218 protein-coding genes, 3 pseudogenes and 2 riboswitches (1 of these 223 cut by a window edge) are annotated in these 230686 nt (G+C 69.5%); of the genes and pseudogenes, 130 read left to right on the top strand and 91 right to left on the bottom strand.

The window, feature by feature from the left end; translation table 11 throughout:
* Positions 1-150: the 5' end (the start) of a DUF3060 domain-containing protein gene (locus tag C1737_RS16580; RefSeq protein ID WP_102418921.1), read on the bottom strand. 294 nt of this gene lie to the left of the window's left edge; 150 of the gene's 444 nt are visible here — the first part of the coding sequence; it begins with the start codon at positions 148-150; its stop codon lies beyond the left edge, outside the window.
* 126 nt (positions 151-276) lie between these two features.
* On the opposite strand from C1737_RS16580, the gene clpB reads away from it, so the two are divergent.
* The 8 genes from clpB (at position 277) to C1737_RS16535 (ending at position 9008) form a co-directional block, all read left to right on the top strand.
* On the top strand, positions 277-2823 hold the full coding sequence (clpB, locus tag C1737_RS16570) for an ATP-dependent chaperone ClpB (protein ID WP_067920632.1): 2547 nt from the start codon (positions 277-279) through the stop codon (positions 2821-2823).
* 205 nt (positions 2824-3028) lie between these two features.
* Positions 3029-3895, top strand: coding sequence for a trehalose monomycolate transport factor TtfA (ttfA, locus tag C1737_RS16565; RefSeq protein WP_102418920.1), 867 nt, complete (start codon positions 3029-3031; stop codon positions 3893-3895).
* A 54-nt stretch (positions 3896-3949) separates the two neighbouring features.
* Positions 3950-4723 carry an SDR family oxidoreductase gene (locus C1737_RS16560; protein WP_102418919.1) on the top strand — a complete coding sequence of 258 codons (774 nt, stop codon included), beginning with the start codon at positions 3950-3952 and terminating at the stop codon, positions 4721-4723.
* 73 nt (positions 4724-4796) lie between these two features.
* Positions 4797-5312 (top strand): orotate phosphoribosyltransferase, encoded by a 516-nt coding sequence (gene pyrE / locus C1737_RS16555; RefSeq protein ID WP_067920663.1) that lies wholly within the window; start codon positions 4797-4799, stop codon positions 5310-5312.
* Complete coding sequence (locus C1737_RS16550; protein WP_067920638.1) at positions 5313-6221, top strand: hypothetical protein; 909 nt, start codon at positions 5313-5315, stop codon at positions 6219-6221. It abuts the gene before it with no gap.
* Entirely contained in the window at positions 6218-6868 is a 651-nt protein-coding gene (locus C1737_RS16545) for an RNA methyltransferase (RefSeq protein WP_197509149.1), read from the top strand. Before C1737_RS16550 ends, C1737_RS16545 begins: the two co-directional genes overlap by 4 nt.
* A 292-nt stretch (positions 6869-7160) precedes the next feature.
* Complete coding sequence (locus tag C1737_RS16540; protein WP_199182861.1) at positions 7161-8303, top strand: XdhC family protein; 1143 nt, start codon at positions 7161-7163, stop codon at positions 8301-8303.
* Between the two features lie 57 nt (positions 8304-8360).
* Complete coding sequence (locus tag C1737_RS16535; protein WP_067920642.1) at positions 8361-9008, top strand: SRPBCC family protein; 648 nt, start codon at positions 8361-8363, stop codon at positions 9006-9008.
* Here the strand turns inward: C1737_RS16535 and eutC are convergent.
* Complete coding sequence (eutC, locus tag C1737_RS16530) at positions 9005-9760, bottom strand: ethanolamine ammonia-lyase subunit EutC (protein WP_102418918.1); 756 nt, start codon at positions 9758-9760, stop codon at positions 9005-9007. The two genes, C1737_RS16535 and eutC, sit on opposite strands and share 4 nt — an antisense overlap.
* Positions 9760-11166 (bottom strand): ethanolamine ammonia-lyase subunit EutB, encoded by a 1407-nt coding sequence (locus tag C1737_RS16525; RefSeq protein ID WP_102418917.1) that lies wholly within the window; start codon positions 11164-11166, stop codon positions 9760-9762. The genes eutC and C1737_RS16525 overlap by 1 nt, the downstream gene beginning before the upstream one ends.
* A gap of 28 nt (positions 11167-11194) precedes the next feature.
* Between C1737_RS16525 and C1737_RS16520 the strand changes: the two genes are divergently transcribed.
* Entirely contained in the window at positions 11195-12316 is a 1122-nt protein-coding gene (locus C1737_RS16520; RefSeq protein WP_102418916.1) for a glycoside hydrolase family 76 protein, read from the top strand.
* Positions 12313-14262: an acetoacetate--CoA ligase gene (locus tag C1737_RS16515; protein WP_102418915.1), complete on the top strand. Its 1950-nt coding sequence runs from the start codon at positions 12313-12315 to the stop codon at positions 14260-14262. The genes C1737_RS16520 and C1737_RS16515 overlap by 4 nt, the downstream gene beginning before the upstream one ends.
* Here C1737_RS16515 and C1737_RS16510 read toward each other — a convergent pair.
* A complete protein-coding gene (locus C1737_RS16510) occupies positions 14221-14922 on the bottom strand; it encodes a DedA family protein (RefSeq protein ID WP_102418914.1) in 702 nt (233 codons plus the stop codon). The genes C1737_RS16515 and C1737_RS16510 overlap by 42 nt on opposite strands.
* A gap of 58 nt (positions 14923-14980) precedes the next feature.
* Here C1737_RS16510 and fbaA point away from each other — a divergent pair, with 58 nt between their 5' ends.
* Positions 14981-16015: a class II fructose-bisphosphate aldolase gene (gene fbaA, locus C1737_RS16505; RefSeq protein ID WP_067920655.1), complete on the top strand. Its 1035-nt coding sequence runs from the start codon at positions 14981-14983 to the stop codon at positions 16013-16015.
* Between the two features lie 87 nt (positions 16016-16102).
* Here the strand turns inward: fbaA and C1737_RS16500 are convergent, their stop codons facing one another.
* Entirely contained in the window at positions 16103-16933 is an 831-nt protein-coding gene (locus tag C1737_RS16500) for a hypothetical protein (RefSeq protein ID WP_068091637.1), read from the bottom strand.
* 124 nt (positions 16934-17057) lie between these two features.
* On the opposite strand from C1737_RS16500, the gene C1737_RS16495 reads away from it, so the two are divergent.
* Positions 17058-17471 carry a DUF3151 domain-containing protein gene (locus tag C1737_RS16495; RefSeq protein WP_102418913.1) on the top strand — a complete coding sequence of 138 codons (414 nt, stop codon included), beginning with the start codon at positions 17058-17060 and terminating at the stop codon, positions 17469-17471.
* On the opposite strand, the gene C1737_RS16490 is transcribed toward C1737_RS16495, so the two are convergent.
* The 3 genes from C1737_RS16490 to C1737_RS16480 are packed head-to-tail and all read right to left on the bottom strand — an operon-like array spanning position 17468 to position 19835.
* A complete protein-coding gene (locus C1737_RS16490) occupies positions 17468-18364 on the bottom strand; it encodes a cation diffusion facilitator family transporter (RefSeq protein WP_102418912.1) in 897 nt (298 codons plus the stop codon). The genes C1737_RS16495 and C1737_RS16490 overlap by 4 nt on opposite strands.
* A 40-nt stretch (positions 18365-18404) precedes the next feature.
* Positions 18405-19178 (bottom strand): site-2 protease family protein, encoded by a 774-nt coding sequence (locus C1737_RS16485; protein ID WP_067920614.1) that lies wholly within the window; start codon positions 19176-19178, stop codon positions 18405-18407.
* Positions 19179-19187: 9 nt separating this feature from the next.
* Positions 19188-19835 (bottom strand): peptidase M50, encoded by a 648-nt coding sequence (locus C1737_RS16480; protein WP_102418911.1) that lies wholly within the window; start codon positions 19833-19835, stop codon positions 19188-19190.
* A gap of 311 nt (positions 19836-20146) precedes the next feature.
* On the opposite strand from C1737_RS16480, the gene C1737_RS16475 reads away from it, so the two are divergent.
* The 6 genes from C1737_RS16475 to C1737_RS16450 all read left to right on the top strand — a co-directional run bounded on the left by C1737_RS16475 (position 20147) and on the right by C1737_RS16450 (position 26170).
* On the top strand, positions 20147-21025 hold the full coding sequence (locus tag C1737_RS16475) for a histidine phosphatase family protein (RefSeq protein ID WP_067920621.1): 879 nt from the start codon (positions 20147-20149) through the stop codon (positions 21023-21025).
* Between the two features lie 254 nt (positions 21026-21279).
* Entirely contained in the window at positions 21280-22578 is a 1299-nt protein-coding gene (locus C1737_RS16470) for an adenylosuccinate synthase (protein WP_067920610.1), read from the top strand.
* Positions 22575-23213 (top strand): PaaI family thioesterase, encoded by a 639-nt coding sequence (locus tag C1737_RS16465; protein WP_102418910.1) that lies wholly within the window; start codon positions 22575-22577, stop codon positions 23211-23213. The genes C1737_RS16470 and C1737_RS16465 overlap by 4 nt, the downstream gene beginning before the upstream one ends.
* A 44-nt stretch (positions 23214-23257) precedes the next feature.
* Entirely contained in the window at positions 23258-24472 is a 1215-nt protein-coding gene (gene purT / locus C1737_RS16460) for a formate-dependent phosphoribosylglycinamide formyltransferase (protein WP_102418909.1), read from the top strand.
* Positions 24473-24512: 40 nt separating this feature from the next.
* Entirely contained in the window at positions 24513-24947 is a 435-nt protein-coding gene (locus C1737_RS16455) for a rhodanese-like domain-containing protein (protein ID WP_067920605.1), read from the top strand.
* The gene (locus tag C1737_RS16450; protein WP_068097869.1) at positions 24944-26170 is read left to right on the top strand and encodes an O-succinylhomoserine sulfhydrylase; all 1227 of its coding nucleotides are present in this window, start codon (positions 24944-24946) and stop codon (positions 26168-26170) included. The genes C1737_RS16455 and C1737_RS16450 overlap by 4 nt, the downstream gene beginning before the upstream one ends.
* 8 nt (positions 26171-26178) lie before the next feature.
* On the opposite strand, the gene C1737_RS16445 is transcribed toward C1737_RS16450, so the two are convergent.
* Entirely contained in the window at positions 26179-27558 is a 1380-nt protein-coding gene (locus C1737_RS16445; RefSeq protein ID WP_102419983.1) for an NAD(P)/FAD-dependent oxidoreductase, read from the bottom strand.
* A gap of 369 nt (positions 27559-27927) precedes the next feature.
* Here C1737_RS16445 and C1737_RS26730 point away from each other — a divergent pair, with 369 nt between their 5' ends.
* Positions 27928-28095 (top strand): hypothetical protein, encoded by a 168-nt coding sequence (locus tag C1737_RS26730; protein WP_158243973.1) that lies wholly within the window; start codon positions 27928-27930, stop codon positions 28093-28095.
* Positions 28096-28178: 83 nt separating this feature from the next.
* Here the strand turns inward: C1737_RS26730 and C1737_RS16440 are convergent, their stop codons facing one another.
* The 4 genes from C1737_RS16440 to C1737_RS16425 are packed head-to-tail and all read right to left on the bottom strand — an operon-like array spanning position 28179 to position 31116.
* Positions 28179-28799, bottom strand: a complete 621-nt coding sequence (locus C1737_RS16440) for a hypothetical protein (protein ID WP_068097884.1) — start codon at positions 28797-28799, stop codon at positions 28179-28181.
* Positions 28796-29155, bottom strand: coding sequence for a helix-turn-helix domain-containing protein (locus tag C1737_RS16435; RefSeq protein ID WP_067920599.1), 360 nt, complete (start codon positions 29153-29155; stop codon positions 28796-28798). Before C1737_RS16435 ends, C1737_RS16440 begins: the two co-directional genes overlap by 4 nt.
* A 13-nt stretch (positions 29156-29168) precedes the next feature.
* Positions 29169-30353: an acyl-CoA dehydrogenase gene (locus C1737_RS16430; protein WP_068097867.1), complete on the bottom strand. Its 1185-nt coding sequence runs from the start codon at positions 30351-30353 to the stop codon at positions 29169-29171.
* Between the two features lie 16 nt (positions 30354-30369).
* Entirely contained in the window at positions 30370-31116 is a 747-nt protein-coding gene (locus C1737_RS16425; RefSeq protein ID WP_102418907.1) for an SDR family NAD(P)-dependent oxidoreductase, read from the bottom strand.
* Positions 31117-31184: 68 nt separating this feature from the next.
* Here C1737_RS16425 and C1737_RS16420 point away from each other — a divergent pair, with 68 nt between their 5' ends.
* The 8 genes from C1737_RS16420 (at position 31185) to C1737_RS16385 (ending at position 51374) form a co-directional block, all read left to right on the top strand.
* A complete protein-coding gene (locus C1737_RS16420; protein WP_067920592.1) occupies positions 31185-31547 on the top strand; it encodes a DUF3054 domain-containing protein in 363 nt (120 codons plus the stop codon).
* Between the two features lie 3 nt (positions 31548-31550).
* Positions 31551-32414: an SAM-dependent methyltransferase gene (locus C1737_RS16415; RefSeq protein WP_068097864.1), complete on the top strand. Its 864-nt coding sequence runs from the start codon at positions 31551-31553 to the stop codon at positions 32412-32414.
* Positions 32415-32543: 129 nt separating this feature from the next.
* Positions 32544-34778 (top strand): MMPL family transporter, encoded by a 2235-nt coding sequence (locus C1737_RS16410; protein ID WP_102419982.1) that lies wholly within the window; start codon positions 32544-32546, stop codon positions 34776-34778.
* A gap of 42 nt (positions 34779-34820) precedes the next feature.
* Entirely contained in the window at positions 34821-35324 is a 504-nt protein-coding gene (locus tag C1737_RS16405; RefSeq protein ID WP_197516405.1) for a GNAT family N-acetyltransferase, read from the top strand.
* A gap of 403 nt (positions 35325-35727) precedes the next feature.
* Complete coding sequence (locus tag C1737_RS16400; RefSeq protein ID WP_102419981.1) at positions 35728-36777, top strand: ABC transporter permease; 1050 nt, start codon at positions 35728-35730, stop codon at positions 36775-36777.
* A 2-nt stretch (positions 36778-36779) separates the two neighbouring features.
* Complete coding sequence (locus C1737_RS16395; RefSeq protein ID WP_102418906.1) at positions 36780-44738, top strand: type I polyketide synthase; 7959 nt, start codon at positions 36780-36782, stop codon at positions 44736-44738.
* Positions 44728-50007 (top strand): non-ribosomal peptide synthetase, encoded by a 5280-nt coding sequence (locus tag C1737_RS16390; RefSeq protein WP_102418905.1) that lies wholly within the window; start codon positions 44728-44730, stop codon positions 50005-50007. Before C1737_RS16395 ends, C1737_RS16390 begins: the two co-directional genes overlap by 11 nt.
* The gene (locus tag C1737_RS16385; protein ID WP_102418904.1) at positions 50007-51374 is read left to right on the top strand and encodes an FAD-binding oxidoreductase; all 1368 of its coding nucleotides are present in this window, start codon (positions 50007-50009) and stop codon (positions 51372-51374) included. Before C1737_RS16390 ends, C1737_RS16385 begins: the two co-directional genes overlap by 1 nt.
* Here the strand turns inward: C1737_RS16385 and C1737_RS16380 are convergent.
* From C1737_RS16380 to C1737_RS16370, 3 genes are read right to left on the bottom strand one after another with little or no spacing between them, the layout of a single operon-like run.
* Positions 51344-52369, bottom strand: a complete 1026-nt coding sequence (locus tag C1737_RS16380) for an NAD-dependent epimerase/dehydratase family protein (RefSeq protein WP_102418903.1) — start codon at positions 52367-52369, stop codon at positions 51344-51346. The genes C1737_RS16385 and C1737_RS16380 overlap by 31 nt on opposite strands.
* A 12-nt stretch (positions 52370-52381) precedes the next feature.
* Complete coding sequence (locus tag C1737_RS16375) at positions 52382-53824, bottom strand: amidase family protein (protein WP_102418902.1); 1443 nt, start codon at positions 53822-53824, stop codon at positions 52382-52384.
* A gap of 45 nt (positions 53825-53869) precedes the next feature.
* Positions 53870-54610, bottom strand: a complete 741-nt coding sequence (locus C1737_RS16370) for an MBL fold metallo-hydrolase (RefSeq protein WP_068091895.1) — start codon at positions 54608-54610, stop codon at positions 53870-53872.
* A 100-nt stretch (positions 54611-54710) separates the two neighbouring features.
* On the opposite strand from C1737_RS16370, the gene fgd reads away from it, so the two are divergent.
* Genes fgd through C1737_RS16355 form a run of 3 tightly spaced genes read left to right on the top strand, consistent with a single transcriptional unit; the run spans position 54711 to position 58942 of the window.
* Positions 54711-55721 carry a glucose-6-phosphate dehydrogenase (coenzyme-F420) gene (gene fgd / locus C1737_RS16365; protein WP_067919956.1) on the top strand — a complete coding sequence of 337 codons (1011 nt, stop codon included), beginning with the start codon at positions 54711-54713 and terminating at the stop codon, positions 55719-55721.
* On the top strand, positions 55714-57792 hold the full coding sequence (pta, locus tag C1737_RS16360) for a phosphate acetyltransferase (protein ID WP_067919954.1): 2079 nt from the start codon (positions 55714-55716) through the stop codon (positions 57790-57792). The genes fgd and pta overlap by 8 nt, the downstream gene beginning before the upstream one ends.
* Positions 57785-58942 (top strand): acetate kinase, encoded by a 1158-nt coding sequence (locus C1737_RS16355; protein ID WP_231985698.1) that lies wholly within the window; start codon positions 57785-57787, stop codon positions 58940-58942. Before pta ends, C1737_RS16355 begins: the two co-directional genes overlap by 8 nt.
* Here C1737_RS16355 and C1737_RS16350 read toward each other — a convergent pair.
* Together C1737_RS16350 and C1737_RS16345 are read right to left on the bottom strand one after the other, a co-directional pair.
* The gene (locus C1737_RS16350) at positions 58931-60112 is read right to left on the bottom strand and encodes a DUF1501 domain-containing protein (RefSeq protein ID WP_102418901.1); all 1182 of its coding nucleotides are present in this window, start codon (positions 60110-60112) and stop codon (positions 58931-58933) included. The two genes, C1737_RS16355 and C1737_RS16350, sit on opposite strands and share 12 nt — an antisense overlap.
* Positions 60113-60124: 12 nt before the next feature.
* The gene (locus tag C1737_RS16345) at positions 60125-61438 is read right to left on the bottom strand and encodes a DUF1800 domain-containing protein (protein WP_067919949.1); all 1314 of its coding nucleotides are present in this window, start codon (positions 61436-61438) and stop codon (positions 60125-60127) included.
* 84 nt (positions 61439-61522) lie between these two features.
* On the opposite strand from C1737_RS16345, the gene C1737_RS16340 reads away from it, so the two are divergent.
* Complete coding sequence (locus C1737_RS16340) at positions 61523-62374, top strand: DUF559 domain-containing protein (protein ID WP_102419980.1); 852 nt, start codon at positions 61523-61525, stop codon at positions 62372-62374.
* 77 nt (positions 62375-62451) lie between these two features.
* Here the strand turns inward: C1737_RS16340 and C1737_RS16335 are convergent, their stop codons facing one another.
* Genes C1737_RS16335 through glnX form a run of 3 tightly spaced genes read right to left on the bottom strand, consistent with a single transcriptional unit; the run spans position 62452 to position 67033 of the window.
* Positions 62452-64728 carry a serine/threonine-protein kinase PknG gene (locus C1737_RS16335; protein WP_102418900.1) on the bottom strand — a complete coding sequence of 759 codons (2277 nt, stop codon included), beginning with the start codon at positions 64726-64728 and terminating at the stop codon, positions 62452-62454.
* Positions 64728-65714: a glutamate ABC transporter substrate-binding protein gene (locus tag C1737_RS16330; protein WP_067927001.1), complete on the bottom strand. Its 987-nt coding sequence runs from the start codon at positions 65712-65714 to the stop codon at positions 64728-64730. The genes C1737_RS16335 and C1737_RS16330 overlap by 1 nt, the downstream gene beginning before the upstream one ends.
* Entirely contained in the window at positions 65714-67033 is a 1320-nt protein-coding gene (gene glnX / locus C1737_RS16325; RefSeq protein ID WP_067927005.1) for a protein kinase G-activating protein GlnX, read from the bottom strand. Before glnX ends, C1737_RS16330 begins: the two co-directional genes overlap by 1 nt.
* A gap of 134 nt (positions 67034-67167) precedes the next feature.
* Here glnX and C1737_RS16320 point away from each other — a divergent pair, with 134 nt between their 5' ends.
* Complete coding sequence (locus C1737_RS16320; protein ID WP_068099176.1) at positions 67168-67794, top strand: NUDIX hydrolase; 627 nt, start codon at positions 67168-67170, stop codon at positions 67792-67794.
* Here C1737_RS16320 and thiE read toward each other — a convergent pair.
* Positions 67766-68437, bottom strand: coding sequence for a thiamine phosphate synthase (gene thiE, locus C1737_RS16315; RefSeq protein ID WP_102418899.1), 672 nt, complete (start codon positions 68435-68437; stop codon positions 67766-67768). The genes C1737_RS16320 and thiE overlap by 29 nt on opposite strands.
* 36 nt (positions 68438-68473) lie before the next feature.
* Positions 68474-68584, top strand: a riboswitch (TPP riboswitch).
* On the opposite strand from thiE, the gene thiO reads away from it, so the two are divergent.
* The 4 genes from thiO to C1737_RS16295 all read left to right on the top strand — a co-directional run bounded on the left by thiO (position 68575) and on the right by C1737_RS16295 (position 71285).
* Positions 68575-69585: a glycine oxidase ThiO gene (gene thiO, locus C1737_RS16310; RefSeq protein ID WP_102418898.1), complete on the top strand. Its 1011-nt coding sequence runs from the start codon at positions 68575-68577 to the stop codon at positions 69583-69585. It overlaps the preceding riboswitch by 10 nt.
* Complete coding sequence (gene thiS / locus C1737_RS16305) at positions 69582-69779, top strand: sulfur carrier protein ThiS (RefSeq protein ID WP_067927017.1); 198 nt, start codon at positions 69582-69584, stop codon at positions 69777-69779. Before thiO ends, thiS begins: the two co-directional genes overlap by 4 nt.
* The gene (locus C1737_RS16300) at positions 69772-70530 is read left to right on the top strand and encodes a thiazole synthase (RefSeq protein ID WP_067927020.1); all 759 of its coding nucleotides are present in this window, start codon (positions 69772-69774) and stop codon (positions 70528-70530) included. The genes thiS and C1737_RS16300 overlap by 8 nt, the downstream gene beginning before the upstream one ends.
* Complete coding sequence (locus C1737_RS16295) at positions 70527-71285, top strand: SGNH/GDSL hydrolase family protein (protein ID WP_067927022.1); 759 nt, start codon at positions 70527-70529, stop codon at positions 71283-71285. Before C1737_RS16300 ends, C1737_RS16295 begins: the two co-directional genes overlap by 4 nt.
* A gap of 4 nt (positions 71286-71289) precedes the next feature.
* Here the strand turns inward: C1737_RS16295 and C1737_RS16290 are convergent, their stop codons facing one another.
* Both C1737_RS16290 and C1737_RS16285 read right to left on the bottom strand, forming a co-directional pair.
* Complete coding sequence (locus tag C1737_RS16290) at positions 71290-71811, bottom strand: serine/threonine protein kinase (protein ID WP_067927025.1); 522 nt, start codon at positions 71809-71811, stop codon at positions 71290-71292.
* A 65-nt stretch (positions 71812-71876) separates the two neighbouring features.
* Positions 71877-72404 (bottom strand): serine/threonine protein kinase, encoded by a 528-nt coding sequence (locus C1737_RS16285; RefSeq protein ID WP_067927028.1) that lies wholly within the window; start codon positions 72402-72404, stop codon positions 71877-71879.
* A 359-nt stretch (positions 72405-72763) separates the two neighbouring features.
* Between C1737_RS16285 and C1737_RS16280 the strand changes: the two genes are divergently transcribed.
* From C1737_RS16280 to C1737_RS16255, 6 genes are all read left to right on the top strand, one after another.
* Positions 72764-73099 (top strand): CD225/dispanin family protein, encoded by a 336-nt coding sequence (locus C1737_RS16280; RefSeq protein WP_067927030.1) that lies wholly within the window; start codon positions 72764-72766, stop codon positions 73097-73099.
* A gap of 15 nt (positions 73100-73114) precedes the next feature.
* Positions 73115-73540: a DUF2752 domain-containing protein gene (locus tag C1737_RS16275; RefSeq protein WP_102418897.1), complete on the top strand. Its 426-nt coding sequence runs from the start codon at positions 73115-73117 to the stop codon at positions 73538-73540.
* Between the two features lie 53 nt (positions 73541-73593).
* Positions 73594-75087, top strand: coding sequence for a M28 family metallopeptidase (locus C1737_RS16270; protein WP_102418896.1), 1494 nt, complete (start codon positions 73594-73596; stop codon positions 75085-75087).
* Positions 75084-76556: a M28 family peptidase gene (locus C1737_RS16265; protein WP_102418895.1), complete on the top strand. Its 1473-nt coding sequence runs from the start codon at positions 75084-75086 to the stop codon at positions 76554-76556. The genes C1737_RS16270 and C1737_RS16265 overlap by 4 nt, the downstream gene beginning before the upstream one ends.
* Positions 76557-76590: 34 nt before the next feature.
* Positions 76591-77031 (top strand): hypothetical protein, encoded by a 441-nt coding sequence (locus C1737_RS16260; protein WP_142393466.1) that lies wholly within the window; start codon positions 76591-76593, stop codon positions 77029-77031.
* 68 nt (positions 77032-77099) lie between these two features.
* Entirely contained in the window at positions 77100-78551 is a 1452-nt protein-coding gene (locus C1737_RS16255; protein WP_102418893.1) for an HNH endonuclease signature motif containing protein, read from the top strand.
* On the opposite strand, the gene C1737_RS16250 is transcribed toward C1737_RS16255, so the two are convergent.
* Entirely contained in the window at positions 78548-79120 is a 573-nt protein-coding gene (locus tag C1737_RS16250; RefSeq protein ID WP_102418892.1) for a hypothetical protein, read from the bottom strand. The two genes, C1737_RS16255 and C1737_RS16250, sit on opposite strands and share 4 nt — an antisense overlap.
* Positions 79121-79239: 119 nt before the next feature.
* Between C1737_RS16250 and C1737_RS16245 the strand changes: the two genes are divergently transcribed.
* On the top strand, positions 79240-79569 hold the full coding sequence (locus tag C1737_RS16245; RefSeq protein WP_102418891.1) for a hypothetical protein: 330 nt from the start codon (positions 79240-79242) through the stop codon (positions 79567-79569).
* Positions 79570-79762: 193 nt separating this feature from the next.
* Positions 79763-81262 carry a peptidase gene (locus C1737_RS16240; protein WP_233214772.1) on the top strand — a complete coding sequence of 500 codons (1500 nt, stop codon included), beginning with the start codon at positions 79763-79765 and terminating at the stop codon, positions 81260-81262.
* Positions 81263-81278: 16 nt separating this feature from the next.
* Here C1737_RS16240 and C1737_RS16235 read toward each other — a convergent pair whose 3' ends face one another.
* The 5 genes from C1737_RS16235 to thiC form a co-directional block, all read right to left on the bottom strand.
* The gene (locus C1737_RS16235; protein ID WP_102418890.1) at positions 81279-82148 is read right to left on the bottom strand and encodes an LLM class F420-dependent oxidoreductase; all 870 of its coding nucleotides are present in this window, start codon (positions 82146-82148) and stop codon (positions 81279-81281) included.
* A gap of 19 nt (positions 82149-82167) precedes the next feature.
* A complete protein-coding gene (locus C1737_RS16230; RefSeq protein WP_067921818.1) occupies positions 82168-82602 on the bottom strand; it encodes a MarR family winged helix-turn-helix transcriptional regulator in 435 nt (144 codons plus the stop codon).
* 46 nt (positions 82603-82648) lie between these two features.
* On the bottom strand, positions 82649-83272 hold the full coding sequence (locus C1737_RS16225; protein WP_102418889.1) for an alpha/beta family hydrolase: 624 nt from the start codon (positions 83270-83272) through the stop codon (positions 82649-82651).
* The gene (gene thiD, locus C1737_RS16220) at positions 83269-84096 is read right to left on the bottom strand and encodes a bifunctional hydroxymethylpyrimidine kinase/phosphomethylpyrimidine kinase (RefSeq protein ID WP_102418888.1); all 828 of its coding nucleotides are present in this window, start codon (positions 84094-84096) and stop codon (positions 83269-83271) included. Before thiD ends, C1737_RS16225 begins: the two co-directional genes overlap by 4 nt.
* Positions 84093-85748, bottom strand: a complete 1656-nt coding sequence (gene thiC, locus C1737_RS16215) for a phosphomethylpyrimidine synthase ThiC (RefSeq protein ID WP_067921811.1) — start codon at positions 85746-85748, stop codon at positions 84093-84095. Before thiC ends, thiD begins: the two co-directional genes overlap by 4 nt.
* A riboswitch (TPP riboswitch) is annotated at positions 85740-85849 on the bottom strand. Its footprint overlaps the gene before it by 9 nt.
* A 103-nt stretch (positions 85850-85952) precedes the next feature.
* Here thiC and C1737_RS16210 point away from each other — a divergent pair.
* The 3 genes from C1737_RS16210 (at position 85953) to C1737_RS16200 (ending at position 90966) form a co-directional block, all read left to right on the top strand.
* Complete coding sequence (locus tag C1737_RS16210; protein ID WP_067921808.1) at positions 85953-86660, top strand: PAS and ANTAR domain-containing protein; 708 nt, start codon at positions 85953-85955, stop codon at positions 86658-86660.
* Between the two features lie 98 nt (positions 86661-86758).
* Positions 86759-87121: an STAS domain-containing protein gene (locus C1737_RS16205; protein ID WP_102418887.1), complete on the top strand. Its 363-nt coding sequence runs from the start codon at positions 86759-86761 to the stop codon at positions 87119-87121.
* A complete protein-coding gene (locus C1737_RS16200; protein WP_102418886.1) occupies positions 87118-90966 on the top strand; it encodes a SpoIIE family protein phosphatase in 3849 nt (1282 codons plus the stop codon). Before C1737_RS16205 ends, C1737_RS16200 begins: the two co-directional genes overlap by 4 nt.
* A gap of 6 nt (positions 90967-90972) precedes the next feature.
* Here the strand turns inward: C1737_RS16200 and C1737_RS16195 are convergent, their stop codons facing one another.
* On the bottom strand, positions 90973-91248 hold the full coding sequence (locus C1737_RS16195; RefSeq protein ID WP_102419978.1) for a hypothetical protein: 276 nt from the start codon (positions 91246-91248) through the stop codon (positions 90973-90975).
* 63 nt (positions 91249-91311) lie between these two features.
* Between C1737_RS16195 and C1737_RS27515 the strand changes: the two are divergent.
* Positions 91312-91389, top strand: a pseudogene (locus C1737_RS27515) (hypothetical protein); the annotation flags it as partial.
* Here the strand turns inward: C1737_RS27515 and C1737_RS16190 are convergent.
* From C1737_RS16190 to C1737_RS16170, 5 genes are all read right to left on the bottom strand, one after another.
* On the bottom strand, positions 91355-95761 hold the full coding sequence (locus C1737_RS16190; RefSeq protein WP_102419977.1) for a cation-translocating P-type ATPase: 4407 nt from the start codon (positions 95759-95761) through the stop codon (positions 91355-91357). The pseudogene C1737_RS27515 and the gene C1737_RS16190 overlap by 35 nt on opposite strands.
* Before the next feature lie 51 nt (positions 95762-95812).
* Positions 95813-96256, bottom strand: coding sequence for a hypothetical protein (locus tag C1737_RS16185; RefSeq protein WP_067921789.1), 444 nt, complete (start codon positions 96254-96256; stop codon positions 95813-95815).
* Between the two features lie 213 nt (positions 96257-96469).
* On the bottom strand, positions 96470-97276 hold the full coding sequence (locus tag C1737_RS16180) for an exodeoxyribonuclease III (RefSeq protein WP_199182979.1): 807 nt from the start codon (positions 97274-97276) through the stop codon (positions 96470-96472).
* A 110-nt stretch (positions 97277-97386) separates the two neighbouring features.
* On the bottom strand, positions 97387-98127 hold the full coding sequence (locus C1737_RS16175; protein ID WP_102418883.1) for a GNAT family N-acetyltransferase: 741 nt from the start codon (positions 98125-98127) through the stop codon (positions 97387-97389).
* A complete protein-coding gene (locus C1737_RS16170) occupies positions 98127-98720 on the bottom strand; it encodes a peptide deformylase (RefSeq protein WP_068099060.1) in 594 nt (197 codons plus the stop codon). The genes C1737_RS16175 and C1737_RS16170 overlap by 1 nt, the downstream gene beginning before the upstream one ends.
* A 203-nt stretch (positions 98721-98923) precedes the next feature.
* Here C1737_RS16170 and C1737_RS16165 point away from each other — a divergent pair, with 203 nt between their 5' ends.
* From C1737_RS16165 to C1737_RS16135, 7 genes are read left to right on the top strand one after another with little or no spacing between them, the layout of a single operon-like run.
* On the top strand, positions 98924-99232 hold the full coding sequence (locus C1737_RS16165) for a DUF3263 domain-containing protein (protein WP_007167558.1): 309 nt from the start codon (positions 98924-98926) through the stop codon (positions 99230-99232).
* Between the two features lie 18 nt (positions 99233-99250).
* Positions 99251-99727 (top strand): LytR C-terminal domain-containing protein, encoded by a 477-nt coding sequence (locus C1737_RS16160; protein WP_068099059.1) that lies wholly within the window; start codon positions 99251-99253, stop codon positions 99725-99727.
* Positions 99728-99751: 24 nt separating this feature from the next.
* On the top strand, positions 99752-100471 hold the full coding sequence (locus C1737_RS16155; protein ID WP_102418882.1) for a superoxide dismutase family protein: 720 nt from the start codon (positions 99752-99754) through the stop codon (positions 100469-100471).
* On the top strand, positions 100461-101591 hold the full coding sequence (locus C1737_RS16150) for a glutamate--cysteine ligase (protein WP_102418881.1): 1131 nt from the start codon (positions 100461-100463) through the stop codon (positions 101589-101591). The genes C1737_RS16155 and C1737_RS16150 overlap by 11 nt, the downstream gene beginning before the upstream one ends.
* Positions 101591-102229 carry an LON peptidase substrate-binding domain-containing protein gene (locus C1737_RS16145; RefSeq protein ID WP_102418880.1) on the top strand — a complete coding sequence of 213 codons (639 nt, stop codon included), beginning with the start codon at positions 101591-101593 and terminating at the stop codon, positions 102227-102229. The genes C1737_RS16150 and C1737_RS16145 overlap by 1 nt, the downstream gene beginning before the upstream one ends.
* A 31-nt stretch (positions 102230-102260) precedes the next feature.
* On the top strand, positions 102261-103283 hold the full coding sequence (locus tag C1737_RS16140) for a TIGR03617 family F420-dependent LLM class oxidoreductase (RefSeq protein WP_102418879.1): 1023 nt from the start codon (positions 102261-102263) through the stop codon (positions 103281-103283).
* Positions 103280-104092, top strand: coding sequence for an enoyl-CoA hydratase/isomerase family protein (locus C1737_RS16135; RefSeq protein WP_067921323.1), 813 nt, complete (start codon positions 103280-103282; stop codon positions 104090-104092). Before C1737_RS16140 ends, C1737_RS16135 begins: the two co-directional genes overlap by 4 nt.
* Here the strand turns inward: C1737_RS16135 and C1737_RS16130 are convergent.
* Genes C1737_RS16130 through C1737_RS16120 form a run of 3 tightly spaced genes read right to left on the bottom strand, consistent with a single transcriptional unit; the run spans position 104046 to position 107265 of the window.
* Positions 104046-104987, bottom strand: a complete 942-nt coding sequence (locus C1737_RS16130; RefSeq protein ID WP_102418878.1) for an SDR family NAD(P)-dependent oxidoreductase — start codon at positions 104985-104987, stop codon at positions 104046-104048. The genes C1737_RS16135 and C1737_RS16130 overlap by 47 nt on opposite strands.
* A 29-nt stretch (positions 104988-105016) precedes the next feature.
* A complete protein-coding gene (locus C1737_RS16125) occupies positions 105017-106408 on the bottom strand; it encodes an MFS transporter (protein WP_233214771.1) in 1392 nt (463 codons plus the stop codon).
* 59 nt (positions 106409-106467) lie between these two features.
* The gene (locus tag C1737_RS16120; protein WP_102418877.1) at positions 106468-107265 is read right to left on the bottom strand and encodes a DUF2867 domain-containing protein; all 798 of its coding nucleotides are present in this window, start codon (positions 107263-107265) and stop codon (positions 106468-106470) included.
* Between the two features lie 21 nt (positions 107266-107286).
* Between C1737_RS16120 and C1737_RS16115 the strand changes: the two genes are divergently transcribed.
* Positions 107287-107883 (top strand): TetR/AcrR family transcriptional regulator, encoded by a 597-nt coding sequence (locus tag C1737_RS16115; RefSeq protein WP_068097697.1) that lies wholly within the window; start codon positions 107287-107289, stop codon positions 107881-107883.
* Here C1737_RS16115 and C1737_RS16110 read toward each other — a convergent pair.
* The 4 genes and pseudogenes from C1737_RS16110 to glp form a co-directional block, all read right to left on the bottom strand.
* On the bottom strand, positions 107857-110034 hold the full coding sequence (locus C1737_RS16110; protein ID WP_068097701.1) for an AAA family ATPase: 2178 nt from the start codon (positions 110032-110034) through the stop codon (positions 107857-107859). The two genes, C1737_RS16115 and C1737_RS16110, sit on opposite strands and share 27 nt — an antisense overlap.
* Positions 110031-110894, bottom strand: coding sequence for a CDP-diacylglycerol--serine O-phosphatidyltransferase (gene pssA, locus C1737_RS16105; protein WP_067927569.1), 864 nt, complete (start codon positions 110892-110894; stop codon positions 110031-110033). Before pssA ends, C1737_RS16110 begins: the two co-directional genes overlap by 4 nt.
* Positions 110891-111584: pseudogene (locus C1737_RS16100) on the bottom strand (phosphatidylserine decarboxylase). The gene pssA and the pseudogene C1737_RS16100 overlap by 4 nt, the downstream one beginning before the upstream one ends.
* A gap of 128 nt (positions 111585-111712) precedes the next feature.
* Entirely contained in the window at positions 111713-112918 is a 1206-nt protein-coding gene (glp, locus tag C1737_RS16095; protein WP_068097708.1) for a gephyrin-like molybdotransferase Glp, read from the bottom strand.
* A 73-nt stretch (positions 112919-112991) separates the two neighbouring features.
* Between glp and C1737_RS16090 the strand changes: the two genes are divergently transcribed.
* Positions 112992-113465 (top strand): VOC family protein, encoded by a 474-nt coding sequence (locus tag C1737_RS16090; protein WP_102418875.1) that lies wholly within the window; start codon positions 112992-112994, stop codon positions 113463-113465.
* Positions 113466-114908: an NAD(P)/FAD-dependent oxidoreductase gene (locus C1737_RS16085; RefSeq protein ID WP_102418874.1), complete on the top strand. Its 1443-nt coding sequence runs from the start codon at positions 113466-113468 to the stop codon at positions 114906-114908.
* Positions 114909-115063: 155 nt separating this feature from the next.
* On the opposite strand, the gene C1737_RS16080 is transcribed toward C1737_RS16085, so the two are convergent.
* Positions 115064-115558, bottom strand: coding sequence for a cupin domain-containing protein (locus C1737_RS16080; RefSeq protein WP_067927581.1), 495 nt, complete (start codon positions 115556-115558; stop codon positions 115064-115066).
* A 30-nt stretch (positions 115559-115588) separates the two neighbouring features.
* Between C1737_RS16080 and C1737_RS16075 the strand changes: the two genes are divergently transcribed.
* On the top strand, positions 115589-116284 hold the full coding sequence (locus tag C1737_RS16075) for a M24 family metallopeptidase (protein WP_102418873.1): 696 nt from the start codon (positions 115589-115591) through the stop codon (positions 116282-116284).
* A 167-nt stretch (positions 116285-116451) separates the two neighbouring features.
* Here the strand turns inward: C1737_RS16075 and C1737_RS16070 are convergent, their stop codons facing one another.
* Positions 116452-117366, bottom strand: coding sequence for an SDR family NAD(P)-dependent oxidoreductase (locus C1737_RS16070; RefSeq protein ID WP_102418872.1), 915 nt, complete (start codon positions 117364-117366; stop codon positions 116452-116454).
* 87 nt (positions 117367-117453) lie between these two features.
* Here C1737_RS16070 and C1737_RS16065 point away from each other — a divergent pair, with 87 nt between their 5' ends.
* Positions 117454-118035: a TetR/AcrR family transcriptional regulator gene (locus C1737_RS16065; protein ID WP_102418871.1), complete on the top strand. Its 582-nt coding sequence runs from the start codon at positions 117454-117456 to the stop codon at positions 118033-118035.
* A 2-nt stretch (positions 118036-118037) separates the two neighbouring features.
* Here C1737_RS16065 and C1737_RS16060 read toward each other — a convergent pair whose 3' ends face one another.
* Together C1737_RS16060 and C1737_RS16055 are read right to left on the bottom strand one after the other, a co-directional pair.
* Positions 118038-118805 carry an SDR family NAD(P)-dependent oxidoreductase gene (locus tag C1737_RS16060; protein ID WP_102418870.1) on the bottom strand — a complete coding sequence of 256 codons (768 nt, stop codon included), beginning with the start codon at positions 118803-118805 and terminating at the stop codon, positions 118038-118040.
* Positions 118806-118811: 6 nt separating this feature from the next.
* Positions 118812-120398, bottom strand: a complete 1587-nt coding sequence (locus tag C1737_RS16055; protein WP_102418869.1) for an FAD-dependent monooxygenase — start codon at positions 120396-120398, stop codon at positions 118812-118814.
* Positions 120399-120539: 141 nt separating this feature from the next.
* On the opposite strand from C1737_RS16055, the gene C1737_RS16050 reads away from it, so the two are divergent.
* Both C1737_RS16050 and groL read left to right on the top strand, forming a co-directional pair.
* The gene (locus C1737_RS16050) at positions 120540-121118 is read left to right on the top strand and encodes a TetR family transcriptional regulator (RefSeq protein ID WP_082973037.1); all 579 of its coding nucleotides are present in this window, start codon (positions 120540-120542) and stop codon (positions 121116-121118) included.
* A 193-nt stretch (positions 121119-121311) separates the two neighbouring features.
* Positions 121312-122937: a chaperonin GroEL gene (gene groL, locus C1737_RS16045; protein ID WP_102418868.1), complete on the top strand. Its 1626-nt coding sequence runs from the start codon at positions 121312-121314 to the stop codon at positions 122935-122937.
* Between the two features lie 114 nt (positions 122938-123051).
* On the opposite strand, the gene C1737_RS16040 is transcribed toward groL, so the two are convergent.
* From C1737_RS16040 to C1737_RS16025, 4 genes are all read right to left on the bottom strand, one after another.
* Positions 123052-123891 carry an endonuclease domain-containing protein gene (locus C1737_RS16040; RefSeq protein ID WP_102418867.1) on the bottom strand — a complete coding sequence of 280 codons (840 nt, stop codon included), beginning with the start codon at positions 123889-123891 and terminating at the stop codon, positions 123052-123054.
* Between the two features lie 116 nt (positions 123892-124007).
* Complete coding sequence (locus C1737_RS16035) at positions 124008-124406, bottom strand: hypothetical protein (protein WP_102418866.1); 399 nt, start codon at positions 124404-124406, stop codon at positions 124008-124010.
* Positions 124407-124436: 30 nt separating this feature from the next.
* The gene (locus C1737_RS16030) at positions 124437-125042 is read right to left on the bottom strand and encodes a PPE family protein (protein WP_082972957.1); all 606 of its coding nucleotides are present in this window, start codon (positions 125040-125042) and stop codon (positions 124437-124439) included.
* 38 nt (positions 125043-125080) lie between these two features.
* Positions 125081-126811 (bottom strand): amidohydrolase family protein, encoded by a 1731-nt coding sequence (locus tag C1737_RS16025; RefSeq protein ID WP_102418865.1) that lies wholly within the window; start codon positions 126809-126811, stop codon positions 125081-125083.
* Between the two features lie 54 nt (positions 126812-126865).
* On the opposite strand from C1737_RS16025, the gene C1737_RS16020 reads away from it, so the two are divergent.
* Both C1737_RS16020 and C1737_RS16015 read left to right on the top strand, forming a co-directional pair.
* The gene (locus C1737_RS16020) at positions 126866-127390 is read left to right on the top strand and encodes a mycothiol transferase (RefSeq protein WP_102418864.1); all 525 of its coding nucleotides are present in this window, start codon (positions 126866-126868) and stop codon (positions 127388-127390) included.
* An 18-nt stretch (positions 127391-127408) separates the two neighbouring features.
* Positions 127409-128269 (top strand): hypothetical protein, encoded by an 861-nt coding sequence (locus C1737_RS16015; protein ID WP_102419975.1) that lies wholly within the window; start codon positions 127409-127411, stop codon positions 128267-128269.
* On the opposite strand, the gene C1737_RS16010 is transcribed toward C1737_RS16015, so the two are convergent.
* The gene (locus C1737_RS16010) at positions 128266-129990 is read right to left on the bottom strand and encodes a cytochrome c biogenesis protein CcdA (protein ID WP_102418863.1); all 1725 of its coding nucleotides are present in this window, start codon (positions 129988-129990) and stop codon (positions 128266-128268) included. The two genes, C1737_RS16015 and C1737_RS16010, sit on opposite strands and share 4 nt — an antisense overlap.
* Before the next feature lie 84 nt (positions 129991-130074).
* Here C1737_RS16010 and C1737_RS16005 point away from each other — a divergent pair, with 84 nt between their 5' ends.
* The 3 genes from C1737_RS16005 to C1737_RS15995 all read left to right on the top strand — a co-directional run bounded on the left by C1737_RS16005 (position 130075) and on the right by C1737_RS15995 (position 134307).
* Positions 130075-130761, top strand: coding sequence for a TetR family transcriptional regulator (locus C1737_RS16005; protein WP_102419974.1), 687 nt, complete (start codon positions 130075-130077; stop codon positions 130759-130761).
* 70 nt (positions 130762-130831) lie between these two features.
* Positions 130832-131380, top strand: a complete 549-nt coding sequence (locus C1737_RS16000; protein WP_067922765.1) for an MmpS family transport accessory protein — start codon at positions 130832-130834, stop codon at positions 131378-131380.
* The gene (locus C1737_RS15995; protein WP_102418862.1) at positions 131377-134307 is read left to right on the top strand and encodes an RND family transporter; all 2931 of its coding nucleotides are present in this window, start codon (positions 131377-131379) and stop codon (positions 134305-134307) included. The genes C1737_RS16000 and C1737_RS15995 overlap by 4 nt, the downstream gene beginning before the upstream one ends.
* A gap of 81 nt (positions 134308-134388) precedes the next feature.
* Here C1737_RS15995 and C1737_RS15990 read toward each other — a convergent pair whose 3' ends face one another.
* The 4 genes from C1737_RS15990 to C1737_RS15975 form a co-directional block, all read right to left on the bottom strand.
* Positions 134389-134835 carry a DUF5078 domain-containing protein gene (locus tag C1737_RS15990; protein ID WP_067919606.1) on the bottom strand — a complete coding sequence of 149 codons (447 nt, stop codon included), beginning with the start codon at positions 134833-134835 and terminating at the stop codon, positions 134389-134391.
* A gap of 51 nt (positions 134836-134886) precedes the next feature.
* Entirely contained in the window at positions 134887-135804 is a 918-nt protein-coding gene (locus C1737_RS15985; protein ID WP_067919608.1) for a crotonase/enoyl-CoA hydratase family protein, read from the bottom strand.
* 7 nt (positions 135805-135811) lie between these two features.
* A complete protein-coding gene (locus C1737_RS15980; protein ID WP_068096553.1) occupies positions 135812-136123 on the bottom strand; it encodes a hypothetical protein in 312 nt (103 codons plus the stop codon).
* 143 nt (positions 136124-136266) lie between these two features.
* A complete protein-coding gene (locus tag C1737_RS15975; RefSeq protein WP_199182860.1) occupies positions 136267-138357 on the bottom strand; it encodes a prolyl oligopeptidase family protein in 2091 nt (696 codons plus the stop codon).
* A 67-nt stretch (positions 138358-138424) separates the two neighbouring features.
* Between C1737_RS15975 and C1737_RS15970 the strand changes: the two genes are divergently transcribed.
* From C1737_RS15970 to C1737_RS15945, 6 genes are read left to right on the top strand one after another with little or no spacing between them, the layout of a single operon-like run.
* Complete coding sequence (locus C1737_RS15970; RefSeq protein ID WP_067919613.1) at positions 138425-139948, top strand: aldehyde dehydrogenase family protein; 1524 nt, start codon at positions 138425-138427, stop codon at positions 139946-139948.
* Positions 139949-140437, top strand: coding sequence for a DUF779 domain-containing protein (locus C1737_RS15965; protein WP_068096543.1), 489 nt, complete (start codon positions 139949-139951; stop codon positions 140435-140437).
* Positions 140438-140447: 10 nt separating this feature from the next.
* A complete protein-coding gene (locus C1737_RS15960; RefSeq protein ID WP_102418860.1) occupies positions 140448-140726 on the top strand; it encodes a putative holin in 279 nt (92 codons plus the stop codon).
* Positions 140719-141288 (top strand): hypothetical protein, encoded by a 570-nt coding sequence (locus C1737_RS15955; protein WP_068096545.1) that lies wholly within the window; start codon positions 140719-140721, stop codon positions 141286-141288. The genes C1737_RS15960 and C1737_RS15955 overlap by 8 nt, the downstream gene beginning before the upstream one ends.
* Before the next feature lie 33 nt (positions 141289-141321).
* A complete protein-coding gene (gene lpdA, locus C1737_RS15950; protein WP_067919623.1) occupies positions 141322-142716 on the top strand; it encodes a dihydrolipoyl dehydrogenase in 1395 nt (464 codons plus the stop codon).
* Between the two features lie 6 nt (positions 142717-142722).
* Positions 142723-142995: a hypothetical protein gene (locus C1737_RS15945; RefSeq protein WP_068096547.1), complete on the top strand. Its 273-nt coding sequence runs from the start codon at positions 142723-142725 to the stop codon at positions 142993-142995.
* Between the two features lie 7 nt (positions 142996-143002).
* Here C1737_RS15945 and C1737_RS15940 read toward each other — a convergent pair whose 3' ends face one another.
* Together C1737_RS15940 and ramB are read right to left on the bottom strand one after the other, a co-directional pair.
* The gene (locus C1737_RS15940; protein WP_068096549.1) at positions 143003-143563 is read right to left on the bottom strand and encodes a carboxymuconolactone decarboxylase family protein; all 561 of its coding nucleotides are present in this window, start codon (positions 143561-143563) and stop codon (positions 143003-143005) included.
* Positions 143560-144984: an acetate metabolism transcriptional regulator RamB gene (gene ramB, locus C1737_RS15935; protein ID WP_067919629.1), complete on the bottom strand. Its 1425-nt coding sequence runs from the start codon at positions 144982-144984 to the stop codon at positions 143560-143562. Before ramB ends, C1737_RS15940 begins: the two co-directional genes overlap by 4 nt.
* 163 nt (positions 144985-145147) lie before the next feature.
* On the opposite strand from ramB, the gene C1737_RS15930 reads away from it, so the two are divergent.
* The 4 genes from C1737_RS15930 (at position 145148) to C1737_RS15915 (ending at position 149498) form a co-directional block, all read left to right on the top strand.
* Positions 145148-145942, top strand: coding sequence for an acyl-[acyl-carrier-protein] thioesterase (locus tag C1737_RS15930; protein ID WP_067919630.1), 795 nt, complete (start codon positions 145148-145150; stop codon positions 145940-145942).
* A 268-nt stretch (positions 145943-146210) separates the two neighbouring features.
* Positions 146211-147497, top strand: a complete 1287-nt coding sequence (gene aceA, locus C1737_RS15925; protein WP_068094569.1) for an isocitrate lyase — start codon at positions 146211-146213, stop codon at positions 147495-147497.
* A 190-nt stretch (positions 147498-147687) separates the two neighbouring features.
* Positions 147688-148551: a 3-hydroxybutyryl-CoA dehydrogenase gene (locus C1737_RS15920; protein ID WP_102418859.1), complete on the top strand. Its 864-nt coding sequence runs from the start codon at positions 147688-147690 to the stop codon at positions 148549-148551.
* Between the two features lie 86 nt (positions 148552-148637).
* Positions 148638-149498: a cyclopropane mycolic acid synthase family methyltransferase gene (locus C1737_RS15915; protein ID WP_102418858.1), complete on the top strand. Its 861-nt coding sequence runs from the start codon at positions 148638-148640 to the stop codon at positions 149496-149498.
* Positions 149499-149519: 21 nt separating this feature from the next.
* On the opposite strand, the gene pcaA is transcribed toward C1737_RS15915, so the two are convergent.
* Entirely contained in the window at positions 149520-150383 is an 864-nt protein-coding gene (pcaA, locus tag C1737_RS15910; protein WP_102418857.1) for a cyclopropane mycolic acid synthase PcaA, read from the bottom strand.
* Positions 150384-150576: 193 nt separating this feature from the next.
* Entirely contained in the window at positions 150577-151296 is a 720-nt protein-coding gene (locus C1737_RS15905) for a TetR/AcrR family transcriptional regulator (protein WP_068091281.1), read from the bottom strand.
* Between the two features lie 134 nt (positions 151297-151430).
* On the opposite strand from C1737_RS15905, the gene C1737_RS15900 reads away from it, so the two are divergent.
* From C1737_RS15900 to deoC, 6 genes are all read left to right on the top strand, one after another.
* Positions 151431-152813 (top strand): DUF445 domain-containing protein, encoded by a 1383-nt coding sequence (locus C1737_RS15900; RefSeq protein WP_102418856.1) that lies wholly within the window; start codon positions 151431-151433, stop codon positions 152811-152813.
* 83 nt (positions 152814-152896) lie between these two features.
* Positions 152897-153319: a helix-turn-helix transcriptional regulator gene (locus tag C1737_RS15895; RefSeq protein WP_067920758.1), complete on the top strand. Its 423-nt coding sequence runs from the start codon at positions 152897-152899 to the stop codon at positions 153317-153319.
* Between the two features lie 152 nt (positions 153320-153471).
* Complete coding sequence (locus C1737_RS15890; RefSeq protein WP_102419973.1) at positions 153472-154077, top strand: heparin-binding hemagglutinin; 606 nt, start codon at positions 153472-153474, stop codon at positions 154075-154077.
* A gap of 78 nt (positions 154078-154155) precedes the next feature.
* Positions 154156-154443, top strand: a complete 288-nt coding sequence (locus C1737_RS15885) for a DUF2516 family protein (protein WP_067920761.1) — start codon at positions 154156-154158, stop codon at positions 154441-154443.
* A gap of 4 nt (positions 154444-154447) precedes the next feature.
* Complete coding sequence (locus C1737_RS15880) at positions 154448-154864, top strand: DUF2599 domain-containing protein (protein WP_102418855.1); 417 nt, start codon at positions 154448-154450, stop codon at positions 154862-154864.
* On the top strand, positions 154864-155541 hold the full coding sequence (deoC, locus tag C1737_RS15875) for a deoxyribose-phosphate aldolase (protein ID WP_082974971.1): 678 nt from the start codon (positions 154864-154866) through the stop codon (positions 155539-155541). Before C1737_RS15880 ends, deoC begins: the two co-directional genes overlap by 1 nt.
* Positions 155542-155624: 83 nt before the next feature.
* On the opposite strand, the gene C1737_RS15870 is transcribed toward deoC, so the two are convergent.
* Genes C1737_RS15870 through C1737_RS15860 form a run of 3 tightly spaced genes read right to left on the bottom strand, consistent with a single transcriptional unit; the run spans position 155625 to position 158038 of the window.
* Complete coding sequence (locus tag C1737_RS15870; protein WP_067920765.1) at positions 155625-156662, bottom strand: DUF2993 domain-containing protein; 1038 nt, start codon at positions 156660-156662, stop codon at positions 155625-155627.
* On the bottom strand, positions 156659-157489 hold the full coding sequence (locus tag C1737_RS15865) for a carbon-nitrogen hydrolase family protein (protein WP_068097428.1): 831 nt from the start codon (positions 157487-157489) through the stop codon (positions 156659-156661). The genes C1737_RS15870 and C1737_RS15865 overlap by 4 nt, the downstream gene beginning before the upstream one ends.
* Before the next feature lie 24 nt (positions 157490-157513).
* Positions 157514-158038 carry a DUF2505 domain-containing protein gene (locus C1737_RS15860; RefSeq protein ID WP_067920769.1) on the bottom strand — a complete coding sequence of 175 codons (525 nt, stop codon included), beginning with the start codon at positions 158036-158038 and terminating at the stop codon, positions 157514-157516.
* 26 nt (positions 158039-158064) lie between these two features.
* On the opposite strand from C1737_RS15860, the gene C1737_RS15855 reads away from it, so the two are divergent.
* A complete protein-coding gene (locus C1737_RS15855; RefSeq protein ID WP_102418854.1) occupies positions 158065-159171 on the top strand; it encodes a UDP-N-acetylmuramate dehydrogenase in 1107 nt (368 codons plus the stop codon).
* 33 nt (positions 159172-159204) lie between these two features.
* Positions 159205-160566, top strand: coding sequence for an Ig-like domain-containing protein (locus tag C1737_RS15850; RefSeq protein ID WP_231985718.1), 1362 nt, complete (start codon positions 159205-159207; stop codon positions 160564-160566).
* On the opposite strand, the gene C1737_RS15845 is transcribed toward C1737_RS15850, so the two are convergent.
* Complete coding sequence (locus C1737_RS15845) at positions 160550-161299, bottom strand: SDR family oxidoreductase (protein WP_102418853.1); 750 nt, start codon at positions 161297-161299, stop codon at positions 160550-160552. The two genes, C1737_RS15850 and C1737_RS15845, sit on opposite strands and share 17 nt — an antisense overlap.
* Positions 161300-161522: 223 nt before the next feature.
* Here C1737_RS15845 and C1737_RS15835 point away from each other — a divergent pair, with 223 nt between their 5' ends.
* The 6 genes from C1737_RS15835 to regX all read left to right on the top strand — a co-directional run bounded on the left by C1737_RS15835 (position 161523) and on the right by regX (position 167529).
* Complete coding sequence (locus tag C1737_RS15835; RefSeq protein ID WP_199182978.1) at positions 161523-162782, top strand: ROK family protein; 1260 nt, start codon at positions 161523-161525, stop codon at positions 162780-162782.
* A 24-nt stretch (positions 162783-162806) separates the two neighbouring features.
* A complete protein-coding gene (gene mshA, locus C1737_RS15830; protein WP_369807564.1) occupies positions 162807-164111 on the top strand; it encodes a D-inositol-3-phosphate glycosyltransferase in 1305 nt (434 codons plus the stop codon).
* On the top strand, positions 164108-164620 hold the full coding sequence (locus C1737_RS15825) for a YbjN domain-containing protein (RefSeq protein ID WP_102418851.1): 513 nt from the start codon (positions 164108-164110) through the stop codon (positions 164618-164620). Before mshA ends, C1737_RS15825 begins: the two co-directional genes overlap by 4 nt.
* A 21-nt stretch (positions 164621-164641) precedes the next feature.
* Positions 164642-165391 carry a phosphoglyceromutase gene (locus C1737_RS15820; protein WP_067920783.1) on the top strand — a complete coding sequence of 250 codons (750 nt, stop codon included), beginning with the start codon at positions 164642-164644 and terminating at the stop codon, positions 165389-165391.
* Between the two features lie 151 nt (positions 165392-165542).
* Positions 165543-166763, top strand: coding sequence for a cell wall metabolism sensor histidine kinase WalK (locus C1737_RS15815; RefSeq protein WP_102418850.1), 1221 nt, complete (start codon positions 165543-165545; stop codon positions 166761-166763).
* Between the two features lie 82 nt (positions 166764-166845).
* Positions 166846-167529: a two-component sensory transduction protein RegX gene (regX, locus tag C1737_RS15810; protein ID WP_007167631.1), complete on the top strand. Its 684-nt coding sequence runs from the start codon at positions 166846-166848 to the stop codon at positions 167527-167529.
* A gap of 45 nt (positions 167530-167574) precedes the next feature.
* Here regX and C1737_RS15805 read toward each other — a convergent pair whose 3' ends face one another.
* Positions 167575-168069, bottom strand: coding sequence for an NUDIX domain-containing protein (locus C1737_RS15805; protein ID WP_199182859.1), 495 nt, complete (start codon positions 168067-168069; stop codon positions 167575-167577).
* 871 nt (positions 168070-168940) lie between these two features.
* Here C1737_RS15805 and C1737_RS15795 point away from each other — a divergent pair.
* Together C1737_RS15795 and C1737_RS15790 are read left to right on the top strand one after the other, a co-directional pair.
* Complete coding sequence (locus C1737_RS15795; RefSeq protein WP_197509341.1) at positions 168941-169363, top strand: MmpS family transport accessory protein; 423 nt, start codon at positions 168941-168943, stop codon at positions 169361-169363.
* The gene (locus tag C1737_RS15790; RefSeq protein WP_068097444.1) at positions 169360-172296 is read left to right on the top strand and encodes an RND family transporter; all 2937 of its coding nucleotides are present in this window, start codon (positions 169360-169362) and stop codon (positions 172294-172296) included. The genes C1737_RS15795 and C1737_RS15790 overlap by 4 nt, the downstream gene beginning before the upstream one ends.
* 20 nt (positions 172297-172316) lie before the next feature.
* Here the strand turns inward: C1737_RS15790 and C1737_RS15785 are convergent, their stop codons facing one another.
* From C1737_RS15785 to C1737_RS15775, 3 genes are read right to left on the bottom strand one after another with little or no spacing between them, the layout of a single operon-like run.
* Entirely contained in the window at positions 172317-174182 is a 1866-nt protein-coding gene (locus C1737_RS15785) for a GMC family oxidoreductase (RefSeq protein ID WP_102418848.1), read from the bottom strand.
* Entirely contained in the window at positions 174179-174508 is a 330-nt protein-coding gene (locus tag C1737_RS15780) for a hypothetical protein (RefSeq protein WP_067928318.1), read from the bottom strand. The genes C1737_RS15785 and C1737_RS15780 overlap by 4 nt, the downstream gene beginning before the upstream one ends.
* The gene (locus C1737_RS15775) at positions 174505-175452 is read right to left on the bottom strand and encodes a hypothetical protein (RefSeq protein ID WP_068097450.1); all 948 of its coding nucleotides are present in this window, start codon (positions 175450-175452) and stop codon (positions 174505-174507) included. The genes C1737_RS15780 and C1737_RS15775 overlap by 4 nt, the downstream gene beginning before the upstream one ends.
* Before the next feature lie 42 nt (positions 175453-175494).
* Between C1737_RS15775 and C1737_RS15770 the strand changes: the two genes are divergently transcribed.
* Positions 175495-176247, top strand: coding sequence for a FadR/GntR family transcriptional regulator (locus tag C1737_RS15770; protein WP_199182858.1), 753 nt, complete (start codon positions 175495-175497; stop codon positions 176245-176247).
* Here C1737_RS15770 and C1737_RS15765 read toward each other — a convergent pair.
* Positions 176210-176995: a hypothetical protein gene (locus tag C1737_RS15765; RefSeq protein ID WP_067928310.1), complete on the bottom strand. Its 786-nt coding sequence runs from the start codon at positions 176993-176995 to the stop codon at positions 176210-176212. The two genes, C1737_RS15770 and C1737_RS15765, sit on opposite strands and share 38 nt — an antisense overlap.
* 152 nt (positions 176996-177147) lie before the next feature.
* Between C1737_RS15765 and C1737_RS15760 the strand changes: the two genes are divergently transcribed.
* The 9 genes from C1737_RS15760 (at position 177148) to C1737_RS15720 (ending at position 184609) form a co-directional block, all read left to right on the top strand.
* Positions 177148-178164 (top strand): Ppx/GppA phosphatase family protein, encoded by a 1017-nt coding sequence (locus tag C1737_RS15760; RefSeq protein ID WP_067928309.1) that lies wholly within the window; start codon positions 177148-177150, stop codon positions 178162-178164.
* On the top strand, positions 178161-179114 hold the full coding sequence (locus C1737_RS15755; protein WP_102418846.1) for a hypothetical protein: 954 nt from the start codon (positions 178161-178163) through the stop codon (positions 179112-179114). Before C1737_RS15760 ends, C1737_RS15755 begins: the two co-directional genes overlap by 4 nt.
* A gap of 24 nt (positions 179115-179138) precedes the next feature.
* Entirely contained in the window at positions 179139-179981 is an 843-nt protein-coding gene (locus C1737_RS15750; RefSeq protein ID WP_102418845.1) for a sugar phosphate isomerase/epimerase, read from the top strand.
* Positions 179982-179997: 16 nt separating this feature from the next.
* Positions 179998-180840 carry a thioesterase family protein gene (locus C1737_RS15745; protein ID WP_068097456.1) on the top strand — a complete coding sequence of 281 codons (843 nt, stop codon included), beginning with the start codon at positions 179998-180000 and terminating at the stop codon, positions 180838-180840.
* Positions 180841-180867: 27 nt separating this feature from the next.
* A complete protein-coding gene (proC, locus tag C1737_RS15740) occupies positions 180868-181743 on the top strand; it encodes a pyrroline-5-carboxylate reductase (protein ID WP_197509475.1) in 876 nt (291 codons plus the stop codon).
* Positions 181744-181883: 140 nt separating this feature from the next.
* Positions 181884-182138, top strand: a complete 255-nt coding sequence (locus tag C1737_RS15735) for a cell division/environmental response transcriptional regulator (RefSeq protein WP_067917146.1) — start codon at positions 181884-181886, stop codon at positions 182136-182138.
* Positions 182139-182261: 123 nt separating this feature from the next.
* On the top strand, positions 182262-182363 hold the full coding sequence (locus C1737_RS15730) for a 30S ribosomal protein bS22 (RefSeq protein WP_003402602.1): 102 nt from the start codon (positions 182262-182264) through the stop codon (positions 182361-182363).
* A 51-nt stretch (positions 182364-182414) separates the two neighbouring features.
* Positions 182415-183542, top strand: coding sequence for an SDR family oxidoreductase (locus C1737_RS15725; RefSeq protein WP_068097461.1), 1128 nt, complete (start codon positions 182415-182417; stop codon positions 183540-183542).
* Positions 183524-184609 carry a lysophospholipid acyltransferase family protein gene (locus C1737_RS15720; protein WP_197509223.1) on the top strand — a complete coding sequence of 362 codons (1086 nt, stop codon included), beginning with the start codon at positions 183524-183526 and terminating at the stop codon, positions 184607-184609. The genes C1737_RS15725 and C1737_RS15720 overlap by 19 nt, the downstream gene beginning before the upstream one ends.
* 61 nt (positions 184610-184670) lie before the next feature.
* Here C1737_RS15720 and C1737_RS15715 read toward each other — a convergent pair whose 3' ends face one another.
* From C1737_RS15715 to C1737_RS15685, 7 genes are all read right to left on the bottom strand, one after another.
* On the bottom strand, positions 184671-185600 hold the full coding sequence (locus tag C1737_RS15715) for a cyclopropane mycolic acid synthase family methyltransferase (RefSeq protein WP_067923526.1): 930 nt from the start codon (positions 185598-185600) through the stop codon (positions 184671-184673).
* Between the two features lie 10 nt (positions 185601-185610).
* On the bottom strand, positions 185611-186120 hold the full coding sequence (locus C1737_RS15710) for a MaoC family dehydratase N-terminal domain-containing protein (RefSeq protein WP_067923529.1): 510 nt from the start codon (positions 186118-186120) through the stop codon (positions 185611-185613).
* A gap of 45 nt (positions 186121-186165) precedes the next feature.
* Positions 186166-187077 carry an HAD family phosphatase gene (locus tag C1737_RS15705; protein WP_067923532.1) on the bottom strand — a complete coding sequence of 304 codons (912 nt, stop codon included), beginning with the start codon at positions 187075-187077 and terminating at the stop codon, positions 186166-186168.
* 250 nt (positions 187078-187327) lie between these two features.
* Positions 187328-188008 carry a hypothetical protein gene (locus C1737_RS15700; RefSeq protein ID WP_233214768.1) on the bottom strand — a complete coding sequence of 227 codons (681 nt, stop codon included), beginning with the start codon at positions 188006-188008 and terminating at the stop codon, positions 187328-187330.
* Positions 188009-188035: 27 nt separating this feature from the next.
* The gene (locus tag C1737_RS15695) at positions 188036-190486 is read right to left on the bottom strand and encodes a glycohydrolase toxin TNT-related protein (RefSeq protein ID WP_102418843.1); all 2451 of its coding nucleotides are present in this window, start codon (positions 190484-190486) and stop codon (positions 188036-188038) included.
* 4 nt (positions 190487-190490) lie between these two features.
* Entirely contained in the window at positions 190491-190781 is a 291-nt protein-coding gene (locus tag C1737_RS15690) for a WXG100 family type VII secretion target (protein ID WP_067923553.1), read from the bottom strand.
* Positions 190774-191082, bottom strand: a complete 309-nt coding sequence (locus C1737_RS15685) for a WXG100 family type VII secretion target (protein ID WP_067923541.1) — start codon at positions 191080-191082, stop codon at positions 190774-190776. The genes C1737_RS15690 and C1737_RS15685 overlap by 8 nt, the downstream gene beginning before the upstream one ends.
* Positions 191083-191141: 59 nt before the next feature.
* Between C1737_RS15685 and C1737_RS15680 the strand changes: the two genes are divergently transcribed.
* The 7 genes from C1737_RS15680 (at position 191142) to C1737_RS15650 (ending at position 197335) form a co-directional block, all read left to right on the top strand.
* A complete protein-coding gene (locus C1737_RS15680) occupies positions 191142-191411 on the top strand; it encodes a glutaredoxin family protein (protein WP_067923556.1) in 270 nt (89 codons plus the stop codon).
* A gap of 102 nt (positions 191412-191513) precedes the next feature.
* Entirely contained in the window at positions 191514-192884 is a 1371-nt protein-coding gene (locus C1737_RS15675; RefSeq protein WP_102418842.1) for a glutamyl-tRNA reductase, read from the top strand.
* A gap of 14 nt (positions 192885-192898) precedes the next feature.
* Complete coding sequence (hemC, locus tag C1737_RS15670; RefSeq protein WP_067923558.1) at positions 192899-193843, top strand: hydroxymethylbilane synthase; 945 nt, start codon at positions 192899-192901, stop codon at positions 193841-193843.
* Between the two features lie 22 nt (positions 193844-193865).
* Positions 193866-195527, top strand: a complete 1662-nt coding sequence (locus C1737_RS15665) for a uroporphyrinogen-III synthase (RefSeq protein ID WP_102418841.1) — start codon at positions 193866-193868, stop codon at positions 195525-195527.
* Positions 195527-196507, top strand: a complete 981-nt coding sequence (gene hemB / locus C1737_RS15660; protein ID WP_082975092.1) for a porphobilinogen synthase — start codon at positions 195527-195529, stop codon at positions 196505-196507. Before C1737_RS15665 ends, hemB begins: the two co-directional genes overlap by 1 nt.
* 1 nt (position 196508) lies before the next feature.
* Positions 196509-197075: a DUF3093 domain-containing protein gene (locus C1737_RS15655; RefSeq protein ID WP_199182857.1), complete on the top strand. Its 567-nt coding sequence runs from the start codon at positions 196509-196511 to the stop codon at positions 197073-197075.
* Positions 197072-197335: a hypothetical protein gene (locus tag C1737_RS15650; RefSeq protein WP_102418840.1), complete on the top strand. Its 264-nt coding sequence runs from the start codon at positions 197072-197074 to the stop codon at positions 197333-197335. The genes C1737_RS15655 and C1737_RS15650 overlap by 4 nt, the downstream gene beginning before the upstream one ends.
* Here C1737_RS15650 and C1737_RS15645 read toward each other — a convergent pair.
* Positions 197322-197738 (bottom strand): STAS domain-containing protein, encoded by a 417-nt coding sequence (locus C1737_RS15645; protein WP_068097487.1) that lies wholly within the window; start codon positions 197736-197738, stop codon positions 197322-197324. The genes C1737_RS15650 and C1737_RS15645 overlap by 14 nt on opposite strands.
* A 324-nt stretch (positions 197739-198062) precedes the next feature.
* On the opposite strand from C1737_RS15645, the gene C1737_RS15640 reads away from it, so the two are divergent.
* Together C1737_RS15640 and C1737_RS15635 are read left to right on the top strand one after the other, a co-directional pair.
* Positions 198063-199301 (top strand): acyltransferase, encoded by a 1239-nt coding sequence (locus C1737_RS15640; RefSeq protein WP_199182976.1) that lies wholly within the window; start codon positions 198063-198065, stop codon positions 199299-199301.
* A 91-nt stretch (positions 199302-199392) separates the two neighbouring features.
* On the top strand, positions 199393-200079 hold the full coding sequence (locus tag C1737_RS15635; protein ID WP_197509018.1) for a GDSL lipase: 687 nt from the start codon (positions 199393-199395) through the stop codon (positions 200077-200079).
* A gap of 314 nt (positions 200080-200393) precedes the next feature.
* Here the strand turns inward: C1737_RS15635 and C1737_RS15630 are convergent, their stop codons facing one another.
* On the bottom strand, positions 200394-201260 hold the full coding sequence (locus C1737_RS15630; RefSeq protein ID WP_369807530.1) for an alpha/beta hydrolase: 867 nt from the start codon (positions 201258-201260) through the stop codon (positions 200394-200396).
* 417 nt (positions 201261-201677) lie between these two features.
* Here C1737_RS15630 and C1737_RS15625 point away from each other — a divergent pair, with 417 nt between their 5' ends.
* Genes C1737_RS15625 through C1737_RS15610 form a run of 4 tightly spaced genes read left to right on the top strand, consistent with a single transcriptional unit; the run spans position 201678 to position 206401 of the window.
* On the top strand, positions 201678-202832 hold the full coding sequence (locus C1737_RS15625; protein WP_102418838.1) for an LLM class flavin-dependent oxidoreductase: 1155 nt from the start codon (positions 201678-201680) through the stop codon (positions 202830-202832).
* 4 nt (positions 202833-202836) lie between these two features.
* A complete protein-coding gene (locus C1737_RS15620) occupies positions 202837-204195 on the top strand; it encodes an MFS transporter (RefSeq protein WP_102418837.1) in 1359 nt (452 codons plus the stop codon).
* A gap of 56 nt (positions 204196-204251) precedes the next feature.
* The gene (locus tag C1737_RS15615) at positions 204252-204992 is read left to right on the top strand and encodes a class I SAM-dependent methyltransferase (protein WP_102418836.1); all 741 of its coding nucleotides are present in this window, start codon (positions 204252-204254) and stop codon (positions 204990-204992) included.
* A 23-nt stretch (positions 204993-205015) separates the two neighbouring features.
* A complete protein-coding gene (locus C1737_RS15610; RefSeq protein WP_102418835.1) occupies positions 205016-206401 on the top strand; it encodes an amino acid permease in 1386 nt (461 codons plus the stop codon).
* Here the strand turns inward: C1737_RS15610 and C1737_RS15605 are convergent.
* On the bottom strand, positions 206370-206867 hold the full coding sequence (locus C1737_RS15605; RefSeq protein WP_102418834.1) for an STAS/SEC14 domain-containing protein: 498 nt from the start codon (positions 206865-206867) through the stop codon (positions 206370-206372). The genes C1737_RS15610 and C1737_RS15605 overlap by 32 nt on opposite strands.
* Positions 206868-207010: 143 nt before the next feature.
* Positions 207011-207403 (bottom strand): nitroreductase family deazaflavin-dependent oxidoreductase, encoded by a 393-nt coding sequence (locus C1737_RS15600; protein ID WP_067917780.1) that lies wholly within the window; start codon positions 207401-207403, stop codon positions 207011-207013.
* Between the two features lie 73 nt (positions 207404-207476).
* Between C1737_RS15600 and C1737_RS15595 the strand changes: the two genes are divergently transcribed.
* From C1737_RS15595 to C1737_RS15560, 8 genes are read left to right on the top strand one after another with little or no spacing between them, the layout of a single operon-like run.
* Entirely contained in the window at positions 207477-207821 is a 345-nt protein-coding gene (locus C1737_RS15595) for a hypothetical protein (protein ID WP_102418833.1), read from the top strand.
* Between the two features lie 51 nt (positions 207822-207872).
* Complete coding sequence (hemL, locus tag C1737_RS15590; protein ID WP_102418832.1) at positions 207873-209216, top strand: glutamate-1-semialdehyde 2,1-aminomutase; 1344 nt, start codon at positions 207873-207875, stop codon at positions 209214-209216.
* The gene (locus tag C1737_RS15585; RefSeq protein WP_067917774.1) at positions 209216-209824 is read left to right on the top strand and encodes a histidine phosphatase family protein; all 609 of its coding nucleotides are present in this window, start codon (positions 209216-209218) and stop codon (positions 209822-209824) included. The genes hemL and C1737_RS15585 overlap by 1 nt, the downstream gene beginning before the upstream one ends.
* 2 nt (positions 209825-209826) lie before the next feature.
* Positions 209827-210414 carry a TlpA disulfide reductase family protein gene (locus C1737_RS15580; protein WP_102418831.1) on the top strand — a complete coding sequence of 196 codons (588 nt, stop codon included), beginning with the start codon at positions 209827-209829 and terminating at the stop codon, positions 210412-210414.
* Positions 210411-211190 carry a cytochrome c biogenesis CcdA family protein gene (locus tag C1737_RS15575; RefSeq protein WP_067917770.1) on the top strand — a complete coding sequence of 260 codons (780 nt, stop codon included), beginning with the start codon at positions 210411-210413 and terminating at the stop codon, positions 211188-211190. Before C1737_RS15580 ends, C1737_RS15575 begins: the two co-directional genes overlap by 4 nt.
* A 47-nt stretch (positions 211191-211237) precedes the next feature.
* Entirely contained in the window at positions 211238-212827 is a 1590-nt protein-coding gene (locus C1737_RS15570; protein WP_199182974.1) for a cytochrome c biogenesis protein ResB, read from the top strand.
* The gene (gene ccsB, locus C1737_RS15565; RefSeq protein WP_067917766.1) at positions 212824-213801 is read left to right on the top strand and encodes a c-type cytochrome biogenesis protein CcsB; all 978 of its coding nucleotides are present in this window, start codon (positions 212824-212826) and stop codon (positions 213799-213801) included. The genes C1737_RS15570 and ccsB overlap by 4 nt, the downstream gene beginning before the upstream one ends.
* A 43-nt stretch (positions 213802-213844) precedes the next feature.
* A complete protein-coding gene (locus tag C1737_RS15560; RefSeq protein WP_102419972.1) occupies positions 213845-215140 on the top strand; it encodes a MinD/ParA family protein in 1296 nt (431 codons plus the stop codon).
* Between the two features lie 8 nt (positions 215141-215148).
* Here the strand turns inward: C1737_RS15560 and C1737_RS15555 are convergent, their stop codons facing one another.
* Positions 215149-215310, bottom strand: coding sequence for a hypothetical protein (locus C1737_RS15555; RefSeq protein WP_102418829.1), 162 nt, complete (start codon positions 215308-215310; stop codon positions 215149-215151).
* Between the two features lie 46 nt (positions 215311-215356).
* Between C1737_RS15555 and C1737_RS15550 the strand changes: the two genes are divergently transcribed.
* Positions 215357-215728, top strand: a complete 372-nt coding sequence (locus tag C1737_RS15550; protein ID WP_082973007.1) for a DUF4229 domain-containing protein — start codon at positions 215357-215359, stop codon at positions 215726-215728.
* A gap of 7 nt (positions 215729-215735) precedes the next feature.
* Here C1737_RS15550 and C1737_RS15545 read toward each other — a convergent pair whose 3' ends face one another.
* On the bottom strand, positions 215736-216743 hold the full coding sequence (locus C1737_RS15545) for a beta-ketoacyl-ACP synthase III (RefSeq protein WP_067917762.1): 1008 nt from the start codon (positions 216741-216743) through the stop codon (positions 215736-215738).
* A gap of 144 nt (positions 216744-216887) precedes the next feature.
* The gene (locus C1737_RS15540) at positions 216888-217760 is read right to left on the bottom strand and encodes a 1,4-dihydroxy-2-naphthoate polyprenyltransferase (protein ID WP_102419971.1); all 873 of its coding nucleotides are present in this window, start codon (positions 217758-217760) and stop codon (positions 216888-216890) included.
* Positions 217761-217834: 74 nt separating this feature from the next.
* Between C1737_RS15540 and C1737_RS15535 the strand changes: the two genes are divergently transcribed.
* Complete coding sequence (locus tag C1737_RS15535) at positions 217835-218611, top strand: S-methyl-5'-thioadenosine phosphorylase (protein WP_233214766.1); 777 nt, start codon at positions 217835-217837, stop codon at positions 218609-218611.
* Positions 218608-219636 carry an NAD(P)-dependent oxidoreductase gene (locus C1737_RS15530; protein WP_102418827.1) on the top strand — a complete coding sequence of 343 codons (1029 nt, stop codon included), beginning with the start codon at positions 218608-218610 and terminating at the stop codon, positions 219634-219636. The genes C1737_RS15535 and C1737_RS15530 overlap by 4 nt, the downstream gene beginning before the upstream one ends.
* Before the next feature lie 5 nt (positions 219637-219641).
* Here C1737_RS15530 and C1737_RS15525 read toward each other — a convergent pair whose 3' ends face one another.
* A complete protein-coding gene (locus C1737_RS15525; protein ID WP_102418826.1) occupies positions 219642-221312 on the bottom strand; it encodes a hypothetical protein in 1671 nt (556 codons plus the stop codon).
* Between the two features lie 278 nt (positions 221313-221590).
* Here C1737_RS15525 and C1737_RS27425 point away from each other — a divergent pair.
* The 3 genes and pseudogenes from C1737_RS27425 (at position 221591) to C1737_RS15510 (ending at position 224831) form a co-directional block, all read left to right on the top strand.
* Positions 221591-223512 (top strand): annotated as a pseudogene (locus C1737_RS27425) (hypothetical protein).
* A 6-nt stretch (positions 223513-223518) separates the two neighbouring features.
* Entirely contained in the window at positions 223519-224172 is a 654-nt protein-coding gene (locus C1737_RS15515) for a glycosyltransferase family 2 protein (RefSeq protein WP_067917752.1), read from the top strand.
* Positions 224169-224831 carry a DUF2064 domain-containing protein gene (locus tag C1737_RS15510; protein WP_067917750.1) on the top strand — a complete coding sequence of 221 codons (663 nt, stop codon included), beginning with the start codon at positions 224169-224171 and terminating at the stop codon, positions 224829-224831. The genes C1737_RS15515 and C1737_RS15510 overlap by 4 nt, the downstream gene beginning before the upstream one ends.
* A 6-nt stretch (positions 224832-224837) precedes the next feature.
* Here C1737_RS15510 and C1737_RS15505 read toward each other — a convergent pair whose 3' ends face one another.
* The 7 genes from C1737_RS15505 to C1737_RS15475 all read right to left on the bottom strand — a co-directional run bounded on the left by C1737_RS15505 (position 224838) and on the right by C1737_RS15475 (position 230677).
* Entirely contained in the window at positions 224838-226190 is a 1353-nt protein-coding gene (locus C1737_RS15505; protein ID WP_102418825.1) for a hypothetical protein, read from the bottom strand.
* 11 nt (positions 226191-226201) lie between these two features.
* On the bottom strand, positions 226202-227284 hold the full coding sequence (gene menE / locus C1737_RS15500; protein WP_233214764.1) for an o-succinylbenzoate--CoA ligase: 1083 nt from the start codon (positions 227282-227284) through the stop codon (positions 226202-226204).
* A 68-nt stretch (positions 227285-227352) separates the two neighbouring features.
* The gene (locus C1737_RS15495; RefSeq protein WP_067917744.1) at positions 227353-227655 is read right to left on the bottom strand and encodes a DUF3349 domain-containing protein; all 303 of its coding nucleotides are present in this window, start codon (positions 227653-227655) and stop codon (positions 227353-227355) included.
* Between the two features lie 50 nt (positions 227656-227705).
* Entirely contained in the window at positions 227706-228005 is a 300-nt protein-coding gene (locus C1737_RS15490) for a hypothetical protein (protein ID WP_068097536.1), read from the bottom strand.
* Positions 228005-229246, bottom strand: a complete 1242-nt coding sequence (locus C1737_RS15485; protein ID WP_102418823.1) for an inorganic phosphate transporter — start codon at positions 229244-229246, stop codon at positions 228005-228007. The genes C1737_RS15490 and C1737_RS15485 overlap by 1 nt, the downstream gene beginning before the upstream one ends.
* Before the next feature lie 93 nt (positions 229247-229339).
* A complete protein-coding gene (locus C1737_RS15480) occupies positions 229340-229750 on the bottom strand; it encodes a VOC family protein (RefSeq protein WP_067917738.1) in 411 nt (136 codons plus the stop codon).
* A 30-nt stretch (positions 229751-229780) separates the two neighbouring features.
* On the bottom strand, positions 229781-230677 hold the full coding sequence (locus C1737_RS15475; protein ID WP_067917736.1) for an SDR family oxidoreductase: 897 nt from the start codon (positions 230675-230677) through the stop codon (positions 229781-229783).
* Positions 230678-230686 lie beyond the last annotated feature (9 nt).

Raw genomic sequence — 230686 nt, 5'->3', positions numbered from 1 at the left:
GGCGAGATCGGTGTGGAATCCGGCGGCGGCCAGGCCCGCCAGTGCCAGCGCCGCGGCGGCGAGTGCGGGCCAGAAGGCGGCGCGGGGCCGGGGCCGACCCGTGGCGGGCCCGGCGTGGGTGGCGTTCTGGGGCTGTTGCGTCTGCGTCATCGCTTCGGGGGATACCCCGTGCGCCGCGGTCGCCAAAACTCGTTAGAGTTGAGCGGAACACACTCAACCTTGACGGCGTTGAAGAACGCGACAAGCATTTTCCCTACCTATGCGAACGGAGGCGTCGTGGACTCTTTCAACCCGACAACCAAGACGCAAGCGGCGCTGACCTCGGCGCTCCAGGCGGCCTCGGCCGCCGGCAACCCCGAGATCCGCCCGGCGCACCTGCTGATGGCCCTGCTGACGCAGGCCGACGGGATCGCGGGCCCGCTGCTGGAGGCTGTCGGCGTCCAGCCCGCGACCATTCGCGCCGAGGCGGAGCGCCTCGTCGAACGCCTGCCCCAGGCCAGCGGCGCCAGCTCGCAACCGCAGCTGTCGCGCGAGTCGCTGGCCGCCATCACCACCGCCCAGCAACTGGCCACCGAGATGGACGACGAGTATGTCTCGACCGAACACGTGATGGTCGGGCTGGCCACCGGCGACTCCGACGTCGCCAAGCTGCTGACCGGCCACGGCGCCTCGCCGCAGGCCCTGCGTGACGCGTTCGTCAAGGTGCGCGGCAGCGCCCGGGTCACCAGCCCTGAGCCGGAGGCCACCTACCAGGCGCTGGAGAAGTACTCCACCGACCTGACCGCCCGCGCCCGCGAAGGCAAGCTCGACCCGGTCATCGGGCGCGACAACGAGATCCGCCGCGTCGTGCAGGTTTTGAGCCGCCGCACCAAGAACAACCCGGTGCTGATCGGTGAGCCCGGCGTCGGTAAGACCGCGATCGTCGAGGGCCTCGCCCAGCGCATCGTCGCCGGCGACGTGCCCGAGAGCCTCCGCGACAAGACCGTCATCAGCCTGGACATGGGCTCGATGGTCGCCGGCGCGAAGTACCGCGGCGAGTTCGAGGAGCGGCTCAAGGCCGTCCTCGACGACATCAAGAACTCCGCCGGCCAGATCATCACCTTCATCGACGAGCTGCACACGATCGTCGGCGCCGGCGCGACCGGCGAGGGCGCGATGGACGCCGGCAACATGATCAAGCCGATGCTGGCCCGCGGCGAGCTGCGGCTGGTCGGCGCCACGACGCTCGACGAGTACCGCAAGTACATCGAGAAGGACGCCGCCCTGGAGCGGCGCTTCCAGCAGGTGCTGGTGGGCGAGCCGTCGGTGGAGGACACCGTCGGCATCCTGCGCGGGCTCAAGGACCGCTACGAGGTGCACCACGGTGTGCGCATCACCGACTCGGCCCTGGTGGCCGCGGCGACGCTGTCCGACCGCTACATCACCGCGCGGTTCCTGCCGGACAAGGCCATCGACCTGGTCGACGAGGCCGCGTCGCGGTTGAAGATGGAGATCGACTCCCGGCCCGTCGAGATCGACGAGGTCGAGCGCCTGGTGCGCCGCCTCGAGATCGAGGAGATGGCGCTGGCCAAGGAGGAGGACGAGGCGTCCAAGGAACGGCTGGAGAAGCTGCGCTCCGAGCTGGCCGACCAGAAAGAGAAGCTGGCCGAGCTGACCACCCGCTGGCAGAACGAGAAGAGCGCGATCGACGTGGTCCGCGAGCTCAAGGAGCAGCTGGAGGCGTTGCGCGGGGAGTCCGAGCGCGCCGAGCGCGACGGCGACCTGGCCAAGGCCGCCGAGCTGCGCTACGGGCGCATCCCCGAGGTCGAGAAGAAGCTCGACGCCGCGCTGCCGCACGCCGAGGCCCGCGAGAACGTGATGCTCAAGGAGGAGGTCGGACCCGACGACATCGCCGACGTGGTGTCGGCGTGGACCGGCATCCCCGCCGGCCGGATGCTCGAGGGCGAGACCGCCAAGCTGCTGCGCATGGAGGACGAGCTCGGCAAGCGCGTCATCGGCCAGAAGAAGGCGGTGACCGCGGTCTCCGACGCGGTGCGTCGCAGCCGGGCCGGCGTCGCCGACCCCAACCGGCCGACCGGGTCGTTCATGTTCCTCGGGCCGACCGGTGTCGGTAAGACCGAGCTGGCCAAGGCGCTGGCGGAGTTCCTGTTCGACGACGAGCGCGCGATGGTCCGCATCGACATGAGCGAGTACGGAGAGAAGCACTCCGTCGCCCGCCTGGTCGGCGCGCCCCCGGGCTACATCGGCTACGACCAGGGCGGCCAGCTGACCGAGGCGGTGCGGCGGCGGCCGTACACGGTGATCCTGTTCGACGAGATCGAAAAGGCGCACCCGGACGTGTTCGACGTGCTGCTGCAGGTTCTCGACGAGGGGCGTTTGACGGACGGTCAGGGCCGCACGGTCGACTTCCGCAACACCATCCTGATCCTCACGTCCAACCTTGGGTCGGGCGGCAGCGAGGAGCAGGTGATGGCCGCGGTGCGCTCGGCGTTCAAGCCGGAGTTCATCAACCGGCTCGACGACGTCATCATCTTCCACGGCCTCGAGCCCGGCGAGCTGGTGTCGATCGTCGACATCCAGCTGGCCCAGCTGCAGAAGCGGCTGGCGCAGCGCCGCCTCACGCTGGAGGTGTCGCTGCCGGCCAAGCAGTGGCTGGCGCAGCGCGGGTTCGACCCTGTCTACGGCGCGCGGCCGTTGCGCCGGCTGGTGCAGCAGGCCATCGGTGACCAGCTGGCCAAGCAGCTGCTGGCCGGCGACGTGCACGACGGGGACACCGTTCCGGTCAACGTCAGCCCGGACGGCGACTCGCTGATCCTGGGCTGAGCCCGGGCTGCGGGGCCCGAGTGTGAATTCCTGGGCTTTGAGGGTGCGCCCAGGGCGGGAAATTCGCGAAAGCGCCGCCCTGGGCTCACGCTCGAAGCCGTCAGCGCAAACGGCTGGCGAACGAGGGCGTTAGTTCCGTCTCGTAATTGGGTTGTGACCAGCCGGACTTCTTTATTCCGGAGCAATTACGGATACCCTGTGTGGGATGGTCCCCCTTTGGTTCACGCTGTCCGCGCTGTGTTTCGTCGGCGCGGGCGTGTTGCTGTACGTCGACCTCGATCGGCGTCGCGGCCGCAGCAGGCGCCGCAAATCATGGGCGCGGTCGCACGGCTTCGACTACGAGCGTGAATCCGCCGACATCCTCAAGCGCTGGAAGCGCGGGGTGATCTCGACGGTCGGCGACATCGCCGCCGAGAACGTCGTGCTGGGCCAGATCCGTGGCGAGGCGGTCTACATCTTCGACCTCGAGGAGGTCGCCACCGTCATCGCGCTGCACCGCAAGGTGGGCACCAACGTCGTGGTGGACCTGCGGCTCAAGGGGCTCAAAGAGCCACGGGAGAGCGACATCTGGCTGCTGGGCGCGATCGGCCCGCGGATGGTGTACTCGACCAACCTGGACGCGGCCCGGCGGGCCTGCGACCGCCGCATGGTCACCTTCGCGCACACCGCACCGGACTGCGCCGAGATCATGTGGAACGAGCAGAACTGGACGCTGGTCGCCATGCCCATCACCAGCACCCGCACCGAGTGGGACGAGGGCCTGCGCACCGTGCGGCAGTTCAACGACCTGCTACGGGTGCTGCCGCCGCTGCCGGAGGAGACCCAGCAGGGGGCGGGCGCGCCCGCCGGGCTGCGCAGCGCGTCGCCCAGCCGGCCGCTGGCGCCCGCCGGCCGCGCGGAGCTGCCGCCCCGGCGTGCGCAGCAGGACGTCGGCGGGCTGCTGGGCTCGGACGTTCAGGCGCCTCGCCGGCCGGCCGAACCGATCCGCCGGGAGCAGCGCGGCCCGGACGCCGTTCGCCGCCCGCCGCCGGCCGGCCGCAACGGCCACCAGGCCACCAACTATCAGCACTGACGGCCCGCCGGGCGCGGGCAGGGCGGCGCGGCCGCCGTCATTAGGATGTCGCTCATGCCTCGTCCCGTAGCCCTGATCACCGGGCCGACGTCCGGGATCGGCGCGGGCTACGCGCGCCGTTTCGCCCGCGACGGCTACGACCTGGTCCTGGTCGCCCGCGACGTCGACCGATTGACGCAACTGGCAGGTGAACTCGAAGGCCGGGGTGGCGTCGTCGAGGTGCTGCCCGCCGACCTGGCCGATCCCGCCGGCCGCGACAAAGTCTGCGAACGCCTGGCGCGGGGAGTCCGCGTGCTGGTGAACAACGCCGGGTTCGGCACCTCCGGCGACTTCTGGGCGACCGACCCCGCGGTGCTGCAGTCACAGCTCGACGTCAACGTCACGGCGGTGATGCACCTGACCCGGGCGGCCCTGCCGGCCATGCTTGACACCGGTGCCGGCACCGTCGTCAACATCGCCAGCGTCGCGGGCCTGGTGCCGGGGCGCGGCTCGACCTATTCGGCGTCCAAGGCGTGGGTGATCTCCTTCAGCGAGGGCCTGTCCGTCGGCCTGCAGGGCACCGGCGTGGGCGTGCACGCCGTGTGTCCGGGCTACGTGCACACCGAATTTCACGCCCGGGCCGGGATCGACATGGCCAAGTCGCCGTCGTTCATGTGGCTCGAGGTGGACGACGTGGTCGACCAGAGCCTGGCCGACATCGCCCGCGGCAAGGTGATCAGCATCCCGGGCCTGCAGTACAAGGCGATCATCGCCGCCGAACGGATGATTCCGCGGACCCTGATGCGGGCCGTGACCAAGCGGATCGGCGGTGGCCGTGGCCGGACCTGAATCCCCGCGCGGCGACGATGCCGGCCGCGCAGCGGCGGGAGGAGAAGCCGCGCACACCGACTCCCGCGAGGAGCTGGCCGAGCTGGTGCGCCGGCTGTCGGTGGTGCACGGCCGGGTGACGCTGTCGTCGGGCAAGGAGGCCGACTACTACGTCGACCTGCGCCGCGCGACCCTGCACCACCGGGCCTCGGCCCTGATCGGTGCGCTGATGCGCGACCTCACCAGCGACTGGGACTACGACGTGGTCGGCGGCCTGACCCTGGGCGCCGACCCGGTGGCCACCGCCGTCATGCATGCGCCGGGACGCCCGATCGACGCGTTCGTGGTGCGTAAGTCCGCGAAAACCCATGGGCTGCAACGCCTTATCGAGGGCTCCGAGGTCGCCGGCAAGCGCGTGCTGGTGGTCGAGGACACCAGCACCACCGGCGCGTCGGCACTGACGGCGGTGCGCGCGGTCCAGGAGGCCGGCGGGCAGGTGGTCGGCGTGGCCACCGTCGTGGACCGTTCCACCGGCGCCGCCGAGGCCATCGAGGCCGAGGGCCTGCCGTACCGCAGCGTGCTGGGCCTCGCCGATCTGGGGCTGGGCTAATTGCCCTGCCGTACACGCCTTCTCGCGGTAGCGGCCTGCGTGCTGGCCTGTCTGACGGGCTGCTCGGGTTCCAGTCATCCGGTGCGCCCCTACGGCGCCCAGGGGGCGCGGCTCGGGGAATCGCTGTCGCTGCTGGGCTGGAACATGGCGGTGTCGAACCTGCGCTGGGACGACGACTACGTGCTCGTCGACGTCGACGCCTCCGCGGTGGACCCGCGCGCGCCGCACGCCAAGCCCGAGGACATCCGGTTCGGGCTCTACGGCGCGCTGTCGCACCCGATGGAGTCCAACGGGCTGGGCAGTTGCGGCCGCCCGACGGGCAAGGCCCCCGACGTCCACTCGCCGTTCGCGGCTTCCGGCGACCGGCTCGCCGGGACGGTTTGCCTCGGGCCGTTGAAGGATCGCAGCCAGGTGCGCGGCGTGTACGTCTATTCGCCGCGTGACCGGATCCCCAACAGCTCGGCGGCCTACCCGGCCGCGTTCCCGGTGGGGTTGATGCCCACCAACGCCAACGACACCGGCCTGTCGGTGAAGACGGTCAGCCTGTCGGCTTGGCGCGCCGATGGTGCCCCGATGACCAAGGCGCAGCTCGGCGACCCCGCGGCGTTCAACGGCAACGGCTACATGCTGCTGGGCCTGGAGGCCGACGGCCTCGCGGCCCGGTATCGCGACGAATCGGCCCACCGCGGCGGCCCGCTGATGCTGCTCGCCTCCCCGACGCTGCCCGGCGCCGGCCTGAACCCGGCCTGCTCGGCGTACGGGTCGTCGGTGCTGGTCCTGCCCGACGCCTCGCTGGACGCGGTGCATGTCAGCGCCTCGCTGTGCACCCAGGGCGAGATCAACGAGGCGCTGCTCTACGCGACCGTCGCGGTCGATGGCACCCACGCCGGGGTGTGGACGCCGCGGTGAGCGAACCGGGGCCTGGGCCGACCGAATGGGCCGCACCCGCCGCCGGGGTGGGGCCGTGGCCGGGCGAGCCGCCCGACGACGCGCGCTATGACCCGGTCCTGTTGCGCGAGGGCGACACCCGCAACGTCGTCGACGCCTACCGGTATTGGACGCGCGAGGCCATCATCGCCGACATCGACCGGCGCCGGCACCCGCTGCACGTCGCGATCGAGAACTTCGGGCACGACGCCAACATCGGCTCGGTGGTGCGCACCGCCAACGCCTTCGCGGTGCACACCGTGCACATCGTCGGCCGGCGGCGCTGGAATCGCCGCGGCGCCATGGTGACCGACCGCTATCAGCGGCTGTGCCACCACGACAGCACCGCCGACCTGATGGGCTTCGCGGCCGGTGCCGGGCTGACGGTCGTCGCGGTGGACAACGTCCCGGGGGCGGCGCGGCTTGAGGAGACCGCGCTGCCGCGGGAGTGCCTGCTGGTGTTCGGCCAGGAGGGTCCGGGCATCACCGACGACATCCGGGTGGGCGCGGCGACGACGGTGTCGATTGCCCAGTTCGGCTCGACCCGCAGCATCAACGCCGCGGTGGCCGCCGGGGTCGCGATGCACGCCTGGATTCGGCAGCACGCCGACCTGTCGCAGGCGTGGTAGCCGAATTCCTTCTCGCCGCATTCCTTCTCGAATGTGCGCTCAGGGCGGGGATTCTCGGCGTGTCGCCGCCCTGGGCGCACACTCGAAGCCAACGATTCACACGCGAAAAGCGTTGGCCACTCGCACCGGAATTTGATATCGCCCGCGATATCAAATCCGCGGAGCACTTCCTACCCTGGAAACTGGTGCCCATGTGGCCGGTGAGGTCTTAACCGTTCGGTCCGGCAGCGTTCGACGGGGCGAATCGACCCGAAGTCGAGCCGGGTCGTCGCCGTCACTCTACGTTGAGAGAGTGCGTGACGTGCTTGCCGAGCTGATGTCGATCTGGCGCGCCGGCGACACCGCGGGGCTGGGCACGGTGGTGCGCACCTTCCGGTCCGCGCCGCGGCCGCCGGGGGCCGCGATGGTGGTCGCGCCGGACGGCTCGGTGACCGGGTCGGTGTCGGGTGGTTGCGTGGAGGGCGCGGTCTACGACCTCGCGACCGAGGCGACGAAAAGCGGTGCGCCGCGGCTGGAACGCTACGGCGTCAGCGACGACGACGCGTTCGCCGTCGGCCTGACATGCGGCGGCGTCATCGATGTCTTCGTCGAGCCGGTCTCGCGCGCCTCGTTTCCCGAGCTCGGCGCGGTGGCCGACGACATCGCCGAGGGCCGCGCGGTGGCGACCGCGACCGTCATCGCCCACCCGGATACGGCGTGGATCGGCCGGCGGATCGTGATCCGGCCCGACGGGATGGCGGGATCGCTGGGTTCGGCGCGCGCCGACGCCGCGGTCGCCGACGATGCGCGCGGCCTGCTCGCGCTGGGCCGCAGCGAGGTCCTCGAGTACGGGCCCGACGGGCAGCGGCTCGGCGACGGCATGGAGGTGTTCGTGGCCAGCTACGCCCCGCCCCCGCGGATGCTGGTGTTCGGGGCGATCGACTTCGCGGCCGCGCTGGCGCGGCAGGGATCGTTCCTGGGCTACCGGGTCACCGTGTGCGACGCCCGCCCGGTGTTCGCCACGCGGGCGCGCTTCCCGACGGCCGACGACGTCGTCGTCGACTGGCCCCACCGCTACCTCGCCGCGCAGGCCGAGGCGGGTGCCATCGACCGCCACACGGTGATCTGCGTGCTGACCCACGACCCGAAGTTCGACGTGCCGGTGCTCGAGCTCGCGCTGCGGCTGCCGCGGGTAGGCTACGTCGGGGCGATGGGGTCGCGCCGCACGCACGACGACCGCGTGGCCCGGCTCAGGGCCGCGGGGCTGACCGACGCCGAGCTGGGCCGGCTGTCCAGCCCCATCGGGTTGGACCTCGGCGCGCGCACCCCCGAGGAGACCGCGGTGTCGATCGCCGCCGACATCATCGCCAAGCGCTGGGGCGGCGGGGGCCGCCCGTTGGCCCAGCTCGTCGGGCGCATCCACCACGACGCGGGGGACCCCACTCTACTTCCGTAGTGCCGCCCGTAGGCTGGTGCGCGACACCGTCGTCGCCGCACCCGAGAGGAACCCGGCATGAAGATCGCCAACCAGTTCACCGTCAGCGCCCCCATCGATCAGGCCTGGGACGTGCTGAGCGACCTGGAGCAGGTGATCCCGCTGATGCCGGGCGCCCAGCTGACCGGCCACGAGGGCGAGGACTACTCCGGAAAGGTGAAGGTCAAGGTCGGCCCGGTCACCAGCGAGTTCAGCGGCAAGGTCCGTTTCGTCGAGCACGACCGGGGCCAATACCGGGCGGTCATCGATGCCAAGGGCAAGGAGACGCGCGGGACCGGCAACGCGGCCGCAACGGTCACCGCCCGGCTGCAGCCCGACGGCGACCGGACCAGCGTCACCGTGGACACCGATCTGAAGATCGTCGGCAAGCTCGCGCAGTTCGGCAGCGGCATGCTGCAGCAGGTCTCGGAGAAGCTGCTGGGCCAGTTCGTGGAGTCGCTCGAAGCCAAGCTCACCGCGGAATCGGTGGCGGCGCCGGCCACACCGGAGGGCCCCGCGCAGGTGGGGCGCGCCGCAGAGCCGCGCCACGCCGCCCCGGCCGTCGAGCCCCAACCCATCGACCTGCTGCAGCTCGCGGGCGGTGACCAGCTCAGGAAGTATGCCCCGTTGGTGCTGGCCGTGCTGGTTGGGCTGGTGCTCGGTTGGGTCCTCGGCCGCAGGGGTTAGCGCCCGAGGCCACCCGTCGGCCGGGCCGCGCCGATCGCTGCTCGCGTGGTGTCCTTGAGCGCCACGCCCGAGCGGCCGAGCGCACGCGCCCCGGCCACCAGCGCGGCGGTGACCGCGGCCGCCGCCCGGTAGTCGAGGCCGTCGGGCGGGTGGATGTTGGAGACGCAGTTGCGGTCGGCATCGGTGAGCCCCGGCGCCGGTCGATGCGTCAGGTAGATGCCCAGGCTGTCGGCGACCGACAGTCCCGGGCGTTCGCCGATGAGCACGAGAACCGTTGTGACGCCAAGCGCCTGGCCGATGTGATCGCCCAGCGCGACGCGCGCCTGGGTGGCGACGACCGGCGGCGCGATCCGGTAGCGGCCGTCGAATTCGCGGACCAGCGCCGCGAGCGTGCCCGCGGCATGGTCGGTCAGCGCCCGCGGCGAGAGCCCGTCGGCGAGGACGATCCCGATGTCCGCCCGGGTGTTCGGCAGGCCCGACAGGTCGGCCGGGCTGCGTCCCAGGTCGGGCCGGCGCAGGTACTCGGCGCGCGAGGCCGCCCGGCTGCACACGCGCAGCGGCTCGTCGACACCGATGTCGCGCAGCTTCCCGATGAGCGCGTCGACGTCGAGTGGCTCGTGGACGGCGTCGCGCGCCGCGGCGTGCGCGGCCTGGAATTCCAGGACGCGCCGGGTCGGCAGCGAGGTTCCCGCCCGCCCGAGCCCGATGCGCGCCCGCGTGGTCGCCCGCAGCGGTTCCCAGACGTCGTCCATCAGCCCGCCGCCAGCGCGCGCAGCGGCGACGTCGCGGGGTCGACGGGAAGGATCCGCCCGGCGGCGTCGAGCATGCCCAGGCCGGCCAGCCACCCCTCGAATTCCGGTGCGGGCCGCAGCCCCAACGCCTTTCGCACGTACAGCGCGTCGTGAAACGACAGGCTCTGGTAGCCGAGCATGATGTCGTCGGCGCCGGGGACCGTGATGACGAACGCCGTGCCGGCCACGCCCAGCAGGGTGAGCAGTGTGTCCATGTCGTCCTGGTCGGCCTCGGCGTGGTTGGTGTAGCAGACGTCGACGCCCATCGGCAGGCCGAGCAGCTTCCCGCAGAAGTTGTCCTCGAGCCCGGCGCGGATGATCTGCTTGCCGTCGTAGAGGTACTCCGGCCCGATGAAGCCGACGACGGTGTCGATCAACAGCGGCTGCAGCGCCCGGGCCACCGCGTAGGCGCGTGCCTCCAGCGTCTGCTGGTCGACGGGCTTGTTCCCCACCCCCAGGTGGGCCCCCGCCGACAGGGCCGCGCCCTGACCGGTCTCCAGGTACATGACGTTGTCGCCGACCGTGCCGCGGCGCAACGACCGGGCGGCCTCGTTGGCCTCGGTCAGCATCGCGATGGACGTCCCGAACGACGAATTGGCGCTCTCGGTGCCCCCGATCGACTGGAACACCAGGTCGACCGGCGCGCCCCGATCGATCAGCTCCATCGTGGTGGTGACGTGGCACAGCACGCACGACTGGACGGGGATCGCGAAGCGCTGGCGAATGTCGTCGAGCAGGTGCAGCAGGTCCGACGCCGCCTGCGGCGAGTCGGTCGCCGGATTGACGCCGATCACCGCGTCGCCACAGCCCAGCAACAGGCCGTCGAGCACCGCCGCCGCGATCCCGCGCGGGTCGTCGGTGGGGTGGTTGGGTTGCAGGCGGGTCGCCAGCGTGCCCGGCAAGCCGATCGTGGTCCGGAAGGCCGCGGTGGCCGTGGCCGCGGCGGCCACCAGGATCAAGTCCTGGTTGCGCATGATCTTCGACACCGCCGCAACCATTTCCGGCGTGAGCCCGGGGGAAACGGCGGCGATCCGCGCCGCGGCGTCGTCGCGGCAGGCCGTGTCCAGCAGCCAGTCGCGGAAGCCGCCCACGGTCAGGCCCGCGATCGGGGCGAACGCCTCGCGATCGTGACCGTCGATGATGAGCCGGGTGACCTCGTCGGTCTCGTACGGCACGAGGGCCTCGGTGAGGAACGTCGCCAGCGGCAGGTCGGCCAGCACCCAGGCGGCGGCGGCCCGTTCGGCGTCGGAGCCGGCGGCGCAACCCGCGAGCTGGTCGCCGGAGCGCACCGGCGTCGCCTTCGCCATCACGTCGACCAGGCCGGAGAAGGTGTGCGTGGTCCCCGCAATGGTTTGCCGGTAGCGCATATTTCAGTATGAGGCAGGATCGGGGACTATGGATCAGCTATGGGCCAACCGGGCGGCCAGCTCCGAAGCCGCTGTCGCGCAACGACACCTGAAACGGCTGTGGGGGCTGCCCGGGACCCAGCTCGGCGTGGTGGGGTGGCCGTCGACTCGCCGGGACCGGATGTTCGGGACCTGGCACTACTGGTGGCAGGCGCACCTGCTGGATTGCCTTGTCGACGCGCAGCTGCGTGACCCGCAACCGCAACGGCACACCAGCATCAACCGGCAGGTCCGCTCGCACCGGCTGCGCAACAACGTCCGCTGGACCAACAACTACTACGACGACATGGCCTGGCTGGCGCTGGCGCTGGAACGCGCCGCCCGCATCGCCGGCGTCGAGCGCCACCGCGCCCTGCCCAAGCTGGCCGAGCAGTTCCTGGACGCGTGGGTGCCCGAGGACGGCGGCGGCATCCCGTGGCGCAAGGGGGAGCAGTTCTTCAACGCCCCGGCCAACGGCCCGGCGGGGATCTTCCTGGCCCGCTACGGCGGCCGGATGCGGCGCGCCCAGCAGATGGCCGACTGGATCGACGAGACCCTGATCGACCCGGAGACCCACCTGGTGTTCGACGGCATCAAGGCCGGCTCCCTGGTCCGCGCCCAGTACACCTATTGCCAGGGCGTGGTGCTCGGCCTGGAAACGGAGCTCGCGGCACGCACCCACGACGACCGGCACGCACCCCGGGTGCACCGGCTGGTCGCGGCCGTCGCCGAGCACACGGCGCCCGCGGGCGTGCTGGCCGGCGCCGGCGGCGGGGACGGCGGCCTGTTCTCCGGCATCACCGCGCGCTACCTCGCGCTGGTCGCCACCACCCTGCCGGGCGACTCGGCCGAGGACGCCGCCGCCCGCGACACCGCGCGCCGGATCGTGCTGGCCAGCGCCAAGTCGGCGTGGGACTACCGGCAAACCGTGGACGGGCTGCCGCTGTTCGGCCCGTTCTGGGACCGCGACGCGCAGCTACCCACACCGGCCGGCGAGGAGGCCCGGTCCGTCGACGGTGCGGTGAACAGTTCCGAGGTCGCCGAACGGGACCTGTCGGTGCAGCTGTCGGGGTGGATGCTGATGGAGGCCGCCTGTAACGTCACCGCCGTGACCGCAGGGAGCGCGACATGACGGAGCCGGGCGGCTGGATTCCCGACGAGACCGCGCTGGCCCGGGCAAACGTCACCCACTTCATGGCGTGGCTCGCCGACACCGGTCGCGGCCACTACGGCGACTACCACGCGCTGTGGCGCAAGTCCGTCGAGGACATCGAGTGGTTCTGGGACGCCGTGTGGCACTACTTCGACATCCAGGCCGCCAGCCCACCCCGCGCGGTGCTGGGCAACCGCGCGATGCCCGGCGCCGAGTGGTTCCCCGGCGCCACGCTCAACTACGCCACCGAGATCTTCCGGCACGCGACCGACGAGCGGCCCGCCATGATCGTCGTCGGCGAGGACGGCGCGTGCGAGTGGTCCTGGGCGCGGCTGCGCCGCGAGACCGGCGCCTTCGCGGCCTACCTGCGTGGCCTCGGGGTGCGGCCCGGGGACGCCGTCGTCGGGTACCTGCCCAACGTCGCCGAGGCCGCCGTCGCCGCCCTGGCCGCCGCCAGCGTCGGCGCCATCTGGGCGGTGTGCAACCAGGACGTGGCCGTCGACGGCGTGATCGCGCGGCTGGGCCAGGTCGAGCCGGCCGTGTTGGTGGCCACCGACGGCTCGGTGTACGACGGCAAGCGCATCGACCGGCGCGCGGAGCTGGACACGATCCGGCGCGCGATGCCCAGCCTGCGGGCCACCGTGGTGGTTCCGCGGCTCGGGCTCGAGACCGACGGCGAGACCGTGCCGTGGGCGGCGGCGACGGGCTCGGACGCCGAGCTGGAGATCACCCCCGTCCCGTTCGCGCACCCGTTGTGGGTGATGTTCTCCTCCGGCACCACCGGCAAGCCCAAGGGCATCGTGCACGGGCACGGCGGCACCGTGCTCGAGCACCTGAAATACCTGAACCTGCAACTGGAGCTGTACGCCGGCGAGCGCTTCCTGTGGTACTCGTCAACCAGCTGGATGATGTGGAACCTGCTGCTGTCCGGGCTGCTGGCCGACACCACGATCGTGCTTTACGACGGCAGCCCAACGCATTTGGGCACCGACGGGCTGTGGCGGGTCGCCGCCGAGTCCGGCGTGAACGTGCTCGGCGCCGGCGCGGGCTACCTGCTGGCCTGCGCCAAGAAGGAGCTCAAGCCCGGGGCGACGTACCCGCTGGACGGGCTGCGCGCCGTGGGTTCCACCGGTTCACCGCTGCCCGCGTCCGGATTCCGTTGGGTCCAAGAGGGGCTCGGCCGGCCGGTCCCGGTGATGTCGATGAGCGGCGGCACCGACGTCTGCACCGCCTTCATCGGCGGCTGCGCGATCCTGCCGGTGGTGGCCGGCGAGCTGTCGTGCATCTGCCTGGGCGCGGCCATCGAATCCTGGACGGGCCCAAACCATCCCGTGATCGGGGAAGAGGGCGAGCTGGTGATCACCGAGCCGATGCCCTCGATGCCGGTGTTCTTCTGGAACGACGACGACGGCAGCCGGTACCGGGCCGCCTACTTCGAGAAGTATCCGGGGGTGTGGTGCCACGGCGACTGGATCACCATCACCGACCGGGGATCCGTTGTGGTGCACGGCCGTTCGGACGCCACCCTGAACCGGATGGGCGTGCGGATGGGCAGCGCGGAGATCTACACCGCGGTGGAGGGGATGCCCGAGGTGGGCGACTGCCTGGTGGTCGGGGTCGAGCAGGACGACGGCGGGTACTGGATGCCGCTGTTCGTCGCCCTGACCGACGACGCCCAGCTCGACGAGGAGCTGAAGTCCAGGATCGTGGCGGCCATTCGGCGGCACGCGTCCCCGCGCCACGTGCCCGACGACATCCTGGCCGTTCCGGGCATCCCGCGGACGCTGACCGGCAAACGGCTGGAAATCCCGATCAAGCGGATCCTGCTGGGCTCGGCGCCGGCCGAGGCCGTGCAGCAGAGTTCGATCGACCGGCCGGAACTGCTAGACGCTTTCGTTGCGTACCGCAGAAGTCGGGTGTCCTGAGCCGGGCTCCTGCCCGCCCCGCCGCCGGCCCCGGTAGCTGCGCCAGGCCGCGATGAACACCGGCGTCAGGGAGACGACCAGGATCACCAGCAGGATCTTCTGCAGGTTGTGGTGCACGAACGGCACATTGCCCAGGAAGTAACCCGCCAGCGTCACTCCGCCGCCCCACAGGGCGCCGCCGACGATGTCGAAGCCCAGAAACACCGGGTAGCGCATGTAGGACACCCCGGCGACCGGCGGGACGAACGTCCGCACGAACGGTGCGAAGCGCGCCAGGATGATCGCCCACGGCCCGTATTTCTCGAAGAATGCGTGCGACTCGGTCACGTAGTGCTTCTTGAAGAACCGCGAGTCTTCCTTCTTGAACAGCGCCGGCCCGATCCGGCGGCCGATGAAGTACCCGGTCTGATCACCCAGGATCGCCACCGTGGCCACGGCGGGGGCGAGCACCCAGATGCTGGCCGGCGGGTTCGGACCTGCGGCCAGCAGACCGCCGGTGAACAACAGCGATTCGCCGGGCAGCAGCGGGAACAGCAGGCCGGTCTCGATGAAGACGATGATCAGGATGCCGGGCAGCACCGCGGACCCGAAGACGCCGTCGGCGCCCAACCAGTACATCGGGTCGAAGATGTGGGGCAGGGCCGTCACCGTGGTGCTCACGATGCTTCAACATACCGGTGTTGCGATACTGGATGGGCCTACTGGCCAGGAGGAGCCCATGCCCATCGCCACGCCCGAGGTCTACGCCGAGATGCTGGGCCGCGCCAAGGAAAACTCGTACGCTTTCCCCGCCATCAACTGCACCTCCTCGGAGACGGTGAACGCGGCGATCAAGGGCTTCGCCGACGCCGGCAGCGACGGCATCATCCAGTTCTCCACCGGCGGCGCGGAGTTCGCCTCCGGGCTGGGGGTCAAGGACATGGTGACCGGCGCGGTGGCGCTGGCCGAGTTCACCCGAGTCGTCGCGGCCAAGTACCCGGTCCACGTCGCGTTGCACACCGACCACTGCCCCAAGGACAAGCTGGACAGCTACGTGCGCCCGCTGCTGGCCATTTCGGCCCGGCGGGTGGCGGCGGGTCAGGACCCGCTGTTCGGATCGCACATGTGGGACGGCTCGGCTGTGCCGATCGACGAGAACCTGGCCATCGCGCAGGCTCTGCTCAAGGAGGCGGCGGCCGCCAAGATCATCCTGGAGATCGAGATCGGCGTCGTGGGCGGCGAGGAGGACGGCGTCGCCCACGAGATCAACGACAAGCTGTACACCACGCCGGAGGACTTCGAGAAGACCATCGACGCGCTGGGTCACGGTGAGCACGGCAAGTACCTGCTGGCCGCGACCTTCGGCAACGTGCACGGCGTCTACAAGCCCGGCAACGTCAAGCTGCGCCCGGACATCCTGGCCCAGGGGCAGCAGGTGGCCGCGGCCAAGCTCGGCCTGCCCGAGGGGGCGCAGCCGTTCGACTTCGTCTTCCACGGCGGGTCCGGCTCGCTGAAGTCGGAGATCGAGGAGTCCCTGCGCTACGGCGTGGTGAAGATGAACGTCGACACCGACACCCAGTACGCGTTCACCCGCCCGATCGCCGGCCACATGTTCAGCAACTACGACGGCGTGCTCAAGGTCGACGGCGAGGTGGGCGCCAAGAAGGTCTACGACCCGCGCAGCTACCTCAAGAAGGGCGAGGCGTCGATGTCCCAGCGGGTGGTGGAGGCCTGCGAGGATCTGCACTGCGCCGGAAAGTCCCTGGGCAGCTAGCCGCCCGCCCAACGTGAAGCTAGCTTCACACTCGGCGCCCAACGTGAAGCTAGCTTCACACTCGGCGCGAGGCCCGCGGCGATCACGCTAGCCGCTGGGCGACTGGCAGATCTTCCACTGATCGTCGCGGTACTGCAGGTCCAGGCTGCGCGTCGAGCGCAGGGACGGGTCGTACGCCATGAATGTGGTGACGTTGGCCTCGGCGTGCTGGCCGTTGACCACCACCTGGTCGATGCTGGCGATCACCGGATACTGCTTGGCCGCCGAGACGCGGCGGTAGGTCTCGTCCCACTGGTGCTCGTCGTAGTCGGCATACCCGTCGCGGGTGGTGCCGCAGGTGATGGTGCGCAGCGTGGTCAGGTCGCCCTTCTGGATGGCGGTGTCGAAGCTCTGGATGGTGGTCCGAACCTGGTCCTCCTGCGACACTTTGGTGTGCTTGCCGCGGGTGAGCAGGACCGTGCCCAGGATCGCGATCGCGGCCAGCGCCAACACGATCAGCACCAGCGCCAGCACCCAGCCCCAGTTGAACTGCCGCGAGGTGCGCAGCTTCGCGCCGAGACGAGGTGGGATCGATTGCGGCACAGCGGGTTTGGGAAGCATGCCGGCCTGTGCGGGCATGCCCTCCGGCGGTGAGGCGAAGACCTCGGTGGCGGGCTCCGGCGTGGTGGCGATCACCGTGGTCTCTTTCGCGTCGAAACCCGGCGCGGTGAAGCGGCGTTCGCGCTGCGCGCCGTCCGCGTCCCCCTCGGGGTGCGTCGGATCGCCGCCCGATTCGGGTCTGATCACCACGGTCTCGGTCTCGGAGTCGCTCGGTACCAGCGGGACGCTCTCGGTCGCGTCCTCGCCTGATGGCGCGGCCCATTCGTGCCCACGCGGATTCGGCGTGCCGCCGCGGTCGGGCTCGGGTGGCTGGGGCATGAGTACGGCTGTCCTCCGCTATCGGGTGGGGTAGTTGGAGAGCTTAGCGACCATCCCCCCTGGATGGGGTGACGGTAGAGGTCCGGCGGCCCGGCGAAACGGGGCGGCTGGGAGTATAGGAGCCATGACGCCGACGCGAGACCTGCTGGGACCCGACCCGACCCTGCTGCCGGGCGATCCCGACGCCGAGGCCGAACTGCTCGCCGGCGAGAAGCCCGCGATCGTCGCCGCGGCGCACCCGTCGGCGTCGGTGGCCTGGGCGGCGCTGGCCGAGCAGGCGCTGGCCGACGACCAAGCCGTCACCGCCTACGCGTACGCCCGCACCGGCTACCACCGCGGCCTGGACCAGCTGCGGCGAAACGGCTGGAAGGGCTTCGGTCCCGTCCCGTACGCGCACCAGCCCAACCGCGGGTTCCTGCGCTGCGTGGCCGCGCTGGCCCGTGCCGCCGACACGATCGGCGAGTCCGACGAGTACCAGCGCTGCCTGGACCTGCTCGACGATTGCGACCCCGCGGCGCGCCCGGCGCTGGGCCTCTAGAAAGTCTCCGAACACCCCGCGTCGTCCGGGGCGTCGATCTGGACGGTGGCGTGCTGCAGCCCGCGGGCCGACAGCACCGCCCGGGCGTCCTGCAGCACCCGCGCGGAGTCGCCGTCGCTCCGTAGGTGCGCGGTGCACATGTCCTTGCCGGGCGACAGCGTCCAGACATGCAGATCGTGCACCTCGGTCACGCCGTGGAGGGCGCCCAGCGCCGAGCGCAGCTCCTCGACGTCGATGTGGGTCGGTGACGATTCGGAGAGGATGCGCAACGCGTCGCGGGCCAGCGAGATCGCCCGCGGCAGCACCCACAGCGCGACCAGCACGGCGACCACCACGTCGGCGTAGGGCCAGCGCGTCGTCACGGTGACCACACCGGCGATCAGCACGCCCAGGCTGCCGACGCTGTCGGCCACCACCTCCATGTAGGCGCCCTTGACCGCCAGGCTCTGCCCCGAGTGGGACCGCAGGAGCAACGCGACCACCAGGTTGGCCAGCAGCCCGGCCAGCGCGACCACGATCATCGGCACGCCGGGGATCGACGGGGTCTCCCTGAGCCGTTGGATCGCCTCCCAGAGGATGAACAGGGCCACCCCCATCAGCAGCCCGGCGTTGGCGACCGCGGTGAACACCTCGGCCCGGTGCCAGCCGTAGGTCCGCGACGGCGACGAGCTGCCGCGGCGGGCCAGCGTCACGGCGGCCAGGCCCATGAAGACGGCGACGACGTCGGTCAGCATGTGGCCGGCGTCGGCCAGCAGTGCGATGGAGTTGATCAGCAACGAGGTGGTCAGCTCCACCACGAAAAACGCCGCCAATATCGCGGCGGCGATGATCATGCGGGGAATGAGCCGGGACCCGTCGGTCTCGGCGGGACTGTGATTGTGACCGGCGCCCATGCCGTGCAATATATGCGGACTCACGCATATATGGCAAGAGTCAGATCCAGCGGCTCCAGAAGCGGGTCAGCAGGTTGCCGGCGGACACCAGCCAGGGCTGCACGCCGGAGAATTCGAAGAGCCAGAGCACCAGCTGGAAGAACCAGTGGCTGGCCGGCAAGAGCAGGAACAGCACGATGACAAAGCCCCACTGTTTGGCCGGCGCCACCGCGCGCTGCGTCTGGGGGCTCAGGTGCGGCTCCAGGGCGTCGTACCCGTCCAGGCCCGGGATGGGCAGCAGGTTCAGCACCAGCGCCGTCAGCTGCAGGAACCCCAGGAACGCCACCCCGGCCCACAGCACCTGGTGGAACGGGTCGTAGAACAGCCGCGTCAGCGCCAGCAGCAGCACCGCCAGCACCAGGTTGGCCGCCGGGCCCGCCAGGCTGACCATGGTGCGGCGGTTCGGCGTCATGAACCAGGTCCGCACGTACACCGCGGCGCCGGGCAGGCCGATCCCGCCCAGCGCGATGACCACCATCGGCAGCAGGAGCGACAGCGCGGGATGGCTGTAGCGGCGCGGATCCAGCGTCAGGTACCCGCGCACCGCGGCGTCATGGTCGCCGAATCGCCAGGCGGTCACGGCGTGGCCGAATTCGTGCAGGCACAGCGACACCAGCCAGCCGGCGATGACGAACGTGAACACCCCGAAGTACGCCAGGGGCCGCACGGTGCTGCCGGCCAGCCACGCCAGCGCGCCGCCGGCCGCCGTCAAGGCCAGCAGGGCCAGGAAGATGGGGCTGGGGCGCACCGATTCGCGCCGGGCGGGCTGGTTCACCGGTCGAAACTATCGGACCGCCAGCCAGCCTTCGACGTTGCGGTAGAACGTCGACCGGCGCGCCGCGCGCGGCGCGCGCACGCCGTCGCGCACCACGGTGGCCCCGGTGCTGCCCAGCTGGGCCGCGCGGCCCGCGACCCAGCGCCGCCGGCCCGTCGCGACCCGGGCGCGCAGACCCGGCACCGCCAGTGTCGGCTCGATGTCGACGGCGCGGACGTCGCCGTCGAACAACACGGCGTCGTCGACGACCGCCTCGCCGTGGATGAGCGGCTCGCCCTCCGGCGGCGCCCAGCCGGCCCGCCCGACGACCACCGACCCGGTTTCGTCGCGGAGCAGGATCGCCCGCCGAGGGGCTCCCCGCCGGGCGCGACGCGCCGCGCGCCACCCGGCGGGCAGGCGGTAGATCCGGGTCGCGCGGGTGCGGCGCCGCGGCACGTAGGCCACCTCGACGTCGAGCCGGCCGGCGCGCAGCAGCCGGGTCAGCACGGTTGCCAGGTCGGCGTCGGCGCCGATCACCACCAGCCGTCGGTGCGGCCCGATCGCGGCGTCCACGTCGGCCGCACCGGCGACGCGGTGGGCGGGTGAACCGGTCAACGACCGGGGCGCGCGTCGATCACCGAACAGCAGCACCGCTACGGCGCGATCTTCTTGTCTCACCAGTCGATACCCTTGTCGCTCAACGTTTCTCACCCGCTCACCGGCCAGACCCTGTGGGCGCGGGAAGATCTCGTCATAACGACACAGTCACAACATCGTTTCGGACTGCGAAAGTTGTTGCGCCACCGCCTGGTAGCAACCGGATACTTTACTCCTGCCACGGGGTCAACGAATGGGTGGCCAAGAGAACGGAGTACTGCCATTCGCCGCCTCACCGCCCTCTTCTCAATCGCGCGAACCGCGCCGCCGCTGTCTGGTACCGGCCCGGCGCGCGTCCATTGCTGACGAAGCAACTCCGCCGTGCCGGCGCCCTGGCGCTTTCGGCCGTCCTGTTGTGCGTCGGGCCGGCGAAGGCCTCGGCCGACGAATCGATCGTGATCGACTTGGTGCGGCATGGCCAGTCGGAGGCCAATGCGGCGCGCGTGATCGACACGGCGGTGCCCGGAACGTTACTCACCGCACTCGGCCAGGAACAGGCGCAGAACGTCGGCAATGCGCTGGCCGCGCAGGGCCCGTTCGCCGGGATCTTCGCGTCACAGTTGATCAGGACGCAGCAGACGGCGGCGCCGTTGGCCGCCACGCTGGGGATGAATGTTCAGGCACTGCCCGGCCTCAACGAGATCGACGCCGGCATTTTCAATGGCCGACCGCAGTTCAGCCTGGCGGGGTTGGTCTACCTACTGGGTCCGGTGGCGTGGCTGCTGGGGCTGCGCATCGTGCCGATGCTGGCTCCCGGCTCCACCGACACCAACGGCTTCGAATTCCACAACCGGTTCAACGGCGCGCTGCAAACGATGTACGGCAACGCGGTCACCGACGCGAGCCGCTTCAACGACTCCCTGCAAACGATGTACGGCAACGCCATGGCCAACCCGGTCCGGACCGCGGGCGGCACGATCACCGAGGTGGCGTTCTCCAGCGAGTTCGCGATCGGCGTCGGGACCATGATGAGCGTCAAGAATCCCGACCCGCTGCTGCTGCTCTTCGACCCGCTGCCCAACGCCGGCATCGTCGTGATCCGGGGCAACCCGCACGATGGCTGGAGGCTGGTCAGTTGGAACGGGAAACCGGTGTGGCCGGGCTGGGCGGCCAAGAGGACCGGCCGTGACCCCAAGCAGCCCCTGTGCCTGATGTTGGACGAGCCGACCGCCGGCGGTGTATGCGCTGCTCAACCGTCCGTGACGCCGTGAGCCGGGGCTGTCCGGGACACGTGTGGTGATCAAACGGCCCTTGGCGCGGGTACGTCGCCGCCCGACGTTTAGGATCGCCACGTGAGCGCGGCAAGCGAAGATGCCTCCAGCTACGCGCACGGTCCCGGAGTGGTCAACCGGGACGCTGGTGCGAGGCGGCGGCTCGAGCCACCGGGTGATGCCGCAAACCGTTGCAGCGCTGCAAGATACGGCGCGTTGCCAGTAGAACCACAGTAAGCAGGCGGGAGCAAGTCATGCCGGCAATCGTCCTCATCGGCGCCCAATGGGGCGACGAGGGCAAAGGTAAGGCGACCGACCTGCTCGGCGGTCGCGTGCAGTGGGTGGTGCGCTACCAGGGGGGCAACAACGCCGGTCACACCGTCGTCCTGCCCAACGGCGAGAACTTCGCCCTGCACCTGATCCCCTCCGGGGTGCTGACCCCCGGCGTCACCAACGTCATCGGGAACGGGGTGGTGGTCGACCCCGGGGTCCTGCTCGACGAGCTGAAGGGCCTCGAGGACCGCGGCGTGGACACCACCAAGCTGCTCATCTCCGCCGACGCCCATCTGCTGTTGCCCTACCACGTGGCCATCGACAAGGTCACCGAGCGCTACATGGGCAACAAGAAGATCGGCACCACCGGCCGCGGCATCGGGCCGTGCTACCAGGACAAGATCGCCCGCCAGGGCATCCGGGTCGCCGACGTGCTCGACCCCGAGCTGCTCACGCACAAGGTCGAGGGCGCGCTGGAGCTGAAGAACCAGATCCTGGTCAAGATCTACAACCGCAAGGCACTGGACCCGCACCAGGTGGTCGAGGCCCTGCTGCAACAGGCCGAGGGCTTCCGCCACCGCATCCGCGACACCCGGCTGCTGCTCAACACCGCGCTGGAGGCCGGCGAGACCGTGCTGCTCGAGGGCTCGCAGGGCACGCTGCTCGACGTCGACCACGGCACGTATCCCTATGTGACGTCGTCGAATCCGACCGCGGGCGGCGCGGCCGTCGGGTCCGGCATCGGGCCGACCCGGATCACCACCGTGCTCGGGATCCTCAAGGCCTACACCACCCGGGTGGGCTCCGGGCCGTTCCCGACCGAACTGTTCGACGAGAACGGCGAATACCTGTCGAAGACCGGCGGCGAATTCGGCGTCACCACCGGCCGGCGCCGCCGCTGCGGCTGGTTCGACGCCGTCATCGCCCGCTATGCCACCCGGGTCAACGGCATCACCGACTTCTTCCTGACCAAGCTCGACGTGCTGTCCAGCCTGGAAACCGTGCCGGTCTGCGTCGGCTACCGGGTGGACGGCATGCGTATGGACGACATGCCGATGACCCAGAGTGAACTGGCGCGTGCCGAACCGATCTACGAGGAGCTGCCGGGCTGGTGGGAGGACATCTCGGCGGCGCGCGAATTCGACGACCTGCCCGCCAAGGCGCGCGACTACGTGCTGCGGCTGGAAGAGCTTGCGGGGGCGCATGTTTCGTGCATCGGCGTCGGCCCGGGCCGGGAACAGACGATCGTGCGCCGCGACGTCCTGGCGGCCCGCGCGTGACGGAGCCGGATCCCAAACAACTCGACCCCGAATACGAACACCACGGCGGCTTTCCCGAATACGGTCCGGCCAGCCCGGGCCCCGGGTTCGGCCGCTTCGTCGCCGCCATGCGCACTTTGCAGGACCTCGCCGTGTCCGCCGACCCCGGTGACGATGTGTGGGACGACGCGGCCGACCGCGCCGCCGCCCTGGTGCGGCTGCTCACGCCCTTCGAGGCCGACGAGGGCAAGGCGCCGGCCGGCCGGACGCCCGACCTGCCCGGCATGGGCAGCCTGCTGCTGCCGCCATGGACGCTGACGCGCTACGCGCCGGACGGGGTCGAGATGGCCGGGTACTTCAGCCGGTTCCACGTCGGCGGCAACCACGCCGTGCACGGCGGCGTGCTGCCGCTGCTGTTCGACCACATGTTCGGGATGGTGTCGCACGCCGCGGGGCGGCCGATCAGCCGGACGGCCTTCCTGCACGTCGACTACCGCAAGGTCACCCCGATCGACGCGCCGCTGGTGGTGCGCGGCCGCGTCACGAGCACCGAGGGCCGCAAGGCGTTCGTGGGTGCCGAACTCCTCGACCGCGACGACACGGTGCTGGCCGAGGCCAACGGGCTGATGGTGCGGCTGCTGCCGGGTCAGCCCTAACGCGGCCAGGTCGGCCACCCGCGCGACCGACCTATCCTTGAGCGGTGACTGACGGCCCGACCGAAGGACAAGACGACAGGACGACGGTGCTCGCCGTGCCCCCGCAAGCACCGGCCGAGGGGGCCGGTGCCGGGCCGCGAGTGGTGTTGCTGGGTTCCGGGGAGCTCAGCCGCGAACTGGCGATCGCCCTGCGGCGCCTCGGCGCTCGGGTGATCGCCGTCGACGGGCACGCGGGCGCGCCCGCGCACGGGGTCGCCGATCAGTCGCTGGTCGTCCCGATGGCCGATGCCAACGAGCTGACCGCCGCGGTCCGGGGGCTGCGGCCCGACGTCGTCGTCACCGCGACCGACGCGGTCGCCGGCCAGGCGCTCGAGGCCCTCGAGGGTGCGCACACGCAGTTGGTGCCCGGCGCCCGCGCCGTGCGGCTCACCGGCGACCGGGAGGGCCTGCGCCGGCTGGCCGCCGACGAGTTGGGGCTGCCCACGGCGCCGTTCTGGTTCGTCGGCTCCGTCGCAGAACTCGAGGCGGTGGGCGCCCACGCCGGTTACCCGCTGCTGGTCAAGCCGGTGCACGCGGCCGCGGGCGGGGCGCCGTCGGTGGCGTCGGGACCCGACGACATCGGGCCGGCCTGGCAGCGCGCGACCTCAGGCCCGGCGGACCAGCACCGGGTACTGGCCGAAACCGTGGTGGAGGTCGAGTTCTACGTCACCCTGCTCGCGGTCCGCAGCGACGGGCCCCACGGGCCGGTGATCGAGTTCTGCTCGCCCATCGGCCATCGCGGCGGCCACGCCGACGCGCTGGAGTCGTGGCAACCGCAGAAGATGAGCGAGGCGGCGATGGATGCCGCCAGATCGATCGCGGCGCGGATCGTCAAGGCGCTCGGCGGGCGCGGCGTGTTTGCCGTCGAGCTGATGATCAACGGCGACGAGGTCTACTTCGCCGACGTTGCGCCCGGCCCCGCCGACAGCGCCTGGGCGACGGTGCGCAGCCAGCGGCTGTCGGCGTTCGAGCTGCAGGCCCGCGCCATCCTGGGCCTGCCGGTGGACACCATGATGATCTCGCCGGGCGCGGCGCACCGGGTGCAGCGGGCAGACGCGTCGGCCCACGCGCTGGCGCGGGCGCTGAGCGTGCCCGAGAGCGACCTGCGCGTCGTCGGGCGGGGGTTCCAGGCGCTGGCGACGGCGCCGGAGGTGGCGGCGGCGCGCGACCGCGCCCGCGAGGTCGCCAGCCGGCTGGCCGCGCGCGACCCCGCGCACTGAGTTATCCCCCGCTGCGGTGACCTCGTTACGATTCGGGGTCATGAGCACAGAGCGCCCGGGTTCCTACGCCGGAGACATCACGCCCCAGCAGGCATGGCAGCTGCTCAACGACAATCCGGATGCGGTGCTGGTCGACGTGCGCACCGACGCCGAGTGGCGGTTCGTCGGCGTGCCAGACCTGTCCAGCCTGGGTCGCGAGGTGGTGTTCATCGAGTGGAACACCTCCGACGGCAGGCTCAACGCCAACTTCACCGACGAGCTGCGCGATCGCGTGCCTGACGCCGAGGCCGAGCGGCCGGTGGTCTTCCTGTGCCGCTCGGGCAACCGGTCGATCGGCGCGGCCGAGGCCGCTACCCGGGCCGGCATCACCCCGGCCTACAACGTGCTGGACGGATTCGAAGGCCACGTCAACGCGGCGGGGCAGCGCGGGGAATCGGGCTGGCGCGCCATCGGATTGCCCTGGAAGCAGCTGTGAGCTCCCCGCCGGGGGACTCCGTCCGCACACCCAAGGCGCTGCCCGACGGCGTCAGCCCGGCCACCATCGGCGTGCGCGGCGGGCTGTTGCGCTCGGGGTTCGACGAGACCGCCGAGGCGATGTTCTTGACGTCCGGCTACGTCTATTCCTCGGCGGCCGTCGCGGAGCGCTCGTTCACGGGCGAGCTGGACCACTTCGTGTACTCGCGGTACGGGAATCCGACCGTGTCGATGTTCGAGGAGCGGTTGCGCCTCATCGAGGGCGCGCCCGCGGCGTTCGCCACCGCGAGCGGCATGGCGGCGGTGTTCACCTCGCTGGGCGCGCTGCTGGCGGCCGGGGACCGGTTGGTCGCCTCGCGCAGCCTGTTCGGGTCGTGCTTCGTGGTGTGCAACGAGATCCTGCCGCGCTGGGGTGTCGAAACAGTGTTCGTCGACGGCGACGACCTGGCGCAGTGGGAGGAGGCGCTGTCCGTCCCCACCCAGGCCGTGTTCTTCGAGACGCCGTCCAACCCGATGCAGTCGCTGGTGGACATCGCCGCGGTGGTCGAGCTCGCGCACGCCGCGGGGGCGAAGGTGGTGCTGGACAACGTCTTCGCCACGCCGCTGTTGCAGCAGGGCATTCCGCTCGGCGTCGACGTGGTGGTGTACTCGGGCACCAAGCACATCGACGGCCAGGGCCGGGTGCTCGGCGGCGCCATCCTCGGCGACAAGGAGTACATCGACGGCCCGGTGCAGAAGCTGATGCGGCACACCGGACCGGCGCTGAGCGCGTTCAACGCCTGGGTGTTGGTGAAAGGACTTGAGACGCTGGCCATCCGGGTCCAGTACAGCAATTCCTCGGCGCACCGGATCGCGGAATTCCTGCAGACCCACCCGGCGGTGAGCTGGGTGCGCTACCCGTACCTGCCGTCGCACCCGCAATACGACCTGGCCAAGCGCCAGATGTCCGGCGGCGGGACGGTGATCACCTTCGCGCTCGACTGTCCCGAAAGCGCCGCCAAACAACGGGCCTTCGAGGTGCTGGACAAGCTGCGGCTGATCGACATCTCCAACAATCTGGGCGACGCCAAATCCCTTGTCACACATCCCGCCACCACCACCCACCGCGCGATGGGCCCGGAGGGCCGCGCCGCGATCGGCCTCGGGGACAACGTGGTCCGGATCTCCGTGGGGCTCGAGGGCACCGACGACCTGATCGCCGACATCGACCAGGCATTGACCTAGTCCGGGAGCTAACCGGCCTGTTTCTCGGCCGCCTCGATGCGTTCGGCCGCCGCCAGCGTCCCCTCTTGTGCCTGTCGCTCCACCCAGTCCACCACCGGCCGGGCGTACATCATCTGGCTGGTGATCGCCATCTGGCCGCGGGTGCGCCCCAAAAAGGAGATGCCCCAGGAGAACATGGCGGCTAGGCGGTTGCGGAACCCGACCAGGTACAACAGGTGCAGCAGCAGCCACGCCAACCAGGCGATGAAGCCCCCGAACTCCAGCTTGCCGACCTTGGCGACGGCGCTGTACCGCGAGATGAGGGCCATGCTGCCCTTGTCGAAGTACTTGAACGGCTTGCGGTTGGCCGGATCGTCGGTGCCCTTCGCCGCCTGCTTGATCAGCGTGGTGACGTAGTGCGCCCCTTGGATCGCGCCCTGGGCCATCCCCGGGACGCCGGGCACGGACATCAGGTCGCCGACGACGAACACGTAGGGGTGGCCCTTGACGCTGAGGTCGGGCTCGACGATCACGCGTCCGGCCCGGTCGGTCTCGGTGCCGTCGGACTGCTCGGCGACCATCTTGCCCAGACCGCTGGCCTGCACGCCGGCCGCCCACACCTTGCACGCGCACTCGATGCGCCGCTCGGTGCCGTCCTTCTCCTTGACCGTGATGCCCATGTAGTCCACCGCGGTGACCATCGCGTTGAGCTGGATCTCGACACCCATCTTCTCCAGCCGACGGTGCGCCTTGAGGCCCAGGTTCTCGCCCATCGGCGGCAAGACCGCCGGCGCCGCGTCGAGCAGAATGACCCGGCATTCGCTGGGCGTGATGGTCCGGAACGCCCCGGCCAGGGTGCGCTCGGCGAGCTGGACGATCTCGCCGGCCAGCTCCACACCCGTCGGCCCGGCGCCCACGACGACGAACGTCAGCCGGCGCCGCCGTTCCTCCGGGTCGGTGGCCACCTCAGCGGCCTCGAACGCACCGAGGATGCGGGCCCGCAGCTCGAGGGCGTCGTCGATGCTCTTCATGCCGGGCGCGAAGGCGGCGTACTCGTCGTTGCCGAAGTAGGACTGCTGGGCGCCGGCGGCCACGATCAGGCTGTCGAACGGCGTGACCGTCTGCATGCCCATCAGGTGCGACGTGACGGTCTTGGCGGTCAGGTCGATCCCGCTGACCTCGCCCCACAGCACCCGGACGTTCTTCTGCCGCCGCAGGATCAGGCGGGTGGTCGGGGCGATGTCGCCTTCGGACAGGATGCCGGTGGCGACCTGGTACAACAAGGGCTGGAAGAGGTGAGTCGTGGTCTTCGAGACCAGGGTGACGTCGACGTCGGCGCGTTTGAGCGCCTTCGCGGCGTTCAGGCCACCGAACCCGCTTCCGATGATGACGACGCGATGACGAGACATGCTCACCCCTTATTGGCCGTGTCGTTCTGGACGCTGAATGTACGTCCACCGTACGACTTCGACCGGGCGAATGACACGGCGCGGCCCGAACCGGCGAGAGAGCCCACAGAACCGGCTGTGCCACTGGACAATCCGGCACGAACTGTGGGCAAACGAATTGGGCCGCGCGAATGAAGCGCGACCCAATTCGTCACCTTGCCGCTATTGGCAGGTCAAGGACGGACCGCAATCAATCGTTATCGGCGTCGTACAACCCGAAGCCGCGCAGACGGTGAAGCCGAGCATCGCTGCGAGAAGGATTTTTCCGGTCAATCGTGACACAACACCACCCCGTTCCTGGAGGACAATTCGCTGGTTACTGATTGCCCGATGGCGGAAGTGTACGTTGTGATGGCAGGTCCGCGAACGGATTTCGAAAAATGCGCGCGCCGACTGTTCGGCGCGAGTGCCATGGGGCGTGCCGAATCAATTGAATTCAATGCGCCCGAACAACGGACCGCATCGATTGCGGCCATCGGCGAGATTCGCCGATGGTGAGCCCGCCCTTCGCGGCACGGGACGGCGGCAGCGTGGATCTACGGCCAATTCGTCACGCGCGCAGCATCTTTCGCACCCGTCCGCTAGAACGGCCACCCGTTGGAGTTGTCCTTGAACTTGCCGTTGACGGCGGTGCAGAAGTCGTCGGCGGTGCCGGCCAGCAGGACGTAGTAGGTCTCGCCGCGGCGGCTCTCGTAGGTGTTGGGGGTGCTCCAACCGCTGTTGCAGGCCGAACTCTGGGCGCCGGCCGTGGCCCGGCGCCAGTTCGTCTTGGCGCAGCCCACCAGCCCGTCGACGTTGGGTGTCGCGCTCTTGGCGGCGACCACCATCGCGCCTCCCCATTGCCCGTCGCTGCGCCGATAGGCGCGCGCCCCGAACCCGGCATTGTTGGTCTGGCAGGCCAGCGCCCGGCGCATGAGCGAGAAGGGCGCGGCCAGTTGCTGATTGGCGCTACCTGCGGCGGCCGTGATGAATTGGGCGGCGTCCGAGCCGTCGACCTCTTGCACGTTGGGGGTGCCGAAGCTGAACAGCTGCGCCGCGATGCCGGCGTTGCTGCCGCCGCCGATGATCGGCCCGCCGCCGGTCGACGTCATCGGGGGCAGCGCGGCGGTGGGGTCGGCGCCGGCCGGCGGGACGCCGGCAGCCGCGGCACCCAGGGCCAGCGCCAGCGTCGCGACCAGGCTGCGGAGCGCGGTGCCTGTCATGCCTTCCATTCCAGCACGTGCGCGTAGTCGGCGCGACGGTTCTCGCACACCAGGGCGTCGAGCACGTGGCGGGTCTGCAGCCGGATGTACTGCTCGCAGGTGTGGACCGGCCCGAAATGCCAGTGCTTGAGCGCCCAGCCGTGGGCGAGCAGCAGCTCTTCCTTGCCACCGAAGTAGGTGTAGATGAGGCCGACGCTGACCTTGGCCTCGGCGGCCAGGTCCTGCATGGACGTCTGGTGGAAGCCGTGCGTTTCCATCGCCTTGACCGCGGCGTCGAGCAGCTGGCGTCGGCGCGCGGTGGTCCGGGCCGCGCGGACGGCCTCCTGTAGCGGAAGCTCGCCGTAATCGAGGGCCATGTCCTTCCCGCTCTTACCGGAAGGCGTCGCTGCCGGTGAAGGCCTGGCCGAGGACCAGCTGGTGCATCTCGGGCGTGCCCTCGTAGGTGAGCACCGACTCCAGGTTGACCATGTGCCGGATCACCGGATACTCGAGCGATATCCCGTTGCCGCCCAGGATCGTTCGTGCGGTCCGGCAGATCTTGATGGCCTCGCGGGTGTTGTTCAGCTTGCCGAAGCTCACCTGCTCGGGGCGCAGCCCGACGCTGTCCTTGAGGCGGCCGAGGTGCAGCGAGAGCAGTTGACCCTTGTGCAGTTCCACCGCCATGTCGACCAGCTTGGCCTGGGTCAGCTGGAATCCGGCGATCGGGCGCCCGAATTGCGTGCGCTGCATGGCGTAGTCGAGGGCGGCCTGCCAGGCCGACCGCGCCGCGCCCATCGAACCCCAGATGATCCCGTACCGCGCCTCGGACAAACACGACAGCGGTCCCCGCAGGCCTTTGGCCTCCGGCAGCATCGCGTCGGCGGGCAGGCGCACGCCGTCGAGCACCAACTCGCTGGTGATCGAGGCCCGTAGCGACAGCTTGTGGTGAATGGTGTTGGCGGAGAAGCCCGGCGTCTTGGTGGGGACGATGAAACCGCGGACCCCGTCGTCGGTGGTGGCCCACACGACCGCGACGTCGGCGACCGAGCCGTTGGTGATCCACAGTTTGCGGCCGTCCAGCACCCAGTCCGAACCGTCGCGCCGCGCACGGGTTTTCATCGCGGCCGGGTCGGATCCCACGTCGGGTTCGGTCAGCCCGAAGCAGCCCAGCAGCTCGCCCGACGCCATCGCGGGCAGCCACTCCTGTTTCTGTTCCTCGGACCCGAAGTTCCAGATCGCGAACATCGCCAGCGAACCCTGCACCGAGACCATCGACCGCAGGCCGGAGTCGGCGGCCTCCAGCTCCACGCAGGCCAGGCCGTAGTGCACCGCCGAGGCCCCGCCGCAGCCGTAGCCCTCCAGGTGCATGCCCAGCAGTCCGAGCTGGCCGAATCCCTTGGCGAGCTCGCGGACCGGCAGGTCGCCGATCTCGAACCACTCCGCGATGTGCGGGGCGACGTGCTCGGCGCAGAACCTCCGTACGGTGTCGCGCAGCGCGAGCTCGTCGTCGGACAACGAGGCGTCCAGGCCCAGCGGGTCGTACCGGTCGAAGGCGGGAGGTTTGTGGGTGCTCATGGGTCTCAGCCTGCCACTAACCCGCCATCGTCAGGCCGCCGCTGACGCTGATCACCTGTCCGGTGATGAACGACGCGGCGGGCGAGGCGAAGAACAGCACGGGTGCGGCGACCTCCTCGGGCCGGGCCAGCCGGCGAAACGGGATGGCTTTGACCAGCGCCTCTTTCAGCTTCTCGGGCTGGGCGTGGAACAGCGGCGTGTCCGTCGGGCCCGGGCACACGCAGTTCACCGTGATCCGGTGGCGGGCCATCTCCCGGGCCAGCGATTTGGTCAGCGCGATCACCCCGCCCTTGGCGCCCGCGTAGATGGATTCCCCGGCGCTGCCGACGCGGCCCGCGTCGCTGGCGACGTTGACCACGCGGCCTCCGCCGTGGGTGTCGATCATCCCCGGCAGGAACGCGGCGCAGACGTGCACCGGCCCGAGGTAGTTGATCGCGACCACCTTGGCCGCGAATTCCGGTGTGGCGTTGAGGAATTGGTCGGTGCGGTCCCAGCCGGCGGCGTTGACCACGATGTCGGGGCCGCCGGCTTCGGCGTGGGTGGCGTCGCGCAGGGCGTCGACCCGGGCCGGGTCGGCGACATCGACCGGCAGCGCGGTGACCAGGTCGCGGTGCTGCTCGGCGGTGGCCGCCGCGGCGGCCTCGTCCAGGTCGGCGGCGATCACCCGGTCGCCCTGTGCGGCGAACGCCAGCGCTATCGCCCTGCCGATGCCCGAGCCGGCGCCGGTCACGAGCGCGAGGCGCCCCGGTGAATGCACGTTCATTGCCGACGAAGTTAGGTTCACCGCGGTGGCGGGGTCAAGGACGGCGCCCGCCCCGGTAGTCTCGCGACATGCGACGGCTGGTGTGGCTGGGCCTCGACGTCATCGGTGTGGTGGTCTTCTGCGCCGTCGGCCGCCGCAGTCACGACGAAGGGCTCAACATCACCGGCGTCGCCACCACCGCCTGGCCGTTTCTCACCGGCACCGTCGTCGGGTGGCTGGCATCCCGCGCCTGGCAGCGCCCCACGGCGGTGGTGCCGACCGGGGTGGTGGTCTGGCTGTGCACCGTCGTGGTCGGCATGGCGTTGCGCAAGGCCACTTCCGCGGGTGTGGCGGCCAGTTTCGTGGTGGTGGCGGCCTCGGTCACCGCGTTGTTGCTGCTCGGCTGGCGAGCGATCGCCGGGCTGGCCCTGCGGCGCCGGTCCGGCGCCTGACCCATGGCGGCGACGGTGGGCGTTGCGGTGACCGCGGCATTCGGCGCGGCCGCCCGGGCCGTCGCCACCAACAAGGGCCTGCTGAGCGATCCCTTCGCCGAACCGTTGTTGCGCGCCGCCGGCGTCGACCGCCTCGTGCGGGTGATCGACGACGACCGGTTCGCCGCGGACGACATCGCCGGCCCGCGGTTCCTGGACATCTGCGCGGCCTGGTGCCGGTCCGTCGACGAGTTCGCCGCCGAAGCCGGGAGGGCGGGCCTGCGCCAGGTGGTGATCCTGGCGGCGGGGCTGGATACCCGCGCCTACCGGTTGTGGTGGCCGCCCGGCACGACCGTCTATGAGATCGACCGGCCCGAGGCGCTCGACTTCAAGTCCGGGGTGCTGCGCGGGCTGGGCGCCGAACTGACCGCGAGCCGGCGCGCCGTCGGCGTCGACCTGCATCGGGATTGGCCGGCCGCGCTGCTGCGGGTCGGCTTCGACGCCACCGCGCCCGCGGTGTGGATCGCCGAGCAGTTGCTGATCGGCTACCTGACGCCCGACGTGCAGGACCGGGTGCTGCAGGGGGTCACCGCGATGAGCGCCCCAGGCAGCCGGTTGGCCGCCGACCACATGCCGACGTGGACGCCCTTGCAGCTGGAAGCGGAGCGGTCGTTCGTCGAGGGGTGGCGCCGCCGCGGGTTGGACGTCGACCTGGCCAGCCTGACCCATGCGGGGCAGTACCACCATGTCCCCGACTACCTGGCCGCCCGCGGCTGGGAGACTGTGCGGCGCAACGACACCGGCCTGCCGGGCGGCGTGGTGTCACCGCTGAGGCGGGGCGGCGGCACCGAGTTCGTCCCGGAATACCTCACCGCGACGCGCGCCTAGCCGGTGCACGGCCTCCGTTAAGTTGGTTAACGGTTAATTAACTTAAATTCGTTGCCCGGATCGGTGAACCCCGTGCGGCCTGACGTCGTAACACGCTTTGTGAGCCGCGACGAGAAGGGGCCCGAGCCCATGCTGACGCGACTGGCCCTGATCGCCATCTCCGCCCCGCGACGGGTGATCGCGGGGGCGATCGTCGTCGCCGTCCTGGCCGCCGTCTTCGGTGTCCCGGCCGCGGCGACCCTGCCCGGTGGTGGATTCCTGGACCAGACGGCCGAATCGGCGCGCGCGGCGGCCATCCTGGGGGAGAAGTTCGGCCAGGGCGACATGGAGATGACGCTGCTGGTGAGCTCACCGGGCGGCGTCAACGAAGGTCCCGCCCGGATCGTCGGCGAGGACATCATCCAGCAGCTGGCCCGCTCCCCGTTCGTCGCCCAGGTGGCATCCCCCTGGAATGCGCCGCGGCCCGGATTGATCAGCGCCGACGGCAGGTCCGCACTGATCGTGGCCGCGCTCAACGGCGGGGAAGGCGGCGCGCCGAAGCACGCCCGGGAGCTGGCCGACCGGCTGGCGCGCGACCGCGACGGCGTGACCGTGCAGGCCGGCGGGATGGCCATGATCTACGAAGAACTCAACCGGCAGACCGAAAATGACCTGCTACGAATGGAATTCGTGGCCATACCGTTGAGTTTCGTCGCGCTGGTATGGGTCTTCGGCGGCCTGCTCGCCGCCGCGCTGCCGATCCTGGTCGGCGGCTTCGCAATCCTGGGCGCGCTCGCGGTGTTGCGCGCGGTGGCGGTGGTCGCGGACGTATCGATCTTCGCCGTGAACGTCGCGGTGGCGCTGGCCTTGGCGTTGGGCATCGACTACACCCTGCTGATCATCAGTCGCTACCGCGACGAGCTGGCCGAGGGGCGGTGCCCCAACGAAGCCCTCGCACGCACCATGGCCACGGCCGGGCGCACCGTGCTGTTCTCCGCCATGACGGTGGCCCTTGCGCTTTCGGCGCTGGTGATCTTCCCCATGTACTTCCTGCGGTCCTTCGCCTACGCCGGCGTCGCGGTGGTGGCGTTCGCGGCGCTGGCCGCGATGGTGATCGCACCCGCGGTGATCGTCGCGTTGGGAGACCGGCTCGACGCGCTCAACGTCTGGGACTTGGGGCGCAGGCTGTTTCGGCGCCCACCGCCGCCCCCGGTCGCGATCGAACAGACCTTCTGGTACCGCACGGCCACCCTTGCCATGCGGCACGCGCTGCCGGTCGGCCTGGCGATCATCGCCCTCCTGCTGGCTCTGGGCGCACCGTTCCTCGGCATCAAATGGGGTTATCCCGACGATCGGGTGCTGCCGGCGTCATCGTCGGCGCGCGCCGTCAGCGACCGGATCCGGCAAGACTTCGGTGCCGACGCCGCGACCACGGTACGGGTGGTCATCGCGCACACCGAGGGCCTGACGACGGGCGAGCTCGAAGAGTATGCCGCGCGGCTGTCGCGGGTTCCCGACGTGTCGGCGGTATCCTCGCCGACGGCCACCTTCGTCGCCGGCGAGCGTAAGGGGCCGCCGTCCGTCCCGGCCGGCCTGGCGGCCGGGAGCGCCTATCTGACGGTGGCCAGCGGTGCGCCGTTGTATTCCGCGGCCTCCGACGCTCAGCTGGACCGCTTGCACGCGATCGCGTTGCCCGGGGACCGGCGGGCCGAGATGACCGGCATGGCCCAGATGAATCGCGACTCGGTGCAGGCGATCACGTCGCGATTGCCCCTGCTGTTCGGCTTCGTCGCGTGCGTCACGCTGGTGCTGCTCTTCGCCCTCACCGGCAGCGTGGTGCTGCCCGTCAAAGCGGTGCTGCTCAACATGCTGTCGCTGACCACCGGCTTCGGCGCTTTGGTGTGGATCTTCCAGGACGGGCATCTGGGGGCGTTGGGCACCACCCCGACCGGCACCCTGGTCGCCAACATCCCGGTGTTGATGTTCTGCATCGCATTCGGATTGTCCATGGACTACGAGGTTTTCCTGCTGGCCCGCATCCGGGAGTACTGGCTGGAGTCGCCGCGCACACGGTCCGACAACGACGAGAGCATCGCGTTGGGCGTCGCCCGGACGGGCCGGATCATCACGGCGGCGGCGCTGTTGATGTCGATCTCGTTCGCGGCCCTGACGTCCGCGGACGTCTCGTTCATGCGGATGTTCGGAGTGGGGCTTACCCTTGCGGTCCTGGTGGACGCGACCCTGGTGCGAGTGCTGCTCGTCCCGGCCTTCATGCACGTGTTCGGTCGCCTGAACTGGTGGGCGCCCGCACCGCTTGCCCGGCTCCGCCGCCGGGCGGACGCCCGGCTGCCGGACGCCCCACGCGCGGCCGACCCGGTCGGGTGAGCCGAGCGGAATGCGCCGCGTCAGGGGGCGTTGGATGGTGACGTGGTGCACCCATCAAGCCGGCTGCGGTTCGTGTCGGCCACCCACGATGATCCGTTGGCGCAGCCGCTGCTGGCCGAGTTGGCCGACGAGTACGCGCAGCGCTACGGCGGCACGCCGAGCACGCACCTGTCCTGGCTCCCCGTGCCGGCGACCGAGTTGGCGGCGCCGGACGGCGGCCTGCTGATCGGCGTGCTCGACGGCGTGCCCGTCACCGGCGGCGCGTTCCGGCGCTACGACGCCGAGACCGCCGAGCTCAAGCGGATCTGGACCGACCGCACCCAGCGGCGCCGCGGTTACGCCCGGGCCCTACTGGCGGCGCTCGAGACCGAGGCCGCCGCGCGCGGGTACCGGCGGCTCTACCTGATCACCGGTAACCGGCAACCCGAGGCCGAGGCGCTGTACGACGCGGCCGGCTACGTCCGGGTGCCCGCCGACCCGCTGCCGTCCTGGGGGCCGTTCGTCCCGATCGCGTTCGAGAAGTGGCTGGTTCGCGACGGTCAGTGAGTTCGCGGCGCCTACATGATGACGGCCACGCCCCGCCGATCTCGAACACGGCCGCCACGGCGAATAGCACGATCGACTTTGCAAGCGTCACAGGGGATTCCCTCGTAAGTGGGCGCGGCACCGGGGTGCACGGGTGCACGCCGCCATCGGTCCGAGCGATGCTATCGGTCAACGCGTTTCGACGCATGTTTGCTGAACTCGCTGCCTGCGCCGCCACGCTGGCGGACGGGCATCGCGAGGAGATCGCAGCCTGGCCCGCGAAAGCATGGCGTAAGTCACGCCCGATGAAGGCCCTTCGGCTCTAGGTAACCCACCGCGGAGCTGGGGATTCTAACGAGGAAAGTTAAATTGGAGGCCAGTCGTGCGTTATCTCGGTGACCTGCAAAAGCGGGCGTGTGCGCCCATGCTGATCACCGCGTTTCGGGACATGCAGTGGCGACGGCGACGCTTCATCATCGCGGCCGTCGGCACCGGGATGGTATTCGCGATGACCCTGATCCTCACCGGGCTGACGTTGGGGTTTCGGGTCGAGGCCCAGCGTGTCGTCGACACGATCGGCATCGACAATTACCTCATCAAAACCGGCGCAGTCGGCCCGTTCATGGGGTCCTCGAGATTCCCGGAGGCCGAACTGCAGGCGGTCGCGCGGGACCCGGGCTTCGAATCGGCGATCCCGGTGGTTTACGGCAACACGATCCTGCAAGATCGGCGCGCACCGGAAAACCTCAACGTCTACGGCGTACCCGAGCATGGACTGGGGATGCCACCCATCGCGAAGGGGCGGGCACCGTCGAACCCCGATGAGGCCGCCATATCGAACACCCTGGGGCGGTCCATAGGCGACGCCGTCGAGGTGGGCTCGCAGGTGCTGCGGATCGTGGGCCTGGTCGACAAGTCCACCACGCTCGCCGGCCAACCCAACGCCTTTCTCACCGTCGCCGGAGCGCAGCGGTTGATGTTCTCCGGGCAGCCGGTGATCTCTGCCATCGGTGTGCGCGGCAAGCCCAACCACGTTCCGGACGGCTTCCGTCTGGTGGATCGCCGCGCTGCGGTCGATGACATGGTGCGCCCGCTGCACGGGGCTCGCCTGGCCCTGGCGTACCTGGCGATTCTGCTGTGGGCGGTGGCCGCCCAGATCGTGGGATCGCTGGTCTATCTCTCCGCGCTGGAGCGGACCCGCGACTTCGCGGTGTTCAAAGCCCTCGGGGTCGCCACTGGATCGGTGCTCGCCGGCCTCATCCTGCAGGCGGTGCTCGTCGCGTCGATCGCGGCGATGCTCGGCGGCCTGCTGGCCGTGCTGATCGGCCCGCTGTTTCCCATGCTGGTGGTGGTGACCACCTCGGCCTTCCTGTCGTTGATGGCGACCGCGGTGGTCATCGGTCTGTTGGCGAGCGTGGCGGGGCTGCGGCGCGCGGTAACGGTCGACCCGGTGCTCGCGTTCGGGGGCTCGTAGTCATGGGGGATCTGCGGATCAAAGATCTCGTCGTCGAGTACTCCACCGGTGGGGATGCGATCCGGGTCATCGACGGTCTGGACCTGGAGGTGGCGGCCGGGTCCCTGGTGGTCGTATTGGGCCCCAGCGGGTGTGGGAAGACCACATTGCTGTCGTGCATCGGCGGCATCCTGAGCCCGACCGGCGGACGCATCCAGGTCGGTGACGTCGACGTGACCGCGCTGGACCGCCGCGGATTGACCACTTACCGGCGCCAGACCGTGGGCTTCGTCTTTCAGTCGTTCAACCTGGTGCCGAGTCTCACCGCACTGGAGAACGTGGCTGTGCCGCTGTGGGCGGCCGGGTGGTCTCGGCGGGCGGCGCGCGCACGCGGCGAGGAATTGCTGACCCGCTTCGGGCTGCAGGACCGCATGACACATCGGCCCGGCGACCTCAGCGGCGGTCAACGCGAACGCGTGGCGGTGGCCCGTGCGATTGCCTTGGACCCACCGCTGATCTTGGCCGACGAACCCACGGCCCACCTGGACCAAGCGCAGGTGCAGGCGGTGCTGCAGTTGCTCCGCGAGCTGGCCAGCGGCGAGCGCATCGTCGTGGTCGCCACTCACGACACGCGGATGTTGCCGTTCGCCGACCACGTGCTCCGGATGCTGCCGGATGCCACCGCCGTCGACTCCGAGCCCCAAACCCTGGCTCTGGCAAGCGGTTCGGTGTTGTACGAGCAGGGCAGCATGGGGGACTTGATCTATGTCGTCGCCGACGGCGAACTGGAAGTCGTGCGCGAATTGGCGGATGGGACCGACGAACTGGTCAAGGTCGCCGCCCCCGGCGAATATGTCGGCGAGCTCGAGCCGCTGTTCCGCAACGTCCGCTCGACGACGGTGCGGGCACGCACGGACGCGGTCGTCACCGGCTACACCGTCGAGGCATTCCGCAAACTGCTCGAGACCTATACCGAGGGAGGCCGCTCCATCGAACGGCCCAACGGCAACCCAGGGCAACCACACACCGGTCCGCCCGACCCATCAGACGGAGCAACTCCGATGTCACGAGTTCGTGAAGCGACTGCCGGTTCCAACGCCCGACGCGTGGCACAGTGCGTCGAATCAGGTTGGAAAATAGCGGATTACCCTCCGCTGACGGCGCCGACCCTGGTTGGGCAATTGCAGCAGCGAGCCGCACGCTACCGGGACAAACTCGCATTCACCTACTCTCGCGACGGCGAGGAAACCGAAGTCAGCCGGCTGAGCTATCAGCAACTGGACGCCCACGCGCGGCAGATCGCAGCGGACCTCCAGCAACTGGGCGCCGCCGGCGAGCGCGTCCTCGTCCTGTGCCCGCCGGGCCTCGACTTCGTCGCCGGCTTGTTCGGGTGTCTTTACGCCGGAGCCGTCGCCGTACCGATGCATCCGCCGGCACGCGATCACCTGGTCCCGCGCGTCGAGGCAATCATCGCCGACGCGCAGCCGGGCTTCGCGCTGTCCACCGCTGAGATGCAGACGAGAATCAGGGCCACCGTCGACGGTCTGGTCAAGGGAAGCCCGTTGCGTTGGGCCGTCACCGACACGGCGGGCGACGACCGGCCGTGGGTGCCACCGGACATCGACGGTGACACGGTCGCCATGGTGCAGTACACCTCGGGCTCGACCGCCACACCGAAAGGCGTTGTGCTGTCTCACGGTAACCTGGTCCACAACCTGGAAACCATCCGGCGGACGTGGAAGTCGGGATTCGACACGAATGCCCACGGTGTGTTCTGGCTGCCGCCCTACCACGACATGGGTCTCATCGGCGGCATCCTCGAGACGCTTTACGTCGGGGGCACCAGTGCCCTCATGCCGGCGGGCGCGTTCATCAAGCGCCCGATGCGGTGGCTGGAAGCCATCTCCCGGCATCGCGCCGTGATCACCGCCGCACCCAACTTCTCCTACGATCTGTGCACCGAACTCAGCACCCCCGAAGAACGCGCGGCCCTCGATCTGTCCAGCTGGTCGATTGCCATGTGCGGTGCCGAGCCCGTCCGTCCCGCGACCCTGCGGGGTTTCGCCGACGCGTTTGCGCCGGCCGGTTTCAGGCCGGAGGCGTTCTACCCGGTGTATGGCTTGGCCGAGGCGACGCTGCTGGTCTCCGGCGGCTCGGACGCCCCGGTGCCGCTGGTTCGGCACATAGATCGCATTGCGCTACGCGAACGCCGCGTTGTCGAGGTTGCAGCGGAAAGATCAAGCGCCGCAACGTTGGTCGGTTGCGGCAAGCCGCAAGGTGGTCAGCAGGTCGTCATCGTCGACCCGGAGACCCGGCGGCCGTGCAGGCCCGACGAGGTCGGCGAGATCTGGGTCGCGGGGCCGAGCGTGGCACAGGGTTACTGGCAAAAGCCCGAAGAGACCGAAGCGGCGTTCTCGGCGCACCTCGCGGACACCGGGGACGGCCCGTTCCTCCGTACCGGGGATCTGGGCTTCCTGGCCTCCGGGGAATTGTTCGTCACTGGACGCCGCAAGGATTTGATCATCATCCGCGGCAGCAATCACTACCCCGAGGACATCGAGCTGACCGTGCAGTCCTGCCACCCGGCACTGCTGCGCGGCCGGGGTGCGGTCTTCTCGGTCGTTCCCGGACCGGACGCCGCCGAGCAGCTGGTCGCCGTCCAGGAGGTGAGCCATCAACAGCTCGGTCAGGACGAACTCACCGCGATCGTGGACGCAATCCGGACGGCGATCACCGAGCACCATGAAATCGCCGTCGACGCCGTTGTCTTGCTGGCGCCGTTGCGGATTCCCACCACGTCCAGCGGCAAGGTGCAGCGGTCCGTGTGCAAGCAGCAGTTCCTCGACGGCCGGCTCGAGGCGGTATTTGCATGGCACGCACCCCGGCGCGACACCCCTGCCGCGGCTGAATCCTCCGAACACGCCCGGCGCAGCGCCGCGGAGATCGCGGGATGGTTCGTCGACCAGCTCTCTGGTGAACTCGGCCTCCCGGCAACGGATATCGAACCATCCCGTCCGTTCGCCTACTACGGCCTCGATTCCGTTCGCGCCATCCGGCTGACCGCCGCATTGGAATCCTGGCTCGGACGCGAGCTTTCGCCCACCCTCGCCTACGAATACCCCACGATCGACCTTCTTTCGCGTCATCTGGCCGAGGAGTCCGACGCCGCCGGCGAGAGCGCGGCCGCACCGGCCGGGGACGGCGGCGGGCCACGCGCGGCGGACGAGCCGATCGCCATCATCGGCATCGGCTGCCGGTTCCCGGGTGCCGATGGGCCGGCGGCCTTCTGGCGAGAGCTGTCGGACGGCGTGGAGGCGATCAGCGAGGTCCCGCCGGACCGCTGGGACGCCGAGGCCTTCTACAACGCGGACCCGTCCGTGCCCGGCACCTCGGTCACCCGAAGGGGCGGTTTCGTGCCCGGGGTCGACCAATTCGACTTCAGGTTCTTCGGCATCTCGCCGAGGGAATCGGCACAAATGGATCCGCAGCAGCGGCTGATCCTCGAGGTCGCCTGGGAGGCCCTGGAAGATGCCGGGCAGGTGCCCGAGCGGCTGGCGGGTAGCGACACCGGCGTGTTCGTCGGCATCTCCACCACCGACTACGCGAACCTCCGGGCCGGCCAGTTCCAGCTCGTCGACGCCTACACGGGCACCGGAAACGCGTTGAGCATCGCCGCCAACCGGCTCTCGTACTTCTACGACTTCCACGGACCGAGCATGGCCATCGACACCGCCTGCTCGTCGTCGTTGGTCGCCGTGCACCTGGCCTGCCGCAGCCTGCGCGACGGGGAGTGCTCGCTGGCTCTGGCCGGGGGTGTCAACGTCATCCTGTCGCCGGCGCTCATGATCAACTTCACCAAGGCCAAGCTGATGGCACCCGACGGCCACTCCAAGACGTTCGACGCCGGCGCGGACGGCTACGTGCGGGGCGAAGGCGCCGGGATCGTCGTTCTCAAACCGCTCAGCCGGGCACTGGCCGACAACGACCCCATCTATGCGGTGATCCGCGGCACCGCCGTCAACCAGGACGGCCGGACGAACGGGCTGATCGCACCCAGTCGGCAATCGCAGGAAGCCGTGCTGGCGGCCGCCTACCGGCGGGCAGGTCTCGCGCCCGGCACCGCCCCATACGTCGAGGCTCACGGCACCGGAACGTTCCTCGGCGACGCGATCGAGGCCAACGCGCTGGGCACCGTCCTGGCGGACGGACGTCCGCCGGGGAGCCCGTGCCTGATCGGCTCGGTCAAGACCAACATCGGCCACCTCGAGGCGGCGGCCGGCGTGGCGGGGCTCATCAAGGTCGCGTTGGCGTTGCAGCACAAGGAAATCCCGCCGAGTCTGAACTTCGCCGAGCCCAACCCCGAGATCCCCTTCGACAGCTTGCCGGTGCGGGTGGCGCAGACGCTGACCCCCTGGCCGGAAAACGGCGGGCGCGCGGTCGCCAGTGTCAGCTCGTTCGGCATGGGTGGCACCAACGCGCATGCCGTGCTCACCGAGGCCCCGCAGGTGCGGCCCGCCGCAGTCGAGGTGGTTCCGGAGCCGGATCGAGCGGAGTTGCTGCCGCTTTCCGCGCAATCCCCCGAAGCCCTGACCGCACTGGCCGAACGGTACGAGTCGGCTCTGGCATCCGGGGTGCGGCTGGCCGACCTGTGCTACACGGCCGGTGCCCGGCGCGGCCATCTCGAGCATCGGCTGTCGGTGGTCGCGGACTCGCCCGCCGAGATGTCAGAGTCCCTGGCCGCCTATCGGCAAGGCCGGTCGCGGCCCGGGATCTCCGTCGGACGATGCCGCCCCGGCCAGCGGCCCCGCGTGCTCTTCGTCTTTCCCGGCCAGGGCTCACAGTGGTGCGGCATGGGGCGGCGACTGCAGGCCGAGGAGCCGGTGTTCCGCGACGCCCTGGCGGCGTGCGACCGCGCGATCCAGCCCCATCTGGGAAGCTCGGTGCTCGAGGCGCTGGCCACCGACGAGGAACTCACCGATATCGGCCTGATCCAAACCGCGATCTTCGCCATCCAGGTGGCGCTGGCCGCGCTATGGCGTTCGTGGGGGGTGGAACCCACCGCGGTGGTGGGGCACAGCATGGGTGAAGTCGCGGCGGCGCACATCGCCGGCGCGCTGAGCCTCGAAGACGCCGCACGGGTGATCTGCACCCGCGCCTTGCTGCTCCGCACGGTGCGGGGCCGCGGCACGATGATGTCGGCGGAGCTCAGCCTCGCCGAGGCAGAGGAACTCATCGCCGGCCGGGAGAGCCAGGTCTCGATCGCCACGAGCAACAGCCACCGATCGACGGTGTTGTCGGGGGATCGAACGGTCTTGGCCGAGTTGATGGCGGCGTTGCAGCAGCGCGAGCGGTTCTGTCGGTGGGTCGATGTCGATGTGGCCGCACACAGCCCGCAGATGGACCCGTTGGTCGACGCCCTGCGCACCGGCCTCACCGGACTGCGGCCGACCCCGCCCACGGTGCCCATCTACTCAACGGTGACCGGCGACCTGCTGGCCGACCGCCTGCCCGACGCCGACTACTGGGCGATGAATCTGCGCTCACCCGTGCGCTTCTCGTCCGTGCTGCGAAAGCTACTGGACGGCGGTCATGACGCGGTGGTGGAGATCAGCCCGCACCCGGTCCTGCTGACCTCTGTCCGCGAGGACGTCCAGGACACGGGGAAGAGTTGTGCGGCCCTGCCGTCCCTGCGGCGTGACGACGGAGGACGAGCAACCGCGCTGGCATCGCTCGGCACCCTGTACACCCTGGGCCAGCCCGTCGCCTGGGAGCAGCTGTACCCGGTGGGCAGCCACTTCGTCGCCGCGCCGACCTATCCGTGGCAGCGCGTCCGGTCCTGGTTGGAGGCCAAGGCGATCGGCGCGCCGCAGCCGGGCGCCGACTCGACGGAAGCTGTGGGCTTGCGCGACCGGATGTACCAACTGCGCTGGCAGCCCGCACCATTGGCCGAGCGGAACGGGTCGGGCCGCCAGGCCGGCGCCGGAAGCTGGCTTGTCTTGACTGACGGCGGGATCGCCGCGGACACCCTTCGGGATCACCTCGAATCCCGTTCGCAGACATGTGTGTTGGTCGAGCCGGGCGGTGACCGGCAAGACTTCGAGCGTCTGGCGCCGGACCGCTATCGCCTCGACCCGACGCGGCCGGAGCACTTCCAGCGGCTGCTCGCGGAGGCTTTCACCGACGAGCGGCCGCCGTGCGTGGGCGTAGTGCATATGTGGGACCTGCTGGCCGCACCGCCGGCCGACACGACGCCCGAGTCGCTGGAGTCCGCCACCACCGCGGGCCCGGTGAGCGTGCTGCATCTCGTCCAAGCCATCTCGCTGGCCGGCTGGCCGGCCTCGCCGCGGCTGTGGCTGGTGACGCGCGGGGCGCAGATGACAGCGAGCTCGGTGGCCGAAGCCGGACCGGTGGCGATCGCCCAGGCCCCGGTGTGGGGGATGGCCCGCACCATCGACCACGAGGACCCGGAACTGCGCTGCACCTGTGTCGACCTGTCCTTCGGTGGGGGCCAGGAAGAGGCCTCCCTGGAGACCCAAGCCCTGTTTCAGGAGGTGTGGGCGGACGACCGCGAGGTTGAGGTCGCACTCCGGGGCAGCCGCCGCTACGTCGCGCGGCTGGCCCGCTACGACCAGGCCGAACCCACGGAGGCCTGCGCCTTCAAGGCAGACGCCAGCTATCTCATCACCGGTGGGCTCGGCGCGCTCGGACTCGTGGTGGCCAAATGGATGGTCGACCACGGTGCCCGGCACTTGGTCATGATGGGACGCGGCGGCGCCGCGGGACCCGCGCAGGAGTCGTTGGACGCGCTGCGGGCGGCCGGTGCCGAGGTGATCGTCGCGCAGGCCGACGTCGCCAAAGCCGAACAAGTTGCGGCCGCCCTCGAGTCGATCGGCGAGTCGATGCCACCACTGCGCGGCGTGGTGCACGCGGCGGGGATCGCCGACGACGCCATCCTGCAATGCCTCGACGAGCAGAAACTCCGCAAGGTGATGGAGCCCAAGGTGCAAGGCGCCTGGAATCTGCACGCGCTGACTTCAGACGCGAAACTCGACTTCTTCGTGCTGTTTTCGTCGGCCGCGTCCTTGCTGGGCCTGCCTGGAGCGGCGAACTACGCGGCAGCGAACGCCTTCCTCGACGCGTTGGCGTGGCATCGGCGTGCCGAAGGCCGTCCGGCGTTGAGCGTCGACTGGGGGCCGTGGGCCGAGCTCGGCTTCTTCACTCGGTCCGAATTGCCAAGCTACTTCGCCCAATACGGCGTCGAGGCCATGTCCGCGGCCGACAACCTTCAGGCACTGTCGTCCTTGCTGACGCGGTCGGTGACGCAAGCTCTGGTCCTTGACATCGACTGGGCGCGGTGGCGGCCCGATACGCAGCCGCCGCTGCTCGCGGACCTTCGCGTCGCGCCGTCGGACCACACCCCGCCGGACGGGGCCGCGACCGGTCCGGGCAGCGGTCTCTCCGGCAAGTTGCGGGGTGCGACACCGCAAGAGCGTCAGCGGTTGCTTACGTCGTACCTGTGCGAGCTCGCCGCCGGCAAACTCGGTCTGGCCCAATCGAACCTGGACACCCAGGCGCCGCTGAGTAGCCTCGGCGTCGACTCGCTCATCACGTTGGAGCTGCGGATGCAGGTCGAACGCGACCTGGGCGTCGTCGTGCCGGTCACCCTGCTGCTGCAGGGGCCGAGCGTCGCCGGTATCGCCGAATGGCTTGGCGGCCACCTGCCCTCGGCCGCGGCCGACACGCCCGCGGCGCAGCAACAGGCCGTCCCGAAAAAGCCGGTCCGGAAGAGGGGCGCCCCCGACCAGAAGGGCCGACCGGAGACTGATGGCGCGCCGTCACGCGGGATCGACCTCCTGACCCGGGTGCCTGATCTTTCGGACGCGGCCGTAGAGGAAATGCTCCACAAGGTGCTCGCTGAACGCGGGGCCGGAAACGGAGGCAAGACACAGTCTGCCGGGAAAGAAGCCGGCGATGAGCGATAGGGCCATCGACATCTCCGGTCTGTCTCCCGAGAAGAAACGCGCGCTGCTGTCCCAGCTGCTCATGGAGGAAGCGGAGGAGACGGCCTCGGTGTATCCGATGTCGTACGGGCAGCGATCCATGTGGTTCATCCACAAACTCGCACCGGCCAGCGCCGCGTACACCGTCACGTATGCCGGGCGGATCCGCGGCGCGCTCGATGTGCCGGCGCTCGAACGCGCGGCACAGTCACTTGTCGACCGGCATCCGATGCTGCGGACCACGTACGCCGAGCGCGACGGGCAACCGGTCCAGCTCGTCCACTCGCACTGGCCGGTGCGGATCGCCCGGCACCGGCTCGGAGAGGGGGAGCATGAGGTAGACGAATGGATCCGCCTTGAGACCGAGCGCCCTTTCGACCTTTACACCGGCCCGGTGCTGCGACTGACGCTGCTGGAGCGCACACCCGAGGAACACGTACTTCTCCTGGGTCTGCATCACATCGCCGTCGACTTCTGGTCCATCGACATCATCCTGGACGAGCTACGCGTGCTGTATGCCGCCGAGCACGGCGCGGACCCGCCTCCACCGCCCGCGGAAAGCTTCGTCGACTACGCCGACCAGCAGACCCGGATGCTCGCAGGCGCCGAGGGCGACGGGCTTTGGGCCTACTGGCGTGAACAGCTGGCCGGCGCCCTGCCGGTCCTCCAATTGCCCACCGACCGGCCACGACCGGCCGTCCAGACCTATGCGGGCGCCGTGCACCGCTTCACCATCGACGACACGGTGACGGCCGGGATCAAGCAGCTGGGCCGTGGCCTCGAAGCGACGCCGTACACGGTGCTGTTGGCGGCCTACGCCACCTTGCTGCATCGCTACAGTGGCCAGGGCGACCTGGTGATCGGCTCACCGTTCGCGTGCCGTGACCGGGTCGCGCTGGAGGGCCTGGTCGGCTACCTCACCAATCCCGTGCCGCTGCGCGCCGACCTGCACGGCGACCCGTCGTTCACGGACCTGCTCGGCCGCGTCAAAGAAACCGTGCGGGGCGCCCTCGAACACCAGGACTATCCCTTCGCGCTGCTCGTCGAGCGGCTTCGGCCGGTGCGTGACCCGGGCCGCACGCCGCTGTTCCAGGTTTCGTTCGCCTGGGAGCAAACGCGTCGCTTCTCGGACGGGACCGGTCGGGAAAGCGGGGGACTGCGGCTGGAAACCCTCCATGTCGGGCAGGGCGGCGCGCCGTTCGACCTGATGATGGAGATAGGCGAACACGGCGGGAAGCTGTCCGGCGTACTGCAGTACAACACCGACCTCTTCGACGCCACCACAATCGAGCGGATGGCCGGGCACTTCGCCACTCTCCTGGCCGGCATCGTCGCCGATCCCAGCCGGCGGGTCTCGCTGCTGCCGCTGCTCGCCGGGGAAGAGCGACGTCAGCGGGCCGCCTGGAACCGGACCGAGGTCGGCTATGACGGCCCGGCCTGCCTGCACGAGCTGGTCGCGGCAACGGTCGCGCGCGTCCCGGACGCCGTGGCGGTGGTGTGTGAGGGCCGCGAGTTGACCTTTGCCGAGCTCGACCGCCGGGCCAACGGCCTGGCGCACCGGCTGCAGCAGTTGGGCGTGGGGCCCGAGGTCGTCGTGCCCGTCCTGCTGGAGCGCTCCGAGGACCTGGTGGTGGCGCTGCTCGGCGTCCTCAAGGCGGGTGGCGCGTTCATGCCGCTGGACTCCGCGCAGCCCGCGCAGCGCATGGCCGCGATGCTGCAGGACGTACCGGACGCGCCGGTCTGCGTCACCCACCAGCGCCAGCTGCCACAGCTGCCGCCCGGCTTCACCGGCCACCGGCTCTGCCTGGACGCGCCGACCGCGCCGCCGGGCGACGAGGCGGCCGTGGCGCCCGTAGCTGCGACGACATCGGCGAACCTCGCCTACGTCATCCACACGTCCGGTTCCACCGGCAAGCCGAAGGGAACCCTCAACACCCACGCCGGGATCCGTAACCGCCTGCTCTGGATGCAAGACGCCTACCGGCTGACCGCCGACGACCGCGTGCTGCACAAGACCCCGGTGAGCTTCGACCCGTCCGTCTGGGAGCTCTTCTGGCCGTTGATCAGCGGGGCCCGGCTCGTCATCGCCAAGCCCGAGGGCCACAAGGACGCCGCATACCTGGTTCGAACAATCGTCGAAAATGACGTCACCACAATGCATTTCGTGCCATCGATGTTGCGTCGCTTCCTCGCCGAGCCCGGCGTGGCCGCCTGCGCCACGCTGCGCCGGGTGTTCTGCAGCGGCGAGGCGCTGCCGTATGACCTGCGGGACCACTTCCTTGCCACGCTGGACGCCGAGCTCTACAACCTGTACGGGCCCACCGAGGCCGCGATCGACGTCACCGGATTCCACTGCCGGCGTGGCGAATCCGGCACGCTGGTGCCGATCGGGCGACCGATCGCCAACATCCGCGCGCACATCCTGGACGCACACCTGCAACCGGTGCCGGTGGGTGTGCCCGGCGAGCTGTTCATCGGCGGTGTCGGGCTTGGGCGCGGCTACCTCAACCGGCCCGATCTCACGGCCGCCGGCTTTGTTGCCGATCCGTTCGGCGGGGGTTTTGGGGGTCGCGGCGAGCGGCTTTTCCGCACCCGCGACCTGACCCGATATCTGCCCGACGGCAACATTGATTACCTGGGGCGCATCGACTTCCAGGTCAAGGTTCGCGGCTTCCGGATCGAGCCGGGCGAGGTGGAGGCGGCGCTGGCCAAACACCCCGCGGTGGCCGAGAACGCGGTGGTGACCAGAACCGACAGCCGAGGGAACACCATCCTCGTCGCCCACGTCGTTGCGGCCGGGGGCGCGGCGCCGTCGACGGCCGAGCTGCGCCGCTTCCTCCTGGAGCTGCTTCCCGCCGCCATGGTGCCCGGCGTTTTCGAGGTGAGGGACGCGCTGCCGCTCACGTCGAGCGGAAAGATCGACCGCCGTGCCTTGATGGCGGCCGGCGGCGGGCCCGGGCCGCAGGAGCCGGCATTCGTCGCTCCACGCACGCGCACCGAACAGGTCCTGGCCGAGATCTGGTGCGCCGTCATGGGTCTGGAACGGGTCGGCATCAACGACGACTTCTTCGCTCTCGGCGGCGCCTCGACGCAGAGCCTGGAGGTCGCGGTGCGGGCGAATGCGGCCGGCCTGCCACTGCGACCGGAGTCGATGTTCGTCTACGGCACCATCGCCGAGCTCGCCGCCGAATACGGGCCGGTCGCCGACGAGGGTCCGGCGCAAGTCGGACCCGACGAGAAGCGAAACACGGTGATCGAAAGCATCGGCGTGTACCTGCCGGCGCGAACGGTGTCGACCGAGACGGTCATGGCGGAGTGCGCCAACGAGATCCGCATACCGCTGGAACGCCTTACCGGCATCAGGAGCCGACGGGTGGTCGGCGAGGACGAGTTCTCGATCGACCTTGCGCGGAAGGCGGCGGACGACTGCCTGTCCCGGTCGAGCTACCGGCGCGAGGACATCGAGCTCATCATCGCCTGCAACATCTCCCGCCGTGACGGACTCGGGCACAGGTTCACGTTCGAGCCCAGCACTTCCTCGCGGCTGAGCGACCAATGTGGCTTTGGCAACGCGCTGGCCTTCGACATCAGCAACGCCTGCGCCGGGATGTTCACCGGCATCACCGTGGCGGACGCATTCCTGCAGACCGGGGTGGTTCGCAACGCGCTGGTGGTCAGCGGCGAGTACATCAGCCACCTCACGGAGACGGCGCAGAAGGAAATCGAGGGGCCGATGGACCCGAGGCTCGCCTGCCTGACCCTGGGTGACGCCGGCGCGGCGGTGATCCTGGAGCGCGGCCCCAACGGCCGGGTGGGCTTCCACGACATCGATATCGCGACTTTCAGCCGCTACAGCAAACTGTGCATCGCCAAGGCGACCGAAGCCCCGCACGGCGGCGCCATCATGCTCACCGACTCCGTCACGCAGACCGCGATCGCGGTCAAGCATGCGGTGCCCTACGTCGCGGCGGTAATGCGACGGCACGGGTGGCGGCCCGAAACCTGCGACCACCTGGTGATGCACCAGACCTCGGAGGCATCACTCAACGACGCGGTCGCCGCCGTCAACCAGCTCTTCGGACCGGGCGCGGCCAACCGGGACAACACCATCTACAACGTGGCGGAACGCGGGAACACGGCCAGCACGACCCATTTCGTCGCCCTGCACGACTACATCCTGAGCAACCGGATCAAGTCCGGAGACAACGTGGTCTTTTCCATCACCGGCTCCGGACAGAGCATCGGCGCCGCGCTGTATACCTTCGACGACCTGCCGGACCGAATGCGCCGGGGCGCCGGCCAGCACGCCCGCAGCCTTGAAACAGAAAACCACCGCAAGGAAGCAGCGGCGACGCCCCGCGTGCGCATCGACGGCGTAGGCATCGCTCCCGCCGGGCAATCGACGTCTCCGAGCTCGATAGAGTTGGCGGTTCAAGCAGCCGCGGCGTGCCTTGCCGAAGGTGGCGTCGACCGGTCAGCGGTCGGTCTGATCGTCCACGCCGGCGTCTACCGCGACGACTTTCTCAGCGAACCGGCGGTTGCCGCGCTCGTGGCCGGCGAACTCGGAATCAACGGCGAAGTGCAGTCGCCGGACGGCCCCAAGACCCTCGCCTTCGACGTCCTCAACGGTTCGGTCGGCTTCCTCAACGCCTGCCACGTCGCCGCGGGGATGATCGGCGCGGGGAAGGCCGACCATGCGATGGTCGTGGCCTCGGAGATAGAAAACAACGGCCCCGAAACCGGCTATCCGTTGAACGGCATCAGCCAGACGGGCTCGGCTGTCCTGCTCAGCCGAAGCGACGGTGCGGAAGGCTTCGGCCGGTTCGTCTTCCAGCAACACCCGGAGTACGGCGGGGCGCTCGCCACCTACACCCAGCAGCGGGACGGGCGGTGCTGGCTGCAAATTGAGCGCGACCCCAACCTCGCCGCCATCTACCTGAGCTGTATCCCGTCGGCCACCAAGGAAGTGTTGACGCTGGAGGGACTCGACCCCGCCGACATCGCGGTCGTGCTCCCGCCGCAGCTGTCGACGGCCGATCTGGACGAACTGGCCGCCCAGATCGGTGTCCCCCGATCACGATTCGTCGAGTTCGACGCGGATGACCAACCAGGCACCGACCTGTTCACGTCGTCCCTGCCGTACGGGCTGGATCACGCCCGGCGGCATGGGCTGGCACGAGCGGGCGACGTCGCGCTGATACTGGCGGTCGGCTCGGGTGTCACCGTCGGCTGCACCACTTACCGATTCTGATGACTCTGACGGTTGACGCGGTTCCCGGATTCACCGGCGACGTAGTCCATCCCGACAGCGCCGATTACGACGCAGCGCGGCGGGTCTTCAACGGCCTGATCGGCAAGCGGCCCGCCGTCGTGCTCCGCTGCCGCTCCCGCGCGGATATCGTCGCCGCCGTTCGGTACGCCGTCGGCTCCGGAGCCGAGATCGCGGTGCGGTGCAGCGGGCACAGCGTCGCAGGACACTCCTCGACCGATGGCGGCATCCTCATCGACCTGTCCCTGATGCGTCGTGTGGTGGTTGATCCCGAGCACCGAATCGCGGTCATCGAGCCCGGCGCGACCTGGCGCGACATCGACCAGGCCACCGCCCGTCACGGCCTGGCCTGCCCCGGCGGGGTGGTGTCATCGACGGGCGTGGGCGGGTTCACGCTCGGTGGCGGGGTCGGCTGGTTGTCCCGGGCATACGGGTTGACCTGCGACAACTTGACCGCCGCGAACCTGGTGCCGCCCGGCGGGGAGGTGCTGTTCGCCAGCGAAGCACAGAACCCGGAGGTGCTGTGGGGCCTGCGCGGCGGCGGCGGCAACTTCGGGGTGGTGGCCCACTTCGTGCTCGACCTGCATCCGGTCGATCACGTCATCGGGGGCATACGGGCCTACGGCGACACCGACGCCGAGGCCGTGCTCGAACACTTCCGCGCACAGATGGCGGGCGCCGACGACCACCTCGCGTCCCTCGTCGACTTCGGCACCGACGAGGGTTCGGGACGCGGCCTGGTCACGATCCTCGGTTGCTCGGCCGCATCCGGACAAGCCGGTCGGACCGCCATCGGGGCGCTGCTGCGGGCCCGCGGGGTCAGCACGGAACCGGTGATGTCGCTCCAGCGCGAAATCGCCTACCCCACTTGGCAACAGGTCCTCGACCACACATCCCCATATGGCCGGTTGAACTACTGGAAGTCGATCTTTCTGACGGAGCTGTCCGACGACGCGATCCGGCGTATCGTGCTGCTCGGGCGCAGCCGCCCCGCGCCGCAAACGCATCTGCATGTGATCCGGCTCGGCGGCTTTCCCAGCCGTGTTCCGCCGGAGGCGACGGCCTTTTCGGCCCGCCACCATCCCTACATCGTGCATCTGATCACGACCTGGACGGATCCCGCCGACACCGAACGCTGCAAGTCGTGGACCGATGATGCGTATGAAGCTTTGCGTCCGTTCGGTCCGGCAGGCACGTACCTCAACTTCGTCGGCGATGAAGGGCAGGCGCGCATCCGGGCCAGCTTCGGCGACGTCACCTATCGGCGCCTGGCCAAGCTGAAGGCTCGCCTCGACCCGGACAACCGCTTCGCGCTGAATCAAAACATCGAGCCCGCAACGGGTCCGTGAGCGGATCTGATCATGCCGCGAACGCGAAACCAGTTGACCGCGTCGCGGATCGCAGGCTCGATGGGGGCAACTACATAGCCCAGTTCTCGCACCGCCTTGTCGCTGCGGTAGCGGTAAAGGTCGGTGAACGCGTATCCGACGGACATCGAGTTCACCGTGGTTTCCCGACGGGTGACGACCTCGAGGAGGTCGCCGGCCTTACCCCCGATCCAGGCGACCGGATAGGGCAACCGTCTACGCGGCGGGTCGACCCCGACGATTCGCGCCACTCGATCGATGTACTCGCGGTACGTCAACTCCTGGCCACCCAGGATGTAGCGTTCGCCGCGCTTCCCGTGCAGCCAGGCGGCGATCATGCCGCGCGCCACCTCGCGCACATCCGCGAAATTGTTGTATCCCGGTGTCCAATAGGGAATTCTGCGGTTGGCGATCTCGACGATGAGCCGGCCGGAACTGGGTCTGGCGTCGCGCGGGCCGACCAGGTATGTGGGGTTGACGATGACCGCGTCCAGCTTGTCGCAGGCCCGCTGCACCAGGATCTCACCGCGCCGTTTGGTGACCGGGTAGGCCCCTGCCAGCCCGGCTTTGTCCCACCCCCACGGGGTCTGCTCGTCGGCGGGTGCGCCGTCGGGTTCGGGTCCGATCGTGTTCGCGGTCGAGGTATGCACGACGCGCGGGGTGCCGGTGGCGATCGCGGCCTCGACGACAGCTTGCGTCACGCCGACATTGACGGCCGAGATCGCCGGTGTGACCCGTCTCCTGGTCGAAACGCATGCGGCGCAGTGGAATACAACGTCTGCATCGGCAAACACGTCGCGTAGATCAGCGACCGAGCCGAGGTCGGCGCAGACCCACTTGACCGGCAGGTCGGCCAGTGAACTCGTATCGGTGCTCGGGCGCCGGGTGGCGGTGACGGTGTGCCCCTGCGCGATCAGCTCGGCGGTCAGATTGGATCCCAGCAGCCCGCTTGCTCCGGTTATCACAGCGTGTGCCATCGCGAGTTGGCCCTAAGCCGGTGTGGGGTACCGCGCGGCCGGTGGACGGCGCTGCGCCCACGGGCGCACCGATTCCAGTTGCGCGGCAAGGGAAATCAATGTTGACCCATCGTGGGGCCGCCCCACCAGATGGACCGCTTCGGGCAGGCCGCCGGCCGAGATCCCGGCCGGAATCGACATGGCCGGTTGTCCGGTGTAGTTCTGCGGCGGGGTGAACGGCATGAACGCCAACACCCGCGCCATGGCGCGCGTGGGGCCCAACCCGTCGAGGTGCCCGACGGGCACCGGCGGCTTACCCAGCACCGGCGTCATCAGCACGTCGCAATCGGCGACGGGCCGCAGCCCACGCTCGCTCATGCGGTCGCGGGCGGCCAGCGCGCGGTGAGCCAGCCAGTCGGGGATCAGCCGGGCGGTGCGGCCCTCGGCCCGAATCCGCCGTTCCAGTAGCTCCGGTGTGGGCAGCCGCTCGATTTCCTCGGCGAGCCCGTGCATCATCAGCGCGAACACCGAGAGAATCGCGGGCAGCGGGTAGACCGGATCACGCTCAACGACTTCGTGACCGAGCGAGCGCAGCAACTCGGCCGTCTCCAACACCGGCCGGCGCACCTCCTCGCTGACCGGCACGGGAATCACCGGTTTGAACGACATCGCGATCCGCAGCCGGCGCGGTGGGCCCGCCGCCGCGTCCGTCAACGGAGGTGCCGGCGACACCGAGGCGATCTCGTCGTCGGGCTCGGCGCCGGCCATCGCGTCGTGCAGCAGCGCCGCGTCGGCGACGCTGTGGGCCAGCGTTCCGATGTGGTGCAGCCCGTGGAATCGATAGGCCCGCTCGGGTGATTGCTTGGTGCTGATCCAGCCGCGCTGGCCCTTGAGTCCCACCACCCCGCAGCACGCGGCCGGAATGCGAACCGAGCCGCCCCCATCGGTGCCCAGCGCCCCGGGCACCATGCCGGCCGCCACCGCAGCCGCCGAACCACCGCTGGAGCCCCCCGTGGTCCGGTTCGGTCGCCACGGATTGCGTGTCACGCCCCACGTCGGCGACTCGCACATCGGGACGGCACCGAACTCGGGCAGATGCGTCTTGCCGATGATCACCGCCCCGGCGGCCCGAAGGCGCCGCACCGCCGCGCTGTCGCTGCTCACCGGCCCGGTGTCAATCCCGGTGCCGCACATCGACGAAACCCCCGCCACATCGGTGTCGTCCTTGACCGCGATCGGCACGCCCGCCAGCGGCAGCATCTCCCCGGCGGCCAGCCGCCGTTCGACGTGTGCGGCCTCTGCCATCGCCTGCTCGGCCAGCACGACGCGAAATGCGTTCAACGCCGGGTCCAGTTCGGCTATCCGCTCCAGGTAGAGCGCCACCAACTCGCGGGGAGAAACCTCACGATCGCGCACCAAGCGCGCCTGCCGCGCCACGCCGGCGAAGGCCAGGCCCTGGATATCGACGGTGGTCATCCGTGCCCCTTCGCGCCCACCCCAACCGAGTGTAGGCCCACGTCGTCAGGCGCCGGCCAGCGCGAGCGCCGCGGCGGTCGCCTCCCGGATCGGTCCGCGCCACACGTCGCCGTGCCCGGGCAGCAGGACCTCGGTGTCGAGCAACGCCAGCGCGGACAGGGTGCGGAGGCAATCCCGTTGGCTGTGGCTGAAAATCTCCGGCAACAGCTGCGGCCCGCGGTGGCGTAACAGCGGGTGGCCGGTGATCAGCGCGTCGCCGCTGACGAGCACGCCGTCGACCAGGTACGAGCAGTGTCCGTTGGTGTGGCCGGGGCTGAAGACGGGCCGCGGTTGGCCCGGCAGGCCCGCGGCCACCTCGGCGGTCAGCGGCTGGGCGGTGGGGATGCCGTCGCGGATCAGGCCGCCGCTGCGGACCACGTGGGCCGTCCACCTCGCCCAGCGCGGGCGCCAGATGCGCAGTGCCACATCGATAGTCGACACCTGCTCCAGGTACTCCCGTTTCGCGTGCCCCACCTCGTCGGCGTGACAGTACACCGGCACGCCGTGCTCGCCGGCGAGCCAGATCGCCGAACCCAGGTGGTCGATGTGGGCGTGGGTCAACAGGACGGCGCGCACGTCGGCCACCCGGTAGCCCAGCTTGGCCAGCGAGCCCAGGACGTCCTCGCGGTCCCCGGGATAGCCGGCGTCGATCAGCATGACGCCGGTGCCGTCGACGACCAACGTCCAGTTCACGGCGTGCCCCTGAGCGAGGTACACGGTGTCGGTGACCTGAACCAGCTGCGCCATGCCCGCGAGTGTAGGAGCGATCGCCGCGAGGAGTGATCGCAAGCGCGGCGAAGCCGGGCGCGGCGGGTCGCGACCGTCAACCTAGGAGTAGAAATGACCCGTGGCTGAACTGAAACTTGGATACAAGGCATCCGCCGAGCAATTCGCACCGCGTGAACTCGTCGAACTCGCCGTGGCCGCTGAGGGTCACGGCATGGACAGCGCAACCGTCAGCGACCACTTCCAGCCGTGGCGGCACGAGGGCGGGCATGCCCCGTTCTCGCTGGCCTGGATGACCGCCGTCGGCGAACGCACCGAGCGGATCGTGCTGGGCACCTCGGTGCTCACGCCGACCTTCCGCTACAACCCCGCCGTCATCGCACAGGCCTTCGCCACCATGGCCTGCCTGTACCCGGACCGGATCTTTTTGGGTGTGGGCACCGGCGAGGCGCTCAATGAGATCGCCACCGGATACGAGGGCGAGTGGCCCGAGTTCAAGGAGCGGTTCGCCCGGCTGCGCGAATCGGTGCGCCTGATGCGCGAGCTGTGGCGCGGCGACCGCGTCGACTTCGACGGCGACTACTACCGGCTCAAGGGCGCCTCGATCTACGACGTGCCCGAGGGCGGCGTCCCGATCTACGTCGCCGCCGGCGGCCCGGCGGTGGCCAAGTACGCCGGGCGGGCCGGCGACGGCTTCATCTGCACCTCCGGCAAGGGCGAGGAGCTCTACAAGGACAAGCTGATTCCGGCCGTCTTAGAAGGGGCAGCGGCCGCGGACAGATCCGTCGAGGACATCGACAAGATGATCGAGATCAAGATCTCCTACGACCCCGATCCCGAGCTGGCGCTGGAAAACACCCGGTTCTGGGCGCCGCTGTCGCTGACCGCCGAGCAAAAGCACAGCATCGACGACCCGATCGAGATGGAAAAGGCCGCCGACGCGTTGCCGATCGAGCAGGTCGCCAAGCGCTGGATCGTGGCGTCCGATCCCGACGAGGCCGTCGAGAAGGTCAAGCAGTACGTCGACTGGGGGCTCAACCACCTGGTGTTCCACGCCCCCGGCCACGACCAGCGCCGGTTCCTGGACCTCTTCGAAAAGGACCTGGCCCCCAGGCTGCGGCGACTTGGCTGAACCGTCCGCGATCTACGTCGCCGCTCCGGAACCGGAGACCGGCAAGTCGACGCTCGCGCTGGGGCTGCTGCACCGGCTGACGGCGACCGTCGCCAAGGTCGGCGTGTTCCGTCCCATCACGCGGGTCACCGACGGCAAGGACCGCGACTACATCCTGGACCTGCTGCTGCAGCACACCACCGCGGGCGTGCCCTATGAGCAGTGCCTCGGTGTGACGTACCAGCAGCTGCACGCAGACACCGATACCGCGATCGCCACCATCGTCGACGCCTACCACGCGATGGCCGACGACTGCGACGCGGTGGTGATCGTGGGCAGCGACTACACCGACGTCGCCCGGCCGGCCGAGCTGTCGGTCAACGCCCGCATCGCGGTCAACCTCGGGGCGCCGGTACTGCTCACGGTCAGCGGCCGGGGCCGCACCCCCGAGGAGATCGCGCGCGTCGTCGAGGTGTGCCTGGCCGAGCTGGCCGCCCAGCGCGCCCACACCGCCGCGGTGGTGGCCAACCGCTGCGAACCGGCGCGGCTGGGGGAGGTCGCCGAGGCGCTGGAGGCCTTCCCGCAGCGCAGCTACGTGCTGCCCGAAGAACCGCTGCTGTCCGCGCCGACGGTGGCCGAACTCGAAAAGGCCGTCGGCGGAACGCCCGTCAGCGGTGAGGAATCGCTGCGGGAACGCGAGGTCACCGGCGTGCTGGTCGCCGGGATGACCGCCGACCACGTCCTGGAACGGCTGGGCGACGGCATGGCGGTCATCACCCCCGGTGACCGCTCGGACGTGGTGCTCGCCGTGGCCAGCGCCCATGCGGCCGAAGGCTTTCCGTCGCTGTCGTGCATCATCCTCAACGGTGGCTTCCGGCTCCATCCGTCGATCGCTTCGCTGGTCGCCGGGCTGCGGCTGCGACTGCCCATCATCGGTACCACGCTGGGCACCTACGACACCGCGAGCGCGGCCGCCGCCGCCCGGGGCCGCGTCACGGCCAGCTCGCAGCGCAAGATCGACACCGCGCTGGAGCTGATGGACCGCTACGTCGACGTCTCGGACCTGCTTGCGCAGCTTGCCATCCCGATACCCACGGTGACCACGCCGCAGATGTTCATCCACCGGCTGACCCTGCAGGCGCGTTCGGATCGCAAGCACATCGTCCTTCCCGAGGGCGACGACGATCGCATCCTCAGGTCGGCCGGCCGGGTGCTGCAGCGCCGCGTCGCCGACCTCACCGTGCTCGGCGACGAGGCGCAGATCCGCCAGCGTTCGGGCGAACTCGGAGTGGACCTCGACGGTGCGCACGTGATCGACCCGCTCACCAGCGACCTGCGCTTCCGGTTCGCCGACCAGTACGCAGAACTCCGCAGGGCCAAGGGTGTCACCGTCGAGCATGCCCGCGAAATCATGCGCGATGCAACGTATTTCGGCACCATGCTGGTGCACAACGGCATGGTCGACGGCATGGTGTCCGGCGCCGCCCACACCACCGCGCACACCGTTCGCCCCGCCTTCGAGATCATCAAGACCGTCCCCGACGTCTCCACCGTGTCCAGCATCTTCCTGATGTGCCTGCCCGATCGCGTGCTGGCCTACGGCGACTGCGCGATCATCCCGAACCCGACGCCCGAACAGCTGGCCGACATCGCGATCTCCTCCGCGCGCACCGCGGCGCAGTTCGGCATCGAGCCGAGGGTTGCGATGCTGTCGTACTCCACTGGCGAATCGGGCACCGGGGCCGACGTCGACAAGGTCAGGAAGGCAACGGAATTGGTCCGGCTCAGGGCACCGCAATTGCCGGTCGAGGGCCCCATCCAGTACGACGCCGCGATAGAGCCGTCCGTCGCGGCCACCAAGCTGCGCGACTCGCCGGTGGCCGGCCGCGCCACGGTGCTGGTCTTCCCCGACCTCAACACCGGCAACAACACCTACAAGGCCGTCCAGCGCAGCGCCGGGGCGATCGCGATCGGGCCGGTGCTGCAGGGCCTGCGCAAGCCGGTGAACGATTTGTCCCGCGGCGCGCTGGTCGAAGACATCGTGAACACCATTGCCATCACCGCGATCCAGGCGCAGGGCATCCGTGGCTAGCGCCGGCCGGGTTGTGCTGGTGATCAACTCCGGGTCGTCCTCGCTGAAATACCAGTTGCTCGACCCCGACTCCGGCGCGGCCCGGGCGACCGGGAACGTCGAGCGGATCGGCGAGGGGTCGTCCCCCGTCCGCGACCACGACGCCGCGCTGCGTCAGGCCTTCGACACGCTGTCCGAGCAGGGCATCGACCTGCGTGCCTGCGGCCTGGTGGCCGTGGGCCACCGAGTCGTGCACGGCGGCAACACCTTCTACCGGCCCACACCGGTGGATGACGCGGTGATCGACAAGCTCGACGAGCTGTCCGAACTGGCGCCGCTGCACAATCCGCCCGCGGTCAAGGGCATCGAGGTGGCCCGCAAGCTGCTGCCCGACGTTCCCCACATCGCGGTCTTCGACACGGCGTTCTTCCACGACATGCCGCCCGCGGCCGCGACCTATGCCATCGACCGCGGGCTGGCCGAGCGCTGGAAGATCCGCCGCTACGGCTTCCACGGCACGTCGCACCGGTACGTGAGCCAGCAGGCCGCCGACTTCCTGGACCGGCCGCTGCGGGGACTGAAACAGATTGTGCTGCACCTGGGTAACGGCTGCTCCGCTTCGGCGATCGCCGGCACGCGTCCCCTCGACACGTCGATGGGCCTGACGCCGCTGGAGGGCCTGGTGATGGGCACCCGCAGCGGTGACATCGACCCCAGCATCGTCAGCTACCTCTGCCACACCGCGAACATGACCGTCGACGAGGTCGAGTCCATGCTCAACCAGCGGTCGGGGGTGCTGGGCCTGGCCGGCGAGCGCGACTTCCGGCGGCTGCGCACCATGATCGAATCCGGCGACGGCGCGGCGCAATTGGCCTACAGCGTGTTCACACACCGGCTGCGCAAGTACATCGGCGCCTACCTGGCCGTTTTGGGGCACACCGATGTCATCACCTTCACCGGCGGCATCGGGGAAAACGACGCGGCGGTGCGTCGCGACGCGGTCGCCGGCCTGGAGGAGTTGGGCGTCGTGCTCGACGAGCGCCGCAACCTCGGCGGCGGCAAGGGCGCCCGGCAGATCTCCGCCGATGAATCCCCGATCGCCGTGCTGGTGATCCCGACCAACGAAGAGTTGGCCATCGCCCGCGACTGTGTGAGCGCACTAGGCGGTTAGGAAGCCCAGGCTCTTGCGGCCGGCGCCGACCGACGGCGTGGGATCGGTCCCGACCGTCCGCACCAGCAGCTCGTGGTACACGTCGCGAAAATCGGTGGTGTACTTCAAATCCCCGTCGTCGAGGTCGGTGAGGCCGGGTTCCTCGCCGTAGAAGCCGCCGCGCACGGGCGTGCCCGCGACCAAGACGGGGGCGGCGGTGCCGTGATCGGTGCCCTGGGATGCGTTGGCGCGCACCCGGCGGCCGAACTCCGAATACGCCATCACCACCACGTTGTGGCCGGCCACGTCCCGCAGGAACCGGGTGACCGCCTCGTCGAACGTCCCGAGCAGCCGTTGCTGCGTGTCGCGTTCACCGGCGTGGGTGTCGAAACCCCCCAGTTGCGCCGCGTAGACGCGTGTCGGCACGCGCGCCCGCACCGCGGCGGCCACCATGTCAAGCTGCGCGGACAGCGAGTTGCCCTGGCGCCCGGACGCTTTCAGCGATCCGAACGTCTTGCCGGTGCTGCGCGCGGCGCGGTAGGACTTGCACACGGCGGCCATCGCCGGGCTGTCGCCGGGGTCGTCCGTCCCGAGCGCGCCCATCAAGGCGTCGAGGCCCTGTTCGTCGGGCGACCGGGTCGTGGAAAGCGCCGCGGCGGTGTGCTTTTCCCCGACCGCGAGCGCGGGCAGCACGGGCCCGATGTTGACCGCCCGCAGCGGGTCGTCGCCGGTGGCGTCGAGCCAGCGGCCGATCCACCCCGTCGACACGGGCTCGGCCGGTGACGCCGTCTGCCAGATGTCCATGGACCGGAAGTGGCTGTGGTCGGGCCGTGGATAGCCCACGCCCCGCACGATGGCCAGTTGCCGCTGGTCCCACAGTTGGGCGAGGCCCTTGAGTGCGGGGTTGAGTCCCAGCGTCTGGTCGAGGTGCAGCACGTCGCCGGGGGCGTAGGCCAGTTCCGGCCGGGCGTCGTGATAGGCGTTGTCGGCATAAGGAATCAGGGTGTTGATCCCGTCGTTGCCGCCGGCGAGGGTGATCAGCACCAGCACGCCCGCCCCGTCGGCCAGCGGGCGGTCGTGGGCCGCGCGCATCAAATCGGGCCACTCGACCGCCACCGCGCCGGAGAGCAGGCCGACCGCGCCGGCGCCGGCGCTGGCGATCAGGAACTTGCGGCGATTCATCTCGGGCATCGTCGGATCTCGCTATGAGGTCAGGTATTCGGGCGTGTTGACGGCGGCCGCGATCAACCGCGGCGGGGTGCGCACCAGGGGCCGCAGCGCCGTGGCGGTCCGGTCCGACCAGTCTCCGACGCCGATCAGGTAGCCGACCGCGTCGACGCGGTCGGCGGGCGCGGCGCCCTCGATGCCGGACAGGTCGCCGGCGTGTGCGAGCCGGGCGGCGGCCCGCAGCCGCGCTTCGGCGCTGGCGGTGGACAGCCACACCTGGCCCTGCGGCCAGCCGCCGACGCTCGGCGGGTAGAAGGGCCGTTGGCCCAACGCGTGCAGCGTCGCGTCGGCGAACTTTCCGGTGGCGCCGTCGAGGGGCACGCGCAGGGCGCGCAGCACGCCGACGAGCCATTCGACCGGGGTGTTGACGACGGTGGCGCGGCCGGCGACGAATTCGTCGGCGGTGAGGATCGCCCGGGTCAGCGCCCGCAGGTCGCGGCCCGGTCCGTAGGCGGAGACCAGCCTGTCCAGCGTGGGGGCCGACGGCGGGTCGTCGGAGGCCAGTTGCCGCCACAGCCGTCCGGCGACATACTCCGCCGACTTGGGCTGCGCCAGTACGGCATCGCAGAATCCGGCGGCGTCGAAGTCGCGGGTCAGCCCGAACAGCGTCTTGGCCGTCCCGTCGTGGCGTTTGGCGGCCAGCGAGGTGTGCCCGTCGGCGCCGATCACCCACCCCGTCAGCGCGCGGGCGCCGTTGCGGACGTCGTCCTCGGTGTAGCCGTTGCCGTGCCCGAGGGCGAAGAGCTCCATGAACTCCCGCGCCAGGTTTTCGTTGGGCGCCTTGGCGGTGCTGCTCTGCCCGTCGAGCCAGCGCAGCGTCGCGGCGTCGGTCAGGATCGCATAGGCCAGGGTGCGGAAGTCGCCCAGCGACAGCGTGCGCAGCTTCTGGTTCTGCGCGGCCATGTACGCGGCCACCCGGACCTTCTGCGCCGAGGTGGCAAAGTGGTTGTGCCACAGCAGGGTCAGCTTCTCGCCGAACGGCTGCCGCACGCCGACCATGCGGCGCAGCCACCAGTCGGACAGCGCGCCCTGCTGTTCGGTCAGCTGCTGGTTGTACCGTTTGCGGGCCGCCGGCGTGGCGCCCTTCCCGGGCGGGCCGGGCGGCTGCAGCGTGGGCATGGGGGTGGCGAGCGCGCCCGGGTCGGCGTCGGGGTCCGCGGCGAGCATGGCGTCGACATGCCGCGGCCAGCCCGCGGTGAGCACGGCGTCCACCTCGGGTCCGGTCACCCCGAACCCGGCCCGCCGCAGCACGCGGGCGGTGGTGATCCATGCGGTGGACTGGCCGGGCATGCGTCAACTGTGCGGCATATACCTATGTTTTCGCTGTGGATGGGCGCACACGTGTTCAGCCGCGCGCGTGCGAGCGTTCCCGGCATGGATCCGTTCATCGGCACCGAGGCGCTGGCGGCCGGGGTGGTGACCCGGCATCAGCTGAGAACGCGCTATCGCGCCGTGTTCCCGAACGTCTACGCCTCGAGCGACGCCGAGCCATCGCTGGAGACCCGGATCCTGGCGGCCTGGCTGTGGTCGGGGCGTCGGGCGACGATCGTCGGGGCCGCCGCCGCCAGACTGCATGGCACCGAATGGATCCCCGACAGCGTGCCCGTCGAGCTGGTGCACACGAATCCCCGGGCACCCATCGGGGTGCTGACGCGGCGCGCCGCGCTGCGGGACGGCGAGACGCAGAGCATCGGCGGGTACACCGTCAGCACGCCCGAACGCACCGCCTTCGACATCGGCAGGCGCGGGGCCGTGCGCTCGGCCGTGGCGCGCCTCGACGCGTTGGCCAGGGCGACGGGCTTCAAGGCCGACGACGTGCTGCGCGTCGCGCGGTGCCACCCGGGCTCACCGGGCCTGCGGCGATTGGAGACAGCGCTAGACCTGGTCGACGCCGGCGCGCAGTCGCCCAGGGAGAGCTACCTGCGGCTACTCCTGATCGACGCCGGTCTGCCGCGGCCGCGGACCCAGATACCGGTGTTGGATGCCGACGGCATCCCGTTCGCCTTCCTGGATCTGGGCTGGGAGGAGCCCATGGTCGCCGTCGAGTACGACGGCGACCAACACCGAACCGACAGAAGGCAATACGTCAAGGACATTCGGCGGAGGGAAACGCTGGAGCGGATGGGGTGGATCGTTGTGCGGGTGGTCGCGGAGGACCGGCCCGCCGCTATCGTGCGGCGGGTTCGTGCCGCGCTGGGCGAATCGCGTGTGCGCTCACGGCTTTGAGTGTGCGCCCAGGGCGGGGCGGTACGGCGTGTCGCCGCCCTAGACGCACACGCGATCGCGCAAGGGGCGGACGAAACCTAGAACGTGCTGGTGGGCCGCACCTTGTTCGCCATGTCCACCAGCGCGTAGCGGTGTCGCTGGGTGGGGGCGACCCGGGCCAGGTTGCGCAGCGCCGCCTCCACGCCCAGCCGCAGCCCGTGCTCGGTGAACGGGAAGCCCAGGATGTGGTTGGTGCTGGCCTTGTTGTCCTCCAGCCAGTCCATCGCGCAGCCCAGCACCAACGCGCGGATCTGCAGCACGCGCGGTTCGGTGGGCGGCAGCGCCTCCACCCGCCGGGCGGCGTCGCGGATGTCCTCCTCGCTGATCTCGCTCTTCGTCCGTCCGGACAGCAGGGTCACCGCACTGGTCAGGCGCGCGGTGGTGAAATGCCTTGAGGTGGGCGGCACCTCGTCCAGGGTGCGCACCGCGGCGGCGCGATCGCCCTCGGCGGACAGCCATCTGGCCAGACCGAAGGCGGCCGAGATCACCCCGTCATTGGTCTTCCACACGGTCTGGTAGTACTTCTGATTGTCGACGTTGCCGGACAACTCGGCGGTGGCGGCCAGCGCCAGTTTGGGCGCCAGCTCGCCGGGGAAGGTGTCCAGCACCTCGGTGAAATGCGTTGTGGCGGAGTCATAGTCGCCGGTGAGCAGTTCGGAGACGGCCCGGTACCAGACCAATCGCCACTGCCAGCCCACCCGCTCGGCCAGGTCGTCGAGCTTCCTGGTGGCCTTGGCCACGTCACCCAGGTCCAGCAGCGCGCGGACCTCCATCAGCGGCAACTCGATCGACTCGGACACCTCGACGCCGTCGGCGTCCAGCGTGCCGTGCCGCGCCGCGCGCAACGAGTCCAGGGTCTGCACCGGCTGGGAGAGCACCGTCGCCTGCAGTACCGGGGCGGCGACGTCGGCCGGGTCCACCAGCGGCACCTGCAGCGCGGTCACGATCTCGCGCGCCGTCAACCGCTCCGAATGGATCTGGCCGTCCAGGTAGACGTCGGTGTGCGCGACCAGCAGGTCCACCCCGAACGTTGAGCGGCTGGGGCTGAAGATGGTCGACAACCCGGGCCGCGGCACCCCGGTGTCCTGGGCCACCACCTCCCGCAACACGCCCATCAGCTGGGCGGACAGCTCCTCCGTGGTGGCGAACCGGCGCCGCGGGTCGGGGTCGATGGCCCGGCGCAGCAACCGGCGGTACGAGTCGTACGTCGTCAGCACGGGATCGTCTTCGGGCAGGCCGTCGACGTAGCGGCCGTTGCGGGTGGGCAGGTTCACCGTGAGCGCCGCCAGGGTACGGCCGACGGTGTAGATGTCGGTGGCGATCGTCGGGCCGGTCCGCACGATCTCGTGCGCCTGGAACCCCGGGGTGCCGTAGAGATAGCCGAACGAATTGACCCGCGACACCGCGCCCAGGTCGATCAGCTTGAGTTGCTCCTCGGTGAGCATGATGTTCTCCGGCTTGAGGTCGTTGTACACCAGGCCGATCGAGTGCAGATAGGTCAGCGCGGGCAGGATCTCCAGCAGGTAGGCGATGGCCTCGGCGACCGGCAGCTTCTTGTCCTTGCCGTGCTTGAGCGGCTGCCCGCCGATGTACTCCATGACGATGTAGCCGACCGGGTTGCCGTTGCGGTCCTTGTGCTCGACGAAGTTGAAGATCTGCACGATCTGCGGGTGCACCACCTCGGCGAGGAACTGCCGTTCGGCCATGGCGATCGCCTGCGCCTCCGCGTCACCGGAGTGCACCAGGCCCTTGAGCACCACCGGGCGGTCGTTGACGTTGTGGTCGACCGCCAGGTAGACCCAGCCCAGTCCGCCGTGCGCGATGCAACCCTTGACCTCGTACTGCCCGGCGACGATTTCCCCCGGATTCAGCTGCGGCAGAAACGAATACGCGCTGCCGCAGGCGGGGCACCAGCCCTCCGACTCGCCCTTGACGCCCTTTTTCGACCGGCCGACCGGCTTTCCGCAGTTCCAGCAGAACCGCTTGGCCTCCGGCACCACCGGGTTGGTCATCAGCGCCTCGAGCGGGTCGATGTCGCGCACCCGCGGGATCTCGACCAGTCCGCCGCCGAGGTGTCTGACCGGCGGCAGCACCCGCGTCCCGATCGTCACCCGGTCTTGCGAATCGGTGTCCAGGGTGCCCAGCGAGATGTGCGGGAAATCGTCGTCGTCATCGTCGAAATCGGGACGGAAGAGCGCCTGGGTGGCCTGGATTCGCCCCGTCGTCGGGCCGCCCTGCGTGTCCGGCGGTTGGGTGCCCGGGCTCACGTCTTCGGGGCCCGGTTCCGGCTGTTGGGTCTTCTCCGACTCGGTCATCAGTCGGAATACCTCGGCGTGGGCGGGGCGGGCGCGGGTCCCAGCACCGTCAACCACTTGCGGTACAACGTGTTCCACGTGCCGTCCCGGCGGATCCGCTCCAGCGTGCCGTTGACGAACCGCAGCAGTGGCGTGTTGGTGAGGTTGACCCCGATGCCGTAGGGCTGGGTGGCCATGTTGGGCCCGACGATGTGCAGGTAGGGGTCCTCTTCGACCAGCCCGGCCAGGATCGAGTCGTCGGTGCTGACGGCGTCGATCTCGCGCTGCTGCATCGCCACCAGGCAGTCGGCCCAGTTGACCACCGACACGATGACGGGGGGCGGGTCGATCTGGCGGATCCGGTGCAGCGACGTGGTCCCCTTCGCCACGCAGACCCGCTTGCCGGACAGGTCGCCCACCTTGGCGATGGGCGAGTCCCGCGGGGCCAGGATGCGCTGGTTGGCGTCCAGGTAGACGGTGGAGAAGTTGACCTCCTTGCGCCGCTCGCAGGTGATGGTCATGGTCTTGACCACCACGTCGACCTCGGAGTGCTGCAGCGCGGTGACGCGCTCGTCGGACGACAGGATGCGGTACTCGACGTGCGACGGGGCGCCGAAGATGTCGCGGGCGATCTCGCCGGCGATGTCGACGTCGAAACCGGTGATCTCCCCGGTGATCGGGTCGCGGAAGCTGAACAGGTTGCTGCCGATGTCGAGCCCGACGATCAGCCGGCCGCGGGCGCGGATGTCGGCGACCGCGGCGTCCGCCTCGGCCTTGGTGGGGAAGGGCCGCAGGCTCGCGGTCAGGTCGCAGCCCTGGCTGGGGTCGTCCGGCGGCAGCGGCGGCTCCGGCGGCAGCTGCTGCATGCCGACCGGGGTGGGCGGCGGCAGCGTCGGCACCTTGGCGACCGTGAGCGACTCGGTGTGCGAGCATCCCGCCAGCACCCCCACCGTTGCCAGCGCGGCGAGCACGGCGCCCGCCCGCCGCAACCGGGCCGGCCGCGTCATTATCGATACTCTTTCAGCCGCGGCCACAGGCCCAGCGCCACCGCGATGGCGGCGCCGAGGCTGAGCACCACGCCGCCGACCTGCGCGCCGGACAGCCCGCTGCGGGCGTTGAGGACGTCGTTGCGCAGGTGGGTGCGGCTCTGGTCCATGGCCTTGACCAGCTGGTCTTCCAGCTTGTCGAACGCGGGGGTGGAGTCGTCTTCGCTGCTGCCCAGGGCGACCTGGGTGGCCGCCCGGTAGTTGCCGACCGAAATGTAGGAGTTGATCCGGTCGTTGGCCTGCCGCCAACGCAACAGCAGCTGGTCGGCGCCCTGCAGGTCGGGTTTGTCGACGGCGTCGCTGCGCACCATGTACTGGTCGAGCTGCTGGTGCATGGAGTCGATCCGCTGATAGAACGACTGCTTGCGCTTCTCCTCGTCCCCGCGACGGATCAGCGATAGCGTCTCGTCGGCCCGCGCCTGCTGGGCGGTGATCGCGACGTTGGTCACGATCCGCAGCGAGTCGGCGGCGGTGTTCTTGGCGCTACGGCTGGCGGTCGTGGAGATGGTCAGCGCTGTTCCGACCCATACCACCATGACGAGAATAGCGAGGCCGCCCACGACCAGGCCCGGATTGATCCGGCGCCGGGTGCGCCGGGCCAGCCAGCGATGGGCGAAGGCGCCGAAGACCGCGGTGGCGGTGACCACCAGGATGACCGGCGCCGGGATCTGCGTCGACGCGGTGGTTTCCGCATCCACCCGCTCCGACGTGGCCTGATACAGCTGCGCGGCGTCCGGCAGGATTGTCGACTGCATCAGCCCGGAGGCCTCCGACAGGTACGACGACCCGACCGGGTTGCCCTCCCGGTTGTTGGTCCGCGCGATCTCGATCAGGCCGGTGTAGACGGCCAGTTCGGCGTTGATCCGGCCCAGCAGCTGCACCAGCGGTTCGTCGGTGAGCCCGCTCGAGGCCCGGGTCACCGCCACGGCGGCGTCGGTGATGGCCTGCTCGTAGCGTTGCCGAACGGGCGGCGGCTCGGCTTCGGCGATGAACGCCGTGGCCGCCGCCGCGTCGGCCACCGACAGCGTGGTGTACAGCCGTCCGGCGGCGAACGACAGCGGTTCGGTGTGATTGAGCACCGTCGTCAGCACCTGCTGCCGGTGGTTGATGGTGGTCGAGGTGGCGAACGCGCAGATGCCGCCCAGCACCGCCAGGACGATGCCGATCGACAGGATCCGGCCCGGCGTGGTCGAGATGAACCACCAGCGCGGATGGGCTGGCTCGGCCGGCGACCGCGACCCCTGCGGCTCTGTCGACGGGTGCGCCAGCTCAACCGTCACGTGTTATCAGCCCTCATCTTTCGCGGCCACTGGAACGCTGCACCAACTCTATAAGCGAATTCTAAGAGAATGTTCCGCCTGATGGGTGGAGGCAGACCGATTGACCAGGCGATCACGCGCATATCCTGAAACCCGTGCACGGCGACGGCGACGGTTGGGTGGTTTCCAGCAGCGGCACCCCGTACTGGGGCCGCTTCGGTGCGGCCGGTCTGCTGCTGCGGGCCCCCCGGCCCGACGGCACCCCCGCGGTGCTGCTGCAGCATCGCGCGGTGTGGAGCCATCAAGGCGGCACCTGGGGCCTGCCGGGCGGTGCCCGCGACAGCCACGAGACGCCGGAGGAGACCGCGGTCCGCGAGGCCCATGAGGAGGCCGGGCTGGCAGGCGAGCTGGTGACCGTGCGCTCGACGGTGGTCACCGCCGACATCGCGGGGCTCGGCGGGGCGCGCTGGACCTACACCACGGTGGTCGCCGACGCGCCCGAGTTGCTGCACACCGTGCCCAACGGGGAGAGCGCCGAGATGCGCTGGGTCGCCGAGGAGGAGGTGGCCGGGCTGCCGTTGCATCCCGGCTTCGCGGCGAGCTGGCACCGGCTGCGCACGGCGACGGCGCTGGTGCCGCTGGATCACGCCGACGAGCGGCGGCGGCACCTGCCCCGCACGTTCGAGATCGAGTCCGGCGTGTTCGTCTGGTGCGTGCCGGGTGACGCCGACCAGACGCCCATGCATCCCCGGATCAACTCGCTGCTGCAAGCGCTGAGCTGAGCCGTTGCGCCGCGGCCCGCGGGTCGGCGGCCGCGGTGATCGCGCGCACCACCACGATGCGGCGGGCGCCGGCCGCGAGCACCTCCCGCAGCCGCTGCTCGTCTATCCCGCCGATCGCGAACCCCGGTTTCTCGGTGCCGAGCCGGGCGGCGGTCCGCACCAGCCCCAGGCCCGGCGCCTCGCGGCCCGGCTTGGTCGGGGTGGGCCAGCACGGGCCGACGCAGAAATAGTCGGCCACCCCGGTGGCCGCGGCGGCGGCCTGGCCGGCGTCGTGGCTGGACAGGCCGAGCAGCGTGTCCGGGCCGACGATCCCGCGCGCGACGTCCAGTGGCAGGTCGCCCTGCCCGAGGTGCAGCACGTCGGCGCCGGCCGCGCGGGCGATGTCCGCCCGGTCGTTGACCGCGAACAGGGCGCCGTGCCGTCGGGCCGCGTCGGCCAGAATCTCGCACGCGGCCAGTTCCTCGCGCGCCTCGAGCGGCCCGAACCGCTGCTCACCCGGCGAGCCCTTGTCGCGCAGCTGGATGATGTCGACCCCGCCGGCCAGGGCGGCGTCGGCGAACTGGGCCAGATCGCCACGCTCCCGGCGCGCGTCGGTGCAGAGGTAGAGCCGCGCCGCGGCCAGCCGGGAAACTCGCTGATGCACACCGCGACGCTAGCGCGCTAGCGTGGGAGCCGAAGAACTTGCAGACACGGGAGTCCCGGGAACGGGGTCTGAGAGTGGGCGCGCCTGCCCTTACCGTCACACCTGATCCGGGTCATGCCGGCGAAGGGAGGCCAGGAATGCCGACAGACCTTGGGTCGCTGGCCGTCATCGGCGGCGGCGTCATCGGGCTGGCGGTGGCGCGCCGCGCCGCGCAGGCCGGGTGGTCGGTGCGCGTGCACCGCACCACCGACCAGGGCGCGTCCTGGGTGGCCGGCGGCATGCTGGCCCCGCACAGCGAGGGCTGGCCCGGTGAGGAACGGCTGTTGCGGCTCGGGTGCGAGTCGCTGCGGCTGTGGCGCGAGGGCTTCCTCGACGGCCTGCCGCCGCAGGTGGTCACCGCCCGGGAATCGCTGGTGGTGGCCGTCGACCGGGCCGACGTCGCGGACCTGCGCACCGTCGCCGACTGGCTGTCCGAGCAGGGGCATCCGGTGGTCTGGGAGTCGGCCGCCAGGGATCTGGAACCGCAGCTGGCCCAGGGCATCCGGCACGGCTTTCGGGCGCCCACCGAGCTGGCGGTGGACAACCGCGCGGTGCTGCAAGCCCTCTCGGCGGAGTGCGAGCGCCTCGGGGTGCGCTGGGCGGGGCCTGCGCACGACCTAACGGTCGACGGCGACGCGGTGGTGATCGCCAACGGCATCGACGCCCCCGCGTTGTGGCCGGGCCTGCCCGTGCGGCCGGTCAAGGGGGAGGTGCTGCGCCTGCGCTGGCGGCGCGGGTGTATGCCGGTGCCGCAGCGCGTCATTCGCGCCCGGGTGCGCGGGCGGCAGGTCTACCTGGTTCCGCGCGCCGACGGGGTGGTGGTCGGGGCCACCCAGTACGAGCATGGGCGCGACACCGCCCCGGTCGTCTCCGGAGTGCGCGACCTGCTCGACGACGCCTGCGCGGTCTTGCCGGCGCTGGGCGAGTACGAGCTGGCCGAGTGCGCCGCCGGGCTGCGCCCGATGACACCCGATAACCTGCCGCTGGTGCGGCGCCTCGACGAGCGAACCCTGGTCGCCGGCGGACACGGCCGGTCCGGGTTCCTGCTGGCGCCGTGGACCGCGGAAGAAATCCTCTCCCAACTGGCCCCCGTCGGAGTTCGGTCATGATCGTCATGGTGAACGAGCGGAAGGTCGAGGTCGACGAACAGACCACGGTGGCCGCGCTGCTGGAGTCGCTGGGCTACCCCGACCGCGGTGTCGCGGTGGCGATGGGTGACGCCGTGTTGCCCCGGTCCAGTTGGACGACAACACTTTTCGATGGCGCTCGACTCGAGGTGGTGACGGCGGTGCAGGGTGGCTGAGTCAAAGCTCACGATCGGCGATCGCAGCTTCTCCTCGCGCCTCATCATGGGCACCGGGGGAGCGAGTAGCCTGGCCGCGCTGGAAGAGGCGCTGGTCGCCTCGGGTACCGAGCTGACCACCGTGGCGATGCGGCGCGTCGACGCCGAGGGCGGGACCGGGCTGCTGGACCTGCTCAACCGGCTCGGCATCGTGCCGCTGCCCAACACCGCGGGGTGCCGCAGCGCGGCCGAGGCGGTGCTCACCGCGCGGCTGGCGCGCGAGGCGCTGAACACCAACTGGGTCAAGCTGGAGGTCATCGCCGACGAACGCACGCTGTTGCCCGACGCGGTCGAATTGGTCCGGGCGGCAGAGCAACTGGTCGACGACGGGTTCGTCGTGCTGCCCTACACCAATGACGACCCGGTGTTGGCGCGCCGGCTCGAGGACGCCGGATGCGCGGCGGTCATGCCCCTCGGCTCGCCGATCGGCACCGGCCTGGGCATCACCAACCCGCACAACATCGAGATGATCGTCGCCCGGGCCGGGGTCCCGGTGGTGCTCGACGCCGGCATCGGCACCGCCAGCGACGCCGCGCTGGCGATGGAACTGGGTTGCGACGCCGTGCTTTTGGCCACCGCAGTGACCCGGGCCGCCGATCCGGCGGCGATGGCGGCCGCGATGGCCGCCGCCGTCACCGCCGGCTATCTGGCCCGCCGGGCCGGGCGGATCCCCAAACGTTTCTGGGCCCAGGCATCCAGTCCCGATCGATGAAACGGTATGTGGCGCTGGGAAGTTCGATGGCGGCCGGTCCCGGCATCCGGCCCCGGGCCGCGAACGCGCCCTTGGGCTCGGGCCGGTCGGCCCGCAACTATCCGCATCTGGTCGCGCAGCGCTGCGGCCTCGAACTGGTAGACGTCACCTTTTCCGGCGCGACCACCGCCCACGTGCTCGCCGACCGCCAGCGCGGCGCGCCGCCCCAGATCACCGCCCTCGACGGCTCGGAATCGCTGGTGACGATCACCATCGGCGGCAACGACGTCGGCTACATCCCGCTGCTGATGGCCGCTTCCCTGCCCCGTCGGTTCCGGCGGCTGCCGGTGCTGCGCGGGCGCATTGCCGAGCTGCTGGACCCCGATGCGCGGAGCCGGGCCCTTGACGCGGTCTTCGAATCGCTGTGCTCGGTCGGTCACGCGGCGCGCGAACGCGCCCCGCAGGCCCGGGTCTTCTTCGTCGACTACCTGACCGTCCTGCCGCCCGCGGGCACGCCGGCGGCCCCGCTTTGCGACGCGGACGCCGACCTCGGTCGCCACGTGGCCGCGACGCTGGAACGGCTCACGGCCGACGCGGCCAGCGCGACCGGCTGCGACGTGGTGCGCGCCGCGGCGGCCAGCCGGGATCACCACGCGTGGTCGGCCGCCCCCTGGACCACCAGACCCGGTGTGCCGCTGCCGGGCCGGGCGGCGCCGTTGCACCCGAACGCCGCCGGCATGCGCGCCGTCGCCGAGCTGGTGGCCGCGCTGTGCTGACGGGTCAGCCGTTCGTGCGCCACCACTGGTAGAGCGCGTTGACGTCGGCGTTGGACGAGGTGAGGTGGCCCAGCACGTTCTTGGCGTCGGTGGTCCAGGTCAACGTCGCGTAGTTCTTGTAGGTGCCGCAGGCGATCTGCCCGCCCGTCTGGCCGTTCTGCTTCCAGGTCCCCGGCGACTGCCCGGCGTCCCCGCACGCGGCCAGCGACACGTCCTTGATGGTGGAACTGAACGCCGAGGCCAGATTCGTGCCGTTGGAGAAGAGGGCGTAGACACCGGAGCCCGGTCCGCTGGGGTCGGGGCTCTGCCCGCACAGCAGCTCGGCCAGTTCGCCGGATTCGGTCAACTCCTGCGGCTTGCAGTTGTTGAGGCCGTAACCCTTCGAGAGATTGGCGGCCAGCGTGTTCATGTCGGCCGCGCTGCCGGTGTTGGGTTCGGCGAGCGCGGGTGCGCTACCCGCCAGAGCCAGGCTGCCGGTGAAGAGCGCCGCCGACACGGCTCGCAGCGCGGTGGTGAGATGTGACATTTCGTTGACTCCCTGCGGTTGATGGATGGGTGATGCAGAAACCCGTTGCCCCCCAACTAAGAACGTCAGCCGTTGGCGCGCCACCACTGGTACAGCGCCGCGGCGTCGGTGTTGGACCCGCGGATGTAGCTCAAGATGTTCTTCGAGTCCGTGGTCCAGATGATCTCGGCGGCGTTCTGATACGTCCCACACGCCACCTGGCCGGCGTTGCCGCTGTTGCTGCCCTGGTGCCAGTTGGTGGGGGACTGGCCGCTGTCGCCGCACGTGCCCAGCACGTCGTCTTTGATGCTCGCCTTGAATGAGCCGGCCAGGTTGTCGGCGTTGTTGAACAGGATGTACTTGGCCTGGACCGGGCCGCTCGGGTCGGGGCTCTGCGCGCAGGTCAGCGACGCCAGCTCGCCGGTGGTGACGCTCTGGGGAGTGCAGTTGTTCAGCCCATATCCCTTCGACAGCGACGCCGCGAGCGTGTTGACGTCCGACGGGCTACCCGCATTGGCGGGATCCGCGGTTGCGGTGCCCGTGCCCGCTAAGGCGACAGCGCCCGCCAGCACCGCGGCAGTCGCGGTCCGCAGCGCGTTGCTGGGATGCAACATCCTGTGACTCCTAGGCGGTTGTCGAACCGGCGTCGCTCACCGGAGAAACACGCTTCCGCTAACTAGGGATCGTAGAGCTATGTCGTGACAAAGCAACACATTCCGCTGGAAATTGTCTGTCTGGGCATCCTTCTCGACGCCGCAGCGTGACGGTCACGCAACGGCCGTTCCGAAAGGTCATGACCGTCAATTGTTTTCGCGTGGCCGGCCCGCCCTGGCCGGGAAACCCTCGCGGGAGGGCGTGCGCCGCGCGCCGGCGGTTCAAAAGCGGATTTTCAAATTGCTAGTGCCGCCGCGACTGTGCTCGGGTATGGTTAGCACCGCTTCACGCCAGCTAACTTCTCGGGACTGGAGAATTCATGACCCAACCGCCGGCACCACCCCCTCCGCCGCCTGGTTATCCGCCGCAGCAGCCCGCCGGGCAGGCGCCGAACAACTACTTGGTGTGGTCGATCCTGGTGACCCTGTTCTGTTGCCTCCCGTTCGGGATCGTGGCGATCGTCAAGTCCAGCCAAGTCAATGGTCTTTGGGCACAGGGTCGTTACGCCGAGGCACAGGCATCCGCCGACAGCGCCAAGAAGTGGGTGATCTGGTCGGCCGTCATCGGTGTCGTCGTCGCCATCATCTACGGCATCTTGATGGCGGTCGGCGCGCTCAACACGAACACCAACGCGGCACTCGCCGCGATGTTCTAAGCCCGGTTCGCGACCATGGTGACCCGCCAAGGGTCGGCGCCGCAGAGTCTGGGAGCACCCCTGGTGGTGGCGGCTTCCGCGACGTTGATGTGCGCCGTCATCTGGGCGGGTGACCCGACCACCCCCAACGGGCCGCTGCCGGTGTGTCCCACCAAGGCGCTGTTGGGAATCGACTGTCCGGGATGCGGCAGCCTGCGCATGCTGTATTCCCTGATGCACGGCAACCTGATGGCGGCCGCCAGGTTCAATGCGTTGGGCCTGGCGGCCGTCGTGCTGTTGGTGTGGGCGTACCTCGCCTGGACCTATGGACGCCTGGCGGGCAGGCGCGTCCGCAGCTGGCAACACCGCCGCTGGGCCGCGGTCGTGACGCTGGTGCTGGTCGCGGCGTGGTTTGTGGTGCGCAACATTCCCTTTGCGCCGTTCACTGCGCTCTACGTCTGATACCGCCGTGTCCTGATCCCGGCCGCTCGCGACGCGGTCTAACCTGGGGCGCGATGGTGAAGAAACGCGCGACGATCCCGGCGGCGCTTGTCATGGTCGTCCTGACCGCATTCTCGGCCGGCTGCTTTCACCGGCACGCGCAACCGGCGACCGGTAACCCGGACGCGGTCAAGTTCGCCGGCGCGTTGCACGACAAAGTCACGACCGACGCGATGATGGCCCACCTGGCAAAGCTGCAGGACATTGCCAACGCCAACAACGGCACCCGGGCGGTGGGCACCCCCGGTTACGAGGCCAGCGTCGACTACGTGGTAAACGCGTTGCGCGGCAGCGGTTTCGACGTGGCCACCCCCGAGTTCTCGGCGCGGGTGTTCCACGGGGACAAGCCGGTGGTGACGGTCGGTGGTGTGGAGGTGGAGGCGCACGCGCTCGACTTCAGCCTCGGGACCCCGCCGGACGGGGTGAGCGGGCCGCTCGTGGCCCTGCCCGCCAGCAACGCTCTCGGTTGCGCGGCGTCGGATTACGGGAACCTGCCGGTGCAGGGGGCCGTGGTGCTGGTGGACCGCGGCACCTGCCCCTTCGCCCAGAAGGAGGACGTCGCGGCGCAGCACGGCGCGGTCGCGATGATCGTCGCCGACAACGTCGACGAGCAGAAGATGGGTGGCACCCTGGGGCCGGACACATACGTCAAGATCCCGGTGGTGGGCGTGACCAAGTCGGTGGGCGTGCAATTGCGCACCCGGCCCGGGCCCGCCACCATCAAGCTGAACGCGAGCGTGCAGAGCTTCAAGGCCCGCAACGTGATCGCGCAGACCAAGACGGGGTCGACGGCCAACGTCGTCATGGCGGGCGCACACCTGGACAGCGTGCCCGACGGGCCGGGCATCAACGACAATGGCTCGGGGGTGGCGGCCGTGTTGGAAACCGCGCTGCGGCTGGGGAGTTCGCCGCAGGTGCGCAACGCGGTGCGGTTCGGGTTCTGGGGTGCGGAGGAACTCGGCCTGATCGGATCGCGCGACTACGTCGAGTCGCTGGACCTGACCGCGCTCAAAAGCATTGCGCTGTACCTGAATTTCGACATGCTCGCGTCGCCCAATCCCGGCTACTTCACCTATGACGGGGACCAATCGCTGCCTGCCGACGCCCGCGGTCAGCCGGTGGTACCCGAGGGGTCGGCCGGCATCGAGCGCACGCTGGTGGCCTACCTGAAGTCCGCCGGGAAGACCGCGCAGGACACGGCGTTCGACGGCCGCTCCGACTATGACGGGTTCACCCTCGCGGGCGTCCCCGCCGGCGGCCTGTTCTCCGGCGCCGAGGCCAAGATGTCCGCCGAGCAGGCCAAGCTCTGGGGCGGGACGGCCGACCAGCCTTTCGACCCCAACTATCACCAGAGGACCGACACCCTCGAACACGTCGACCGGTCGGCACTGGGCGTCAACGGCGGCGGCGTCGCCTACGCCGTCGGTCTCTACGCCCAGGACATCGGCGGTCACAACGGGATGCCCACGATGGAGGACCGCACACGTCACGTCCTTACCAAGCCATGACCCGCCGTCTGGGGGTGACCTTGCTGCTCGCGGCCGCGCTGCTGGCCGGATGCTCGTCGCCCCGGCCCGGATCTCCCTCTGCCGCACCGGATCTGGGCCGCACCCTGGCGGCGAAAGTGACCGCCGACGGGATGCTCGCCCACCTGCGCGCGCTGCAGCACATCGCCGACGCCAACAAGGGCAACCGGGCGGACGCCACCCCGGGCTACGACGCCAGCGTCGACTACGTGGCGAAAGCCTTGCGCGACAGGGGTTTCGAGGTGGTGACGCCCCAGTTCGACCGGCTGTACACCGTCTCCCCGGGCAGGCCGGCGGTGACGGTCGCCGGCCGCAGTTACACCGTCGACCAGGCCTCGTTGCTGGTGCAGACACCGCCCAGCGGCCTGACCGGCCTACCGGTCCGGCCCGGCCAGCCGTCGGGCTGTGCGGCCGGCGATTACCCTTCCGCGCTGCCCAAGGGCTCGATCGCCGTCGTCGACGACGCGCGTTGCTCGGTGGTCGACAAGCAGAACGCCGCGGTGGTCAAGGGCGCGGCCGCCCTGGTCGTGCTCAGCGCGCCGTCTGGGCAGGGCGCCCCGCCCACGTTGTTCACGCCAGGCTACTTCAAGCAGCTGACCGTGCCGGTCGCGGTGGCCGGTCCCTCCGTCGCGGCCGCGCTCGCCGGCGCGAGCGCGCCCGTCCACCTGGTGCTCGACGCCCGTAACATCACCATCACGTCGCGAAACGTGCTGGCGCAGACCAAGACCGGGTCGCCACACGAAGTGGTCATGGTCGGCGCGCATCTCGACGGCCCGCGCGGCGGCCCCGGCATCAACGACGACGGGACCGGGGTGGCCGCGGTGCTGGAAACGGCGCTGCAGCTGGGCCCCCTGGCGCCGGTGAACAACGCGGTGCGGTTCGCGTTCTGGGGCGCCGACGAAGACGGGCTCAACGGCGTCATGGACTACGTGTTCGGCATGAACGTCGACCAACTCAACGACATCGCGATGTACCTCAACTTCACCGCGCTCGGATCTCCCAACGCCGGTTTCTTCACCGACGACGGCGATCAGTCCGGGCCGCCGGCGCCCGGGGTGACCTACGCCGACGTCCCCGACGGGTCGGCCGGCATCGAGCGCACCCTGGCCGGGTATCTGAACCTGGCCGGCAAGCGGCCCGCCGACATGCCGCTGAGCACCCTCGCCGACTACCACCCCTTCATGGTCGCGGGCGTGCCGATCGGGGGCTTGACCGCCGGCTCCACGCAGCAGAAGACGACGGTGCAGGCCCGACTATGGGGCGGGCAAGCCGGCGTCCCGTTCGACCCCAATTACCAGGGCCCCCGCGAGACCGTCGACAACATCAACCGGGATGCGTTGGCCGTCATGGGTTCCGGCGCCGCCTACGCGGTGGGCAGCTACGCCCAGTCGATCGGCGGCGTCAACGGCGTGCCGCCGCACGACAAGCGGCATCGGACCCGGGTGCCCTGACGCAATCCGGCTCTCGTCCTGTGAGACTGGGTCGGTGACCATCGCAGCTACCGTGCTCGCCGTCCTGGCCGGTGTGCACATCCTCGCCAAGTTCACGTTCTTCATGCTGCCCTACCGGCGTCGCCGCGCCGCGCTGGACAAGGCCTACGGCGGCAAGGTCCGGGCGACGGCGAAATCGGATGCGGCGTCACTCATCCTCGCCGCCGCGATGGTGATCGTGCTGTTCCTCGCCGGGGTGAAGCCGGTGAGTTTCCTCATCGGGCTGTGGGTCGGCGCGACACTGATCCAACTGTATTTTCATCAGTTCCACGAACCGTTGACCCGCGAGCAGGAACCCCCGTCGCCGGCCGGGCCGATCAAGGTCATGTCCTATGCCATCGAAGCCCGGCCGTGGCGACCGTGGCCCGAAATCGTGATGCTGGCAGCGTTGGTGGTCGCCGCCTTCGTCGCGATGGGCTTCGGCGGGGGAGGCTGACGCTGGTTATCCACAACCGGCGGCATCGGGCGATACGCGCGTCGGCCCGTCCGGCTATTATCGAACCTATGTTCGATACCCGCGTGCACGAGTATTGGGAGCCCCCGCAGTGCGAGCGGTCGCGCGCGCTGGTGAACCGGATGTGCGCGTCGTGGCGACTGGAGGCGCAGGTGGTGGCGGATCGGTTGGATGCCATCGGGGACCTGTTCGAACTGCGCCGTGCCCAGTGCGGTGAGGAGTCGGATTGGGCGGTGGACACCTGGGCGGCGGTGGGTGCCGAGGTGGCCGCGGCCTTCCGCGTCAGCTTGGCCATGGCGGGCAGCTTCATGAAGTACGCGCTCGCCATGCGTCAACGACTGCCACGGGTGGCGGCCGTCTTTCGGGCCGGCGGCATCGGTTTTCGGCTGTTTCAGACCATCGTGTACCGCACCGACTTGATCACCGACGCCGCCGTGTTGGCCGCCGTGGACGCCGAGCTGGCGATGCGCGCGGCGCGGTGGCCCTCGATGACGCGGGGCCGGCTGGCCGGCGAGGTGGACAAGATCGTGGCCAAGGCCGACGTCGATGCGGTGCGCCGCCACGACCAGTCCCGGGCCGAGCGTTGCGTCGGGATCGAGGATCTCGAGGGCGGCATGTCGGAAATCCACGGCAGCCTGTTCAGTCCCGACGCCCACGCCTTGGACAAGCGGTTGGATGCGTTGGCGGACACGGTGTGTGAGCACGACCCGCGCAGCCGCGACCAGCGGCGCGCCGACGCGCTGGGAGCGCTGGCGGCCGCGGCGGATCGGCTGGGCTGTCGCTGTGGGCGCGCCGACTGTGCGGCCGGAAAGCGGCCGGCGGCAACGCCGGTCGTCATCCATGTCGTCGCCGAGCGGGCCGGCGTCCGGGGCCGGGGGTCGGCTCCGGGTTCGGAGCTGGGCGCCGACGGGCTGATCTCTGCCGAGCTGATCGCCGAGCTGGCCCGGTCGGCGCGGCTGGTGCCGCTGCGCGTTCCGGCGCAGGCCGAACCGCGCTACATGCCCTCGACCCGGCTGGCCGACTTCGTGCGGTGCCGGGATTTGACGTGTCGGGCGCCGGGGTGTGACCGTCCTGCTGCCGACTGCGACATCGACCACACGATCCCGTACTCCGATGGTGGTGTGACGCATCCGTCGAACCTGAAATGCCTTTGCCGCCAACATCATTTGCTGAAGACGTTCTGGGGCTGGCGCGACGAGCAATTGCCCGACGGCACCGTCATCTGGCGGCTGCCTGACGGACACCGCTACGTCACCACCCCCGGCAGCGCGCTGCTGTTCCCGACCCTGTGCGCGCCCACCGGCGACGTGCCCACTCCCGCCGAGCGGGAGTGCTACGGCGAGCGCACGGCAACGATGCCGCTCCGCACCCGCACCCGCGCCCGGAACCGGGCCCAGCACATCGCCACCGAACGCCAGCGGAACCGGCGGCGCCGCTTGGCCGCCCACGCTTCACCCGGGGGCCCCGCGCCACCGGACGACGACGAGCCGCCGCCCTTCTAAGGCCTGCGCGGCCCCATCATCCCGCCGCAACCCATCCGGCCCTGACCCATCATCTGCTGCATCATCGCGGGCATGCCCTCCGCGACGAAGCCGGTGACCTCCCGCGCGTGCGCACGGATGACATCGGTGAGGGCCGGATCGTCGGCGGTCTCCTCGGCGATCACGCCCTTGGGGGTGAGGGTGAGCTTGCGGCGGTAACCGCCGGCCTGCCGGAAAAGGGTCGGCAGGCTTTGGCTCATGCAGCTGACTTCGGTGCCCTGATCGAGGTGGGCGTACATGCTCGAAACATGCGCCTGCAGTTGGGCCGCCAGGTCCGGCGACGCCGATTCGGTGGTGGTGCGCACGCCGCCGGGAATGTCCTCGACCACACGGTCGATTTCGCTGTGCCGCATGAACATTTCCATGTAGCGGCTCATGTCCATGTGGCCGGCGCCCATGAAACCGCCGCCGTCGGTGAGGCGTACGGCCATCGACTGAAGGCCGCGCCGCAGCAATCCCAACCCCAGGATGCTGCCCGCGCCGAGAGCGCCGAAGGCGGCGAGTGCCGCCCGCCGCGTCAACTCAGCCATCGCCGCATCCTTTCGGACGTCTCCCGCGCAACAAGCGTAAGCCGACCACAGGCGCGTCGCCCATTCTAGGGCCAATGGTCCCTACCCCCGGTGGGTATATGTGTGCCATCGTTCGGGGCATGACGCAAACTCCTGAATCCAATGTCGAACATCGAGTCGGCGCACACAGTCGGCTGGGTCAAGCGGCCGCGTGGGTGGTCATCGTCGCCGGCGTCGTGTTCGTCGTCGCGGTGGTCTTCTTCTCGGGGCTGCTCCTGGGCTGGTCCTCCGGTGGCCACGACGGGTGGCGCCACGGGTACGGCGGCGGGCGGGCCGGCACCTGCCCGATGATGCAGCCCGGCGGAATGATGGGGCCGGGAATGATGGGCCCGGGCGGGATGATGGGCCCCGGCGGGATGGGCCCGGGTGGCCCGGCCGGACCTCAGCAGACACCCGCGCCGCGCCCCTGAGAGTTCGCTGCCTCCACCGTGACCGCCCGCCGGAGACGGCTGGGTTCCGCACGGTCACCCGCGGGTAACCGTGCGCCCCTGCCGTCGTGGTCGGTGTGCTACCGGCATGCGCATTCGGGCTGTCACAGTTAGCCAGCCGCTCTAGAATGAGACGCTTTGGTGCTGCCCTGCAGCCGGTCGGGATGAGGTTGGGATGAACAGCCGCGCGCGCAATCGACGTCAGCCGACCGGTGGCCGCCCCCGCGGGGCGGCCACCTTGCTGCGGGCGGCGTCAAGCTGCGCGGCGGCGGCAATCGTGGTGGCCGGCTGCGCATCCTTCGTCGACGGGCGGGCGCTGTCGATGCTCAACGACCCGTTCCGGGTGGGCGGCCTGCCCGCCACCAACGGCCCCAGCGGGATCCGCAGCAACGCGCCCGACCCGACGGGCACGGTGGTCAACACCGACAACGGCGCGATCGACAAGTTGTCGTTGCTGTCGGTCAACGACATCGAGGACTACTGGAAGTCGGTTTACGGCCAGTCGCTGAAGGGAACGTTCGTTCCGGTCGGCAAGATGGTGTCCTACAACTCCAACGATCCGGCCAGCCCCATCGTTTGCCACAACGACACCTACAAACTGGTCAACGCGTTCTACACGTCGCGCTGCAACCTGATCGCGTGGGACCGCGGGGTGTTCATGTCCGTCGCGCAACGGTATTTCGGCGACATGTCGGTCAACGGGGTGCTGGCCCACGAATTCGGCCATGCCCTGCAGACCATGGCAAAGCTGGTGACCAAGCGAGACCCCACGATCGTGCGCGAGCAGCAGGCCGACTGCTTCGCGGGCGTCTACCTGTTCTGGGTGGCCGACGGCAAGTCGCCGCGGTTCACGCTGAGCACCGCCGACGGACTGGACCACGTGCTGGCGGGCATCATCACCACCCGGGACCCCGTCCTGGACAGCGACACCGAGAACGACGACGAACACGGGTCGGCCCTCGACCGGATCAGCGCCTTCCAGATGGGGTTCATCGACGGCGCCCCGGCCTGCGCGGGGATCGACAAGGCGGAGATCGAACAGCGCCGCGGCGACCTGCCCAACGCGCTGCGGGTCGACACCAGCACCGGGAACCCCGAGACCGGTGAGGTGCCGCTCGACCAGGACACGTTGTCCACCCTGATGGAACTCCTGGGAAAGGTGTTCTCCCCGAAGAATCCGCCGGCGCTGTCCTACCAGGCGGCCGACTGCCCGGACGCCAAGGCCAGCCCGCCGGCGTCCTACTGCCCGGCCACCAACACGATCGTGGTGGACCTGCCCAAGCTGGCGGCGATGGGCAAGGTCGCCGACGAGAACGAACAGACCCTGCCGCAGGGCGACGACACCGCGCTCTCGGTCGTGATGTCGCGCTACGCGCTGGCCGTGCAGCACGAACGCGGGCTGGCCATGCAGAGCCCGTGGACCGCGCTGCGCACCGCGTGCCTGACCGGCGTGGTGCACCGCAAGATGGCCGAGCCCATCGAGCTGTCGTCGCAGAAGCAGCTGCTGCTGACGGCCGGCGATCTCGACGAGGCGGTGGCGGGGTTGCTCACCAACCACCTCGTCGCCAGTGACGCCGACGGCACCAGCGTGCCGGCCGGTTTCACCCGGATAGCGGCCTTTCGCGGCGGCGCGACAGGCAACATGGACGCCTGCTACTCCCGCTATCCGGGATGACCGAACGGCAGCCTTATCAACCGATTTGGGCGAGCTTGGGTACCACTTCGTCGCCGAGGCGGCGGATGAAGCCGACCGGATCGGGGTTGCCCGGGAACGGGCCGGCGTTGACCATCTCGACGCCCAGTTCGGCGTAGCGCTCGGCGGTCTTGAAGTAACCGTCGGGGTCCTCGAAGGGATTCACGAAATGGCCCACCGTCTTGCGGATCTCGCCCGGGTCGCGGCCGACCGCCTCGCAGTGGCGGTGTAGCACCTCGATCTTGTGCCTGAGCTCGTCAACGTCGCTGGTGGTGCTGTTCCAGATGTCGGCGTACTGCGCGACCAGGCGCAGGGTCTTCTTCTCGCCGTCCCCGCCGATCAGGATCGGCGGGCGGCGAATCGGTTGCGGCGAACAAATGGTCTCGGCCAGCTGGTAATGCTTGCCCTGGTAGGGCCCGTCGTTGCCGCTCCACATCTGCTGACAGATCTGCAGCGTCTCTTCGAGCATCTCGAAGCGCTGGCTCACCGGGGGATAGGGGAAGCCGAGCGCAGCGTGCTCGCGGTCGTACCAGGCCGCGCCAAGGCCCAGCATCGAGCGGCCCTGCGACAGGACGTCGAGCGTGGTGACCGCCTTGGCCAGCAGGCCGGGATAGCGGTACGTGACGCCGGTGACCAGCAGGCTCAGGTCGATCCTGGTGGTCTGCGCGGCGAGGAAACCCAGCGACGTGTAGCCCTCCAGGAACGGGTCCTCCGCGCGTCCCACGGCCTCCATCTGAAAGAAGTGGTCGGCCAGCGTGAACAGCGTCGCCCCGCCCTGCTCGGCGGCCTTCGCCGCGTCGGCCAGCGTGGGGCCCAGCGCCGCCGGGTCGCCGGGCAGAAAGTCGATAAAGTGTATTGCCAGTTCCATTGCTGCCCTTGTCCTCTCGTTATTCGGTCAAGCGCTCGAGCAGCGTCAGCGCGTCGAGGATGACGCGACGCTCGCGTTCGGAATACCGCTCGTGGATGGCGCGTGCCAGCCACTCCTCGCGGACCTGCCGGTTGCTTTCGGCGCGTCGCCGGCCCGCCGTGGTCAGCGAAATCAGTTGCCGCCGCCCGTCGTCCGGATCGGGTTGGCGCTCGATGAGCCCGCGCTGCTCGAGGGCGGCCACTACCGTGGCCATGGACTGTGGACGTACCCGCTCCGCGGAGGCCAGGGCGCTCGCCGATGAGGCGCCCTCCTTCCAGAGCCGGTTGAGCACCGCCGTCTGCGAGGGACTGAGGTCGTCGTCCGTGGCGAGGTCCCTCAATCGGCGCCGCAACCGGCTGAAGACCACCCGCAGATCGCGGGCCGCCGCGGCTGCCGATTCGCTGATGCCGTCCACGACACCAGCCTAAATTAGACAGCCAAAACTGTCCAGTCTGAGCTGTCTAATTGCGCCCGAGCAGCTGCAGCGCGGCGTCGACCGCCAGCGCCGCCACGTTCAGGGTCTTGGACCGCAGATCGTGTCGCGCCCCGGCGATCTCGACGACCGCGGTCGTGCCGGAGACCAGCGCGGCGGCGGCGCGCAGCTCGTCGGGCGTGCCGAAGGGGTCCGACGTCCCGTGCGTGAACACCGTCGGAACCCTGATGTCGGGCAGGTGTTCGGTGCGGGTCCGCTCCGGCTTCCCCGGCGGATGCACGGGGTAGGAGAACAGGCTCAGCAGGTCGACGGGCGCTTCGCGGGCCGCCACCACCATGGACGTCTGCCGTCCGCCGTAGGAGTGCCCGCCGGCGATCAGCGGACCGTCGGCCAGGCCGCGGCACAGCGTGATCGCCTCGACGATCCCGGCGCGGTCGGTGGCCGCTGAGCCGGACGGTGGTCCGGTGGGCCGGCGTCGCCGGTAGGGCAGGTTGTACCGGACCGCCAGCCAGCCGCGGCGCGCCCATTCGTCGCAAACCTGTTGCAGCAACGGCGAATCCCGGTTGCCGCCGGCGCCATGCGTCAGCACCACCACTCCGGCGGGTGGGCCGTCGGGTTCGTGCGCCACACCGGCGATCTGTTCCAGGTTCACGTCAACCGGAACAACGGGGAGACGGGGCCGTGGCCGTGGCCCAGCGGGTAGGAGGCGCGCAAACATTCGGTGACCCAACGCTTCCCGAAACCGACGGCTTCGGGAACGGGGTACCCGTGCGCCAACGCGCACGCCACGGCCGTGGCCAGCGTGTCGCCGCCGCCGTGGTCATTGCCGCCGGGCAAGCGCTCCGAGTCGAACTCGTGGAACCCGCTGCCGTCATAGAGCAGGTCGCAGCTGCGGTCCGACGACCGGAGGTGGCCGCCCTTGACCAGCACCCAGCGCGGTCCCAGCGCGTGCAGCGCCTTGGCGGCCGCCCGCTGCGACTCCGCGTCCACGACGTCGATGCCCACCAGCAGCCGCACCTCGTCGAGGTTCGGCGTCACCAGCGTGGCCAACGGGAACAGTTGGTCGCGAAGGGAATCCAACGCAGCCACCTCCAGCAGCGCGTCGCCGTGCATGGATGCGCACACCGGGTCGACGACGAGCGGAAGCGTCAACCCCAGCCGGCGCCAGGTGGTTGCGACGGCGCCGATGATGGCCGACGACGCCAGCATCCCGGTCTTGGCGGCCTGGACGCCGATGTCGGTGACCACCGCATCGATCTGGGCCGCGACGACGTCGTCGGGCACCTCGTGAAAGCCCTTGACCCCCAACGTGTTCTGCACGGTCACCGCGGAGACCGCCACGCAGGCGTGCACGCCCAGCAGCGCCATGGTGCGCAGGTCGGCCTGGATGCCGGCGCCGCCGCCCGAGTCGGACCCGGCGATGGTCAGCACCCGCAGGGGCGTGCTGCCCGGCGGTGCGAGCGGCAGGTAGCTCACTGGGTGATCGGCAGGTACACCCGGTTGCCGTGCTCGGCGAACTCCTGCGACTTCTCCTGCATGGCGGCTTCGATGGCTTCCTCGCTGTCGAGGCCGTGCTCGGCGGCGTAGTCGCGGACGTCCTGGGTGATCCGCATGGAGCAGAACTTGGGCCCGCACATCGAGCAGAAGTGCGCCGTTTTGGCGGGTTCGGCCGGCAGCGTCTCGTCGTGGAATTCCTTTGCGGTGTCGGGATCCAGCGACAACGCGAACTGGTCGTTCCAGCGGAACTCGAACCGTGCGGTCGATAGGGCGTCGTCGCGCTCCTGCGCGCGCGGATGCCCCTTGGCCAGGTCGGCGGAGTGGGCGGCGATCTTGTAGGCGATCACCCCGTCCTTGACGTCCTTGCGGTCCGGCAGCCCCAGGTGCTCCTTGGGCGTGACGTAGCACAGCATCGCCGTGCCGGCCTGGGCGATGATCGCCGCGCCGATCGCCGAGGTGATGTGGTCGTAGGCCGGCGCGATGTCGGTGGCCAGCGGGCCCAGCGTGTAGAACGGGGCCTCCTCGCAGAGCTCCTCTTCCAGTCGCACGTTCTCCACGATCTTGTGCATCGGGACGTGACCCGGGCCCTCGATCATCACCTGTGCGCCACGGGCTTTCGCGATCTTCGTCAGCTCGCCCAGGGTGCGCAGCTCGGCGAACTGCGCGGCGTCGTTCGCGTCGGCGATCGAGCCCGGCCGCAGGCCGTCACCGAGCGAGAAGGTGACGTCATAACGGGCGAAGATGTCGCACAGCTCCTCGAAGTTGGTGTAGAGGAACGACTCCCGGTGATGCGCCAGGCACCAGGCCGCCATGATCGACCCGCCGCGGGACACGATGCCGGTGACCCGCTTGGCGGTCAGCGGCACGTACCGCAGCAGCACGCCGGCGTGCACGGTCATGTAGTCCACGCCCTGTTCGCACTGCTCGATCACGGTGTCGCGGTAGATCTCCCACGTCAGTTCCGTCGGGTCACCCTTGACCTTCTCCAGCGCCTGGTAGATGGGCACCGTGCCGACGGGCACCGGGGAGTTGCGCAGGATCCATTCGCGCGTCTCGTGGATGTTCTTGCCGGTGGACAGGTCCATGATCGTGTCCGCGCCCCAGCGGGTGGCCCACACCATCTTGTCGACCTCCTCGGCGATCGACGACGTCACCGCCGAGTTGCCGATGTTGGCGTTGACCTTCACCGCGAAGGCCTTGCCGATGATCATCGGCTCGATCTCGGGGTGGTTGTGGTTGGCCGGGATCACCGCGCGCCCGCGGGCGACCTCGTCGCGCACGAGCACGGCGGGCATGTCCTCACGGGCGGCGATGTACGCCATCTCGGCGGTGATCTCGCCGGCCCGGGCCCGCTGCAGCTGGGTGCCGCGGTCGCGGACCACGCCGGGCCGCGGCGGCAGCCCGGCCGTCAGGTCGATGACCGCGTCCGCGTCGGTGTAGGGACCGGAGGTGTCGTACAGGTCGAAGTGGTCCCCGGTGGACAGGTGCACACGCCGGAAGGGAACCCTCAGGCGGGCACCGGTGCCGGGCGCCTCCACCTCCCGGTAGGCCTTGCTGCTGCCCGCGATGGGCCCGGTGGTGACGGAAGCCTCGACGGCTGTGGAAAGGACGGACGTTTTTTCCAAGGTCATTTCTCATCTCCCTACGCCGGCATTACCCGGTCAGGTTCGTACGGTCGACGGCCCCGAGCCGTCCTCTCAGCGCATTGGAGTGCGCTCCCGCGTTGTGGATGGTCCGCACGCGACGTTACCCCCACCCCGGACGGCCTGACATGTGGACGGGCCTTTTGGCCAGGGCGGTAGCCGGTGGTATCCCCCGAGTGCGAGGATGCAAACGTGCAAGAGCAAGGGGGAGCGGCCGGGACCCCACCGGCCGGGCCCCGAGGCCAACAGCCGAGCCCGGTCGAGGCGGTCGGCCGGTACCTCAACGTGGGAACCTTCCGCTTCTGGTTCATCGGTGAGCGCTGGGAGTGGTCCGACGAGGTGGCCAGGATGCACGGCTACGAACCGGGCACCGTCAAGCCGACGACGAAGTTGTTGCTGTCGCACAAGCACCCCGACGACCGCGCGCACGTTCAGGAGGTGCTCGACTACGCCCTGCAGTCGGCGGAGTCCTTCTCCAGTCGGCACCGGTTCATCGACACGGCCGGCCAGGTGCACGACGCGATCGTCGTCGCCGACCGCATGCTCGATGAGTCGGGCGCGGTGGTGGGCACCGCCGGGTATTACATCGACCTCGCCAACACCTTCGACGAGGCCCGGCAGGAGGTGCTCGACGAGGCGCTCCCCGACCTCTTCGAAAGCCGCGCGGCCATAGAACAGGCCAAGGGCGTGCTGATGTACGTCTACCGGGTCAGCGCCGAGCAGGCGTTTCGGGTGCTGCAATGGCGGTCGCAGGAGACCAATGTGAAGCTGCGGGCGCTGGCCAGGCAACTGCTCGCCGAGGTGGCAACGCTGGAGGGTTCGACCGCCGCCCTGCAGAGTCAGTTTGATCACCTGCTGCTCACGGTGCACGAACGGATATCCGCAGAGGCCGCTGGGTAACCAGAGGAATACGCGAACGCGGCAACCCGCAAACCGTTAGTGTTCCTAGACACTCTGGGGCGGCGCATGCCGCGCGACCCGAAGAGCGGCGAAAGGCGTTGAAGGTGTTGGCGGTGGAACACGAGGCACTTGAGGACGCTGTGGTCGTGCGCGTTAAGGGCGGTGTGGACTCCAGTACCGTCGATGAGGTAACCGCTCACCTGACCGCCGCGCTCAAGCTGGCCGAGACCCATCCGTCCCGGCTGGTCGTCGTCGACCTGCAGGCGGTCGACTTCTTCGGCAGCGCGGCGTTGAACGCCGTGCTCGAGTGTCACGACGCAGGGAAGGAAGCCGGGACGGCGGTCCGCCTGGTCGCGGACCACGACCAAGTGCTGCGCCCCATCGAGGTGACCGAACTCGATCGCATCTTCGACATCTACCCCACCCTTTTCGAGGCTCTGCAACGCAAGCGAAGGCAATGAACCCGGCGCTGCCGGCCGATTTGGCGGCTGCGGTCGATTTGGGCGGCGAGATGGGTCGCCGGTTCGCCGAATTCGACTGGGACGCCCATCCATTGGGCTCGCCGCGGGACTGGCCGGCCGAGGTGCGGGTGGCAGTGGCCGTCGCTTTGACCTCGCGGTTCCCCATCGTGCTCTGGCTGGGGCCCCGGGATCTGTTCCTGATGTACAACGACGCCTACGCCCAGATCCTGGCGGACAAGCATCCGGCCGCGCTGGGCTGCCCGGCGCAGCAGGTGTGGTGGGAGATCTGGCCCCAGATTTCGCCGATGCTGACCAGCGTGATCGACACCGGCGTCGCGACGTGGTCCGACGACCTGATGTTGCCGCTGATGACCGGCGGCCGGTCGCAGGAGCGGTACTTCACCTTCACCTACAGCCCCATCATCGGCGGCGAGGGTGCGGTGACCGCCGTCTTCTGCGCGGTGATCGAAACCACCGACCGGGTGCTGAGCGAGCGGCGCCTGCACGTGCTCAACTCCGTGGCGACCGCCGTGATGGACGCGCACACCATCGACGACGCGGTCGGCAGCGCCGTCGCCGTCTGCAGCGGGCAGCCCCTGGACCTGCCCTTCATCGCCGTCTACGTAGCGGACGCCGGGGACGGGTCGCGCGCCAGCACGCTGCGCGGGGCCACCCCCGCGATTGTCTCGGTGCTGCCCGGTTCGCTGGCCGGGCTCATAGGTGGGGACGAGACCCCACGCGACCGGGCGGCGCGCGTGATCGACCGGCTCGAGGACGTAATCCCTGGCATCACAGAGCTTTTCGGTGAGGCATGTCCCCGCCAGGCGCTGGTATTGCCGCTCGGAGAGGCCTCGGGCGGCGGGGCGTTGGTGATCGGGGTCAGTCCGCGGCGGCCCCTCGATGCGATGTATCGCGGCTTCTGCCAGTTACTCGCCGATCAGCTGTCCGCGGCGTTCGCCTCCGCGGTCTCCTACGACCAGCAACGGCAGCGGGCCGACGCGCTGGCCGAATTGGACCGGGCGAAGACGGCGTTCCTGACCAACGTCAGCCACGAGTTCCGCACCCCGCTGACGCTGCTGCTCGGGCCGCTCGACGATGCGCTGTCCGAGGCGGCGCCGGGAAGCGTGCTGGCGGATCGGCTTGGCACGGCGGGCCGCAACGCGCGGCGCCTGCAGCGCCTGGTCGACTCGTTGCTCGACTTCTCCCGGATCGAAGCGGGCCGCGGGAACGCGAAGTTGGCGTGTACCGATGTGGGGGCGCTGACCGCCCACATAGCGGCGTCCTTCACCGAGCTCTGCCATCGGGCGGGGCTCGAGCTCGTCGTGGACAGCGCGCCCGTGCTGGCCGATGTCGACCCGGGCATGTGGGAGACGATCATCCTCAACCTGCTGTCGAACGCGGTGAAATACACACTGCGGGGCTCGATTTCGGTCAGTGTGCGCGCCCAATCGGGCCACTGCGTCGTCACCATGCGCGACACCGGGGTGGGGATCGCCGCCGAGGACCTGGGCCGCCTGTTCGACCGCTTCTACCGCGCCGACAACTTCCGCGGCCGCAGCGTCGAGGGCACCGGGATCGGGCTCTCGCTGGTGCGCGGGCTCGTCGAGCTGCACAGCGGAACCGTAAGCATCGCCAGCGAATTGGACCGCGGGACGACGGTGACCATCCGGCTGCCGCAATCCGTCGGCATGGCGGCCGGCCAGTCACCCGCCGGGTTGCTGGACGAGAGCAACCCGTACGTGGCGGAGGCCCGGCAATGGCTGACGCCGGTCGACCACCGCGAGGGCCCGGCGGCCGCACCCGACAGGCGGCGGCCGCTGGTGTTGATCGCCGACGACAACGCCGACATGCGAGGCCATCTCGACCGGGTGCTGTCGGCCCATTGGGAGACGGTCCTCGCCGCGGACGGCAGGTCGGCGCTCGCGGCGACCCGGAAGCTGCGCCCCGACGCGGTCGTCACCGATGTCATGATGCCGGGCATCGACGGCTTTGGGCTGGTGGCGGCCATCCGCGCCGACCCGGAACTGGCGGCCACGCCCGTGCTCATGCTGTCCGCGCGGGCCGGGGCCGAGGCGGTCGACGAGGGCTACGCCGGTGGGGCCGACGACTATCTGCCCAAGCCGTTCCGCTCCCGGGAGCTGGTCGACCGGCTGAAGTCGCGGCTGTCCGCGGCGGCCCGCGAACGCGACCGCCAGCGTCGCGCCGCGGCCTCGGACCTGGTGCACCTCGACTCGGCGCTGCAGGCCACCGACTCGGTCGCCGGCATCATGGACGCCCTGCTGGAATCCCCGTTCGGCTCGGCCGACGCCGCCACCGTCACGATCGGCGTCCTCGACGGCGATCGCCACATCCGGTTCGAGTACGCCGGCCACCTGCCCGGAGAACTGCGTGACCGCTACCACGTCACCGAGCTCGACTCCCCGGTGGTGGGGGCCGACGTCGTGCGCACCGGCGAGCCGATGGTCATCCCCGACACGCTCGACCTGCCACCGCGCTACGAGCACGCGGTCCAGGACACCGCCGACAGCGTTCGCGCCAGCGTCGCCCAGCCCTTGCGGGACCACTCGGGCCGCGTCGTCGGGGTGCTGGCCCTGCTGTGGCCCGCGCCCCGCCGGTTCGACGCCGCCGAGCTCGACGCGTTCAGCCGCGTGGCCGAATTGACGTCGTCGGCCCTGGACCGGGTCCGCGTGATGGAGCGCGAACACCGCATCGCCGTCGACTTCCAAGAGCACCTGCTGGATCTGGACCGGGCCTCGACGGCCGCCGTGGTGGCGGCCGTGTACCAGCCGGCCGGAGAGGCGATGCGGGTCGGCGGCGACTGGTATTCGGTCACCCCGCTGGACCGCGGCAGCCGACTCGGGATATCGGTGGGCGACGTCGTCGGCCACGGCCTGCCCGCGGCGATCGTGATGAGCCGGCTGCGCGCCGCGGTGGCGGCCTCTGCCCTGACCGCGGGCCAGCCGGGCGCGGTGCTGGGCGCGCTGGACCGGTACGGGGCCAGCGTCGCGGGGGCGCGCTGCGCGACGGTGGCCTACGCGCTGATCGCGACCGAGCCGGACACCGGGTGCGCCACCGTCAATTACAGCTGCGCCGGCCATCCCTACCCGCTGCTGGTCCTGCCCGACCACCAGGCGGTGTTCCTGACGGCCGGCCGGCGGCTGCCGGTCGCCATCAAGGAACACGATGCGCAAAGCTATCCGTCCGACGCCACCGCGACGTCGAGCATGCCGCCGGGAAGCCTGATCCTGCTCTACACCGACGGACTCATCGAGCGCGCCGGCGAGACGCTCGACGACGGCCTGGCCCGGCTCAAGGCCGCGGCCGCCGAATGCGCCGACCTGCCGGTCGAGTCCGTCTGCGCCGAGCTGCTGTCCCGGATGGCGCCGCCCGACGGCTACCGCGACGACGTCGTCGTGCTGGCGCTGCGCCCGAGCCATGAAGCCGCGCGCAGCTTCGCCACCGTGGTGACGGCCGCGGCGGGTCAGATTCCCGTCGTGCGGGAACAGCTGCGCGCCTGGCTGTCCCGGGTCGGCGTCGTCCCGAAGCGTGAACTGGACATCCTGCTGGCGACCGGGGAAGCCGTGACCAACGCGATCGAGCACGGCAGTGACGGCGAGTCCCGCCGGACCGTCTCCCTGGAGGCCTTCGTGCACCAGCGGACGGTCGCCGTCACGATCAGCGACACCGGCCGGTGGGCCGGCGATTCCTCGGCCAGCCTGCGCAGCCGGCGCCGTGGCCGGGGTCTTTCCCTGATCGGCGGGCTGGCCGACCACGTCGACACCCTTCGCACGCCCGGGGGCACCCGGGTCACGATGCGGTTCGACCGGGCCCTCGGGACGGCCTAATTTTTGCTAGGCCTCTTCCATGGCCTCGCCAAGCTCCTCTAAGAGCTTGTTGTGGTGATTGCTGGCCAGCAGGTGTCCGGCGGCGATGACGACGGCCACCGGCCAGTCGATGAGTTCGAGCGCCGCCAGGGCGGCCAGGCCCCCGAAGTAGGCCAGCTGTTCGGGCCGGGGAATCTCCATCTGCCCGAGCACCGGAAGGTTCACGTGGAAGGTTTCGCCCTCGCGGATCCTCTGCACGGCCTCGCGTTGCGATGTCCCCCTGCGCGACTTCTTTTCCGCCATCATTTGCCTTTCAGTAACGAAGGGTTTGCCGAGTCGCCGGGTGCTCCGACCACCGTCGGACCTATGTCGACGATGACAGACACCGGGGGCGATCCGCTGGTTTCATCTATTGCTCTGGTGCTGAAGGTGCCGTTACTGGAACTCTATGCGCTGCTGTGGCGGGTCGGGGTCGTCGAGGTTCACCCACCTCAACGGGGGCGGCGCCGGATTTGTCCGGACCCGTCAGCGCACGATTCGCAATCCCGATCGCGACGGTCGCCGCAGCGGCGGATCCCAGCCCCTGCGCCCAGCCGAGTGGACCCAGCGGTGTGCATCCCAGCAGTTGGCTGACGACCGGGATGCTGATCAACGTCCCCATCGCCGCGAGCGAGCCCACCGCGGTCAAGACCACCAACGGGGCATGCGAATCCAGCAGCGTCTGACCCAGCTCGGCGCCCACCAGGGCGACCAGCGCGACGGTGGAGGCGCGCTGCGGGCGACCGGTGACGCTGCCCATCGCCCACGCCGCCGTCGTCGCGGCGGCCGTTGTGACGCCGCGGATCGCGACCGCGCGCCATAGCGCGGGCTGGTCCGGTCCCCGGATGCCCGGGTCGACCGGGCCGCTGGGCTTGCTCACCGCCAGGGCCGCCGCCGGCAGCGCGTCGGTCATCATGTTCACCAACAGCAGCTGCCGCGTGTTCAACGGCGAGGTCCCGGTGATCGCGCTGCCGATGATCGCGAACAACACCTCGCCGGCATTGCCGCCCAGCAGCACCGACACGGCCGCCTGCACCCGCTGCCAGAGTTGGCGGCCCTCTTCGATCGCGTTGCGCAGGCCCTCGATGCGGGCATCGACCAGCACCACATCGGCCGCCATGTGCGCCGGGTCGCTGCCGCCGGCAACGACGCCGATGCCGACCGTGGCGGCCCGGATGGCCGCCGCGTCGTTCGCGCCGTCGCCGACCATCGCGGTGCGCACGCCCGCGCTCTCGAGCGTCTGAACGACCTGCACCTTGTTCTCCGGCGTCATCCGGGCGAAGATCACCCGCTCGGTCACGACGCGCTCCTGATCCTTGCGCGACAACGCGTCCCATTCCGCGCCGCTGATCACCTGTCCGGCGGTCACGCTCATCCCGAGTTCCTCGGCGATGACCTTCGCGGTGATCGGATGGTCGCCGGTGATCAGCTTGACGCCCACCGAAAGCCTGCGCAGATCCGCCAGCAGCCCGGCCGCCTCGGCGCGGGGGGTGTCGGACAAACCCAGGAACCCGGTGAGGGTCAGCCCCTCGCGGGCGAAGTCGGCGATGTCGTCGGGCTCGTGCCGGATGGCCCGCGCCTGGGCGGGGCTCAGCTGCCGGCGCGCCACCGCGATCACCCGCAGGCCGCCGCCGGCCATCCTCGCGACCGTCTCCTCCATTTCGGGGCTGACGCCGTCGCAGGCGGCCAACACCACCTCGGGGGCACCCTTGACGGCCAGCTCGGTTTCCGTCACCGAGGCGGAGAACGACCGGCCGGAGCGGAACGGCAGGTGCGCGACGGGCGCGGCCGAGTTGTGGCCGTTTACCGCTGAGGCGGCCTCGACGATGGCGACGTCGGTGGCGTGCACGTGCGGGTCGCCGTTGGACGGCGGTGCGGCGTGCGCGGCGCAGCGCAGCACCTCCTCACGCGAAGTGCCCGACACCGCAACGACTTCGGTGACGCGCAGCCGGTTCTGGCTCAGCGTGCCGGTCTTGTCGAAGCAGACCACGTCGATGCGGCCGAGCGCCTCCACCGAACGCGGCACGCGGACCAGCGCGCCGAACCTGGTCAGCCGCCGCGCCGACGCGGCTTGCGCCAGGGTCGCCACCAACGGCATGCCTTCGGGCACCGCCGCGACGGCGATGGCGATCCCGCTCGCGACGGCCTGGCGCAGGACCGAGCCCCGCAGCAGCCCCAGCGCGCCGACCAGCGCGCCGCCGGTCATGCTGACCGGGAAGGCGCGGTTGGTGAGCTGGCTGAGCTGGTGCTGCAGGCCGACGTCCGGGGAGAGGTCGCCGGAGACCAGCTCGGCGGCGCGGCGTTCCTGGGTGTCGGCCCCGACCGCGGTCACCACCGCCACCGCGGTGCCTGCCACCACGGTCGTCCCCGCGTACAGCATGCAGCGGCGTTCGGCGAGCGCGGCGCCGGGTGTCGGCTCGACCTGCTTCTCCACCGACAGCGACTCACCGGTCAGCGTCGACTCGTCGACCTCGACGTCGACCTCCTCGACGATCCGGGCGTCGGCGGGCACCACCTCGTGGGTGCGCACCTCGATGACGTCGCCGGGCTGCAGCTGCGCCGCGATGACGTCGGCGTACGCCCGCTCACCCTCCCCGTCGGAGAGGACCTTGCGGGCCGGTGGGATCTGTTGTGCGAGTAGATGGTTCAGCCGGTTTTCGGCTCGCAGCCGCTGGCTGGCCGCGAGCATGGAGTTCCCGGTCAGCACCGAGAAGACCAGGACGGCGTCGACCGGCGAGCCGAGCACGGCGCTGGCCGCCGATCCGAGCGCGAGCACGGGCGTCAGCGGGTCGGTCAACTCGGCGCGCACGGCGCCCAGGAACTGCAGCACGGCGTGCGTGCGGGTTTGGGGCTGCGCCGCGCCCAGGGTGGCCAGCGCGAGCCGCCCCGGATCGCCGGCGGGCTCGGAAGCGGGCGGCGGCAGCGCCCGGCGGACATGCTCGACCGCCATCGCGTGCCACTCCTGGACGGGAGCCGGGCGCGGGGCATCCGCCCGGATGATGCCGCGCGCCAGCAGATATCCGGACAACGCACCGGCCGCCGCCCCGCTGGTCACCGGCCCGCGCCCGATGCCGCGGACGCCGGGGATCATCAGCAGCGAGCCCATCGCCGTTGCGCCGGCGGAGATCCCGACGCCGCGTTGGGCGGCAGCCCGCGCCGCCGGCAGCGCGCGCAGCACCCGCCAGGCCGCCGCCAGGTCGGGCAGCAGCAGGTCTGCGTACCACGGCGGCGGGCCGTCCCCGGGCTCGGGCAGCATGCCAAGCGCCACGTCGGCCGACCAAACCGCTTGCGCCCCGGCCGATGACAGCACGGCGACCGTGCGGCCCGCCGCCTGAAGGTCAGCGACGGCGCGGGCCAGCGCGTCGTCGACGGACCCCCGCTCCAGCGGCCTGATGTCGTCGAACGCGGGGCGCAGTTCGCCCAGTGAATCGTCCTCGACGGAGACCAGCTCGGCCTTCGTCCGGTGCGCCTCGGCGACGACGGCCGACGCCAGCGGGTCGTGCGTGAAGCAGAAGAGCGCCTCCACTTCGCCATTCGGCTTACTGGCCGATATTCCCGGCACCGGGTGCCAGCCGGGGCTCAAGCGCTGGTTTTCCAGCATCAGCTGGGCGCGCGACCACGCTGCGGGCAGCTCGGCTTCCTTTGCGCCGCGGATGATCTGCACCCGCAGGCCGCGGGTGCACAACACCCGCGGGTCGATGACGATCGCGTCCACCCGGTCCAGGCGGCGCAGCGCCTCCGGGCGCAACGACAGCACCGCGTGCCGCTCGGCCAGCCCCTGTCCGAGCGCGGCGGCGAAGGCCTCCGGCGTGGTCCGGTTGGCCGCCGGGGTGGTCACCAGGACGGCCAGGGCCGCCTGGTGCAGGTTGCGGGTGGTGGCGCCGACGATCCCGGCGCTGACCGCCTGGACGAGCGCGAATCGATTTCCGAAATGGTCGGCCGGCCGGCCGCGCGGGGGCTTCGACCGCGCCGACGGGTCGGTGTGCGGCTGATCGGCGTGGCCGGCCAGTTGTGGCTCGTGCCGGGCCCAGGCGCGGGCCTCCGCGCGGCATTCGGCCGCTTTGAGCGACTGCGTCAGCAGGCCGACCGACAACGACGCGGGGGACAGGGTGACGGTTTCCGCGGCCGTCACCGCCAGCGCCAGCACGGTGTCGGTCGCGGGGCGGCCGATGCGGTCCTCGAGCAGGCGGCGCAGCCACGGCTGGTAGTCGAGGGCCACCACGCCCGCCAGGACGCCGATGGGCATGCGCGGCCAGCGCAGCGCCCGGCCGGTGAGCGCTATGCCCAGCCCGGCCGCGCTGGCGGCCGCGGTCGCGGCGCGGGTGGCCAGCACCACGCCGTCGCCCGGCAGGCTCGTCCGGGGCGCCGACGGCTTGGCGGTCGTCCTTGGCGCGCAACGCCTCTCGGCGCCGTCGACGGCGCGGCAGAGGTCGCGCAGCGAGGTGTCCGCGTCGCCGATGGTGATCACCACCCGCGACAGCGGGTAGTTCAGGGCGGCCGACGCCACACCGGGTTGGGCCAGCACCGCCTCCAGGACCGTGCGTCCGAGTTCGTTGGCCGAATCGTCTTTCGAGGCGCCGTCGAGCCCGCGTACCTCGATCCAGGCGCGGTCCCGGCCGCGCCAACACCGTCGGCTCAGTATTGCCGGCGTGCCCCCGGGCAGCTCGCCCGTGATCGCCCGCGCGCCTTCGCGAAGCGGAATCGCGGCGATGGTGATGCCGGACTCGACCAACGAGGTGGTCGCCTGGATGCCGGTCGCGACGACGCGCAACGGCAGAGATTGGCGTATTGCCGTCGCAATGGCCAAAGCGTTGTCGGATAGCCCGATTTAGTTGGTGCTACGCAACTCGGCGCTGCCGGCCCGACGCCCGGCGGCCTTCTTGGCGGTCGATTTGCTGGCCGCTTTCTGCGGCGCGGCCTTCGGTGCCGCCGGTTCCACCGGGACCGCCTTGAGGCTGGCCTTCGTCGACTTCGCCGGTTCCTGCTTGCGGCTCAGTCGCTGCAGCAGCAGGGCGCTGCCGCCGACCGCCAGCAGCACCGGCCACTCCACCAGTCCCGCGACGCCCAGGGCGCCGAACGCCACCGCGGCCGCGGGCGCGGAGTGGCTGCCGCTGCTCATGCCCTTCTTGATGCCCTCGGCGGCGCCGGCGACGCCCCCGATGACCCCGTTGACCGCCGCGCCACCCACCGCGCCGGCCGCCGCGGTCGTCGTGGTCGCCACGCGACTCACCGCCTGACCCACGCCCCGGACCGCTCCGCCGATGACACTCATGCTGACTCCCTGGCTTTCTGCCCTTGCCGCGAAACCCGCGTCACCGGCGAGGTGTACCCGCTTGAACGCATCGTTAACAGCAAAAAAACATTGTATCTGCTTCTAACAAAACAAAGCCTGCCACTTTGGAAACCGGCAGACAACGAGTGGCCGCATTTAATTTGCTTGAGCTTAACCTGATCGTGCTTGCGGTGCGATCTCGGTGAAAGCGAATTAGGCCCGCCTTATATCGATCAGCACCGGTGCGTGGTCGCTGGCGGCCTTGCCCTTGCGCTCGTCGCGGACGATCTGGGCGTCCGTGACGCGCTCGGCCAATTCCGGGGAGGCGAGGATGAAGTCGATGCGCATGCCCTGGCGCTTCGGGAAGCGCAACTGGGTGTAGTCCCAGTAGGTGTACACGCCCGGTCCGGGCGCGAAAGGCCGTACCACGTCGGTGAATTGGGCGTCGACGATGGCGCCGAACGCGCGGCGCTCCGGCTCGGAGACGTGGGTGGCGCCGGCATAGAATTCGGTGCTCCACACGTCGTCGTCCGTCGGGGCGATGTTCCAGTCGCCGGCCAGCGCGATCTGGGCCGTGGGCTCGTCGCGCAACCACCCCGCCGCCGTATCACGCAGCGCGGCAAGCCATTCCAACTTGTAGAAGTAATGCGGGTCGCCCACCGCGCGGCCGTTGGGCACGTAAAGGCTCCAGACCCGGACCCCGTCGCAGGTGGCGCCGAGCGCGCGGGCCTCGGCCGTCGCGGCCACCTCCGGCTTACTGCTCCAGCTGGGCTGGCCGTCGAAGCCGATCTGTAGGTCGTCGAGGCCCACGCGGGAGGCGATCGCCACGCCGTTCCATTGGTTGAAGCCGACATGCGCCACCTCGTAGCCGAGTTCGAAGAACGGCAGGGTGGGGAATTGGCTGTCGGAGCACTTGGTCTCCTGCATGGCCAGCACGTCGACGTCCGTGCGGGCCAGCCAGTCGAGGACGCGGGGCAGGCGGCTGCGAATCGAGTTCACGTTCCAGGTGGCCAGCCGCAGCGGCGATCGCAAGCGCGGCGAGGCCGGGCGCTGCGGGTCGCCGCCATCGATCAGCGGCGATCGCAAGCGCGGCGAGGCCGGGCGCTGCGGGTCGCCGCCATCGATCATCGCTAGACGGTATCCCAGGCCGGCGAGCGGGCCGGAAAATAGCGGCGGCGATGGTGCGCGCGGAAGCCCAGCGCCTCGGCGAGCGCCATCATGCCGGCGTCGGTGCCGGGCAGGACCAGGTACCCGCGAGTCGCGCCGCGCGCCGCCGCCCGGGCCATTAGCGCTTCGCACGCGGCCGCGGTGGCCGGGTCGTCGGCGGGGCCGGTCACCGACAGGCCGGCCCAGCGCGTGCCGTCGGGGTCGGGTTCGGATGGCGCCGAGGCCGGCAGGTCGCGCACCCAAACGCGTTCCGTGTGTTCGGCGTTCAGCCCCGGCGGCGTCGGCAACAAGCGATCCGGAACGCACAGCCGCGGCGCCAGGCCGCGCCGCTCATACCAGTCGGCGATCGCCGCGATGGTACGGCTGTGCGCCGAAACATCAAGCGGCACCGCGTAATCGACGCCACCTCCGGCGCGCAGCAGCCAGCCCTCGAGCCAGACCCGTTCCGCGCCGGGCAACGCGGCGGCGGCCGCGCGCTCGAGAGCCCGGATCTCGGACGTGCGGACCGGCGCGTCCGTCAGCACCCGCAGCGCGACCACGTCGCCGGCCGCCACCTCCACGACCGCGCCGCTCTTGGTGCGCACCCGCACCGACGGCCCGACCGCCAGCAGGTGTCCGACCGCATCGGTCAGCGGGGGGACCGAGCCTTCCGGGTGCCGGTAGCGAAGCGTCACCCGGGTGCCCGGTTCCGGCCACGAGAACATCAGTGACCGAAGGGGTCCGGCCCTTCACCGGGCAGCCAGGACAGGCCGGGAACGCCCCACCCGTGTGCCTTGACGGCGCGCTTGGCGCTGCGCGCGTGGCGGCCGACGAGACGGTCCAGGTACAAAAACCCGTCCAGGTGGCCGGTCTCGTGTTGCAGCATGCGCGCGAACAGGCCGGTGCCCTCGAGTTCGACCGGGCGGCCGTCGGCGTCCAGACCCCTGACCCGCGCCCAGGTGGCGCGGCCGGTGGGGAAGGACTCGCCCGGGACCGAGAGGCAACCCTCGTCGTCGGCGTCGGGATCGGGCATGGTCTCGGGCACCTCGGAGGTCTCCAGCACCGGGTTGACGACCACGCCGCGGCGGCGGTCGGTCCGGCCGCGGTCGTCGGCGCAGTCGTAGACGAAGACCCGCAGGCCGACCCCGATCTGGTTGGCGGCCAGGCCGACTCCGTGCGCGGCATCCATGGTGTCGTACATGTCGGCGATCAGCTTCGGCAGGTCGGCCGGCAGGGAACCGTCGGCGCCGACGGGCACCGGCTGCGTCGGGGTGTGCAAGACCGGATCGCCGACGATCCGGATCGGTACGACTGCCATGGTCGGCTAAGCTACCGCACGCGCGTGCGCGTCCGGGCCGGCGATCGCCGGTGCGGGCAATCTGAGCCAATCGGCCGACTCGCGGGTCTGGATGACGGCTTGAGGGTTTGGGCCGTGGTTCAATATTCGCCGAAACACGCCCTTAGGTAAGTCAAGTCATTAGAGCAGCTGAGAATTCGCCGGAAGGGTCCAGGGGAAGCTATATGGACAGCGCCATGGCGCGGGCAAATCGATCGGGGGACGATGCCGAGATCGCAGATGGGCTCACCCGCCGCGAACACGACATCCTCGCCTTCGAACGTCAGTGGTGGAAATTTGCGGGCGTAAAAGAAGAAGCCATCAAAGAGTTGTTCTCGATGTCGGCGACGCGCTACTACCAGGTGCTCAACGCACTCGTCGACCGCCCCGAGGCGCTGGCCGCCGACCCGATGCTGGTGAAGCGGTTGCGGCGGCTGCGGGCGAGCCGCCAGAAGGCGCGGGCGGCGCGGCGCCTGGGCTTCGAGGTGACCTGACTCGCTACAGTGGGCTCGATGAAAGAGCGAGTCCCCGACTCCACCGGGCTTCCCCTGCGGGCGATGGTGATGGTGCTGTTGTTCCTGGGGGTCATTTTCCTGTTGCTCGGTTGGCAGGCGCTGGGCTCGTCCGGCAGCTCCGAGGACGACTCGGCGTCGGCGGCCTCCACGTCCACCAGCACCAGCGCGTCGCCCACGTCGACGAGCGCTAAGCCCGCGGGGAACCACGCCGAGGTGCAGATCTACAACATCTCGACGAAAGAGGGCGTCGGAGCCCGCACCAAGGACCAGCTCACCACCGCCGGTTTCAACGTCACCAAGGTCGACAACATGACCGTGCCCGACGTGTCGGCCACCACGGTTTATTACACCGACGCCGACGACGAGCACGCGACCGCCGATGCGGTCGGCAAGAGCCTGGGCGCGCCGGTCGAACCGCGCATCCCCGCGCTGGCCGGCCAACCGCCGGGCGTCATCGTGCTCGTTACGGGCTGAGGCTTGAGCGGCTAGGCTTCCGCTATGCCTCCGTTTGCTGGTCACCGCACTGCCGCCGTCACCGTTTCCGCGCTCTCCGCAGCCACGTGCGCCGCGCTGCTGGGGGCGTGCTCATCGCCTCAGCACGCCTCGACCTCACCGGGCACCACGCCGGCCGTCTGGACCGGATCGCCGGCACCGACCGGAACCCCGCTACCGGAGGGCGGGCCCGTCGCCGCCGCGGCGGGCAAGAACATCACCACCCACCTGAAGGCGCCCGACGGCACCGAGGTCGCGACCGCGACGTTCCAGTTCAACAACGGCTACGCCACCGTGACCATCGAGACGACGGGCAACGGGGTGCTGACGCCGGGATTCCACGGGGTGCACATCCACAAGACCGGAAAGTGTGAGCCCAATTCCGTCGCCCCCACCGGCGGCGCGCCCGGCGATTTCCTGTCCGCCGGAGGGCACTTCCAAACGCCCGGCCACACCGCCGAACCCGCCAGCGGCGACCTGACCTCGCTGCAGGTGCGCAAGGACGGGTCCGGGGTGTTGATGACCACCACGGACGCGTTCGCCATGGACGACCTGCTCACCGGCGAAAAGACCGCGATCATCATTCATGCGGGCGCCGACAACTTCGCCAACATCCCGCCGGAGCGGTACAACCAGAGCAACGGCACCCCGGGGCCCGACCAGACGACAATGAGCACCGGTGACGCCGGCAAGCGGGTCGCGTGCGGTGTGATCGGTGCCGGCTAACAGGCAGAACGCGCGCATCGATTTCGCCCGTTCACCGCGGCCGACCCTGGGGGTGGAGTGGGAGTTCGCGCTCGTCGACGCGCAGACCCGTGACCTGAGCAACGAAGCCACGGCGGTGATCGCCGAGATCGGCGAAAACCCGCGCGTGCACAAGGAGTTGCTGCGCAACACGGTCGAAGTGGTCAGCGGGGTGTGCAATTCCACCGGGGAGGCGATGGAGGATCTGCGGGAGACCCTGGGACCCGCACACCGGATCGTCCGGGACCGGGGCATGGAGCTGTTGAGCGCCGGCGCCCACCCCTTCGCGCAGTGGTCGACCCAGAAGCTCACCGACGCGCCCCGCTACGCCGAACTGATCAAACGCACCCAGTGGTGGGGGCGGCAGATGTTGATCTGGGGCGTGCACGTGCACGTCGGAATCTCCTCGGCGCACAAGGTGATGCCGATCATGACGTCGCTGCTGAAGTACTACCCGCACCTGTTGGCGCTGTCGGCGTCCTCGCCGTGGTGGACCGGTGTGGACACCGGCTATGCCAGCAACCGCGCGATGATGTTCCAGCAGTTGCCCACCGCCGGCCTGCCGTTCCAGTTCCAGACCTGGGCGGAGTTCGAGGGGTTCGTCTACGACCAGAAGAAGACCGGCATCATCGATCACGTCGACGAAGTCCGTTGGGACATCAGGCCTTCGCCGCACCTGGGCACAATCGAGGTGCGGGTGTGCGACGGCGTGTCCAACCTGCGCGAGCTGGGCGCGCTGGTCGCGTTGACGCATTGCCTGGTGGTCGACCTGGACCGCAGGCTGGAGGCCGACGAGACGTTGCCGACCATGCCGCCCTGGCACAACCAGGAGAACAAGTGGCGCGCCGCCCGCTACGGCCTGGACGCGATCATCATCCAGGACGCCGACAGCAACGAGCGGCTGGTCACCGAGGATCTCGACGACGTGCTGAACCAGCTGGAGCCCGTCGCCAAGTCGCTGGACTGCGTCGACGAGCTGGCCGCCGTCGCCGAGATCCCCAGGCGCGGCGCCTCGTATCAGCGGCAGCGCCGGGTCGCCGAGGAGCACGACGGTGACCTGCGCGCCGTCGTCGACGCGCTGGTGGCCGAGTTGGAAATCTGATGTTCGAACCCCTCGAGTTGGCGATGTTCCCGCTGGAGTCGGCGCTGCTGCCCGACGAGGACCTGCCGTTGCGGATCTTCGAACCGCGCTACGCCGCGCTGGTCCGACACTGCCTGGACGCCGGGGATCCGTTCGGCGTGGTGCTGATCGCCCGGGGCCGCGAGGTCGGTGGCGGCGAATCGCGTTGCGACGTCGGGGTGTTGTCCAGAATCACCGAATGCGTCGAGCTCGGCGCGGGCCGGTACTCGATGCACTGTCGGACCGGGGAGCGGATCAAGGTCTCCGAATGGCTGCCCGACGATCCCTACCCGCGGGCGACCGTGACGTTGTGGCCCGACGAGCAGGGCGATCCGGTCAGCCCCGCCCAGCTGCTCGAGGTCGAGGACCGGGTGCTGGCCCTGTTCGCGCGGATCGCCGACGCGCGCGGCGTGAGCCTGCCGGACCGCGAGGCGCTGCTAGGCGAGTACACCGGCGGCGACGCCGGCCAACGGTTGTGGGAGTTGGCGGCTCGCATCCCGATCGGCACCGCGGACCGGTACTCGGTGCTGGCGGCGCCGTCGGCCGCCGAACGCCTGGTCGCGGTCCGCGAGGCGGTGGCCGCGGTCGCCGAGGTGTTGGAGTTCCAACTCTCCGAGTAACTCCGAATAACACTGTGCGACAGGGGATTCGATGAAGGTGCAGCTGCAGGTCAACGGTTCACCGGTGGATGCCGCGGCGAGCGCCGCCGACGTCGCCGCGACGGGCGCGGACGGCCTGTTCACCTTCGAGGGCCAGCACGACGTCTTCTTCCCCCTGCTCATCGCCGCCGGCGCGACCGACCTCGATCTGATGACCAACGTGGCGATCGCCCCGCCCCGCAGCCCGCTGCATCTGGCCCACGCCGCCTACGACCTGCAGCTGTACAGCGGTGGCCGGTTCCGGCTCGGGCTCGGGTCGCAGGTGAAGGCCCACATCGAAAAGCGTTACGGCAGCAGGTGGGGAAGGCCGGCGGCGCTGATGGCCGAGACCGTGCGCGCGATCAAGGCCATCTTCGCGGCGTGGGAAGGCCAGGGCCGCCTGGACTTTCGCGGCGAATTCTTCACCCACACCATCATGGCGCCCAACTTCAATCCCGGGCCCAACCCGTTCGGGCCGCCGCCGGTGCTGCTGGGCGCGTTGGGCCCGGTGATGACGCGCACCGCGGCCGAGGTCGCCGACGGGCTGCTGGTGATGCCGTTCAACAGCGCCCGCCACTTCGCCGAGCGCACCGTCCCGGCGGTCGCCGAGGGGCTGCGCCGCGCGGGCCGGACCTGGAACGGATTCCAGATCATCGCCCAGGCGATGGTCGCCGTCGGCCGCGACGAGGCCGACCTGGCGGCCGCGATCGACGGTGTGGCGGCGCTGATTTCGTTCTACGGCTCCACCCCGGCCTACCTGCCCGTGCTGGAGGCCGAGGGGTGGGCCGACATCCATCCCGAGCTGAACGCCCTGTCCAAGCAGGGGCGGTTCGCCGAGATGCGCCGCCTGATCGGCGACGAGGTGGTGGCGCGGATCGGGATCGTGGGAAGCCCCGAGGAATGCGCGCAGCAGATAGCCGCCCGGTTCTCCGAGCACGCCGCGGAGGTGTGCTGCTACTTCCCGGGCTACACGCCGCGCGCCGCGGACATCGCCGACCTGATCGGCGCCCTGCACCGGACACCCGTCCTGCGATGAGCCCCGACGTGACGGTCGACGTCGACGCGGGCGTGGCGGTGCTCACGCTCAATCGGCCCGAGCGGCGCAACGCCTACACCGCCGACATGGGCGCGCTGCTGAGCCGCGCGTACTACGACTGCGACGGCGACGACGACGTCCGGGCCATCGTCGTGACCGGGGCGGGCGACGCCTTCTGCGCCGGGGCGGACTTCTCCGGCGACGCCGAGCCGTTCGGCGCCCCGGCCGATGGGTTCTCGGCGTCACCGATCACCCCCGCCGCGTTCGAGCTGCGCAAGCCGGTGATCGCGGCCGTCAACGGCCACGCCATCGGCATCGGGCTGACCATCGCCTTGCAGGCGGACCTGCGCATCGTCGCCGAGGACGCCAAATACGGTGTGGTGCAGGTGCGCCGGGGCGTGCTGCCCGATTGCATGTCGCACTGGACGCTGGCGCAGCTGACCACGCTGGGGGTGGCCGCGGACATCCTGCTCACCGGGCGGACCTTCGGCGGGGCCGAGGCGGTGGCGCTCGGCATCGCCAACCGCGCCCTGCCGGCCGACCAGGTGCTCGACCACGCGGTCGAGCTGGCCCGCGACATCGCGGTCAACGTCGCGCCGATGTCGGCGGCGCTGTGCAAGCGGCTGCTGTGGGACACCGCGATCAACCACTACAGCCCGCGGCAGGTCGCCGCGCTGGAAACGCGGCTACACCATCGGGTGATGGGCGGCGCCGACGCGCGCGAGGGGGTGGCCGCGTTCCTCGAGCGCAGGTCCCCGTCGTTCACGTCGCGGCTGTCCCGCGAGTGGACCCCGCTGCCCGAGCCGTGATCTCCTCGGACAGCTCCCACCACCGCTCCGCGCGCCGCTCGTCGCGGGCGTATGGCGTCGCGTTGTCGCTGACCCGACAGTCTTCGAGATACAGCCCACCGCGGCCGGCCAGCCCCGGGCTGACGGCCGCCCACACCTGGGTGGCCGCGCCGCGGTCGGGCGTGATGACGTCCAGCCGCTCGCCCGTCGGTTTGCGCAGCCGCGCGAAGTCCTCCCGGGACATGTGCCGCGCCAGCGACGTGGCCACGGTGCCGGGATGCACGGCATACGCGCGAATTCCCTTGTCGCGCAGGCGGCGATCGGCTGCCACGGCGTGCAGGATGTTCGCCGTCTTCGACGCGCCGTAGGCGGCGAACTTGTCGTATTCTCGCGTGTCCCAGTGCGGATCGTCGAAGTCCACGTCGCCCAGCACGTGGCCCGCGGACGACAGGTTGACGATCCGGGCCTGACCGTGAGCCCGGCCGGCGGCGGCGAGCTGCGGAACCAGGAGCCGGGTCAGCTCGAAGTGCCCGAAATGGTTGGTGCCCATCTGCATCTCGAAGCCATCGCTCGTCCTGCCGAACGGCGTGAACATCACCCCGGCGTTGTTCATCAGGACGTCGATGGCCGGGGCGATGTCGCCGATGGCGCCCGCCGCCGCCCGCACGCCGGCCAACGCGGTCAGGTCGAGTTCGACGGTCGAGGTCCGCGCGCCCGGCACTTCCGCGGCGATCCACCGGGACGCCTCCGCCAACGCCGCCGGATTGCGGGCGGCCAGGACGACGTGCGCGCCGGCCGCCGCCAGCGCCCGGGCCGACTCGCGCCCCAGCCCGGACGACGCGCCGGTGATCACGCAGACCTTGCCGGACAGGTCGATGCCGTCGACGACGTGCAGCGCGGTCGGATGCTCGGTCATGCCGCTATAGGCTGCCACAGCGGCACGGATCACACCGCGCGGTTGCGCGCCTTGCCGACGGAGAAGCCGCTGACCAAGGCGCCGATGAAGAAGAGCGCCGCGGCATCCCGCAGCAGCCGGGCGAAGCTGGCGTCGGTGAGTGTGCCGGTGGCGATCAGTCCGACGCATGCCACCGACGTCAGCGCCGACGTCCGGCCGACCGCGTTCTGGACGGCCGCGGCCACTCCGCTGTTGGCCGGGTTGACGGAGGACAGATTCAGCGCGGTCAGCGGCGTACTGGTGAGCACCATGCCGAGGGCGAGCACGACCATCCCGGGCAGCAGGTGGGTCAGGACGTTGAACCCGTGGGCGGCGGGGCGGATGAGCAGCAACCCGGCCCCGGCGACGACCGGGCCCGTCGCCAGGAAGACCCGGGCACCGATCCGCGCCGCCAGGCCGCCGACCCGCTTGGCGAAGAGAAACGACAGCAGGGGGCTGGGCAAGGTCACCAGTCCCGCGACCGTCGCACAATAGCCGGCGACCTCCTGGGTGTAGAGGGACACCGCAAGCGACCCCATCGTGAGGGCGCCGTACACGAAGGCGGTGGTCAGATTGGCGCCCGCGAAGTCGCGGTTGGCGAAAAGGCCGAGCGGCACCAGCGGGTGACGGGCACGGCGCTGCCAACCCACGAACGCCAGCAGCGCCGCAGCGCCGATCGCCAGTGCCGCGACGAGCTGCGGGTGCCATCCGTGCCTGCCCGCTTCGATGAGCGCATACACGGTGGCGGTCAAACCGACGGCCGACAACGCCGCCCCGGCGACGTCGAGACGGGAGCGCCCGGGCGCTCCCGGAACCTCCACGGCGCGTAAGCGATACGTCAAAGCGAAGGCGGCGATCATAGGGATCGCCGACAGGGCGTAGATCCATCGCCAGCCCAGCAGGTCGACCGCCAGGCCGCCCAACAGCGGGCCCAGCGCGAAGGCGGTTCCGGTCCATGCCGTCCACGAGCCCACGGCCGCGGAGCGGTGTGCGGGATCGAACGCGGAATTGATGAGCGCCAGCGATCCGGGCACCAAGAATGCCGCACCGAGACCCTGGACGAGGCGTCCGGCGATCAGCATGCCCGGCGACGTGGCCGTGGCCGCCACCGCCGAGCCCGCCCCGAAGGCCACCAGCCCGAACCGCATCACCTGGACCCGGCCGAACAGATCCGCGATGGCACCCCCGGGCAGGATCGTGGCGGCCAGCGCCAGCAGATAACCGTCCACCACCCATTGCTGGAGACACATGCCCCCGCCGAGCTCGCGTTCGGTCGCCGGCAGTGCCACGTTCACGACGGTGCTGTCGAGAAAGGCGACCATCGACGCCATGATCGCCACCACCATCACCCGGCCGGCACCAGCGTCCACATCCGCGCCGGGCGAGGGCTGCGTCGCAATCATCGCAATCCGTCCATGCCAAGGGGTATGTGAACTGGTTACGAGACACCCGGGCGAAGGGTTCAGGACTGCCCGGCCGTCGCCGTGAGGTCGTACCGTGCGGCGCGTGCCATCAGCCGCGGCGCCACGGCCCGATGCAGCGGGCCGACGACGGCCCAGACCGCGCGGGCGGTGAACCTGTGGCAATAATGCACGCGGGTGGTGAGGCCGGCGCGCCGGCCGTCGTGGCGCCGCAGCGTCAGCTCACCGCGCATCAGCGGACCCCGGGCGGTCAGCACGAGCTCGTCGCGATCCGAGCGCGCGATCGTCCAGCCGATGATGTGATCGGGCGACGAGACCGGCCCGAGGTCGAACCTCAGCAGGTGGCGGTGGATCCACAAGATCACGCCCCCACCCGGCGCATCCCGCAGGGCGTCGCGGAACGTCTCCTCGGCGGTGCGTGAGTCGCCTTGCGGGAGGGGCACTTCGAACACGTCGGCGTAGTCGGCGTGCGCGGCGGCGCTGGCGACGCGTTTCAGCGTCCACCGCGTGACGACGCGGTGACCGCCCGTGCCGATGACCAGCGCCCGGTAGGCCTTCCCGTGCGCGCCCGGGAAGGCCGCCCAGGTCGCCGCGCGCACCCGGGTGCGCCCCGGCGCCGCGTCCTCCAGCTCGAACACCCAGCGGTACACCGCGAACGGGTGCCTGCCCTTGAGCGCGAACCACTCCGGCGCCCGCGCCCCGTCCAGCACGAAACCGGGCGGCACGGTCGATGGATCGCCGGGGTCCCGGCACAGTACCGCTAAGAGTGCCGACCACGTGTCGCCACGGCTCGCGTCGACTGTTATGGCATGCTCATCGATATAGGATAATCGTTCCATATAGAAGGAATGTACTAGATCGTGGCACCTCCGCGAAAGCACGAAACCGACGTGATCCTCGACGCCGCCCGGGCCCTGGTGCTCGACGGCGGGCCGCGCGCGGCCAGCGTCGCGGCGATCGCCAAGGCCAGCGGAGCCCCCGCGGGCACGCTCTATCACCGGTTCGGCAACCGCGACGGCGTCCTGACGGCGGCGTGGCTGCGCGCGCTGGACCGGTTCCAGGCGCGGGCGCTGGCCGCCGACGGCCAGACTCCGATGGAAACCGCCACGGCGATGGCCGTGGCCGCCGTCAGCTTCGCGCGCGAGCTGCCCGACGACGCCCGGCTGCTGTTGACGATCCGGCCCGGTGACCTGCTCGACGAGGAACCCGACGCGGCGTTCCGCGAGACGCTGGCCGCGATGAACGCCCCGCTGACCGAGCGAATCGCGGCCCTGGCCCGCGGGCTGTACGGCAACAGCGGGCCCCGGTCCGTCGACGCCGTCGCGCGGGCGGTCGCGGACCTGCCGTACGCCGTGGTCCGACGCCACGCCCATGACGACCCGATGCCGAAATGGCTGGAACGCGACGTCGCGGCGTCGGCGCGGGCCGTGCTACGGGCCTTCGGCGAAGGCGCGTAGCGCCTGGACCTGCCCGGGATCCAGTGAGGGGCGCACGATTTGGCGCGCGGCCGCGATGTCGGCGGCCGTCACGTCGGTGGCGTCGATGGAGCGCCGCATCGCCGTCAGCGCCGCCTCCCGCAGCAGCGCCACGCAGTCGGCGGCGCTGTAGCCGTCGAGCCCGGCGGCGACCTCGTCGAGGTCGACGTCGTCGCTCAGCGGGACGGATTTGCCCGCGGTGCGCAGGATTTCGCGCCGGGCGGCGGCGTCGGGCGGTTCGATGAACACCCGCCGCTCGAGCCGGCCCGGGCGCAGCAGCGCGGGATCGATCAGGTCCGGCCGGTTGGTGGCGCCCAGCACGACGACGTCGCGTAGCGGGTTGACGCCGTCGAGCTCGGTCAGCAGCGCGGCCACCACCCGATCGGTCACGCCCGAGTCGAAGCTCTGCCCGCGCCGCGGCGCCAGCGCGTCGATCTCGTCGAGGAACACCAGCGCCGGGGCGGAGTCGCGGGCGCGCCGAAACAGTTCGCGGACGGCCTTTTCCGAGCTGCCCACCCACTTGTCCATCAGCTCGGAGCCCTTGACCGAGTGCACGGACAGCTGCCCGGTGCTGGCCAGCGCGCGCACGACGAACGTCTTGCCGCAGCCGGGCGGCCCGTACAGCAGCACCCCGCGGGGCGGTTCCACGCCCAACCGGGCGAAGGTGTCGGGATGCTGCAGGGGCCACAACACGGCCTCGGTGAGCGCCTGCCTGGCCTCGGCCATGTCGCCGACGTCGTTGAGGGTGACGTTGCCGACGGCCACTTCCTCGCTGGCCGAACGGGACAGCGGCCGGATGACGGTCAGCGCCCCGAGCAGGTCCTCCTGGTTCAGCTCGGGCGGGCGGCCGTCGGAGCTGGCGCGCGACGCCGCCCGCAGCGCCGCCTCCCGCACCAGCGCGGCGAGGTCGGCGACCACGAAACCAGGCGTGCGGGAAGCGATCTCAACCAGATCCAGGTCGCCGGCGGGTACCGACTTCAGCAGCGACTCCAAGAGCGCCTTGCGGGTGCCGGCGTCGGGCAGGGGCAGGCTCAGCTCCCGGTCGCACAGGTCGGGCGCGCGCAGCCGGGCGTCGAGCTGGTCGGGCCGGGCCGATGTGGCGATCAGCGCGACACCCTCGGTGGCCACCGCGGTGCGGAGCTCGCCCAGGATCAGCGCGGCCACCGGCTCGGGGGTGGCGGGCAGCAGGGCGTCGACATCGGTGATCAGCAGCACGCCACCGCCGTTGCGGACGGCACGCACCGCCGCGCTCACCGTCTTGAGCCGGTCTTCGGCGTTCAGCGCGCCGGCCTCCGGCCCGTCCAGCTTCACCAGCCGGCGGCCGTCGCAGACCGCGCGCACCAGCGTCACCTTGCCGACGCCGGCCGGGCCCGACACCAGCACGCCGAGGTTGGCGCCGGCGCCCAGCGTCTTGAGCAGGTGCGGCTCGTCGAGTGCGAGCTTGAGCCATTCGGCGAGCTTGGCAGCCTGCGGCTGCGATCCCTTCAGTTCCTCGACGACGGTCTCCGGTCCGACGACGTCGACGAACTCCTGCGACGGCCCGGCCGCGGACGGCACACCGGCGCCCCAGGTGACCAGCGAGTTGGGCTGCACGCTGACCGGTCCCGCCGGGTCGACGCCGGTGACCGTCAGCAGCTCCGACGTCCAGCTGATGCCGACCGAGGCGGCCAGCGCGCGGGCGGCGCCCGACGTCGAGAACGGCGGGCCCAGGTCGCGGGGCAGCAGCGACACGGCGTCGCCGACGGTCAGCACCTTGCCCAGCAGGGCCTGCCGCAGGGTGACCGGCGAGATCGACTGGCTGGCCAACGTCGAGCCGGACAGCGTCACCGACCGGGCGCCGTAGACGGTGACCGCGCCGACGATCACCGCGGTGCCCTCGCGCAGCCCCGCGTTCGACAGCGTCACGTCGTCGAGCAGGGCGGTGCCGACCGGGGTGTCCGGGCCGGCCAGGCCCACCACCGCGGCCGTGGTGCGCGAGCCCGTCAGCGCCACCGCGTCCCACTCCCGGATGCCCAGCGCGGCAACCGCGCTCGGGTGCAGGCGGACGACGCCGCGGCGCGAATCGACGGCGGCGGTGTTCAACCGCGCGGTGAGCGTGAGCTGGCGGGCCGCATCGTCGCCCGGCCGGCTCATCGCAGGCGCCCACCCGGCTTGTGCAGCCCGAGCCGCGCCATCGACCGGCGGTGCGGTTGCGCCCGGCGGATCGCGCGGCGGGCGGCGCGGCGCTGCTTGGGCTCGTCGGACCACGCCTCGGGGTGGGCGGCCAGCCAGCGCTGGTTGCGGACCGCGAACGGCACGTGGCAGAGGTAGGCGACGATGATCACCCAGATCAGGACGTAGGGCGCGAGCACGGCCGCGGCCGCGCAGATCGCCAGCAGCGCCAGCAGCGGCGCGGCCCAGCTGGGGGGCACCGCCGCGGCGTGCATCTTGCGCATCGGGATCTTGCTGATCATCAGCATCGACGTCCCCGTGATCCAGATGCACAGGAACGTCGTCGAGGTCCACCAGCCCTCGCCGAACTGCAACTTGAGCCCGATGAGCCCGATCATCGACACGGCGCCCGCCGGCGCCGGCATGCCGACGAAGAACTCGTGCGTGTAGGCGGGCTGGCTGCCGTCGGCCTGCAGCGCGTTGTACCGGGCCAGCCGCAACACCACGCACACCGCGTAGAGCAGGATCACCACCCAGCCGGCCGGCGACTTCGTCAGCATCGTCACGTAGATGACAATCGACGGCGTCACCCCGAAGTTCACCGCGTCGGCCAGCGAGTCGATCTCCTCGCCCATGCGCGACTGGGCGTCCAGGAGGCGGGCCACCCGGCCGTCCAGCCCGTCCAGGATGGCGGCCGCGGCGATCAAGGCCATCGCGGCCTTGGGCTGATGCTCGAGGGCGAACCGGATCGCGGTCAGGCCCGCGCAGATGGACAGCACGGTCATCGCGCTGGGCAGGATCTGCAGGTTGACCGGCCGCCTGCCGCGCGGCTTGCTGATCATGGCAGTTCGGCCAGCATGGTTTCGCCGGCGATCGCGCGCTGGCCCTCTCGGACCAGCGGGTCGGCGCCCGCCGGGAGGTAGGTGTCGAGCCGGGAGCCGAACCGGATCAGGCCGTAGGTGTCCCCGATGGTCAGCTTGTCCCCGACGCGCGCGTCGCAGATGATGCGCCGCGCCAGCAGGCCGGCGACCTGCACCGCCACCACCTCCGCGCCGCTGGGCGTCCGGATCCGCAGGCTGGTGCGCTCGTTCTCGGTGCTCGCCGCGGCGAGATCCGCCGACCCGAACCGGCCGGGCCGGTGCTCCACGGCGATCACCTCGCCGCTCACCGGCGCGCGCTGCACGTGGGCGTCGAGCAGCGAGAGGAAGATGCTGACCCGCGGCAGGAGCGCGTCGCCCATGCCGAGTTCGGCGGGCGGGGCGGCGGAGTCGATGACGCAGACCACCCCGTCGGCGGGCGCGACGATCGCGCCCGGCCGGGCCGGCGGCACCCTCGGCGGGTGGCGGAAGAAGCCCGCGCAGGCGGCCGCCGCCAGCAGGCCGGCCCGCCGCACCCAGCGGTGCCTGCGGCCGGCCAGCGCCACCGCCAGCCCGCCGGCGATGAACGGGCGGCCGGCCGGAGGCAACGCCGGGGCTGGCTCTTATAAACAACTCCCAGGCCCCGGGACGGGATGGGCGGGGGCGTCGTGCCACGCGGCCATCTTACGAAAGGCGGGGGCCGGTTGGTTCCCGCCCGCAGGGGGAACGCCCACCCTCGACATGCATGCCAACGACGAGACGGCGCCGCGGCTGCGCCGGGCCAAGACGGCCGTCACCGGGGGTTAGGTGAGGTCCCAGACCTGAAGCTCGGTCCCCTCCGACACCTCCACGACGTCCTCGGGGATGTCGAGCAGCGCATTCGCCGACGCCAGCCAGCGGAGGTGATGCGACGCCGGCGGCCCGTAACTGGTGACGGTGCCGGCGTCGCGGTCCAGCACCGCGCGCCGGAATTGCCGCTTGCCGCGCGGCGAGGTCAACGACTCGGTGAGCACGGCGGCCCGGTGTGGGCGGTCGGGGTCGGGCAGGCCCATGGCGTCGCGCAGCGCGGGCCGGATGAACACCTCGAAGGACACCAGCGCGCTGACCGGGTTGCCCGGCAGGGTGACGATGGTCGCGCCGGCCACCCGGCCGATGCCTTGCGGCATGCCCGGCTGCATCGCCACCTTGACGAACTCGACGCCCTGGTCGCCGGCGCGCCCGAAGGCGTCCTTGACCACCTCGTAGGCGCCGGCGCTCACCCCGCCACTGGTGATGATCAGGTCGCAGTCGGCCGCGTAGCGATCGAGGACCGAGCTGAATTGCGCCACGTCGTCTTCCGCGGTCGCCACGGCGACCACCTCGGCGCCGGCGTCGCGCACGGCCCCGGCCAGCATGATCGAGTTGGACTCGTAGATCTGACCGGGCCGCAGCGGGTTGCCCGGCGCCACCAGCTCCGACCCGGTGGACATCACCAGCACCCGCTGGCGCGGAAGCACCGGCAGCTCGGCCATGCCCAGCGCCGCGGCCAGGCCCAGCACGGCCGGGGTCACCAACTGGCCCCGTCGCAGCACGGTGGTGCCCTGGGCGACGTCCTCGCCCGCCCGGCGGATGTGCGCGCCGGCCGCGCGCGGCGCGCGGATCGAGACGACCGCCACGCCGCCGTCGGTGTCCTCGACCGGGACGACGGCCGTCGCACCGGCGGGCAGCGGCGCGCCGGTCATGATGCGATGCGCGGTGTTGGGCTTCAGCGTCAACTCGTCGGTGCGCCCGGCGGGAATGTCCTCGGCGACCTGGAGGACCACCGGGTGCTCGGGTGTGGCGCCGGACGTCTCCTCGGCCCGCACCGCGTACCCGTCCATCGCGGAGTTGTCGAAGACCGGCAGTGCCAGCCGCGCGACCACGTCCTCGGCCAGGACCAGCCCCTGCGCGTCGGCCAGCGCGGCGGTCACCGCCGGCCGGGGCTGGATGAGTTCGGCTACGACACGTTGATGCTCAGCTACCGACCGCACCCGGCCATTATCGGCCGGTCGGATTTCCCGGGCCGACCCGGTGAGGCGGTCGGTCCGACGTAGAGTCGAGAACGTGATTACCGGAGTGGCCCACACCGGCGTGTGCGTTCCGGATTGCGAAGCCGCCGTGGCGTTCTACCGCGACGTGTTGGGCCTGCGTGTGCTTTCGCCGCCGTATGTCATGACCGGTAACGCCATTCGCGACGACATGGGCGAGCTGGTGGCTGATCCCAGCATGAAGGCGGCCATCGTGGGCTTCGACGACGACGGCGATCGGGTGCTCGAGGTCATCGAATACCTCGGCGAAGACGGGCGCGCCGGCGGCCGGGCCCTCACCGATCACGGGCTGTCCCACGTCGGGCTGATCTGTGCGGACCTCGACGCCACCCGGGCGGAGCTGGAGCGCAGGGGGGTGCGCTTCCTGGTCAACGGAATCGCGGAGGTCGCCGGGGTGCGCACCACATGGTTCGCCGACCCCTGGGGTGTGGTGTTCATCCTGGTGGAGAAGAGCCGGCCGGGGCGACCGTACTACGCGCAATGGGCCTGAATGGGTGAGCAGCCGACCGTCGGGATCATCGGCGCGGGCGCCGGCGGCATCGCCATGGGCATCCAGCTGGCCGAGGGCGGCTACCGGTTCACCCTCTTCGACCGGGCCGACGGCTTCGGCGGGACCTGGCGGCACAACACCTTCCCGGGCGCGGCGTGCGACGTCCCGTCGCACCTGTATTCGTATTCGTTCGCGCCCAACCCGCGGTGGAGCAAGACCTACGCCAACCAGCCCGAGATCCTGGCCTACCTCGAGACCGTGGCCACCCGGCACGGGCTGGGCGCGCACCTGCGGGCGAACACCGCGATCACCACCGCGCGCTGGTCGGACACCCGGCGCCGCTGGACACTGACCGACGACAGCGGGGCCGAGCACGAGTTCGACGTGGTGGTCAGCGCCGTGGGAATGCTCGACGTGCCTCACATCCCGGACATCCCCGGGACGCAGCGGTTCCGGGGCCGCCGCTTCCACTCGGCGCGCTGGGACCACAGCAAGTCGACGGCCGGGGAGCGGGTGGCCTCCATCGGCACCGGCGCCAGCGCGATCCAGTACGTGCCGGCGATCGCCCCGAACACCGCGCACCTGACCGTGTTTCAGCGGACGCCGATCTGGATCGCGCCCCGGTTCGACTTCCCGTTCACCCCCGAGCAGCACGAGCTGTTCGAACGCGACCCGGCCGCGGCGCGCAAGCTGCGCGACGAGGCCTTCGCCGCCTACGAGTCGGCCAGCTTCGACGTCGACGACGCCCAGACCCGGGAGGCGACCGAGCTGGCCCGCAGCTACCTCATGCGCAAGGTCGCCGACCCGCAGCTGCGGGCCAAGCTGACGCCGGACTACCCCGCCGGCTGCAAGCGGCCGTTGATGTCACGCGACTGGTACCCCACGTTCGCGCTGCCCAACGTCTCCCTGGAGACGACCCCGATCGCCGAGCTGACCGAGCGCGGGGTGCGCACCGCCGACGGCGTCGAGCACCGCGTCGACACCATCGTCTACGGCACCGGGTTCACCGCCGCCGACTACCTGGCCAGCATCGACGTGTACGGAACCGGCGGCCATCGTCTCGCCGACGTCTGGAGCGACGGCGCCGAGGCCTACCTGGGCACGCTGGTGGCCGGCTACCCGAACTTCTTCACGCTGTACGGCCCCAACACCAACGGCGTCAACTCGATCATCTACATCCACGAGGCGCAGACGACGTTCGTCCGCCGCATCCTCGACGTCATGAACCGCCGCGCCGCGCGCACCGTCGAGGTGGCACCCGACGCGCAGCGCCGCTACAACGACGAGATCCAGGCCGCCATGACGGGCAAGGTGTGGCTGGCGTGCGACAACTATTTCCGGCATCCCAGCGGGAAGGTGGTCACCCAACTGCCTTACAGCGGGCGCACCTTCTTCGAGCGCACCCGCGAGCTGGTCGACGGCGACTACCGCTGGGGCGGGTGACCCCCCCGACCCGCGAGGTGATCTGCATCGGCGAGCGCGACCGCTTGACCCGCGCCGCGGCCCGCACCGGTGCGCTCATCGCCATATCGAGTTTTTGCTGAGCCCTGGCCGCCGCCCGCTTCGACAGCTTCGTTGCCTGCACAGCGACACCCTAGCTACTGCACCCAGTAGTTGTCGTGGCGGACGAACCACTCCCGGCGCTCGTCGTCGGTCATGTCGGCCAGCGCAGCGAAGCCTTCGAAGTAGGCCTCCCGCGGGGCGCCCGGGGCGAACAGCATCAGGATCGACGCCGGCTCGTCGGCCCCGTTGCGGAAGCCGTGGACGCCGCCGGGCGGCACGTAGAGGAAGTCGCCCTGCCGGCCGTCGGCCCACTGGGTGCCGTCGTAGAGCTTCATCGTTCCGGACAGCACGAAGAACGCCTCGGACATCGCCCGGTGAAAGTGCGGCCCCGGCCCGCCGCCGCCCGCGGGGATGTCGACCCGGTACAGCCCGTAGTCGCCGTCGGTGTCGCGCTGGTTGGCCAGGTAGTGGTACTTGACGCCCCCGGTTTCATAGTCGGGTGACGAGTCGGCCCGCTTGAGCCAGGCGCTGACCTCGGGCTGGTCGGCGGTGTAGCGGGGCGGGGGATACGGCGGCACGACGAGGGACATGCGCCCAGCCTGCCAGTTAGCATCGCCGGTGTGCAGAGGGCGGACGAACAGACGCGGGTGGAACGGCTGCTGGACGCGCAGGCCGGGGCCGAGCGGTTGTTCGACGAGATCGAGCGGCGCGCCATGATCCGCCCCGGCATCTCCGAGCGGCAGCTGTCCGACGAGATCAACCACCTGGCCGCGCGAATGTTGGGGGTGACCCGGCACTGGCATCGGCGGATCGTGCGGGCCGGCGAGAACACGCTGCAGCCCTTCAATGAGCGCCCGCCGGACCGGGTGGTCGCCGACGGCGACGTCGTCTTCCTCGACCTGGGGCCCATCTTCGCCGAGTGGGAGGCGGACTTCGGCCGCACCTTCGTGCTCGGCGACGACCCGGACAAGACGGCCCTCCGCGACGCGCTGCCCCGGGTGTGGCAGGCCGGCCGCGAGTACTTCGACCGGCGCCCCGACGTCACAGGCGCCGAGCTGTACGACTTTGTCGTCGGCGTGGCGCACTCCGAGGGATTCGAGTTCGCCAGCTCGATCGCCGGTCACCTGGTCGGGGAGTTCCCGCACCGCAAGATCGCCGGGCCCGGCGTCCAGTGGTACATCGCGCCGGGGTCGGACAAGCCGATGCGGCGCACGGACCCGGCCGGCCGCATCTGCCACTGGATCCTGGAGATCCACCTGGCCGACCGGGCCCGCGGCTTCGGCGGTTTCTACGAGCAGCTGCTCGACCTGCCCTAGTGCCGATCGCAAGCGCGGCGCAATGCGCCGGGCGCAGCGGGTCGGCATCATCTGCCCTAGTGCCGATCGCAAGCGCGGCGCATGTGCCGGGCGCAACTGCTCGACCTGCCCTAGTGCCGATCGCAAGCGCGGCGCATGCGCCGGGCGCAGCGGGTCGGCACCATGGCTCAGTCGGTGGGATAGACCACCCCGGTGAGCTGCTCGGAGACCTCCCAGAGCCGCCGCTGCAGCGCGGAGTCGTGGGACTTCTCGCTCGAAGCCACCAGCTTGGGATAGCCGCGCACCTCGCCGAACCCGTCCGGGCCGTAGTACTGGCCGCCGAGCACGCCCGGGTCGGTCGCGGCCCGCAGCGTCGGAAGGGCGCCCATGGCCGCGTCCTGAGCGATCACCGAGAAGAACACGTTGACGAGCGGCCGCAATGCCGTGGGCGTGTAGCGGCCCAGCTCGGTGTTCGACCCGCCGGGGTGGGCGGCGGCGGCAATCGTCGTGCCGTGGGGGGCGAGCTTGCGCTGCAGTTCGTAGGTGAACAGCAGGTTGGCCAGCTTGGCCTGCCCGTAGGCCGCCACCCGGTTGTAGGAGCGCTCCCATTGCAGGTCGTCGAAGTGGATGTCGGCGAGAATGCGGTGGCCCATGCTGCTCACCGTCACGACCCGCGAACCGGCGACCGGCAGCAGCCGCTCCAGCAGCAGGCCGGTGAGCGCGAAGTGGCCCAGGTGGTTGGTGCCGAACTGCATCTCGAAGCCGTCTTTGGTGGTTTCCTTTGGCGTGTACATGACGCCGGCGTTGTTGATCAGCAGGTCGATGCGGTCGTAGTCGGCCTTGAGCTGTTGGGCCGCGGCGCGCACGGAGTCCAGCGACGTCAGGTCGAGTTCCTGGAGTGCGACGTCGGCGTGCGGGCTCTTGGCGGCGATCCGGGCGGCGGCGTCCTTGCCCTTGTCCAGGTTGCGCACCGCCAGCACGACGCGGGCGCCGTGGTCGGCCAGCGCGGCGGCGGTCTCGTAGCCGAGGCCGGTGTTGGCCCCGGTGATGACGGCGACGCGTCCGGTCTGGTCGGGGATGTCCGCTGCGGTCCATTTGGCCATGGAAGCTCCTTCAACTTGTAGACTAAGCGGGGCGGGCGCTCCGGTTGATTCCGACTATACGGAACGCACGCTCCGCTTTGTCAACCGATGGGTGGTAAACACTTGGCGCAACCCGCACGGCCGTTGCGCGCCGACGCGGCACGCAATCGTGCCCGCGTGCTGGACGTGGCCTACGAAACCTTCGCGGCCGAGGGCCTGTCCGTGCCGATCGACGAGATCGCGCGGCGCGCGGGGGTCGGGGCCGGCACCGTCTACCGGCACTTCCCGACCAAGGAGGCGCTGTTCACCGCGGTCATTGCGGACCGGATGCAGCGGATGGTCGACGACGGGTGCGCCCTGTTGGAGTCCGAGGGGCCGGGGGAGGCACTCTTCGTCTTCCTGCGCTCGCTGGTGTTGCAGTGGGGGGCGGCGGACCGCGGCCTGGTGGACGCACTGGCCGGGTACGGAATCGACATCGCCTGCGCCGCGCCCGAGGCGGAGGACGCCTTCAAGGCCATGCTCGGCGAGCTGCTGCGCGCCGCGCAGGAAGCCGGCACCGCGCGGCGGGACGTCGACATGGGCGACGTGAAGGCGATCCTCGTCGGGTGCCAGGCGATGCAGGCCTACGACCCGGTGTTGGCCGAGCGGGCGACCGGCGTCGTCATCGATGGTTTACGTCCGCCCCGATAGGGTCACATCCATCCCCCGGACGCGTCGAGCGTCGCGCCCGTGATGTAGGAGGCATCCGCACACAGCAGGAAGGCCACGACGGAAGCGATTTCGTCCGGTGCGGCCAACCTGCCGAGCGCGTTGAGGGATTGCAGCAGGGCTTGAAAAGGCACCTCGGCCAGTGCCGGGGGTATGTAGTCGCCGGCAAATTCGGCCGCCATGTCGGTCGCGGTTCCGCCCGGGGCGATGGCGTTGATGGCGATCCCGCGCGCGGCGAGTTCCGGCGCGAGGTTCAGCACCATCGCAGATACCGCCGCCTTGCTGGCCGCATACAGGGTGTGGCGTGCGACGGCGACGCGCGCGCTCACCGACGAGGTCAGCACGATCCGGCCGCCGGTCGGCATCCGAGCAACCGCCGCTTGGGTGACGAACAGCTGGCCGGCGACGTTGATCCGGAACACCCGGTCGAAGTCGGCCAGGGTGAGGGATTCCAGTGCGCCGAAGTGCTCGACGCCGGCGTTGCTGGCAAGCAGGTCGATCCCGCCGAAGGCGGCGTTGACGCGCTCCACCAGATCGCTGGTTTGGGCGGGATCGCCGACGTCGGCGCGAAACGCCGCCGCCTGATGTCCGGCCGCACGGAGCTCGTCCACTAGGGCGTCGGCCGACTTCTCATCCGACGCGTAGTTGACCGCCACCGCCGCGCCTTCGGCGGCCAGCCGTCGCACGATCGCCGCGCCGATGCCCCGGCTTCCGCCGGTGACCAGCGCCCGCTTACCGGCAAGGGTGTTCACCGGCGGTCAGCCCCTGATCGTGGCGAAGTAGGTGGGCACCGTGGTGGTGTCGTCGAGGGCGGCGACGGCACCGACGTAGCCGTCCGGGCGTATCACTACCCGCCCACCGCCCGTGAGCCCAACCCGTTGTGCCACAACGCTGTTCGGGTCGGCGATCACGGCGTCGTAGCCGGCGACGGACGCCTCGTCGCCGGTCACCAGCACCTGGACCTGACCGTCGCCACCGGCGGCGGGGGCCACCTGCTCGGGGGCGATGGTGACCACGGTGTGCCCCGGGTTCTGGCTACCGCTCACGACGCTCAGCTGCTTATGCACGGCCACGTCGGACACGTGCGGAAAATATTGGCCGGCAACTACTTTCGCATGCGCTGGAGGTTTCCCCACGGCGATCGGGCTGTCCTGGTAGCCGATGGTGACCTCTTCCATCAAGTTGGCCATGGCTCGCCGGGCCGCCGGGATGTGCGACGCCGTTTCGATCACCACGTCGCGGATCCGGCCGGCCACCCCGGACATCGTGGCGAGCCTGGTGAGCCGGTCGGTGAACGTGATGACGTGCTGGGCGACCGGGAGGCGCTCGGCCTCGTAGCTGTTGAGCAGCGTGTCACCGCCTTCGCCGTTGACCGCCGCGGCCAGCTTCCAGCCCAGGTTGAACGCGTCCTGCATGCCGGTGTTCATGCCCTGTCCGGCGGCAGGGCTGTGGATGTGAGCGGCGTCGCCGGCCAGGAACGCCCGGCCCCAGCGGTACGCGGGAACCCTCGCGTGGTGTATCTCGAAACCGGTCAGCCAATGTGAGCGCACCAACCGGATGTCGCCGATCCGCTGATCGAGTATCTGCTGCAGTTCCTGCTGGCTCGGATTCCGGTTGACCGGGGTACCTGGTGCGTCGCGCACCGGGGCGAGGAATCGGATCCGCCCGTCGCGCATCGGCAGCACCACCACGGGACCGTCGGGGTGGAAGAAGGTGTACCAGGAGTCCACATCCAGCGTGTGCTCGGCGTCGACGTCACCCATCACGACATGTGTCCCGGTGAAGGAACCGGCGAGCTTCGTGCCCACCAGGCGCCGCACCGTGCTGTGCGCTCCACCGGATCCGACGACCCAGGAGGCGCTGAGCTGTTCGACCGGACCGTCTTCCGGGCCGTCGGAGCGCCGCAGGGTGAGGTGGACGGCGTCGGCGTCCTGGGTCAGTGCCACCAGCTCGACGTTGCGCTCGACGGTGACGCCGAGCGATTGCAGGTGCTCGCCCAGGACGCGTTCGGTCTCGGTCTGCGCCGTGACCAAACAGAACGGGAACGCGCTGTCGACCGCACCGAACGGGATCCGGGCCAGTTTTTTGTGGCCGGCGTAGCACTCCATCGCGCTGGTCTTGACCCCGGTGCTCACCAGTTCGTCGACGATGCCTATCCGGTCGAACATGTCGAGGCTGCGCGCGTGCACCGCGATCGCGCGCGAGTGTTCGGTGGGTTGCGCCAGCTTGTCGATGACCCGAACGCGCACGCCGCGGCGGGCGAGTTCGGCGGCGGCGACCAGACCGACCGGTCCGGCACCGACGACGAGAACATCGGGGCCTTGGGGGGATGGAGCGGCGGCCATGTCTTCCTCCTGTGGGTGGGGGTAGTTGAGACGAAGTTTCACGCCAGCGTGAGTCTAGGTTCAGCGCCGGGGAAATTTCACGCTATGGTGAAACGTATGGCGAAGAGGCCGATAACTCCCGGTCCGCGAGATGAACGGGGGGTGCTGGCCGCGAAGATTGTTGTCGCCGCCCGTGATGAGTTCGCCGAACACGGCTGGGCGGGAACCACCATCCGGGCGGTGGCGCGCGCGGCCGACGTCGACCCCGCGCTGGTCTATCACTACTTCGGGACGAAGGAGCGGTTGCTTGACGCCGCGACGAACCCGCCGCAGAAATGGCTGGAAGCCGTCGCGAAGGTCTGGACGACACCGACCGAGAAGCTCGGCACCGCCCTGGTCCAGGTGCTGCTGGCGAGCTGGTCCGACGAGGAGATCGGGCCGACTATGTGTGCCATCCTGCAGACCGCCGCGCACGAACCGACGGCGCGCGAGAAATTACGGCGTGGGGTAGTCGACAGCATGATGAACAGCGCGGCACTGGACGGCGACGAACGGGACCGACTGGTTCGCAGCGGGCTCATCGCGTCGCAGATGGTGGGTTTTGCGCTGATCCGCTACGTCTGGAAGATGGAGCCTCTCGCGTCGATGCCGGATGACGAGGTGATCGCCGCAATCGCACCCAACCTGCAGCGTTATGTCGACTGTGACCTCACCAACGGGTCTGCTCAGGCGAGGGGCTGAGCCGAGCAGCCGCCTGGTCGACGGCAACCTTGCACTCGGCATAGGCGAGTGCTAAGAATGACTTTGGCACTCGCGACCAGTGAGTGCTAGGTCGGGACGGTGAGACTGAAGCCGAACACAGCTGCGGTCGTCCGTCGCGGGCACTGCGTCCGGCCAAAGACGTGTAACCCCCAACCGGAGGATTCACTTCGCAATGTCCAAGATCATTGCTTACGACGAAGAGGCCCGTCGCGGCCTCGAGCGGGGGCTCAACGCCCTCGCCGACGCGGTAAAGGTGACGTTGGGTCCCAAGGGCCGCAACGTCGTCCTGGAGAAGAAGTGGGGCGCCCCCACGATCACCAACGATGGTGTGTCCATCGCCAAGGAGATCGAGCTGGAGGACCCGTACGAGAAGATCGGCGCCGAGCTGGTCAAGGAAGTCGCCAAGAAGACCGACGACGTCGCCGGTGACGGCACGACGACGGCCACGGTGCTGGCCCAGGCCCTGGTGAAAGAGGGCCTGCGCAACGTCGCGGCCGGCGCCAACCCGCTGAGCCTCAAGCGCGGCATCGAGAAGGCGGTCGAGAAGGTCACCGAGACCCTGCTCAAGTCGGCCAAGGAGGTCGAGACCAAGGAGCAGATCGCCGCCACCGCCGCGATCTCCGCGGGCGACCAGTCGATCGGCGACCTGATCGCCGAGGCGATGGACAAGGTCGGCAACGAGGGCGTCATCACCGTCGAGGAGTCCAACACCTTCGGCCTGCAGCTCGAGCTCACCGAGGGCATGCGGTTCGACAAGGGCTACATCTCGGGCTACTTCGTCACCGACGCCGAGCGTCAGGAAGCGGTCCTGGAAGACCCGTACATCCTGCTCGTCAGCTCCAAGGTGTCGACCGTCAAGGACCTGCTCCCGCTGCTGGAGAAGGTCATCCAGGCGGGCAAGCCGCTGCTGATCATCGCCGAGGACATCGAGGGTGAGGCTCTGAGCACCCTGGTCGTCAACAAGATCCGCGGCACCTTCAAGTCGGTCGCCGTCAAGGCCCCCGGCTTCGGTGACCGCCGCAAGGCGATGCTGCAGGACATGGCGATCCTCACCGGTGGCCAGGTCATCAGCGAGGAGGTCGGCCTGTCGCTGGAGAGCGCCGACGTCGCGCTGCTGGGTAAGGCCCGCAAGGTCGTCGTCACCAAGGACGAGACCACCATCGTCGAGGGTGCCGGTGACACCGACGCCATCGCCGGGCGCGTGGCCCAGATCCGCCAGGAGATCGAGAACAGCGACTCCGACTACGACCGCGAGAAGCTGCAGGAGCGCCTGGCCAAGCTGGCCGGCGGTGTTGCGGTGATCAAGGCCGGCGCCGCCACCGAGGTGGAGCTCAAGGAGCGCAAGCACCGCATCGAGGACGCGGTCCGCAACGCCAAGGCCGCCGTCGAGGAGGGCATCGTCGCCGGTGGTGGCGTGGCCCTGCTGCACGCGGCCCCGGCGCTGGACGAGCTGAAGCTCGAAGGTGACGAGGCGACCGGCGCCAACATCGTGCGGGTGGCGCTCGAGGCTCCGCTGAAGCAGATCGCCTTCAACGGTGGCCTGGAGCCTGGTGTGGTGGCCGAGAAGGTCCGCAACTCGCCCGCCGGCACCGGCCTGAACGCCGCCACCGGTGAGTACGAGGACCTGCTCAAGGCCGGCGTCGCCGACCCGGTCAAGGTCACCCGCTCGGCGCTGCAGAACGCGGCGTCCATCGCGGCGCTGTTCCTGACGACCGAGGCCGTCGTCGCCGACAAGCCGGAGAAGGCGGCCGCTCCCGCGGGCGACCCGACCGGCGGCATGGGCGGCATGGACTTCTAGAAAGTCAACGAAAGAGCCCGGTCCCCCTGGGGGCCGGGCTTTTTCGTGCGTTGAGTGTGGGGGCTGGGGACGAAAACTGCCCGGAAATCGTCCGTAGCCCCCACACTCGATGACTCAGACAGGACATCCGGCCTCTCGAAGCTTGGCTCTGACCCGCTCAACCGTCACATGCCGCCGCGACAGCATCTCGGCACTGACCCTGACGACAGACCAGCCGGCCCCTTCCAGCAGCGCGATTCGCTCGATGTCCCACGACCTCTGATATCGGTTCTCCCAGTGCTGGATGCCGTCGTACTCGACGGCGACCTTCCACTCGCGCCATCCCATGTCGACCCGGATCCGTAGGTCGCGAAACTCGATCTGTGTCTCCGGCCTGGGCAGTCCGGCGTCGAGCAAGAGCATGCGCAACCGGGTTTCCTGTGGTGACTCCGCACCGCCGTCCGCAAGTGCCAGCGCGGCCCGCAGCCGCCGGATGCCTCGGGCACGCGAGTGCCGGTCGGCGACGGCGACGACCTCCGCGGGTTTTACACCCGTCGCATGGAGCAGGGCGTCGAGGATGGGGACCGCCTTGGTAGCAGCCGCGCCGCAACCGATGTCGAAAGCGGTGCGCGCCGGGGTCGTCAAGCGGATTCCCGCGACGGTGCACACCTCGTCATCGGCGAGCTGATAGCTGTGCACCACGACGCCTCGCTGTCCCCGCCGGTCGGCGCGCACGATTTCCGCGGGCGCAGCCGCATCGAGCCATCTGGTGCCGAGTACCGCGGCCGCCGAGAGGCCGGCCAGGGTCGCACCCGTCGATAGCCACGCCGCGTGTGCTTTGGTAACTGCCGTCAGCTCCGCGTCTTTTCTGATGTACACGTCGCGGAACACGGGTCGATACCGGGTGCGCAATTGGTTGCGGGTGACGGCACCGCGTTCCAGCGCGAAACTGCCGCGGAACGGCCAATCGTCCATGTGGCCATGGTGAGCGCGGGGCCGCAGCCACGGGTTCGCCGAGTGTGGGGTCTGTGGACGAATTCCGGTCTGGGGACGTACACAGGGCCCACACTCGGCGACCGCCGTGGCGCGCCCTAGGCCGGCAGGGAGAACACCACGCAGTCGTGCAGGCAGCCCTTGGCGGCCTCCGGCGAGTCGGGGTCGGCGTCGCGGTGCAGCAGCGCGCGGGTGGGCACCACCTCGAGGCGCACCGCGTCCCCGGCCTCGGTCACCTCGGCGGTGCCGTCGACGATCAGCGAATAGCCGCCGGGCTCGGCCGGGGGCCACAGCAGGGTGACGTCGCGACGCTGGGCCAGATTCTGCCGGGTGCGGCCGCCGATGAGGCCGACGTCGAGTGTCGCGTCGCGCAGCTGCGGCTCGACCGTCACGGTGTGCACGCGGTAGTCGTCGTCCGCGGTGACCAGGTAGGCGTACGGATAGTCGGGGAGAGCGGCCCCGAGCCGCTCGATGTCCACCCTCTTCTTCGTGCGCATGGTGCTCCAGGATAGGCGCGGGGCGGGGCGCTAGAGCGTGCGCGGAACTCGCGCCGCCGGGAGGCCGAACGTGAGCTGGCCGCTGCTGCTGAAGTGGAAACCGAGGTTCTGCAGAACCTGCTGCCAGGGTGCCAACTTCTCCACGGCCGCCGACGCGTCGGCGTGGTAGCCGTACATCGCTTCCACGTCCGACGCCCACATCTGGTCGTAGGCGGCCTCGATGTCGGCGATCGCAGGGGTGTTCTGGCCCAGATGATTGGTGGCCGACAACGCGTGGGCGAGTGCGCGATTGGCGGCGACCACCGCCGGCTGCACCGTCGCCGCCAGGGCGCCCTCGAACGCGGCCGCGACGGCGGAGGCCTGACTGGACACCGCCTGCGCCTGCGCCGCCGCCGCGCTGAGCCAGCTCACGTAGTGCGTGGCGAGGGCCATCATCGCCGCCGACGACGGGCCCTGCCAGGACCCGCTGGCGAGATTTGACGTGACCGAAGAAAACGACGAGGCTGACGATGCCAGGTCCTCGGCAAGGCCGTCCCAGGCTTCCGCGGCAGCAAGCAGCGGCCCGGCTCCGGGACCCGAATGGATTCGTGCCGAGTTCACTTCTGGCGGCAACCACGCAAAATGCGGGCTCGTCACCGGCTCAACTTACCCGGGATCTGGCCGTTTTGGTGGCGTTATTGCGCGGCTGCTGGCCTGGGCTGCCGCCCGCGGACCAACTTGCCGGGACGGGCGTCGGTCGGCACGCCGTTCTCCGCGATCACTTCGCCGGCGACGACGGTGGCGACGTACCCGTCGGCGGTCTGGTCCAGGCGCCGCCCGCCGGCCGGCAGGTCGTAGGCGATGACCGGTTTGTGCAGCCGCAACGCGGCGTGATCGATGACGTTGAGGTCGGCCTTGTACCCGACTGCGATGCGGCCCCGGTCGCCCAGCCCGGCGATGCGGGCCGGCACCGAGGTGAGTTCGCGGACGGCCTCCGGCACGGTGAACCGCCCGCGCTTGCGGTCGCGGGCCCAGTGCGCAAGAAAGTATGTCGAGTAGCTGGCGTCGCAGATCATCCCGTAGTGCGCGCCGCCGTCGCCGAGCCCCAGCACCACGTCGTCGCGGTGCAGGAGCTCCCCGACGGTGTCCAGCGAATTGCCCTGCAGGTTGCTGGTGGCCACCAGCAGCATGGCGCGGCCGTCGTCGTCGAGCAGCCGGTCGTAGGCCTCCTCCATGGGGTCGACGCCGCGGGCCCGGGCCCGCGCCCCGACGCTGGTCGACGGGTCCGGCTCGTAGTCCGGGTTGTCGCCCAGCGGGAAGATCCAGTCCCACATCTGCGCCACGTACAGGATCGGATGACCGACGCCGGGCTTGTCGGCCAGGATGCGGGCGCGCACCTCCGGCTTGCGCATCTCGGCGACCCGCTCGGCCAGCGGCAGGTGGGCGATCTCCCGGTAGCTCGGGTAGAGCACGAACGGGTTGGCGGACAGCTGCAGCCCGATGATCAACCCGATCGGACGCGGAAGCAGCTGCGCGGTGATGTCACCGCCCGCCGCGTTGGCCTTCTCGATCATGGTGATGGCGTCCGGCCAGGTCGGGTCGCCGGCGTTGGCGACGACGAGTGTGAACGTGAGCGGCAGGCCGACGTCCTCGGCCACGTCGAACACCATCTGCAGCACCGGTTCGTAGCCGCCGGCCGGGATGTCCGGCACGAACTGCAGCAGGCCGCCGCCCCCGTCGACGACACCGCGGGCGATCTCCTCGATCTCCTCGCGCGCGGCGTCGTAACTCGGGATGGGCGAACCGCTTTCCGTCTTGTGGATGGTCAACCGGGACGACGCGAAGCCCAGCGCCCCGACCTCGACCGCCTCCTTGGCCAGCGCCCGCATCTTGGCGAGGTCCTCGGCGGTGGCCGGCTCGCGGTTGGCGCCGCGCTCGCCCATCACGTAGACCCGCAGCGGGGAGTGCGGCAGGTACGCGGCGACGTCGATGTCACGCCGGCCGGCGTCCAGCGCGTCCAGGTATTCGGGGAACGTCTCCCATGTCCAGGGCAGGCCGTCGGTCATGACGACGCCGGGGATGTCCTCGACGCCGGCCATCACGTCGACGAGCACGTCGTGGTCCTCCTGGCGGCAGGGGGCGAAGCCCACCCCGCAGTTGCCCATGACCACGGTGGTCACCCCGTGCGCCGACGACGGCGTCAGGCGTTCCGACCAGATGGACTGCCCGTCGTAGTGGGTGTGCAGGTCGACGAAGCCCGGGGTGACCAGCAGCCCGGTGGCGTCGATCTCCCGCCGTGCGGCTTCCCCGTTGACGGCGCCCACCGCCGCGATGACGCCGTCTCGCACCGCGACGTCGCCGACGAACGGCTCACCGCCCAGCCCGTCCACGATGGTGCCGTTGCGGATGATGAGGTCGTAGGTCATTCAAATAATCTACGACCGCGCCCGCGGGTGGTGCCAGGATCTAATGTCGCGGGTATGGCCAACACCTCCAGCCCCGACTCCGCCGCCCAAGAACTGCTCCGCGATGCCTTCACCCGGTTGATCGAACACGTCGACGGAATTGCCGACGGGTTGACCGACGAGGTCGCCAACTATCGAGTCACCCCGCACGCCAACAGCATCGCCTGGTTGCTCTGGCACAGTGCGCGGGTGCAGGACATCCAGCTGGCCGACGTGGCCGGCGTCGAGCAGGTGTGGCTGCGCGACGGCTGGGCGGACCGGTTCGCGCTCGACCTGCCGCGCAACGACACCGGCTACGGGCACGGCCCGGAGCAGGTCGGCAAGGTCAAGGCGCCCGCTGACCTGCTGTCCGGCTACTACCACGCGGTGCACAAGCTGACCCTCGAGTACGTCGCCGGCGTGACCGCCGCCGAACTTCAGCGGGTGGTCGACACCAACTGGGACCCGCCGGTGACCGCCAGTGCCCGGTTGGTGAGCATCATCGACGACTGCGCCCAACACCTGGGGCAGGCCGCGTACGTGCGCGGAATCGCGCCCTAGGGCTTGGGTTTTCGCGACGTGCGATTGGTGGCCGCGGTCTTGCGGGCGATCCTGTGGCTGGCCACGACCGTCGCGCTGGCCGTGGCGATCCCGGCGGCGTGGCTGCAGTGCAACGTCGTCAGTGAGGCTGGCTACGCCGCGCTGGCCCAGCGGGCCGCGGGTGATCCCGCGCTGCAGTCCGCGGCCGCGGACGAGCTGACCAACCGCGCGATGGCGCTCATCGCGGATCGCACCGGGGGACGCCGGCCGGTCGACGCGGCGCAGTTGCACCAGGCCGCCGCCGCGTTCACGGCCGGGCCGGCGTTTCCGGCGCTGTTCGCCAGGGCGAACCGGACGGCGCACCGCTGGTTGTTCAGCGCCGACGGGGCCGGTGGATCGTGGGCGATCGACGTGGCACCGATGCTCGAGGACGCCTCGCTGCAGCGGATACTGAGCAGCCACAACGTGAAAGTGCCTGCGACGCTGAGCGTTCCACTGACGGCGTCGACGCCGCGCTCGCTGCGGCCGGGGCAGCTCAGCCCGCTCGCCACCTGGGGGCCGTGGGTCAGCGTCGGCGCGGCGGCCCTGAGCGTGATCTGTGCCGTGCTGACGCTGGCCGCCGCCCGCCGCCGCGGCAAGGCGCTCACGAGCCTGGGGGTTTCCGCGCTGCTGGTCGGCGCCGGCGGGTGGGCGGGCATCGAGATCGCCGGCCGCAGCGTCGATGCCGCGCTCAACCACACCACCGGCGACATCCGCCGCATCGCCGAGGTCATGGTCGACCACGCGGAGGCGGGCCTGCACCAGTGGCTCAACCTGGCGCTGCTCACGGGCGTGGCCCTGGCGATCGCCGGCGTGCTCGTCGCGATGCTGGGCAGTCTGCGGAAGAAACCCGCCGGCTAGCCGAAGGTGAACGAAAAGACTTGCAGCCCAGGGCTGACCCGCATGTCGAGCTGGTCGCTGCGCGCCTCCGGGTCGGCCACGACCCGGTGCAGGGTGGGCGGCCCGCCGATCGGAGTCGTCGTCGTCGTCCCGTCCCGCGTCACCGTGAGCGTGCCCGTCCCGCCGACGACGACGTAGACGTCCTTGGCGGTGTAGTTCAGCCGGATGGCCGCGTCGTCGCTGTCGGCGGTGGCGCCCTGGTCGTCGAGCTTCCACCGGCCGGTCAGCGCGAACCTGTCGCCGGCCAACTGCGGCGGGTAGCCGAACGCACCCGACTTGTAATCGCCTGCGCCACCGTAGTTTCGGGCCCGGTCGATCCCGAGGTAGGTCTCGGGCGTGAGCCGGGTCCGGGGCGTGGTGTCCGGCGACTGCGTCGGCGCGGGCAGCCGGGCGCCGGGACGGGCGTCGGCGATCAGCTCGCGGATCAGCTTCTCGGTGCCGTCGTAGTCGCCTTCACCGAATTTGGTGTGCCGGACCGTTCCGTTCGCATCGATGAGGTATTCGGCCGGCCAGTAAAGGTTTTGGTAGTTGTTCCAGGTGGTGTAGTCGTTGTCCAGGGCGACGGGGTAGGTGATGTGCAACGCGGCGGCGCCGCTGGCGACGTTGGCGGGCACCCGTTCGAAGGCGTATTCGGGGGTGTGCACCCCGATGACGACGAACCCCGCGTCGTGGTACCGGTTGTACCAATCGACCACGTGCGGGATGGCCCGCTGGCAGTTGATGCACGAATACGCCCAGAAGTCGATCAGCACCACCTTGTCGCGCACCGCCGCCTCGTCGAGCGGTTTGCCGTCCGGGGTGTTGAGCCACCCCGTGACCCCGCCGACCGCCGGTGCCGGGCCGCACTGCTGCAACTGGGTGGCGCCGTCCATGCAGTTGGTCAGCGCGCCGCTGGCGCTGACCCCGGCCGGGCTCAGCCGCAAGCCGCCGGACCCGGGCGGCGGCGTCGCCGCGGCGGGGTTGAGAGTGCGCTGGAGTTCGTTGCCACCGATCTCGTTCTGCATCGCCGTCGTGTAGTCCGGGATCGCGCGCTGCAGCATCGCGGGGAGGTTGAAGACCAGCGCCACGGCCAGCACCACCATCATGATCCCGCCGGCGACCTGAATCGCGCGCTGGCGGCGGCGGAACGCGGCGACACGTTCGGCGACGCGCCGCCCGGCCAGCGCGAACGCCAGCAGCGGCAGCGCATTGCCCAGCGCGAACGTCCCGGTCAGCACCAACGCGCCGGCCCCGATCGTCTGCGTGCCGCCGGCGACCACGATCGCCGCGAGCACCGGGCCCGCGCACGGCACATACAGCGCGCCCAGGGTCAATCCGAGCCCGAAACCGTCTGCGTTGGCGCCGATTTGCCGCTGCGGCAGGTAGCCGAACGGCCGCTCGATCAGGTGCTGCAGGGGCGGGAAGATCAACCCGAGGCCGATCAGCACCAACACCACCAGGGCCGCCCACCGGATCGCGTCCTGCGGCAGGTGCAGCGCCGTCAACAGCCCGGAGCCCACCAGCGTGGCCAGCGAGAAGCTGCAGACCAGGCCGGCGATCACCAGGTAGGGCCGCGCGGCGGCACTGAGCCCCCGGGTGCTGCCCGCGCCCGATAGCAGAAGGACCGGCAGCACCGGCAGGATGCACGGCGAGATGCCGGTGATGAGGCCGCCGAGGAAGCCGATGAGCGCGATGGTGTGCATACCTACATACACCTTTACCCGGCCGGGAAGGTTCAATGTGGCCCGGTGCAAATCACGCCCCGTGCGTTATACAAATCACACAACGTGCGTTACGCTCTGGCGGTGGCGCAACTCACCTTCCAGCGCGCCCGCACCGAGGAGAAGAAGCGCCAACGTGCGGAGGCACTCGTGGAAGCCGCGCGCTCGCTGGCGCTCGAGACGGGCGTCGCCTCGGTCACCCTGACCGCCGTCGCCAGCCGGGCCGGTATCCACTACTCCGCGGTCCGCCGCTACTTCAGCTCGCACAAGGAAGTTCTGCTGCACCTGTCGGCAGAGGGGTGGGTGCGCTGGTCGACCACCGTGTCCGAGAAGTTGGCCAAGCCGGGCCCGAAGTCGCCGTCGCGAATCGCCGAGACGCTGGCCGATGCCCTGGCCGACGACCCGCTGTTCTGCGACTTGCTGGCCAACCTGCACCTGCACCTCGAGCACGAGGTGGACGCCGAGAGGGTGGTCGAGGTTAAGCGGATCAGCACGGCCGCCACGCTCTCTCTCGCCGATTCCATCGAGAACGCGCTGCCGGAACTCGGCCGCTCGGGGTCGCTGGACATCCTGCTGGCGGCGTACTCGCTGGCGGCCACGCTATGGCAGGTGGCCAACCCGCCGGAGCGCCTCACCGACGCCTACGCCGAGGAGCCGGAAGTGGTGCCGCCCGAATGGAATCTGGACTTCGCCTCGGCCCTCACCCGCCTGCTGACCGCGACGTGCGTCGGCCTCATCGCGGAGAAGCCATGAACAAGGAGGCCGGGGAGCCATGGCTTGGCGAACTCCAACCGGGCGAAGACGGGAAGGACTTGGACTGCCCATGACGACGACTGAGGCAAGGACCGAGCCGCTGAAGAAGCAGGGCTCCGCCGGCGGGGAGGGCAAAGGCGTCGCTCCGCAGCGCGCCAAGAAAAAGGGGCTGTTGGGACGTTTCTGGTTGGTGCTCACGGTCGCAGCTGTCGTCGCGGTGTCGGGATTCGTCGTATACCGATTGCACGGCGTCTTCGGCGTTCACAAGGGCTCGTTCGGTGGTGGCACCTCGGGCGAGGTGCTCGACCAGTTCAACGCCAAGACGATCACGCTCGAGGTCTGGGGCTCACCGGGCAGCACGGCGACCATCAACTACCTCGACGAGAACTCCCATCCGCAGCAGGCCCTCAACGTGCCCTTGCCCTGGAGCATAATTTTGAGTTCAACGAAGCCCGGCATCCCGGCAAACCTGATCGCGCAAGGCGACGGCAGTTGGATCGCCTGCCAGTTCGTGGTGAACAACCACGACGGGCACGGTGACGTCATCAAGGCTCCGAATCGCTCGGATTCCAACGAAACCGTGAACCCCTTCGTCTACTGCTTGGACAAGTCCGCATGAGCGAGCCAGGCGAGGCTCCGCCGCGCGTCGATCAGCCGCTGATCCCGCCGTTCCTGCCGCGGATGATCCATCGGCTTGCCCTGCCGATCGTCCTGGTGTGGTTGGCCATCGTGTTCGTCACCAACACCGTGGCGCCGCAGCTCGAGGTCGTCGCCAAAACCCACTCGGTGTCGATGAGTCCGACTGCCGCGGCGTCCTTTCAGTCGACGATGAAGGTCGGATCGACGTTCAAAGAGTTCAACTCCGACAACTCGGCCATGATCTTGCTGGAGGGCGACAAGCCACTCGGGGCCGAAGCGCACCGCTACTACGACGAGATCGTCAGGCGCGTCGAACAAGACAAGAATCACGTTCAGCATGTGCAGGATTTCTGGAGTGATCCGCTGACGGCGGCGGGTTCCCAGAGCCACGACCAGAAGGCCGCGTACGTCCAGGTCTACCTCGTCGGCAACATGGGCGGCGGGCAGGCGAACGAGTCTGCCCTGGCCCTCCGCAAGATCGTGGACTCGGTACCCGCGCCGCCGGGGATCAAGGCATACGTCACCGGCCCGGGTCCGCTGTTCGCCGATCAGTCCCATGCGGGCGAGAAGGGCGTAGCGGTCGTCACGCTTGTCACTTTTTTGGTGATCGTGGTGATGCTGCTGTTCGTCTACCGGTCGGTGATCACCATGCTGATCATGCTGGCCATGGTGTTCATCGAGCTGGCAGCGGCCCGAGGAGTCGTCGCGACGCTCGGTAACTACGGCGTCATGGGGCTTTCCACGTTCGCCAACAACATGCTGGTGCTGATGGCGATCGCCGCCGGGACGGACTACGCGATCTTCGTGGTCGGCCGCTACCACGAGGCGCGCGGTCTCGGCGAGACCCGCGAACAAGCGTTCTACACCATGTTTCACAGCACCGCGCATGTCGTGCTGGGATCGGGCCTGACCATCGCAGGCGCGATGTATTGCCTGAGCTTCTGCCGGCTGCCGTACTTCCAGTCGCTGGGGGTGCCGTGTGCGGTCGGCATGCTGGTCGCTGTGTTGGCGGCTTTGACGCTGGCACCGGCGGTCCTGACGGTGGCGTCGTTCTTTAAGCTGCTCGACCCGAAGCGCAAGCTGCAGACCCAGGGGTGGCGCCGCATCGGCACCGCGGTGGTCCGCTGGCCCGCACCGGTTCTCGCGGTGACCATCGGGATCGCATTGGTTGGTCTGCTCGCCCTGCCCGGTTACAAGACGGACTACGACAATCGGCACTTCCTGCCGGCAGACACCCCGGCCAATGTCGGTTACGCCGCCGCGGACCGGCACTTCGACCAGGCTCGGCTCAATCCTGAGCTGTTGATGATCGAGACCGATCACGACCTGCGCAACCCGGCCGATTTCCTGGTCCTGGACAAGGTCGCCAAGGCGGTCTTCCACATCCCCGGTATCGGCCGGGTGCAGACGATCACCCGGCCGTTGGGCACGCCGCTCGACCACAGCACCCTCGGATTTCAGATGAGTGCACAAGCCGCAGGGCGGATCCAGACCCAGCACTATCAAGACGAACAGGCGAACAACCTGCTCAAGCAGGCGGACGAGTTGCGCAAGACGATGGCAACGCTGCATGAGCAGATGCAGGTGACCCAGGACCTCAGTAACACGACACACGAAACCACCAGGCTCACCAAGGAAACCGTGAGGATCACCGAGGCACTGCGCGACGACATCGCCAACTTCGACGACTTTTTCCGGCCGATCCGCAGCTTCTTCTACTGGGAGAGGCACTGCTACGACATTCCGGTCTGCTGGGCGCTACGGTCGGTCTTCAACGCGCTCGACGGCATCGACCAGGTGGCTCAGAACATCGTGGACCTCAGCGCGAATCTGGACAAGTTGGATCAGATCCAGCCGAAGCTGGTGGCGCTGATACCGCCGCAGATCGAGAGTCAGCAGCGCAACCTCGACACCGTCATGTCGAACTACGCGACCATGATGGGTCTCAACGAACAGGCGAAAGCGCAGTCCGACAACGCCACCGCCCAAGGCGATGCCTTCGACAAGGCCAAGAACGACGACACGTTCTACCTTCCGCCGGAGGCGTTCAAGAGCCCGGATTTCGCACGGGGTCTCAAACAGTTCATCTCGCCGGATGGGCACGCCGTCCGGTTGATCATCTCCCATGAGGGCGACCCGGCGAGTCCTGAAGGCATCAGCCACATCGAACCGATCAAGCAGGCCGTGCACGAGGCGATCAAGGGCACGCCCTGGGAGGGTTCCAAGGTCTACCTCGGCGGTACCGCCGCGACGTACAAGGACATGCACGACGGCTCCAACATCGACCTGATGATCGCCGGAATCGCCGCAGCCACATTGATTTTCATCATCATGCTGGTGATCACCCGAAGCGTCGTGGCGGCCGTTGTGATCGTCGGTACGGTGTTGCTGTCACTGGGCGCCTCATTCGGACTCTCCGTGCTCCTATGGCAGTACATCCTGGGCCTGAAGTTGCACTGGATGGTGCTGGCCATGGCGATCATCCTGCTGCTGGCGGTGGGCTCGGACTACAACCTGCTGCTGATATCGCGGTTCAAGGAGGAAATCCACGCCGGGCTCAAAACGGGCACTATCCGGGCCATGGCCGGTTCGGGCTCGGTGGTGACCTCCGCCGGTCTGGTGTTCGCCGCGACCATGGCCACGTTCGCGTTCAGCCCGCTGATGGTGATGGCCCAGGTGGGTACGACGATCGCGCTGGGTTTGTTGTTCGACACCTTGATCGTGCGGTCCTTCATGACACCGTCACTGGCCACCCTGCTCGGGCGCTGGTTCTGGTGGCCGCAGCACGTGCGACCACGGCCGGCCAGCACCATGCTGCGACCGTACGGACCGCGTCCGGCCGTCCGCGAGCTGATCCTCAAGAACGTCGAGGAGCGCCCGGCGGGCGGATTGGTACAGCCGCGCTGATCCGAACGAGGCGGACGCCCGGGCGCCGGACAAAAAAATCCGCACGTCCCCTCTCAGGGGCGTGCGGATTTTTGGGAGGCGCTAGGCCCAGTTCCACACCGACATGTCGCCGGGCGGGTACTGGCCGCAGACGTCGGTGGCCTTGGCGACGACGCCCTTGTTGTTGAAGAAGAGCTTCATGTGGTTGGGCCAGGCGTACCACAGCGGGTCGTTGTTGTAGAAGTTCTCGGAGTAGGTGCGGCGGTCCTCCGGTGACAAGGAGTAGAACCAGTGCACCTTGTCGATCGTCGCCTGCTGGACGTTCGGGTGGTTGTTGAAGTCGATCATGTACCGCTGGTAGTACACCGGGCTGGTGTCGCGGGTGGCCGCCATGATCTGCTCGGCGTCGCACGTGGTGTTGATCATCCGGCGCGGAATCGGAAAGTCTTCCGTGGAGTCGGCCACGGCGGTCTTCGGGAAGACGGCGGCAGCGATGCCGAGGGCGAGGAAGGCGGCGCCTGCGCGCAAGCCAGTGTTCAGCCGAGACATAGTTGTTACGGTAGCACTTTTTGGGCGACCGCGGACAGTCCCTAGCTCAGCTCAGTATTGGTCGCGATCAGGCACGATGACGTGCGTCGGGTCGGGCCGCAGCTCCGGCGGGGCCTGGCTGTAGTCGCCGAACGGGCCGTCGCGGCGTTCCACCGCCGCCCGCACGCCCTGGGTTTCGGCGGTCTTGATGAAGTCGAGGGCGTCGGGGGTGTTGCGCATCAGGCCGTCGAGGATGCCGCCCAGCGTCTGGGTGGACGCCAATCCCATGTTCTCGTAGGCCTGGTTGACGATCAGCTTCTGCGCCTGCAGTTGTGACAGCGGGATCCGGGCCAGGTCGGCGGCGATCTCGGCGACCCGGGCCTCGAGCCGCTCGAACGGCACCGCCTCGTTGATCAGTTCGATCTCGGCGGCCTGGGCGCCCGTCAGCGGGCGCCCGGTCAGCGAATGCCACTTGGCTTTGGCGAAGCTGAGCCGGTAGAGCCACATCCCGCTCAGGTATGCGCCCCACATCCTGCTGTACGGGGTGCCGATCACCGCGTCGTCGCTGGCGATCACCAGGTCCGCGCACAGCGCGTAGTCGCTGGCCCCGCCGACGCACCAGCCGTGCACCTGGGCGATGACGGGCTTGGACGCCCGCCAGATGGCCATGAACTTCTGCGTCGGCCCGGTCTCGCGGGCGGTGACCATCGCGAAGTCCTTTCCGGGATCCCACCGGCCCTCGGTCATCATCGAGTCGCCCCAGTGCGCAAAGCCGCCGCCGAAGTCGTAGCCGCCGGAGAAGGCCCGGCCGGCGCCTCGCAGCACGATGACCTTGACGGCCGGGTCACGCTCCGCCCGGCCGACGGCCGCTTCGATCTCGTCCGGCATCGGCGGCACGATGGTGTTGAGCTGCTCGGGACGGTTCAGCGTGATGGTGGCGACCGGGCCGGCCGTCGTATAGAGCAGCGTCTCGAAGTCGGGTGCGGTCATGGCGTCCTTACGGGTCGGGCTGACGGTTCTCCGGTGACGACGCATAGATCCGGCCGCCGATCTTGAGATACGGCGTCGTCAGGTAGGCCGACAGGACGAGCAGGCCGGAGAAGATCAGCGCCACGCAGACGGCGTTCGGCCAGATCCTGCCGGTGCCGATCGCGAAACAGACGGTGCCGATGATCGCGGTCGCCCAGTAGAACCGCCGGCCCGCGCGGCGGTGACGGATGAAGCGGTAGCGTGCCTGCGCCGCCGAAACCAGGATGAAGATCAATCCGGTCGCCAGCAGGGTGAGCTCGATGCGTTGGGTCGCTGACACGTCGACGATCTTATGGGTCGGGACGGCGAGCGACGTCGACAAGGCCGAGTGAGGACGTTGGTCCTCTCAACAGCGGGCTGCCGGCCCTGGCGCGCGTCCACTCGCCGACGGGATCCTGGACAGCGGAGGCAGGACCCCGGTTTTTACGTCGGGGGTGCCAGCATCCGCCACAGGAACGAATAGGTAAGCGCGGCCTTGAAGGCGACCTGCTGGTTGTCGGCCGCGCCGGCGTGCCCGCCCTCGATGTTCTCGTAGTAATAGACCGGATGTCCCGCGGCCTGTAGCGCCGCCGTCATCTTGCGGGCGTGGCCCGGATGCACCCGGTCGTCACGGGTGGACGTGGTCATCAGCACCGGCGGGTAGTGGCGCGTGGCCGTAATGTTCTGGTAGGGCGAGTATTCGGAGATGAACGCCCAGTCCTCCGGATTGTCCGGGTCGCCGTATTCGGCCATCCACGAGGCGCCCGCGAGCAGCAGGTGGTAGCGCTTCATGTCCAGCAGCGGCACGCTGCAGACCAGCGCGCCGAACCGCTCCGGGTACTGGGTCAGCATGATGCCTATCAGCAGGCCGCCGTTGCTGCCGCCCTGCGCGCCCAGTCGGTCGACGGTAGTGATGCCACGGTTCACCAGATCGGTTGCCACGGCGGCGAAGTCCTCGGCCACCTTGTGCCTGCCCTCGCGCATCGCCTGGGTGTGCCAGCCGGGCCCGTACTCCCCGCCGCCGCGGATGTTGGCCAGCACGTAGGTGCCGCCGCGGGCCAGCCACAGCCGGCCGAGCACGCCACTGTAGGCGGGGGTGTTGGCGGATTCGAACCCGCCGTACCCGTACAGCATGGTCGGCCCGGGGCCTTGGGCGCCGGCGGGCCGCACCACGAAGTACGGGATCTGGGTGCCGTCGTCGGATGCCACGAAATGCTGTGCCACCGTGATGTTTTCGGCGTCGAAGAAGGCCGGCGCGGACTTGATCTGTTCCAGCGGCCCCTCGCCGGCGCCGCGCAGCAGCCGCGAGGGGGTGACGAAGCCGCTGGAGTCGAGGAAGAACTCGTCGCCGGTGTCGTCGGCGCCGACGACGACGGTGTGGGTCGCCGGCGGTATCCCGGCGACCGGCTCGCGCCGCCAGTCACTCCGTGACGATCGCAAGCGCGGCGAAGCCGGGCTCTGGGGGACGTCACGCGAGGGCGGCGTGACGATCTCCACCCGGCTGGCCACGTCGGCGAGGGTGACCAACAGCAGGCGGTCCCGCGTCCACGCGTAGTGATTCAGCGCGGTGTGCTCGTCGGGCTCGAACACCACGCTCAATTCTGCGGTGCCCGAAAGGAATTCGTCGTAGTCGGCCGCCAGCAGGGCGCCCGCGGGATAGTTCTGTGCGCCGTAGAACCAATCCGTGCGCAGCTCGATCAAGAGCCACTGCCGGTGTATCGACAAGCTGGCGTCGGTGGGCGCGTCAATGCGGATCAGCTCCGGCCCCCGCAATTCGTAGACCTCCTCGTTCCAGAAGTCGAGGGCCCGCCCCAGCAGGGTGCGCCCGAAGCCGGGAGTGCGATCCACCGAGGCGGACACCCGCACGTCGGTGCGGGCGCCCTCGAACACGGTCTCCGCGTCGGTGAGCGGGGTGCCCCGGCGCCACCGCTTGATCACCCGCGGGTAACCCGAGTCGGTGAGCGAGTCGTCGCCGAAATCCGTGCCCACCAGGACGGTGTCGGCGTCCACCCAGGCGAGCTGCGACTTGGCCTCCGGCAACTGGAATCCACCGGCGACGAATTCACGGGTCCCCATGTCGAATTCGCGCACGATCGAGGCGTCCGAGCCGCCCCTGGACAGCGCGACCAGCGCGCGCGTGTACTCCGGTTCGATCACCCCCGCGCCGGCCCACACCCAGTTCTGGTTGTCAGCCCGCCCCAGTTCATCGACGTCGATCAGCACGTCCCACTCGGGAGAATCGCTGCGATAGCTGTCCAGCGTGGTACGCCGCCACAACCCGCGCGGGTTGGCGGCGTCGCGCCAGAAGTTGTACAGATACGCGCCGCGGCGGACCACGTAGGGGATGCGGGCGTCGGTGTCGAGCACCTCGAGCGCCTGGGCGCGCATCCGCTCGAAGTCCGCGTCGCAAAACGTCGCCAGCGTCGGTTCGTTACGCGCGCGCACCCAGTCCAGCGCCTCGTCGCCGGTGACGTCCTCGAGCCACAGGTAGGGGTCTTGGGCGTCGTCGGGGGGAGCGGCGGCTTGTGACGTCATGGAAGCCATTGTGGCCTCCGGCGGTAGTGTGAGGTGTATTACACAGGCGAACGAGGGGTGAGAGCAGATGACTGTTTTCGCACGTCCAGGTTCTGCTGGGGCGTTGATGTCGTACGAATCCCGCTATGACAACTTCATCGGGGGCGAGTGGGTCCCGCCCGCGCAGGGCCGCTACTTCGAGAACCCGACGCCGGTCACCGGCCAGCCGTTCTGCGAGGTGGCCCGCTCCGACGAGGCCGACGTCGACAAGGCGCTCGACGCCGCCCACGGGGCGGCGCCGGCCTGGGGCAAGACCCCGCCGGCCGAGCGGGCGGCAATCCTGAACAAGATCGCCGACCGGATCGAGGAGCACAAGGCCGCGGTGGCGGTGGCCGAGGTGTGGGACAACGGCAAACCGATCCGCGAGGCGCTCGGCGCCGACATCACGCTGGCGGTCGACCACTTCCGCTACTTCGCCGGGGCCATCCGCGCGCAGGAGGGTTCGCTGTCCCAGATCGACGAGAACACCGTCGCCTACCACTTCCACGAGCCGCTCGGCGTGGTCGGGCAGATCATCCCGTGGAACTTCCCGATCCTGATGGCCACCTGGAAGCTGGCGCCCGCGCTGGCGGCGGGCAACGCGGTGGTGCTCAAACCCGCCGAGCAGACGCCGGTCTCGGTGCTCTACCTGATGTCGCTGATCGGCGACCTGTTGCCCCCCGGTGTCGTCAACGTCGTCAACGGGTTCGGCGCCGAGGCGGGCAAGCCGCTGGCCTCGAGCAACCGGATCGCCAAGATCGCGTTCACCGGTGAGACCACCACCGGGCGGCTGATCATGCAGTACGCCTCCCAGAACCTGATCCCGGTCACGCTGGAGCTCGGCGGCAAGAGCCCCAACGTGTTCTTCTCCGACGTGATGGCCAAGGCGGACGACTTCCAGGACAAGGCGCTCGAGGGTTTCACCATGTTCGCCCTCAACCAGGGCGAGGTGTGCACCTGCCCGTCGCGCAGCCTGATCCAGTCCGACATCTACGACGAGTTCCTCGAGCTGGCCGCGATCCGGACCAAAGCGGTGCGCCAAGGTGATCCGCTGGACACCGAGACCATGCTGGGCTCGCAGGCATCCAACGACCAGCTGGAAAAGGTGTTGTCCTACATCGAGATCGGCAAGGACGAGGGCGCCAAGGTCATCACCGGCGGGGAGCGCGCCGAGCTGGGCGGCGATCTGTCCGGGGGCTACTACATGCAGCCGACCATCTTCGCCGGCAACAACAAGATGCGGATCTTCCAGGAGGAGATCTTCGGTCCGGTGGTCGCGGTGACGTCGTTCTCCGACTACGACGACGCGATCTCGATCGCCAACGACACACTCTACGGGCTGGGTGCGGGGGTGTGGAGCCGCGACGGCAACACCGCCTACCGGGCCGGGCGCGACATCCAGGCCGGCCGGGTGTGGGTGAACTGCTATCACGCCTATCCCGCCCACGCCGCGTTCGGCGGCTACAAGCAGTCGGGCATCGGCCGGGAGAACCACAAGATGATGCTCGACCACTACCAGCAGACCAAGAACCTGATGGTGTCCTACTCCGAGAAGGCGCAGGGATTCTTCTAGATGGAGCCCGGGCCCCCGCCAGGAGTCGTGATCACCGCCGGCGCCGCCGAACTGCTGGCGCGCCTGCAGGACCGCCACGGTCCCGTGATGTTCCACCAGTCCGGCGGCTGCTGCGACGGCTCGTCGCCGATGTGCTTCCCGCGCGGGGACTTCCTGGTCGGTGACCGCGACGTGCTGCTGGGCGTGCTCGACGTCGGAGACGGGGTGCCGGTGTGGATCTCGGGTCCGCAGTACGAGACCTGGAAGCACACGCAGCTGGTCATCGACGCGGTCCCCGGCCGGGGCGGCGGGTTCAGCCTGGAGGCGCCCGAGGGGGTGCGGTTCCTGTCCCGTGGCCGCGTCTTCACCGACGACGAACAGGCCGAGCTGCGGCGGGCGCCGGTGATCACCGGCACCGATTACGAACGGGGCGTACGCCCCAGCGTGCGCGGCGAGGTGGTGGCGGACGCGGCATTCCGAACATGCCCTCCGGCCCGGCGACCCCAGTAATGTCGAAATCGTGATCCCCCTCCCGCGTCCGCGGTCACTGGCCGCGGCCATGCTGATCGGCGCCGCGGTCGGGTTGCTGGCCGGGGTGGGATTCGCCGTGGCCGCCCATCCGAGCGTCCGCCCGGCCTTCGCCCTGGCATCGGTGGTCGGGATTCCCAGCGCGGCAGCGCTGGTGACGATCCTGTTCTCCGGACGCCGCTGGGTGACGATGCTGGGCGCGTTCGTCCTGGCCCTGGCGCCCGGCTGGTTCGGTGTGCTCGTCGCCCTGCAGGTGACCGCTCGTGGCTGACGACGAAACCCCGTCGAGCCCCGGCACCCAATCGTGGGTGCCGGACTTCTCCGATTCCGACGAGGACACCGGGACGCAGTCGTGGGTGCCGGACTTCTCGGACTCCGACGAAGACGGCGGTGAGGAGCCCTCCGCGGCAAACGGCGCACCCGAGACGCCCGCGCCGGCCGCCGAGGAGGGGGATTCCGGCGCCGACTCCGCTGTCACGCCGGTGCAACCGGTCACCGTTCCCGGGCGCTACCTCTACCTCAAGTGGTGGAAGCTGCTGCTGGTGGTCCTCGGCGTGTGGTCCGTGGCCGCCGTCGTCGGGTTCGGCCTGTTCTATTGGTGGTACCACTCGGCCGACGTGACCCCGGCGCTGTTCGTCATCCTGGTCTACGTGGTGGCGTGCGCGGTCGCCGGCGTGTTGCTGGCGATGGTCGAGGGCAGGCCGCTGGTCGCCGCGCTGTCGCTGGCGGTGATGTCGGGGCCGTTCGCCTCCCTGGCCGCCGCGGCGCCGCTGGACGGGTACTACCACTGCGCCCGGGTGGGCCACTGTCTCGTCGGCCTCGTTCCGTATTAACGCCCGGCCCGGGCGGCCACTAGGGTAGGGGCCGTGACCCATTTTGACGTCGTCGTCCTCGGGGCCGGTCCCGGCGGATATGTCGCAGCCATCCGCGCCGCACAGCTCGGCCTGAACACTGGAATCATCGAGCCGAAGTACTGGGGCGGAGTCTGCCTCAACGTCGGCTGCATCCCCTCGAAGGCGTTGCTGCGCAACGCCGAGTTGGTACACATCTTCACCAAAGAGGCCAAGACCTTCGGGATGAGCGGCGACGCCACGTTCGACTACGGCGCCGCCTTCGACCGCAGCCGCAAGGTGGCCGAGGGCCGGGTGGCGGGCGTGCACTTCCTGATGAAGAAGAACAAGATCACCGAGATCCACGGCTACGGCCGGTTCACCGACGCCAACACGGTGTCCGTCGACCTCAACGACGGTGGGACCGAGACGGTGACGTTCGACAACGCCATCATCGCCACCGGCAGCAGCACCCGGTTGGTCCCCGGAACGTCGCTGTCGGCCAACGTGGTCACCTACGAAGAGCAGATCCTGTCCCGCGAGCTGCCCGAGTCGATCGTCATCGCCGGCGCCGGCGCGATCGGCATGGAGTTCGGCTACGTCATGAAGAACTACGGCGTTGACGTGACCATCGTGGAGTTTCTGCCGCGCGCGCTGCCCAACGAGGACGCCGACGTCTCCAAGGAGATCGAGAAGCAGTTCAAGAAGCTGGGCATCAAGATCCTCACCGGCACCAAGGTCGAGTCCATCAACGACAGCGGCACCGAGGTCACCGTCGTCGTCAGCAAGGACGGCAACACGCAGGAGATCAAGGCCGCGAAAGTGTTGCAGGCCATCGGTTTCGCGCCCAACGTCGAGGGCTACGGCCTGGAGAAGACCGGGGTCGCGCTGACCGACCGCAAGGCCATCGGCATCAACGACTACATGATCACCAGCGTCGGCCACATCTACGCCATCGGCGACGTCACCGGAAAGCTGATGCTGGCCCACGTGGCCGAGGCCATGGGCGTGGTGGCGGCCGAAACCATCGCCGGCGCAGAGACTTTGGCGCTCGGTGACTACCGGATGCTGCCGCGGGCGACGTTCTGCCAGCCCCAGGTGGCCAGCTTCGGACTGACCGAACAGCAGGCCCGCGACGAAGGCTACGACGTGGTGGTGGCCAAGTTCCCGTTCACCGCCAACGGCAAGGCCCACGGCCTGGGCGACCCCACCGGCTTCGTCAAGCTGGTCGCCGACGCCAAGCACCTCGAGCTGCTGGGTGGACACCTGATCGGCCCCGACGTGTCCGAGCTGCTGCCCGAGCTGACGCTGGCGCAGAAGTGGGACCTGACCGCCACCGAGCTGGCGCGCAACGTGCACACCCACCCGACCCTGTCCGAGGCGCTGCAGGAGTGCTTCCACGGCCTGGTCGGCCACATGATCAACTTCTGAGGCCGCGTGCGCAGCGACGTCGTTGTGGGGGCCGTCGGCGGGCTGGCCGCGGGCTATGTCCTGTGGCTGGCCGCCTTCTCGATCGCCGACGACAACGCGGCGGTGGAGAGGTGGGCGCCCACGGTGTTGCTGCTCTCGCTTGCCCTGGCCGTCTGCGCCACGACGTGGGCCTCGCTGCTGCGCCGACGCCGCAAATACGCCTGGTCGGGCTTCGGCTTCGCGCTGTCCGTGCCGCCGCTGCTGCTGACGCTGGCCGTGTTCGCCAGCGTCTACCTCTGACCGCGGGTTAGCGCGGGTTGTCCAGCGGGATGTCCAGCGCCGCCATCGTCGCGGCCAGCCCGTCGTATTGACTTGCCAGCAAACAGAATTCGATCAGCTGACGCCGGTCGAGGTGCTCGGCGAGCTGCCGCCAAGTCGCGTCGGCGATGGTGCGGTCCTTGATGAACTCGTCCGTCGCCGCCAGCAGCGCCTGCTGCCGCACCGTCAGGCGCGCCTCGACCCGGTCCAGCCGCTCGGGCCACGCGAAGATCGCGGCCTGCAGATCCGCGTTCAGGCCCTGCTTGGCCGCCATCCGGCGATGGTGCTGCAGCTCGTATTCGCAGGCGCGCACATGCGCGACCCGCAGGATCACCAGCTCGGTGTCAACCGCCGGCAGCCGGCCGCGCAGGACGCGGCCGCTGTAGACACTCCACGCCAGAAACAGCAACCGGTGCTGGCCCAGCGTGGTGAACAGGTGCATCTCGGGAGCCCGCACCGTGCGCGCGGCCAGCTTCGCCAGCACCCAGTTGACCGGGCCCAGTTCGCGGAACCGTCCCGACGGGATGCGGCCCTGCTGCGGCCCGGTCACGGTTGCTTCACCAGGTACGGGGAGACGGTGCTGCGGTGTTCGTCGAGATCCAGCGCGCGGCCCAGGGCCGGGAACGCCCGCTGCGGGCAGTTGTCACGTTCGCAGACCCGGCAGCCCGCGCCGATCGGTGTGGCCACTGTTCCTGAATCCCCCGAGACGTCGAGTCCTTCCGAGTAGACCAGCCGGTGCGCGTGGCGAAGCTCGCAACCCAGCCCGATCGCGAAGGTTTTACCCGGCTGACCATACCGGGCTGCGCGGCGCTCCACCGTGCGGGCCACCCACATGTAGTTGCGGCCGTCGGGCATCTGGGCGATCTGGACCAGGATCTTGCCCGGGTTGGCGAACGTCTCGTAGACGTTCCACAGCGGGCAGGTGCCGCCGCTGGAGGAGAAGTGAAAACCGGTGGCGGACTGGCGTTTTGACATGTTTCCCGCCCGGTCCACCCGGACGAACGAGAACGGCACCCCGCGCATCGACGGCCGTTGCATCGTCGAAAGCCGGTGCGCGATGGTCTCATAGCTCACCGAATAGAACGAGGACAACCGCTCCACGTCGTAGCGGAAATTCTCCGACACGTCGTGGAACTGGCGATAGGGCAGCACCGCGGCCGCGGCGAAGTAGTTCGCCAGCCCGAGCCGGGCCAGCGTGTGCGACTCCTCGCTGGTGAACTTGCCCTCCTCGACCAGCGCGTCGATCAGGTCGCCGTATTCGAGGTAGGCCAACTCGGCGGCCATCTTGAAGACCTGCTGCCCCAGCGACAGGTGGTTGCTGATCTCCAGGGTCTTCGTTGCGGGGTCATACCGGTGCAGCACGGTGTCGCCGAGATCGATGCGCCTGTTGATGTGCACGCCGTGCACTTCGGTCAGCCGGCGATTGAGCTCGCGGGCCAGGTCCCCGTGGTGCAGCCGCATCTGGATCGTCAGGTCTTCGGCGGCCGTGTCCAGCTCGTGCAGGTAGTTCTGGCGTTGGTAGAAGTAGTCGCGCACCTCTTCGTGCGGCATGGTGATCGACCCGGTGCCGCTGCCGTCGGAATACCGCTCCTCGGTGGCGGCGGCCAGTTGCGCCGTGGTGATCCGGTAGCGCCGGTGCAGGTTGACCACCGCCCGGGCCAGGGTGGGGTGCGCGCTGACCATCTCGGCCACCTCGGTCGGGTCGACGTCGATGTCCAAGTCGCGGTCCATGGTGACCTCGCGCAGCTCGGCGACCAGCCGGGTGTCGTCCTGGGGAGCGAAGAAGGTCGCGTCCACGCCGAACACCTCGGTGATCCGCAGCAGCACCGCCACCGTCAGGGGGCGGACGTCATGCTCGATCTGGTTGAGGTAGCTCGGCGAGATCTCCAGCATCTGGGCCAGGGCGGCCTGCGAGAACCCGCGCTCGTTGCGCAGCTGGCGGACCCGGGAGCCCACGAACGTCTTGGACACCTCACCCAGGGTACCGGCGCTGCTAAGCGGAAGTTGGCAGAGTTCGCATCGGCCGCGATCGCGTCGCGATTGGTTTTTGGCCCAGGTCGTTGGCATGATTCGCAACGGAGGCCCCAGGGCGCTAACCGCGGGGCGCGCACGAGGAGGAAATGGGAGCGGAGCCGTGAGCCTGGACAAAGAACTGATGCCGGTGCCCGACGGTCACCCCGACGTGTTCGATCGCGAGTGGCCGCTGCGGGTGGCCGACATCGACCGCACGGGCCGGCTGCGGCTGGATGCGGCCGCGCGGCACATCCAGGACATCGGCCAGGACCAGCTGCGGGAGATGGGTTTCGAGGAGACGCACCCGCTGTGGATCGTCCGGCGCACCATGGTCGACCTGCTCCGTCCGATCGAATTCCAGGACATGCTGCGGTGCCGGCGGTGGTGTTCGGGCACCTCCAACCGGTGGTGTGAGATGCGGGTCCGCGTCGACGGACGCAAGGGCGGGCTGATCGAGTCCGAGGCGTTCTGGATCAACATCAACCGGGAGACCCAGATGCCGTCGCGCATCTCCGACGACTTCCTGGCGGGCCTGCACAAGACGACGTCGGTCGACCGGTTGCGGTGGAAGGGCTACCTCAAGCCGGGCAGCCGCGACGACGCGGTGGAGATCCACGAGTTCCCCGTGCGGGTCACCGACATCGACCTGTTCGACCACATGAACAACTCGGTCTATTGGAGCGTCGTCGAGGACTACCTGGCGTCTCACCTGGCGCTGATGGCGCGGCCGCTGCGCATCACGATTGAGCACGAGGCGCCGGTGGCCCTGGGCGACAAGCTGGAGATCATCTCGCACCTCCACCCGGCCGGATCGACCGACCAGTTCGGTCCCGGGCTCGTCGATCGGCCTGTTACGACGCTCACATATGCGGTCGGCGAAGAGACCAAAGCCGTCGCCGCGCTGTTCAACCTCTAACCGGACAAGCGTCCCGTTAATTCACCGGCTGACCTGCGGATTCTGGTTACCGGCGGGTAGATTCTGAAACGGTTCAGTTGCCGTTCATCTTCGCAAGATTTGCTAATCCGCACCTTGTCGTTGCCGAAATTGGCAAATGAAAGGGGTGGAAATGCGTGGTCAGGCTGTGCCATCTTCGAGTTAGCACACCAGCGAAGTTGAGCCGCTAGCTACCGCCGGTGAAGCGTTCATCAACCTCAGTAGTGAAGATCGTTAAGGAGCATGCGCAATGTCTGCCGTTGGCACCCCCAAGAGCGCCGAAGAGATCCAGAAGGACTGGGACACCAACCCGCGCTGGAAGGACGTCAGCCGTACCTACACCGCTAAGGACGTCGTCGCCCTGCAGGGCAGCGTCGTCGAGGAGCACACGCTGGCCCGCCGCGGTGCCGAGGTGCTCTGGGAGCAGCTGCACGACCTGGAGTACATCAACGCGCTCGGTGCGCTGACCGGCAACATGGCCGTCCAGCAGGTCCGCGCCGGCCTGAAGGCCATCTACCTGTCGGGTTGGCAGGTCGCCGGTGACGCCAACCTGTCCGGCCACACCTACCCCGACCAGAGCCTGTACCCGGCCAACTCGGTGCCCCAGGTGGTGCGGCGCATCAACAACGCGCTGCTGCGCGCCGACGAGATCGCCCGCGTGGAGGGCGACACCTCGGTGGAGAACTGGCTGGCGCCGATCGTCGCCGACGGCGAGGCCGGATTCGGTGGTGCGCTGAACGTCTACGAGTTGCAGAAGGCGATGATCGCCGCCGGCGTCGCGGGGTCGCACTGGGAGGACCAGCTCGCGTCGGAGAAGAAGTGCGGCCACCTCGGTGGCAAGGTGCTCATCCCGACCCAGCAGCACATCCGCACCCTGACCTCGGCCCGCCTGGCGGCCGACGTCGCCGACGTGCCGACCGTGGTGATCGCCCGCACCGACGCCGAGGCGGCCACCCTGATCACCTCGGACGTCGACGAGCGCGACCAGCCGTTCATCACCGGTGAGCGGACCAAGGAGGGCTTCTACCGGGTCAAGAACGGCCTCGAGCCCTGCATCGCCCGGGCCAAGGCCTACGCGCCGTACTCCGACCTGATCTGGATGGAGACCGGGACCCCGGACCTCGAGCTCGCCGCCAAGTTCGCCGAGGGCGTCAAGTCCGAGTTCCCCGACCAGATGCTGGCCTACAACTGCTCGCCGTCGTTCAACTGGAAGAAGCACCTCGACGACTCCACCATCGCGAAGTTCCAAAAGGAGCTCGGCGCAATGGGATTCAAGTTCCAGTTCATCACGCTGGCCGGCTTCCACGCGCTGAACTACTCGATGTTCGATCTGGCATACGGCTACGCCCGCAACCAGATGAGCGCGTACGTGGAGCTGCAGGAGCGCGAGTTCGCCGCCGAGGAGCGCGGTTACACCGCGACCAAGCACCAGCGTGAGGTCGGTGCCGGTTACTTCGACCGCATCGCCACCACGGTCGACCCCACCTCGTCGACCACGGCGCTGACCGGCTCCACCGAAGAGGGTCAGTTTCACTGAGGACGAGCGGGCTTGGCCCGCGATCCCCCGAGTCACTGAGGGGTGCTGAGCAGGCGCGGAATCGGTCTTCTGCGGCCCAGTTGACGCGATTCCGCGCCTGTTCGGCGATGAAGTAGCGTAGGCCCCGCCCAGCTGAACCTGGGCGGGGCCTATTGCGGTGCAAGACGATACGACGCCGAAAGAGATGACAGTGAGCGACGCAGCGATTCAGCGGGTAGGGGTTGTCGGGGCAGGCCAGATGGGATCCGGCATCGCCGAGGTCTCGGTGCGCGCCGGTGTCGACGTGACGGTCTTCGAGACCACCGACGCCCTGATCACGGCCGGACGCAACCGCATCATGAAGTCCCTGGAACGCGGCGTCAGCGCGGGGAAGGTCACCGAGCGCGAGCGCGACCGCGCGCTGAGCAAGCTCACCTTCACCACCGACCTGAAGGACCTCGCCGACCGCCAACTGGTCATCGAGGCGATCATCGAGGACGAGGCCGTCAAGGCGGACATCTTCGCCGAACTCGACCGCGCCATCAGCGACCCCGACGCCGTCCTGGCGTCCAACACCTCCAGCATTCCGATCATGAAGATCGCCGCGGCCACCAAGAACCCGCAACGAGTGCTGGGCCTGCACTTCTTCAACCCCGTGCCGGTGCTGCCGCTGGTCGAGTTGGTCAGCACGTTGGTCACCGACGAGGCCGCCGCCGCGCGCACCGAGGAGTTCGCGAGCGCCGTCCTGGGCAAGCAGGTGGTGCGCTGCTCGGACCGGTCCGGCTTTGTGGTCAACGCGTTGCTGGTTCCCTACCTGCTGTCGGCGATTCGCATGGTGGAGGCCGGTTTCGCCACCATCGAGGACGTCGACAAGGCCGTCGTCGCCGGGCTGTCCCACCCGATGGGCCCGCTGCGGCTGTCCGACCTGGTGGGCCTGGACACCCTCAAGCTGATCGCGGACAAGATGTTCGAGGAATTCAAGGAACCGCAGTACGGCCCGCCGCCTCTGTTGCTGCGCATGGTGGAGGCGGGCCGGCTGGGCAAGAAGACCGGCCAGGGTTTCTACACCTACTGATAGCGCGGTCGGGCCCGGCGGGCGAGCGCCCAGCCCGTCCGTTACTATTCTGGCGTTCAATAGTGAGCAACAGGACTGGAGCGGGAATGTCGGCGTTGGAGCCATTTTACGAGGAATCGCAGTCGATCTATGACGTCTCGAATGAATTCTTCGCGTTGTTTCTAGACCCGACGATGGCCTATACCTGTGCATATTTCGCGCAAGAAGATATGAGCCTCGAAGAGGCCCAAATCGCTAAGTTCGACCTGGCGCTGGGAAAACTGAACCTCGAGCCCGGGATGACGCTGCTGGACATCGGCTGCGGCTGGGGCGGGGCGATGAAACGGGCCGTGGAGAAATTTGACGTCAATGTCATCGGAATCACGCTGAGCCGCAACCAGTTCGAATACAGCAAGAACAAGCTGGCTGGATTGCCGACGAATCGCACCGTGGAGGTGCGGCTGCAGGGCTGGGAAGAGTTCGAGGACAAGGTCGACCGGATCGTCACCATCGGCGCCTTCGAGGCTTTCAAGATGGAGCGGTACGCCGCGTTCTTCGGACGCGCCTATAACATTCTTCCCGACGACGGCCGCATGTTATTGCATACCATTTTGACCTACACCCAGAAACAGCAGTACGAACGCGGCGTCTCCATCACCATGAATGATCTTCGATTCGCGCGCTTCATTGGCACTGAAATTTTCCCGGGCGGACAATTGCCGGCGCAGGAAGACATCTTCAGGTTCGCCGGCGAAGCGGGGTTCTCCGTGCAGCAGGTCCAATTGCTGCAGGAGCACTACGAGCGCACGCTCAATATCTGGGCGGCCAACCTGGAGGCCAACCGCGAGCAGGCGGTCGAGCTGCAGTCCGAAGAGGTCTACGGCAAGTACATGCACTACCTGACCGGCTGTGAGAACTTCTTCCGCAAGGGCATCAGCAATGTCGGGCAGTTCACCCTCGTGAAGTAGGTGGCGAGGGGCCGGGGACCGCTACTTTTCCAGCGTGAACTGGTCGACGTCCGTGTAACCCTGGCGGAACAGCTTCGCGCAGCCGGTCAGGTACTTCATGTAGCGGTCGTAGACCTCTTGTGACTGGACGGCGACGGCCTGCTCGCGATTGGCCTCGAGGGCGGCAGCCCAGGTCTCCAGGGTCCTCGCGTAGTGCAGCTGCAGCGAGTGGACCCGGGTCAGCTCGAAGCCGGCCGTGACCGCGTACTCGCCGACGGTCTGCGGTGTCGGCAGCCACCCGCCGGGGAAGATCTCGGTCAAGATGAACTGCGAGAAGTGCACGATCTCGTGGGTCAGCTTCATGCCCCGCGCCCGGGCGTCTTTGAAGGACGGGCGAACGATGGTGTGCAGCAACATCACCCCGTCGGACGGCAGCGCCTGGTAGGCCATCTTGAAGAAGCGCCCGTAGCGCTGGCGGCCGAAGTGCTCGAAGGCGCCGATCGAGACGATGCGGTCGACGGGCTCGTGGAACTTCTCCCACCCCTCCAACAGCACCCGCCGGGTGCGGGGCGTGTCCATCTGGTCGAACGTCTTCTGCACATGCTCGGCCTGGTTCTCCGACAATGTCAGGCCCACGACGTTCACGTCGTACTTCTCAATGGCCCGCCGCATGGTGGCGCCCCAGCCGCAGCCGATGTCGAGCAGCGTCATCCCCGGCTCGAGCTTCAACTTGCCCAGCGCCAGATCGATTTTGGCCAGCTGCGCCTCTTCCAGGGTCATGTCGTCACGCTCGAAGTAGGCGCAGCTGTACGTCTGGGTCGGGTCCAGGAACAGGCGGAAGAAGTCGTCGGACAAGTCGTAGTGGGCTTGCACGTTTCCAAAATGCGGCGTGAGCTGCACGGACATGTCGAGAAGAGCCTTTCGTTATGCGGAGGCAGGGATCGTCGGCCAGCACGACGCAACCCTGCGTCACCCCCGATGCATCCCCTGCATGTTAGTCGCTGCGGCGATGCACGTCGTCCTCGCTAGCGGGTCATAGCGTCACACGAGGCGAGCCGCATTGACAAAATCGGCCAGCTGCGCTGCGTTCCGGAGTTCGCTAGAGCGGGGATCGATCCGCATGCTCGCGAGGCGGCACGATCGGCGACGGATGGGGTTCTTCGCGGAACTTCTCCAGCGACCCGCCGACCTCGACGATGCCCTTCAGCGCGTTCCAGCTCAGCATCGTCAGGTAGTCGATCAACTCGTCGCGGCTCATGCGCGGGGAGGACATCCACGAGTGCGTGGCCAGCTGCACGCCGCCGACGATCAGGTAGGCCCACGGCTCCGCGCCACCGGTGTCCATCCCCGCCTGCTGCATGCGGCGGCGCATCAGCACAGCCAGCATGCGGGCGATGATCCGTTCGGAGTCCGCGATCACCTTGCTCTTGCTGGCGGAGCTGTTGGACATCACGAAGCGATACGGCTCGGGCTCGTTCGCGACGGTTTCGACGTACACCCGGATCACCTCGCGGGTCAGGTCGAAGCCGTCCAGGTTGGACGTCAGCGCCGCGGCCATGTTGGGAATCAGGGTGGTTTGGGTGAACCGCATCATCACGGCGGTGGTCAGGTCGTTCTTGTCGACGAAATAGCGGTACAGCACCGTCTTGGAGACGCCGATCTCCGCGGCGATCTCGTCCATGCTCAATGCGCCGCCGTGCCGCCGAATGGCGTCGATCGTGCCGTCTACCAACTCGTTGCGGCGCTCCACCTTGTGCTGGTGCCAGCGCCGCTTGCGACCATCCGTCTTGGCCGCCACAGCCAATGTTCGCTCTGCCACTGTCGCCGATTTCCCATTCACTAGACGCCCTCGATACTACGGCGTGCGCGCCTGTTTGGGGCTTCGACCGCGCGCCGGCGCAGCCGCTGTGAACAGTGCGGTCACACTAATCGGTCGGGACGATGAATGATGGAGTGGTGGTACACAGAGCCTCGCCTCGAGGTGTAGCGCCGGGCCCGCGTGCGGCGGGACCGGACTCGACGACGGCGCCGACCGGAACCGGGCGCTCTCACCCGTCGCTCGCCGAATCCTTCGCCGGCGCCGACCCGCAGGCCGATGCGGAGCGCCGGGTGGCGCTGCGCCGGATGAAGGCGGTGGCGCTGAGCTTCCTGATCGGCGCCAGCGTGCTGTTCCTCGCCTGCCGGTGGGCCCAGGCCCACGCCCTCCTCGGCGCCTGGGTCGGTTACGTCGGAGCCGCCTCCGAGGCCGGGATGGTGGGCGCGCTGGCCGACTGGTTCGCGGTGACGGCGCTGTTCCGGCATCCGCTGGGCATTCCTATCCCGCACACCGCGATCATCAAGCGCAAGAAGGATCAGCTCGGCGAGGGCCTGGGCACCTTCGTCCGGGAGAACTTCCTGTCGGCGCCGGTGGTGGAGACCAAGCTGCGAGACGCCCAGGTGCCCGGACGGCTCGGCAAGTGGCTGTCAGAGACCGCGCACGCCCAGCGGGTGGCCGCCGAGACCGCGACGGTGCTGCGGGTGCTGGTCGAGCTGCTCCGTGACGACGACGTCCAGCAGGTGATCGACCGCATGATCGTGCGCCGCATCGCCGAGCCGCAGTGGGGACCGCCGGTCGGACGGGTATTGGCGACCCTGCTGGCCGAGAATCGGCAGGAGGCGTTGATCCAGTTGCTGGCCGACCGCGCCTTCCAGTGGTCGCTGAACGCCGGTGAGGTCATCCAACGGGTGGTCGAGCGCGACTCCCCGACGTGGTCGCCGCGCTTCGTCGACCACCTGGTCGGCGACCGCATTCACCGTGAGCTGATGGACTTCACCGACAAGGTGCGTCGGAATCCGGATCACGAGCTGCGCCGGTCGGCCACCCGGTTCTTGTTCGAATTCGCCGACGACCTGCAAAACGACGCGGAGACCATCGCGCGCGCGGACGCGATCAAGGAACAGCTGATGGCGCGCGACGAGATCGCCAACGCCGCCGCGACCGCCTGGAAGACGCTGAAACGGCTGGTGCTCGAGGGCGTGGATGACCCGTCCAGCACGCTGCGGACCCGCATCAGTGACACGGTGGTCCGCATCGGGGAGTCACTGCGCGATGACGCCGACCTGCGCGACAAGGTGGACAACTGGATCGTGCGCGCGGCCCAGCACCTGGTTTCGCAATACGGGGTGGAGATCACCGCGATCATCACCGACACCATCGAGCGCTGGGACGCCGAGGAGGCCAGCCGGCGCATCGAGCTGCACGTGGGCCGTGACCTGCAGTTCATCCGGATCAACGGCACCGTGGTGGGCTCGTTGGCGGGGCTGGTCATCTACGCCGTGGCGCAGCTACTTTTCTAGTAGTGCTAACAAGTGCTTGCAATAGCAAGCACTTGTAGTAGTCTGTGGGCGTCACGGTCGATCGTCCGAGCCAGGAGCACGCAATGGCGCCCGAGGAGAAGCTCTCCGCCAAGGTGTCCAACGCCGCCTCCGACATGGCATCGGACATCGGTAGTTTCATCCGGAGCCAGCGCGAACTCGCGCAGGTCTCGGTGCGCCAACTCGCCGAAAAGTCCGGCGTCAGCAATCCCTACCTGAGCCAGGTGGAGCGTGGATTGCGCAAGCCTTCGGCCGACGTGCTCAACCAGATCGCGAAGGCGCTGCGGGTCTCCGCCGAGGTGCTCTACGTGCGGGCCGGGATCCTCGAGCCCAGCGACAAGAATCAGGTGCGCGACGCCATCATCACCGATACCGCGATCACCGAGCGGCAAAAGCAGGTTCTGCTCGACATCTACACATCGTTCACCCACCAAAACGAATCCAGCGAACCAACCAGCGAGGAGTGTCCGACCGAACCCAACGGCTAGCGGGTGGCGACGTATTAACCACCCACCGCCCGGGTTACCCAGAAGCGAGGATCCGGCAGTCGCCGGCGGAGAAACAGGCGCGCCTGGCTCCCACAACAACACCGAAGAAAACCCAAGAACGCCGATAACGGAAAACCATGAAAGGAAAAACCATGGCGGACAACACGAATATCGAGGACTTGCGAGCTCCGCTGCTGGCGGCCCTCGGCGCGGCAGACCTGGCTCTGGCGACGGTCAACGAATTGATCGCCAACCTGCGTGACCGCGCAGAAGAGACCCGCGCGGACACCCGCAGCCGGGTTGAGGAGAGCCGCGCTCGCCTGACCAAGTTGCAGGAGGACCTGCCCGAGCAGCTCGGCGAGCTCCGCGAGCGGTTCACCAGCGAGGAACTGCGCAAGGCGGCCGAGGGCTACCTGGACGCGGCGACCAACCGGTACAACGAGCTGGTCGAGCGGGGCGAGGCCGCCCTGCAGCGGCTGCGCAGCCAGACCGGTCTGGACGACGCCTCCGCCCGCGCCGAGGGCTACGTGGACCAGGCCGTCGAGCTGACGCAGGAGGCGCTGGGCACCGTCGCATCGCAGACCCGCGCCGTCGGTGAGCGCGCGGCCAAGCTGGTCGGCATCGAGCTGCCCAAGAAGTCCGACGAGACCGCCCAGAAGGCGCAGAAGGCCGTCGGGAAGAAGGCGCCCGCCAAGAAGGCTCCGGCCAAGAAGGCTCCGGCCAAGAAGGCCGCCGCCAAGAAGGTCACCCAGAAGTAAGTCGAGCGGTCGACTCGGAGTTGTCCTTCGGGCAACTCTGAGTCGACGATTCCGATGGCGCCCGCATACGCTTAAGGCGTGAGCCACCTCGTGGGTACCGTCATGCTGGTCTTGCAGATCGCCGTCTTGGTCACGGCGGTATATGCGTTCGTGCACGCCGCGTTGCAGCGGCCCGATGCATACACCGCCGCCGACAAGCTGACCAAGCCGGTGTGGCTGGTGATCCTCGGTGGGGCTGTCGCGCTGACATCCATCCTGAGTTTTGTTTTCGGGGTACTCGGGATGGCCATCGCCGCGTGTGCGGCGGGCGTGTATCTGGTCGACGTGCGGCCGAAGCTGCTGGAAATTCAAGGTAAGTCGCGCTAGCGGGATGAAAGCCCTGCTGGCGATGCCGGCGGCGGCGCTTGTCGCGCTGTGGGGCCCGGCGGGTGCCGTCGCTGCGGACCCGGTCACGGTATCGCCGCCGTTCATCGACCACACCGAGTGGGGGCAGTGGCACGGCCTGAGCAGCCTGCGGGTCTTCCCCACGTCGTCTGGCCGGCAGGCCGCCAGGCAGCAGCCCGGCGATTCGGCCCTCGCCGACGAGGCGTGGGGCGAGGTGCTGGCGCTGTCGCCGACTGCCGACACCCCCGGAATGCGCGCGCAGTTCATCTGTCACTGGCAGTTCGCCGAGGTGGCGGAGCCCGGTAAGACCAGCTGGAACCTGGAGCCGTGGCGGCCCGTCGTCGACGACGCCGAAATGGCGGCCTCCGGGTGCAACCCGGGCGCACCCGAAGAAAGGTTCTAGTGGCGAGCAAACCCACCCGGGCGCAGTTGGCGGCGATGGTCGACCACACCCTGCTCAAGCCCGAGGCCACGGAGGCGGACGTGGCCGCCCTGGTCGTCGAGGCCGCCGAATTGGGCGTCTACGCCGTGTGCGTCTCGCCGTCGATGGTGCCCGTCGCCGTGCGAGCCGGGGGAGGCGTACCCGTGGCCAGCGTGGCGGGTTTCCCGTCGGGCAAGCACACCTCGGCGGTCAAGGCGCACGAGGCCGAACAGGCCGTGGCATCGGGCGCCGCCGAGGTCGACATGGTCATCGACATCGGCGCCGCGCTGGCCGGCAACATCGGCGCCGTACGGGCCGACATCGCGGCCGTGCGCGCCGCCGTCCCCGGCGCCGTGCTCAAGGTGATCGTGGAGTCGGCGGTGCTGTTCTCCGGGACGGACGAGGACACGCTGGTCCAGGTGTGCCGCGCGGCCGAGGATGCCGGCGCCGACTTCGTCAAGACCTCGACCGGGTTCCATCCCGCGGGCGGCGCCTCGGTTCGGGCGGTCGCCGTGATGAGCCAGACCGTCGGCGGCCGGCTGGGCGTGAAGGCCAGCGGCGGCATCCGCGACGCCGCCGCGGCACTGGCGATGCTGGACGCGGGCGCCACCCGGCTCGGCCTGTCCGGCACCCGGGCGGTGCTCGACGGGCTTGGCTGAATGGTCCGGCGCTCCCCCGCAAGCGGGCGGTACCCCCACAACACCCCGTACCGGCGCGCATCGTTGCCGGACGGCCTAGACCCTCAGAGGTTGGCGAAGCAGGGGTCGTTGTTGTTGCCGGTGGGGATGCTGGCGTTCTGCGTCGAGAAGTGACTGGTCACACCGGTCGGGGTGACCTGGACGCTGTCCGCGTGGATGCCCAGCGGGTAGTTCTTGGTGAACTGCGACGTGAAGTCGTCCAGCGTCGACTGCACCGACTCCTTGGGCATGGTGAACCCGAGCGCGTTGAAGCTCACGATCTGCAGCTGCAGGCCGGTGCCCGACACCACCGGCTTGGTGGTGAGGTTGTCCAGCATGCCCTTCAGCTCGATGGTGCCGTCGTTGGGATGCGTCGTCACCGTGTTGGTCACGAACGGGCCGAGCACCGGAATCGCGTTCTGGACGGATTCCTTGATCCCGTCCGACGTCCACGTGACGTTCGCGTCGAGCGACCCGATGGTGCCCTTGGAGTCCGCGGTGTTCTTGAGCTGGACGTTGCGGATGTTGATGTCGATCTTCATGCCCTTGGCGTCGCGGACCTGATTGCCCGCCGTCGTCACCGAGATGTTGGTGTAGTGCTTGGTGAGCTGCTGCCACAGCATCAGCGGCGCCACCCCGAACGACGCGGTGGCCTGGTCCTTGACCTCGCACGCCACCGCCTCGGCGACCTTGCTGTTGGCGACGTGGCGGACGTATAACTCGGCGCCGACCAGCCCGGCGATCACCAGGCAGACCACGATGATGCAGACCAGCACGACCGACAGCGGGTCGCGCAGGAAGCGGCGCTTCCTCTTCCCCGGCGTGGTGTCCCCACCGGGCGTGGCCAGCTTCTCCGTCGGGCCCGCGGGCGGGGTCGGTGGCGGAGGCGGCGGGTAATCGGGCCGCTGCATGTTCGGCGGGGGCGTACCGAGCCGCTCGGTCTGACCCGGCAGCGGACCGGCGGCCGGCGGCGGCGGCGCGGCGGGGCCGCCGGTGTTGATCCGCTCGGTAGGGCGCTCGGTGGGGGGCTGGCCGAAGTGGCCCTGGTTGCCGGGACGGCCCCACGTCGACGGGTCGTTAGGTGGTCCTTGTGGGTTCGTCACCCGACCGATTCTGCCCTATCCAGCTGAGCGAAATCTGAGTGGTTGCGCAGCACCGCGATGCTCTCGCGGGCCTTCGCCACCCGCTCGACGTCGATGTCGGCGACCACCAACTCCGGCCCGGAGCCGGCCGACGCGACGACTTCGCCGAACGGGGAGGCCACCAGGCTGCCGCCCACCCCCGTGGGCGCGCCCGAATCGGTCAGCGGGGCGCCCGGGTCGGCCTGGCCGGCGGCCGCGACGTACGTCATCGAGTCCAGCGCGCGCGCCCGCGCCAGCAACGTCCACTGGTCGAGCTTGCCCGGGCCCGCGCCCCAGGACGCGCTTACGACGATCAGCTGGGCGCCCCGGCGGGCCAGCTCGATGTACAGCGCCGGGAAGCGGATGTCGTAACAGACGCTCAACCCCACCCGGACGCCGGCGACCGTGATCACCACCGGCTCGCGCCCGGGCGCGACGGTGCGCGACTCGGTGAACCCGAACGCGTCGTAAAGGTGGATTTTGTCGTAGTGGGTGTCGGGTTCGTTGGGGCTGCCGGGTCCGGCCGCGATCAACGTGTTCTTCACCCGGCCGTCCCCGGCCGGGGTGAACATGCCGGCGATCACCGTGATCGCGCAGTCGGTCGCGGTGCGCCGCACACCCGTCGCCCACGGGCCTTCGAGCGGCTCGGCGACCGGCGCCAACGGAACACCGAACCGGCACATGGTCGCCTCCGGGAACACCACCAGGTCCGCGCCCGCGTCGGCGGCCCGTCCGCTGTACTCGCGCACCAGCTGGAGGTTCTCGTCCGGATCGGTGCCGCTGGAGATTTGCGCCAACGCGATTCGCATGGGCGCCAGCTTAGGCCCGGGAGGTCACGCCATTCCGGCGATCCACTCGGTGGTGAACCGTTGTTCGGCGGCCACCAGCTCGGCCAGTCGGGTGCCGATGATGTTCTCCAGCTTGCCGCCGATGATCGGGACGCGTACCTGCACGGTGGCCCGGAAGCTCAGCCGCGCGCCGCCGGTCTCCAGGATCGGCGACAGCGTGGCGGTGCCCGTGAGCTGCACAGGGGCGTCGAGTATCGCGCCGACCACGGAGCCCCGCGCCGCGCCGTCGGCGACCGGTCCCCAGGTCTCCTCGCGGCGGATGCGCAGATCGCCGCTGTGCAATTGCGTGACCATCCCCGGCAGATTGTGGCTGTGGATGACCTGGATGGTCACCACCTCGACGGTGTCGTCGTCCCCGGTGTCGCCGCCGACCCGCATCGACTCCAGCGTGGCCAGGTCGACACCGGATCCGGCCAGCCGTGCCCGCCAATAGGTCTCGTCGGTGAAGGCCCGGTGCACCTCTTCAACGCTGCCGTCGTAGTCGGCCGACAAGTCGAATGAACGCGGCATAGCAGGTGAGGCTACCGTTACGGGCCATGAAATCCAGCGATGCCGGTTCGACATTCGCCGGCGCGCATGTCGCCGAGGCGGTGTCGCTCGCGCCGCTGACGACGTTGCGGATCGGGCCGGTGGCGCGCCGCCTGATCACCTGCACCAGCACCCGGCAGGTGCTCGACGTGGTGCGGGGGCTGGACGCCGAAAGCCATGCGGGAGAACGTGGCCCGGTGCTGGTGTTCGCCGGCGGCTCCAACCTGGTGATCGCCGACACCCTGACCGACCTCACCGCGGTGCGGCTGGCCAACCGCGGCATCGCCGTCGACGGCAACCTGGTTCGCGCGGAGGCCGGTGCGGTCTGGGACGACGTCGTGGTCAGCGCCATCGAGCACGGTCTGGGTGGCCTGGAATGCCTGTCCGGGATCCCCGGTTCGGCCGGGGCGACCCCGGTGCAGAACGTCGGGGCATACGGCGCCGAGGTCTCCGACACCCTCACCCGGGTGCGGATATTGGATCGCGGTAGCGGGGAGGTCCGCTGGGTGCCCGGCGCCGAGCTCGGCTTCGGCTACCGCACCAGCGTTTTCAAGCGGGCCGCTCACTCCGCGTTCGAAATGCCTTGGCTGGTACTGGAAGTCGAGTTCGCGCTGGACGCCTCGGGCCGCAGTGCGCCGCTGCGCTACGGCGAAGTCGCGGCCGCACTGGGCGTCGCCGGCGGTGAGCGTGCCGACCCCCGGGCGGTCCGGCGGGCGGTGCTCACGCTGCGCGGCCGCAAGGGCATGGTGCTCGACCCGGGCGATCACGACACCTGGAGCGGGGGCTCGTTCTTCACCAACCCGGTGGTCGCGCCCGAGGCGTACGAGCGGCTGGCCCGCAGCGTGGACGGGCCGGTCCCGCACTACCCGGCACCGGACGGCGTCAAGCTGGCCGCCGGATGGCTGGTGGAGCGCGCCGGCTTCGCCAAGGGCTATCCCGACGACCCGGCGGCCCGGTGCCGGTTGTCCACCAAGCATGCGCTGGCGCTGACCAACCGCGGCGGCGCCACCACCGAGGACGTGATCGCACTGGCCCGCACCGTCCGCGACGGAGTTCACGATGTGTTTGGTGTCACACTGAAACCCGAGCCTGTCCTGCTCGGCTGCAGGCTGTAGCTCGGAATCCTTCGCACGACCGCCCCGACCCCGATTTGTCGCGGCGGAGATGATGGATTTTGCCCGGTATCTTTGACTTTCGTGAGCACGTCACAGACCCCGCCGCCGATCAACCGGCGCGTGGCCTTGGCGACCCTCGGACTGGGAGTCTTCGCCCCGAGCCTATTGGCCGCGTGCAGCGGCACCACGGCCAAGCAGGCCGAGAAGAAGGAGCAGCCCGCGCCGCAGCTGAAGTTCCAGCCGGCCGACGCGACCGAGAACGTGGTGCCGATCGCTCCGATCAGCGTCCAGATCAGCGACGGCTGGTTCCAGCACGTGGCGCTGACGAATTCCGCGGGCAAGGCCGTGGCGGGCAAGTTCAACTCCGACCGCACGGTGTACTCGGTCACCGAGCCGCTGGGCTACGACTCGACCTACACCTGGAGCGGGTCGGCGGTCGGGCACGACGGCAAGGCCATCCCGGTCGCGGGCAAGTTCACCACGGTGTCGCCCAGCAAGAAGATCAGCGGGGCGTTCCAGCTGGCCGACGGGCAGACGGTGGGGGTTGCGGCGCCGATCATCATCCAGTTCGACGCGCCGATCACCGACAAGGCCGCCGTGGAGAAGGCGCTGACCGTCACCACGAATCCGCCCGTCGAGGGCAGCTGGGCCTGGCTGCCCGACGAGGCGGCGGGCGCGCGGGTGCACTACCGCACCCGCGAGTACTACCCCGCGGGCACCACCGTCAACGTCGACGCCAAGCTCTACGGTGTGCCGTTCGGCGGCGGCGCGTACGGCGCCGACGACATCTCGCTGAACATCAACATCGGCCGGCGGCAGGTGGTGAAGGCCGAGGTCTCCTCGCACCGCATCCAGGTCGTCACCGACGCGGGCGTCATCATGGACTTCCCCTGCAGCTACGGCGAGGCCGACAAGGCGCGCAACGTCACCCGCAACGGCATCCACGTCGTCACCGAGAAGTACTCGGACTTCTACATGTCCAACCCGGCCGCCGGCTACACCAACGCCCACGAGCGTTGGGCGGTGCGGATTTCCAATAACGGCGAATTCATCCACGCCAACCCGTCCAGCGCGGGCGCGCAGGGCAACAGCAACGTCACCAACGGCTGCATCAACCTGTCGACCGGCGACGCGGAGCAGTACTACCAGTCGGCGATGTACGGCGACCCGGTGGAGGTGACCGGAAGCTCGATCCAACTGTCCTACTCCGACGGTGACATCTGGGACTGGGCGGTCGACTGGGACACCTGGGTGGCGATGTCGGCGCTGCCGCCGCCCACCACGCGTCCGCCGTCGACGCAGATCCCGGTCACCGCGCCGGTCACGCCGTCGACCGCTCCGAGCCTGTCCGGCACACCGACGACCACGACCACGAGCACTAGCCCCGGCGGTTAAAGCGGGTGGCCGACGCCTGATCGCGCGGCTTCAGGACGATCAGGTCGAGGTCGACGTGGGGCGGCCGGGAGGCCACGAAGCCGATCACCTCGGCGACGTCCTCGGCGACCAGCGGGGTTATGCCCGTGTACACGGCGTCGGCGCGCTGTTGATCGCCGTCGAAGCGAACCAGCGAAAACTCGGTCTCGACGGCACCCGGTGCGATCTCGGTCAGCCGCACCGGCTTGCCCAGCAGCTCCCCGCGCAGCGTGCGGTGCAGCGCTCCCTGGCCGTGTTTGGCCGCGGTATACCCGGCGCCGCCGTCGTAAACCTCAAGTGCGGCAACGGAAGTCACCGTGACGATCAAGCCGTCGCCGGAATCGATCAGCTTGGGCAGCAGCGCGCGGGTGACCCGCAGCGTGCCCATCACGTTGGTCTCCCACATCCACCGCCAATGCTCGAGATCGGCGTCGATAACCGGTGCGAGCCCGCGGGCCCCGCCCGCGTTGTTGACCAGCACGTCGACCCGGGTCAGCTCGTCGGCCAGCGAAGCGACCGAGGCGTCGTCTGTGACGTCGGCCACAATCGCCGTCCCGCCGATCTCCCTGGCCAGGGCGTTGATCCGGGCCGCCCGCCGCGCCACCGCGACCACGTGAAAGCCCTGCGCAGCAAGGGTGTGGGCCGTCGCCTCCCCGATCCCGGAACTGGCGCCCGTGACCACCGCGACCCGCTCATTCCTGACATTTCCAACCATCGAAACAACCTTAGTGAACGTGCTAAATTTTCGGAGTGCACCTCAGCGCCATGTCCAGCACCACCACCGCGTGTCTTTGCGCGGCGGGTGCGTGTTGTTGTCGCGCACTTTGCCGCTCCTGATTTTCAGGTGTGGCCAGTGACGGCCAACAAAAATCGGACAAAGGACGCTCGTGCGCTCGAATACCCTCACCCAGCCTCATCATTCGCCCAACCGTGCCGGCATCAAAGGGCACCGGACGGTACGCCGTCAGATCCTGCCGCCGGCACTGCACATCCCCGACTCCGCGGCCGCCTCGGTGTTCCGGGCCGTCCGGCTGCGCGGTCCCGTCGGGCGTGACGTCATCGCCGGCGTCACCTCGCTGAGCATCGCGACGGTCAACCGCCAAGTCATCGCACTGCTCGACGCCGGTTTGCTGCGGGAACGCGCCGACCTGGCCGTCTCCGGCGCGATCGGCCGCCCCCGCGTGCCGGTCGAGGTCAACCACGAGCCGTTCGTGACGCTGGGCATCCACATCGGCGCGCGGACCACCAGCATCGTGGCCACCGACCTGTTCGGTCGCACGCTCGACACCGTCGAGACACCCACACCGCTCAGCCCCGCCGGGCCCGCGCTGGCGTCGCTGGCCGACAGCGCCGCCCGCTACCTGCGGCGTTGGCATCGGCGCCGCCCGCTCTGGGTCGGCGTCGCGATCGGCGGCACCGTCGACAGCGCCACCGGCCACGTCGACCACCCACGGCTGGGCTGGCGGCAGGCGCCGGTCGGCCCGGTCCTGGCCGACGCGCTGGGCCTGCCCGTCTCGGTGGCCTCACACGTCGACGCCATGGCCGGCGCGGAGCTCCTGCTCGGCATGCGGCGATTCCTGCCCAGCTCGCCGACCAGTCTCTACGTCTACGCCCGCGAGACGGTGGGCTACGCGCTGGTGATCGGCGGACGGGTGCACTGCCCTGCCAGCGGACCCGGCACCATCGCCACCTTGCCCGCCCACTCGGAGCTGCTCGGGGGCGCCGGCCAGCTGGAGTCCACGGTCAGCGACGAGGCGGTGCTGGCCGCCGCGCGCCGGCTGCGGGTGCTGCCGTTCGCCCCCGCGGGCCGCGCCAACGCACCGGCCGCGGGCACCGCCGACCTGCTGCGGGTGGCCCGGGCCGGCAACGAACAGGCCAAAGAGCTGCTGAACGAGCGCGGCCGCGTGCGCGGGGAGGCGGTGGCGTTGCTGCGCGACATGCTGAACCCCGACGAACTGGTGGTTGGTGGCCAGGCCTTCACCGAGTACCCCGAGGCGATGGAGCACGTGGAGGCGGCGTTCGCCGAACGTTCGGTATTGCCGCCGCGCGACATCCGCGTCACCGTCTTCGGCAACCGGGTGCAGGAGGCCGGCGCGGGCACCGTGTCGCTGGGCGGCCTGTACGCCGACCCGCTCGGCGCGATGCGGCGGGCCGGGGCGAGGCTGCGCGACGTCGCCGCCGACGAGCCGTCCGCTTAGGGCGAAGCCGACGTGGGGGTTGGGCTGGCCGGCCCGGCATCCTGTAAAGATGAGAGAGTGCGGCACGAAGACGTCTTCCGGCTGAAACCGCGCCGCGTCGCAGTGTTGGCGGTGCACACCTCACCGCTGGCCCAGCCGGGCACCGGCGACGCCGGGGGCATGAACGTCTACGTGCTGCAAACCGCGTTGCACCTGGCGCGGAGGGGCATCGAGGTGGAGATCTTCACCCGGGCCACCGCGTCCGCCGACCCGCCTGTCGCGCGGGTGGCGCCCGGTGTGCTGGTGCGCAACGTGGTCGCGGGGCCGTTCGAGGGCCTGGACAAATACGACCTGCCCACCCAGCTGTGCGCGTTCGCCGCCGGGGTGCTGCGCGCGGAGGCGTCGCACGAGCCGGGCTATTACGACATCGTGCACTCGCATTATTGGCTGTCCGGACAGGTCGGCTGGCTGGCCCGCGACCGCTGGGCGGTGCCGCTGGTGCACACCGCGCACACGCTGGCCGCGGTGAAGAACGCGGCGCTGGCGGCGGGGGATGCGCCCGAGCCGCCGCTGCGCACGGTCGGCGAGCAGCAGGTCGTCGACGAGGCAGACCGGCTGATCGTCAACACCGAAGACGAAGCCAGGCAATTGATTTCGATCCACCGCGCCGACCCGGCCTGCATCGACGTCGTCCACCCCGGGGTGGATCTCGAGGTGTTCCGCCCGGGTGACCGTCGGGCGGCGCGGGCCGCGCTGGGATTGCCCCTCGACGAGGACGTCGTGGTGTTCGTGGGGCGGATCCAGCCGCTGAAGGCGCCCGACATCGTGTTGCGTGCCGCCGCGAAGTTGCCCGGCGTGCGCATCGTGGTGGCCGGCGGCCCGTCGGGCAGCGGCCTGGCGTCCCCGGACGGGCTGCGACGGCTGGCCGACGACCTGGGCATCGCGGCGCGGGTGACCTTCCTGCCCCCGCAGTCCCGCACCGACCTGGCCACCCTGTTCCAGGCCGCCAACCTGGTCGCGGTGCCGAGTTACTCGGAGTCCTTCGGTCTGGTGGCCGTCGAGGCGCAGGCGTGTGGCACGCCGGTGGTCGCCGCGGCGGTCGGGGGCCTGCCGGTGGCCGTGCGCGACGGGATCACCGGCACGCTGGTGGCCGGCCACGACGTCGACCGATGGGCGGACGCCCTGGACCGGATGCTGCGCCTGCGCACGCCGCAGGCCGAGGCGATGAGCCGCGCGGCCGCCGCGCACGCGGCCACGTTCTCCTGGGAGAACACCACCGATGCGCTGCTGGCCAGCTATCGCCGGGCGATCAGCGGGTACACCGCCGAACGCCGGGGGGTGGGTGCGTGACCTCCACTGTGGAGCGCGTGATCGAGGACGCGCTGCAGGCCAGTGGTCTGACCTACTCCAAGCAGGTGGGGGCGCACGGCGGCCTCTCCGGGCTGGTGGTGGAGCTGCCCGGGGAGCGCAAACTCAAGACCAACACCATCTTGAGCGTCGGCGAGCATTCGGTGCGCGTCGAGGCGTTCGTGTGCCGCAAGCCCGACGAGAACCACGAGGGCGTTTACCGCTTCCTGCTCAAGCGGAACCGCCGTCTCTACGGGGTGGCCTACACGCTGGACAAGGTCGGCGACATCTACCTGGTGGGCCGCATGTCGCTGGCGTCGGTGGACGCCGACGAGATCGACCGGGTGCTCGGGCAGGTGCTCGAAGCGGTCGATTCGGACTTTAATACGTTGCTGGAGTTGGGTTTTCGCTCGTCGATCCAGAAGGAATGGGAGTGGCGGGTATCCCGCGGCGAGTCGCTGAAGAACCTCGAGGCGTTCGCTCACCTGATCGACGAAGACGACGACGAATAGGGCCGTGAGAGACTTGCCGGCATGGGAGAGACTGCCACGCTGGTGCTGCTCCGCCACGGCGAGAGCGACTGGAATGCCCTGAACCTGTTCACCGGTTGGGTGGACGTGGGGCTGACCGAGAAGGGTCGGGCCGAGGCGGTGCGCAGCGGCGAGCTCCTCTCCGAGCAGGGCCTGCTGCCCGACGTCCTCTACACGTCGCTGCTGCGCCGCGCGATCACCACCGCGCACCTGGCGCTGGACGCCGCCGACCGGTTGTGGATCCCGGTGCGGCGCAGCTGGCGGCTCAACGAACGGCACTACGGCGCGCTGCAGGGCCTGAACAAAGCGGAGACCAAGGAGCGCTACGGCGAGGAGCAGTTCATGACCTGGCGGCGCAGCTACGGCACGCCGCCCCCGCCGATCGAGAGGGGCAGCCAGTTCAGCCAGGACACCGACCCGCGGTACGCCAACATCGGCGGCGGCCCGCTCACCGAATGCCTGGCCGACGTGGTGGTCCGCTTTCTGCCGTATTTCACCGATGTCATCGTCCCGGACCTGCGCAGTGGCAAGACGGTGTTGATCGTCGCGCACGGCAACTCACTGCGAGCCCTGGTCAAATACCTCGACGGGATGACCGACGACGACGTGGTGGGGCTGAACATTCCGACCGGGGTTCCGCTGCGTTATGACCTGGACGCCGACCTGCGGCCGGTGGTGCCGGGCGGTACCTACCTGGACCCGGAGGCGGCCGCAGCGGGCGCCGCGGCGGTTGCCAGCCAGGGGCGCGGCTGACTCCGGTCGCGGTCTTTTGCAATATCCATAGGCCTGTTGGCCGAACATCGCGTGAACGGCAGTGGAACACCTGAAGCGCAGAGTGTGACTTGTCCGATTTTGGCCTCGTTCCGCTAGGGCGGCGTTCAGGAAGATTTGTAGGATTTGCTATGTGACTGTGTTCTCGGCGCTGTTGCTGGCCGGGGTGTTGTCCGTGCTCGGGCTGGCCGTCGGTGTAGCGGCCGGGACCCGGCTGTCGCCGAAAGCGGCCCAGCGCCGGCAGCGGGTCAGCACGGAATGGACCGGGATCACCGTCGCGCAGATGCTGCAACGCATCGTCGCCCTGATGCCGCTGGGGGTCGCGGTGGTGGATTCCCACCGCGACGTCGTCTACCTCAATGACCGGGCCAGGGAACTGGGCCTGGTGCGCGACCGGCAGCTCGACGATCAGGCGTGGGAGGCGGCGCAGCAGGCGCTGGGTGGCATCGACGTCGAATTCGATCTGCGGCCGGCCAAACGGGCGGGGGGCCGCTCCGGGCTGTCCGTGCACGGGCAGGCGCGGCTGCTCAGCGAGGAAGACCGCCGGTTCGCCGTGGTGTTCGCCCACGACCAGTCCGACTACGCGCGCATGGAAGCGACCAGGCGCGACTTCGTGGCCAATGTCAGCCACGAGCTCAAGACCCCGGTCGGGGCCATGGCGTTGCTCGCCGAGGCGCTGCTGGCGTCGGCGGACGACCCCGAGACCGTTCGCCGGTTCGCCGAGAAGGTGCTTGTCGAAGCCAACCGGCTGGGGGACATGGTCGCCGAGCTGATCGAACTGTCTCGGCTGCAGGGTGCGGAGCGGTTGCCCAACGTCACCGAGGTTGACGTGGATACCGTTGTGTCGGAAGCAATTTCACGTCACAAGGTGGCCGCCGACAACGCTCAGATCGAGATCCGCACCGATGCGCCCAGCGGCCTGCGGGTGCTGGGCGACGAAACGCTTCTGGTCACCGCGTTGGCCAACCTGGTGTCCAACGCGATCGCCTATTCGCCGCCCGGTTCGCCGGTTTCGATCAGTCGCCGCCGCCGCGGCGACAACATCGAGATCGCCGTCACCGACCGTGGCATCGGGATCGCGCTGGAGGATCAGGAGCGGGTCTTCGAGCGGTTCTTCCGGGGGGACAAGGCACGCTCGCGCGCCACTGGCGGCAGTGGGCTGGGCCTGGCCATCGTCAAACACGTCGCGGCCAACCACAACGGCAGCATCGGGGTGTGGAGCAAGCCGGGGACCGGATCGACGTTCACGCTGTCGATCCCGGCCTACAAGGACGATGACGAACAACCCGAGCAACCGCAGGGTCGCGAGGTGCGGCCCAACAGGTCACAACGAGAGGAAGAACTAAGTCGATGACCCGCGCGTACGACGATGCAGTGGGGGCACCCCCAGCCGCGCAGCGGCGAGGGGGCCGCAGCGATGAGAAGGAGTCGCGCTGATGACCAGTGTGCTGATCGTGGAGGACGAGGAGTCGCTGGCCGATCCGCTGGCATTCCTGTTGCGCAAGGAGGGCTTCGAGGCCACGGTCGTGACCGATGGACAAGCCGCGCTGGCCGAATTCGATCGCGGTGGAGCCGACATCGTGCTGCTCGACCTGATGCTGCCCGGCATGTCGGGGACCGACGTGTGCAAGCAGCTGCGTGCCCGGTCCAGCGTGCCGGTGATCATGGTGACCGCGCGCGACAGCGAGATCGACAAGGTCGTCGGGCTGGAGCTCGGCGCGGATGACTACGTGACGAAGCCGTATTCGGCGCGCGAGCTGATCGCCCGGATCCGCGCGGTGCTGCGCCGTGGTGGCGACGACGACTCCGAGATCAGCGACGGGGTGCTGGAGTCCGGGCCGGTCCGGATGGACGTCGAGCGCCACGTCGTCTCGGTCAACGGTGACACGATCACGTTGCCGCTCAAGGAGTTCGACCTGCTCGAGTACCTGATGCGCAACTCCGGCCGGGTGCTGACCCGCGGGCAGCTGATCGACCGGGTATGGGGCGCCGACTACGTCGGCGACACCAAGACGCTCGACGTCCACGTCAAGCGGTTGCGCTCCAAGATCGAAGCCGACCCGGCCAACCCCGTCCACCTGGTGACGGTGCGAGGGCTGGGCTACAAGCTCGAAGGCTAGGCCGGGCGGCGGGCGTGCGCTGACGGCGCACGGTCAAGGCTCGGGTCACAACCAGTCGGCGGGCGCGTCGTCGACGGTGTCGAAAACGGTTGCGGCGTGGTCGATTGCGCTCAGCGTGATACGACGACGCATGTTCGCCGTCATCGGCGGGAGGTCGTCAAGCTCGAACCACGCCGCCGCGGTGCATTCGTCGTCGGCGGCGTAGGGCTCCCCAGCTAGCCACTGCATACGGAACACGTGATCGAGGTACTGGGCCCGATCGCCGTTGGCGTGCACCGTCGGTTGGGTCACGTGCACCCAGGCGAGCCTGGTGGTTCGCGCGCTGACCCCGGTTTCTTCGCGCACTTCGCGGGCGGCGCAGTCGGCCGGATTCTCTCCCGGTTCGACGATCCCTGTTACCGCCGTCCAGGCGCCGTTATCCGAGCGCTTGACCAGCAGCACCTGGCCGTCGCGGATCGTGACCGCCGTAACGCCGGCCAACCACAACGGTGCAGTCCCAATGGCGCGACGGAGCTCAACGATGAAGTCGGGGACTGGCACGCACCGTTCATAACACATGGTCCGCAGGACCTCTGCCCGCCGGGCGAGACACCATGTTCACGTGAGCCGCGTTGGAAACGCCAGCCCATGGCCGGCGGAACACTCCCAGTGCCGCGGGACGGACGTGGATATGGTTTTCGTCGCAGTAGCCCGTTGATTTGGCGCAGGCGCGGATTATCGCGCCGCCTTGGCGGCTTCGCGATGACCCTTCCTTTTCGCATGGGTCGAGCAGCAATGCGTCATCTCGCAATGGAACTGGTCACTGCATTCATGCGAACAATAAATTGACGCGGCCGGAAGCCAATCCGGGTCCGACAGGTCGCGGGGCCGGTCATTGGGATCGAACGTGTGGCCGCAATGCACGCAGGTCCTGACCTTGGTAGCCATGTCGTCAGGGTACGCGCAGGGGCCCTCGATCGCTGCCGGTTTCTGCATTTCGGAAAATCGCCAAGTGTGCAATTCAACCCAAAATCGCCAACTCCAGCGAATTACTTTTTGAAACTAATTCGTTCGCGGTTCGTTGTCGATTGCGTCGCGGTCCGACCCGGCCCGCGCGATCATCTCGATGAAATCGGCGGCGTGACAGGCTAATAGGCCCTGGGCCGGCACATGGCAGCGAAATAGACTGCAGCGCAAGCGGTTTCCATGTCTGCGACGCCAGTGGGTGTCGGCGAGCGGCCCAGGCCGGGTACGACGAGCGGTGCGGTCACGGCCCCGGGCGGGCGCCGTGGCTGTGACGCGACACCGCACCGCAGGAATTAAATCGGCAGCCATGGTGTTCGGCTAGCCGTGGCGCACGCGACGAAATGCCTGAACAGATGAAACGCCTTAGCATCAGCCCAACGGGCGTTCGTGATGGGGGAGAACGGTGTTGACGCTTCTCAAGCGGGGATGGGTGGCGCTGGTCGTCGTCGTGGCAGCGATCATCGGCGGCGTTGCAGTGGATCGCCTCAACGGCGTCTTCCCGGGACCCGGCTTGCCCAAGCCCGATGCGCGGGATGCGACGCCGCCGTACGCGGCCAAGACCGCCATCTACGAAATCCTGGGACCGCCCGGGACCGCCGGCGTCGTCAACTGGATGGATGCGGACGCACAACCGCAGAAGGCCAACTTCACCACGTTGCCGTGGTCGCAGACGATAGTCGCCGAGATGCCGGGTATCTTCGCCTACGTCGTCGCCCAGGGTGACAGCCCCTCGATCGGCTGCCGGATCACCGTCGACGGCAAATTGGTCGATCAGCAACAGGTCGACACGCGTGACGCGCAGGTTTCCTGCTTGGACAAGTCCGCGTGACCGACGACACGAGCGACACGGACGAAATCCCTGTGGCGCGGCGCTCCGAAGTCGAGCACAAACCGCGGCTGGCCCGCACCATCCGTGTGCTGGCGCTGCCGATCGTCGTGGCCTGGCTGCTGATCGCGGTCGGCGTCAACGTCTTCGTCCCACAGTTGGAAAAGGTTGCCGAGGACGTCTCGGTGCCGCTCTCGCCATCCGACGCGCCCTCTGTGACCGGGATGAAACACATCGGGGAGAAGTTCAAGGAGTACGACTCCGACAACCTCGTCCTGGTGACGCTGGTCGGTGACAAGCCGCTCGGCCAAGACGCTCACCGGTATTACGACGATCTGGTCAAGAAGCTCAAGCAGGACACCGCACACGTCGAGCATGCGCTCGACTTCTGGGGTCAGCGGTTTACGGCCTCCGGTGTCGAGAGCTATGACCACAAGTCCGCCTACGTCCAGGTCAACCTGCGGGGTGACCAAGGCGGCGCAGTCGGCGACAAGTCGGTTGACTCGGTTCGCAAGATCGTCGCGGACTCAAAGCCGCCGCCGGGGGTGAAGGCCTACGTCGCGGGGCAGGGAGCCCTGACCGACGACACGATCGTCGTGGGTAACGCCAGCCTGTTCAAGATGACGATCATCACGATCATCATCATCGCGATCATGCTGATGTTCGTCTATCGGTCCATCGGCACCGTGCTGCTGACGATGGTGATTCTGTTCGCCGGACTGGCCACCGGCCGGGGCGTGGTGGCGCTGCTGGGCGACACCGGAATCATGGGGTTGTCGACCTTCGCCGTCAACCTGCTGACGGCACTGGCCATCGCCGCCGGTACCGACTACGCGATCTTCATGGTCGGCCGCTACCAGGAGGCCCGCGAGCGGGGACTGGACCGCGAAGCCGCCTACTACGACACCTTCGCCGGGGTCAGCAAGGTGGTGCTGGGTTCGGGTCTGACGATCGTCGGGGCGCTGGCCTGTCTGCATTTCACTCGGCTGCCCTACTTCAGTTCGCTGGCGTTTCCGTGCGCCATCGGTCTGCTGGTGGTGGTGGCCGCCGGGGTGACCCTGACACCGGCGCTGATCGCGTTCGCGAGCGGCTTCGGTCTGTTCGATCCGAAGCGAAAGTTCAACTACACGCGGTGGCGCCGCCTGGCGACGGCCATCGTGCGGTGGCCGGCACCCATCCTCGCGACCTCCGTCATCCTGGCGATCGTCGGCGCCCTGGGGTTGTCGGGCTTCAACCCGCGTTACAACGACCTGTACTACCTGCCGAAGAGCGCGTCCTCGGTTCAGGCGTACGACGCGGCCGATCAACACTTCACCCAGGCCCGGCTGAACCCGGACCTGCTGATGATCGAATCAGACCACGATCTGCGCAATCCCACCGACATGTTGGTGCTGGACAAGATCGCCGGAGCCATCTTCCGGGTGCCCGGCATCGAACGGGTGCAGAGCATCACCAGACCCCTCGGGCCGCCAATCCAAGACGGATCCGTTCCGTTCCAGCTCAGTGTGCAAACCGCGCCGATCCGGAGCAACCTGAACTACCTGAAAGACCGTGTCGCCGATATCAAGAAGATCATCGGTGATCTGGACACCCTGATCTCCCTGTTGGAGCGCCAGTACAAGGTGACCCAGGATCTCGCGAACGCCACCGACGACAGCGCGAAAACCGCGGAAAACACTGCGGCCATCACAGACGAAATCCGGGACCACATCGCGGATTTCGACGACTTCTGGAGGCCGATTCGCAGTTACTTCTACTGGGAGAGACACTGCTACGATATCCCGATCTGCTGGTCGCTGCGAAGCCTGTTCGACGCCCTGGACGGGTTCGACAAACTCGCCGAGCAATTCCACAATCTCACCAACGATCTCAACCACACGGCCGCGGCCACGCGCGAGCTGCTGGCGATCATTCCGCAGAACATCGCCACCTCGAAGGCGATCCGGGATACGACGTGGACCATCTACAGCACGTTCGACAGCCTGATCAATCAATTCGACCGGCTGACCGACACGAACGCCGTAATGGGCAAGTCCTTCAACGACTCTCAGATTGAGAGCCTCTTCTACCTGCCGCCCGAGATTTTCAGTAACCCGGACTTCCAACTGGGGCTGAGCTTGATGGTGTCGCCGGATGGCAAGGCTGCGCGCTTCATCATCACCCACTCGGTGGATCCGGCGACGACTGAGGGAATCGCGTCAGTCAACCAGGAGCGCAACGCGGCCAAGGAGGCGCTCAAACTCACGTCGCTGCAAAACGCCGACATCTACCTGGGCGGTACGGCCGCAACGTTTTACGACATCGCCAATGGCGCCAAGTTCGACCTGCTGATCGCGGCGATCGCCTCGATCGTGCTCATCTTCATCATCATGGTGATCGTCACCCGCGCTTTGGTCGCTGCGGGCGTCATCGTCGGCACGATCGTGATGTCGCTGGGAGCCGCCTTCGGCTTCTCGACATTGATCTGGCAGCACCTTCTCCATTTCCAGTTGCACTGGGTGGCAACAGAATTCGCATTGATTGTGCTTCTGGCGGTGGGGTCGGACTACAACCTGATGCTGGTGTCCCGGATCGAAGAGGAGATTGGAGCCGGCCTGAAAACGGGACTCATCCGCGGCATGGGTCTCACCGGCCCGGTGGTGACGGCGGCCGGTCTGGTGTTCGCCGTCACGATGGCCACGATGATCACCAGCGATCTCCGGGCGATCGGCCAGTTCGGCACGACGATCGGGCTCGGCTTGATGTTCGACACCTTCGTCGTCCGATCTCTCATCACGCCGTCGATCATGACGGTGATGGGGCGCTGGTTCTGGTGGCCGAAGCGGGTGCGGGTCCGCCCGGCCAGCCAGATGCTTCGGTCCGTCGGGCCGCGCCCGCTGGTGCGGGCGCTGTTGCATCAGCCGCGGCACGCGGCCCCGGCGGACGCGCGGTCGTAGCGGCGGCACAGCACGGGGACTCAGCGCGCGCCGAGCACCTCGTCGGCCACCCCCAGCGCCAGCGCCATGATCGACACCTGCGGGTTGACCTCCGGGCAGCTGGGCAGGATCGAGGCGTCGGCCACCCATACCCCGTCGGCGCCGCGCAGCCGGCCGGTCTGGTCGACCGGGCAGAGCTGATCGTCGACGCCGGCGGCCGCCGTGCCCGTCGGGTGAAAAGCGGCCAGGTGCAGGCTTCTCGGGCTGGTTCGGCGCAACGCATCCTGCAACGCGGGCAGCGACGCGACCGTCTTCGCCTCGGGCAAGCCGGTGAGCACCTCAACGGCACCCGCGGCGAACAGCAACCGGCCCATGGCCTCCATCGCCGTCATGAGCTTGGCGACGTCGCCTCGATCGATGGGGTAACGGATGACGGTCTCGCCGCGCACGGACGACACGGAGCCCACCCCGCGGTCGGCCACCATGGCGCCGAACGTCGCGACCCGCGGCGCCCGGTCCAGCCAGCCGAGCAGCTCGGCGCCGTAGCCGGGAAACACCATCGACCCCATCCCCGGCGGGGTCGATGTCGCCTCGATCAGCACACCGTGCGACTCGTGCAGCTCATGGACGGCCGCGCTTTGCAGCACACCATGCCAGGCGACGACGTCGTCCTCGAAGCGTCCGGCGAGTACGGTCGCCGGATGCAACGCGAGGTTGTGCCCGAGGCGGGGGTGTGCGCCAAGACCGCTGCGCCGCAATAGGTTTGGCGTCTCGGTGGCTCCGGCGGCCACGACGACCGTGTCGGCGATGACGTCCAGCGCGGTGCCGTCGGGTCGGCGCGCGCGCACCCCGCGAGCGCGCCCGTGCCGGTGCAGCACCCGTTCCACGCGGGCGTGGGAGATGATTCGCGCGCCCGCCGCGCACGCCTCGGGCAGCGCGTTGAGGTGCACGCCGAACTTGGCGTTGCGGGGGCAGCCGATCGCGCACTGGCAACACCCCTCACAGCCCGGCGCGTTGCGGGGGATGGGCGCGGCCTCCCAGCCCAGCGCGGCGGCGCCGTCGAGAAGCAGGTGTCCGTTGCGGCCCATGATCTCCAGCGGCACCGGGGCGACCCGCAGCGTGCGTTCGACATCGTCGAGACGCGCGGACAGCCGGTCCGAATCGGCCACGGCAAGCCCGAATTCGTCGCGCCAGCGCCGCTGCACCGCCTCCGGCGGCCGGTAGCAAGTGCCGGAGTTGACGACGGTGGTCCCACCGACCGCGCGACCGATCGGCAGCACCACAGACGGGCGTCCCAGGGCGACGGTGGCCCCGGCGCCGCGGTACAACCCCGCGTAGCGGTCGATCGGATGGGTGGTGCGGAACTCCTCGACCGTCCAGCGGCGGCCCTCTTCGAGCACGACGACATCCAGCCCCGCGCGCGCCAGCGTGCGGGCCACCATCGCGCCGCCGGCCCCGGAACCGATCACCACGGCGTCGGCGATGACGACGGACGGGCTGTCGGCCGACACGGTGACGGCCAGGTCCGCATCGGGCCGCGCCACGTCATGCCGGTTCGCGCGGGCGAAGAGTTCCGGTGCGTAGGCATCGGCGCCGTTGGCCAGCAACACGATTGCCTTCACGGCTTCGACGGCCGCACCGGCCTCCGGGCTGAGCGATGCCACCCGCCGCAGCACCTGGTCGCGCCGGTCAGGGCTCAAGCGCGACAATGATCGTCCGGTGGTGAGATAGCTTGCGGCAGCTGCCGATGCCATCCCGGCGCGCACACCCAGCCGGGACGTCACCGGCAACTGGGTGAGATAGCGTTCGATGCGCTCGACCAGCTGAGCCGGGTGGGGGCCGCCGCACTCCTGCGGCAGCAGCGCGGTGCCGAACGCGGCGGTCACCCGGCCGGCGAGACGGCTCACAGCAGGCGTCCGAAGCGGCGGCCCATCTTGATGAAGAACGGATAGGTGGCGAAAATGGCCCCGGCCGCGGCATGCATGGGCCAGTCGAGCTCTTCGGTCTGCACGCTGAAAACCCCGCTGTTCCACATGAAGTCGCGGCCATTGCGGGCGCGGAAGGGTCGCCACAGCAGACCCAGCCCGGGCACGTTGTTGTAGAGCCCGAACGAGCCGCCGAAGAAGACGCCCAGGGTGGCGGCCTCGGCGACGTCGCGACGATCCGAAGGCACCTGCCGCTCGATCAGCGCTCCGGCGGCGAACAGCAGCGGGGGGTCGAGGAGAAAGCTCATGTCGGAATCCTTTCGTTGAGGTCGGGTGCCTCGGCGCCGCGCAAGCCGACCTCGGCATGACCGAGCACCGACCAACGCCGGTCGTCGATCTCGATGTGAACGTCGGCCTGTTCGGTGTTGGTGCACACCGCCTTGCCGCCGTCGGGATCGGTGTAACCCAGGCTCACGCACTTCTCCGCCGGTTGGTCGACCCGGATGAGCACCCGACGACCGCCGATGCGTCCCTCCAGTTGCCAGTGCTGCAGGCCCAGCGTCGTCCGCATGCGCAGCGACGGTAAAGGCCCTGCGGGCCAATCCTTTCCGTCGATACGGAACCGAACGAACGCCATCGGTGCCAGCCTGCGCAGCCCCGGCTTGTGCGAGACCGCGGTGACCACCTCCATGACGTCGCCGTTGCCTAGGTCGGCGTGCACCCATCCCCAGCGTTTGGCGTTGCCGTGCCCGTAGATGTGGGCGACGCCGCCGCGCCACCCCTCGATGGGCGCGGCGGCGTCGCCCACGGTCAGCGAGCCGGTGAAGTCGGCGGTCGGGGCGAGGACGACCTGGGCGCCCGGCAGCAGCTCGCGGTCCCACGCCGCACGGGGAAACGTCCAGAGCGGAGCGCCGGTGTCCGTCCAGGACAGATCCCACGCCAGTGACCCGGCGTGCCCGCTGAGCTGTTTGTCGCCCACCCGCACGCCCGCGGCGTCGAACCACCACGGGCCGGTCGCCGGCCGGGTCGGCACGGGCCCGAACCGCCCCGTGAGGGGCGGGCCGTCGGGCGGAAACCAGGTGACCCAGCCGTGCGCGTAGGGGTCGTCGCCAACGAGTGGGGCCACCGTCTCGCAGTGCACCCACAGCCCCGCGCCCGTCGTCGGATCCGACAGCGTGGCGTACCAGACTTCCAGGCGGCCGGCCGCGCCGCGCCAGCGTGGCGCCGATGCCGATCGCGTGTCCTCGTCCATTGCTCACCTCCGATGGGTTCGTCCACTATATTGGTTGAACCAATGAACCAGTCAAGTCCGCTGCGTCCCCTCGATCGCCAACGCGTCGATGAACAGATCGCCGCGTCGATCACCGACGCCATCCTCGACGGCGCGTTTCCGCCGGGCTCGGCCTTACCGCCCGAGCGCGACCTGGCCGAGCAGCTCGGCGTCAACCGCACGTCGCTGCGGCAGGGGCTGGCCCGGCTGCAGCAGATGGGCCTGGTCGAGGCCCGGCACGGCAGCGGCAACGTGGTCGCGGACCCGCAGGCGCTCACCCACCCCGCGGTGGTCGAGGCGCTGGTCCGCAAACTGGGGCCCGAGTTCCTGGTGGAGCTGTTCGAGATCCGGGCCGCGCTGGGCCCGCTGATCGGGAGGTCGGCCGCGCGACGGGGCGGCGCCGAGGATGCGCAGGCCCTGCGCGGCGCGCTCGCCGCGGTCCGGGAGGCCGACAGCGCGGAGGCGCGCCAAGCCGCCGACCTGGCCTACTTCCGGGTGCTGATCCAGCTGAGCCGCAACCGGGCGCTGGCTTTGCTGTATCGCTGGGTCGAGCACGCCTTCGGCGGCCGCGAGCACGAGCTCACCGCCGCCTACGACGACGCCGCGCCCGTGGTGGCCGGGCTGGCCGCGATCACCGACGCCGTGCTGGCGGGCGACGAGGCCGAGGCCGCGGCCGCGGTCGAAGAGTACCTGAACGCGAGTGCGGGGCGAATGGTCTTGGCCTACAACAGGACTGAGGCTACTCGGCGAGTCGAGTCGCCGGATGCACCGCGATGAGGCCTAACTTGCTGCGCCGCTTGCACATCGCCGCCAGCTCGGCGTAGGCCTTCGCGCCGAGCAACTCGGTCAGCTCGTCGGCCATGCTCTGCCAGACCTGCTGGGCCCCGACATGGGCGCCTGGGTCGCCCGTGCAATACCAATGCAGGTCGGCGCCCCCGGAGCCCCAGCCGCGCCGATCGTATTCGGTGACCCAGGTCTTGAGGATCTCGGTGCCGTCGGGCCGCGTCACCCATTCCTGGCTGCGCCGGATGGGCAACTGCCAACAGACGTCGGGCTTCATGGTCAGGGGGGCGACGCCCAGCTTGAGGGCCTTGCTGTGCAGCGCGCATCCGACGCCGCCCGGAAAGCCGGGCCGGTTCAGAAAAATGCAGGCGTCCTTGTGTTTACGGGTGCGGTACTGGGGCTGTCCGTCGTGCTCGTCGAGTTCCAGGTATCCCTTGCGGCCCAAGCCCTTTTCGCGGAATTGCCAGTCTTCGTCGGTCAGTTGCTGCACGGCGTCGTCGAGCCGGGCGCGGTCGTCGTCGTCGGACAGGAACGCCCCGTGCGAGCAGCATCCGTCATCCGGGCGACCGGCCACCGTGCCGTGGCAGGCGGGCGTGCCGAACACGCATGTCCAGCGGGACAGCAACCAGGTGAGGTCGGCCGCGATCAGGTGCTCGGGATTGTCCGGGTCGTAGAACTCCACCCACTCACGGGCGAAGTCCAGTTCGACCTCGTTTCCCCGCTCCGGGTAAGAATTCGCCACGGGTCCACGTTAGACGACGATTCCGGCTGTTCGGCCCGCTGACACTCGGGGCCCGGCGAGGCGGTCCGCATCGTCGCCCGCAAGGTTAAATTGTCGTGCTCCTCAGCGGGCCGCGAGGCGGTCCGCATCGTCGCCCGACTAGGTTGTTTCCCGTGCGATTGGGCGTCCTCGACGTGGGCAGCAACACGGTTCACCTGCTGGTGGTTGATGCGCACCGTGGTGGGCACCCCACGCCCATGAGTTCGACGAAGGCGACGCTGCGGCTGGCCGAGTCGATCGACAGTTCCGGCAAGATCACCAAGCGGGGCGCGGAGAAGCTGATCTCCACCATCGACGAGTTCGCCAAGATCGCGGACAGTTCGGGCTGCGCCGAGCTGATGGCGTTTGCCACCTCCGCGCTGCGCGATGCGGTGAACTCCGAGGACGTGCTCACCCGCGTCCGCAAAGAGACCGGTGTCGAGCTGGAGGCGCTGAGCGGGGTCGACGAGTCCCGGCTGACTTTTCTGGCCGTGCGCCGTTGGTACGGGTGGAGCGCCGGCCGGATCATCAACCTCGACATCGGCGGCGGCTCGCTGGAGATGTCCAGCGGGGTCGACGAGGAGCCGGAGGTGGCCTTGTCGCTGCCGCTGGGCGCCGGCCGGCTGACCCGCGAGTGGCTGCCCGACGATCCGCCCGGGCGGCGCCGGGTCGGCATGCTGCGGGATTGGCTGGACGCCGAGCTCGCCGATTCCGCCGTGACGGTGCTCGAAGCCGGCGCGCCCGACCTGGCGGTGGCGACGTCGAAGACGTTCCGCTCGCTGGCGAGGCTCACCGGCGCGGCACCGTCGGCCGCCGGACCGCGGGTGAAAAGGACGCTCACAGCAAACGGCCTCAGGCAACTCATATCTTTCATCTCTAGGATGACGACCGCCGACCGGGCAGAACTGGAAGGGGTGAGCGCCGAGCGGGCGCCGCAGATCGTGGCGGGTGCGCTGGTGGCGGAGGCGAGTATGCGAGCGCTGTCGATTGAATCGGTGGATATCTGCCCGTGGGCGTTACGGGAAGGTCTCATCTTGCGCAAACTCGACAGCGAAGCCGACGGAACGCCCCTCATGAAGCGATCCGTGCGCGATGCTGGAGGCCAGGCAGGTGATCGGGACGGCAACCGATCGAGAGGCGACAAAGCATGACCGGACCACACTCCGAGACCGAGAGCCCCGGCACTCGGCCGATCTCGGTGGCCGAACTTCTGGCCAAGAACGGAACCATCGGCGCCCCGGCGGTCACGCGGCGGCGTCGCCGGCGCCGCGGCGATAGCGACGCGGTGACCGTCGCCGAGCTGACCGGCGAGATCCCGGTCATCCGCGACGACCAGGAGGACCCGCGCACGGCCGGGCGGCCCAGCGCAGAACCGATAGCCGAGGAGCCCGTCACCGAGCGGGCCGCGCCCCGGCAGCAAACCGAGAGCAGGCCCGCCGCCTATTGGTCGCAGCCGGAGCCGCGCTGGCCCAAGTCGCCGTCGCAGCCCAAGAAAGCAGCGGGACCGGAGCGCAGTGCCTACCCGCGCCCGCTGAGCCATGGCGAGGCGGGGGAGACCAACGGCACCGGGCGCTCCGGCGCCGAGGGCATGAATCCCGACCCGATGGACCACTACACCGACCTCCCGGTGGACGTGATGGATTCGGAGGTGCGCGAGGCCGAACCCGCGCTGGAGGACTCCGCGTACGTCCGCTCCTTCCTGCAGACCGAGACCGACGAGGCCGAAGAGGACGCGGACCTGCTGGCCGCCGGATTCTTGCCGCACGAGGAGCGCGAGGAGGGCCACCTCGAGGACGAGGCCGACCGGGCCACAGAGGTCCACCCGGCGGGCCGGCTCGAGGCGCTGTGGCGCGGCAGCCTGGTGGTGTTCCAGTCCATCCTGGCCGTCGCTTTCGGCGCCGGGTTGTTCGTCGCGTTCGACGAGCTGTGGCGCTGGAACAGGATCGTGGCGTTGGTGCTCTCGGTGCTGGTGATCCTCGGCCTGGTGGTCGGCGTCCGGGTGGTGCGCAAGACGGAGGACATCGCCAGCACGTTGATCGCCGTCGCGGTGGGGGCACTGATCACCCTGGGCCCCTTGGCGCTGTCTTTGCAGTCAGGCTAGGCGGACCCGGAACCACACAGACCGTTGCGCCCAGCTATCAAAGTCGGACTCTCCACGGCCTCGGTATACCCGTTGCGGGCCGAGGCCGCGTTCGAGTACGCGGCCCGGCTGGGTTACGACGGGGTCGAGCTGATGGTGTGGGCCGAGTCGGTCAGCCAGGACATCGACGCCATCGCCAAACTGTCCCTGCGCTACCGCGTGCCGGTGTTGTCCGTGCACGCCCCCTGCCTGCTGATCTCCCAGCGCGTGTGGGGAGCCAACCCGATCCCGAAGCTGGACCGCAGTGTGCGGGCCGCCGAACAGCTGGGTGCACAGACCGTCGTCGTGCACCCGCCGTTTCGCTGGCAGCGTCGCTATGCCGAGGGCTTCAGCGACCAGGTCGCCGCCCTGGAAGCGTCGAGCGACGTGCTGGTCGCGGTGGAAAACATGTTCCCGTTCCGGGCCGACCGGTTTTTCGGCTCGGGCCAGTCGCGGGAACGGATGCGCCGGCGTGGCGGCGGCCCCGGCCCGGCGATCTCGGCGTTCGCGCCCTCATACGACCCGCTGGACGGCAACCACGCGCACTACACGCTGGACCTGTCGCACACCGCGACCGCGGGCAGCGACTCGCTGGACATGGCGCAACGGATGGGGAATGGGCTGGTCCATCTGCACCTGTGCGACGGCAGCGGCCTGCCCGCCGATGAGCACCTGGTGCCCGGACGGGGCACACAGCCCACCGCCGAGGTCTGCCAGATGCTGGCCGGCAGCCACTTCGCCGGCCACGTCATCCTGGAGGTGTCGACGTCCAGCGCGCGTTCAGCCAACGAGCGCGAGAGCATGCTCGCCGAGTCGTTGCAGTTCGCCCGCACGCACCTGCTGCGCTGATCAGATCCAGGAGACCATGAACGCGTTATTCACCACCGCAATGGCGTTGCGGGAGGTCGGCCCCGGCACCTTCGAAGGCGAGCTGAACAAGCACTGGACCATCGGGCCCAAGGTGCACGGCGGGGCGATGCTGGCGCTGTGCGCCAAAGCCGCCCGCACCGCCTGCGGTGGGCCGTCGGCCGGCCTCGAACCGGCCCTGGAACCGGTCGCGGTGTCGGCCAGCTTCCTGTGGGCCCCCGATCCGGGACCGATGCGGCTGGTCACCTCGATCCGCAAGCGCGGCCGCCGGATCAGCGTCGTCGACGTCGAGCTGACCCAGGGCGACCGCACGGCCGTGCATGCGGTGGTCAACCTCGGCGAGCCGGAGCATTTCCCACCCGATGGCGAAGCCAAGCCGCTGCTGTCGGCCAACCCGGTGGTGGGCCTGATGCCGCCCGAGCCGCCCGACGACGTCGCACCGATCGGGCCCGGCCACCCGCTGGCCGGCCTGGTGCACCTGGGCGAAGGCTGCGACGTGCGGCCGGTGCTGTCGAGCCTGGAGCCACCCGCCGACGGCGGCCCGCCGGTGATCCAGATGTGGGCGCGCCCGCGCGGGGTGGCCCCGGACGGGCTGTTCGCGCTCATGTGCGGGGATCTGTCGGCGCCGGTGACCTTCGCGGTGGAGCGCACCGGCTGGGCTCCCACCATCCAGCTGACCGCTTTCCTGCGCGGCCTGCCCGCCGACGGGTGGCTGCGGATCATCGCGACGTGTACCGAGATCGGGCACGACTGGTTCGACGAGGACCACACCGTGGTCGACAGTCTGGGCCGCTTGGTGGTGCAAGCCCGCCAATTGGCATTGGTCCCTGCCGCCGGGTAGCCGCCGCTGTCTGCGATGCTGTCGGGCATGGCAAGAATCGCGATCGTCGGTGGCGGCAGCATCGGGGAGGCTCTGCTGTCGGGTCTGCTGCGGGCGGGCCGGCAGGTCAAGGACCTGGTGGTGGCCGAGCGGGTGCCGGAGCGCGCCGAGTATCTGGCCGCCACCTATTCCGTGTTGGTCACCTCGGTGGCCGAGGCGGTGGAGAACGCGTCGTTCGTGGTGGTCGCGGTGAAGCCCGGCGACGTCGAGCCGGTGATGACGGAGCTGGCCCGGGTGGCCGCGGCGTCCGAGAGCGACACCGCCGAGCAGGTGTTCGTCACGGTGGCGGCGGGGATCGGCATCTCGTATTTCGAGTCCAAGCTGCCCGCCGGCACGCCGGTGGTCAGGGCGATGCCGAACGCGGCGGCGCTGGTCGGCGCCGGGGTGACCGCGCTGGCCAAGGGCCGGTTCGTCACCGCCGCGCAGCTGGAGGGCGTCTCGGCTTTGTTCGACTCGGTCGGCGGCGTGCTCACGGTGCCGGAAGCCCAAATGGACGCGGTGACCGCGCTCTCCGGGTCTGGACCGGCGTATTTCTTCCTGATGGTCGAGGCCCTGGTGGACGCCGGGGTTGCCGCCGGGCTGAGCCGCGACGTGGCCACCGACCTGACGGCGCAGACGATGGCGGGCTCGGCGGCCATGCTGCTGGAACGGATGGACGGCGAGCGGCGACCGGGCGAAGGGGAGGGCCCGGGGTTGCGCGTCGACGCCACGCCGACGCAGCTGCGCGCCGCCATCACCTCCCCCGGGGGCACCACCGCCGCGGGGCTTCGCGAACTGGAACGGGGCGGCCTGCGGGCGGCCGTCGATGCGGCCGTTCAGGCCGCCAAAACGCGCTCTGAGCAGCTAAGAATTACATCGGAGTAATCCAAGAAATTTGAACTGATTGTCCCCCACCAGTACCAGTAACCCCATTAGTCCCGCTATTCTCCTCTTTGTATGCACGTGTGGGTGCCAGCGGAGGGGAAGCCGCTGGCATTGCGCGGGCCTGACACGATTGGGTTGCGATGACGTCTACGAACGGGCCATCGGCGCGAGATTCTGCTGGTAAGCGGGACACCGGTCCCAGCGAGGGCCAGCAGGGCAGGACACAATTCTTGACCGTCGCCGAGGTGGCTGCGTTGATGCGGGTCTCGAAAATGACGGTGTACCGGCTGGTGCACAACGGCGAGCTGCCCGCGGTCCGGGTCGGGCGGTCGTTCCGGGTGCACGCCAAGGCGGTGCACGACATGCTCGAGACGTCTTACTTCGACGCGGGCTGACCCGAAACCGCACTCCGCGATCACGCGGCGGGCGCCGGCGCCGGTTTGGTGTTGGGCGTATCCCGCCGGGTAAAGTGTCCGGGTCAATCCTGCAAGCAGGTCACGGGTCAGATAGCGGAGTTCATGGGTTCAGTAATCAAGAAGCGGCGCAAGCGCATGTCGAAGAAGAAGCACCGCAAGTTGTTGCGTCGCACCCGGGTGCAGCGCAGAAAACTCGGCAAGTAGGGCCCAGCCGCGGCGTAGTGCTGCGGTCTCCGGAGTCGATAGGCTGTTTGGGTGGATCAGTCGAGTGGGGAAGGCGCCGGAACCGGCGACACCACGAGCAACACGGTGCATTACCCCAAGATTGTCCTGGTTACCGGTGCGTGCCGGTTCCTGGGTGGTTACCTGACGGCTCGGCTCGCGCAGAACCCGATGATCAAAGGGATCATCGCGGTGGACGCGATCGCGCCCAGCAAGGACATGCTGCGCCGGATGGGCCGCGCCGAGTTCGTTCGTGCCGACATCCGTAATCCCTTCATCGCCAAGGTGATTCGTAACGGCGAGGTCGACACGGTGGTGCACGCGGCGGCGGCGTCCTACGCGCCGCGGTCCGGGGGCACCGCGGCGCTGAAGGAAATCAACGTGATGGGCGCGATGCAGCTGTTCGCGGCCTGTCAGAAGGCGCCGTCGGTGCGCCGCGTCGTGCTCAAGTCCACGTCGGAGGTGTACGGGTCCAGCGCGCACGATCCGGTGATGTTCACCGAGGACAGCACCAGTCGCCGTCCCCTGCGCGGCGGTTTCGCCAAGGACAGCCTCGACATTGAGGCCTACGCGCGCGGCCTGGGTCGGCGCCGGCCCGATATCGCCGTGACGATCCTGCGGCTGGCGAACATGATCGGGCCGGCCATGGACACCACGCTGTCGCGGTATCTGGCCGGGCCGTTGGTGCCCACGATGTTCGGTCGCGACGCGCGACTGCAGTTGCTGCACGAGCAGGACGCGCTGGGTACGCTGGAGCGCGCGGCGATGGCCGGTAAGGCCGGCACCTTCAACATCGGGGCCGACGGGATCATCATGCTGTCGCAGGCGATCCGTCGCGCCGGCCGGATTCCTCTGCCGGTGCCAGGGTTTGGCGTCTGGGCGCTGGATTCGCTGAGGCGGGCCAATCGCTACAACGAGATCAGCCGCGACCAGTTTGCCTACCTGAGTTACGGCCGGGTCATGGACACCACCCGGATGCGCTCGGAGCTCGGCTACCAGCCGAAATGGACGACGGCCGAGGCCTTCGACGACTACGTCCGGGGCCGAGGCATGACTCCCATTATCGACCCACATCGGGTACGCTCCCTGGAGGGTCGCGCCGTATCTTTAGCTCAGCGCTGGGGTGGTCGAAATCCAGTTCCGTGGGGTGGGGTCAGGTAGGTATCGTGGCGGGTGAAACCAGAGCGAATGTCATTCCGCTGCACACGAATCGGGGTCGGGTAGCGGCACGCCGGAAAGCCGATCAGCGCGCGGAGTCCTCTCGCCAGCATCCCTCCCTGCTCTCTGATCCCCACGGTCGGGCGTCCGCCGAACAGATCGCGGCCGTCGTCCGTGAAATCGATGAGCACCGTCGCGCCGCCGCCGGGTCGTCGGAGGTCCCGCTCAACGAACTGGCTCAACGCGTCGCCGCGGTGGCCGGATTCGTGCGCCAGCGGATCACCGGTGACTACGCCGTCGACGAATTCGGCTTCGATCCGCACTTCAACAGCGCCATCGTCCGCCCCCTGCTCCGGTTCTTCTTCCGGTCCTGGTTCCGGGTGGAGGTCAGCGGTGTGGAGAACCTGCCCAGCGAAGGTCCCGCGCTGGTGGTCGCCAATCACGCCGGGGTTCTGCCCTTCGACGGGCTGATGCTGTCGGTGGCGGTGCACGACGAGCATCCCGCACACCGCGACCTGCGGTTGCTGGCTGCCGACATGGTGTTCGACCTGCCCGTCGTGGGCGAAGCCGCCCGCAAGGCGGGTCACACCATGGCCTGCACGACGGACGCGCACCGGCTGCTCGCCGCCGGCGAGCTGACCGCTGTGTTCCCGGAGGGCTACAAGGGTCTGGGCAAGCGCTTCGAGGACCGCTACCGGCTGCAGCGCTTCGGCCGCGGCGGCTTCGTGACGGCGGCGCTGCGCACCAAGGCCCCCATCATCCCGTGCTCGATCATCGGGTCGGAAGAGATCTACCCGATGCTGACCGACGTGAAGTTGCTGGCCCGCCTGTTCGGACTGCCCTACTTCCCGATCACGCCGCTCTTTCCGCTGGCCGGGCCTGCGGGTCTGGTGCCGCTGCCGTCGAAGTGGCGCATCGCTTTCGGTGAGCCCATATACACCAACGACTTCGCCGCTTCCGACGCAGAAGACCCGATGGTGACCTTCGAGCTGACCGATCAGGTCCGCGAGACGATCCAGCAGACGCTGTACCGGTTGCTCGCGGGCCGTCGCAACATCTTCTTCGGCTAAAGACGCTTTTCAACGCGAAAATGCCCCGGAGCCAATTGGTTCCGGGGCGTCCTCGGGCGACTTACTTGACCATCGTGAACTGGCAGACGTTGGTGTAGCCGTCGCGGAACAGGTCCGAGCAGCCGCGCAGGTACTTCAGGTAGATGTCGTAGGTCTCCTGCCCCTTCAGGGCAATCGCCTCTTCCTTGTGCGCCTCGAGGGCATCCCCCCAGGCGGTCAGCGTCGGAACGTAGTTCTTGCCGATGAAGTGGTGTCGCTCGATCTTGAAACCGGCGTCAGTCGCGTATTTGTCGACCAGGTTGACCTGGGGCAACTTTCCGCCCGGGTAGATCTCCTTCAGGATGAAGCTGATGAACCGCAGCAGGGTCATGTTCACCTTCAAGCCCATCGCGTTGCCCTCTTCGCGGCTAGGGACCACGATCGAGTGCAGCAGCATGCGGCCGTCGTCGGGCAGCAGGTCGTAGTACTTCTTGAAGAAGGTCGCGTACCGCTCGTACCCGGCGTCACCCGCGCCGTCGGCGAAGTGCTCGAACGCGCCCAGAGACACGATGCGGTCGATCGGTACGTCACCGGGGAATTCCTCCCAGCCCTGGATCCGCACTTCTTTGCGGCGGGGGCTGTCCATCTTTTCGAACTCGGCCACACAGTGGGCGTATTGGTTCTCGCTCAGCGTCAGGCCGATGACATTGACGTCGTACTCCTGCACCGCGTGCCGCATGGTCGAGCCCCAGCCGGAGCCGATGTCGAGCAGGGTCATGCCGGGCTCGAGGTTGAGCTTGTCCAGCGCGAGTTTGCGCTTCGCGTACTGCGCCTCTTCCAGCGTCTTGGTGAGGTTGTTGGGATCGGGATTCTCGTCGAAGTAACCGCAGCTGTAGGTCATCGACGGGTCAAGCCACAGCTTGAAGAACTCGTTTGACTTGTCGTAATGGGAGCGCACCTTTTCGACCGGTGGCTTGAGTTGGGTGCTACCCGTTTCCCCCTGTGACGTCATTGATCGGACCCTACTTTCCGGCTGATATGGATGCAATCGCGGCCACTGTTGCTTCAGTGTCAGCTTCGGTTGACGCTTCCCCCAACATCGTGACGACACTGGTGATAAGCGGGTTCCCATCGACATCGGTCACTTCGCTGCGGATCTCAGCGAGCACGGTGCCATGGGATTGGATCACCGAGTCGAGATAGGTGTCGAAGTACAGCTTATCGCCGGCGACGATCGGCCGGTGGAATTTAAATTTCTGGTCGCGGTGGATCACCCGCGCGATATTGATCGGGATGCTGAACTTGGTGAAGATCTCCAACTGCACACGCCGTCCGGCGATGGCGAGGAACGTCACCGGTGCCACCAGCGAGTCATACCCGGCAGCCGCGGCCGCCTCCTCACTGAAGTGCGTCGGGTGGTCGTCCTTGACGGCGAGCGCGAACTCCCGGATCTTCTCGCGCCCGACGAGGAAGTAGTCCGGTGCCCGGTAATGGCTGCCGATGAGTCCTTCGGCTTCTTTGGGGGTCGTCATGCCGCTATCGCTCTCCGCTCGAATATGTCTCAGCGGCGCAGCCTATCAGCGCGATTGCCTCCGGGACGCCACCGCGGCCAGTGCCCCGCCGGCAGCCCCCAGCGCCAATGCCGACGGCACCCCGATCCTGGCGGCTTTGCGCGCGGTGCGGAAGTCGCGGATCTCCCAGCCGCGTTCGCGGGCCAGGGTGCGCAGCCGGGCGTCGGGATTGATGGCCACGGCGGTGCCCACCAGGGAGAGCATGGGCACGTCGTTGAAGCTGTCCGAGTAGGCGGTGCAGCGTTTGAGGTTGAGGCCTTCCCGGATCGCCAGCGAACGCACCGCGTGCGCCTTCCCGGTGCCGTGCAGGATGTCGCCGACGAGCCGCCCGGTGAACACGCCGTCGACCGATTCGGCGACGGTGCCCAGGGCGCCGGTCAGGCCGAGGCGCCGCGCGATGGTCGCCGCGAGTTCGTAAGGCGTGGCGGTGATCAACCACACCTGCTGGCCCGCGTCGAGATGCATCTGGGTGAGCTCGCGGGTGCCCGGCCAGATCTTGTCGGCGATGATCTCGTCATAGATCTCCTCACCCAGTGCCACCAGTTGGTCGACCGATCGGCCCTCGATGAAGGCGAGCGCTTTGCGCCGGCCGGCGGCGACGTCGTTGCTGTTCTCCTTGCCGAGGATCTGGAATTTGGCCTGGGCATAGATGAAGCCGATCACGTCGCGATAGGTGAAGTAGTTGCGCGCCGCGAGGCCGCGACCGAAGTGCACCGCCGACGAGCCCTGCACCAGCGTGTTGTCGACGTCGAAGAAGGCGGCCGCGGTCAGGTCGATCGGCGGCTGCGGGCGGTCCTCGTCGGTGGCGGCTTTTTCGGCCTGCAGGCCTTCGAGCGCGCGGGCGGCGCTGGCGTCGGCGGCCAGCGACTCCAAGTCAACGCGACTGACGTCTCCGTTGCCCGGTTCAGAGGAAGTCATCGCCAAACCTCCTAGATCGCTGTGTTGCCTGGCGACCCAGTGGGTCCCGATGTCTAACCCTATCGGGCGGGGGCGCTGGGTGCGCTGACGTATCCCGTGCCGCCGAGTGTGAAGCTAGCCGCACACTCGCCGGCGAGCGTGAAGTTAGCTTCACGCTCGCCGGGATGGGTGGTCTCGATCGCTGAGCCCCTGAGACTTTGACGGTGAACCATTCCGCTGGGAATCTGTTCTCTTCTATCTAATTGGACGTCTAACTTTCACCGAACCCGGCCATCGAAGTGATGCTTTCAGGCATGCCGTCGAGTAGTGCTGCAGTTAGCTCTTTGAATGACAAAGCGAGGACCTCCATCCTCGGTTCTTCCGACGGGAATGTATATGCAAACGAGTCAGGATCGCTCTTGAGCGTGTAACGCTTGAGATACCGTTCGACCGAGTCTTTATCGAGCGTGGGCATCTCTGTGCACAACAAGTCTATTATGTCGGGTCCCGCCGGGCCGACTTCTAATCGCTGGCTAGGGCCCCGATCGTCCCATTGAATGAATAAAGTCTTCAGCCGAAGGCCGCTGCGAAGGCTATCTCCCATCCGCAAGATCACGTATTTCCCTGCATCAACAAAACGCGAAAATATTGCAGCGATTTCTTCGGATCGTTGGCCGGCGCGTTCGTGCTTCAACGACCGTAACACGCGGAAGCGGCCTCCAGGCATCGGCGCAATAACCCAAGCAGCCCAATCGCCGAATGCACCCCATTGGGGCCATTCCTTTATCTTGTCCCAATAATCTGAACGGAGGTACAGACGGCCCTCATGCCAGTCGGGCTCTTCATAAGAGCCTCTGCCTTCTGAGTTCGCAAGCCTGCGCCAGAGGTCATAATAGAATGCTACCTCTGCGAACTCTTCGGAAGCGGCTGTGCCGCCGAATTGCATATTCATTAGGGGAGGTTCCTCCTCGTAGGCCGCCTATGGTCGGCGCAGATAGCCTTCTTCAAGCAAGGTATCAATCAGCACAGTTTGTTTATTCTTAGTGTCATAGACTACCCACTGGATTCCTCCGCCGGGCTGACCGAATGCCTCCGCGACATTTCCGTACCTGACCTCCCAGTCTGCGGGCAATTCCTTGCCGGTGCCCTGAAATCGATTGTAATCCCCAGATGAGCCCGGGGCCAGGCCGCGCTCCGGATAACTGTCACCCATCGCTCCCATAAAATCACCTCTTTGGTTGCTGACCTCTCCGATCCTATCCAGCCAGACATTCTCCGGAATACTTCGGGCTGTTTCCCATTTCCCATCGGCAAAGCCATTTTCCAACGGCCACTTCCAAGTCCCTTCAGCGTGGTTCCAGAAGTTGTCCAAAATTTCCTGGGCGGTCATTCCCGAATAGGGGCTCTGCAACGCAGATTCAGCAAGATCCCGCGGGCAGCCGTGGTCTATAAGGTCCTGCACGAGCCTTTCCGGCGATTCGGCAAGCGTTAGCTGGGCTTGCCGCCAAGGCGGCAAATCCGATGGCGTCGTATGGGGCAGGTGTCCATCGGCTGGATCGTCGGAAGGCGTGCCGTCGTGCGGTCCGTGGTTGTCGCCATGATGCGGTCCATTGCTTTCGCCCGGGTGATGTTGCGGGGTGTTGTCACCGGGCCCATGCGGCGGGCCTTCATCAGGTAGATGCGGCGGGCCGCCATCTTGGGGACCAGGCATTTCGGGTGGATGGACGCCTGGTTCGTGGGGCATTTCACCGAGGCCGGGAGGTGCTTCGGTGGGCGCTCCGCCCATGGGCACCGAAGGCGGCGTCGGCAGGTGTGGCTCCGGTAGCGATGGCAGACCCGCGCTGGGGGGTGCAGCGGCCGGTTCGCCGCCGGGAGGCGAAGGCGCGTGGGCCGGCACCGGTTCTGCCGGCTTCGGCGGGCTGTGCGGCAGAGGGCCGTCAGCGGGCCCGGGTGCCGGGTTGCCCGAGGCGGGGGGCGCGGGCTTGCCCGGTTCCGGCTTGCCGGGGGTCGCGGGCGGTCCCGATTCCGGTGGCTTGGGTGCGGCCGGGGGTGGTTCCGCCGGGGGCTTCACCGAGGGCGGTTTCGCGGCGTCCGGCAACGGCGGCTTCGGCGCATCTCTCACCACGTCGCCAAGGCCGCGCCCCAGCTTGCCGAGCTTTGACAGTGGGCCGCCGGGCAGCGCCAAAGTCCCCACGTCGAAGAGGGTCTTTCCGAACGCTTCGGCCGGGTTCGTACCCCACTCGTCCCAGTGGGTGACCTGCTTACCCAGCGCTTTCCAGGACTCGGCCACTCCGGGCCCCCCGTCGGGGCCCAAGCCCACGAGAGGCGCCTCGCCGGCAACCATGCCGATGACGTCTTTGCCGTAACCCACCGGATCGGATTGGAGTCGGCTCGGGCTGAATTTTGCCATGCCCTCGAGCCAATCCCAGGCCTCCACACCGACACCCTTCAGGGACTGGCCCACGTGGTTGAGGACTCTGCCCACCGAGGTGCCGTGCAGGAAGTGGTCCCATTCTTTGCCCGTCCACCGGCCCATGGCTTCAGCCGCGGCGGCGGCGGCGGTCATGGCGGCGTTGATCTGGGCGCCCAACGTCTCGGCTTCGCCCGCGAAGTTGTCGACCACCGTGCGGATGTCGTCGGCGATCCTTTTGATCTCGTCTTCGTCTTCGTCGGTGAGCAGATCCCAGACCTCTTTGATTCCGGTCAGCGGATCGCAGATGCGCGACAACAAATCCAGAATCGCCGCGTGTACCTTGTCGACCTTGGCCGCGTAGCCGTTGAGCTGCGCGGCGATCGTTTGGCACTGGCGTGCGACGTTGATGGTGGCCTCGGAGGCATCCGCCAACGCCTTGTTGATGGCAGCGCCCTCCGGGATCTGTTGGGCGCCAATGGCGGCCATCGTCCCGCCGCCCGCCGCGGTCTCGCCGGCCATGAAGTTGGCGCCCGCGGTTGCCCACGCCGCCGCAGCGGCTCGCAATTTCGCCGAATCGCCACTGGGCCAGATCATTCCGATGTAGGGGGCCACCCAGCCCCAGCCCGCCGGGGCGGCGCTGCCGGTGCCCACCGCCGACGGCGGCTTCGCGCCGACGGTCATGGGCGCGGTCACCTGGGGTGCGGGCAGACCCGCGGCTTGGCCATTGACATCAGACAACGCCTCGGCCAGCGCGTAGTTGTGCGCCGACACCCGCACCCCGTCGCCGATACTGCACAACCCGTTGCGGGTGCTGACCATCGCGTCGATCACCTTGGCCGCCGCGCCGTCATACGCGCGGCCCAGCGCCGCGCCCACCGGATCATCGCCGGCCATGCCCGTGCTGCCGCCCAGCGCCGCAGTCAAGCCGGAGATCACCGATCCCAGCGACTCGCCGGCGGCCAGCACCGTCGCGCCGGCGCGGTCTAGGGCCGTCGGGTCACACGCCAGCGGCGCCATCGGGTCACGACCACATACCGAGATTCGTCGACATGGCTCCGGTGTAGTTGCCGTGCGCTGTCGTGGCTGCCTTCTCGAGTTGCGCCAGCGCCTCGCGCATCATCGCCTCGCCGCGCACCCAGTGCTGATGCGCCTCAGCATGGGCAGCCGCGGCCTGCCCCGTCCATGTGGTGTGCAGACGCGTTACGCGCGAATCGATTTCGGTGATCATGTCCTCGGCGTAGCGTTGGAACGCCGCCATCCGCTGCACCACGTCGGCCAACGCCTGAGGGTCTACCCGAAATGCCTCAGCCACCACGCACCGCGCGTTCCGCCTGGGCGGCCCCGGCCTCGTTGCTCTGATAGCCCTCGCCGGCCTGGCCCACCAGATGCGCCAACAGGGACAGACCCTGTTGCACCTCGCGAGCCCCTCGATGCCACAGCTCCCACGCCGAGCCGTACGCGGTCCCCGCCGCGCCCTGCCAACCGCCCAACAACTGACCCACCTGATCGTCGAGCTGGGTCAACTCAGCCGAAAGGTGCTCGGCGGCGCCGCCGATGGACATGGCGTGGCTCTGCATCACCACCGGGTCAACCCGCACAGTCTCGTCGGCCATGACCGGAACATAACGCCTGGTAGATGGGTCCACAAGTCACCGATGCCACACTGGTGCCCATGACCGAAGCGACCGGCCGGCCGCACGTTGAGCTCTTGACCCGCGACGGCTGCACCATCTGCGAGCGCGTACATGCCCGGCTGGCCGAACTGGCCGCTGAGCTGGGCTTCGACCTGTCGACGACCGACGTCGACGCCGCCGCGACGGCGGGGAACCCGGCGCTGCGGGCGGAGTTCGGCGACCGGCTGCCCGTGGTCCTGCTCAACGGCCGCGAGCACAGCTACTGGGACATCGACGAGGCCCGGCTGCGCGCGGATCTCGGGAGATGAGGGTGGCCGGGCGATTATTTGGTAGCCCACCTGATAAACGATTACCTTGGAAACCAGTTCAATTACTGGAGAAAGCAAGGGAGCTGGCCAGGTGATGCTGCCGTGAGCGTCCTGCTTTTCGGGGTTTCGCACCGCAGTGCGCCGGTCTCCGTCCTGGAACAACTCACCATCGACGAGGCCGATCAGGGCAAGATCGTCGACCGGGTGCTGCAGTCGCCGCTGGTGACCGAGGCGATGGTCCTCTCGACGTGCAACCGCGTCGAGGTGTACGCGGTGGTGGATGCTTTCCACGGCGGCTTGGCGGCGATCGGGCAGGTGCTGTCGGATCACTCCGGAATGTCAATGGGGGACCTGACCAAGTACGCGTACGTCCGCTACAGCGAGGCCGCCGTCGAGCATCTGTTCGCGGTGGCCAGCGGCCTGGACTCCGCAGTCGTCGGTGAGCAGCAGGTGCTCGGCCAGGTGCGCCGCGCGTATGCCACGGCGGAAACCAACCGGACCGTCGGCCGGGTGCTGCACGAGCTGGCCCAGCGGGCGCTGTCGGTGGGCAAGCGGGTGCATTCGGAGACCGCCATCGACGCGGCCGGCGCCTCGGTGGTGTCGGTCGCCCTGAACATGGCCGAACGCCGGCTGGACGGCCTGGAGGGCAAGACGGCCGCGCTGGTCGGTGCCGGCGCGATGGGCGCCCTGGCGGCGACCCACCTGACCCGGGCCGGCATCGGGCAGGTGCACGTCCTGAATAGGTCCTTGTCGCGCGCGCAGCGGCTGGCCCGCAGGCTCCGCGAATCCGGCGTGGGGGCCGACGCGATGCCACTCGACCGCTTGGCCGACGCGGTGGCGGACGCCGACGTCGTGGTCAGCTGCACGGGTGCGGTGAGCCCGGTGGTCACGCTGGCCGATGTGCACCTCGCGCTGGCGGCCGCGCGCCGTGACGAGTCGACCCGGCCCTTGGTGATCTGCGACCTCGGCATGCCGCGCGACGTCGACCCGGCTGTCGCCGGTCTGCCCGGTGTGTGGGTCATCGACGTGGACCGCGTCCAGCACGAGCCGTCGGCGCACGCGGCGGCCTCCGACGTGCACGCCGCCCGCCACATCGTGGCCGCCGAAGTCGCCGCCTACCTGGCGGGCCAGCGGATGGCCGAGGTCACCCCGACGGTCACCGCGCTGCGGCAGCGCGCCGCCGACGTGGTGGAGGCGGAGCTGCTGCGCCTGGACAACCGGCTGCCCGGCCTGGAGAGCGCCCAGCGCGAGGAGGTGGCGCGCACCGTGCGGCGGGTGGTGGACAAGCTGCTGCATGCGCCCACCGTGCGGATCAAGCAACTCGCCAGCGCCCCCGGAGGGGACAGTTACGCCGAGGCGTTGCGCGAACTCTTCGAACTCGACCAGACCGCTGTCGACGCCGTTGCCGCTGGCGAATTGCCCGTCATCGCAACGGGATTCGACGTCGGAACGCACGAACCGTCCGCCGAGTAAGCCGATTGGCGAACGTGATCCGGATAGGCACCCGGGGCAGTCTGTTGGCCACCACCCAGGCCGGCGTCGTCAGGGACGCCTTGATCGCCAACGGTCACCCCGCGGAGTTGGTGATCATCACCACCGCCGGCGATCGCTCGTCGGCCCCCATCGAGACCCTGGGTGTGGGCGCCTTCACCACCGCGCTGCGCGAGGCCATGAGCGACGGCCGGGTGGACGCCGCCGTGCACTCCCACAAGGACCTGCCCACCGCGGACGACCCGCGGTTCACCATCGCGGCGATACCGCCCCGCAACGATCCCCGCGACGTGGTGGTGGCCCGCGACGGGCTGGTGCTGGGCGAGTTGCCGCCGGGTTCGCTGGTCGGGACGTCGTCCCCCCGACGGGCCGCGCAGCTTAGAGCATTGGGTCTCGGTTTGGAAATCCGCCCCCTACGAGGCAACCTAGATACCAGGTTGAACAGGGTAAGCAGTGGTGATCTTGACGCGATCGTGGTGGCTCGGGCCGGACTGGCCCGGCTCGGTCGCCTCGACGATGTCACCGAGACGCTAGAGCCGGTGCAGATGTTGCCAGCACCGGCTCAGGGCGCGCTCGCCGTCGAATGCCGCGCCGGTGATGAATTGGCGGCAGTGCTGGCGGAACTGGACGACGCCGACACGCGCGCGTCGGTCACCGCGGAGCGAGCCCTGCTGGCCGAACTGGAGGCGGGTTGCTCCGCGCCGGTGGGCGCGATCGCGGAGGTGGTCGAGTCCATCGATGAGGACGGCCGCGTCTTCGACGAGCTGTCGCTGCGCGGTTGCGTGGCGGCGCTGGACGGGTCCGACGTGATCCGCGCGTCCGGCATCGGCACCGCCGACCGGGCGCGGGAGCTGGGGATTTCGGTCGCCGCGGAGTTGTTCGAACTCGGCGCCCGAGAACTCATGGCCGAGGCGCGGCAGGACCCGGCACGAGGAAACTAATTGCGAATGACTGGGAGCGACAATGACGACGCGAGGGCGTAAGCCGAGACCCGGCCGCATCACATACGTGGGTTCCGGTCCCGGCGACCCCGGGCTGTTGACCACCCGGGCCGCCACGGTATTGGCGAACGCCGCGCTGGTGTTCACCGACCCCGACGTGCCGGAGCAGGTGCTGGCGCTGATCGGCAAGGATCTGCCGCCGGTTTCCGGCCCGGCGGCACCCGCCGACGCCACGGCGGGCGACGGCGACGCCGCCTCGGGCGGTGCCGAGCAACCCGCGGTGATATCGGCCGGCCCGGACATCCGTCCCGCGCTGGGCGAGCCGGCGGAGGTGGCCAAGACGCTGACCGCCGAGGCTCGTGCCGGCGCCGACGTGGTGCGGCTGGTGGCCGGCGACCCGCTGACGGTCGACGCGGTCATCACCGAGGTGAACGCCGTCGCGCGAAGCCACCTGCACCTCGAGATCGTGCCCGGCCTGGCGGCGACGGGCGCCGTGCCCACCTATGCGGGGCTGCCGCTGGGCTCGTCGCACACGGTCGCCGACGTGCGCGACCCAAACGTGGACTGGGACGCTTTGGCCGCGGCGCCGGGCCCGCTGATCCTGCAGGCCACCACGTCGCACCTGGCCGACGCGGCGCGGACCCTCATCGAGCACGAGCTGGCCGAGACCACTCCGTGCGTGGTGACGGGGCACGGCACCACCTGTCAGCAGCGGTCGATCGAAACCACCTTGGGCGGCCTGACCGATTCGGCCGTGCTGGGAGGGACCGATCCGGCGGGCCCGTTGACCGGGCCGCTGGTGGTGACCATCGGCAAGACCGTGGCCAGCCGGGCGAAGCTGAACTGGTGGGAGAGCCGCGCGCTGTACGGCTGGACCGTGTTGGTGCCGCGCACCAAGGACCAGGCCGGCGAGATGAGCGAGCGGCTGACGGCGTACGGCGCCCTGCCGATCGAGGTGCCGACCATCGCCGTCGAGCCGCCGCGCAGCCCCGCGCAGATGGAGCGGGCCGTCAAGGGCCTGGTCGACGGCCGGTTCCAGTGGGTGGTGTTCACCTCCACCAACGCGGTGCGCGCGGTGTGGGAGAAATTCGGCGAGTTCGGTCTGGACGCCCGGGCGTTCTCGGGGGTGAAGATCGCCTGTGTCGGCGAGTCCACCGCCGACCGGGTCCGCGCGTTCGGGATCAGCCCCGAGCTGGTGCCGGCCGGTGAGCAGTCGTCGCTGGGTCTGCTGGACGACTTCCCGCCGTATGACAGCATTTTCGACCCGGTGAACCGGGTGCTGCTGCCGCGCGCCGACATCGCCACCGAGACGCTGGCCGAGGGCCTGCGCGAACGCGGTTGGGAGATCGAGGATGTCACCGCCTACCGGACGGTGCGGGCCGCCCCGCCGCCGGCGGAGACCCGGGAGATGATCAAGACCGGCGGATTCGACGCCGTGTGCTTCACCTCCAGCTCCACGGTGCGCAACCTGGTCGGCATCGCCGGCAAGCCGCACGCGCGGACCATCATCGCCTGTATCGGTCCCAAGACCGCCGAGACCGCCGCCGAGTTCGGCTTGCGGGTGGACGTGCAGCCCGAAACGGCCGCCGTCGGCCCGCTGGTCGACGCGTTGGCCGAACACGCCGCGCGGTTGCGCGCCGAGGGCGCGCTGCCGCCGCCGCGTAAGAAGAGCCGCAGGCGGTAGTGGCCTACCCGCGGCAGCGTCCGCGCCGGCTCCGCTCCACCCCGGCGTTGCGTCGTCTGGTGGCGCAAACATCTTTGGAGCCAAGGCATTTGGTACTGCCGATGTTCGTCGCCGACGGTATCGACGAACCGCGCCCGATCGCGTCGATGCCCGGGGTCGTGCAGCACACCCGCGATTCACTGCGCAGCGCCGCGGCCGATGCCGTCACCGCCGGGGTGGGCGGGCTGATGCTGTTCGGGGTGCCACGCGACGAGGACAAGGATCTGACGGGGTCGGCCGGCACCGACCCCGACGGCATCCTCAATCTAGCCCTGCGGGACCTGGCCAAGGATCTCGGCGACGCGACGGTGTTGATGGCCGACACCTGCCTCGACGAGTTCACCGACCACGGCCACTGCGGTGTCCTCGACGCCAGGGGCAGGGTGGATAACGACGCGACGCTGGCCAGGTACGTCAAACTGGCTGTGGCACAGGCGGAATCGGGCGCGCACGTGGTCGGGCCCAGCGGAATGATGGACGGGCAGGTGGCCGCGATCCGCGACGGGCTGGACGCCGCGGGTTACGCCGACGTGGTGATCTTGGCGTATGCCGCGAAGTTCGCCTCGGCGTTCTACGGCCCGTTCCGCGAGGCGGTCAGTTCCAGCCTGTCCGGCGACCGGCGCACCTATCAGCAGGAGGCGGGCAACTTTCGCGAGGCGCTCCGCGAGATCCGGCTGGACCTGGACGAGGGTGCGGACATGATCATGGTCAAACCCGCGATGAGTTACCTCGATGTGGTGGCCGCCGCGGCGGACGTCTCACCGGTGCCGGTGGCCGCCTACCAGGTCTCGGGTGAGTACGCCATGATTTGCGCTGCGGCCGCCAACAATTGGATCGATGAGCGTGCGGCGGCGCTGGAGTCGTTGACCGGCATCCGCCGCGCCGGAGCCGACATCGTGCTGACCTACTGGGCCGCGGACGCGGCCGGTTGGCTTTCGTGAAATGGGGCTGGCGGTGAATTCCGAGACTGCAGCCAGCGGCGCCGAACCGAAGCGGTTGTTCTACGAATCGGGCGCCAGCTGGATCTGGGTGCTGTGGGGCCCGGTGGCGGCGGGCGCGATGATCCTGATCGAAGTCTGGAGCGGCGCCCCGGTGTCCTTCCTGATCCCGGTGATCTTTCTGGTCCTGGTGTCGGGGTTCGTCGGGTTGCAGGTCAAGGCGGCGCGGATCCACGTCTCGGTCGAGCTGACCGAAGACTCCCTGCGCCAGGGCACCGAAACGATCCTGGTGCGCGAGATCCTGCGGGTGTATCCCGAACCCGAGCACCACGAAGCGTCCGGCAAGGAGCTGGCGCGGTGGCAGTCGGCGCGGGCGCTCGGCGAATTGGTCGGGGTGCCCCGCGGCCGGATCGGCATCGGCCTCAAGCTGACCGGGGATCGCTACGCCCAGGCCTGGGCGCGCCGGCACCGTGAGCTCCGCGCCGCGCTTACCCCGCTGGTTCAGGAGCGGGTCGAACCCGCCGATGTCACCGACTCCGAAGGTGACGACGACGGCGGAGCCGCACCGTGAGCGCGCGCTACCGGAGTTCCCGGGCCCTGTTGGAACTGAGCCTGGCCTGCGCGGCGCTGATCGGCGCGGGGGTGAGCTGGTCGCGGTCCCATCACACGGTGGGGGTGGCGCCCATCGCCGACGGGCAGCCGTTCACCACGTCGGTCGTGTATGACCCTCAGCTGCTCTTGCTGACCCTGCTGCTGCTGACGAGCGCGGGGGTGCTGGCGGTGGTCGGAACCGCCAGGTGGCGCCGTGAGCGCCGCGTCAAGACGTCCTGACCAGCGACAGGGCCATCCGGCGCCGCCTCGCGATGGCGTCGGCCACGTCGTGGAGCGCCTCGTGCACCGAGCAGGTGGCGCCGTCACCCAATGATTCGGCGACCGCGGGGCTCGCGACCAAGGTCCACTGCACCCCTGCGGCGCGGCAGTCCTCGTCGAAGGTTTCCAAGAGCGAAATGCCCGCCTCAGCAAATTGGCTCACGTCGCCCATGTCCAGCACCACACGGTCCTCGCCGAGGATGAAACGCCGAATGTGGTCGCCCACTTGGTCGGCATTGAGGGCGTCGATCTCACCTCGAATGGTCACCACCGTCGCCAGCTGACGGCGGTGGGCCCGAACCCGGGCGCCCTCGCAGCGAAAGACGCCGTTTTGCTCCTGCGTCAGCACGTCGGCGATCGTCATGGGCACCCCTCATTCTCCGTGCCGTTCGCTGTGCCTTCTGACGCTAAACCGCAAGCTTAAGGAGGCTGGAAGCCGCAACTAACGTTTTGGTAAGAAGCCATTTTCATGGCGGTTTTGGCGCCGCTCGAGCAAAGGTCGGCTCGCCTCGATTTCCGGTGAAAGACCGCATGCCACACCACAACCGTCCGCGCATCGGGGCGATTGCGCTGCTAGGCTGCCATGGCTACCGGTTGCGAGGCGGGGGCTTGCAGAAAATCGCGTGGTCGCCCGGTCAGCCGAGCTTAACGGCGAATGGAACAGCGGAGCCCAGGCGGAAAGAGCATCGTGCGCGGCGCAGAGATCAGGGGAGAGATCAAGGCCCTGACGGGACTGCGCATCGTCGCGGCGCTGTGGGTGGTGCTGTTTCACTTCCGGCCCATGCTGGGCGACGTGGGGCCCGATTTCCGCGACGCCCTCGCGCCGGTGCTCAACTGCGGAGCCCAGGGCGTCGACCTGTTCTTCATCCTCAGCGGGTTCGTCCTGACCTGGAACTACCTCGATCGGATGGGCCGGTCATGGTCCACCCGCGCGACCCTGCACTTCCTGTGGCTGCGGCTGGCCCGGGTGTGGCCGGTGTACCTGGTCACCCTGCACCTGGCCGCCCTGTGGGTGATCTTCACCCTGCACGTCGGCCACGTGCCGTCACCGGACGCCGGCCAGCTCACCGCGATCAGCTACGTCCGCCAGATCCTGCTGGTGCAGCTGTGGTTCGTGCCGTTCTTCGACGACTCGAGCTGGGACGGACCGGCCTGGTCGATCAGTGCCGAATGGCTGGCCTACCTGCTCTTCGGCCTCCTGGTGCTGGTGATCCTGCGGATGAAGCAGGCGACGCGGGCGCGGAGCCTGATGGTGCTGGCGTTCGCCGCGGCGTTGCCGCCGGTGATCATGTTGCTGGCCAGCGGCCACTTCTACACACCGTGGAGCTGGCTGCCGCGGATCGTCACCCAGTTCATCGCCGGCGCGCTGGCCTGCGCCGCGGTGCGCAGGCTGCGGCTGACCGATCGCGGCCGCCGTGTCGCCGGCTACCTGTCGCTGCTTCTGCTGGGCGCCATGGTCGGCGTCCTCTATTGGTTCGACGCGCACCCCATCTCCGGCGTCGTGGAGAACGACAGCGGAGGGGTGGTCGACATCCTGTTCATTCCCTTGGTGATCACGCTGGCGATCGGCGTCGGCAGCCTGCCCAGGGTGCTCTCAACCAGGTTGATGGTGTATGGCGGGCAGATCTCGTTCTGCCTGTACATGGTTCACGAACTGGTGCACACGGCGTGGGGCTGGTCGGTGGAGCAGTTCGAGCTGCGGCCGCAGGACAATCCGTGGAAATGGAATGTCATTGGCCTGCTTGCGATTGCCGTGGTCATCTCGATCGCGATGTATCACTTCGTCGAAGAGCCCGCCCGCCGCTGGATGCGCAGGATGGTGGACGTCAAAGCCGTCACCGCGAGAAGCGAGCCCGATGAGCCGCCGAGCGGCAAGGTTCATCCGATCGACCGCTCGCTGGAAGCGGTTTCGGCTCGCGCGGTGTGACGGTTGTCTTAGCGCCCAGCCGCGGACGGCGGGCGGATAATCGATGAAAACGTGGTGGCACATGGCGATGCCGTTGACGGGGGAGGTAGTGGTGAGTCGTCTGGCCACCTTTGTCATCGGTCTGATGTTTCTGGTGGGCGTCGGCATCGCATACCCCGCTCAGGTGCGCACCTATGACACCTTGACCCTGGATTTCCGGCTGAACCACGTGGCCGTCGTCGGGGACTCGTACACCACCGGCACCGGCGAGGGTGGTCTGGGCCCCAGGTCGTGGCCCGCCCGCGCCTGGGACTTGCTGGCCGTGCGGGGCGAACGGATCTCGGCCGACGTCGCCGCCGAGGGCAGGGCCGGCTATGGCATCCCCGGCGACCACGGCAGCGTGTTCGAGGACCTGACCGCCCGGGCCGTCCAGGGCGACGACGTGCTGGTGGTGTTCTTCGGATCTCGCAACGACGAGCCCATCGACCCTAATGTGGTCGGTGAAAAGGCCCGTAGCACATTCGATTTGGCCCGCCGGCTGGCGCCGTCCGCGAGGTTCCTGGTGATCGGGCCACCGTGGCCGACGGCCGACGTCCCCCTGCCCATCCTGCAGATCCGCGACGCGCTCGGCGCGGCGGCCGGGGCCGCGGGGGCGACATGGGTTGACCCGATCGCCGAACGCTGGTTCGTCGGCAGGCCCGATCTGATCGGGGCGGACGGCGTGCACCCCAACGATGCCGGGCACCAATACATGGCGGACAAGATCGCGCCGCTGATCCGCACGCAGCTGTCGACCTGAGCTGCGCCCGGGCGGTTCAGTCCTCGGCGTGCCGCTCGTAGTCCCACCGCTCCAGGCGCGCTTGCAAGTTCAGCAAGCCGAACCCGGCGATCGGAGCGGCGGCCGCTATGCAGGCCAGCAGCAGCGGAGTCATCCCCTCAACCTCCCAAAACCCTTCGCTGATATGACGTTCGTCGGCCACCGGAAGTTCATTTCCGCGCACCCAGCGGCCCGGGCGCGGCCCTGCTGATCCCGGGTCGGAATCCGGTCCGCTTCACCGCCCGCTCGACTTGGCGGGTGCGGAGTTGGCTCGGCCGGATGGTCATCGGTCTGCGCTAGGTCGCCATCCAGGCGAGCTCGCCGGGCAACTGCGCCCGCCAGTAGCCGATGTCGTGGCCGCCCATCGAGAAGCTCCCCGCCGGTGGCGTTTTCAGTTGGTTCACGAATTGCCGGGTGGCGAAATAGAACCGGTCGAAGGTGCCGCAATCCACCCGCAACGGAATCTGCGACAACGCCGGCACGCCCAGCACGGTGTTCTTCGCCCAGTCGTCTTCGCTGTCGAAGGCCTTGGGGGCGGTTTCGGCGAACGAGGTGTACAGCGCCGGGCTGATGGCGCAGATCCCCGCGGTCCGCGCCGGCCCGAGCTTGGCGCCCAGGTGCAGCGCCCCGTATCCGCCCATCGACCACCCCAGGAAGCCCACCCGGGACGTGTCGAAGCCCATCGTCGAAAGCATCGGCAACAGCTCGTCGAGCACCATGGCGCCGGCGTCGGTGCCGTCGGCCCGCTTGTGCCAGTAGGAATCGCTGCCGCCGTCGACTCCCACGACAGCGAACGGCGGCTTGCCCTCCTTGACCAGTTGGGCCAGGCCCCTCTCGACACCGCAGTCGAGCATCATGGTGGCGTCGCCGTCCTTGCCGTGCAGGGCTATCACGGGGCGCAGCGTCCCGGTTTGGCCCGGCGGCAACGCGATCACGTAATTCGTCTTCACGCCCCCGCGGGCGGCGGAGACGAACGAGCCGGTCAGCTTCGTGGGTAGGTTGCTGCTCGCCGCCGACGGCTCGAACGGGGCCGGCGCTTGCGGCAACGTCGCGGCGAGCGGCCTGACCGGATCGAGCAGGGCACTTAGGGCGAACACGCCAGCAGCTCCCAGGCCGGTGCCGACTCCCATCCGCAGCACCGCCCGGCGTGTCAGGTCAGGCATGATCGCAATGATGCCGCGCTGACCGGGCATTCTCGCCCGAGCCACGCCGAATTGGAAGCATTGTGTGATCTCGCGTGACCTGTCGGTCTCCAACCGGTTACCTGCGGTGCACCGGGCACCTGCTCGAGGGCGGGTCTGGTGGCCGAGTTGCGGCATCGTGATACGACCGCCGTGGGGCGGCGGTCGTGTGGTGGGGCCGTCTGAAAAGCTTCTATCCCCTTGTGCGGCAATGGAAGTCGGTGCGAACGCGACGTCGCGGCGCGGACACCGATTCGGGCCGGCCGACCGCCTTCCGCCGTGGCGACCCGCCGCCGGGTGGGGATGCAATCTCGACGGTTTCAACCCTCGCGCACCCGGCGGGACTTTCGCAGTATGGAGCTTTCGTGCTTGGCGTCGTAGACCGAAAGAGGATTGAGGATGACTCTGGCGTTCCATTGGTTCCTGCCGACCTACGGCGATTCGCGGAACCTGGTGGCGGGCGGGCATGGCACGCCGATGTCCGGCGACCGGCCGGCGACGCTGAAGTACCTGCGCCAGATCTGCGCGGCCGCCGAAGACAATGGCTTCGAGGCGGTGCTCACGCCCACCGGATTGTGGTGTGAGGACGCCTGGTTGACGACGGCGATGCTGGTCGAGGCCACCGAGACGCTGAAGTTTCTCGTCGCCTTCCGGCCGGGGCTGCTGAGCCCCACCCTGGCCGCCCAGATGGCCGGGACTTTCCAGCGGCACTCGAACGGGCGACTGCTGCTCAACGTCGTCACCGGCGGCGAACCGCACGAGCAGCGGGCCTACGGCGATTTCCTGGACAAGGAGGCGCGGTACGCGCGCACCGCCGAGTTCCTGCAGGTGGTGCGCCGGCTCTGGACGTCGTCGGAGCCGGTCACCTTCGCCGGCGAGCACATTCACGTCGAGGGCGCGCAGCTGAACAACCCACCCGATCCGGTACCGGCGGTGTTCTTCGGCGGATCGTCGGCGTCGGCCGGCCCCGTCGCGGCCGAGCATTCCGACGTGTATCTCACCTGGGGGGAGCCGGTCAAAGCGGTGGCGCAGAAGCTGGACTGGATCCGCGGGCTGGCCGTGGACGCCGGCCGGATCCTGCAGTACGGCCTGCGGATTCATGTGATCAGCCGCGACACCTCCGAGCAGGCGTGGGCCGAGGCCGACCGGTTGCTGGCCGCCGTCGACCCGGCCGACGTCGAGCGGGTGCAGGCCAGCCTGGCCCGCAGCGAATCGGAGGGGCAGCGCCGCATGCTGGACTTGCACGGCGGCAGCAGCGGCCGGCTGCTGGTCGGGCCCAACCTGTGGGCCGGCGTGGGCCTGGTGCGCGGGGGAGCGGGCACCGCGTTGGTCGGGTCGCACGCCGAGGTCGCCGAGCGGTTGGCGGAGTACGCCAACCTCGGCATCACCCACTTCATCCTGTCGGGATATCCGCACCTGGAAGAGGCCTATTGGTTCGGCGAGGGCGTCCTGCCGTTGCTGGAGCGAAAGGGCCTGTGGCGCCACCCCAATCGGACCAACCGTCAGTCGCACCCGGTGACGGCGACGCCGTTCGCGGTCGCCTCGGCCCACTAAGGCCATGGCCGCCACCTTGCCCGCGCCGCCGATCGGCGGCGCGGGCCCCAACCTCACGGTCCCCGAGCCCGTCGCGCAGCAACGGCGGCGCCTGCGCACGGTCGTCGCGGCGAGCCTGCTGGGCACCACCGTGGAGTGGTACGACTTCTTCCTCTACGCCACCGCCGCGGGCCTGGTGTTCAACAAGGTCTTCTTTCCCGGCCAGAGTTCTCTGGTCGGGACCCTGCTGGCGTTCGCGACGTTCGCCGTCGGGTTCGTCATGCGCCCGGTGGGCGGCCTGGTGTTCGGGCACATCGGGGACCGGATCGGGCGCAAGCGCAGCCTGGCGCTGACCATGCTCATCATGGGCGTCGCCACGGCGCTGATCGGGGTGTTGCCCACCGCCGCCCAGATCGGGGTGTGGGCGCCGCTGCTGCTGTTGGGGCTGCGGATCCTGCAGGGTTTCGCCCTCGGCGGCGAGTGGGCCGGCGCCGTGCTGCTCGCGGTCGAGCACAGTCCCGGAGGCCGGCGGGGCCGCTTCGGGGCCATCCCGCAGATCGGTCTGGCGCTCGGATTGGCCTTGGGCACAGGCATATTCGCGCTCCTGCAAATCGCCCTGGGTCCGGCCCGCTTCCTGGCCTTAGGTTGGCGGATCGGATTCCTGCTGAGTCTGGTGCTCGTGGTGATCGGCATCGTGGTCCGGTTGCGGGTGGAGGAGACCCCGGCTTTCCGGGCTTTTCAGGAGCTGCGGCCCCTCGATGCCACGGCCAGCGTGCCCATCCGCGAGATCGTCCGCGAACCCCGAGCTCGCCGAAACACCCTGTTGGGCTTGCTGTCTCGCTGGGCCGAGGGATCGGCCTTCAACACCTGGGGCGTTTTCGCCATCAGCTACGCCACCGGGGCGCTGGGCTTCGACCGGGTGTCGGTGCTGGTGGTGGTGACCATCGCGGCCCTGTTGATGGCGGTGCTGATACCCGTCTCCGGGGTGCTGGCCGACCGGTTCGGCGCCCGCCGGGTCTATCTGGCCGGTGTCGCCTGCTACGGCATTGCGGCTTTTCCCGCGTTCGCGTTGTTCGGCACCAGGAACCTGGTCTGGTTCGGCGTGGCGCTGATCGTGGTGTTCGGTGTGGTGCACGCGCTGTTCTACGGGGCGCAGGGGACGCTGTACTCGTCGCTGTATCCCACCGGCTCCCGCTATACCGGTCTGTCGTTCGTCTACCAGTTCTCGGGCATCTACGCCTCCGGCGTGACCCCGATGATCATGACTGCGCTCATCGCCGCCCTCGGCGGCGCGCCGTGGCTGGCGTGTGGGTACCTGGTGGCGACGGCCGTCATCAGCGTGCTTGCCACCGCGCTGATCCGTGAGCAAGACCTCCACCTTTGAGCTGACTTCGCACTATTGTCGTTCCCGTCGGGGAGCCGCGAGGAAGCGAGAAGGCAATGACTGACGCGAACGTCGCCGGTTTCGAGCCGCTGTACGACGAGGCGGCACCTTTCGACGGGCGGATCCCCTGGGACATCGGTGGCCCGCAGCCGGCGGTGCAGCAGCTGGTGGCCTACGGCGGCGTCCGCGGCGAGGTGCTCGATCCGGGAACTGGTCCGGGCTATCATGCCATTCACTTTGCCGCGCAAGGGTATTCGGCAACCGGCATCGACGACTCGCCCTCGGCCATCGAGCTCGCGAAGCGCAACGCCGAACGGGCCGGCGTTCAGGTCGACTTCCAGGTGGCCGACGCCACCAAGCTCGAGGGCTTCGAGGGCCGGTTCGACACCGTGGTGGACAGCGCCTTCTATCACATTTTCCTGAACGACGAGGCCGCCCAGACGCGCTACGCGCAGGCGCTGCACCGGGCCACCAAGCCGGGGGCGCGGCTGTACATGTTCGAGTTCAGCCCCCACAACGTCAACGGCCTGCAGTGGACCGCCATACCCGCCGACAACTTCGAGCGGGTCTTCGGCGCCAACGGCTGGCGCATCGACTACCTGGGCGGCACCACCTACCAGGCCCGCTTCCTCAAGGAGACGTTCGACGCCATGAAGACGTTCGCCTCCGAGCAGCAGGGCGAGATTCTGCAGCGGATGCGACCGCTGGTGCACCGGCTGGGTGTGATCGACCCGCTGCTGGAAGACCACCGGGTGCACCTGCCGGTGTGGTCCGTGGTGGCCACCCGCCTGGACTGATCGCGCGACGGCACCGTCGGAGCATGGCCGGTACTGGACAACTGCGCCAAGGGCTGTCGCAGCGCCAACTCAGCATGATCGCGCTCGGCGGCGTCATCGGCGCCGGCCTGTTCGTGGGCTCCGGGGTGGTGATCAAGGACACCGGGCCCGCGGCGTTCCTGACGTACGCGCTGTGCGGACTGCTGATCGTGCTCGTGATGCGCATGCTGGGCGAGATGGCGGCCGCGGACCCGTCGACCGGATCGTTCGCGGATTACGCCGCCAAGGCTCTGGGCGGCTGGGCGGGGTTTTCGGTCGCCTGGCTGTACTGGTACTTCTGGGTGATCGTGGTCGGCTTCGAGGCGGTCGCGGGCGCGAAGGTCCTCAACTACTGGTTCCACGCGCCGCTGTGGCTGCTGTCGTTGTGCCTGATGGTGTTGATGACGCTGACCAACCTGTTCTCGGTGTCGTCGTTCGGCGAATTCGAATTCTGGTTCGCCGGAATCAAAGTCGCGACGATCGTGCTCTTTCTCGCCGTCGGGACGGCGTTCGTCCTGGGTCTGGTGCCGGGCCATGCCGGCGGACTGGCCAACCTGACCTCGCACGGCGGGTTCTTCCCCAAGGGTGTCGGGGCGGTGTTCGCCGCCATCGTGGTGGTGATCTTCTCGATGGTCGGCGCCGAGATCGTCACCGTGGCCGCCGCTGAAAGCCGGGATCCGGCGCTGGCGGTGCAGAAGGCGACGAGATCGGTGGTGACACGGATCGGTGTCTTCTTCGTCGGTTCGGTCTTCCTGCTGGTGGTGATATTGCCCTGGGACTCAGTGGAAGTCGGCGCCTCGCCGTACGTGGCCGCGCTCAAACACCTCGGACTGCGCGGCGCCGATCAGGTGATGAACGCCGTGGTGCTCACCGCGGTGTTGTCCTGCCTGAACTCCGGGCTCTATACGGCCTCGCGCATGCTGTTCGTGCTCGCCGACCGGGGAGAGGCCCCGGCGCGGTTGGTCAGGTTGAGCGGGCGGGGCGTTCCGCACGTCGCCATCCTGTGCTCCTCGGCGGTGGGGTTCGGTTGCGTCGTCATGGCGCGTGTCGCGCCCAACACCGTGTTCCTCTTCCTGCTCAACTCGTCCGGCGCCGTCATCTTGTTCGTCTACTGGCTCATCGCGCTGTCGCAGATCATCCTGCGCCGCCGCACCCCGGCCGAAAAGCTGCGGGTGAAGATGTGGTTCTTTCCCGTGTTGTCGATCCTCACCCTCGCGGGAATCACCGCCGTGCTGGTGCAGATGGCATTCGATCGCTCGGCGCGCAGCCAATTGTGGCTGAGCCTGCTGTCGTGGGCGGTGGTCGTCGGGTTGTACTTCGCCGCCCGGGCGCGCGGCCGAATCCCGCTGGAGCGCTCCGCTATTCGCGGACGCGGCGGCGTCGATTCGTGACGCCGTAGGAGACGACAAACTCGCCGAGGCTCAGCACTGCGGCGGCCGTTCCACCGAAGAACGCCTTGGTCATATCGAGGGCTGACACGGCGGCGGCTTGGGGTAGCAGCGCCAGCCATCGGACCGCGTCGTCGCGTTCGGCGTTGTCGTACACCCGCACCGGCAGGGGCATCCACCTACCGATGGCACGGCTAGGTGCCCGAACCCAGCCGATATCGGTCACCACAGCGCAGCCGTCGAGCAGTCGCAAGTAGTCCAACCCGAGTCGGGTGTCCGCCCACAATGCTCCCGCTGTGATGCGTTGAAAGCCGGGGCCGAACTGGTAGAGCAGCCGCATCCGGCTTCCCGTCCGTCGCGCCCGATCGACCAGCGGCGCGAAGACCCGCTCGTAATCTGCCGCGGTGACCGTCCCCCCGGCCTCCAGCGCCTGAATGCCGGGCGGCATGCCGGGCAGAGCCTTCAGCACGACGACCCCCTCTCGGGAAACCGCATTACTAGCCTAGTGCAACTATTGCAAAGGGATATGGTTAGCGCAAGAGGCGTATCCCGCGTCCACCCTCCAGGTCTGGCGGCCGACGGCTGGGTGGCGGTGACACCCGCGTCGCCGCCTCAGTCGGTGATCGTCAACAGCACCGCGTCCTCGAACGGCAGCCCGGCGAATACCGCCCGGCCCCGCGTCACGTGCTCCGCCGCTTCGGCCTTGCTGACCACCTGCGGGTCGGCGATGCCGAAGTCCTTGCCGTTGCGGCGCATCCGCCCGCCTCCGGCGGCGGTGAGGTTCTTCAGCCAGTCCCGGTCGGGCCCGTAAGTCAGCATGATCGCCACCCCGGGCTTGCCGTCGACGTCGGCGCTGAACACTGTCACCGGTGTGCGGTAATGCGTGCCCGAGCGGCGGCCGGCGTGCTCCACGATCCCGTACGGTGGCAGCCAGCCGGCCCACAGCCGCTGAACCGGGTTGGTGACGTGACGGTTGAACCGGGCGAGGGACTGCGGCATCTGCATACCGCCATCCAACTCGCCTGCACCGCCCGGCATCAACCGAACTTTTCGAGACGTTCGGGTCTAGTGTCTTAACATGAGCGACTCGCCGGGTAACGAAGCGGGCCAGCGCGCCGACGAGCTGCTGCGCCGGGGCCGAGACCTCGCCGCCCGCAAGCCCATCACCCCCCAAGACGTCGAGCGCGCCACCGACCGCGCCGAGCACGCCCACGAGCGCGACCAGGAGGCTCACCGCCGCGATCTGCGCCGCCACTACGAGGCCGCCGCCGCGCACGAGCGGGCCGCCGAAATCCACGAGCTCGCGGTCGTCGAGGGCCTCGGGAACGTCGACGAGCACCGCCGCGCGGCGGAACGAGAACGCGAGGCCGCGCGCCGCAACTTTCAGGCCGCGCAAGAAGCCGACCGGCAAGGCGAAGGCTGACTGCTACACCCTGTAGTTGAACCGGCCGCGGAGGCTGGGACACTGGTAGTCATGGGTAGCAGTGACCAGGCGACCGCGCACGCCGCGACGACGGCGGCGTCGGCCCGGCTGTTTCAGCAGGCCTGCGCCGTCATCCCCGGCGGGGTCAACTCGCCGGTGCGGGCGTTCACCGCGGTGGGCGGGACCCCGCGCTTCATCACCGAGGCGCAGGGCTGCCGGCTCACCGACGCCGACGGCAACCGCTACGTCGACCTGGTCTGCTCCTGGGGGCCGATGATCCTCGGCCACGCGCACCCCGCGGTCGTCGAGGCCGTCGTCCAGGCGGCGACCCACGGCCTCTCGTTCGGCGCGCCCACGCCGGGCGAGAGCCAGCTGGCCGCCGAGATCATCGCGCGGGTGCCGCCGGTCGAACGGATACGGCTGGTCAACTCCGGCACCGAGGCCACCATGAGCGCGATCCGGCTGGCGCGCGGGTTCACCGGCAGGCCCAAGCTCGTCAAGTTCTCCGGCTGCTACCACGGCCACGTCGACGCGCTGCTCGCCGACGCGGGTTCGGGGGTGGCGACGCTCGGCCTGCCGTCCTCGCCCGGGGTCACCGGCGCGGCGGCGGCCGACACGATCGTTCTGCCCTACAACGACATCGACGCGGTGCGGCAGACATTCGCCGAGTTCGGCGATCAGATCGCCGCGGTGATCACCGAGGCGAGCCCCGGCAACATGGGCGTCGTCCCGCCCGCGGCCGACTACAACGCCGGGTTGCGCGCGATCACGGCCGAGTACGGCGCGCTGCTGATCGTCGACGAGGTGATGACCGGGTTCCGGGTGAGCCGAAGTGGTTGGTATGGAATCGAACCCGTCGCGGCAGACCTGTTCACCTTCGGCAAGGTGATGAGCGGCGGGCTGCCCGCCGCCGCGTTCGGTGGGCGCGCCGAGGTGATGGAGCGGCTGGCGCCGCTGGGGCCGGTGTATCAGGCCGGCACGTTGTCCGGCAACCCGGTGGCGGTGGCCGCCGGCCTGGCGACACTGCGCGCCGCCGACTCCGGGGTCTACGCCGCTCTGGACGCCAACGCCGACCGGCTGGCCGCCATACTGACCGAGGCGTTGACGAACGCCGGTGTGCCACATCAGCTTTCGCGGGCCGGCAACATGCTCAGCGTGTTCTTCTCCGAGGAGCCGGTGACGGACTTCGCGTCCGCGCGGGCCAGCCAGACCTGGCGCTACCCGCCGTTCTTCCACGCCCTGCTGGACGCGGGCGTCTACCCGCCGTGCAGCGCCTTCGAGGCCTGGTTCGTCTCCGCCGCGCTGGACGACGCGGCGTTCGACCAACTCGCCGACGCCCTGCCCAACGCAGCCCGCGCGGCGGCCGAAGCGGCCGCCGGAGAGGACAAACCCTGATGGCCGAGCAGACCCGGGTCCACGTCGTGCGTCACGGCGAGGTGCACAACCCCAGCGGCGTCCTCTACGGCCGGCTGCCCGGATTCCACCTGTCCGACCGGGGCCGTGAACAGGCGGCCGCGGTCGCCGACGCGCTGGCCGGCCGGGACATCGTCGCGGTGGTCGCCTCACCGCTGCAGCGGGCCCAGGAGACCGCCGCGCCCATCGCCGCCAAGCACGGCGTCGCCGTGGACACCGACCCCGACCTGATCGAATCGGCCAACTTCTTCGAGGGCCGCCGCGTCGGCCCGGGTGACGGCGCCTGGCGCGACCCGCGGTTCTGGTGGCAGCTGCGCAACCCGTTCACCCCGTCGTGGGGCGAGCCGTACGCCGAGATCGCCGCGCGGATGAGCACGGCGGTGGACAAGGCCCGCGCCCGCGGAGCCGGCAGTGAGGTGGTGTGCGTCAGCCATCAACTGCCGGTGTGGACGCTGCGGCTGCACCTGACCGGCAGGCGGCTGTGGCACGACCCGCGTCGCCGGGAGTGTGGGCTGTGCTCGATCACCACGCTGGTGTACCAGGGCGACCGGCTCGTCGACGTCGAGTACGCCGAACCGGCGGCGCCTTGATCATGCGGCGGCTGACGATGGCCGGGGTCGTGCTGACGACCCTGGTCACCGGCTGTTCTTCCGGTCGCGACGCCGTGGCCCAGGGCGGCACCTTCGAATTCGTCTCGCCCGGCGGGAAGACGGACATCTACTACAACCCGCCGTCGGGCCGCGGCCACCCCGGTCCGCTGTCCGGGCCGGACCTGGCCGACCCGGCCCACCCGCTGTCGCTGGACGATCCGATCTTCGCCGGCCGGGTCGTCGTCATCAACATCTGGGGGCAGTGGTGCGGCCCGTGCCGGGCCGAGGTCAGCCAACTGCAACAGGTGTACGACGCCACCCGCGACGCCGGGGTGTCCTTTCTGGGCATCGACGTACGCGACAGCAACCGGCAGGCGGCGCTGGACTTCGTCAACGACCGCCACGTCACCTTCCCCTCCATCTACGACCCGGCGATGCGCACCCTGATCGCGTTCGGCGGCAAGTACCCGACCACCGTCATCCCGTCGACGCTCGTGCTGGACCGCCAGCACCGGGTCGCGGCCGTGTTCCTGCGCGAACTGCTGGCCGCCGACCTGCAGCCCGTGGTGCAGAAGGTGGCCCGCGAGTGACCGGATTCACCCAGATCGCCGCCGCCGGGCCGCTCCTGGTGGCCCTGGGTGTGTGCGTGCTGGCCGGTCTGGTGTCGTTCGCCTCGCCCTGCGTGGTGCCGCTGGTGCCGGGCTACCTGTCCTACCTGGCGGCCGTGGTCGGCGTGGACGAGCAGCCGCTACCCGGCCAGGTCAAGGCGCCGCCGTCGGCGCGGTGGCGGGTCGCGGGCTCGGCCGCGCTGTTCGTCGCGGGCTTCACCACAGTGTTCGTCCTGGGCACGGTCGCCGTTCTCGGCATGACGACCACACTCATCACCAACCAGCTGCTGCTGCAGCGGGCCGGCGGCGTGCTGACGATCGTCATGGGCCTGGCCTTCGTCGGCCTCATCCCGGCCCTGCAGCGCCAGGCCAGGTTCAGCCCGCGCCAGCTCACCACCGTCGCCGGCGCGCCGCTGCTGGGCGCGGTGTTCGCGTTGGGCTGGACCCCGTGCCTGGGGCCCACGCTGGCCGGCGTGATCACCGTGGCCTCGGCCACCGACGGTGCGAGCGTGGCCCGCGGAATCGTCCTGGTGATCGCCTACTGCCTGGGCCTGGGCATCCCGTTCGTGCTGCTGGCCCTCGGTTCGGCGGGCGCCGTGGGGGCCCTGGGCTGGCTGCGCCGCCACACCCGGGCCATCCAGATCTTCGGCGGCGCGCTGCTCATCACGGTCGGTGCCCTGCTGGTGACCGGGGTGTGGAACGACTTCATCTCCTGGCTGCGCGACGCCTTCGTGTCCGATGTGAGGCTGCCGATTTGAGGCGCGCACTCGCCTGGGGGCGCAACACCTGGCGCGCGTTGACCTCGATGGGCACCGCGCTGGTGCTGCTGTTCCTGCTCGCGCTGGGCGCGATCCCCGGTGCGCTGCTGCCGCAGCGCAGCCTCAACGCCGGGAAGGTCGACGACTACCTGAAAGCCCACCCCCTGATCGGGCCGTGGCTGGACCGGCTGCAGGCGTTCAACGTGTTCTCCAGCTTCTGGTTCACCGCCGTCTACGTGCTGTTGTTCGTCTCGCTGGTCGGCTGCCTGACCCCGCGGATGATCGAGCACGCCCGGAGTCTGCGGGCCATCCCGGTGGCCGCGCCGCGCAACCTGGCCCGGTTGCCCAAGCACGCCAGCGCCCAGATCCACGCCGACGCCGACGAGCTCAACGCCCTGGCCAACACGATCACCGGCCGGCTCCGCGGCTGGCGCACGGCGATCCGGCACGAGGGCGAAGTCGTCGAGGTGTCCGCCGAGAAGGGTTACCTGCGCGAGTTCGGCAACATCGTGTTCCACTTCTCGCTGCTGGGCCTGCTGGTCGCGGTGGCCGTCGGCAAGCTGTTCGGCTACGAGGGCAACGTCATCGTCATCGCCGACTCCGGGCCGGGTTTCTGCTCGGCCTCGCCGGCCGCGTTCGACTCGTTCCGGGCCGGCAACACCGTCGACGGCACGTCGCTGAACCCGATCTGCATCCGCGTGAACGACTTTCAGGCCCACTACCTGCCGTCGGGGCAGGCCACGTCGTTCGCCGCCGACATCGACTACCAGGCGGGCCGGGACCTGGCGGCCAACAGCTGGCGGCACTACCTGCTGGAGGTCAACCACCCGCTGCGCGTCGGCGGTGACCGGGTGTACCTGCAGGGCCACGGCTACGCGCCCACGTTCACCGTGACCTTCCCGGGCGGGCAGACCCGCACGTCGACCGTGCAATGGCGGCCCGACAACCCGCAGACGTTGCTCTCGTCGGGGGTGGTGCGCATCGACCCGCCCGCCGGCAGCTACCCGGGCGCCGCCGAGCGCCGCCAGCACGAGATCGCCATCCAGGGCCTGCTGGCGCCCACCGAGCAGCTCGACGGGACGCTGTTGTCGTCGCGCTTCCCGGCGCTCAACGCCCCCGCTGTGGCCGTGGACATCTACCGGGGCGACACCGGGCTGGACACCGGGCGGCCGCAATCGCTGTTCACGCTGGATCCCCGGCTGATCCAGCAGGGCCGGCTGACCAGGGAGAAGCGGGTCAACCTGCGCGCGGGGCAGGAGGTGCGCATCGACCAGGGGCCGGCGGCGGGCACCGTCGTCCGCTTCGACGGCGCGGTGCCGTTCGTCAACCTGCAGGTCTCCCACGATCCCGGGCAGAGCTGGGTGCTGGTCTTCGCCATCACGATGATGGCCGGGCTGGTGGTATCGCTGCTGGTGCGCCGCCGCCGGGTGTGGGTCAGGCTCACTGAGGTGGGTGGCGAGGCGGCCGGTACGGTGAACGTCGAATTGGGCGGGCTCGCGCGCACCGACAACTCCGGGTGGGGCGACGAGTTCGAGCGGTTGACGGAGCGGGTGCTGGACGGTCTGGGCGAGTCCGGCGCGGCGCAGTTACTCAACCCCCCCGCCTCCGGAAGGAGTTCTCAGGTGGACGTCAAATGAACACGGTGCACGTCAACATCGGCTTGGCGCGGTACTCCGACTGGGCGTTCACGTCGGCCGTCGTGGCGCTGGTCATCGCGTTGCTGCTGTTGGCCTACGAGCTTGCCTATGCGGGCGGCCGCCGCGTCGACCAGCGCGAGCGGGTGCTGGCGGGCGCGGTGTCCTCCGACGGCTTCACCCCCGGCATCGTGGACGACGCCCCGCGGCGGCCGCTGGACGAGCGTGTCGGGCGGGCCGGGCTGGCCGTCGTCTACCTCGGTATCGGGCTGCTGTTCGCCTGCATCGTGCTGCGCGGCCTGGCCACCCTGCGGGCGCCGTGGGGCAACATGTACGAGTTCATCAACCTGACCTGCATGTGCGGGCTGCTCGCCGGGGCCTTCGTGCTGCGCCGCCCGCAGTATCGCCCGCTGTGGGTCTTCCTGCTGGTGCCGGTGCTGATCCTGCTGACGGTCTCCGGACGCTGGCTCTACACCAACGCCGCCCCGGTGATGCCCGCGCTGCAGTCCTATTGGCTGCCCATCCACGTGTCGGTGGTCAGCCTGGGTTCCGGGGTGTTCATGGTCGCCGGCATCGCCAGCATCCTGTTCCTGCTGCGGACCTCACGCCTGGGCGACGACGACTCCGACGGCGCCGTGGCCCGGATGCTGCGGAGGTTCCCCGACGCGCAGACGCTGGACCGCGTCGCCTACCGGACCACGATCTTCGCCTTCCCGGTGTTCGGCTTCGGGGTCATCTTCGGCGCGATCTGGGCCGAGGAGGCCTGGGGCCGGTACTGGGGCTGGGATCCCAAGGAGACCGTGTCCTTCGTCGCATGGGTGATCTACGCCGCCTACCTGCACGCCAGGTCGACGGCGGGATGGCGGGACAGGAAGGCGGCCTGGATCAACGTCGCCGGGTTCGTGGCCATGGTCTTCAATCTGTTCTTCGTTAACCTGGTCACCGTGGGCCTGCATTCGTATGCGGGCGTGGGGTGACCGCCAGCGACCGACCCGGGTAACACAACAAGGGGGAGTGCACGTGTCAGACCAGCCATCGGCGGGCGTGGGGGCGCCCGATCAACCGACCACGCAACTGGCTCCGCAGGGGCCGTCGGACCCGCCGTCACCAGCCGCGGACGAGGCGCCGGCCGACGCCGGCGACGCGCCGACCCGCGCCTTCGCCGGGTTCCGCACCCAGGGGCGGGCCTCCGGCCCCGAGCGGCGTGAGGCGGCGCCGCCGACCATGCCCAGGCCCGCCGGGATGCCGCCGTGGGATTCCACCCCGGTGACCGGTATCCCACGGGTCGACCCGCCGGCGTACGGCGCCTACTACACGGGCCCGGCCGAAGCGGCGCCCATGCCGGTCCCGCCGCGGCCCGAGCCGCTGCCGCACACGCCGTACCCGGAGCTGTCCACCGGTATGTTGCTGCGGCCGGTCAAGCCGCCACCGTCGGCGGGCTGGCGCCGGATGCTCTACGACCTGTCCGGCCACCTGATCAACCTGGGGGAGAGCCCCCGGGCAGCCCGCTACAACAACCTGGTGGCGCAGGTGAACCGGCCGTTGCGCGGTTGCTACCGGATCGCGCTGGTGTCGCTGAAGGGCGGTGTCGGCAAGACGACCATTGCCGCGACCATGGGCGCGACCTTCGCCTCCATCCGCGGTGACCGGGTGATCGCGGTCGACGCCAACCCCGACCGGGGCACCCTGAGCCAGAAGATCCCGCTGGAGACGGCGGCGACGGTGCGTCAGCTGCTGCACGACGCCGGGAGCATCGAGCGCTACAGCGACGTCCGCCGCTATACCTCCAAGGGCCCCAGCGGGCTGGAAGTGCTGGCCTCGGAAACCGACCCGGCCATCTCGGAGGCGTTCGGCGCCGACGACTACACGCGGGTCTTGGACGTCCTGGAGCGGTTCTACGGTTTGGTGCTCACCGACTGCGGGCCCGGGCTGCTGCATTCGGTGATGTCCTCGGTGCTGGACAAGGCCGACGTGCTCGTCGTCGTCAGCTCCGGGTCCATCGACGGCGCGCGCAGCGCGTCGGCGACGCTGGACTGGCTGGACGCGCACGGCCACGAGGAGATGGTCCGCAACTCGATCGCGGTCATCAACGGGGTCCGGTCACGGACGGGCAAGGTCGACATGAACAAGGTGGTCGACCACTTCTCCCGCCGCTGCCGCGCGGTCCAGGTGGTGCCGTTCGACCCGCACCTCGAAGAGGGCGCCGAGATCGACTTGGACCGGCTGAAGCGGTCTACCCGCGAGGCGCTCACCGAACTGGCGGCCATCGTCGCCGACGGATTCCCGGGCGACCAGCGCAACCCCGGGGTCGCCTAGAGCGAGCCTTAGCGGGGGTTGTTGTCCCCGTGACCCAACCGCCGCAAGAACTCTGGATCGTCGTCGGGCCCGATGACGCGGGTCTTGGGCCGATTGATTTGCGACCGCGCCGTACGCCAGCCAACGTAGATCAGCGTCCCCAGAATCAGGACGAGCAGCAGGTAGAGCACTCAACACCTCCTTTGACGAATATACCCGCGTCGTAGGCTCTCCCCTGTGCCAGAAGGAGCTAGCGACAACAGCACTGGGGACCGCGCGGACGAAGGCGGCGCGCGGGGCACCCGCCATCGGGCGGTCGTCGACGTTTCGCTCTACGCGGCCGCGCGACTGCTGCTGGCGGTGGCGCTCGCCGCCGCGATCTACGGGGCGGCGCGCCTGATGGGCGTCCGCGAGTTCCCGATCGCGGTCGCCGCGTTGTTCGCCCTGATCATCGCGATGCCCCTGGGCATCTGGCTGTTCGGCCCGCTGCGCCGCCGCGCCACCGCGTCGCTGGCGATCGCCGGTGAGCGCCGGCGCCGGGAGCGCGAACAGCTACGGGCGCGGTTGCACGGCGACGCGCCGCCCGACGAGGGGAGCGATGACGGGTGAAGACCGATCAGAAGTTGGGCATCCGCACGACCTGTGCGGCGTAACTGAGGCCCGCGCCGTACCCGATCAGCAGCGCCAGGTCGCCCGGCTCAGCCGCCCCGGTGGCCAGGATTTCGGCCATCGCCAGCGGAATGGACGCGGCCGAGGTGTTCCCGGTGTGCTCGATGTCGTTGGCGACGACGGCGTCCGGCCGCAGCTCCAGGCTCTTCGCCAGGACCTCGTTGATGCGGCTGTTGGCCTGGTGCGGCACGAAGACGTCGATCTCGTCGGGCCGCACACCCGCCGCGTCCATGGCCTGCCGGCCGACCTTGCCCATCTCGAACGCCGCCCAGCGGAACACCGCGCTGCCTTCCAGCCGCAGGAACGGGCGGGGGCCCGTCGGGCTGTCCATGTAGTCGATCCAGTCGATGTCCTGGCGGATGGCCAGGGCCTGTTCGCCGTCACTGCCCCAGACGGTCGGGCCGATGCCCTGATCGGGCGTCTCGCCGACCACCACGCCCGCCGCGCCGTCGGCGAAGATGAAGCAGTTGGTGCGGTCCTGCATGTCCACCGTGGGCGACAGCTTCTCCGAACCGAGGACCAGTACCTTGCCGGCGGTCCCGCCGCGGATCATGTCCGCGGCGACGCCGAGCGCGTAACCGAAGCCCGCACACCCCGCCGAGACGTCGAACGCGGGCACGCCGGTCGCGCCCAGCGCCGCGGCGACCGCGGGCGCGCAGGCCGGGGTCTGCAGAAAATGCGTGCTCGTCGCGACGATCACGCAGTCGACGTCCGGCGGCGTCAACCCGGCCTTGGCGATGGCCTCTCGCCCGGCCTCGGTGGCCATGGATGCGGCGGATTCCTCTCGGGCGGCGAATCGGCGCGTCTTGATCCCGGTCCTGGAGAAGATCCACTCATCCGAGGAGTCGATGTTCTCGCATATCTCGTCGTTGGTGACCACGCGCGCGGGGCGGTAGGCCCCGACGCTGAGCAACCCGACGTTCGTCGGCCCACTGGTCGCGGCGATCTGCTTCATTGCTGTCCCCGATCGGTCCTGCTACAACGGCCATCGTCCCGACGCCGGTCCTCCATTGTTATCGGATCCGGTCCCGCTCGTGCACCCGAGTGTGCATCCACGGCGGCGACACGCCGGTACAACCCGCCGCGGGCGCACGCCCGATCAGCGGGCCAGCGCCAGCGCCGCGGCCACCGCGATCGCCCAGACGACCATCGCCAGGCCGGTATCGCGCAGCACCGGAATCAACTCCGGGCCCCCGCGCCCCGACCGCACGGGACGCACCGCGCGCAGCGCCAGCGGCGTGGCCACCAACCCCACCGCGCACCACGGCGTGGCCGCCGTCAGCGCCAGTGTCAACACCCCGGCAGTCGCCAGCAGCGCCTGATACAACACGCGGGTGCGGGCGTCGCCCAGGCGCACCGCCAGGGTGATCTTCCCCGAGCGCTCGTCGGTGGGAATGTCGCGCAGGTTGTTGGCCACCAGCACCGACGACGACAGCGCCCCGGTCGCCACCGCCAGCGCCAGCCCCACCCAGTCCACCCGCAACGCCTGCGTGTACTCCGTGCCGAGCACCGCCACCAGGCCGAAGAACACGAACACCGCGACCTCGCCGAAACCGGCGTAGCCGTACGGTTTCGAGCCGCCGGTGTACAGCCACGCGCCGGCGATACACACCGCGCCCACCGCGATCAGCCACGGAGCGCTGACGAGCGCGAGCGCCACGCCGGCGGCCGCCCCGATCGCCAGGCTGGCGACCGCGGCCGCCAGCACCGACCGCGGGGTGGCCAGCCGCGAACCCACCAGGCGCACCGGGCCGGCCCGGTCGTCGTCGGTGCCCCGAATGCCGTCGGAGTAGTCGTTGGCGTAGTTCACCCCGATGGTCAATGCGAGCGCCACCGCCAGCGCCAGCAGCGCCTTCCACCACACCACGGATCCCAGCCATGCCGCCGCGCCGGTGCCCGCGACCACCGGGGCCACCGCGTTGGGCAGCGTCCGCGGACGCGCACCCGAGATCCACTGCCCGAAACTGGCCACGCACGCATCCTGCCAGGAGTGGGCCGCGCCCCCGCACCCGCGATCGGACATGGGCCATGCACCACAATGGGCGGATGCTCGGAGTCATCGGCGGCAGCGGCTTCTACACCTTCTTCGAGTCGGACACCCGCGTCGTCGACGTCGACACCCCGTACGGCCCGCCCAGCGCCGCGGTGACGATCGGCGCCGTGGCGGGACACCAGGTCGCCTTCCTGCCCCGGCACGGCCTCACCCACCAGTTCTCGGCGCACACGGTGCCCTACCGGGCCAACATGTGGGCGTTGCGCAAGCTAGGGGTCCGGCGCATCTTCGCCCCGTGCGCCGTCGGCAGTCTCAAACCCGAGAACGGTCCCGGCGCCATCGTGGTGCCCGACCAGCTGGTGGATCGCACCAGCGGCCGCCCCGACACCTACTTCGACTCCGGCGGTGTTCACGTCGACTTCGCCGACCCGTACTGTCCGACCCTGCGCGCCGCCGTCACCGGCCTGCCCGGGGTGGTCGACGGCGGCACCATGGTGGTGATCCAGGGCCCGCGGTTCTCCACGCGCGCGGAAAGCCAATGGTTCGCGTCGGCCGGGTTCTCGCTGGTCAACATGACCGGTTACCCCGAGGCGGTGCTCGCTCGGGAGCTCGAAATATGCTATGCGGCAATCGCTTTGGTGACCGACCTGGACGCCGGTGTGGCGGCCGGCGAGGGTGTGACGACCGTCGAGGTGTTCGCCGAATTCGAGAAGAACATCGGTCCGTTCAAAGGGCTGGTGCGTGACGCGATCGGCCGCGTTGCCGGCGAACGCGACTGCGCACACTGCCTGCCGCACACCGGCGTCACGCTGCCCCTCGAGTTGCCATGAGGGTGTTGCTGACCGGTGCGGCCGGCTTCATCGGCCCGCGGGTGGACGCGGCGCTGCGGGCCGCGGGCCACGACGTGGTCGGTGTCGACGCGTTGCTGCCGGCCGCGCACGGCCCGAATCCGGTGCTGCCGCAGGGCTGTCACCGCGTCGACGTCCGCGACGCCGACGCGTTGGCGCCGCTGCTGGACGGGGTGGACCTGGTGTGTCATCAGGCGGCGATGGTGGGGGCCGGCGTGGACGCCGCGGATGCCCCCGCCTATGGCGGTCACAACGACTACGCCACCACGGTGCTGCTCGCGCAGATGTTCGCCGCCGGGGTGCGCCGCCTGGTGCTGGCGTCGTCGATGGTGGTGTACGGCCAGGGCCGGTACCACTGCGGGCGACACGGGCTCGTCGACCCGCTGCCGCGGCGGCGCGCCGACCTGGACGCCGGGCTCTTCGAACACCGCTGCCCGGCCGGGGGCGAGCAACTCGAGTGGCGCCTGGTCGACGAGGACGCCGCGCTGCGCCCGCGCAGCCTGTACGCGGCCAGCAAGACCGCGCAGGAGCATTACGCGCTGGCGTGGTCGGAGGCGACAGGCGGCTCGGTGGTGGCGCTGCGCTATCACAACGTGTACGGACCCGGGATGCCGCGCGACACCCCCTATTCCGGCGTGGCGGCGATCTTCCGGTCATCGCTCGAAAAGGGCAAGCCGCCAAGGGTTTTCGAGGACGGCGGCCAGATGCGGGACTTCGTCCACGTCGACGACGTGGCCGCCGCCAACCTCGCGGCCACCCGGCACACGGACGGCTTCACCGCGGTGAACGTCTGTTCGGGGCGGCCGGTGTCGATCCTGCAGGTGGCCGGCGCGCTCTGCGATGCGCGGGGCGGTGGGCTCGCACCGGTGATCACCGGCCAGTACCGCAGCGGCGACGTGCGCCACATCGTCGCCGACCCGTCGCGGGCGGAGCGGGTGTTGGGTTTCCGCGCGGCCATCGAGCCGGCCGAGGGGCTGCGCGAATTCGCGTTCGCCCCGCTGCGCTGAGCGTCCTACCCCTGCGGCGGCCGGTAGATCTTGGGCCGCTGCACGGGTATCTGGCGCGTCGCGGAGTCGTCGCCCCGGAAGATCCGCGGGCCGGTGGCGATCCGCGTGGTCGCCGTGGCCGACGGCGCGGCCGCGTGGCCCACCGGGACTCGCGCCCTGGGCGCGGCGGGAGCGCCGGGCGGCGGGACGGCGGGCCCGGGGACGGCACGGCGGCGTCGCAGGCGGCGGCCGCGCAGCTGTCCGGTGACCACGGCGGCCCCCAGGATGCACAGGGCCAGGCCGCACAGCGTCACGTCGAAGGTGCTGGTGATCTGCTGGGCGAGGTTGTTGCCGTAGACCGGGTGCTGCGCAGGCGAATTGGGTGAATCCGCGAACCGCGGCGCCAACACCACCCCCACCACGACGCGGGCGACGCTCAGCGTGGCGACCAGCCCGCACAGCGCCGTGATCAGCCGCGCGGAGCGGGCGGCCTTGCCCAGGTTGACGCGCAGCCAGATCGCCAGGACGGCGGTGGCCAGATCGAACGCCGCCAGCACCACGCTGTCGTAGCGGGAGAAGGGGTAATTCAGGCTCACGGAGACGAAGAGATCCGTCAGCCGCATCGCCATCGAGCCCAGGGCCCATACGGCGATGAGCAGCAAGCCGTTTCGGGCCGCCACCCGCCAGGCGCCCTCCTCGGCCCCGGTGGTGTTCCGGTGACCGAACAGCGTCCCGGGTGCGAAGATCGCCGCGGCGGCCGCCCATGCCAGATAGCCCTCGAAGCCGACCCCGGCGGTCGAGGTGTTCTGCGCGATGCCGTGGAACGCGTCGATGTTCCGCCCCACGGGCAGGATCCACACTCCGATCCCGGCGACCAGCGTCGACGCGCCGAGCGCGACGGTGGCCAGCCGGGAGGCCCGGGTGCCGCGCAGCAACCACCTGGCGGCGACCAGCACGGCGACCAACGCCACCACGCCGTACACCAGCGCCGTCACGATCACCGCGACGTTCTGCGTGCCGAACGCGGCTGCGCCGCCGACGTTCTGCAGCGCGTAGCGCACCCGCCAATACAGGTTGAAGCCAAAACTGAGCACCGCCAACAGCATCGACGCGTAGCCGATGACCCGGGCCGACCTCAGCCAGCCGGTGTACTCGTCGCCCTCGGGGACCGGTCCGGAGCGGGCGCCGGTGGCCGCCGCCTGCGCGCTCAGCAGGGAGCCGGCGATGCCGGCCCACGCGCCCGGCCCGACGCCGCCCGGCACGTTCACCGTGCCGCCGAACTTGACGGTCTCGAACGCGTCGAATCCCACGAACGCCAGCACCAGCAGCGCATAGGGGATGTTGAGCCCCAGGCGAAGGCGGGCCGCCGCCGCGGGGTTGAACCGCGCACCGGACGACCGCCAGGAACCGGCCGCGGCGACGGCGATGACGGACAGCGCGGTCGCCGCGACGAGCACCGCGAAGAGAACCGGGCTGCTGCCGGGAATCCCGACGCCGAAGTCCAGGTTCCACGGCAGCAACAGGGCGACGATCAGGAGCGCGACGGCGGTCAGATCGCTGACGACGTGCCAGCGTCGCGTGGAATTCCCGGGCGGGGTCAAATCGCCTGCGGCCGGCCGGATGATGCGAGTGGTTCGCTGCGCCTGCCCGTGATCGATGGGGCCGGTAGGGGCGTCGTCGCTGCTCTGGCTCACCATGCCCCCCGGGATTCGACGACGGTCGGTTGTGGCGCAGGATCGGTTGCGCGGCGGGTGATTGCCCTGCCGAGCCGGCCGCACTGCTCGCTTGCGAACATATTCTCCGTTCGGACGCCGTGGCGGATTCCGCGGCGACCGTCCTGTAGTTCGAGAAGCTGGTTACGCTGCGCTATGGGCAAACCTTGTCGCCCGAATAACTGATACTGCCAACGGTATCGCAAGTGTAATGATGCCGGGACATTGCTGGTCGTGGGGTAACCAGCCGAAGGAGAACCGGGATGGACGTCGTGTTGGGGGTCGCGGTCACGGGCCCCGTTGCCCGCTTGGCGCTTGTCGGGCCGGGCGCGCAGGGCGCCGACGTGATCGACCAATCCGTCGTCAACCTGGAGGACAACCCGGTCGGAAAACTCACCGAGACGGTGGTCGGCACCAATCGGCTCCTGGCGGATGAGAATCACCGGCTGGTCGGCACCCGCGTGTGCTGGAGCGACGATCCGCGGGCCGGCCAGCTGCGCCAGGCGCTGCAAGACTCCGGTGTTTCCAACGTCGCAGTGCTCTCCGAGTCGCAGGCCGTGGCCGCCTTGATGCGCGCGGCGGGCCGGCCGGGCGCCGCGCTGGTGATGGACGACGCGACGGCGACGTTGTCGGTGCCAGGCTCCGCCGACGACCAGAACTCCCCCCCGACCGTGCTGGCCAGGGAGCCACTCGCCGGCGGCGACGTCACCGCGACGTTCAACACGATGATGGCCCAACTCAGCGCCCGGCCGGATGCCCCGGGCGAGGTGTACCTGGTGGGGGCTTCGCCCGAGTTGGCCCAGGTTGCCGACCAGTTGCGCGACGCGTCGTCGACCATGCGGGTGCAGGTCGCCGACGAACCCGCGTTCGCGGTCGCCCGCGGCGCCGCGATGGCGGCCGCGGCCGGTGCCGATGCGACGGCGATGGCGCCAGCCGTCGGGCTCACCGGGGACGAGGCGCCGGCCGTCGGGCTCACCGGCGACGAGACCGCGATGGCGCCCGGGCTCACCGGGGACGAGACGGCGATGGCGCCCGGGCTCACCGGGGACGAGACGGCGGTCGTGCCGCCGCCGGCCGAGGAGGAGCCGCAGCTGGCCTATTCGATGGCGGATGACGCCGAGCCGTTCGCCGGCGACGAGTACGGCCCCGAATTCGACGACTACGACCACGTCGACCAGACCGAGGCGATCCCCTCGCGCCTGAGCCGACGCTCCCTGGTGGTCGGCAACGCCGTGATCGCCTTCGCCGTCGTCGGGTTCGCGTCCCTGGCCGCCGCGATCGCCATCGCCGTCCGTCCCACCGCGAGTCAACAGCCCGTCGTCGGGCACCAGAACGCCGCTCCGGGCAAGTTCATGCCGCTATTGCCGACGCAGCAGCAGGCGCCGGTGCCGCCGCCCCCGGTCGACCAGCCCAACGCCGGGTTCCAGGGAGGCACCCTCCCGGCCCCCACCGCCGTTCCGCAACAGGTGGCGCCGCCCGCCGGGGGAGGGGGAATCACCGCCCCCGCTGCGGCCCCCAAACCCCCCCCCGGGCAAATTCCATCCCCCTTTTCCCGCCGCAGCAGCGGCCGCCGGCCCCCCCCCCCCGGGCCCCCCACCCCACCGCGGGTTCCGGGGGGGCCCCCCCCCCGCCCCCCCCCGCCGTCCCGCAACAGGTGGCGCCCCCCGCCGGGGGAGGGGCGCCGGCGGCGCCCGCCGCGCCGGTGGAGCCCGGCGCCCCGGGGGGCGTGCCCAACCCGAATCCCGTTGTGCCCGTTCCCGTTCCGGTCATCGTTCCGTTCCCGGGCTGGCAACCCGGCTACCCGCAGCCGCCGTACAACCCGCCGTCCACGACGACGATCACCCCGCCCACGACCAGTTACGAGCCCCCGACGACGTCGATCAGCCCGCCGACGACTTCGATCAGCCCGCCTACGACGTCGATCAGCCCGCCGACCACGTCGATCAGCCCGCCTACGACGTCGATCAGCCCGCCGACGACCTCGTACTCGCCCCCGACAACCTCCTACTCGCCGCCGACCACGTCGTACTCCCCGCCGACGACGTCGTACTCCCCGCCGCCGACCTCGCACGAGCAGCCCCCCACCACCTACTCGCCGCCGCCGCACACGCAAGAGACCGCGCCGCCCACGCATTCGCAGGAGACGCTCGTCCCGCAGCAGCCGCGCAGCCATCGCGGGTTCTGAGGCGTCATGCCCGACGCCGTCACGGTGGTGCTGCCCTGTCTGAACGAAGAGGAGTCGCTGCCCGGCGTGCTGGCGGGCATACCCGCCGGATACCGGGCGCTGGTGGTCGACAACAACAGCACCGACGACACCGCCGGGGTCGCGCGGCGGCACGGCGCCGAGGTCGTCGTGGAGCCGCGGGCCGGGTACGGCTCGGCGGTGCACGCGGGCGTGGTGGCCGCGACCACCCCGATCGTGGCGGTGATCGACGCCGACGGCTCCATGGATGGCGGCGACCTGCCGCGGCTCGTCGCCGCGCTCGAGCAGGGCGCGGACCTGGTGGTCGGGCGGCGCCGGCCGGTGGCCGGACTGCATTGGCCCTGGGTCGCCCGGGTCGGCACCGTGGTGATGAGCTGGCGGCTGCGCACCCGCCACGGACTGCCTGTGCACGACATCGCGCCGATGCGGGTGGCCCGGCGGGAGGCGCTGCTGAACCTCGGCGTCGTCGACCGGCGTTCGGGCTATCCGCTCGAGCTCCTGGTGCGCGCCGCCGCGGCCGGCTGGCGCGTGGTCGAACTCGACGTCGGCTACGGCCCCCGGACGGGCGGTAAGTCGAAGGTCAGCGGTTCGCTGCGGGGGAGCATCACCGCGATCCTCGACTTCTGGAAGGTGATCTCGTGAGCGTCCTGCCGGTGACGCTGCTGGTGGTCGCCAAGGCGCCGGAGCCGGGCCGCGCCAAGACCAGGCTCGCGGCCAGCGTCGGGGACGCCGTCGCCGCCGAGATCGCCGCGGCCGCGCTGCTGGACACGCTGGACGCGGTGGCCGCCGCGCCGGTGGCCAACCGGGTGGTCGCCATGACCGGTGACCTGGACTCCGCGGCCGGCGCGGTCGAGATCCGGCGACGGCTGCGGTCCTTCACCGTGATTCCGCAGCGCGGCGAGGACTTCGCGGACCGGCTCGCCAACGCCCACGCCGACGCCGCGGACGGGTTTCCGGTGCTGCAGATCGGGATGGACACCCCGCAGGTGACCGCCGAGCTGCTGGCCGATTGCGCGCGCCGGCTGCTGGAGGCGCCGGCCGTGCTGGGACTGGCCCACGACGGCGGTTGGTGGGTGCTCGGCGTGGCGGCGCCAGCCATGGCCGAATGCCTGCGCACCGTCCCGATGTCCCAGCCCGACACCGGGGAGCTCACCCTGAAAGCGTTGCGCGACAATGATATCCACGTCACGCCCGTGCCGCGGTTGGCCGACATCGACGTGCTCGACGACGTTGCCGCGGTGCGCGAGGCGTGCGGGCAGGCCAGTCGTTTCGCCAGGTTCACCCGCGCGGCCGGCCTGTAGCCGCGCCTACCAGTTCGTGACGATGAGGGTGTTGAGCAGCACGGCGCCGGCGGCGTTGAGCGCCAGCCACAGCCGGTGTGACCGGACGGGCAGTAGCGCGGGCGCCGCGGTGAGCCACATGGTGAAGGGCAGCCAGATCCGCTCGACCTCGGCCTTGCTGAGCATGCTGAGATCCGCGCAGGCGATGGCGGCCAGCACGGCCAGCAGCAGCAGGTGGAACCCGGAGCGGCGCCGGATAGCCGCCCAGTCGAACACCCGGGTGACCCCGGCGACGCTGCCCAACCCGATCGCGCACACGACGGACGCCAGGTTGGCCCAGCTCCAGTATTGAAACGGCCGGTCCTTGGCGATGCCCTGCCAATAGCGTTGCTGCACAAGGGTGTAGCCGTCGAACCAGTAGAACCCCGAGACCGCGAAGGCCACGGCCACCGCCACGGCGGCCAGCGTCGCCGGGCCGAGCGCCCGAAGCGCGGCTCGCCAGTCGGCGGCCGACGCCAGCACCGCCACGGCCGGCAGCCCCATCAGCATCAGCCCGTAGTTGCAGAACACGCCCCAGCCCAGCAGCAGGCCCGCGCCGGCGGCCGCCCACACGGGGAACCGGACCGGCCGGTGCACCGCCAGGGCCAACAGCGCGATGCCCCATGCGGCGATGCCGGCGAAGTACCCGTCGGCCGACACCGCCACCCAGATCGCCGTGGGCGCGACGGCGACGAACGGTGCGGCGCGGCGCGCGGTCTGCTCGTCGGCCAGCGCGCGGACGGCGATCAGCACCGCGGCCGCCGCACTGGACCCGACCAGCAGGCACAGCAGCCCGGCCCAGGAGCCCCCGTGCAGGCCGATCCGGTCGAGCCAGACGAACGTCAGCAGCGCGCCGGGCGGATGCCCGGAGACGTGCGTGGTCCACGAGTTCGGCTGGTAGTCGACGATCCGGCTGGCGAACGTGCGCACCGCGGCCGGGATGTCGGTGATGCCGGGCACCTGCGACAGGTACTCGTCCCTGGTGGTCAGCCGGCCGGCGAAGCCGCGCTGCCAGCCGTCGATCATCGCCAGCGCGAATGCCCATCCGCAGGCGGTGGCCCACGTGCCCAGCGTCAACACCCGCCACGAGAGGCGTTGCGCCAGAATCGGTCCCCAGACCACCGCGGCCACCGCGATGGCGATGGCCGGCCCAGTGCCCCAGCTGGCGTGGACCTCCCAGGCACCGAAAATCGGCGGGGCCCCGGTGTGCGTGCCGAATCGCTCCTGCCCCACATCGGTGCGCGGCCGGACGCCCCAGTGCAGCCGCGGCAACACGAACGCCGCCACCACCAGCACCGCCCCGACCCCGACGGCCGCTGCCTCCCGACGTGCCACCCTCACGGTCGACCAGCCTATTGACCGGCCGAACCGGCGAAGCGGCGCACTAACGCCATGCGGTCGACCTTGCCGATGCCGCGTCGCGGCAGCGCGTCGACGATGTGCATCTCGCGCGGAGCGGCGGTGGCGTCCAGGGCGCGTGCAACATGAGCGCGCAGCGCGTCCAGGGTCGGCGCCGGGCGGCCCGCCGCCACCACGACCGCGGCCACCACCCGCTGGCCCAGCCGGTCGTCGGCGAGGCCGAAAACCGCGCAGTCCCCGACGGCGGGATGGCTGCCCAGCGCGGCCTCGACCAGTTGCGGCAGCACGGTCAACCCACCCGTGCTGATCGCGTCGTCGGCGCGGCCCAGCACGGTCAGCACGCCAGCCCCGTCGAGGGCGCCGAGGTCATCGGTGCGGAACCAGCCCCGCTCGGCGAACGGGTCGGGGTGCACGGGGTTGCGGTAGCCCTTCGCCAGGGTCGCGCCGCCGAGGGCGATGCGCCCGCCGTCGGCCACCCGGACCCGGACGCCGTCCAGCGGCACGCCGTCGTACACGCAGCCGCCGGCGGTCTCGCTCATGCCGTAGGTGCGGACCACGGCGACGCCGGCCGCCGCCGCGGCATCGAGCACGCCCTGCGGGGCCGGTCCGCCGCCGAGCAGGACGGCGTCCAGTTCGGCGAGGGCGGCGGCGGCCGCCGGATTGGTCAGCGCCTTGGCCAACTGCGTGGCTACCAGCGACGTGTATCGCCGCCCGGATGCCAATCGCCTTGTCGCGGCGGGCAATTGGGCGACGTCGAAGCCCGCTGAGACGTCCAGCTCCACGGGCGTCGAGCCGGCGAGGGCGCTGCGCACCAGCACCTGCAGCCCGGCGATGTGATGCGGCGGCAAGGCCAGCAGCCAACTGCCCGGCCCGCCGAGGCGGTTATGGGTGGCCGTCGCGCTGGCCGTCAGCGCGGCCGCGGTGAGCAGGGCCCCCTTGGGCGCACCCGTGGTCCCCGACGTCGTCACCACCAGGGTCACGTCGTCGTCGATCTCTTCGCCGACCCGCAGGGCCGCCCGCAGCGCGTCCGAGGCGGGGTCGAGGGCGACCAGTGCGGGGTCGCGGGCGTCAAGCACCCGTTCCAGGGCGGGTAACAGCGTCGATACGGCCGAGCCCGGCGGGACGGTGAGGGCGCGCAGTACGGCTATGCGGGGTCCTCGGCCTGCTCCGCGTCGTCGAACGGCCAGCCGACGGCCGCCAACCGGACCCGGACGCGCTCGACGTCGTCGGGTGTCGGCAGCTCGTCGGTGATCTGGGTGATCAGCACCCCGATGTCCACGTCGTCGAACTCGCCGCGCCGGACCAGCTCGCAGGCCACCTCTTTGACCTCGTCATGGGACAGCCGGCGGGTCAGCAGCGCGAGCACCGGGAAGGTGTCCGTCGGCGGGATCCCTTCCGGGTATCCCGCTCGCAGCCACGAGACGATCGAGTTGAGAAATCCGTTCACGCTGTTCCCCCCGGTGTACGGCGCGGTAACGCGGTGGGCATCAATCGATGCTACTTGGGTTTTGCTCCGAGGAACGCCGTGCCGGTGTGGTGGGCGATGAAGTCGCGGGAGATGTACAGCAGGGCGAAGACGATCACCAGCAGCACGACCGCATAGATCAGCCAGGCGATCGCGAGCAGCGCCGGGTTCTTCTGTGGCGCGCTGCCACCGGTGGTGACCTGCCCGGCGCCGACCGCGTGGAATCGCAGCCCCAGGGCGAACAGCCCCGGCAACGCGGCTCCGGCCAGCATGGAGAAGATCAGGATCTTGAGGGATGCCTGGTAGTTGAACCAGTCGCTGAAGTGACTCATCAGGCGTTCGCCTTCATCGTGGGGTCGTCGGAGTCGTACCGGCCGGAGGCGCCGCTGCCGTTCGTCGGATGCACGTCGGATGGCGGCTGGTGCTCGGCGGCATCCTGCAGCCCGGCGGTCAGGTCGCCCTGCCATTCGGCGTTGACGTTGTTGTGGTCGACCTTGACCTTGCGCGACCGGATGTAGATGGCGGCCGAGACCGCGACCAACAGTCCGAAGCCGACGACCGCGCCGGGGTACCCGCCGATGTAGTGCACGATCCAATAGGTGACCGCGCCGACCAGCCCGGCCAGCGGCAGCGTCACGAGCCAGGCGACGCCCATCCGGCCGGCCACGCCCCAGCGCACCTCGCCGCCGGGCTTGCCCAGCCCGCTGCCCAGCACCGAACCCGTGCAGACCTGCGTCGTCGACAGCGCGTAGCCGAAGTGGGTGGACAGCAGGATGACCGCGGCCGAGGACGACTCGGCGGCCATGCCCTGGGGCGACTGGATCTCCACCAGCCCCTTGCCCAGGGTGCGGATGATGCGCCAGCCGCCCAGGTAGGTGCCCGCCGCCATGGACAGCGCGCACGCAACGATGACCCAAAGGGGCGGCATGGCGGCGTTCCGGCTGATCGAGCCGTAAGACATCAGCGCCAGAAAGATGATGCCCATCGTCTTCTGCGCGTCGCCGGTCCCGTGCGCCAGCGAAACCAGCGACGCCGAGCCCCACTGGCCGTACCGGAACCCGGCCTCGGTGCGTCCAGTCTCAAGGCCACGGGTGATCCGGTACACGAGCCAGGTCGCGATCGCCCCGACGGCTATGGCCAGGATCGCGGCCACCACTGCCGGGATGAGTACGTGGGACACCAGGCCCTTCCAGAGCACCCCGTGTCCACCGACGGCGGCGATCGTGGCGCCGACGATGCCGCCGATCAGCGCGTGTGACGAGCTGGACGGGATACCGAAGAGCCAAGTCAGCAGGTTCCACACGATGCCGCCGACCAGGCCGGCGAACACCAGCTCCAGCGTCACGATGTGCCCGTCGATGAGGCCCTTGGCGATCGTGGCGGCGACGGCGGTCGACATGAACGCGCCCACCAGGTTCAGCACCGCGGATAGCGCGACCGCCACCTTGGGCTTGAGCGCGCCACTGGCGATAGAGGTCGCCATCGCGTTGCCGGTGTCGTGGAAGCCGTTGGTGAAATCGAAAGCGAGTGCCGTGATTACGACAATGCTGAGGAGGAACAATTGGATGTTCACAGCGCCTGATTCTCGTAGTTGGGAGATTCGATTGTCGAACGGTGGACCAGTCGAATTGCGGGTGTACCTCGACTTGTCGTCAGATGTTAGCCCTTAGTTAACCGGCCGTTCCGCCTGATCACCGCGGGTGTCGCGGCGCAGCGGGTGGTCCGGCGGGATCTGGATGAAGATCAGCGTGATGCCGTCGGGATCCGTCACGTGCATTTCGTAGAGACCCCAGGGTTCTTGGCGCGCTTCGCGGGCGATCGCCACGCCCCGGCCGCGAAGCTCGGCCTGGGTCGCCTCGATGTCGCGGACCTGGAGCCACAGCGCGCCCGGGAAAGGGCCGCGGGAGTGGTCCGGTGAGCCGTAGCCGGCGAGCTCCAGCAACGACTGGCCGGCGAAAAACACTGTGCCCCCGGGGTATTCACGGGCTATCGCGAGGCCGATCTGGTCCCGGTAAAACGACAGCGATTGCTGATAGTCCGCCGGCCGGAACAGCATCCGGCTGGCCAGGATCTCCATGACGTCGTGTCTATCACGTCGCGGTGGGATCTAGTCGCTCTCTGCGCGGTTCGGCTGGAGCCTTTGCCGCTGCATGAGCGTGTTGACCAGCCGGGGGCCGAAGGTGTCGATGGCCTTGGCTGCGATCGCCATCCGCGGCGCGATCCGCACCGGCCGGGTGCGCGCGGCGGTCAGCATCCATTCGGCGGCCTCTTCGGACGTCAGCGCCGGCATGCCCTCGTAGGCCTTGGTCGGCGCGATCATCGGGGTGGCCACCAGCGGGTAGTACAGCGTCGTCGAGTGCACACCCTTGCCGCCCCACTCGGTCTCGACGACGCGGCTCACCATCGACAACGCGGCCTTCGACGCGTTGTAGACGGCGAACAGCGGCGAGGCCTCGGACAGCACCCCCCAGGTGGAGACGTTGATGATGTGGCCGTCTTTGCGCTCGAGCATGCCGGGCGCCAGCCCGCGGATCAGCCGCAGCGGCGCGTAGTAGTTGAGCACCATGGTCCGCTCCACGTCGTGCCAGCGCTCCAGCGATTCGGCCAGCGGTCTGCGGATCGACCGGCCGGCGTTGTTGATCAGGATGTCCACCCCGCCGAGCCGCTTTTCGACGTCGGCGACCAGTGCGTCGACCGCGTCCATGTCGGAGACGTCGCACGGCATGGAGAGCGCGGTGCCGCCCGCCGCGGTGATCCGGTCCGCGAGCGCGTCGAGCAGTTCCTGCCTTCGGGCGACAACGACCACCGTCGCCCCCGCGCGGGCCAGCAGTTCGGCGCCGGCCTCACCGATGCCCGACGACGCCCCGGTGAGCAGGACGCGCTTGCCCTCGAGCTCGACCGGCTTCATGGCGGGCCGGTTGACCAGCACCTGCGGCGCCATCGGCGGTCGCATGCTGGCCAGGACGAGCTGATCGGTGAAGCGGCGCAGCGGGCTTTTACTCACGGGTGGGCA

The organism is Mycobacterium sp. 4858 (assembly GCF_900240975.1).
Taxonomy (GTDB): Bacteria; Actinomycetota; Actinomycetes; order Mycobacteriales; family Mycobacteriaceae; genus Mycobacterium.
The sequence above is the reverse complement of the archived record's forward strand: the minus strand, read 5'-3'. Positions and strand labels throughout refer to the sequence as shown.

Bases quoted from the DNA above. Each gene is read 5' to 3' on its own strand.
- C1737_RS15705 (WP_067923532.1), bottom strand. From the start codon at position 187,077: ATGACTTCCTCTGAACCGGGCAACGGAGACGTCAGTCGCGTTGACTTG.
- C1737_RS15965 (WP_068096543.1), top strand. From the start codon at position 139,949: ATGGAGCCCGGGCCCCCGCCAGGAGTCGTGATCACCGCCGGCGCCGCC.
- C1737_RS15515 (WP_067917752.1), top strand. From the start codon at position 223,519: ATGCCCGACGCCGTCACGGTGGTGCTGCCCTGTCTGAACGAAGAGGAG.
- ccsB (WP_067917766.1), top strand. From the start codon at position 212,824: ATGAACACGGTGCACGTCAACATCGGCTTGGCGCGGTACTCCGACTGG.
- C1737_RS16430 (WP_068097867.1), bottom strand. From the start codon at position 30,353: ATGAGCACCCACAAACCTCCCGCCTTCGACCGGTACGACCCGCTGGGC.
- C1737_RS15985 (WP_067919608.1), bottom strand. From the start codon at position 135,804: ATGACCGCACCCGACTTCGAGACGCTGCTCTATACGACGGCCGGCCCG.
- C1737_RS15700 (WP_233214768.1), bottom strand. From the start codon at position 188,008: ATGAATATGCAATTCGGCGGCACAGCCGCTTCCGAAGAGTTCGCAGAG.
- C1737_RS16250 (WP_102418892.1), bottom strand. From the start codon at position 79,120: ATGGCTGAGTTGACGCGGCGGGCGGCACTCGCCGCCTTCGGCGCTCTC.
- C1737_RS16165 (WP_007167558.1), top strand. From the start codon at position 98,924: ATGGACAGCGCCATGGCGCGGGCAAATCGATCGGGGGACGATGCCGAG.
- C1737_RS15620 (WP_102418837.1), top strand. From the start codon at position 202,837: ATGGCCGCCACCTTGCCCGCGCCGCCGATCGGCGGCGCGGGCCCCAAC.
- thiO (WP_102418898.1), top strand. From the start codon at position 68,575: ATGCCGACAGACCTTGGGTCGCTGGCCGTCATCGGCGGCGGCGTCATC.
- C1737_RS16535 (WP_067920642.1), top strand. From the start codon at position 8,361: ATGAAGATCGCCAACCAGTTCACCGTCAGCGCCCCCATCGATCAGGCC.
- C1737_RS16490 (WP_102418912.1), bottom strand. From the start codon at position 18,364: ATGGGCGCCGGTCACAATCACAGTCCCGCCGAGACCGACGGGTCCCGG.
- C1737_RS15970 (WP_067919613.1), top strand. From the start codon at position 138,425: ATGACTGTTTTCGCACGTCCAGGTTCTGCTGGGGCGTTGATGTCGTAC.
- C1737_RS16240 (WP_233214772.1), top strand. From the start codon at position 79,763: ATGAACAGCCGCGCGCGCAATCGACGTCAGCCGACCGGTGGCCGCCCC.
- C1737_RS16275 (WP_102418897.1), top strand. From the start codon at position 73,115: ATGGTGACCCGCCAAGGGTCGGCGCCGCAGAGTCTGGGAGCACCCCTG.
- C1737_RS16000 (WP_067922765.1), top strand. From the start codon at position 130,832: ATGACGACGACTGAGGCAAGGACCGAGCCGCTGAAGAAGCAGGGCTCC.
- C1737_RS16010 (WP_102418863.1), bottom strand. From the start codon at position 129,990: ATGCACACCATCGCGCTCATCGGCTTCCTCGGCGGCCTCATCACCGGC.
- C1737_RS15990 (WP_067919606.1), bottom strand. From the start codon at position 134,835: ATGTCTCGGCTGAACACTGGCTTGCGCGCAGGCGCCGCCTTCCTCGCC.
- C1737_RS16080 (WP_067927581.1), bottom strand. From the start codon at position 115,558: ATGTCCCTCGTCGTGCCGCCGTATCCCCCGCCCCGCTACACCGCCGAC.
- C1737_RS15655 (WP_199182857.1), top strand. From the start codon at position 196,509: ATGGGGCTGGCGGTGAATTCCGAGACTGCAGCCAGCGGCGCCGAACCG.
- C1737_RS16410 (WP_102419982.1), top strand. From the start codon at position 32,544: ATGCTGACGCGACTGGCCCTGATCGCCATCTCCGCCCCGCGACGGGTG.
- C1737_RS16155 (WP_102418882.1), top strand. From the start codon at position 99,752: ATGCCTCCGTTTGCTGGTCACCGCACTGCCGCCGTCACCGTTTCCGCG.
- C1737_RS16415 (WP_068097864.1), top strand. From the start codon at position 31,551: ATGGCGGCGACGGTGGGCGTTGCGGTGACCGCGGCATTCGGCGCGGCC.
- C1737_RS15865 (WP_068097428.1), bottom strand. From the start codon at position 157,489: ATGCGAATCGCGTTGGCGCAAATCTCCAGCGGCACCGATCCGGACGAG.
- C1737_RS15820 (WP_067920783.1), top strand. From the start codon at position 164,642: ATGGGAGAGACTGCCACGCTGGTGCTGCTCCGCCACGGCGAGAGCGAC.
- C1737_RS16515 (WP_102418915.1), top strand. From the start codon at position 12,313: ATGACGGAGCCGGGCGGCTGGATTCCCGACGAGACCGCGCTGGCCCGG.
- C1737_RS16370 (WP_068091895.1), bottom strand. From the start codon at position 54,610: ATGGCGCAGCTGGTTCAGGTCACCGACACCGTGTACCTCGCTCAGGGG.
- C1737_RS16175 (WP_102418883.1), bottom strand. From the start codon at position 98,127: ATGTTCTCGTGGCCGGAACCGGGCACCCGGGTGACGCTTCGCTACCGG.
- C1737_RS16170 (WP_068099060.1), bottom strand. From the start codon at position 98,720: ATGGCAGTCGTACCGATCCGGATCGTCGGCGATCCGGTCTTGCACACC.
- C1737_RS16145 (WP_102418880.1), top strand. From the start codon at position 101,591: ATGTTCGAACCCCTCGAGTTGGCGATGTTCCCGCTGGAGTCGGCGCTG.
- thiS (WP_067927017.1), top strand. From the start codon at position 69,582: ATGATCGTCATGGTGAACGAGCGGAAGGTCGAGGTCGACGAACAGACC.
- C1737_RS15845 (WP_102418853.1), bottom strand. From the start codon at position 161,299: ATGGTTGGAAATGTCAGGAATGAGCGGGTCGCGGTGGTCACGGGCGCC.
- C1737_RS15995 (WP_102418862.1), top strand. From the start codon at position 131,377: ATGAGCGAGCCAGGCGAGGCTCCGCCGCGCGTCGATCAGCCGCTGATC.
- C1737_RS16025 (WP_102418865.1), bottom strand. From the start codon at position 126,811: ATGACCTACGACCTCATCATCCGCAACGGCACCATCGTGGACGGGCTG.
- C1737_RS15770 (WP_199182858.1), top strand. From the start codon at position 175,495: ATGAACCAGTCAAGTCCGCTGCGTCCCCTCGATCGCCAACGCGTCGAT.
- eutC (WP_102418918.1), bottom strand. From the start codon at position 9,760: ATGGACGACGTCTGGGAACCGCTGCGGGCGACCACGCGGGCGCGCATC.
- C1737_RS15880 (WP_102418855.1), top strand. From the start codon at position 154,448: ATGAAAGCCCTGCTGGCGATGCCGGCGGCGGCGCTTGTCGCGCTGTGG.
- C1737_RS15625 (WP_102418838.1), top strand. From the start codon at position 201,678: ATGACTCTGGCGTTCCATTGGTTCCTGCCGACCTACGGCGATTCGCGG.
- C1737_RS16435 (WP_067920599.1), bottom strand. From the start codon at position 29,155: ATGGCCCTCGATTACGGCGAGCTTCCGCTACAGGAGGCCGTCCGCGCG.
- C1737_RS16035 (WP_102418866.1), bottom strand. From the start codon at position 124,406: ATGCGCACGAAGAAGAGGGTGGACATCGAGCGGCTCGGGGCCGCTCTC.
- C1737_RS16135 (WP_067921323.1), top strand. From the start codon at position 103,280: ATGAGCCCCGACGTGACGGTCGACGTCGACGCGGGCGTGGCGGTGCTC.
- C1737_RS16440 (WP_068097884.1), bottom strand. From the start codon at position 28,799: ATGACAGGCACCGCGCTCCGCAGCCTGGTCGCGACGCTGGCGCTGGCC.
- C1737_RS16110 (WP_068097701.1), bottom strand. From the start codon at position 110,034: ATGAGCCGGCCGGGCGACGATGCGGCCCGCCAGCTCACGCTCACCGCG.
- C1737_RS15490 (WP_068097536.1), bottom strand. From the start codon at position 228,005: ATGAGTCACTTCAGCGACTGGTTCAACTACCAGGCATCCCTCAAGATC.
- C1737_RS26730 (WP_158243973.1), top strand. From the start codon at position 27,928: ATGGCGGAAGTGTACGTTGTGATGGCAGGTCCGCGAACGGATTTCGAA.
- C1737_RS16285 (WP_067927028.1), bottom strand. From the start codon at position 72,404: ATGTTGCATCCCAGCAACGCGCTGCGGACCGCGACTGCCGCGGTGCTG.
- C1737_RS15685 (WP_067923541.1), bottom strand. From the start codon at position 191,082: ATGGCCGACGAGACTGTGCGGGTTGACCCGGTGGTGATGCAGAGCCAC.
- C1737_RS15780 (WP_067928318.1), bottom strand. From the start codon at position 174,508: ATGAGCTTTCTCCTCGACCCCCCGCTGCTGTTCGCCGCCGGAGCGCTG.
- C1737_RS16420 (WP_067920592.1), top strand. From the start codon at position 31,185: ATGCGACGGCTGGTGTGGCTGGGCCTCGACGTCATCGGTGTGGTGGTC.
- C1737_RS16395 (WP_102418906.1), top strand. From the start codon at position 36,780: ATGGGGGATCTGCGGATCAAAGATCTCGTCGTCGAGTACTCCACCGGT.
- C1737_RS16020 (WP_102418864.1), top strand. From the start codon at position 126,866: ATGGCCAACACCTCCAGCCCCGACTCCGCCGCCCAAGAACTGCTCCGC.
- C1737_RS15745 (WP_068097456.1), top strand. From the start codon at position 179,998: ATGAACGCGTTATTCACCACCGCAATGGCGTTGCGGGAGGTCGGCCCC.
- C1737_RS15615 (WP_102418836.1), top strand. From the start codon at position 204,252: ATGACTGACGCGAACGTCGCCGGTTTCGAGCCGCTGTACGACGAGGCG.
- C1737_RS16120 (WP_102418877.1), bottom strand. From the start codon at position 107,265: ATGGAACGATTATCCTATATCGATGAGCATGCCATAACAGTCGACGCG.
- thiC (WP_067921811.1), bottom strand. From the start codon at position 85,748: ATGACCTTGGAAAAAACGTCCGTCCTTTCCACAGCCGTCGAGGCTTCC.
- C1737_RS16280 (WP_067927030.1), top strand. From the start codon at position 72,764: ATGACCCAACCGCCGGCACCACCCCCTCCGCCGCCTGGTTATCCGCCG.
- C1737_RS15630 (WP_369807530.1), bottom strand. From the start codon at position 201,260: ATGCCTGACCTGACACGCCGGGCGGTGCTGCGGATGGGAGTCGGCACC.
- C1737_RS16470 (WP_067920610.1), top strand. From the start codon at position 21,280: ATGCCGGCAATCGTCCTCATCGGCGCCCAATGGGGCGACGAGGGCAAA.
- C1737_RS15890 (WP_102419973.1), top strand. From the start codon at position 153,472: ATGGCGGACAACACGAATATCGAGGACTTGCGAGCTCCGCTGCTGGCG.
- C1737_RS16380 (WP_102418903.1), bottom strand. From the start codon at position 52,369: ATGGCACACGCTGTGATAACCGGAGCAAGCGGGCTGCTGGGATCCAAT.
- C1737_RS15975 (WP_199182860.1), bottom strand. From the start codon at position 138,357: ATGACGTCACAAGCCGCCGCTCCCCCCGACGACGCCCAAGACCCCTAC.
- C1737_RS16195 (WP_102419978.1), bottom strand. From the start codon at position 91,248: ATGGCGGAAAAGAAGTCGCGCAGGGGGACATCGCAACGCGAGGCCGTG.
- C1737_RS16445 (WP_102419983.1), bottom strand. From the start codon at position 27,558: ATGTCTCGTCATCGCGTCGTCATCATCGGAAGCGGGTTCGGTGGCCTG.
- C1737_RS16425 (WP_102418907.1), bottom strand. From the start codon at position 31,116: ATGAACGTGCATTCACCGGGGCGCCTCGCGCTCGTGACCGGCGCCGGC.
- C1737_RS15585 (WP_067917774.1), top strand. From the start codon at position 209,216: ATGGCCGAGCAGACCCGGGTCCACGTCGTGCGTCACGGCGAGGTGCAC.
- C1737_RS16125 (WP_233214771.1), bottom strand. From the start codon at position 106,408: ATGATTGCGACGCAGCCCTCGCCCGGCGCGGATGTGGACGCTGGTGCC.
- C1737_RS16330 (WP_067927001.1), bottom strand. From the start codon at position 65,714: ATGACGCGGCCGGCCCGGTTGCGGCGGGCGGGCGCCGTGCTCGCCGCG.
- C1737_RS15570 (WP_199182974.1), top strand. From the start codon at position 211,238: ATGGGCACCGCGCTGGTGCTGCTGTTCCTGCTCGCGCTGGGCGCGATC.
- pcaA (WP_102418857.1), bottom strand. From the start codon at position 150,383: ATGTCCGTGCAGCTCACGCCGCATTTTGGAAACGTGCAAGCCCACTAC.
- C1737_RS16270 (WP_102418896.1), top strand. From the start codon at position 73,594: ATGGTGAAGAAACGCGCGACGATCCCGGCGGCGCTTGTCATGGTCGTC.
- C1737_RS15730 (WP_003402602.1), top strand. From the start codon at position 182,262: ATGGGTTCAGTAATCAAGAAGCGGCGCAAGCGCATGTCGAAGAAGAAG.
- C1737_RS15480 (WP_067917738.1), bottom strand. From the start codon at position 229,750: ATGGAGATCCTGGCCAGCCGGATGCTGTTCCGGCCGGCGGACTATCAG.
- C1737_RS15710 (WP_067923529.1), bottom strand. From the start codon at position 186,120: ATGACGACCCCCAAAGAAGCCGAAGGACTCATCGGCAGCCATTACCGG.
- hemL (WP_102418832.1), top strand. From the start codon at position 207,873: ATGGGTAGCAGTGACCAGGCGACCGCGCACGCCGCGACGACGGCGGCG.
- C1737_RS15735 (WP_067917146.1), top strand. From the start codon at position 181,884: ATGACGTCTACGAACGGGCCATCGGCGCGAGATTCTGCTGGTAAGCGG.
- C1737_RS15680 (WP_067923556.1), top strand. From the start codon at position 191,142: ATGACCGAAGCGACCGGCCGGCCGCACGTTGAGCTCTTGACCCGCGAC.
- C1737_RS16055 (WP_102418869.1), bottom strand. From the start codon at position 120,398: ATGGCCGCCGCTCCATCCCCCCAAGGCCCCGATGTTCTCGTCGTCGGT.
- C1737_RS16525 (WP_102418917.1), bottom strand. From the start codon at position 11,166: ATGCGCTACCGGCAAACCATTGCGGGGACCACGCACACCTTCTCCGGC.
- C1737_RS16070 (WP_102418872.1), bottom strand. From the start codon at position 117,366: ATGGCCAAATGGACCGCAGCGGACATCCCCGACCAGACCGGACGCGTC.
- C1737_RS16040 (WP_102418867.1), bottom strand. From the start codon at position 123,891: ATGGACGATTGGCCGTTCCGCGGCAGTTTCGCGCTGGAACGCGGTGCC.
- C1737_RS15580 (WP_102418831.1), top strand. From the start codon at position 209,827: ATGCGGCGGCTGACGATGGCCGGGGTCGTGCTGACGACCCTGGTCACC.
- C1737_RS16345 (WP_067919949.1), bottom strand. From the start codon at position 61,438: ATGCCCGGCCAGTCCACCGCATGGATCACCACCGCCCGCGTGCTGCGG.
- C1737_RS16255 (WP_102418893.1), top strand. From the start codon at position 77,100: ATGTTCGATACCCGCGTGCACGAGTATTGGGAGCCCCCGCAGTGCGAG.
- C1737_RS15610 (WP_102418835.1), top strand. From the start codon at position 205,016: ATGGCCGGTACTGGACAACTGCGCCAAGGGCTGTCGCAGCGCCAACTC.
- C1737_RS16455 (WP_067920605.1), top strand. From the start codon at position 24,513: ATGAGCACAGAGCGCCCGGGTTCCTACGCCGGAGACATCACGCCCCAG.
- C1737_RS15860 (WP_067920769.1), bottom strand. From the start codon at position 158,038: ATGCCGCGTTCATTCGACTTGTCGGCCGACTACGACGGCAGCGTTGAA.
- C1737_RS15715 (WP_067923526.1), bottom strand. From the start codon at position 185,600: ATGACGTCACAGGGGGAAACGGGTAGCACCCAACTCAAGCCACCGGTC.
- C1737_RS15600 (WP_067917780.1), bottom strand. From the start codon at position 207,403: ATGCAGATGCCGCAGTCCCTCGCCCGGTTCAACCGTCACGTCACCAAC.
- C1737_RS16390 (WP_102418905.1), top strand. From the start codon at position 44,728: ATGAGCGATAGGGCCATCGACATCTCCGGTCTGTCTCCCGAGAAGAAA.
- C1737_RS16085 (WP_102418874.1), top strand. From the start codon at position 113,466: ATGGGTGAGCAGCCGACCGTCGGGATCATCGGCGCGGGCGCCGGCGGC.
- C1737_RS16560 (WP_102418919.1), top strand. From the start codon at position 3,950: ATGCCTCGTCCCGTAGCCCTGATCACCGGGCCGACGTCCGGGATCGGC.
- C1737_RS16385 (WP_102418904.1), top strand. From the start codon at position 50,007: ATGACTCTGACGGTTGACGCGGTTCCCGGATTCACCGGCGACGTAGTC.
- C1737_RS15775 (WP_068097450.1), bottom strand. From the start codon at position 175,452: ATGGACGAGGACACGCGATCGGCATCGGCGCCACGCTGGCGCGGCGCG.
- C1737_RS16295 (WP_067927022.1), top strand. From the start codon at position 70,527: ATGAAACGGTATGTGGCGCTGGGAAGTTCGATGGCGGCCGGTCCCGGC.
- proC (WP_197509475.1), top strand. From the start codon at position 180,868: ATGGCAAGAATCGCGATCGTCGGTGGCGGCAGCATCGGGGAGGCTCTG.
- C1737_RS16495 (WP_102418913.1), top strand. From the start codon at position 17,058: ATGACGCCGACGCGAGACCTGCTGGGACCCGACCCGACCCTGCTGCCG.
- C1737_RS16235 (WP_102418890.1), bottom strand. From the start codon at position 82,148: ATGGAACTGGCAATACACTTTATCGACTTTCTGCCCGGCGACCCGGCG.
- C1737_RS16375 (WP_102418902.1), bottom strand. From the start codon at position 53,824: ATGACCACCGTCGATATCCAGGGCCTGGCCTTCGCCGGCGTGGCGCGG.
- C1737_RS15645 (WP_068097487.1), bottom strand. From the start codon at position 197,738: ATGACGATCGCCGACGTGCTGACGCAGGAGCAAAACGGCGTCTTTCGC.
- C1737_RS16140 (WP_102418879.1), top strand. From the start codon at position 102,261: ATGAAGGTGCAGCTGCAGGTCAACGGTTCACCGGTGGATGCCGCGGCG.
- C1737_RS15530 (WP_102418827.1), top strand. From the start codon at position 218,608: ATGAGGGTGTTGCTGACCGGTGCGGCCGGCTTCATCGGCCCGCGGGTG.
- C1737_RS16340 (WP_102419980.1), top strand. From the start codon at position 61,523: ATGGATCCGTTCATCGGCACCGAGGCGCTGGCGGCCGGGGTGGTGACC.
- C1737_RS15525 (WP_102418826.1), bottom strand. From the start codon at position 221,312: ATGGTGAGCCAGAGCAGCGACGACGCCCCTACCGGCCCCATCGATCAC.
- C1737_RS16350 (WP_102418901.1), bottom strand. From the start codon at position 60,112: ATGCCCGAGATGAATCGCCGCAAGTTCCTGATCGCCAGCGCCGGCGCC.
- C1737_RS16130 (WP_102418878.1), bottom strand. From the start codon at position 104,987: ATGACCGAGCATCCGACCGCGCTGCACGTCGTCGACGGCATCGACCTG.
- C1737_RS15915 (WP_102418858.1), top strand. From the start codon at position 148,638: ATGTCGGCGTTGGAGCCATTTTACGAGGAATCGCAGTCGATCTATGAC.
- C1737_RS16290 (WP_067927025.1), bottom strand. From the start codon at position 71,811: ATGTCACATCTCACCACCGCGCTGCGAGCCGTGTCGGCGGCGCTCTTC.
- C1737_RS16520 (WP_102418916.1), top strand. From the start codon at position 11,195: ATGGATCAGCTATGGGCCAACCGGGCGGCCAGCTCCGAAGCCGCTGTC.
- aceA (WP_068094569.1), top strand. From the start codon at position 146,211: ATGTCTGCCGTTGGCACCCCCAAGAGCGCCGAAGAGATCCAGAAGGAC.
- C1737_RS16500 (WP_068091637.1), bottom strand. From the start codon at position 16,933: ATGCCCCAGCCACCCGAGCCCGACCGCGGCGGCACGCCGAATCCGCGT.
- fbaA (WP_067920655.1), top strand. From the start codon at position 14,981: ATGCCCATCGCCACGCCCGAGGTCTACGCCGAGATGCTGGGCCGCGCC.
- ttfA (WP_102418920.1), top strand. From the start codon at position 3,029: ATGGTCCCCCTTTGGTTCACGCTGTCCGCGCTGTGTTTCGTCGGCGCG.
- C1737_RS16265 (WP_102418895.1), top strand. From the start codon at position 75,084: ATGACCCGCCGTCTGGGGGTGACCTTGCTGCTCGCGGCCGCGCTGCTG.
- C1737_RS15895 (WP_067920758.1), top strand. From the start codon at position 152,897: ATGGCGCCCGAGGAGAAGCTCTCCGCCAAGGTGTCCAACGCCGCCTCC.
- C1737_RS16245 (WP_102418891.1), top strand. From the start codon at position 79,240: ATGACGCAAACTCCTGAATCCAATGTCGAACATCGAGTCGGCGCACAC.
- C1737_RS15855 (WP_102418854.1), top strand. From the start codon at position 158,065: ATGAAATCCAGCGATGCCGGTTCGACATTCGCCGGCGCGCATGTCGCC.
- C1737_RS16200 (WP_102418886.1), top strand. From the start codon at position 87,118: ATGAACCCGGCGCTGCCGGCCGATTTGGCGGCTGCGGTCGATTTGGGC.
- groL (WP_102418868.1), top strand. From the start codon at position 121,312: ATGTCCAAGATCATTGCTTACGACGAAGAGGCCCGTCGCGGCCTCGAG.
- C1737_RS16185 (WP_067921789.1), bottom strand. From the start codon at position 96,256: ATGAGTGTCATCGGCGGAGCGGTCCGGGGCGTGGGTCAGGCGGTGAGT.
- C1737_RS15535 (WP_233214766.1), top strand. From the start codon at position 217,835: ATGCTCGGAGTCATCGGCGGCAGCGGCTTCTACACCTTCTTCGAGTCG.
- C1737_RS16400 (WP_102419981.1), top strand. From the start codon at position 35,728: ATGCTGATCACCGCGTTTCGGGACATGCAGTGGCGACGGCGACGCTTC.
- C1737_RS16065 (WP_102418871.1), top strand. From the start codon at position 117,454: ATGGGTGGTAAACACTTGGCGCAACCCGCACGGCCGTTGCGCGCCGAC.
- C1737_RS16160 (WP_068099059.1), top strand. From the start codon at position 99,251: ATGAAAGAGCGAGTCCCCGACTCCACCGGGCTTCCCCTGCGGGCGATG.
- pssA (WP_067927569.1), bottom strand. From the start codon at position 110,894: ATGATCAGCAAGCCGCGCGGCAGGCGGCCGGTCAACCTGCAGATCCTG.
- C1737_RS15695 (WP_102418843.1), bottom strand. From the start codon at position 190,486: ATGGCGCCGCTGGCGTGTGACCCGACGGCCCTAGACCGCGCCGGCGCG.
- C1737_RS15545 (WP_067917762.1), bottom strand. From the start codon at position 216,743: ATGAAGCAGATCGCCGCGACCAGTGGGCCGACGAACGTCGGGTTGCTC.
- C1737_RS16335 (WP_102418900.1), bottom strand. From the start codon at position 64,728: ATGACCGAGTCGGAGAAGACCCAACAGCCGGAACCGGGCCCCGAAGAC.
- C1737_RS15755 (WP_102418846.1), top strand. From the start codon at position 178,161: ATGACCGGACCACACTCCGAGACCGAGAGCCCCGGCACTCGGCCGATC.
- C1737_RS15595 (WP_102418833.1), top strand. From the start codon at position 207,477: ATGAGCGACTCGCCGGGTAACGAAGCGGGCCAGCGCGCCGACGAGCTG.
- regX (WP_007167631.1), top strand. From the start codon at position 166,846: ATGACCAGTGTGCTGATCGTGGAGGACGAGGAGTCGCTGGCCGATCCG.
- C1737_RS15665 (WP_102418841.1), top strand. From the start codon at position 193,866: ATGACGACGCGAGGGCGTAAGCCGAGACCCGGCCGCATCACATACGTG.